169 protein-coding genes and 1 pseudogene are annotated in these 182,356 nt (G+C 65.8%); 118 read left to right on the forward strand and 52 right to left on the reverse strand.

Going from position 1 to position 182,356, the window contains the following annotated elements:
• The 6 genes and pseudogenes from E3T31_RS17640 to E3T31_RS03865 form a co-directional block, all read left to right on the forward strand.
• Nucleotides 1-252: pseudogene (locus E3T31_RS17640) on the forward strand (hypothetical protein); the annotation flags it as partial.
• Between the two features lie 152 nt (nt 253-404).
• Nucleotides 405-743, forward strand: a complete 339-nt coding sequence (locus E3T31_RS03845; protein WP_198416967.1) for a PadR family transcriptional regulator — start codon at nt 405-407, stop codon at nt 741-743.
• Nucleotides 744-835: 92 nt separating this feature from the next.
• Nucleotides 836-1,273: a hypothetical protein gene (locus tag E3T31_RS03850; RefSeq protein ID WP_166788379.1), complete on the forward strand. Its 438-nt coding sequence runs from the start codon at nt 836-838 to the stop codon at nt 1,271-1,273.
• Between the two features lie 23 nt (nt 1,274-1,296).
• The gene (locus E3T31_RS03855) at nt 1,297-1,650 is read left to right on the forward strand and encodes a zinc ribbon domain-containing protein YjdM (protein WP_134467565.1); all 354 of its coding nucleotides are present in this window, start codon (nt 1,297-1,299) and stop codon (nt 1,648-1,650) included.
• A gap of 11 nt (nt 1,651-1,661) precedes the next feature.
• Complete coding sequence (locus tag E3T31_RS03860) at nt 1,662-2,240, forward strand: FHA domain-containing protein (protein ID WP_241977636.1); 579 nt, start codon at nt 1,662-1,664, stop codon at nt 2,238-2,240.
• A gap of 108 nt (nt 2,241-2,348) precedes the next feature.
• Nucleotides 2,349-5,303 (forward strand): FtsK/SpoIIIE domain-containing protein, encoded by a 2,955-nt coding sequence (locus tag E3T31_RS03865; RefSeq protein ID WP_134467566.1) that lies wholly within the window; start codon nt 2,349-2,351, stop codon nt 5,301-5,303.
• On the opposite strand, the gene ald is transcribed toward E3T31_RS03865, so the two are convergent.
• Nucleotides 5,300-6,415, reverse strand: coding sequence for an alanine dehydrogenase (ald, locus tag E3T31_RS03870; RefSeq protein ID WP_134467567.1), 1,116 nt, complete (start codon nt 6,413-6,415; stop codon nt 5,300-5,302). The two genes, E3T31_RS03865 and ald, sit on opposite strands and share 4 nt — an antisense overlap.
• 220 nt (nt 6,416-6,635) lie before the next feature.
• Here ald and E3T31_RS03875 point away from each other — a divergent pair, with 220 nt between their 5' ends.
• From E3T31_RS03875 to E3T31_RS03890, 4 genes are read left to right on the forward strand one after another with little or no spacing between them, the layout of a single operon-like run.
• Nucleotides 6,636-7,850, forward strand: coding sequence for a PotD/PotF family extracellular solute-binding protein (locus E3T31_RS03875; RefSeq protein ID WP_134467568.1), 1,215 nt, complete (start codon nt 6,636-6,638; stop codon nt 7,848-7,850).
• Nucleotides 7,850-9,049, forward strand: a complete 1,200-nt coding sequence (locus E3T31_RS03880; RefSeq protein WP_134467569.1) for an ABC transporter ATP-binding protein — start codon at nt 7,850-7,852, stop codon at nt 9,047-9,049. The genes E3T31_RS03875 and E3T31_RS03880 overlap by 1 nt, the downstream gene beginning before the upstream one ends.
• Nucleotide 9,050: 1 nt before the next feature.
• Nucleotides 9,051-9,968, forward strand: coding sequence for an ABC transporter permease (locus E3T31_RS03885; protein WP_134467570.1), 918 nt, complete (start codon nt 9,051-9,053; stop codon nt 9,966-9,968).
• Nucleotides 9,965-10,771, forward strand: a complete 807-nt coding sequence (locus E3T31_RS03890) for an ABC transporter permease (RefSeq protein ID WP_174844841.1) — start codon at nt 9,965-9,967, stop codon at nt 10,769-10,771. The genes E3T31_RS03885 and E3T31_RS03890 overlap by 4 nt, the downstream gene beginning before the upstream one ends.
• Here E3T31_RS03890 and E3T31_RS03895 read toward each other — a convergent pair.
• On the reverse strand, nt 10,768-11,097 hold the full coding sequence (locus E3T31_RS03895; RefSeq protein ID WP_134467571.1) for a hypothetical protein: 330 nt from the start codon (nt 11,095-11,097) through the stop codon (nt 10,768-10,770). The genes E3T31_RS03890 and E3T31_RS03895 overlap by 4 nt on opposite strands.
• Nucleotides 11,098-11,266: 169 nt before the next feature.
• Between E3T31_RS03895 and E3T31_RS03900 the strand changes: the two genes are divergently transcribed.
• Nucleotides 11,267-11,575 carry an FAD-binding protein gene (locus tag E3T31_RS03900; protein ID WP_198416968.1) on the forward strand — a complete coding sequence of 103 codons (309 nt, stop codon included), beginning with the start codon at nt 11,267-11,269 and terminating at the stop codon, nt 11,573-11,575.
• An 81-nt stretch (nt 11,576-11,656) separates the two neighbouring features.
• Here the strand turns inward: E3T31_RS03900 and E3T31_RS03905 are convergent, their stop codons facing one another.
• Both E3T31_RS03905 and gabT read right to left on the reverse strand, forming a co-directional pair.
• Nucleotides 11,657-12,673 carry an asparaginase gene (locus tag E3T31_RS03905; RefSeq protein ID WP_134467573.1) on the reverse strand — a complete coding sequence of 339 codons (1,017 nt, stop codon included), beginning with the start codon at nt 12,671-12,673 and terminating at the stop codon, nt 11,657-11,659.
• Nucleotides 12,654-14,015: a 4-aminobutyrate--2-oxoglutarate transaminase gene (gabT, locus tag E3T31_RS03910; protein ID WP_134467574.1), complete on the reverse strand. Its 1,362-nt coding sequence runs from the start codon at nt 14,013-14,015 to the stop codon at nt 12,654-12,656. Before gabT ends, E3T31_RS03905 begins: the two co-directional genes overlap by 20 nt.
• A 93-nt stretch (nt 14,016-14,108) precedes the next feature.
• Between gabT and E3T31_RS03915 the strand changes: the two genes are divergently transcribed.
• Nucleotides 14,109-14,588, forward strand: coding sequence for an OsmC family protein (locus tag E3T31_RS03915; protein ID WP_134467575.1), 480 nt, complete (start codon nt 14,109-14,111; stop codon nt 14,586-14,588).
• A gap of 181 nt (nt 14,589-14,769) precedes the next feature.
• Here E3T31_RS03915 and E3T31_RS03920 read toward each other — a convergent pair whose 3' ends face one another.
• Together E3T31_RS03920 and E3T31_RS03925 are read right to left on the reverse strand one after the other, a co-directional pair.
• A complete protein-coding gene (locus E3T31_RS03920; protein ID WP_134467576.1) occupies nt 14,770-16,116 on the reverse strand; it encodes an aminotransferase class III-fold pyridoxal phosphate-dependent enzyme in 1,347 nt (448 codons plus the stop codon).
• A gap of 41 nt (nt 16,117-16,157) precedes the next feature.
• Entirely contained in the window at nt 16,158-16,985 is an 828-nt protein-coding gene (locus tag E3T31_RS03925) for a lysophospholipid acyltransferase family protein (RefSeq protein WP_370304254.1), read from the reverse strand.
• A gap of 67 nt (nt 16,986-17,052) precedes the next feature.
• Between E3T31_RS03925 and dxr the strand changes: the two genes are divergently transcribed.
• Complete coding sequence (gene dxr / locus E3T31_RS03930; RefSeq protein WP_134467577.1) at nt 17,053-18,135, forward strand: 1-deoxy-D-xylulose-5-phosphate reductoisomerase; 1,083 nt, start codon at nt 17,053-17,055, stop codon at nt 18,133-18,135.
• Between the two features lie 7 nt (nt 18,136-18,142).
• On the opposite strand, the gene E3T31_RS03935 is transcribed toward dxr, so the two are convergent.
• Both E3T31_RS03935 and E3T31_RS03940 read right to left on the reverse strand, forming a co-directional pair.
• Nucleotides 18,143-18,628 carry a mucin-associated surface protein gene (locus E3T31_RS03935; protein ID WP_134467578.1) on the reverse strand — a complete coding sequence of 162 codons (486 nt, stop codon included), beginning with the start codon at nt 18,626-18,628 and terminating at the stop codon, nt 18,143-18,145.
• Entirely contained in the window at nt 18,625-19,893 is a 1,269-nt protein-coding gene (locus tag E3T31_RS03940; protein WP_241977640.1) for a serine/threonine-protein kinase, read from the reverse strand. Before E3T31_RS03940 ends, E3T31_RS03935 begins: the two co-directional genes overlap by 4 nt.
• Before the next feature lie 110 nt (nt 19,894-20,003).
• On the opposite strand from E3T31_RS03940, the gene E3T31_RS03945 reads away from it, so the two are divergent.
• Nucleotides 20,004-21,383 (forward strand): RIP metalloprotease, encoded by a 1,380-nt coding sequence (locus E3T31_RS03945; RefSeq protein ID WP_134467580.1) that lies wholly within the window; start codon nt 20,004-20,006, stop codon nt 21,381-21,383.
• Between the two features lie 3 nt (nt 21,384-21,386).
• On the opposite strand, the gene E3T31_RS03950 is transcribed toward E3T31_RS03945, so the two are convergent.
• Complete coding sequence (locus tag E3T31_RS03950) at nt 21,387-22,571, reverse strand: acetyl-CoA C-acetyltransferase (protein WP_134467581.1); 1,185 nt, start codon at nt 22,569-22,571, stop codon at nt 21,387-21,389.
• Between the two features lie 183 nt (nt 22,572-22,754).
• Between E3T31_RS03950 and ispG the strand changes: the two genes are divergently transcribed.
• The 7 genes from ispG (at nt 22,755) to rbfA (ending at nt 31,519) form a co-directional block, all read left to right on the forward strand.
• The gene (gene ispG / locus E3T31_RS03955; RefSeq protein WP_174844842.1) at nt 22,755-23,909 is read left to right on the forward strand and encodes a flavodoxin-dependent (E)-4-hydroxy-3-methylbut-2-enyl-diphosphate synthase; all 1,155 of its coding nucleotides are present in this window, start codon (nt 22,755-22,757) and stop codon (nt 23,907-23,909) included.
• Between the two features lie 39 nt (nt 23,910-23,948).
• On the forward strand, nt 23,949-24,458 hold the full coding sequence (locus E3T31_RS03960) for a GNAT family N-acetyltransferase (protein WP_134467582.1): 510 nt from the start codon (nt 23,949-23,951) through the stop codon (nt 24,456-24,458).
• A 48-nt stretch (nt 24,459-24,506) separates the two neighbouring features.
• On the forward strand, nt 24,507-26,270 hold the full coding sequence (locus tag E3T31_RS03965; RefSeq protein ID WP_134467583.1) for a proline--tRNA ligase: 1,764 nt from the start codon (nt 24,507-24,509) through the stop codon (nt 26,268-26,270).
• 235 nt (nt 26,271-26,505) lie between these two features.
• Entirely contained in the window at nt 26,506-27,543 is a 1,038-nt protein-coding gene (gene nusA / locus E3T31_RS03970) for a transcription termination factor NusA (protein ID WP_092450070.1), read from the forward strand.
• A gap of 8 nt (nt 27,544-27,551) precedes the next feature.
• Complete coding sequence (locus E3T31_RS03975; protein WP_092450068.1) at nt 27,552-27,809, forward strand: YlxR family protein; 258 nt, start codon at nt 27,552-27,554, stop codon at nt 27,807-27,809.
• Between the two features lie 76 nt (nt 27,810-27,885).
• Complete coding sequence (infB, locus tag E3T31_RS03980; RefSeq protein ID WP_134467584.1) at nt 27,886-30,735, forward strand: translation initiation factor IF-2; 2,850 nt, start codon at nt 27,886-27,888, stop codon at nt 30,733-30,735.
• Between the two features lie 256 nt (nt 30,736-30,991).
• Nucleotides 30,992-31,519, forward strand: a complete 528-nt coding sequence (gene rbfA / locus E3T31_RS03985) for a 30S ribosome-binding factor RbfA (RefSeq protein ID WP_134467585.1) — start codon at nt 30,992-30,994, stop codon at nt 31,517-31,519.
• A 97-nt stretch (nt 31,520-31,616) separates the two neighbouring features.
• On the opposite strand, the gene E3T31_RS03990 is transcribed toward rbfA, so the two are convergent.
• Together E3T31_RS03990 and E3T31_RS03995 are read right to left on the reverse strand one after the other, a co-directional pair.
• Complete coding sequence (locus E3T31_RS03990) at nt 31,617-32,168, reverse strand: dihydrofolate reductase (RefSeq protein WP_134467586.1); 552 nt, start codon at nt 32,166-32,168, stop codon at nt 31,617-31,619.
• Nucleotides 32,165-33,172, reverse strand: a complete 1,008-nt coding sequence (locus E3T31_RS03995; protein WP_134467587.1) for an A/G-specific adenine glycosylase — start codon at nt 33,170-33,172, stop codon at nt 32,165-32,167. Before E3T31_RS03995 ends, E3T31_RS03990 begins: the two co-directional genes overlap by 4 nt.
• A 23-nt stretch (nt 33,173-33,195) precedes the next feature.
• Here E3T31_RS03995 and E3T31_RS04000 point away from each other — a divergent pair, with 23 nt between their 5' ends.
• Nucleotides 33,196-33,807: a hypothetical protein gene (locus E3T31_RS04000; RefSeq protein ID WP_134467588.1), complete on the forward strand. Its 612-nt coding sequence runs from the start codon at nt 33,196-33,198 to the stop codon at nt 33,805-33,807.
• Here E3T31_RS04000 and E3T31_RS04005 read toward each other — a convergent pair.
• Entirely contained in the window at nt 33,804-34,817 is a 1,014-nt protein-coding gene (locus tag E3T31_RS04005; protein WP_134467589.1) for a ketopantoate reductase family protein, read from the reverse strand. The two genes, E3T31_RS04000 and E3T31_RS04005, sit on opposite strands and share 4 nt — an antisense overlap.
• Nucleotides 34,818-34,874: 57 nt before the next feature.
• Here E3T31_RS04005 and truB point away from each other — a divergent pair, with 57 nt between their 5' ends.
• From truB to E3T31_RS04025, 4 genes are read left to right on the forward strand one after another with little or no spacing between them, the layout of a single operon-like run.
• Entirely contained in the window at nt 34,875-35,795 is a 921-nt protein-coding gene (gene truB, locus E3T31_RS04010) for a tRNA pseudouridine(55) synthase TruB (RefSeq protein WP_134467590.1), read from the forward strand.
• The gene (locus E3T31_RS04015; protein WP_092450052.1) at nt 35,792-36,160 is read left to right on the forward strand and encodes a hypothetical protein; all 369 of its coding nucleotides are present in this window, start codon (nt 35,792-35,794) and stop codon (nt 36,158-36,160) included. Before truB ends, E3T31_RS04015 begins: the two co-directional genes overlap by 4 nt.
• Nucleotides 36,161-36,218: 58 nt before the next feature.
• Nucleotides 36,219-36,659 (forward strand): hypothetical protein, encoded by a 441-nt coding sequence (locus E3T31_RS04020; protein ID WP_134467591.1) that lies wholly within the window; start codon nt 36,219-36,221, stop codon nt 36,657-36,659.
• Complete coding sequence (locus E3T31_RS04025; protein ID WP_134467592.1) at nt 36,656-37,591, forward strand: bifunctional riboflavin kinase/FAD synthetase; 936 nt, start codon at nt 36,656-36,658, stop codon at nt 37,589-37,591. Before E3T31_RS04020 ends, E3T31_RS04025 begins: the two co-directional genes overlap by 4 nt.
• A gap of 13 nt (nt 37,592-37,604) precedes the next feature.
• On the opposite strand, the gene E3T31_RS04030 is transcribed toward E3T31_RS04025, so the two are convergent.
• Nucleotides 37,605-37,736, reverse strand: coding sequence for a PLDc N-terminal domain-containing protein (locus tag E3T31_RS04030; protein WP_134467593.1), 132 nt, complete (start codon nt 37,734-37,736; stop codon nt 37,605-37,607).
• A gap of 62 nt (nt 37,737-37,798) precedes the next feature.
• Between E3T31_RS04030 and E3T31_RS04035 the strand changes: the two genes are divergently transcribed.
• Nucleotides 37,799-38,446 (forward strand): ScbR family autoregulator-binding transcription factor, encoded by a 648-nt coding sequence (locus E3T31_RS04035; RefSeq protein ID WP_134467594.1) that lies wholly within the window; start codon nt 37,799-37,801, stop codon nt 38,444-38,446.
• Between the two features lie 43 nt (nt 38,447-38,489).
• Nucleotides 38,490-39,713 (forward strand): CynX/NimT family MFS transporter, encoded by a 1,224-nt coding sequence (locus tag E3T31_RS04040; RefSeq protein WP_134467595.1) that lies wholly within the window; start codon nt 38,490-38,492, stop codon nt 39,711-39,713.
• Nucleotides 39,714-39,722: 9 nt separating this feature from the next.
• Here E3T31_RS04040 and E3T31_RS04045 read toward each other — a convergent pair whose 3' ends face one another.
• Nucleotides 39,723-40,667, reverse strand: a complete 945-nt coding sequence (locus tag E3T31_RS04045) for an ROK family protein (RefSeq protein WP_134467596.1) — start codon at nt 40,665-40,667, stop codon at nt 39,723-39,725.
• A 138-nt stretch (nt 40,668-40,805) separates the two neighbouring features.
• Here E3T31_RS04045 and E3T31_RS04050 point away from each other — a divergent pair, with 138 nt between their 5' ends.
• The 10 genes from E3T31_RS04050 (at nt 40,806) to E3T31_RS04095 (ending at nt 53,485) form a co-directional block, all read left to right on the forward strand.
• On the forward strand, nt 40,806-41,750 hold the full coding sequence (locus tag E3T31_RS04050; protein WP_092450038.1) for a sugar-binding transcriptional regulator: 945 nt from the start codon (nt 40,806-40,808) through the stop codon (nt 41,748-41,750).
• A 62-nt stretch (nt 41,751-41,812) separates the two neighbouring features.
• A complete protein-coding gene (deoC, locus tag E3T31_RS04055) occupies nt 41,813-42,826 on the forward strand; it encodes a deoxyribose-phosphate aldolase (RefSeq protein ID WP_134467597.1) in 1,014 nt (337 codons plus the stop codon).
• Between the two features lie 8 nt (nt 42,827-42,834).
• Nucleotides 42,835-44,358, forward strand: a complete 1,524-nt coding sequence (locus E3T31_RS04060; RefSeq protein ID WP_134467598.1) for an aldehyde dehydrogenase family protein — start codon at nt 42,835-42,837, stop codon at nt 44,356-44,358.
• A complete protein-coding gene (locus E3T31_RS04065) occupies nt 44,355-45,218 on the forward strand; it encodes an aldehyde dehydrogenase (RefSeq protein WP_134467599.1) in 864 nt (287 codons plus the stop codon). The genes E3T31_RS04060 and E3T31_RS04065 overlap by 4 nt, the downstream gene beginning before the upstream one ends.
• Nucleotides 45,219-45,272: 54 nt before the next feature.
• Complete coding sequence (locus tag E3T31_RS04070) at nt 45,273-46,793, forward strand: SDR family oxidoreductase (protein WP_134467600.1); 1,521 nt, start codon at nt 45,273-45,275, stop codon at nt 46,791-46,793.
• Between the two features lie 86 nt (nt 46,794-46,879).
• Nucleotides 46,880-47,440: a GDSL-type esterase/lipase family protein gene (locus tag E3T31_RS04075; protein WP_134467601.1), complete on the forward strand. Its 561-nt coding sequence runs from the start codon at nt 46,880-46,882 to the stop codon at nt 47,438-47,440.
• Between the two features lie 88 nt (nt 47,441-47,528).
• On the forward strand, nt 47,529-49,448 hold the full coding sequence (locus tag E3T31_RS17645) for a DUF2207 domain-containing protein (RefSeq protein WP_166788380.1): 1,920 nt from the start codon (nt 47,529-47,531) through the stop codon (nt 49,446-49,448).
• On the forward strand, nt 49,448-49,783 hold the full coding sequence (locus tag E3T31_RS04085) for a DUF6804 family protein (protein ID WP_241977644.1): 336 nt from the start codon (nt 49,448-49,450) through the stop codon (nt 49,781-49,783). The genes E3T31_RS17645 and E3T31_RS04085 overlap by 1 nt, the downstream gene beginning before the upstream one ends.
• A gap of 320 nt (nt 49,784-50,103) precedes the next feature.
• Nucleotides 50,104-52,290, forward strand: coding sequence for a DEAD/DEAH box helicase (locus E3T31_RS04090; RefSeq protein ID WP_134467602.1), 2,187 nt, complete (start codon nt 50,104-50,106; stop codon nt 52,288-52,290).
• A gap of 166 nt (nt 52,291-52,456) precedes the next feature.
• Nucleotides 52,457-53,485: a 6-phosphofructokinase gene (locus E3T31_RS04095; protein WP_134467603.1), complete on the forward strand. Its 1,029-nt coding sequence runs from the start codon at nt 52,457-52,459 to the stop codon at nt 53,483-53,485.
• A 24-nt stretch (nt 53,486-53,509) separates the two neighbouring features.
• On the opposite strand, the gene E3T31_RS04100 is transcribed toward E3T31_RS04095, so the two are convergent.
• Nucleotides 53,510-53,764: a mycoredoxin gene (locus E3T31_RS04100; protein ID WP_092450016.1), complete on the reverse strand. Its 255-nt coding sequence runs from the start codon at nt 53,762-53,764 to the stop codon at nt 53,510-53,512.
• 73 nt (nt 53,765-53,837) lie between these two features.
• Here E3T31_RS04100 and E3T31_RS04105 point away from each other — a divergent pair, with 73 nt between their 5' ends.
• The 3 genes from E3T31_RS04105 to E3T31_RS04115 are packed head-to-tail and all read left to right on the forward strand — an operon-like array spanning nt 53,838 to nt 55,829.
• Entirely contained in the window at nt 53,838-54,311 is a 474-nt protein-coding gene (locus E3T31_RS04105) for an 8-oxo-dGTP diphosphatase (RefSeq protein WP_134467604.1), read from the forward strand.
• On the forward strand, nt 54,304-55,500 hold the full coding sequence (locus E3T31_RS04110; protein WP_241977645.1) for an inorganic phosphate transporter: 1,197 nt from the start codon (nt 54,304-54,306) through the stop codon (nt 55,498-55,500). The genes E3T31_RS04105 and E3T31_RS04110 overlap by 8 nt, the downstream gene beginning before the upstream one ends.
• Nucleotides 55,497-55,829 (forward strand): peptidase, encoded by a 333-nt coding sequence (locus E3T31_RS04115; protein ID WP_134467605.1) that lies wholly within the window; start codon nt 55,497-55,499, stop codon nt 55,827-55,829. Before E3T31_RS04110 ends, E3T31_RS04115 begins: the two co-directional genes overlap by 4 nt.
• 72 nt (nt 55,830-55,901) lie before the next feature.
• Here the strand turns inward: E3T31_RS04115 and E3T31_RS04120 are convergent, their stop codons facing one another.
• Entirely contained in the window at nt 55,902-57,179 is a 1,278-nt protein-coding gene (locus tag E3T31_RS04120) for a uracil-xanthine permease family protein (protein WP_134467606.1), read from the reverse strand.
• 68 nt (nt 57,180-57,247) lie between these two features.
• Here E3T31_RS04120 and E3T31_RS04125 point away from each other — a divergent pair, with 68 nt between their 5' ends.
• Nucleotides 57,248-58,801 carry a carboxylesterase/lipase family protein gene (locus E3T31_RS04125; RefSeq protein WP_134467607.1) on the forward strand — a complete coding sequence of 518 codons (1,554 nt, stop codon included), beginning with the start codon at nt 57,248-57,250 and terminating at the stop codon, nt 58,799-58,801.
• A 63-nt stretch (nt 58,802-58,864) separates the two neighbouring features.
• Nucleotides 58,865-60,349: an NCS2 family permease gene (locus E3T31_RS04130; protein ID WP_134467608.1), complete on the forward strand. Its 1,485-nt coding sequence runs from the start codon at nt 58,865-58,867 to the stop codon at nt 60,347-60,349.
• A gap of 30 nt (nt 60,350-60,379) precedes the next feature.
• On the opposite strand, the gene E3T31_RS04135 is transcribed toward E3T31_RS04130, so the two are convergent.
• The 5 genes from E3T31_RS04135 to E3T31_RS04155 all read right to left on the reverse strand — a co-directional run bounded on the left by E3T31_RS04135 (nt 60,380) and on the right by E3T31_RS04155 (nt 65,432).
• The gene (locus tag E3T31_RS04135; RefSeq protein WP_134467609.1) at nt 60,380-61,114 is read right to left on the reverse strand and encodes a FadR/GntR family transcriptional regulator; all 735 of its coding nucleotides are present in this window, start codon (nt 61,112-61,114) and stop codon (nt 60,380-60,382) included.
• Nucleotides 61,114-61,887 (reverse strand): 3-oxoacyl-ACP reductase, encoded by a 774-nt coding sequence (locus E3T31_RS04140; RefSeq protein ID WP_134467696.1) that lies wholly within the window; start codon nt 61,885-61,887, stop codon nt 61,114-61,116. Before E3T31_RS04140 ends, E3T31_RS04135 begins: the two co-directional genes overlap by 1 nt.
• A gap of 68 nt (nt 61,888-61,955) precedes the next feature.
• Nucleotides 61,956-63,302 carry an aldehyde dehydrogenase gene (locus tag E3T31_RS04145; RefSeq protein WP_370304289.1) on the reverse strand — a complete coding sequence of 449 codons (1,347 nt, stop codon included), beginning with the start codon at nt 63,300-63,302 and terminating at the stop codon, nt 61,956-61,958.
• A gap of 11 nt (nt 63,303-63,313) precedes the next feature.
• Nucleotides 63,314-64,078 carry a gamma-glutamyl-gamma-aminobutyrate hydrolase family protein gene (locus tag E3T31_RS04150; RefSeq protein ID WP_198416969.1) on the reverse strand — a complete coding sequence of 255 codons (765 nt, stop codon included), beginning with the start codon at nt 64,076-64,078 and terminating at the stop codon, nt 63,314-63,316.
• Nucleotides 64,065-65,432: a glutamine synthetase family protein gene (locus E3T31_RS04155; RefSeq protein WP_134467612.1), complete on the reverse strand. Its 1,368-nt coding sequence runs from the start codon at nt 65,430-65,432 to the stop codon at nt 64,065-64,067. The genes E3T31_RS04150 and E3T31_RS04155 overlap by 14 nt, the downstream gene beginning before the upstream one ends.
• A gap of 266 nt (nt 65,433-65,698) precedes the next feature.
• On the opposite strand from E3T31_RS04155, the gene E3T31_RS04160 reads away from it, so the two are divergent.
• Nucleotides 65,699-67,243 carry an amino acid permease gene (locus tag E3T31_RS04160; protein WP_134467613.1) on the forward strand — a complete coding sequence of 515 codons (1,545 nt, stop codon included), beginning with the start codon at nt 65,699-65,701 and terminating at the stop codon, nt 67,241-67,243.
• A gap of 56 nt (nt 67,244-67,299) precedes the next feature.
• Here E3T31_RS04160 and E3T31_RS04165 read toward each other — a convergent pair whose 3' ends face one another.
• Nucleotides 67,300-68,175 carry a fumarylacetoacetate hydrolase family protein gene (locus tag E3T31_RS04165; protein WP_241977647.1) on the reverse strand — a complete coding sequence of 292 codons (876 nt, stop codon included), beginning with the start codon at nt 68,173-68,175 and terminating at the stop codon, nt 67,300-67,302.
• Between the two features lie 53 nt (nt 68,176-68,228).
• Nucleotides 68,229-69,764 carry an AlkA N-terminal domain-containing protein gene (locus E3T31_RS04170; protein ID WP_134467698.1) on the reverse strand — a complete coding sequence of 512 codons (1,536 nt, stop codon included), beginning with the start codon at nt 69,762-69,764 and terminating at the stop codon, nt 68,229-68,231.
• A 110-nt stretch (nt 69,765-69,874) separates the two neighbouring features.
• On the opposite strand from E3T31_RS04170, the gene E3T31_RS04175 reads away from it, so the two are divergent.
• The 3 genes from E3T31_RS04175 (at nt 69,875) to E3T31_RS04185 (ending at nt 73,066) form a co-directional block, all read left to right on the forward strand.
• Nucleotides 69,875-71,266, forward strand: a complete 1,392-nt coding sequence (locus E3T31_RS04175) for an FAD-binding oxidoreductase (RefSeq protein WP_134467614.1) — start codon at nt 69,875-69,877, stop codon at nt 71,264-71,266.
• A gap of 33 nt (nt 71,267-71,299) precedes the next feature.
• Entirely contained in the window at nt 71,300-72,514 is a 1,215-nt protein-coding gene (locus tag E3T31_RS04180) for a PrsW family intramembrane metalloprotease (RefSeq protein ID WP_134467615.1), read from the forward strand.
• A gap of 180 nt (nt 72,515-72,694) precedes the next feature.
• Entirely contained in the window at nt 72,695-73,066 is a 372-nt protein-coding gene (locus E3T31_RS04185) for an FKBP-type peptidyl-prolyl cis-trans isomerase (RefSeq protein WP_198416970.1), read from the forward strand.
• Nucleotides 73,067-73,155: 89 nt separating this feature from the next.
• On the opposite strand, the gene E3T31_RS04190 is transcribed toward E3T31_RS04185, so the two are convergent.
• Nucleotides 73,156-73,401 (reverse strand): DUF167 domain-containing protein, encoded by a 246-nt coding sequence (locus E3T31_RS04190; RefSeq protein WP_134467700.1) that lies wholly within the window; start codon nt 73,399-73,401, stop codon nt 73,156-73,158.
• A 78-nt stretch (nt 73,402-73,479) separates the two neighbouring features.
• Nucleotides 73,480-73,923, reverse strand: coding sequence for a pyridoxamine 5'-phosphate oxidase family protein (locus tag E3T31_RS04195; protein WP_134467616.1), 444 nt, complete (start codon nt 73,921-73,923; stop codon nt 73,480-73,482).
• Nucleotides 73,924-74,122: 199 nt separating this feature from the next.
• On the opposite strand from E3T31_RS04195, the gene E3T31_RS04200 reads away from it, so the two are divergent.
• On the forward strand, nt 74,123-75,871 hold the full coding sequence (locus E3T31_RS04200; RefSeq protein ID WP_134467617.1) for a BCCT family transporter: 1,749 nt from the start codon (nt 74,123-74,125) through the stop codon (nt 75,869-75,871).
• A gap of 27 nt (nt 75,872-75,898) precedes the next feature.
• Here the strand turns inward: E3T31_RS04200 and E3T31_RS04205 are convergent, their stop codons facing one another.
• Together E3T31_RS04205 and E3T31_RS04210 are read right to left on the reverse strand one after the other, a co-directional pair.
• On the reverse strand, nt 75,899-76,165 hold the full coding sequence (locus E3T31_RS04205; protein WP_134467618.1) for a protealysin inhibitor emfourin: 267 nt from the start codon (nt 76,163-76,165) through the stop codon (nt 75,899-75,901).
• Between the two features lie 9 nt (nt 76,166-76,174).
• Complete coding sequence (locus tag E3T31_RS04210) at nt 76,175-77,413, reverse strand: M4 family metallopeptidase (RefSeq protein WP_174844843.1); 1,239 nt, start codon at nt 77,411-77,413, stop codon at nt 76,175-76,177.
• A 68-nt stretch (nt 77,414-77,481) separates the two neighbouring features.
• On the opposite strand from E3T31_RS04210, the gene E3T31_RS04215 reads away from it, so the two are divergent.
• Genes E3T31_RS04215 through E3T31_RS04225 form a run of 3 tightly spaced genes read left to right on the forward strand, consistent with a single transcriptional unit; the run spans nt 77,482 to nt 82,576 of the window.
• On the forward strand, nt 77,482-78,381 hold the full coding sequence (locus tag E3T31_RS04215; RefSeq protein WP_134467619.1) for an LLM class flavin-dependent oxidoreductase: 900 nt from the start codon (nt 77,482-77,484) through the stop codon (nt 78,379-78,381).
• A 50-nt stretch (nt 78,382-78,431) separates the two neighbouring features.
• Entirely contained in the window at nt 78,432-79,541 is a 1,110-nt protein-coding gene (locus E3T31_RS04220; RefSeq protein ID WP_134467620.1) for an AI-2E family transporter, read from the forward strand.
• A gap of 47 nt (nt 79,542-79,588) precedes the next feature.
• Nucleotides 79,589-82,576, forward strand: a complete 2,988-nt coding sequence (locus tag E3T31_RS04225; protein WP_134467621.1) for an aminotransferase — start codon at nt 79,589-79,591, stop codon at nt 82,574-82,576.
• On the opposite strand, the gene E3T31_RS04230 is transcribed toward E3T31_RS04225, so the two are convergent.
• The gene (locus E3T31_RS04230) at nt 82,554-82,904 is read right to left on the reverse strand and encodes an ATP-dependent DNA ligase (RefSeq protein ID WP_134467622.1); all 351 of its coding nucleotides are present in this window, start codon (nt 82,902-82,904) and stop codon (nt 82,554-82,556) included. The genes E3T31_RS04225 and E3T31_RS04230 overlap by 23 nt on opposite strands.
• Before the next feature lie 209 nt (nt 82,905-83,113).
• On the opposite strand from E3T31_RS04230, the gene rpsO reads away from it, so the two are divergent.
• Both rpsO and E3T31_RS04240 read left to right on the forward strand, forming a co-directional pair.
• On the forward strand, nt 83,114-83,383 hold the full coding sequence (gene rpsO, locus E3T31_RS04235; protein ID WP_092112143.1) for a 30S ribosomal protein S15: 270 nt from the start codon (nt 83,114-83,116) through the stop codon (nt 83,381-83,383).
• 168 nt (nt 83,384-83,551) lie between these two features.
• On the forward strand, nt 83,552-85,081 hold the full coding sequence (locus tag E3T31_RS04240) for an amino acid permease (RefSeq protein ID WP_134467623.1): 1,530 nt from the start codon (nt 83,552-83,554) through the stop codon (nt 85,079-85,081).
• Here the strand turns inward: E3T31_RS04240 and E3T31_RS04245 are convergent.
• Nucleotides 85,078-86,298, reverse strand: a complete 1,221-nt coding sequence (locus E3T31_RS04245; RefSeq protein ID WP_134467624.1) for a GAF domain-containing protein — start codon at nt 86,296-86,298, stop codon at nt 85,078-85,080. The genes E3T31_RS04240 and E3T31_RS04245 overlap by 4 nt on opposite strands.
• Before the next feature lie 165 nt (nt 86,299-86,463).
• Between E3T31_RS04245 and E3T31_RS04250 the strand changes: the two genes are divergently transcribed.
• The 4 genes from E3T31_RS04250 to E3T31_RS04265 all read left to right on the forward strand — a co-directional run bounded on the left by E3T31_RS04250 (nt 86,464) and on the right by E3T31_RS04265 (nt 91,459).
• Nucleotides 86,464-87,582 (forward strand): LLM class flavin-dependent oxidoreductase, encoded by a 1,119-nt coding sequence (locus tag E3T31_RS04250; protein ID WP_134467625.1) that lies wholly within the window; start codon nt 86,464-86,466, stop codon nt 87,580-87,582.
• A gap of 150 nt (nt 87,583-87,732) precedes the next feature.
• Nucleotides 87,733-90,021 (forward strand): polyribonucleotide nucleotidyltransferase, encoded by a 2,289-nt coding sequence (locus E3T31_RS04255; RefSeq protein ID WP_134467626.1) that lies wholly within the window; start codon nt 87,733-87,735, stop codon nt 90,019-90,021.
• 198 nt (nt 90,022-90,219) lie between these two features.
• Nucleotides 90,220-91,035, forward strand: a complete 816-nt coding sequence (locus tag E3T31_RS04260; RefSeq protein ID WP_166788381.1) for an SGNH/GDSL hydrolase family protein — start codon at nt 90,220-90,222, stop codon at nt 91,033-91,035.
• Between the two features lie 88 nt (nt 91,036-91,123).
• The gene (locus tag E3T31_RS04265; RefSeq protein ID WP_198414356.1) at nt 91,124-91,459 is read left to right on the forward strand and encodes a helix-turn-helix transcriptional regulator; all 336 of its coding nucleotides are present in this window, start codon (nt 91,124-91,126) and stop codon (nt 91,457-91,459) included.
• Nucleotides 91,460-91,494: 35 nt separating this feature from the next.
• On the opposite strand, the gene E3T31_RS04270 is transcribed toward E3T31_RS04265, so the two are convergent.
• The 7 genes from E3T31_RS04270 to E3T31_RS04300 all read right to left on the reverse strand — a co-directional run bounded on the left by E3T31_RS04270 (nt 91,495) and on the right by E3T31_RS04300 (nt 99,388).
• Nucleotides 91,495-93,072 carry an NADH-quinone oxidoreductase subunit C gene (locus E3T31_RS04270; RefSeq protein WP_198416971.1) on the reverse strand — a complete coding sequence of 526 codons (1,578 nt, stop codon included), beginning with the start codon at nt 93,070-93,072 and terminating at the stop codon, nt 91,495-91,497.
• A complete protein-coding gene (locus tag E3T31_RS04275) occupies nt 93,072-94,535 on the reverse strand; it encodes a proton-conducting transporter membrane subunit (protein WP_134467628.1) in 1,464 nt (487 codons plus the stop codon). Before E3T31_RS04275 ends, E3T31_RS04270 begins: the two co-directional genes overlap by 1 nt.
• Nucleotides 94,535-95,194, reverse strand: coding sequence for a hypothetical protein (locus E3T31_RS04280; protein ID WP_092449961.1), 660 nt, complete (start codon nt 95,192-95,194; stop codon nt 94,535-94,537). Before E3T31_RS04280 ends, E3T31_RS04275 begins: the two co-directional genes overlap by 1 nt.
• Nucleotides 95,195-95,206: 12 nt before the next feature.
• Nucleotides 95,207-96,178 (reverse strand): respiratory chain complex I subunit 1 family protein, encoded by a 972-nt coding sequence (locus E3T31_RS04285; RefSeq protein ID WP_134467629.1) that lies wholly within the window; start codon nt 96,176-96,178, stop codon nt 95,207-95,209.
• Nucleotides 96,175-98,253 (reverse strand): proton-conducting transporter membrane subunit, encoded by a 2,079-nt coding sequence (locus E3T31_RS04290; RefSeq protein WP_198416973.1) that lies wholly within the window; start codon nt 98,251-98,253, stop codon nt 96,175-96,177. Before E3T31_RS04290 ends, E3T31_RS04285 begins: the two co-directional genes overlap by 4 nt.
• Nucleotides 98,250-98,735: an NADH-quinone oxidoreductase subunit B family protein gene (locus tag E3T31_RS04295; RefSeq protein ID WP_092449957.1), complete on the reverse strand. Its 486-nt coding sequence runs from the start codon at nt 98,733-98,735 to the stop codon at nt 98,250-98,252. The genes E3T31_RS04290 and E3T31_RS04295 overlap by 4 nt, the downstream gene beginning before the upstream one ends.
• Nucleotides 98,736-98,923: 188 nt before the next feature.
• Nucleotides 98,924-99,388, reverse strand: coding sequence for an Lrp/AsnC family transcriptional regulator (locus tag E3T31_RS04300; RefSeq protein ID WP_104132405.1), 465 nt, complete (start codon nt 99,386-99,388; stop codon nt 98,924-98,926).
• A gap of 131 nt (nt 99,389-99,519) precedes the next feature.
• Here E3T31_RS04300 and pdhA point away from each other — a divergent pair, with 131 nt between their 5' ends.
• From pdhA to E3T31_RS04315, 3 genes are all read left to right on the forward strand, one after another.
• A complete protein-coding gene (gene pdhA, locus E3T31_RS04305; protein ID WP_134467630.1) occupies nt 99,520-100,614 on the forward strand; it encodes a pyruvate dehydrogenase (acetyl-transferring) E1 component subunit alpha in 1,095 nt (364 codons plus the stop codon).
• Nucleotides 100,615-100,700: 86 nt separating this feature from the next.
• Entirely contained in the window at nt 100,701-101,660 is a 960-nt protein-coding gene (locus E3T31_RS04310) for an alpha-ketoacid dehydrogenase subunit beta (RefSeq protein WP_241977650.1), read from the forward strand.
• Nucleotides 101,657-103,117: a dihydrolipoamide acetyltransferase family protein gene (locus E3T31_RS04315; protein WP_134467631.1), complete on the forward strand. Its 1,461-nt coding sequence runs from the start codon at nt 101,657-101,659 to the stop codon at nt 103,115-103,117. Before E3T31_RS04310 ends, E3T31_RS04315 begins: the two co-directional genes overlap by 4 nt.
• A 103-nt stretch (nt 103,118-103,220) precedes the next feature.
• On the opposite strand, the gene E3T31_RS04320 is transcribed toward E3T31_RS04315, so the two are convergent.
• A complete protein-coding gene (locus E3T31_RS04320; protein ID WP_134467632.1) occupies nt 103,221-103,628 on the reverse strand; it encodes an HNH endonuclease in 408 nt (135 codons plus the stop codon).
• Nucleotides 103,625-104,776 (reverse strand): DUF222 domain-containing protein, encoded by a 1,152-nt coding sequence (locus E3T31_RS04325; RefSeq protein ID WP_134467633.1) that lies wholly within the window; start codon nt 104,774-104,776, stop codon nt 103,625-103,627. The genes E3T31_RS04320 and E3T31_RS04325 overlap by 4 nt, the downstream gene beginning before the upstream one ends.
• A gap of 347 nt (nt 104,777-105,123) precedes the next feature.
• Between E3T31_RS04325 and E3T31_RS04330 the strand changes: the two genes are divergently transcribed.
• Nucleotides 105,124-105,786 (forward strand): VOC family protein, encoded by a 663-nt coding sequence (locus E3T31_RS04330; protein ID WP_134467634.1) that lies wholly within the window; start codon nt 105,124-105,126, stop codon nt 105,784-105,786.
• A gap of 129 nt (nt 105,787-105,915) precedes the next feature.
• Here the strand turns inward: E3T31_RS04330 and E3T31_RS04335 are convergent, their stop codons facing one another.
• Nucleotides 105,916-106,515 carry a TetR/AcrR family transcriptional regulator gene (locus E3T31_RS04335; RefSeq protein ID WP_134467635.1) on the reverse strand — a complete coding sequence of 200 codons (600 nt, stop codon included), beginning with the start codon at nt 106,513-106,515 and terminating at the stop codon, nt 105,916-105,918.
• A 113-nt stretch (nt 106,516-106,628) separates the two neighbouring features.
• On the opposite strand from E3T31_RS04335, the gene E3T31_RS04340 reads away from it, so the two are divergent.
• From E3T31_RS04340 to E3T31_RS04360, 5 genes are read left to right on the forward strand one after another with little or no spacing between them, the layout of a single operon-like run.
• Nucleotides 106,629-108,236 carry a carboxyl transferase domain-containing protein gene (locus E3T31_RS04340; protein WP_134467636.1) on the forward strand — a complete coding sequence of 536 codons (1,608 nt, stop codon included), beginning with the start codon at nt 106,629-106,631 and terminating at the stop codon, nt 108,234-108,236.
• 8 nt (nt 108,237-108,244) lie between these two features.
• Nucleotides 108,245-110,329: a biotin carboxylase N-terminal domain-containing protein gene (locus tag E3T31_RS04345; protein ID WP_134467637.1), complete on the forward strand. Its 2,085-nt coding sequence runs from the start codon at nt 108,245-108,247 to the stop codon at nt 110,327-110,329.
• Entirely contained in the window at nt 110,326-111,492 is a 1,167-nt protein-coding gene (locus E3T31_RS04350; protein WP_134467638.1) for an acyl-CoA dehydrogenase family protein, read from the forward strand. The genes E3T31_RS04345 and E3T31_RS04350 overlap by 4 nt, the downstream gene beginning before the upstream one ends.
• 22 nt (nt 111,493-111,514) lie before the next feature.
• Complete coding sequence (locus E3T31_RS04355) at nt 111,515-112,027, forward strand: MaoC family dehydratase (protein WP_134467639.1); 513 nt, start codon at nt 111,515-111,517, stop codon at nt 112,025-112,027.
• Complete coding sequence (locus tag E3T31_RS04360; RefSeq protein ID WP_134467640.1) at nt 112,024-112,941, forward strand: CoA ester lyase; 918 nt, start codon at nt 112,024-112,026, stop codon at nt 112,939-112,941. Before E3T31_RS04355 ends, E3T31_RS04360 begins: the two co-directional genes overlap by 4 nt.
• Before the next feature lie 91 nt (nt 112,942-113,032).
• Here E3T31_RS04360 and E3T31_RS04365 read toward each other — a convergent pair whose 3' ends face one another.
• The gene (locus tag E3T31_RS04365) at nt 113,033-113,536 is read right to left on the reverse strand and encodes a glutathione peroxidase (protein WP_134467641.1); all 504 of its coding nucleotides are present in this window, start codon (nt 113,534-113,536) and stop codon (nt 113,033-113,035) included.
• A 352-nt stretch (nt 113,537-113,888) separates the two neighbouring features.
• Between E3T31_RS04365 and E3T31_RS17650 the strand changes: the two genes are divergently transcribed.
• Together E3T31_RS17650 and E3T31_RS04370 are read left to right on the forward strand one after the other, a co-directional pair.
• Entirely contained in the window at nt 113,889-114,056 is a 168-nt protein-coding gene (locus tag E3T31_RS17650; protein ID WP_166788382.1) for a hypothetical protein, read from the forward strand.
• A 265-nt stretch (nt 114,057-114,321) separates the two neighbouring features.
• A complete protein-coding gene (locus tag E3T31_RS04370) occupies nt 114,322-116,007 on the forward strand; it encodes a ribonuclease J (protein WP_092449930.1) in 1,686 nt (561 codons plus the stop codon).
• Nucleotides 116,008-116,088: 81 nt separating this feature from the next.
• On the opposite strand, the gene E3T31_RS04375 is transcribed toward E3T31_RS04370, so the two are convergent.
• Complete coding sequence (locus E3T31_RS04375; RefSeq protein ID WP_134467642.1) at nt 116,089-117,702, reverse strand: peptide chain release factor 3; 1,614 nt, start codon at nt 117,700-117,702, stop codon at nt 116,089-116,091.
• A gap of 354 nt (nt 117,703-118,056) precedes the next feature.
• Between E3T31_RS04375 and E3T31_RS04380 the strand changes: the two genes are divergently transcribed.
• Nucleotides 118,057-119,061 (forward strand): aldo/keto reductase, encoded by a 1,005-nt coding sequence (locus tag E3T31_RS04380; protein WP_241977648.1) that lies wholly within the window; start codon nt 118,057-118,059, stop codon nt 119,059-119,061.
• A 3-nt stretch (nt 119,062-119,064) separates the two neighbouring features.
• Here the strand turns inward: E3T31_RS04380 and E3T31_RS04385 are convergent, their stop codons facing one another.
• Nucleotides 119,065-119,655: a TetR/AcrR family transcriptional regulator gene (locus E3T31_RS04385; protein WP_134467643.1), complete on the reverse strand. Its 591-nt coding sequence runs from the start codon at nt 119,653-119,655 to the stop codon at nt 119,065-119,067.
• A 256-nt stretch (nt 119,656-119,911) separates the two neighbouring features.
• On the opposite strand from E3T31_RS04385, the gene E3T31_RS04390 reads away from it, so the two are divergent.
• From E3T31_RS04390 to E3T31_RS04405, 4 genes are all read left to right on the forward strand, one after another.
• Nucleotides 119,912-121,255, forward strand: coding sequence for a pitrilysin family protein (locus E3T31_RS04390; protein WP_134467644.1), 1,344 nt, complete (start codon nt 119,912-119,914; stop codon nt 121,253-121,255).
• Nucleotides 121,256-121,319: 64 nt separating this feature from the next.
• Nucleotides 121,320-121,922 carry a histidine phosphatase family protein gene (locus E3T31_RS04395; protein ID WP_134467645.1) on the forward strand — a complete coding sequence of 201 codons (603 nt, stop codon included), beginning with the start codon at nt 121,320-121,322 and terminating at the stop codon, nt 121,920-121,922.
• Nucleotides 121,923-121,966: 44 nt separating this feature from the next.
• The gene (gene dapB, locus E3T31_RS04400; protein ID WP_134467646.1) at nt 121,967-122,728 is read left to right on the forward strand and encodes a 4-hydroxy-tetrahydrodipicolinate reductase; all 762 of its coding nucleotides are present in this window, start codon (nt 121,967-121,969) and stop codon (nt 122,726-122,728) included.
• Nucleotides 122,725-123,165 (forward strand): hypothetical protein, encoded by a 441-nt coding sequence (locus E3T31_RS04405; RefSeq protein WP_134467647.1) that lies wholly within the window; start codon nt 122,725-122,727, stop codon nt 123,163-123,165. The genes dapB and E3T31_RS04405 overlap by 4 nt, the downstream gene beginning before the upstream one ends.
• 11 nt (nt 123,166-123,176) lie before the next feature.
• Here E3T31_RS04405 and E3T31_RS04410 read toward each other — a convergent pair whose 3' ends face one another.
• From E3T31_RS04410 to E3T31_RS04425, 4 genes are all read right to left on the reverse strand, one after another.
• Nucleotides 123,177-124,067 carry a TIGR01777 family oxidoreductase gene (locus E3T31_RS04410; RefSeq protein ID WP_104132418.1) on the reverse strand — a complete coding sequence of 297 codons (891 nt, stop codon included), beginning with the start codon at nt 124,065-124,067 and terminating at the stop codon, nt 123,177-123,179.
• A gap of 9 nt (nt 124,068-124,076) precedes the next feature.
• Nucleotides 124,077-124,508, reverse strand: a complete 432-nt coding sequence (locus tag E3T31_RS04415; protein WP_134444431.1) for an OsmC family peroxiredoxin — start codon at nt 124,506-124,508, stop codon at nt 124,077-124,079.
• A 133-nt stretch (nt 124,509-124,641) separates the two neighbouring features.
• Nucleotides 124,642-125,145: a DUF4395 domain-containing protein gene (locus tag E3T31_RS04420; protein WP_134467648.1), complete on the reverse strand. Its 504-nt coding sequence runs from the start codon at nt 125,143-125,145 to the stop codon at nt 124,642-124,644.
• Nucleotides 125,132-125,599 carry a thioredoxin family protein gene (locus tag E3T31_RS04425; protein ID WP_134467649.1) on the reverse strand — a complete coding sequence of 156 codons (468 nt, stop codon included), beginning with the start codon at nt 125,597-125,599 and terminating at the stop codon, nt 125,132-125,134. Before E3T31_RS04425 ends, E3T31_RS04420 begins: the two co-directional genes overlap by 14 nt.
• Before the next feature lie 165 nt (nt 125,600-125,764).
• Here E3T31_RS04425 and thyX point away from each other — a divergent pair, with 165 nt between their 5' ends.
• From thyX to dapF, 15 genes are all read left to right on the forward strand, one after another.
• Nucleotides 125,765-126,475, forward strand: coding sequence for an FAD-dependent thymidylate synthase (gene thyX / locus E3T31_RS04430; protein WP_134467650.1), 711 nt, complete (start codon nt 125,765-125,767; stop codon nt 126,473-126,475).
• An 88-nt stretch (nt 126,476-126,563) separates the two neighbouring features.
• Entirely contained in the window at nt 126,564-127,541 is a 978-nt protein-coding gene (gene dapA, locus E3T31_RS04435; RefSeq protein ID WP_134467651.1) for a 4-hydroxy-tetrahydrodipicolinate synthase, read from the forward strand.
• A gap of 176 nt (nt 127,542-127,717) precedes the next feature.
• The gene (locus tag E3T31_RS04440; RefSeq protein ID WP_174844844.1) at nt 127,718-128,776 is read left to right on the forward strand and encodes an efflux RND transporter periplasmic adaptor subunit; all 1,059 of its coding nucleotides are present in this window, start codon (nt 127,718-127,720) and stop codon (nt 128,774-128,776) included.
• A complete protein-coding gene (locus tag E3T31_RS04445; protein ID WP_134467652.1) occupies nt 128,773-129,468 on the forward strand; it encodes an ABC transporter ATP-binding protein in 696 nt (231 codons plus the stop codon). Before E3T31_RS04440 ends, E3T31_RS04445 begins: the two co-directional genes overlap by 4 nt.
• Nucleotides 129,465-130,691, forward strand: coding sequence for an ABC transporter permease (locus E3T31_RS04450; RefSeq protein WP_134467653.1), 1,227 nt, complete (start codon nt 129,465-129,467; stop codon nt 130,689-130,691). The genes E3T31_RS04445 and E3T31_RS04450 overlap by 4 nt, the downstream gene beginning before the upstream one ends.
• 99 nt (nt 130,692-130,790) lie before the next feature.
• Complete coding sequence (locus E3T31_RS04455) at nt 130,791-133,694, forward strand: DNA translocase FtsK (RefSeq protein ID WP_134467654.1); 2,904 nt, start codon at nt 130,791-130,793, stop codon at nt 133,692-133,694.
• Between the two features lie 3 nt (nt 133,695-133,697).
• The gene (pgsA, locus tag E3T31_RS04460) at nt 133,698-134,291 is read left to right on the forward strand and encodes a CDP-diacylglycerol--glycerol-3-phosphate 3-phosphatidyltransferase (RefSeq protein ID WP_092449901.1); all 594 of its coding nucleotides are present in this window, start codon (nt 133,698-133,700) and stop codon (nt 134,289-134,291) included.
• The gene (locus E3T31_RS04465; RefSeq protein ID WP_134467655.1) at nt 134,284-134,853 is read left to right on the forward strand and encodes a CinA family protein; all 570 of its coding nucleotides are present in this window, start codon (nt 134,284-134,286) and stop codon (nt 134,851-134,853) included. Before pgsA ends, E3T31_RS04465 begins: the two co-directional genes overlap by 8 nt.
• Nucleotides 134,854-135,009: 156 nt before the next feature.
• On the forward strand, nt 135,010-135,333 hold the full coding sequence (locus E3T31_RS04470) for a helix-turn-helix domain-containing protein (RefSeq protein ID WP_092449897.1): 324 nt from the start codon (nt 135,010-135,012) through the stop codon (nt 135,331-135,333).
• Between the two features lie 103 nt (nt 135,334-135,436).
• Nucleotides 135,437-135,661 carry a DUF3046 domain-containing protein gene (locus tag E3T31_RS04475; protein WP_134467656.1) on the forward strand — a complete coding sequence of 75 codons (225 nt, stop codon included), beginning with the start codon at nt 135,437-135,439 and terminating at the stop codon, nt 135,659-135,661.
• A 317-nt stretch (nt 135,662-135,978) separates the two neighbouring features.
• Nucleotides 135,979-137,124, forward strand: coding sequence for a recombinase RecA (gene recA / locus E3T31_RS04480; protein ID WP_134467657.1), 1,146 nt, complete (start codon nt 135,979-135,981; stop codon nt 137,122-137,124).
• Between the two features lie 39 nt (nt 137,125-137,163).
• Entirely contained in the window at nt 137,164-137,880 is a 717-nt protein-coding gene (locus E3T31_RS04485; protein ID WP_134467658.1) for a regulatory protein RecX, read from the forward strand.
• A 76-nt stretch (nt 137,881-137,956) separates the two neighbouring features.
• Nucleotides 137,957-139,561, forward strand: a complete 1,605-nt coding sequence (miaB, locus tag E3T31_RS04490) for a tRNA (N6-isopentenyl adenosine(37)-C2)-methylthiotransferase MiaB (protein ID WP_134467659.1) — start codon at nt 137,957-137,959, stop codon at nt 139,559-139,561.
• Between the two features lie 23 nt (nt 139,562-139,584).
• Nucleotides 139,585-140,565, forward strand: coding sequence for a tRNA (adenosine(37)-N6)-dimethylallyltransferase MiaA (miaA, locus tag E3T31_RS04495; protein ID WP_241977649.1), 981 nt, complete (start codon nt 139,585-139,587; stop codon nt 140,563-140,565).
• 9 nt (nt 140,566-140,574) lie between these two features.
• Nucleotides 140,575-141,456 (forward strand): diaminopimelate epimerase, encoded by an 882-nt coding sequence (gene dapF / locus E3T31_RS04500; RefSeq protein WP_134467660.1) that lies wholly within the window; start codon nt 140,575-140,577, stop codon nt 141,454-141,456.
• 170 nt (nt 141,457-141,626) lie between these two features.
• Here the strand turns inward: dapF and E3T31_RS04505 are convergent, their stop codons facing one another.
• Entirely contained in the window at nt 141,627-142,235 is a 609-nt protein-coding gene (locus tag E3T31_RS04505; protein ID WP_134467661.1) for a class I SAM-dependent methyltransferase, read from the reverse strand.
• 40 nt (nt 142,236-142,275) lie between these two features.
• Between E3T31_RS04505 and hflX the strand changes: the two genes are divergently transcribed.
• From hflX to metE, 3 genes are all read left to right on the forward strand, one after another.
• The gene (gene hflX / locus E3T31_RS04510; RefSeq protein WP_134467662.1) at nt 142,276-143,856 is read left to right on the forward strand and encodes a GTPase HflX; all 1,581 of its coding nucleotides are present in this window, start codon (nt 142,276-142,278) and stop codon (nt 143,854-143,856) included.
• A gap of 352 nt (nt 143,857-144,208) precedes the next feature.
• A complete protein-coding gene (locus tag E3T31_RS04515; RefSeq protein ID WP_174844845.1) occupies nt 144,209-145,174 on the forward strand; it encodes a methylenetetrahydrofolate reductase in 966 nt (321 codons plus the stop codon).
• Between the two features lie 87 nt (nt 145,175-145,261).
• Nucleotides 145,262-147,607 (forward strand): 5-methyltetrahydropteroyltriglutamate--homocysteine S-methyltransferase, encoded by a 2,346-nt coding sequence (gene metE / locus E3T31_RS04520; protein WP_134467663.1) that lies wholly within the window; start codon nt 145,262-145,264, stop codon nt 147,605-147,607.
• A 107-nt stretch (nt 147,608-147,714) separates the two neighbouring features.
• On the opposite strand, the gene lexA is transcribed toward metE, so the two are convergent.
• Nucleotides 147,715-148,419 carry a transcriptional repressor LexA gene (gene lexA, locus E3T31_RS04525; protein ID WP_134467664.1) on the reverse strand — a complete coding sequence of 235 codons (705 nt, stop codon included), beginning with the start codon at nt 148,417-148,419 and terminating at the stop codon, nt 147,715-147,717.
• A 290-nt stretch (nt 148,420-148,709) separates the two neighbouring features.
• Here lexA and E3T31_RS04530 point away from each other — a divergent pair, with 290 nt between their 5' ends.
• The 8 genes from E3T31_RS04530 to E3T31_RS04565 all read left to right on the forward strand — a co-directional run bounded on the left by E3T31_RS04530 (nt 148,710) and on the right by E3T31_RS04565 (nt 158,685).
• Nucleotides 148,710-149,123, forward strand: coding sequence for a LysM peptidoglycan-binding domain-containing protein (locus E3T31_RS04530; protein ID WP_134467665.1), 414 nt, complete (start codon nt 148,710-148,712; stop codon nt 149,121-149,123).
• Between the two features lie 31 nt (nt 149,124-149,154).
• A complete protein-coding gene (locus E3T31_RS04535) occupies nt 149,155-150,279 on the forward strand; it encodes a histidinol-phosphate transaminase (RefSeq protein WP_134467666.1) in 1,125 nt (374 codons plus the stop codon).
• Between the two features lie 9 nt (nt 150,280-150,288).
• Nucleotides 150,289-150,912, forward strand: coding sequence for an imidazoleglycerol-phosphate dehydratase HisB (gene hisB, locus E3T31_RS04540; protein ID WP_134467667.1), 624 nt, complete (start codon nt 150,289-150,291; stop codon nt 150,910-150,912).
• Nucleotides 150,909-151,541, forward strand: coding sequence for an imidazole glycerol phosphate synthase subunit HisH (gene hisH / locus E3T31_RS04545; RefSeq protein ID WP_134467668.1), 633 nt, complete (start codon nt 150,909-150,911; stop codon nt 151,539-151,541). Before hisB ends, hisH begins: the two co-directional genes overlap by 4 nt.
• A gap of 94 nt (nt 151,542-151,635) precedes the next feature.
• A complete protein-coding gene (gene priA, locus E3T31_RS04550; protein WP_134467669.1) occupies nt 151,636-152,382 on the forward strand; it encodes a bifunctional 1-(5-phosphoribosyl)-5-((5-phosphoribosylamino)methylideneamino)imidazole-4-carboxamide isomerase/phosphoribosylanthranilate isomerase PriA in 747 nt (248 codons plus the stop codon).
• A complete protein-coding gene (locus E3T31_RS04555) occupies nt 152,382-153,221 on the forward strand; it encodes an SseB family protein (protein WP_134467670.1) in 840 nt (279 codons plus the stop codon). The genes priA and E3T31_RS04555 overlap by 1 nt, the downstream gene beginning before the upstream one ends.
• Before the next feature lie 48 nt (nt 153,222-153,269).
• On the forward strand, nt 153,270-157,904 hold the full coding sequence (locus E3T31_RS04560; protein ID WP_134467671.1) for an ATP-dependent helicase: 4,635 nt from the start codon (nt 153,270-153,272) through the stop codon (nt 157,902-157,904).
• Nucleotides 157,897-158,685: a DNA-formamidopyrimidine glycosylase family protein gene (locus tag E3T31_RS04565; protein ID WP_134467672.1), complete on the forward strand. Its 789-nt coding sequence runs from the start codon at nt 157,897-157,899 to the stop codon at nt 158,683-158,685. Before E3T31_RS04560 ends, E3T31_RS04565 begins: the two co-directional genes overlap by 8 nt.
• Nucleotides 158,686-158,751: 66 nt before the next feature.
• Here the strand turns inward: E3T31_RS04565 and E3T31_RS04570 are convergent, their stop codons facing one another.
• Nucleotides 158,752-159,117, reverse strand: a complete 366-nt coding sequence (locus tag E3T31_RS04570; protein WP_134467673.1) for a DUF1844 domain-containing protein — start codon at nt 159,115-159,117, stop codon at nt 158,752-158,754.
• A gap of 289 nt (nt 159,118-159,406) precedes the next feature.
• Here E3T31_RS04570 and infC point away from each other — a divergent pair, with 289 nt between their 5' ends.
• The 10 genes from infC to pheT all read left to right on the forward strand — a co-directional run bounded on the left by infC (nt 159,407) and on the right by pheT (nt 168,919).
• Entirely contained in the window at nt 159,407-160,033 is a 627-nt protein-coding gene (gene infC / locus E3T31_RS04575) for a translation initiation factor IF-3 (protein WP_104127223.1), read from the forward strand.
• Entirely contained in the window at nt 160,026-160,220 is a 195-nt protein-coding gene (rpmI, locus tag E3T31_RS04580) for a 50S ribosomal protein L35 (RefSeq protein ID WP_092341054.1), read from the forward strand. The genes infC and rpmI overlap by 8 nt, the downstream gene beginning before the upstream one ends.
• A 34-nt stretch (nt 160,221-160,254) precedes the next feature.
• Nucleotides 160,255-160,647, forward strand: a complete 393-nt coding sequence (rplT, locus tag E3T31_RS04585; protein ID WP_104196972.1) for a 50S ribosomal protein L20 — start codon at nt 160,255-160,257, stop codon at nt 160,645-160,647.
• A 125-nt stretch (nt 160,648-160,772) separates the two neighbouring features.
• Nucleotides 160,773-161,573: an RNA methyltransferase gene (locus E3T31_RS04590; protein WP_134467674.1), complete on the forward strand. Its 801-nt coding sequence runs from the start codon at nt 160,773-160,775 to the stop codon at nt 161,571-161,573.
• A gap of 252 nt (nt 161,574-161,825) precedes the next feature.
• Nucleotides 161,826-162,614, forward strand: coding sequence for an amino acid ABC transporter ATP-binding protein (locus E3T31_RS04595; RefSeq protein WP_134467675.1), 789 nt, complete (start codon nt 161,826-161,828; stop codon nt 162,612-162,614).
• 51 nt (nt 162,615-162,665) lie between these two features.
• Entirely contained in the window at nt 162,666-163,538 is an 873-nt protein-coding gene (locus E3T31_RS04600; RefSeq protein ID WP_134467676.1) for a glutamate ABC transporter substrate-binding protein, read from the forward strand.
• 149 nt (nt 163,539-163,687) lie between these two features.
• Nucleotides 163,688-164,335 carry an amino acid ABC transporter permease gene (locus E3T31_RS04605; RefSeq protein ID WP_134343670.1) on the forward strand — a complete coding sequence of 216 codons (648 nt, stop codon included), beginning with the start codon at nt 163,688-163,690 and terminating at the stop codon, nt 164,333-164,335.
• Entirely contained in the window at nt 164,332-165,246 is a 915-nt protein-coding gene (locus E3T31_RS04610; RefSeq protein WP_134442402.1) for an amino acid ABC transporter permease, read from the forward strand. The genes E3T31_RS04605 and E3T31_RS04610 overlap by 4 nt, the downstream gene beginning before the upstream one ends.
• A gap of 20 nt (nt 165,247-165,266) precedes the next feature.
• On the forward strand, nt 165,267-166,325 hold the full coding sequence (pheS, locus tag E3T31_RS04615; protein WP_134467677.1) for a phenylalanine--tRNA ligase subunit alpha: 1,059 nt from the start codon (nt 165,267-165,269) through the stop codon (nt 166,323-166,325).
• Nucleotides 166,325-168,919: a phenylalanine--tRNA ligase subunit beta gene (gene pheT / locus E3T31_RS04620; protein WP_134467678.1), complete on the forward strand. Its 2,595-nt coding sequence runs from the start codon at nt 166,325-166,327 to the stop codon at nt 168,917-168,919. The genes pheS and pheT overlap by 1 nt, the downstream gene beginning before the upstream one ends.
• Nucleotides 168,920-169,219: 300 nt before the next feature.
• Here pheT and E3T31_RS04625 read toward each other — a convergent pair whose 3' ends face one another.
• Nucleotides 169,220-170,224: a type IV toxin-antitoxin system AbiEi family antitoxin domain-containing protein gene (locus tag E3T31_RS04625; protein ID WP_134467679.1), complete on the reverse strand. Its 1,005-nt coding sequence runs from the start codon at nt 170,222-170,224 to the stop codon at nt 169,220-169,222.
• A 269-nt stretch (nt 170,225-170,493) separates the two neighbouring features.
• Between E3T31_RS04625 and argC the strand changes: the two genes are divergently transcribed.
• The 7 genes from argC to argH all read left to right on the forward strand — a co-directional run bounded on the left by argC (nt 170,494) and on the right by argH (nt 178,584).
• Complete coding sequence (argC, locus tag E3T31_RS04630; RefSeq protein ID WP_134467680.1) at nt 170,494-171,540, forward strand: N-acetyl-gamma-glutamyl-phosphate reductase; 1,047 nt, start codon at nt 170,494-170,496, stop codon at nt 171,538-171,540.
• The gene (gene argJ / locus E3T31_RS04635) at nt 171,537-172,718 is read left to right on the forward strand and encodes a bifunctional glutamate N-acetyltransferase/amino-acid acetyltransferase ArgJ (protein WP_134467681.1); all 1,182 of its coding nucleotides are present in this window, start codon (nt 171,537-171,539) and stop codon (nt 172,716-172,718) included. Before argC ends, argJ begins: the two co-directional genes overlap by 4 nt.
• A gap of 2 nt (nt 172,719-172,720) precedes the next feature.
• Complete coding sequence (gene argB / locus E3T31_RS04640) at nt 172,721-173,629, forward strand: acetylglutamate kinase (RefSeq protein WP_134442392.1); 909 nt, start codon at nt 172,721-172,723, stop codon at nt 173,627-173,629.
• Nucleotides 173,626-174,816, forward strand: a complete 1,191-nt coding sequence (locus E3T31_RS04645; RefSeq protein WP_134467682.1) for an acetylornithine transaminase — start codon at nt 173,626-173,628, stop codon at nt 174,814-174,816. Before argB ends, E3T31_RS04645 begins: the two co-directional genes overlap by 4 nt.
• Before the next feature lie 96 nt (nt 174,817-174,912).
• Nucleotides 174,913-175,842 (forward strand): ornithine carbamoyltransferase, encoded by a 930-nt coding sequence (argF, locus tag E3T31_RS04650; RefSeq protein ID WP_134467683.1) that lies wholly within the window; start codon nt 174,913-174,915, stop codon nt 175,840-175,842.
• Nucleotides 175,843-175,946: 104 nt separating this feature from the next.
• Nucleotides 175,947-177,146: an argininosuccinate synthase gene (locus E3T31_RS04655; protein WP_134467684.1), complete on the forward strand. Its 1,200-nt coding sequence runs from the start codon at nt 175,947-175,949 to the stop codon at nt 177,144-177,146.
• 7 nt (nt 177,147-177,153) lie between these two features.
• Entirely contained in the window at nt 177,154-178,584 is a 1,431-nt protein-coding gene (gene argH / locus E3T31_RS04660; protein ID WP_134467685.1) for an argininosuccinate lyase, read from the forward strand.
• A gap of 120 nt (nt 178,585-178,704) precedes the next feature.
• Here the strand turns inward: argH and E3T31_RS04665 are convergent, their stop codons facing one another.
• Both E3T31_RS04665 and E3T31_RS04670 read right to left on the reverse strand, forming a co-directional pair.
• Entirely contained in the window at nt 178,705-179,304 is a 600-nt protein-coding gene (locus tag E3T31_RS04665) for a hypothetical protein (protein WP_134467686.1), read from the reverse strand.
• Nucleotides 179,301-179,930, reverse strand: coding sequence for a DNA-binding protein (locus tag E3T31_RS04670; protein WP_134467687.1), 630 nt, complete (start codon nt 179,928-179,930; stop codon nt 179,301-179,303). Before E3T31_RS04670 ends, E3T31_RS04665 begins: the two co-directional genes overlap by 4 nt.
• Before the next feature lie 145 nt (nt 179,931-180,075).
• Here E3T31_RS04670 and tyrS point away from each other — a divergent pair, with 145 nt between their 5' ends.
• Complete coding sequence (gene tyrS, locus E3T31_RS04675) at nt 180,076-181,377, forward strand: tyrosine--tRNA ligase (RefSeq protein WP_134467688.1); 1,302 nt, start codon at nt 180,076-180,078, stop codon at nt 181,375-181,377.
• A 60-nt stretch (nt 181,378-181,437) separates the two neighbouring features.
• A complete protein-coding gene (locus E3T31_RS04680; RefSeq protein ID WP_134467689.1) occupies nt 181,438-181,977 on the forward strand; it encodes a GNAT family N-acetyltransferase in 540 nt (179 codons plus the stop codon).
• Nucleotides 181,978-182,356 lie beyond the last annotated feature (379 nt).

A 182,356-nucleotide genomic window follows, 5' to 3' on the forward strand; every position in this document is an offset into this window, starting at 1 on the left:
CACCACAACCTCAAACACTTCTCCGCCTGGAAAGCCGTCGCCGACCCCGACGGCACCGTCCACTGGACCAGCCCCGCCGGCAAACACTACGCCACCGACCCCGCCACCCGCATCAACCCCCCAAAACAACAACAAGCAGCACCACAGGCAGCAGCCCCACCCGAACCACCAGCCCCACCACCGCCCGACCCCTGGAACACCCCCTCGAACACCGACTGGAACACCAACGACTCCAATCCGCCACCGTTCTGAACGCTGAGCGGCGTGACTGACCGTGCTTCGCGGCGGCCTCGGCCTCGGTCTCAACCTCATGCGAGACCGCAAACACATCCGTTCTGCACATGTACATTGCTGGCATGCACCGCTATTAAGTTTTGCCTACTACCAGTCCTGGAGTAGTAGCCATGACGCACACACCGAACACGCTGGCCGTGCCGCAAGACGCGCAGTCCTTACGCGGGGTGCTGCCCATGCTAATCCTGAGCCAATTGCGTCTGGCTGAGTCGTACGGCTATGAACTCGTGGTGCGGCTGCAGAACATTGGGCTCGAGCAGGAAGGCTCGCTCACCAGTCGCCTGGTGGCGTCCACGGCTGGCCCGGCCCGCAAGTACTACTCATTCAGCCCGGCCGGGGAGGCAACTCTCGAGCTGGCGACGGCACGATGGCATGCCCTCATTGCCATCGTGCAGACCGGCCTGACTGCCACCCCCGCAGAAGAACCGCTCCGAGAGGATCAGAAATGAACACCTAAACCACCGAGACCCGATCCACGTTCGGAGTCTGGCGTTGCCGGGAGTCCTACCTGTTCCGGCTCGACCTCTGGCTTGAAGAACGCGTGTCCTTGCGCGAACGCCGATCGATTCTGCGGCAGATTCGCGACAATATCAAAGTGGATGCCGCCGCCCGCGGCATCGACACTGCGCTCGACTCGCTCGGATCACCCCGCGCCCTGGCCCGAAGCTTCGCCGAAGACGGCCGCGGCAACCGGCCATCCTGGAATCGGGCAATCTACTGGTTCACCGGCCTGCTGATGCTCTGGTGGACCCTAGCCTTCGTTTACACGGCCGGCATGCTGTCAGCCCTGATCTCCAGCGGAGCGGAGTCGGCCGAGTCCTACTTCCTCGGGCTGCCGGTATCGGCTTTCAACCGTGAGTCCGGAATCGGCATCGGCTGGGAAGCCTCCTCTCCCGTTGCCTACATTCCGCTGATGGTCATGGTCGGTGCCCCCATCATCGCCGGGCGGCTGTGGCGCGTGCGGATCGGTCGCCGATAGCAGGCCCAGGGCAGTCGCGTATTATGGAACGAGTGAATGAGACCCTGCCTCCGTGCCCTGACTGCTCCAGCGACCTGACCTACGAGATGGGCGCCCTGCTGGTTTGCCCGCTCTGCGCCCACGAATGGTCGAATGAACCGGTTGAAGAAGAGCAGGAAGCCGTCGTCAAGGACGCCTTCGGCACCATCCTGACCGACGGCGACACCGTGTCGATCATCAAGGACCTCAAGGTCAAGGGTCAGGCCCTATCGATCAAGGTCGGCACCAAGGTGCGCAACATTCGTTTGGTCGACCCGGTCGACGGCCACGACATCGACTGCAAGGTCGACGGTTTCGGTTTCATGCAGCTCAAGTCCAACGTGGTCAAGAAGGTTTAAGTGAGCCGGTCGTGACGTGTCAGATTTGCGGTGCCTGGCTGCCGGGTGGTGCCATGTTCTGCGGCGAGTGCGGTAGCTCCCGATCGGCCACCGTGGAATCCCGCAAGCGCCCGGATCCGCGCCCGAACGACACGACCATCATCGCGCGCCTCCCGCGCAAGGCCGCGATCATCTCCGTTCCGATTCCCGCACTCGTGCCTGTGCCGGTGCGCGCGGCCGCCGCCGTGACGGACGCTTCCCCCGCAGCATCAACGCTGCCGAGCAGCGCGACCTTCGTTTTGACCTTCAGCACCGGTCAGAAAGTGTCCGTGCACGGGTCGGGCCTAATCGGGCGCAAGCCCCTGCCGCAACCCGACGAGATCTTTGACGACCTCATTCGGGTAGCGGATGCTGACCGCTCGGTCTCCAAGACTCACCTCGAGTTCGGCCAGCACGACGGCGAATTCTGGGTCAGCGACCGGGTCTCCGGCAATGGCACCGTCATTCGCCGGCCCGGCGAAACGGCCGAGCCGCTCGAACCGGGACGACGCTACGTGCTACCGCGCGGCACGCGAGTCGAGATCGCCGACCACTCATTCACCGTCGCCTGAACCCTTAGCCGCGGCGGGTCACTCCTCCACCGGTGGCCCGGACGCGGATTACGCACGGATGGCTCTCGCACTGCCCACGCGGAGCTGATTCTCTGCTCTGATGGTCCTGTGTCGACCTTTGACGAGAACCTCAGCCTGCCGCCAGCGTCGGCCGCGCCGCTACCGGCCGGATTTCCGCTTCTCGCCACCGTGGCGCCACTGGCTGCCGCCGGCCTGATCTGGTCGATCACCGGGTCAGCGTTCGCGCTGATCTTCGCCGTACTCAGCCCGCTCATCGCGGTCGCCAGCATGGTCGACGCGCGGCGCGCCGGGCGCAAACGCCGCCGGACCGAAACCGCCGCACAGGCCGAGGCCGTCACGGTGCTTCGGCTGGCGATCACCGAACGCCAGGCCCGCTGGCGGGAGTCCGCCTGGCAGCAGACTCCCTCGGCCAGGGACATCGTGCTCGGCCGTGCCGCTGCCGCGCGCTGGAGGCAAACGGATGCCACGCTCGTCACCCTGGGCTGTGGCCCGGCCCCGAGTGGCATACGGCTGGGCGGGGCGACCTCCCCGAACGACCATCGAGAACTTCGGGACTGGGCCGCGACCATCAAGGACGCTCCGATCGTCGTCGACCTGATGCACGGACTCGGCATCGTCGGTGCTGCGCCCCTTCCCGAAGCCCTGGCTCGGGCGGTGCTCGTACAACTGTGCTTTGCGCTGCCGCCGACTGACGTCGGCTTGGTTCTGGACACCGGCCCCGGGTGGGAGTGGGCAGCCGCGTTTCCACACGACGACGTGTCATCAGCGGCTCGGCGCATCGTGCTGCAACAGGCGACGGCGGGAACGCCGACCCGCACCGCGCGCGATCTCGGCCACGGGCGATTGTTGGTCTCCGTCGCGACCCGGCTCGACGATCTGCCGCCGGGTTGCGGAACCGTCGTGCGGGTGATCGGTCCCGGCCGAGCGCAGCTGATCCGGTCGCCGAATCGGGCACCGGCCATCGATTTCTTCCCGGAGCTGCTGACCCGGGCCGCGGCCGCCGACTTTGCGGTGGCGCTCGCCCGGCAGGCCAGAGATGCCGGCCTCGTCACTTCGGCCGGGGCGATCCCGGTCGGCGTTACCCTGACTGACCTGCTCGCCGTAACCGCCGCCGCCGACCCGGCCTCGGTCACCCCGACCGGCCTGGGTTGCGTGATCGGAGTCGGACCCGCAGGGCCGATACACATCGATCTGGTGCGAGCCGGACCGCACGCCATAGTGGGCGGCACGACCGGCAGCGGCAAGAGTGAGCTCCTGACGAGCTGGGTGGCGTCCCTGGCCGCAGCCCATTCAGCCGACCAAGTGAATTTCTTACTCGTTGACTTCAAGGGCGGCGCCGCGTTTGCGCCCCTCGGCAGGCTTCCGCACTGCGTCGGGCTCATCACCGACCTCGATTCCCAGACGGCTGCCCGCGCCCTGGCCAGTCTGGGGGCCGAACTGCGCTTTCGAGAGCGGATGATCAGCACGGCTGGCGCGCGGGATCTGACCGAACTCGAGCATCCGCTGCCCCGGCTGGTCATCGTTGTCGATGAATTCGCGACCATGCTGGGGGCCTTTCCGGAGCTGCACGCCCTGTTCGTCGACATCGCTGCGCGCGGGCGGTCGCTCGGAGTGCACCTGATTCTGTGCACTCAACGACCGGCCGGGGTGGTGCGTGATGCCCTGATGGCCAACTGCAGTCTGCGTCTGTCTCTGCGGGTCAACAACCGGGCTGACAGCCAGGCCCTGGTCGGAACGGATGCTGCGGCCACCCTGGATCCGAATCAACCCGGCCGGTGCGTGATCGCCACCGATACCGCCGAGCCCGTGCTCTGCCAGGTCGCCTCCACCGGAGAAAGCGACATTCTGGAGATTGCGGCGCGTTTCTCTGGCGGCACCGCACCGCGGCGCCCGTGGCTGGATGCGCTTCCGACGCTGGTGACCGAGGCCGATCTGCGCCGGATCGCCGGCGAGGGTGCTCCGGCTCCCGGCTACCCCCTCGGTCTGCTGGACGAACCCGACAGTCAGCGGTACCGGGTGTTCGCCTACGCTCCCGAGCTCGATGGCCACCTGCTCGTCGTGGGCGGGTCCGGCTCGGGCAAGTCCACGCTGCTGTGCCACCTCGCTCGGGTGGCCGAATGTCCGGGTGATGCCCCGGTTGCCGTGGAACGAGTGAGCGCTGATGTCGAGGCGACCTGGGACGCACTGGAACGGGTGAGCGCGCGCATAGAAAGCGGGCAGCAGACCGCAGCGCTGCCGCGACTGTTGCTGCTCGACGACTTCGATTCGGTCTTGGCGCGCTGGCAGCCGGATCATCGACTTGCCGCCGCCGATCTGCTCACCGGGTTGCTGCGCGACGGCCCTGCCGCTGGCGTGCACCTCGTCGTCGCCGTGCAGCGGCTGGCCAGCACGGTTCCCGGACTCGCCTCACTCTGCCCGAGCACACTGCTGCTCAAGCTCCCCAGCGTGCAGGATCACCTCGCCGCCGGCGGAATGTCGGCCAACTACCACGCCACCCTTCCGGCCGGCGGGGGAGTCTGTCACAACACCCGCGTGCAACTGCTGGCGCCGTTGCCGTTGCCGTTGCCGTTGCAGCTCACTCCGCTCACCCGGTCGACCGCACAGCTGCCCGAACACGGCCCGCTGCTCGTCGTATCGTCATCTCCGGCGCGCACCGCCGCGCGACTGCGCGCTGTGCTGGGGGTACCGGTGGTGGAGCTGGCGGGAACGACCGCGCCGGCAGCATCCGCTCTGATCAGCGTCGAAACCGGTCAAACGGATGCCCCCGGCCGGCTGGTCGTCGTCGGTGACGCCGAAACGTGGCAGGCGCACTGGACCCTGCTGACCCGGCTGCGTGGCCAGACTGCCGGCGGCCGGGCCAGCATCGTCTTCGATCGGTGCGGCCTGTCGGAGTTTCGGATGGTCAGCCACAGCCGTCAGTTGCCGCCGCCGTTGGCTCCCGGGCGCGGACGAGTGTGGGTGCTGCACCCCGACGGCGACCTGACCCGGGCGATCCTGCCGGAACCGGACGGCGGCCAGGCGAGCGGCCAAGTGAGCAGCTAGAAGAGCACCTCGGCGAGCGGAAGGTGCGTCATTCCGTGGGCGAGCGCGACCGGGGCGCTGATCAGGCGGCCGCCGAACACGTTGAGTCCCTGCGCCAGCGCGGCATCGGCGCGCAGCGCGTTCAGCCAGCCGAGCGTCGCGAGGGCCCGCACATACGGCAGCGTCGCATTCGTCAGGGCATAGGTCGAGGTGTGCGGCACAGCGCCGGGCATATTGGCGACACAGTAGAACAGGGATCGGTGCACGGTGAAGGTGGGGTCGGCATGAGTGGTCGGATGGCTGTCGGCAAAGCAGCCGCCCTGGTCAACGGCGATGTCCACGAGCACGCTGCCCGATTTCATGCGTGACACCAGCTCGTTGCTGACCAGCTTGGGTGCCTTCGCGCCGGGAATGAGCACCGAACCGATCACCATGTCGGCTTCCATGACAGCTTTGTCGATTTCGAAGCTGTTCGAGGCGATGGTCTTGACCCGGCCGAAGTGCAGGGCGTCGATCTCACGCAGCCGAAACAGATTCGTATCGAGCACGGTCACCTCCGCGCCGAGGCCGAGCGACACCTGCATCGCAGCGGTCCCGGCGACACCGCCGCCCAGCACGGCGATCTTGGCCGGATGCGTGCCAGGAACGCCGGGCACCAGCAGGCCGGGGCCACCGTTCGGTTTGAGCATGGCATTGGCACCCACAATCGGTGCGAGTCGACCGGCGACCTCGCTCATGGGCGCGAGCAGCGGAAGCGCGCGGGAGGGCAACTGCACAGTTTCGTAGGCGATCGCGGTGACCTGACTCGCGAGCAGAGCCCGCGTCAGGTCGGGTTCGGCGGCGAGGTGCAGGTAGGTGAACAGCACCAGATCGGCCCGAAAATAGCCGTATTCGCTCGCTACCGGTTCTTTCACCTTGAGCAGGAGGTCGGCGGCAGCCCAGACGCTCGCGGCGTCCGGCAGAATCGTCGCACCGGCCGCGCGATACTGCTCATCGCGGATCGAGGATCCCACCCCGGCACCGGCCTGAACCATCACTTCGTGACCGTGCGACGCCAGGTCGTGCACCCCCGCCGGGGTGATCGCGACCCGAAATTCATTATTCTTGATCTCGGTGGGAACTGCGATTCTCATGGTGTTCCTCTCTCGCTCCTGGCCACCACCCTAGTCTCGGTGAGCCGACGATTTCGCGGGCGAATGTTGCAAGTATGTGCTGATTTCGTGACAAATCGGTTCCAAAATCAATGTTTTGAACACTTTTAGGTGTAATTACCGCCGATATGTGCAACTATCGACCAACTCGCAACGTCGTGAGCCCTGACCGTGTGCGTGCCCAGAATGCTAGGAGAACCAGATGAAGTCCAAGCCGCTGCCCGCTGATCCCATGATCCGCCAGCTCATTCGTCAGGCGCAGAACTCGCAACTGGGTCGTCGAACGCTGCTGGCCGGGGCCGGTGCCGGTGCCACCGCGCTCGCGCTCGCCGCGTGTTCCTCCGGCGCCACGGCCAAACCCACCGCCGCGGCCGACACCTCGGCCACCGACAAGTCCATCCGCTGGGATAACTGGGCGCTCTACATTGATGTGGACGACGCCGGCAGCTACCCAACGCTTGCGGCGTTCAAGGCGCAGACCGGAATTTCGGTCAAGTACACCGAGGCCGTCGATGACAACAACTCCTACTACGGCAAAGTCAAGGACCAGCTCGCCCTCGGCCAGGACATCGGTGCCGATGTCGCCTGCCTGACCGACTGGATGGTCAGCCGCATGATCCGATTCGGCTACACCCAGGAACTCGATCACGCCAACATTCCCAACCTGGTCAATCTGCTGCCGTCGCTGCAGGACGTCGACTTCGACCCGGGGCGGGCCATGAGCGTGCCGTGGCAGGGTGGCTTCGCCGGCCTGGCCTGGAACAAGGAGAAGTATCCCCAGGGACTCAAATCGGTCGACGACCTCTGGGCTCCCGACCTGAAGGGGCGCGTCGGTGTGCTCTCCGAAATGCGCGACACGATGGGCCTGATCATGCTCGACCAGGGCGTCGACATCTCCGGCGACTGGGGCGAAGACGAGTTCACCGCGGCCATCGACGAATTCAAGAAGCAGGTCGCCGACGGTCAGATCCGAAACATCAAGGGCAACTCTTACAAGGAAGACCTCGCCAACGAAGACACCCTCGCCGCCATCGTCTGGTCCGGCGACATCGTGCAGCTCAACGCCGAAAACGGCGACAAATGGGGCTTCATCGTTCCTGAGAAAGGTGGCACCCTCTGGAATGACAACTTCGTTGTGCCGATCGGCTCGCCCGCCAAAAAGAGCGTGGAACAGCTGATCAACTACTACTACGACCCGGCCGTTGCCGCCGAGGTCGCCGCCTACGTCAACTACATCACCCCGGTCGCCGGTGCCAAGGAAGCCATGATGGCCATCGACCCGGCGTTGGCTGAAGACCCGCTGATCTTTCCCGACGATGCCACCCTCGCCAACGCCTACGTTTTCCGCGGTCTCGACGGCACCGAAGAGCAGACGTTCAACGCCCAGTTCCAAGCGATCCTGCTGGGCGCAGCCTGATGGCCGTCGGTGCGTTCGCCGATCGTGGTGCTGACCTGGAACTGGTCGGCATCGAAAAACGTTTCCCCGGGTTCACCGCCATTGAAAATCTCAACCTCACCATTCCGGCCGGATCGTTCTTCGCGCTGCTGGGCCCCTCCGGCTGCGGAAAAACGACGACCCTCCGCCTCGTCGCCGGACTGGAAGAACCGACCAGCGGCCGCATCCTGATCGGGGGAACGGATGTGACGAATCAGAAATCCTTCCAGCGTCCGGTCAACACCGTGTTCCAGAGCTATGCGCTGTTTCCGCACATGACCGTGCTGGAGAACGTCGCCTTCGGGCTGCGCCGACGCAAAATCGCCGACCCGGTAGCCAAGGCGCACGAGGCGCTGCTCTTGGTGGAGCTCGACCACCTCGCCCACCGTAAACCGCAGCAGCTGTCCGGCGGGCAGCAGCAGCGCGTGGCGCTGGCCCGCGCGATCGTCAACCGGCCGGCCCTGCTCCTGCTCGATGAGCCGCTCGGCGCCCTCGATCTCAAACTGCGGCGGCAGATGCAGCTCGAGTTGAAAACCATCCAGGAAGAGGTTGGCCTGACCTTTCTGCACGTGACCCACGACCAGGAGGAGGCCATGACCATGGCCGACACCATCGCGGTCATGAACAAGGGCCGAATCGAGCAGATGGGTGAGCCGCAGCAGCTCTACGAACTGCCCAAGACCGCGTTCGTCGCTAACTTTCTCGGCCAGTCCAACCTGTTCACCGGTCCGGTCGTTGGCACCACGAGCACCGCCATCACCGTCGACGTCTTCGGGCAGAAGATCGTGGTGCCGCTGGAGCGAGCGCACCGAGTGTCGGGCGAAGTCACCATCGGAGTGCGTCCCGAGAAACTGACCCTGCACGCTGAAGCACCGCTCCAGGACCCCGGCCGCAACGTAATGGGCCCCGGCCGGGTCATCGATGTGTCGTTCAGCGGGGTCAGCACGCAGTACCTGGTCGATGTGCCGGGTGTCGGCACCCTGGTTGTATTCGCCCAGAACATGGCTTTCGGCCCGGCCGCGCACGTCGGCGCCACCTGTTGGCTCAGCTGGAACGTCGACCACGGCTTCGGCCTCGACGACGATCCCGCCCAGAGTCCGAGATTCGAAGCCGACCTCGACACCAAGACAATCGCCCAGCAGCGTCGGTCATCGCTGCTCACGGAGCTCGAGGAGGCCTGAGATGGCCTTTGCCGCATTCTCATCCACGACCGCGCCGTCCGCCGATCCGGCCGCCAGGCGCCGCAGCCCGGTAGCCTTGTTTCTGCTGCTGCCGGGCATCCTCTATCTGGTGCTGTTCTTTCTCACCCCGCTGGTATCGCTGCTGCTGACCTCGTTCCAGGCGCCGCGGGAGTTCGGGGATATTGGTCAGTACGATTACGCTTTCCGCTGGCAGAACTACGTCGAAGTGGTCACGACCTACTGGCCTCACATTGTGCGTTCGTTCAGTTACGCGCTCGCGGCGACGTTCTTCGCGCTGCTGATCAGCTACCCGCTGGCCTACTTCATCGGGGTCAAGGCGCGAAAATGGCCGCTGCTGCAGAGCCTCATGCTCGTTCTCGTGATCGCGCCGTTCTTCATCAGCTTTCTGCTGCGCACCCTGGCCTGGAAGCAACTGTTCTCCGATGAGTCCTTCGTGGTGCAGTCGCTCAAGGCCCTGTCGCTGCTGGCGCCGGAAGCGCACGTGACCGGAACCGCCTTTTCGGTGATCTTCGGTCTCACCTACAACTTCATCCCGTTCATGACCCTGCCGCTCTACACGACCCTGGAGCGGCTTGACGTGCGCTACCTCGAGGCCGGCAGCGACCTGTACGCGAGCCCGTTCCACGTGTTCCGCAAGGTCACCATCCCGCTGTCGATGCCCGGTATCGTCGCGGGCACCCTACTCACCTTCATTCCTGCGGCGGGCGACTATATCAACGCCAGCCGGGACTTTCTCGGCGGTACCGGCACCCAGATGATGGGTAACGTGATCGAAGCCAACTTTCTGGTACTGCAGAACTTTCCCGCCGCCGCGGCCCTGTCGATCATTCTGATGACCGTGATCCTGGTGATCGTCAGCATCTACGTCAAACGATCTGGAACGGAGGAGCTGCTGTGAAACTCTCCCTCGGCAAATGGTTGCTGCCCGTTTACAGCGCCCTGGCCCTGCTGTTCCTGATGATTCCGATCGGGTACACGTTCGTCTACTCCTTCAACGACTCGCTCAAGTCGAACATCACCTGGCAGGGCTTCACCTTCGACAAGTGGCTGAACGTCTGCAATGTGCAGAACGGAGCCGTCTGCCAGGCCTTCGGCAATAGCCTGTTTATCGGGGCTGTCGCCACCATTATTGCGACCACGCTCGGCACCATGATCGCGATCGCCATCGTGCGCTACCGGTTCAAGTTTCGATCCCAGACCAGCTTGCTGCTGTTTCTGCCGATGGCGACCCCGGAGGTCGTGCTCGGTGCCGGACTGGCCGCACAGTTCTTGTCGGTCGGGGTGCCGAAGGACATGCTGACGATCATTCTCGCGCACACCATGTTCTGCATCAGTTTCGTGGTGGTGACGGTCAAGGCCCGGGTTGCGAGCCTCGACCCGGCGCTCGAAGAGGCCGGTCGCGACCTCTACGGTTCGGCCGCGCAGGTGTTCGCCCGCATCACCTTTCCGCTGCTGCTGCCAGGTATTCTCGCGGCCGCTCTGCTGTCGTTCGCCCTGTCCTTCGATGACTTCATCATCACGAACTTCAACTCCGGCGCGGTGTCGACCTTTCCGAAATACATCTACATTTCGGCGGCCCGCGGCATCCCGGCTGAGGCCAACGTGCTCGCCTCGGCCGTGTTCATCATTGCCATCGTCGTGGTCGTGACGGTGCAGGTGACGGGAGCGGCCAAGGCGCGGCGCCTGGTCAGGCTCAGCTAGTCGCCAGGGCGCAGGCCTTGGCGGTGGAGGCCCGGCGCCAGCTCGAGCGCCTCGGTCGGGGACAGTCGGCGCGGTGCGGGCTGCGCGCCGCGCGGCGTGTGCGCTCCCACCCGGAGCGCATCGCCCAGTCGAAGGCCGACCGCCGCGATGGCACCCTGCTCCTGCGCTACCATCGGGCCGAGCGGCAACACCATCGGGAGTGGATGCACCAGGTGCGGCGCCGTGCGGGTCAGCAGGATGCCGCGTTCGACGGCGCATTCCCTGGCCACCGGGAGCTGGCCGTTGGCGAGGTAGCGCAGCCCCCGTGAACCAGCTTGGAACTCCACAGTGACGTGCCGAAGGCCAGGTCGTGCTCGCGGCGAGCCGCTGAGAGATCACAGGTGGTCATGTGCAGCACCCTTCCACGTGTCGCACTGTAGCGCGTGAGTACACCGATGCACTGGCGCAGGTGGGGCGAACCGGATCGGGTGCGGCCGCGGACGGAATCCCTGCGCGGTGCGCCTGCCGGGCAGCGATCTGCGCGGAGGTTTCCTCCCAGCTCTGCTCGACATCGTCGGCGCCAGCAGCGTGACGATCGACGCTGAGGCTCGGGTATGGCACACCGGCGGCAAGTCCACCCCCGATCTGATTCGGCTGCGCTCCGGAGACGGGAGCGCTGCCCCGGACGTCATCGTCACTGCGGGCAGTCACGAGCAGGTGCTCGAGATCATCACGCCGTGCTCGCAGCATCGAATAGCCCTGGTTCCGTTCGGCGGCTGCAGCTCGGTGGTCGGCGGCCTGGCGTGGTCCCGGTCGGGGCAATGACTTTGCGCGTCAGCTGGGGATCCCCGGCGACGTCGGGCCGGGCGTCCTCAACGTGATTGCGCCCGACCGTACCGAACCCGGTCAGACGTAGCTGGCGCGAATCTCCCCGACCGGCCGGCCACCGCCGGTCACGGTGAGTCCGAGCTCGGGCAGTAACTCATCGACATCCGCTCGCTTGATGGCACCGGCGTCGGCGAGCAGACCTACGGCGACGGCCGCTGCGGCGCGCAGGTTACCGTCCAGAATCTTCAGCGCCACGGTGGTGCCGTTTTCGGCGGCGGCCACCATGATGCCCTCGGCACCGCCCTTCACGAACAGGCCGAGCCGGTCAATGACGATGCTGTCGGAGTGCCCGGGGCCGGCCACGACCCACCCGTTGGCACGCACCGCTTCGGCCAGAAAACCGGCCTCACGGTAGATCGCAAACGGCGAGTTGGACTTGCTCGTGGCGATGCGGGCGATGCCGCGAGCCAGGCCGGTAAGCGAAATGGCGTGCACGGGCGCGCCGCAGCCATCAACGCCCGAGACCAGCGGACGTTCGCCGGTGAACCGTTCGAGCACGTCGAGAATGCGTTTTTGTAGCGGATGCTCCGGCTGCAGATAACCCTCGATCGCCCAGCCGTTCTGCTGGCAGGCGACGAGCATCGCCGCGTGCTTGCCCGAGCATTCCATGTACACCGGAGCCTTGCCGGCTCCGAGTCGCACCAGGGCGTCCCGCGCGGCGGAGTCGATCGGCCAGGCGGCCGGGCAGGCGAGCGCCGCTTCGGGTACTCCGGCCCGGCTGAGCAGCCCGCGCACCAGTGCGACGTGTTCTGGCGTACCGATGTGACTCGCGGTCGCGATCGCAGCATCCGCTCCCCGCAGGGCGACGCCGCTCGCCATGACCGCGACAGCCTGGAACGGTTTCATCGCCGAGCGCGGAAAGACCGGGCTGGTGACATCGCCGAGGGAACGCAGCACCTCACCGTTGGTACCGAGCACGATCGCCGAACCGGCGTGCCGGGATTCGACGAACCCGCTGCGTTCGACGACGGCGAGTTCGACGGAATCGTTGACCGCGAAGGTTTCAGTGGTCACGTTAGAGTGCGGCGATCGCATCGTCGATCACCGAGAGGGCGTCGATGATGAGCGCATCGGACAGCGCGAGGCTCGGCAGGAACCGCAGCACGTTGCCGTAGGTGCCGGCGGTGAGCAGCAGCACGCCGTGCTGGCTCGCGTAGGCGGAGATGGCGGTCACCGCAGCGGCGTTCGGGGCCTTCGTCGTGTCGCCGGTACCGGGCTGCACGAGTTCGATCGCCATCATGGCTCCGTGGCCGCGAATTTCGCCGATGATGTCGTACTTGTTCTTCAGCGCGGTCAGCCCCGTGGTGAGGGACTTCCCGATGCGTACTGCCTCGCCGAGCAGGTTGTTGGCCTCGATCGCGTCGAACACGGCAATGGCGGCGGCGCAGGAGACCGGGTTGCCACCGAAGGTGCCACCGAGGCCGCCGGGCTGCGAGGCATCCATGATTTCGGCGCGGCCGGTGACAGCGGCGAGCGGGAAGCCGCCGGCAATGCCCTTAGCGGTGAGGACGAGGTCGGGGATCCAACCGAAGTGCTCGCTCGCGAAGTACTTGCCCGAGCGGGCCATGCCGCTCTGGATCTCATCGGCGATCATGACGACACCGTTGGCGGTGCACCAGTCCTGCAGGGCGGGCAGGTAGCCATCCGCAGGCACCATGAATCCGCCCTCGCCCTGAATCGGTTCGACGACCAGGCAGGCCAGATCGGATGCCCCGATCACCTTGTCGAGGTAGGCCACGGTGCGCGCGGCCGCTTCAGCGCCGGACAGACCGTCGTGATACGGGTAGGAACTCGGGGCGTGGTAGACGTCACTGGCGAGCGGGCCGTAGCCGGTGGCGTACGGCATGGCCTTGTAATTCATGGCCATGGTCAGCACGGTACGTCCGTGGTAGGCGTGGTCAAGCACCGCGACGGCGCGACGGCCGGTGTACTTGCGGGCGATCTTCACGCCGTTCTCAACGGCTTCCGCACCGGAGTTGATGAGCACGCTCTTCTTGGCGAAGTCACCGGGAGTGTGCTTGGCGAGCAGCTCGGCGACGCGAACGTACTCTTCGTACGGCGTGACGGTGAACAGGGTATGAATGAAGTCTTGGGACTGTTCGACGGCGGCCGCGACGACACTGGCCTCGGTGTGGCCGATCGTGGTCACGCCGATTCCGGCGCCGAGGTCGATGAACTGGTTGCCATCGACGTCGACGAGAATAGCGCCATTGGCCTTGGCAATGTACACAGGGAGCATGGAGCTGACGCCGTCGGAGACGACCGCCCTGCGTCGCTCGTGCAGTGCCGCCGAGATCGGACCGGGGATGGCCGTGACGATCTTTCGTTCTTGCGTGACAGAGTACGCGGTGGCAGAGTTTGTGAGGGTGTCAGTCATGATTCCCCTACTGTACCTAATAGTGCTGTACCGACCATGGGCACGGTGTTCCTGAGTTCGCCTGCAAGAATCTTTGAGAGCAAAGGGAGAAGCATGAACGGAGTGCACGAATATGCGGTGCGGGTTGAGTGGACCGGCAATCGCGGCACTGGAACCAGCCACTACAAGGCCTATGGACGCGACCATCTGATTTCACCGGCTGGTCGGGCATCCGCTGAGAAGGTGCCGATTTTGGGCTCGTCCGACCCGACCTTTCACGGTGACAACGACCGGTGGAATCCGGAGGAGCTGCTGCTCGCGGCGCTCAGCCAGTGCCACCTCTTGTCGTATCTGCACGTGGCGGTCCGCAACGGAGTCACGGTGACGGCGTATACGGATGCCCCGATCGGCACCATGGAACAGGTGGCTGGCGGCGGCCACTTCACGGCGGTCACCCTGCGGCCTCGAGTGACCATTACCGACCCCGAACAGGTGGAGTTCGCGCAGTCGCTGCACGCCGAGGCCGCCCGCGAATGCTTCATTGCGGCGTCGGTGAACTTTCCGGTCGGGCACGAGCCGGTTACGGTCACCTGAGGGCTTTCGGCGTCGCCGAGCCGTGAGTGGTGCTCGCGGCCCTCGTTGATAGAGGTGCCACGAGCGGTAACAGGGGCCGCGAACCCCGTCGCAGCCATGCCCCTGTTTCATCCACCACTCGACAATGCTCACGGCTCGGTGCCCGAAACTCACGGCTCGGTTGAGCGCCGACGGGAGGTGACTACGCGGGGTAGGCGGCCACCAGGGCGGTGAGGGCCTCTTCGATTACGGTCGCGGCATCGTCGATGAGCTCGTCGGAGATGACCACCGACGGCATGATGCGCAGCACTGAATCCCAACTGCCGGCATCGAGCACGATGACACCGTTTGTGGTCGCGTGCTTGATCACGGCGGTGAGCGCCTCGGGATAGGGCTTCTTGGTGCCGGGGTGCACGAGCTCGACGCCGAACATGGCGCCCTTACCGCGCACCTCGCCGACGATGGAGAACTTCTCGGCCCAGTCGCCGATGCGCGCCTGCAGCGCCTTCTCAACTCGCTTGGCCTCGCCGAGCAGGTCGTCGCGCTCGATCAGGTTGAACACCGCGAGGGCGGCCGCGGTCGAGACCGGGTTGCCACCGAAGGTGCCGCCGATACCGCCGGGCTGCACTGAATCCATGATGTCGGCACGTCCCGTGACCGCGGCTAGCGGGAATCCGCCGGCGATGCCTTTGGCCGTGGTGACCAGGTCGGGCACGACATCGTGGTGCTCGATCGAGTACCAGACTCCGGTGCGGGCAAGGCCGGCCTGAATCTCATCGGCGACGAAGACGATGCCGTTCTCGGTGCAGAACTCACGAATGCGCTGGAAGTAGCCGGGAGCGGGAATGACCACGCCGCCGTCGCCCTGGATCGGCTCGACGAAGAACGCGGCGATCTCGGTCGCGCCAATGTGCGTCGTGATGTAGTCGATGGTCTTCTCGGCCGCTTCGAGCCCGCTCAGGCCATCGCGGAACGGGTAGCTCGTCGGCACGCTGTAGATCTCACCGGGGAACGGGCCCATTCCGGCGCGCTCCGGCCAGGGCCGATAGGTCATCGCCATGGTCAGGTTGGTGCGGCCGTGAAAGGCGTGGTCGAGAGCCACGATGGCGCGGCGACCGGTGAACTTGCGGGCGATCTTCACCGCGTTCTCCACGGCCTCGGCACCGGTGTTGACCAGAATCGAGTGCTTCTCAAAGTCGCCGGGGGTAATCTCCGCGAGCTTCTCCGCCACCGCCACATAGTTCTCGTACGGCGTGACCGTGAACAGGGTGTGGGTCAGCTTCGCTGCCTGAGCGGATGCTGCCGCCGCGACATCCGGATGCGCGTGACCGATCGTGGTCACCCCGATACCGCAGCCGAGGTCGATGATCTGGTTGCCGTCGACGTCGACCAGGATGGCTCCGGCGCCGTGATCCATGTAGATATTGGCAAGGGTGCCGGCGCCGCGGGCGACGGTTTTCTCACGCCTGGCCTGCAGTTCAACCGACTTGGGGCCGGGAAGAGCCGTGACGAGTTTGCGTTGCTGGGGCACCGAATACGTTGCAGTCATTCGTCCAGCCTATGACCGTCAGAGCATCAGACAGACCGCCGCTACAGGCGTTCGCGCGGAAACACCCGATGAGCGAGGCGATTGAGGGTACCGACCGGCGGGGATTCGTTGTAGGCGTTGGCCAATTCCTGACCGGACAGCTGGTGAATGGCCGCCATGATCTCATCCGTTGCCTGCCGGCGGGCTTTGCCGGAGGTGGCCGGGCCGTGGTGGCTGAGGTCGAGCGGTTCGCCGAAGGTGACGGTGACCTTGCGGATGCGCGGCACCGTGGTGCCGACTGGCTGAATCTCCTGAGTACCGATCAGTCCGACCGGAACGACAACGGCGCCCGTGGTCAGTGCCAGCCAGGCGACGCCGGTGCGTCCCTTGTAGAGGCGTCCATCGAGCGAGCGGGTACCCTCCGGGTAGATCGCGAAGGCACCCTCGGCATCGAGCACGGAACGGCCGGCGTCGAGTGCGACCTGGGCGGCCTGCCCGGCTCCGCGTTCCACTCCGATGGCGCCGATCGCGGTGAAGAAGGTGCGGGACACCCAGCCCTTGAAACCGGTTCCGGTGAAGTAGGTCGATTTCGCCAGAAACTGCACGCGGCGGGTGGCGACGAGCGGAATGACGATGCTGTCGATGAATGACAGATGGTTGCTCGCGAGAATGACGCGACCGGTCGCCGGGATGTTCTCACGGCCGATGATCTTCGGCCGAAACACGATTCGGGCGACGGGCGCCATGATGCCATAGCCGAGGAAATAGACGAATCCCGGGCGCTTGACCCGCTCCGGTTCGTCCTGCACGTCGTCAGGGGCGGCTTGCTCTTCACTGTCGATCGTGATGGTTTCAGCGTTGTCTTTGAGTTCTGCATCGGCACCAGTCACCCGTTGACACTACGCCACGACTGGCCAGCAACGAACATACGCCGCGCCCGGCACCTAGCATGGGGGTATGCGCAGAGTAATCATTCTCGGGTCTACCGGCTCGATCGGAACCCAGGCCCTGGACGTCATTCGCGCCAACCCAGAGCGGTTCGAGGTGGTGGGTCTGTCGGCCGGGCGCAACCGCGAACTGCTGGAGCAACAGGCGGCCGACTTCGCTGTCGACGACACCGCGCTCGGCGCCGACGAGGCCGAGCAGCTCGTTCGGGACGTCGAGGCCGATGTCGTGCTGAACGGCATCACCGGCTCGGTCGGTCTTGGCCCGACCTTGGCCGCGCTGAAGGCCGGGCGCACCCTGGCCCTGGCCAATAAGGAATCGCTGATTGTCGGCGGCGACCTCGTGAAGAAACTTGCTGCGCCGGGGCAGATCGTGCCGGTCGACTCCGAGCACTCGGCGATCGCGCAGGCACTACTTTCAGGAACAGCGGATGAGGTGCGTCGCCTCGTGCTGACGGCATCCGGTGGACCTTTTCGCGGTTTCAGTCGGGACCAGCTCGCCCGGGTGACCCCGGCGCAGGCGCTCGCGCACCCGACCTGGAACATGGGGCTCGTGGTGACCACGAACTCGGCGACACTAGTCAATAAGGGTCTGGAGATCATCGAGGCGCACCTGCTGTTCGACGTGGAGTACGACCGCATCGACGCCGTCGTGCACCCGCAATCCGTGGTGCATTCCATGGTCGAATTCGTCGACGGCTCGACGATCGCTCAGGTCTCACCCCCGGACATGCGGCTGCCGATTTCGCTGGGACTGGACTGGCCGAACCGGGTCGCCGCCGTCGGCGCCCCGATCGACTGGACCGTTCCGCACAGCTGGACCTTCGAACCGCTCGACGATGCCGCTTTTCCGGCGGTCGAGCTGGCTAAGCGGGTCGGCCGTAAGGGCGGCACCTATCCCGCGGTGTTCAACGCGGCCAATGAGCAGGCCGTGGCCGCTTTTCACGCCGGACGCATCGGATTTCAGGACATCGTCGACACGGTGCTGCGCGTGGTCGAATCCCACGAACAGGGCGGCGAACTCAGTCGGGAGTTGCTCGCCGAGGCCGAACGGTGGGCGCGTGCCGCCGCGGATCGGCTGATCGACCAGCGCTAGTTACCAGTCAGTCGTCCCGGACCTCACGCTGTTCTTTGGCCCGTTCCCTGGCGTCTTCCGCGGCTTTCTTGGCGGCTTCTTCGGCCTGTTCGGCGCGGTCCTTGGCGTTTTCGTCGTTCTGCTGCTGGGCAGCGGCTGCTGCCTCGGCCGCTGCCTGAGCTGCCGCCTCGGCGGCAACGGCGGCGGCGTCGATCTCAACGGTCAAGTCGCCCTGCACCAGATTGATCGCGGACTGAATCGAGGCCGAACGCTCGGCGCTGACCTGGCCGGAGGCGGCGGCCGTGCGCAGATTCGCCTGCATGGCGGTGAGCAGCGTCTGGGCGTTGCTGAAGTCTCCGGCGGCGGCGGCCTCGGTGATCGCCAGAATCTCGGTCTGCAAATTCTCGGCCGTTGCGGCCTGCAGGTCGACCGGGTCGGCCGTGCAGCCGGACAGTGGCAGGAGCAGCCCGACGGCCAGGGCCAGGGCTAGGGGCAGTCGCTTGCGTCGATTCACGGGTTCACGCTCTCCTGAAGCTCTTGAAGATGGGTGCCGAGGGTGCCGTCGACGGTCGGATAGTTCGGTGGCGCCACGGCGGGCGCCTCGGCTGGATTGATCAGGAACAGGGCTACGACGGCGAGGGCGATAAGGGTGAGCCCGCTTACGACCAGGACGAGCATTCGCCGGTGCGCGAGACGGCGCGGCTTGGCCGGGCGCGCAGCGGCGGTGCCAGTTGCGGGAGCGCTGGCGGGAGCATCCGCTTTCAGGATCTCGGTCGGAGCGGCAGCGGCACCCGGCAGCAACGGGGTCGGGTCGGGCGCGGCGACCGGCAACAACAGGGTCGCAGCGGGCGCCGGAGCCGGCAACAGCATGGTGGGCGCATCGGTGGCGCCGCCGGCGGCCAGCGCCCGCAGCAACCCGGCGGCGTCGGCCGCGGTCGGCCGGTCGGCGGGGTCGCGGGCGGTCATCGTGCGCAGAATGTCGGTCCAGTCGGCGCCGAGATCGTTTGGGATCTCCGGCTGGCGCTGCAGCCGAGCCATGGCCGATTCCACCGCGGTTCCCGGATAGGCGCGCGTTCCGGTGAGGCATTCGAGCAGCACCAGGCCGAGCGAATAGACATCCGTCGGCGCACCGATAGCGCCGCCAAGCGCCTGCTCCGGGCTGAGGTAGCTCGCCGTGCCGAGCAGCGACCCGGTCGCTGTCAGCCTGGTTTCATCGAGCAGCCGGGCGATGCCGAAGTCGGCCAGCTTGGCGTGCATGCCGCGGCCCGGAAACCCGGAGGGTGCCAGCAGCACGTTGGCCGGCTTGACATCCCGGTGGATGATGCCCCGCTCGTGAACGTAGTGCAACGCCTCGGCGAGGTCGGCACCCATGCCGGCCACGTCGACGCTCGGTACCGGGCCGTCTTCGATGCGGGTGCGCAGATCGGGGCCGTCGACGAGTTCCATCACGATGAAGGTGCGTGGGATGCCGTCGACCGTGGTGGTTCCGGCATCGTACAGGGTGACCAGCGCGAAGTGGTTCAGGCTCGCCAGGAGGGCGATCTCGCCGCTCTGGCGCTCGGGCTCAGTGCCACCGCCGTCGGCGCGAAACAGCTTGACGGCGACAAAGCGGCCCAGGGCGGTGTCGGTGGCCCGATAAACGGATGCCATCCCCCCGGTGCCGATCAGGCTCATGATGCTGAAACGGTCGGCTAACAGGCTGCCGACGGGGCCGAGAGTCGGCGGTACGGCTGGAGCGGGTGCTGAGAGCTTCTGCGTGGGCATGGTTTCGTGAGACAAGGGGACCTCCTGGTGCGTCCGACCTCTAGCCAACCACATGCATCCGCTTAGGGGGGAAGTTGGTCGGTACAGCCAGCCGCTTTGCAGCTTGATGCGGTTACTCTACGACAGTGGAAACCGTACTGCTGTTCATACTGGGCGTCACCATTGTCGTCGTCGGCCTCGCCCTCTCCATTGGCCTGCACGAAATCGGCCATCTGGTCCCCGCCAAGCTGTTTGGCGTCAAGGTCACCCAGTTCATGATCGGCTTCGGCCCGACGCTCTGGTCCCGCACCAAGGGCGAAACGGAGTATGGAGTCAAGGCCATCCCCATGGGTGGCTATATCGCCATGATCGGCATGTTCCCGCCGTCGAAGAAGGGCGGAGCGCCCCGCAGCACGACCACCGGGTTCTTCGATCAGATGGTGCAGGAGGGCGCGCCGGAGAAGAAGACGAGTGCCCTGTCGACCCTGGTCGACGACGCCCGCCAGGCGAGCGCCGAGACCATTGGCGAGGGTGAAGATCACCGAGCCTTCTACCAGCTGCCGGTCTACCAGCGTGTGATCATCATGCTCGGCGGGCCGACCATGAACCTGCTCATCGCGATCGTGATGTTCTCGATTTTGCTGATGGGATTTGGCTCCCCGCAGATCAGCACCACCGTCGGCAGCGTGAGCGAGTGCGTGCTGCCGGCATCGAGCGACCGCCAGACCTGCGCGGCAACCGACGAAGCCTCACCCGGAGCCGCCGCCGGCCTGCAACCGGGTGACCGACTGGTCAGTATTGGCGGAACCGCCATCGCGACCTGGGAACAGTCCACCGACATCATTCGTGCTTCAGCCGGACGCACCGTCGCGGTCGTCGTTGAACGTGACGGTGCCGAGCTTGACCTCTCGCTGACCCCCAAACTAACCGAACGCTACGTCTATACCGACGACAACGAAATCAAAACGGATGCCGCCGGCGATGCGATCACCGAGCAGGTCGGCTTCGTCGGCATCGGAGCAGCCGCCGAAATGGTGCCGCAGCCCGCAACCGCCGTGCTGCCCATGGTCGGCGACAACATTGCCAATGTTGCCCACCTGATCATCAACCTGCCCGACCGGCTCGTGGCCGTGGCCAACGCGGCGTTCGGGCCCGGGGAGCGCGACCTGAACGGACCGATCAGCGTGGTCGGCGTCGGCCGGGTGGCCGGTGAACTCGCCAGCATCGACACCATTCCGGTCGCCGACAAGGTCGCGAGCATGCTCGGCCTGCTCGGATCCCTCAATATCGCCCTGTTCGTGTTCAACCTGGTGCCCCTGCTTCCGCTGGACGGCGGCCACGTGGCCGGCGCGCTGTGGGAAGGTATCCGTCGATTCTTCGCAAGGCTGTTCAAGCGGCCAGACCCGGGGCCGGTCGACATGGCCAAGCTCATGCCGCTCACTCTCGTGGTCATCATTCTGCTCGGCGGCATGAGCCTGCTGCTGATCTACGCCGACATCGTCAAGCCGATCAACTTCTTCGGCTAGCAGCTACCGCGACAGCAGCAGCGCTTCACCCTGGCCGCCACCGCCGCATAGAGCCACCGCAGCCTTGCCGGTGCCGCGCCGGGCCAGTTCGAGGGCAGCGTGCAGCGCGATACGTCCGCCGCTCGACCCGATCGGGTGGCCGATCGCGATGCCGCCGCCGTGAATGTTCACCACGTCGGCACTGACGCCGAGCACCTTTGATGACTGGTGCACGACGGAGGCGAATGCCTCGTTGATCTCGACCAGGTCGAGGTCGGCGGCGGTCCAGCCCTCGCGCTTCAGGGCGTGCGCGATGGCATTGGCCGGCTGGGAGTGCAGGGAATTGTCGGGGCCGGCGACCTGGCCGCTCGCCTTGATCACGGCGAGCCAGGGCAGGCCGTGCTTCTCGGCCCAGGCGCGGCTGGTCACAACGACGGCGCTCGCGCCATCGCTCAGCGGGGCGGCGTTTCCGGCGGTGATGCTCCCAGCCGGGTCGAACGCCGGACGCAGCCGGCCGAGCGTCTCGGTCGTGCTCTCGGCGCGCACGCCCTCATCGGTGCTGATCACGAGTGGCTCACCCTTACGCTGCGGCACGCTGATCGGGGTGATCTCGTCGTGGAACACGTCGGCGGCGGCCGCTGCGGCGGCACGCTGATGCGAGGCTGCGGCGATTTCGTCCTGCTCGAGGCGGGTTTGGCCGAGCCGGGCGTTGGCGCGCTCGGTCGAGAGCCCCATCGAGAGCCCATCGAAGGCGTCAGTGAGTCCGTCGTGCGCGGCATGGTCGAGCGCCGACACGGTTCCGTAGTTCCAGCCCTGGCGGGAACCGGGCAGCAGGTGGGGCGCGCGGGACATGGACTCCTGACCACCGGCCACGACGACATCCGCTTCGCCGAGCCGCACCAGACGGGCGGCATCGACGACCGCGGCCAGGCCGGAGAGACACACCTTGTTGAGCGTCATAGCCGGTACATTCCACGGGATGCCTGCCGCGATGCTGGACTGCCGGGCCGGGTTCTGCCCGCAGCCGGCCTGCAAAACCTGCCCCATCAGCACGAAGTCCACCTGCTCCGGTGCTACTCCGGCCCGGGCGAGGGCGCCGGCAATGGCCGCCGTGCCGAGGTCAACGGCGGTGAGGGACGAGAGTTGGCCGTTCACGCGACCCTGCGGGGTGCGCGATCCGGCCAGGATTACGACGTCGGTTTCGGTCATCGGGACTCCTTTGTCGTGCATGTTTGATCGAGGTAATCCACTTAGCATATTGGGGCCCAGCGCGGATGCCTTCACCGACCTCGAACACGCAGCCGCGTTTCGGGAGACGCTGCCAGAACGGCTTGAGCGCTGATCTCGGGCGGCATTCAGCTTGCCCGCTGCGGCGACAACTAAGCTGAGCAGGTGGCTGCAATCAACTTGGGGATGCCCAAAGTACCTGAGGTACTCGCTCCCAGACGTAAATCCCGTCAGATCAAGGTCGGAAAGGTTTTGGTCGGTGGCGATGCTCAAGTGAGCGTGCAATCGATGACGACCACCCCGACCACCAACATCAACGCGACGCTTCAGCAGATCGCCGAGCTCACGGCGAGCGGATGCGACATTGTGCGCGTTGCTGTGCCCACCCGGGATGACGCCGAGGCCCTGCCTATTATCGCCAAGAAGAGCCAGATTCCGGTCATCGCGGACATCCACTTTCAGCCGAACTATGTTTTCGCCGCGATCGACGCCGGCTGCGCTGCCGTGCGCGTGAACCCCGGCAATATTCGCAAGTTCGACGACCAGGTCGGCAAGATCGCGGCGGCCGCCAAAGCCGCCGGGGTCAGTCTGCGTATCGGTGTCAATGCCGGTTCGCTCGAGCCGAGCCTGATGCAGAAGTACGGTAAGGCCACCCCGGAGGCGCTCGTGGAGAGCGCCGTCTGGGAGGCGAGCCTGTTCGAAGAGCACGACTTTCACGACTTCAAGATCTCGGTCAAGCACAACGACCCGGTGATCATGGTCAAGGCCTACCGCCTGCTAGCCGAACGGGGCGACTGGCCGTTGCACCTCGGTGTGACCGAGGCCGGTCCGAGTTTTCAGGGCACCATCAAGAGCGCCACGGCGTTCGGACTGCTGCTCGGTGAGGGCATCGGCGACACCATCCGCGTATCGCTCAGCGCCCCGCCGGTCGAGGAAATCAAGGTGGGCCTGCAGATTCTGCAGTCGCTCAACCTGCGCGAGCGCAAGCTCGAGATCGTCTCCTGCCCCAGCTGCGGCCGGGCCCAAGTGGATGTCTACAAGCTCGCCAACGACGTCACCGCCGGGCTTGAAGGAATGACAGTGCCGCTGCGGGTCGCCGTCATGGGTTGCGTCGTCAACGGACCGGGCGAGGCTCGCGAGGCCGACCTCGGCGTCGCAAGCGGAAACGGTCGCGGCCAGATCTTCGTGCGCGGCGAGGTCATCAAGACCGTGCCGGAGTCTGAGATCGTGAAGACCCTGATCGAAGAGGCCAATCGTCTCGCCGCCGAGATGCCTGCCGCTGAACTCGGCAGCCCCACGGTGTCCGTCGGCTCCAAGTAGTTCAGGACGCCGGATACAGATTGTGGCCGGACCGCAATAATGCCTCGGACATCGATACAACCCATCGAGACCGAACGGCTGCGGCTGGAACCGCTCGCCGTGGAGCACGCGCCGGCGATGGGCGCGGTGCTGTCCGACTCGAGGCTGTACGAATTCACCGGTGGCACGGCACCGACGAGAGCGCAACTCGAGTCTCGGTACGCTGCGCAGGCCGCCGGTCGCTCCGACGACGGATCCGAGTGGTGGCTGAACTGGATCGTCGTCGACCGCTCCACGGGCGATCCGACGGGGTTCGTACAGGCGACCGTCAGGCACGACGATGGAGCGCTCGTGGCCGACATCGCCTGGGTCATCTCGACCAGATACCAGGGGCACGGGATCGCCTCCGAGGCGACGCGGGCAATGGTCGACTGGCTCACGGGCCACAAGGTCGCCCGGTTCACGGCGCACATTCATCCGGACCATCAGGCCTCCAGCGCGGTAGCACGAAAACAGGGCCTGCACCCGACCGACACGCATGTAGACGGTGAAAGGCGCTGGGAATCCTGACTGAACCCGATGGGGGAGCGGATCGCGAGGCGCGCGTAAGGTAGACGGGTGCCTACACGTCTCTCCAACTACTTCCTCCGTACACTCCGCGAAGACCCTTCCGACGCCGAGGTGACCAGCCACCGCCTGCTCGTGCGGGCCGGCTACATCCGTCGCCAGGCCCCGGGCATTTTCGCCTGGCTGCCGCTCGGCCTGCGGGTGAAGGCCAAAGTGGAGCGCATCATCCGTGAAGAGATGACCGCGGCCGGCGCACACGAGGTGCACTTTCCGGCCCTGCTGCCGCGCGAGCCCTACGAGCTGACCGGCCGCTGGGATGAATACGGCGAGGGCCTGTTCCGCCTGAAAGACCGCAAGGGCTCCGACATGCTGCTCGCACCGACCCACGAAGAGGTCTTCGCGCTGCTCGTCAAAGACCTGTACAGCAGCTACAAGGACCTGCCGCTGTCGATCTACCAGATTCAGGACAAGTACCGCGACGAGGCACGCTCACGCGGCGGACTGCTCCGCGGCCGCGAATTCACCATGAAAGACGCGTACTCCTTCGACTACACCGACGCCGGCCTCGACCTGAGCTACCAGCTGCAGCGCGACGCCTACGAGCGCATCTTCAACCGGTTCGGCCTCGACTACGAGATTGTCCAAGCGGATGCCGGCGCCATGGGTGGCTCCAAGAGCGAAGAGTTTTTGCACCCCACCCCGGTGGGTGAAGACACCTTCGTGCGCAGCGTTGGTGGCTACGCGGCCAACATCGAGGCCTTTCGCACCCTCGTTCCGGCCGACAAAGATTTCAGCACCCTGCCCGCCGCGCAGGTCTTCGACACCCCGAACACCCCGACCATTCAGACGCTCGTCGACAAGGCCAACGCCGAGCACCCGCGCCTCGACGGTCGCGAGTGGACCGCAGCCGACACCCTCAAGAACGTCGTGCTCGCGCTCACGAACCTTGACGGCACCCGTGAACTCATCGGGATCGGTGTTCCCGGCGACCGCGAAGTCGACCTTAAGCGCGTCGAGGTCGCCTTCGCCCCCGCCGAGGTCGAGGCCGCCAACGAGAGCGACTTCGCCAAGAACCCCGGCCTGGTCAAGGGGTATATCGGCCCGTGGGGAGCAGCTGGCGCAGTGCTCGGTACCAAGTCGACCACCGGCATCCGTTTTCTGGTCGACCCGCGCGTGGTCGCCGGAACCGAGTGGATCACCGGCGCCAACGAAGCGGGCCGGCACGTGTTCGGCCTCGTTGCTGGCCGTGACTTCGCCATCGACGACGTGGTCGAAGCCTCCGACGTGCGCGCCGGCGACCCGGCCCCCGACGGAAGCGGCCCGGTCGAACTTATTCGTGGCATGGAAATCGGGCACGTGTTCCAGCTCGGTCGCAAGTACGCTGAGGTGCTCGGTCTCAAGGTTCTCGATGAGAACGGCAAGCTGGTCACGGTCACGATGGGTTCATACGGCATCGGCGTCACCCGCATCCTCGCGGTCATCGCCGAACTCAACAACGACGCAAAGGGCCTGATCTGGCCCGAATCGGTCACACCGTTCGACGTGCACGTGATCGCCACCGGCCGGGACGAAATCGTTTTTGACACCTCGGAGGCCGTCGTCGCCGCGATCGAAGCCACCGGCCGCGAGGTGCTCTACGACGACCGCCGCAAGGTCTCGCCGGGCGTCAAATTCGGTGACGCCGAGCTCATCGGCGTGCCGTGGATCGTCATCGTCGGCCGGGGAGCCGCCGACGGCATCGTCGAGCTGTGGAACCGCCGCACCGGCGACCGCGAGCAGGTCGACGTCGCCGACGTCGCCAGGCACTTCGTCTAAGGATCGTTTCATCGAGAACGGATGCTGCCGGCCAACTGAGCCGGCAGCATCCGTTCTGCAGCGAACCAGCGCTGAACCGAACCAGCGCTGAACCGAACCAGCGCTGAACCGAACCAGCGCTGAACCGACCCACCGCGGGGAGAATGGGTGACGGGACGTCGCAGATTCGGGTACCGTAGTATCCAGCCCGCTGCGCGGTTTCGCGGCGGCAAGATCTGAATAGAGGAGGCCGGCCATGGACATCGACCTCAGTGTTTTGCGGCTATTGGAGCGCGAAAAAGAGATTCCCTTCGAGGAACTCGTGCAAATCATCGAACAGGCGATTCTGACCGCCTATGTCAAGCACATCCAGCAAGACGTGTCGAAGCTGGAAGCTTCGAAGATTGCTGAAGCCAAGCACGATATCCAGGAAGTGCCCGAAGCGCGCGTCGTTCTCGACCGCAAGTCCGGGCACGTGGATATCTACATTCCCGAGCACGACGACGAGGGCAACGTCATCGGCGAAGCCGTCGACAACCCCACCGACTTTGGTCGCATCGCCGCATTCGCCGCCAAGCAGGTCATTAACCAGCGTCTGCGCGACCTGGCCGATGACGCCGTGCTCGGTCAGTTCAAGGGCCGCGAGGGTGACATTATCGCGGGAATCATTCAGCAGGGCCCTAACCCCCGCATGATTCACGTCGACCTCGGCACCATCGAAGCGATCATGCCGCCCGAGGAGCAGGTTCCCACCGAGAGCTACGTTCACGGCGCGCGCATTCGCGTGTTCGTGACGGCTGTCGGTCGTGGGCTCAAGGGCCCGCAGATCACCGTATCGCGCACCCACCCTTCGCTCGTGCGCAAGCTGTTCGCACTCGAGGTTCCCGAGATCGCCAGCGGAGTCGTCGAGATCGTCTCCCTCGCCCGCGAAGCCGGCCACCGCACCAAGATCGCCGTGCGCGCCACCGAACCCGGCGTGAACGCTAAGGGTGCCTGCATCGGCGAACTCGGCCAGCGCGTGCGCGCCGTGACCGTCGAGCTCAACAACGAGAAGATCGACATCGTCGACTTCTCGCCCGACCTCGCCACCTTCGTCGCGAGCGCTCTGTCGCCGGCCAAGGTGACGAGCGCCTACGTGATCGACGAGTCGATCAAGGCTGTGCGTGCCCTCGTGCCCGACTACCAGCTGTCGCTCGCGATCGGCAAAGAGGGCCAGAATGCGCGCCTCGCCGCCAAGTTGACCGGTGCGAAAATCGACATTCAGCCCGACAGCATTCTGGAGGATGCCGAATAGGGGGTACGATGAATTCCGTTAGAACGTGTATTGGCTGCCGTTCGCGCGCCCCTCGATCCTCACTTTTGCGGATCGTTGCTGGGAAATCAGAAGTTGTGGTGGATGAAACCGCCACAATCCCCGGTAGAGGTGCGTGGCTGCACGCCCTTGAAGCGTGCTTTCAGGATGCCGTAAGGCGCCACGCTTTCGGGCGTGCTTTTCGCGTGACCAGGTCACTGGACGCGAAACAACTAGAGAACAGGCTGAATTGGCTTATGGATAACTAATGAGCGGCTCGAAATGAGACCCGTCCGTTATTAACGGTCTGCCCCTTTCCGGGTGCAGACCCGGAACAGGAGAATTGTGGCTGCGAAACCACGCGTACACGAGATCGCTACCGAGCTCGGAGTCGACAGCAAGGTAGCCCTTGCTAAATTGAAAGAAATGGGCGAGTTCGTAAAAGGACCGTCTTCCAGTGTTGAACCGCCCGTAGCACGTCGCCTTCGCGCGGCGCTTCAGACGGAAAGTGCCGCAGCCAAGGCTGCCACCCCAGCGCCCGCCGCTGGTGCTGCTGCCACCCCGGCAACACCCGCACGTCCGAGCCACGGCGCCAAGCCCGGTGCTCGCCCAGGCCCCAAGCCGGCCGCCGAGCCGGTTGCTCCGGTCGTCGTAGAGACCCCGGCAGCGGATGCTGCGCCCGTACCGGTCGCGCCGCTCACCGTCGCCGAGCGCCAGGCCCAGGCCGCGGAGAAGGCTGCTGCTGCGGAGAAGGTTGCTGCTGCCGAGAAGGCTGCTGCCGCCGCGAGTGACAAGCCCAGCACCGACACCCCCGAAGCGAAGGCCACGGAAGGATCGGCTACGCCGGTCAAGCCGGGCATGCCTCGCCCGGGAGCTGCGCGCCCCGGCAACAACCCGTTTGCCAGCAACCAGGGCATGGGCCAGCGCCCAGCTCAGCCGCCGCGTCCGGGGAATAACCCGTTCGCGAGCGCACAGGGCATGGGCCAGCGCCCCGCAACACCCACCCCGAGCAACATTCCGCGCCCTCCGGCGCCGCGCCCCGGTGCCCCTCGCCCCGGTGGACCCGGCCAGGCGGCACGCCCGACCGGTTTCGGTCAGCGCCCAGGCGCCTTCCAGCGCCCCGGCGGCGCCCCGGGTGGAGCCGGTGGAGCACGCCCCGGATTCACGCGCCCCGGAGCTCCTGCCGGAGCCCCCGGCTTCGGCCCGCCCCGCCCTGCCGGCGGAGGAGGCGGAGCCGGTCGCGGTCGCGGCCCGGGCGGTGGCACCGCTGGTGCCTTCGGTCGCGGTGGCGGCAAGAACAAGGCGCGCAAGTCGAAGCGTACGAAGAGAGCAGAGTTCGAGCTGCGCGAGGCCCCGTCGCTGGGTGGAGTATCCGTACCCCGCGGCGACGGTGGCACCGTTGTTCGTCTGCGCCGCGGAGCATCCATCACGGACTTCGCCGACAAGATTGACGCGAGCCCCGGAAACCTCGTTACCGTGCTGTTCCACCTCGGTGAAATGGCCACGGCAACGGAGTCCCTCGACGAGGCCACGTTCGACGTACTCGGCAGCGAACTCGGCTACAAGATTCAGATGGTCTCGCCCGATGACGAAGACCGCGAGCTGTTGCTCGCGTTCGATATCGACATCGATCAGGAACTCGAAGACGAAACCGACGAGGACCTTGCGATTCGTCCTCCCGTCGTCACCGTCATGGGCCACGTCGACCACGGTAAGACCGCGCTGCTTGACGCGATCCGTAACGCCAAGGTTGCCGAGGGCGAGGCCGGTGGTATCACGCAGCACATCGGCGCTTACCAGATCATCACCGAGCACGAGGGCATCGACCGTGCCATGACCTTCATTGACACACCGGGCCACGAGGCGTTCACCGCCATGCGTGCTCGTGGTGCGCAGGTCACCGACATCGCGATCCTCGTGGTTGCCGCCGACGACGGCATCATGCCGCAGACGATTGAGGCGCTCAACCACGCCCAGGCCGCCAACGTGCCGATCGTGGTTGCAGTGAACAAGATCGACAAGCCAGGCGCCAACCCGCAGAAGGTGCGTCAGCAGCTGACCGAATTCGGCCTCGTTGCCGAAGAGTACGGCGGAGACGTCATGTTCGTCGACGTGTCGGCCAAGAACAAGACCGGTATCAAGGAAATTCTTGACGCCGTGCTCCTGGTCGCCGATGCCGCACTCGACATGCGCTCCAACCCGAACAAGGACGCCCGCGGTGTCGCCATCGAGGCTCGCCTGGACAAGGGCCGCGGCGCGGTGGCAACCGTGCTCATCCAGTCCGGAACGCTGCACGTCGGAGACTCCATCGTCGCCGGAACGGCCTACGGCCGCGTTCGTGCGATGGCCGACGAAAACGGCGTTGCCGTTCTCGCCGCCACGCCGTCCCGCGCGGTCCAGGTGCAGGGTCTGTCGAGCGTTCCCCGCGCCGGCGACACCTTCCTCGTCATCGAGGAAGACCGCACCGCCCGTCAGATCGCCGAGAAGCGTGAAGCCGCCGAGCGCAACGCACTGCTGGCCAAGGCCCGCAAGCGCATCAGCCTCGAAGACTTCACCCGTGCGCTCGAAGAGGGCAAGGTCGAGTCGCTCAACCTCATCATCAAGGGTGACGTTTCCGGTGCCGTTGAGGCCCTGGAAGAGTCGCTCCTCAAGATCGAGGTCGACGATTCGGTGCAGCTGCGCATCATCCACCGTGGTGTCGGTGCGGTCACGGAGAGCGACGTCAACCTCGCTACCGTCGACAACGCCATCATCATCGGGTTCAACGTTCGCCCGGACACGAAGGCCCGCGAGCGTGCTGCTCGCGAAGGTGTCGACGTGCGCTTCTACTCCGTCATCTACTCCGCACTCGAGGACATCGAGAGTTCCCTCAAGGGAATGCTCAAGCCCGAGTACGAAGAGATCCAGAGTGGTATCGCCGAAATTCGCGAGGTCTTCAGCTCGTCGAAGTTCGGAAACGTCGCCGGTGTCATCGTGCGAAGCGGTACCATCACCCGAAATGCCAAGGCTCGCGTTATTCGCGAGGGCATCGTGGTGGGGGACAACCTGGGCATCGAGTCGCTGCGCCGCTTCAAGGACGATGTCACCGAGGTCCGTACGGACTTCGAGTGTGGTATCGGATTGGGCAAGTTCAACGACATCCGAATTGGCGATGAGATCGAGACCATCGAAATGAAGGAGAAGCCGCGCGTCTAGCGTTGGTTTGGGGGTCGGGCTTCTCGCGAAGCCCGACTTCTGCATTGGGTCGGTCTTTTCATTGAGAACCGACCGTGGGTCGGGTCTCCGCAAATTTCCCCTTGAAAAGGAAAGAGAGCGGGGACCCCTACCCCGATTCCCTTTTCAAGGGGAAATTTGCGTCGACCCTCAGTTGGGTGCGCGGCATCCGTTTAATAAGGTGTTGAAAACACAGAATGATCCGGCGCTTCGGTGCCGGCTAACAAGGAGTAATGCAATGGCAGATCCGGAACGCGCCAGAAAGATGGCGGACCGCATTAAGGTCATCATCGCCAAGCGGCTGGAACGCGGCCTGCGCGACCCGAGGCTCGGGTTTGTGACCATCACAGACGTGAAGGTCACCGGGGATTTGCAGCACGCCTCGGTGTTCTACACCGTCTACGGCTCGATCGACGAGCGCACGGACAGTGCAGCCGCACTCAAGGCCGCCACCGGCCTGATGCGCAGCGAGGTCGGCAAGAACATCACTGCGAGGCTCACCCCGTCGATCGAGTTCATCGCCGACGGAATTCCCGAAAACGCCGCGCTCATCGATGACCTGCTGCGTGAGGCGCACGATCGCGACACCGCGACCGAGGACAGCAAGGGCACTGCTACCTATGCCGGCGATGCCGACCCGTACAAGAAGCCGCGCGACTACGACCTCGAAGACGACGAGGCCGACGAGGTGTCGGCTGACTCCGACGACTCCGCTGACTCCGACGACTCCGACGACTCCGACGCTGCGAGCACCGCGAAGCACTAGCGCCACCTTCGACCGGGCCCGGGCCCGGAAACTGGGCCCATGATAGGTCATGGGCCTGCTTTCCGGGCCCGGGCCGGGTCAGTTTAAGGCGGCGGGTTTACGGTGCTGGTGCTGGTGCTGGTGCTGGTGGGGCGGCAGGGTGCGGCGAGTGGATGGCGGGGGCGCGCTGGTAGCGCGCGAAACGGTAGGGCAGGCCGGTGCTGGAGTGGAGCCATCCGCTGGCTGGATTGGTGTTTACACGGGTCCAGTCGGGCGCAAGTGCTGGGGCGAGGGTATCGCCGGCGAACTGTTCGTCTATCTCGGTCAGCTCGAGGGTGTCGGCGTGCGGGAGGGCGAGGCGAAAGATCTCGGCGCCGCCGATCACCCAGGCCGGAGCAGCGGTAATCGCGATTGCGTCGTCGAAGCTGTGCACAACGGTTGCCCCGGGCGCGGCCCAGTCCCGTTGGCGCGTGATCACGACGTTGTGGCGGCCCGGCAGGGGACGGAAGCGTTCGGGAATCGAGTCCCAGGTGAGCCGGCCCATGATGACGACACCGCCACCGGTGATCGCGCGAAAATGGGCGAGGTCCTCGGGCAGGTGCCAGGGGAGGCGGCCGTCGAAACCGATCACACCATTGCGGCTTTGCGCCCAGATCAGACCGATGCTCATGACATCCCGTCGGGCAGGGTGTAACCGTCGGGGGAGTCGACCGCCAGGCCGTCGGCCACGAGGCTGTGCAGCGCCCGCTGCAACTGGGCCGCCTCTGGCCAGAGCGAAGCAATCTCGGCTTCCGTTACGGCGCGGTGGGTGGAGCGCAGCTCGGCCATGATCAGGCCGCGTACCTGCCGGTCGCTGCCCGCGAACTTCTTCTGCACGGTCTTGCGCGTTCCGGTGAACTCGGGGTAGTCGGCGGCGCGCCAGGCACAGTCGTCCCGAATCGGGCAGATATCGCAGTGCGGGCTGCGGCTGGTGCAGACGACCGCGCCGAGCTCCATGATCGCTGCGTTGAACAGGGCGGCTTCGAGCGCGCTCTCGGGCAGCAGGGCACCCATCGCCTCGAGGTCACGCCCGCGGCTGGGCGGTGCCGGTTCTCCAGCGCCCGCGACGGCGCGGGCAATCACCCGCCGTGTGTTGGTATCGACGACCGGATGCCGGTGGCCATACGCGAACGCTGCCACCGCACGCGCGGTGTAGTCCCCGATCCCGGTCAGGGCGAGCAGCGCATCGATGTCGGAGGGGACGACGCCGCCGTGTTGCTCGGTGATCTGCACGGCCGCAGCGTGGAGCCACAGGGCGCGCCGCGGGTACCCTAGGCTGGACCAGGCGCGCACCGCTTCGCTCGGCGGCACCGCGGCCAGGTCGGCGGGTGTCGGCCACCGCGCGAGCCACTCCTGCAGCCGGGGAATGACCCGGTTCACCGGGGTCTGCTGCAGCATGAATTCGCTCACCAGAATGCCCCAGGCGCCGAATCCCTCGCGGCGCCAGGGCAGGTCGCGGGCGTTGGCCAGGAACCAGGCGTTGAGCGTGGTGCTGACATCAGCCGTCCTGCTGGCGGCCACCGCGCCCGGAACGGCCGCACGAGCTGCGTTGGCTCCGGTGCCGGCAGCTGTTGCAACGGGCACACCGGGCGCGTCCTGCGGCGCCGCAGTGCGATTCGAGGGCGCGATGTTCATCCGTTCTAATCTAGGCTCGTTTCATGAAGCTGGTTTCCACACCCCGGATCGAATTTCTACGCACCTTGGCCGCCGAGATTCTGCACAACTACGGCCGAGGTCGTACGATCATTGCCGTCGACGGCAGCGAGAAGGCCGGCCGCGTCGGCTTCGCCGACGACCTCGCGGCGGTGTTCCGCGAGAGCGAACACCCCACGTTTAGAGCCAGCCTGCGCAACTTTCAGCACTCACGCGCCGAGCAACAGCGACTCGGCGGAGACCGCCTCGATGTTTCCGAGCGGTTGTACCGGGTCGGGTACGACTACTCGGCGCTGCGCCGCGTACTGGTCGAACCCTTTCGCCTGGGTGGCAGTACCGGGTTCGTCACCGAGGAATTCGACCCCGACCGCGATGCCTGGATTCAACCGACCTGGCAGACCGCCCCGGCTGACGCCATTCTCATCGTCGACGGTGCCTACAGCAACCGACCGGAATTGCACGGGCTGTGGCTGTTCAGCGTACTGCTTGAATCGGAGCCAGGGAGCGACTCCGACCGGCAGTACCTCGCCGATGTGCGCCCGCGGGACCTGGTTTCGGCGGTCGTCGACAACACCAACGCCACCCTTCCGCGGCGGGTCTTGACCGACCGCTGCTAGTGGCTGGTGGCGGTGAGCTGATCGAACCGGGCCATGACTTGCGCCGGTTTCAGGAATTCCCGGCTGATCTCCACCTCGTGCACCAGCGCGGTCAGGAGCGCGTTGACCGGTGCCGGTCGTCCGGCCAGTTCGGCCTGGCGCACGACAGCGCCATTGAGGTGGTCGATTTCGGTCAGGTGGGCCCGCTTGATGCTCTGCAGGGTCGACCCCAGATTGGCGACCGGACCCATTTTTGCGCCCATGCGCAGCGGCAGGGTCTGTCCGAGAGCCACCGGCAGCCGCGCGAACACGCGCAGGCTGCGATCGCTCATCCCCTGCAGTGACCCAAAGGTGACGTGGCGGGCCATCCCCACCTGCACGGTCTCCTGCATGCTTTCGGTCAGGATTCGGCGCAGCGGTGCATCGGCGATGACCGCCTGCACGCTCAGCCCGGTGATGGCCGGCAGGGCGTTGAGCATGTTCACCACGAGCTTGGTCCACTGGGCGCCCACGAAGTCTTCGGCGGCGAGCGTGGGGAACGCCTCGTCCAGCACCGACTGCCAGTGCTGGGTGGCAGCATCCGCTTTGCCGTTGCCGCGACCGAGGTAGCTTGATGCTGCGGTGGTCACCCGCACGCGGCCCGGCCCGATGTAGTGCGCGGCAATGAGGGTGAGCAGGCCGAAGCATTCCGAGTTGGGCAGCAGATCCTGGGCGATTCGCACCCCGTCCAGCCCGTTCTGCACGACGATCACCGGTGAGCCGTCGAGCAGCTCGGCATTCTCGGCGATGGCGGCCGCGGCATCCTGCGCCTTCGTGCAGATGAGGGTCAGATCCGGCGTTTCGGTCAGAATCTCCCGCACCAACACGCGGCATTGCGCATCCCCGTAACCTCCGGTGAGTCGGATTCCGTTCTCTCGAATCAGCGACCTGGCAACCTCGCGGGCCGTGATGGTGAGATCGTGGCCGGCCCGCGCGAGCAGGGTCGCGAAGAGTCCGCCCAGGGCGCCGGCGCCGATCACAGCAATTCGCATAGCCCCAGCCTAGATCGCGTTTCGGGAGGGAGCGTTCCACGCTGATACCCTCATGGAGTGACTAGCGGCCTCCTCCTCATCGACAAGGCGCAGGGCTGGACCAGCCATGACGCTGTCGCCCGAACCCGGCGCCTGGCCGGGACCCGCAAGGTCGGCCACGCCGGCACCCTCGATCCGATGGCCACCGGCCTGCTCGTGCTCGGCATCGACAGCTCGACCCGGCTGCTCACCTTCGTAGTCGGGCAGGGCAAGGAATACCTTGCGACCATTCGTCTGGGGCAGTCCACCACGACCGATGACGCCGAGGGCGATGTACTCACTCGCGCACCGGGCGAACAGGTCGCCGCGATCAGCGCCGAAGCAGTCGTCGCGGGTATTGACAACCTCACCGGCGATATCAGCCAGCAGCCGAGTGCCGTCAGCGCCATCAAGGTCGACGGAAAACGGGCTTACGCCCGGGTGCGTGCCGGCGAAGACGTGCAGCTGCCGCCCCGACCGGTCACGGTGAGCGGTTTCGACCTGCTCACGAGCACGCCTGGCGACGGTTTTCTCGACCTCGAGGTGCGGGTCGAGTGCAGCTCCGGTACCTATATTCGTGCCCTCGCCCGTGACCTCGGTGTGGCACTCGGCGTCGGCGGCCACCTCACCGTGCTGCGTCGCACGAGAATCGGCCCGTTCCGCATCGAGAACGCGGCCACGCTCGAGCAGGTCGATGTCGTCGCCAACCTCATTTCTCCAGCAGATGCCGCCACCCGGCTGCTGGCACGCCTCGACCTGTCCGCAGAGCAAGCCATCGACCTCAGTCATGGAAAACGCATCACGGTGGAGAAAGACGCCACCCGCACCGGTCCGGTCGCCGCCATTGCGCCGGACGGGCGCCTGGTCGGATTGGTCGAGTATCGCGGCGACCAGGCCAAGTCGCTGCTGAACTTTCCGCCAGATCTCCCGACCGCCACCGAACCGGAACAGAGCTCATGATCGAATGGTTTACCTGGCTGCAGCTCGGCATCGCCGTGCCCGGCGGAGTGCTCTGTGTCATCCTCGGCTTGCTCGGCCGCAAACCCACCGACCTCACCATGGGCGCGGCCGCCCTCGTCGAGTTGCTGCTCATCGTGCAGCTCGCTGCCGCGATCGCGGCGCCACTGGCCGGCAACGACGCCACTGGCAGTCTGCTTGAGTTCTATACCTACCTGGTCAGTGCCATTGCGCTGCCGGTCGCGGCCGGATTCTGGGCGCTGGTCGAACGCAGCCGCTGGAGCACCGTCATTCTCGGCGTGACCTGCCTGTCGGTCGCGGTCATGCTCTACCGCATGAACCAGATCTGGAACGTGCAGGGGAGCTGACCCGGTTCCGGTAGCCCCGCGGAAGCTGCAATAATTATCGAGCAATGAAAACAGAGCGATGACAGAATCCCCGACCGAGAAGTCCGCCGCCGCCGAGCGGGTGAGCGGCATCGGTCGACTCCTCATCGCCGTTTACGGCGTGCTGGCCCTCGCCGCCACCGGCCGCTCCTTCGTACAAATCATGCGGGCCTTTGATGAAGCCCCGCTCGCGTATTCCTTGTCTGCTCTTGCCGCGGTGGTCTATATCGTGGCCACGGTGGCCCTGACGCGGCGCAGCATTCGCTGGTATCGCATCGCCTGGATCACGATCAGCTTTGAACTGCTGGGCGTACTCGTCGTCGGTACCCTGAGTCTGGTTGATCCGGCGCTGTTCGAGCACGCGACCGTCTGGTCGATCTACGGCAGCGGATACCTCTTCATTCCCCTCGTGCTGCCCCTGCTGGGCATGTGGTGGCTCGCCCGCCACCGCGTCGCGTCGGTGAGCGAGGGTCGCCCATGAAGATTCTGAACGGCGTCGAGTCCGTGCCGAGCGACTGGCCCGACTCGGCCGTGAGCATCGGCAAGTTCGACGGCGTCCATGCCGGACACCGGGCGGTCATCACCGAGCTCCAGAGCGTCGCCGAGCGCGAACAGCTGGCGGCCGTCGTCGTGACGTTCGACCGGCATCCGCTCGCCCTGCTCTCGCCGCAAAACTGCCCGAGCACGCTGGTCAGCGCGGAGCAGAAACTCAACCTGATCGCCGAGACCGGGATCGACGCGACCCTGCTGCTCGAGTTTAACCACGCCCTGTCCAGCCTTCCGCCGCGCGAGTTCATCGAAAACATTCTGGTCACCGCCCTGCACGCCCGTTTCGTGCTCGTCGGTCGTGACTTTCGGTTCGGAGCCAAGGGGGCCGGCGACGTCGCCCTGCTGAGGCAACTCGGCCTCGAATTCGGCTACACCGTCGGACTGATCGACGATGTGAAACCAGACGGGGAACGCCGGGTCTCGTCCACCTGGATTCGCGAATTGCTCGGTGCCGGTGCGGTGCGCGACGCCGGAGACCTGCTCGGGCATCTGCCGACCGTGCGCGGAATGGTGGTGCACGGCGCAGCCCGCGGTCGCGAACTGGGCTTTCCCACCGCGAACCTGTCCACCGATTCCGAGGGTCTAATTCCGGCCGATGGCGTCTATGCCGGTTGGCTGACGGATGCCGGTGCTCGCTACCCGGCGGCGATTTCGGTTGGCAACAATCCCACCTTCGACGGGGTGGCGCAGAAGCAGGTCGAGGCCTACGTGCTCGATGAGACCGAGCTGGACCTGTACGACCGTGTGGTCGACGTCGCGTTCGTTGAACGGATTCGCGGCATGGTCGCCTACGCCGGCATCGACCCGCTGATCGAGCAGATTCGCGACGACGTGGCGCGGGTGCGCACGATCCTGGGCCCGTAAATCCGGGCCTGGTTTAGTCCAGTCGGAGCCGGTTACCGACGGCGAACCAGGCGGTCGCGCCAAACACCGGGGCGAGCAGCACCGCCAGAACCCAGTTGGTGCGCTTGGTCGGACACAGGTGTGCGGCCCGCCCGATCTGCACCATGGCGACGAGGGAGTCGTTGCCCCCGGGTATTCTGGAAACTCACGCATTTCCCGGGGGATCCAATGTCACAACAAGTACGAGCGGTCGAAACGCGCGCCGCGATAATTCGCGGTGCAGCAGCGGCCTTTGAGCAGCGCGGTTACGGGAGCACGTCCCTTGCCCAGGTCAGCGGTGCGGCTGGCGTCACCAAGGGGGCCCTGTACTTCCACTTCGATTCCAAAGAAGCCCTCGCCGTCGCCATAATCGACGCGCAGCACGCGGCGTCGGCGGCGGCCGGGCAGAAGCTCCTCGATGACAACTATCCCGGTTTGCACGCCCTCGTCTCGATGTCCTACGAGCTCGCCCGGCAGCTCCGCGAGGACCTCGTCGTGAGCGCCGGCATCCGTTTAACCATCGAAGCGGTGAATTTTTCCACCCCGGTGGCCGGTCCGTACCTTGACTGGATGGTCGCCTGCGAGGAATTCCTCCGCCGGGGGATCGCCTCCGGCGACGTCAACCCAAAGCTGGACGTCCGCGCGGCCGCGCACTTCTGCACCGCTGCCTTCACCGGCGTGCAGGTCGTCTCCGACGTATTGACCAAGCGGGCCGACATTGACCAGCGCCTCACCGAAATGTGGGCCATGCTTCTGCCGGCCCTCGTTGCTCCGGGCCGCTGGGAGGACCTGAAAGACCTACCGGAGCGCATTCGGCGGGAGCGCGCGGGGCTGTAGCCGTCGCATCCGCTCGGCTGACCATCGCCCCTATACTGACCGAGTGACTACCGCAACCCCCAGCCCCCTCTGGCCGGGACGCGGCCTGGCCCTGCTGGGCATTATTCTGGTCGCTGCCAATCTCCGCAACGCGGTGACTGCCCTCTCGCCCATCGTCGCCGAGATCAACGTCGATATTCCGCTCGGGGTGGTAGCTCTCGGCGTGCTCGGCATGCTTCCGCCGGTCTGCTTTGCCCTGTTCGGTATCTTCACCCCCATGATCACCCGCCGCCATGGCCTCGAACTGCCCCTCGTGCTCGCTCTCCTGGCGATTCTGGTCGGTCATTTCACTCGCGGGTCATCCGGCTCGATCACCATGCTCATTATCGGCAGTGTCATCGCCTTCGCCGGCCTCGGCGTCGGCAATGTGCTCCTGCCACCGCTGGTCAAGAAGTACTTTCCGGACCGGATCGGCCTCGTCACGTCCCTCTACGCCACAGTGATGTCGCTGAGCACCCTCGTTCCTCCGCTCATCGCCGTTCCGGTAGCGGATGCCGCGGGCTGGCGAATCTCGCTCGGCATGTGGATGCTGCTGGCTCTGCTGGCGCTGGTGCCGTGGATCACGATGCTCGTGCGGCACCGCACCGAGCAATCGCCGAGCCCCGTGGTCGATGAGGCCGATGCGGCCATTCTCGGTCGACTGTGGCGATCCTCGATCGCCTGGGCCATCGCCGGCGTGTTCGCGACCTCGTCGCTCAACGCCTACGCCATGTTCGCCTGGCTGCCTCAGCTCCTCGTCGAGACCGCGGGGGTGACTCCGGGCGAGGCGGGGACGCTTCTCGCGGTCTACGCCGGCATGGGAATCCCGTGCGCCCTGATCATTCCGATCCTCACCGCCCGCTTGAAAAATATCGGCCCGCTCGTCTACGTGGGCGTATTCGCGTTCGTGATCGGCGATCTGGGGCTACTGTTCCTGCCGGCGACCCTGACCTGGCTCTGGGTGTCGCTCGCCGGCCTGGGACCCATGTTTTTCCCGCTGGCTCTCGTGCTCATTAATCTGCGCACCCGCACCCATGCCGGTGCGGTCGCGCTCAGCAGCTTCGTGCAGGGCATCGGTTACACCCTCGGTGCCCTGGGCCCGCTGGTTTTCGGCCTGTTGCACGAACTGAGCGGTGGGTGGACCTGGCCGCTGGTCTTCCTCCTCGTAACGGCGCTGGTCGTGCTCGTCGCTGGAGCGGTGATCGGTCGACCGCACATGCTCGAAGACGACCTGGCACGCTCCCGCTGAGCCAGCCGGCTACGGCACCAATTCCGCGCGGTGAATCAGCGCAGCGGCGCCGATCAGCGGGCCGTCGCCCGAGAGGGTCGAGTGCACCACGCGCACCCGGGTGGCGTAGGCGAATTGCACGCGTTCCAGGATCGCTGCGCGAGCGAAATCCAGCAGGTCGGGGGTGACATTCGAGAAGCCACCACCGATGGCGACCACGTCGAGGTCGAGCAGCGTCGCTGCCGAGGCGATCGCCTGGCCGAGGGCCCGACCGCTGCGCTTTACGGCAAGAATCGCGATCGGGTCGGCGGCCGCGTAGGCCGCCGCCAGGTCCTCGCCGGACTCGCCGGTGAAGCCCTGAGATCTGGCCCAGGCGACGGTTTTCGGCCCGGAGGCGATCGCCTCGATGCAGCCGGTTCCGCCGCAGGCGCAGGCATCCAAGAAGCCGCCGACCTCGATGTGGCCGATATGACCGGCATTTCCGGTGGGACCGGACACCGTGATGCCGCCGAGAATCAGGCCGCCGCCGACACCGGTCGACACGATCATGCCCATCAGGTTGTCGACTCCGCGGCCCGCGCCCACCCAGTGTTCGGCCAGGGTGATGCACAGGCCGTCCATGCGCAGCCGCACATCCAGACCGGGAACCAGCTCGGCCACGAGCTCCTGGAGCCCGAACTCGCGCCACACCGGCAGATTGAGCGGCGATACCGCCCCCGAGTTCAGGTGAATCGGCCCGGCACAGCCAATGCCGACGCCGATCAGCGGATAGCCCGGCGGCACGCTCGCGAGGGTTGCCAGAATGACAGTTCTGACAGCGGATGCGAGCTGCTCACTGGTCGCGCTGGCCCCGGTCGGCGCGCGGTGCCGACTGCTTGGAAGCACCGTACCTCGGTCGTCCACGAGTGCAGCGTCGACCTTGGTTCCTCCAACGTCGACGGCGAGAACGTACTCGAGAGCTTCATTGGCGCGCATGCTCTGATCGTATGGGATGGGTTCGCTCAACGCGCCCAGCGGAGGCTCCTGCTCAAAAGAGCAAGATTGCCTACAGCTGTTGATTCGCGCGTCGGGCCCACGTAGGCTTGACTCAACCGATTGGACCGCGAACCGTATATGAGCGACACCGACGAACTCCTCTCCATCCGCGCGGCCGAGCTGTACTACGAAGAAAACCAGACCCAGGATGAGATCGGCGTGATTCTGCGACTCACCCGATGGAAGGTCGGCCGGCTGCTCGCGAGCGCCAAGGCGAACGGCTTCATCCGCATCGAAATCGTGCACCCGCGCGCCCGCCGGCTGCCGATCGAACGACGGCTGCGCGAATCGACCGGTCTGACCGATGCCATCGTGGTGTCCTCCGCCGGGGTGTCGAGCGACGCCGAGCTGCAGTCGCGCACCGCGCAGGCCGCCGCCGACTATCTCACGAGCCTCCGCCCGATTCCGCGCACCCTCGGCATCAGCTGGGGTCGCACCCTGCACGACGTGTCCCTGCACCTCAAACAGGGCTGGGCGCCGGGGGTGAACGTGGTGCAGATCAACGGCGGCGTCAGCCTGAATCAGCGCACCGGCACCGCGGCATCCACTGCGGTGACCATCGCGCACAAGGCCGACGGCTCGGCCACCCTGCTGCCGAGCCCCGCCATCTTCGAACGTCTCGAAACCAAACAGGCGATGGAAGCCGACCGCACGGTTGCCGGGGTGCTCGCCCTGGCCCGCAACGCCCAGGCCTACGTCTTCAGTGCGGGGCAGGCGGATGCGAATTCCGCCCTGGTCGACAGCGGCTACCTGACGGTCGCCCAGATCGACGATCTCGTGGCGCGCGGCGCCGTCGGCGACGTCGTCGGCCGCTACATCGACCACAACGGCCGAATCGTCGACCCCGAACTCAACGAACGCACGGTCGGCATCCAGCTCGACCAGTTGCGCCGCGCCCCGCTCACCATCGCCGTCATCTCCGGACGCTCCAAACACGCCATCGCCCGCGCCGTCGTGCGCAACGGGCTGTGCACCGTTCTGGTGACCGACGAAGACACCGCGAACGCCCTCCTCCAAGACTGAACATCTGTGACCCATAACACCAGTGCCACCGCACAGCACGCATATGCCCAGAAGGACACCCCATGACCAGTAGCCCCTTGGCCACCTACCAACCCGATCAGCGCGCCGCCTCGTTGATCGGCGGGGAGGCCACCGACGCCAACCTGCGCCGGTACCTGCACGGCATCCCCGGAATCGACGCCGTCGGCCTCGAAGCCCGCGCCGCCGACCTCGGCACCCGCTCGATCAAGACCAGCTCCAAGCGCTGGGCGATCGACACCATCATCGGACTGATCGACCTCACCACCCTCGAGGGCGCCGATACCCCCGGCAAGGTGCGTTCACTCGTCGCCAAGGCGCTGGTACCCGACCCGGGCGACCCCGGCTGCCCGCGCGTCGCCGCGGTCTGCGTCTACGGCGACATGGTCGGCACGGCCGTCACCGCGCTCGGCTCCGCCCACGCCGCCGGCGGCACCGAGGGAGTCAACGTGGCCGCCGTCGCCACCGCTTTCCCCAGCGGCCGCGCCTCGCTCGCCATCAAGCTCGCCGATGTGCGCGACTCGGTCGCCGCCGGCGCTGACGAAATCGACATGGTCATCGACCGTGGCGCCTTTCTGGCCGGCCGCTTCGGCCAGGTCTACGACGAGATCGTCGCGGTGAAAGACGCCTGCCGCCGCGCCGACGGATCGGGGGCCCACCTCAAGGTGATCCTCGAGACCGGCGAGCTGAACACCTACGACAACGTGCGCCGCGCCTCCTGGCTGGCCATTCTGGCCGGCGGCGACTTCATTAAGACCTCCACCGGCAAGGTCGCCCCGGCCGCAACGCTGCCGGTGACGCTGTCCATGCTCGAGGTCGTGCGTGACTGGCACCGCCTCACCGGCGTGCGCATCGGCGTGAAGCCGGCCGGCGGCATCCGCACCTCGAAGGACGCCATCAAGTACCTCGTGACCGTCGCCGAAACGGTGGGAGAGGAGTGGCTCGTGTCGCACCTGTTCCGCTTCGGTGCCTCCAGCCTGCTGAACGACGTGCTGTTGCAGCGCCAGAAGATGACGACCGGGCACTACTCCGGCCCCGACTACGTGACGATTGATTAGGAACGACCATGAAATTTCTTGACTACGCTCCGGCCCCCGAGTCGCAGGCACTGCTGGGCCTCAAAACCGACTATGGCCTGTTCATCAACGGTGACTTCACGGCTGGCCGCGGCACCCCGTTTCAGACCATCAACCCGGCCACCGAACAGCAGATCGCCATGATCGCGACCGCCAACGAAGCGGATGTCGACGACGCCGTCTCGGCCGCCCGGCACGCCTACGACGGGGTCTGGTCCCGTCTGTCCGGCAGCGACCGGGGCAAGTACCTGTTTCGCATCGCCCGCCTGGTGCAGGAACGCGCCCGCGAACTCGCCGTCGCCGAAACCCTCGACAACGGCAAACCGATCAAAGAGACCCGCGACGTCGACATTCCCCTCGTCGCCGCCTGGTTCTTCTACTACGCCGGCTGGGCCGACAAGCTCGATCACGCCGGAGTAGGCCCGAACCCGGCCTCGCTCGGCGTTGCCGCCCAGGTCATCCCGTGGAACTTTCCGCTCATGATGCTCGCCTGGAAGATCGCCCCCGCCCTCGCCGCGGGTAACACCGTCGTGCTCAAGCCCGCCGAAACCACCTCGCTCACCGCGCTGTTGTTTGCTGAGATTCTGCAGCAGGCCGACCTGCCCGCCGGTGTCGTGAACATCATCACCGGTGATGGCAGCACCGGGCAGACGCTGGTCAACCACCCCGGCGTCAACAAGGTCGCCTTCACCGGGTCGACCTCGGTCGGGCGGGCCATCGCCCGTTCGGTCGCCGGAACCGACAAGAAGCTCAGCCTCGAGCTCGGCGGGAAGGGCGCCAACATCGTCTTCGATGACGCCCCGATCGACCAGGCGGTCGAGGGCATCGTGCGCGGCATCTTCTTCAACCAGGGCCACGTCTGCTGCGCCGGCAGTCGCCTGCTCGTACAGGAAAGCATCCACGACGACGTCATCGACCGGCTCAAGCGCCGCATGCAGACGCTGCGCCTGGGCGACCCGCTCGACAAGAACACCGACATCGGCGCCATTAACAGTGCAGAGCAGCTCGCCCGCATTCGCGAACTGTCCGAGCTGGGTCAGCAGGAGGGCGCCGAACGCTGGAGCACCGACTGCGTCATCCCCGAGAACGGCTTCTGGTTCGCGCCGACCATCTTCACCAACGTGTCGACCAGTCACCGCATCGCCCGTGACGAGATCTTCGGCCCGGTGCTCTCGGTGCTCACCTTCCGCACCCCGGCCGAGGCCATCGCCAAGGCGAACAACACCCCGTACGGTCTCTCCGCCGGAATCTGGAGTGACAAGGGCAGCCGCATCCTGGCCGTCGCCGACAAGCTACGCGCCGGCGTGATCTGGGCGAACACCTTCAACCAGTTCGATCCGTCGAGCCCGTTCGGCGGCTACAAGGAGAGCGGCTACGGCCGTGAGGGCGGCCGCCACGGCCTCGCTGCCTATCTCAAGCCCGCCGTGCGCACCGGCTCGCGGTCCGCCGCCGCCGTTGTGCAGCAGAATCCCGCCACCAAGAAATCAGCATCTGCAAAGAAGGCCGCCAAGTGAACCGCCTCGCCATCCCCAAGACCTACAAGCTGTACATCGGCGGCAAGTTTCCGCGCAGCGAATCCGGCCGCGTCTATGAGGTGCTCTCGCACAAGGGCGAGTTTCTGGCCAACGCAGCGAAGGGCAGCCGCAAGGATGCCCGCGACGCTGTCGTTGCCGCTCGCAGCGCGCTCGGCGGCTGGGCCGGCGCCACGGCCTACAACCGCGGCCAGGTGCTGTACCGCATCGCCGAACTGCTCGAGGGCCGTCGGGCGCAGTTCATCGACGAGATCATGAGCAGCGAGGGCGTCAATACCGCCGTGGCGAGCGCCCAGGTCGACGAAGCCATCGACCGCTGGGTCTGGTACGCCGGCTGGGCCGACAAGTACGTGCAGGTTGCCGGCAATGCCAACCCGGTCTCCGGCCCGTTCTTCAACTTGTCCGTGCCCGAACCCACCGGCGTCGTGGCGATCATCGCGCCGCAGGGCACCGAATCGTTCCTCGGACTGGTCAGCGCCATCGCCCCGGCCCTCGTCGCTGGGAACACCGTCGTCGTCGTCGCCAAGGAGAGTGCGCCGCTGTCTGCGATCAGCCTCGGCGAGGTGCTCGCCACGAGTGATGTGCCTGGTGGAGTGGTCAACATCGTGACCGGTTCGCCAGCTGAGATCGCGCCCTGGCTGGCCAGCCACGCCGACGTCAACGCCCTCGACCTCGTCGGAGCCGGCGACCTGGATTGGGTCGAGCTGCAGATCAGCGCCGCCGACACGCTCAAGCGGGTGCTCCCGCCCGAGACGGGAACGGATGCCGCAGCACCAGCGCTGTCCCGCATCCTCGCCTTCACCGAACTGAAGACGGTCTGGCACACCAAAGCTATTCTCTGAATCGGTTCCGGGGCACTCAGCGGGGGGTCAAGCGGACGGGATAAACTCCGCCGCATGATCTCACGCAGAGCACTTGTCACCGGTGCGACCGGCTACATCGGCGGACGCCTCGTACCCAAACTCCTCGAAGCCGGCTTCACGGTGCGCGTGCTCGTGCGCAGCCCGTCGAAGCTGCGCGATGTGCCCTGGTCCGACCAGGTCGAAATCGTGCAGGGCGACCTCGGCGACGCCAAATCGGTGCAGTCCGCCTGCGCCGACATTGACGTGCTCTACTACCTCGTGCACTCGATGGGTGCGGCCGGTGATTTCGAGAAGACCGAGCACATCGCCGCCGAAAACGTTGCCGAGGCCGCCGCTGCAGCGCACGTGTCGCGCATCGTCTACCTCGGCGGGTTGCATCCAGACACACAGACGCTTTCGGCCCATCTGCGCTCCCGCATGGAGGTCGGCCGCATCCTGCTCTCCAGCGGTGTACCGACCGCGGCCTTCCAGGCCGGCGTCGTCATCGGCTCCGGTTCGACCTCGTTCGAGATGATCCGCCACCTCACCGATGTGCTGCCGTATATGCCGGCGCCGAAATGGGTGCGCAACAAGATCCAGCCGATCGCCGTGCGTGACGTGCTCTACTACCTGCAAGCTGCGGCCGACCTCGCCCCCGAGGTGAACCGCACCTTCGACATCGGCGGCCCCGACGTGCTGCGCTATGGCCAGATGATGAACGGCTACGCCCTCGAAGCCGGCCTCAAACAGCGGGCGATCGCCGCCCTGCCGGTGCTCACCCCGTGGCTCGCCTCCCAGTGGGTGAACCTGGTCACACCCATTCCGCGTAACCTCGCCATTCCCATCATCGCGTCGCTGCAGTATGACTGCGTCGTGCACGAGAGCAATATCGATCAGTACATTCCGCGGCCGGAGGGCGGCCTCACCGGCTACCGGCGCGCGGTGCGCCTGGCGTTGGGCCGCATGCGCGACGGCGACGTCGAGACCAGCTGGCGCAACTCCTCGATCGAGGGCGCTTCCAGCAACCCGCTGCCGAGCGACCCGGACTGGGCCGGCCACGCCGTCTACACCGACCTGCGCGAGAAGACCACCCCGGCCGAACCGGCCGCACTCTGGCGGGTCATCGAGAGCATCGGCGGTGAGAACGGCTGGTATTCCTTCCCGCTGGCCTGGGCCGTGCGCGGCCTGATGGACAAAGCGGTCGGCGGGGTCGGCCTGCGCCGCGGCCGCCGCAACCCTGACCACCTGCACACCGGTGAGGTGCTCGACTTCTGGCGGGTGGAGCGGATCGACCACGGCAGCTTTCTGCGGTTGCGCGCCGAGATGCGCGTTCCCGGGCGGGCCTGGCTCGAAATGAGCGTCACACCGACGGATGCCGGCGGCTCGCTCTATCGGCAGCGCGCGGTGTTCTTTCCCCGCGGCCTCGGCGGTCGGCTGTACTGGGCGGTTATTTTTCCGTTCCACGGCATCATCTTCGAGGGCATGGCGACCCGCATCACGGCCGTGGCTGCGGCGGAACGCGAAGCCGAGGCGGAGCATCCGCTGGCGTCGGCTGCACGCTCCGACGAGGACTGAGCAGCAGTAGAACGTGCGTATACTCTGGGAATTCTGGCGACTCTGCCCGGTTCGGGGCATGATGGAGAGCGGATAGGAGGCCTACTATGACAGTTTCACTCGCCTTTCTGGGCGACGGCCTCACCGCGAATGGTCAGTGGGAAGAGTGGTTTCCCGAGTACGAGGTGCACAATCTCGCTGCCAGCGGTAATACCACCGATGAGATTATTTCACAGCTTGATCAGGTGATTGAGTTGCGGCCCGACGCCATTGTGATCGGGGTCGGCACCAACGATCTCGGCTGGCGCAAATCCGACGAATATGTCGTGCGCAACCTCGAAACCATCCTGCACACGCTGCGCCGTGCCCTGCCGGAGACCCGCATCATGGTGCAATCGGTGCTGCCGCGCGACCGGGACTTCGCCGGCACCATCCGCTCGATCAACCGACACGTCTGGCAGTACGCCCCCACCCAGCACGTGCAATACCTCGACCTGTGGCCGGCCCTGGCCCTGCCAGACGGTGAACTCGACCCGACCTTCGGCATCGACCGGCTGCACCTGAACGCGGCCGGCTATGCCGCGTGGCTGGCCGAGTTGCGGCCGGGGCTGGAGATGCTGTTCGAGCGACCGCCGTCGACGACGTCGATTCCGATTCAGCACGCCTGAACTGTTCGGGACTGAACTGTTCGGGACTGAACTGTTCGGGACTGACCCGCGCGGCGGGCGGCTCAGTGCGGCTCGGTAGAGTGGACTCATGCTCCGATCGGTTCGCCCCGCACGTGTCCTGACTCTCGGTGGGCTGGTCGTCGGTGCCGCGATGATCGGTGCTGTCATCGGCGGAGTCGTTCTCGCAGCGGCTCCACCCGCGCAGGCCGCAGTGCCCGCCCTGACCGTTCGTCAGGACGTCAACGACTTCAGCTTTGACTCCTTCGACGCCGAGTATGAACTGGCCCGGGATGACGACGGTCGGTCCACCCTCACGACCGTGGAAACGGTTGTCGCCCGGTTTCCCGACACCGACCAGAACCACGGCATCCGCCGGGCCATCCCCACCCGGTATGAGGGCCACCCCACCGACATCGTGATCGACAGCGTCACCGACGAAAACGGCACGCCGCGTTCGTTCGACACCGACACCACGAGTGAAGACCGTGACCAGGAATTTCTCGACGTGACGATTGCCACCGACGAATTCGTGCACGGCGTAGCGACCTACGTGATCAGTTATCACCAGTCCAACGTGGTCCTGTACCCCTCCGACGCGAACACCGAGGAGTTCTACTGGGACGTCAACGGCACCGGCTGGGACCAGAGCTTCGGCCTGGTGACCGCGACGGTGCGCGTCGATCCGGAGCTGGTGGACCACCTGGCGGCGGACGTGTTCTGCTATCAGGGAGCGGAGCGCACGGACCAGCCGTGTGACGGCATCCGCTTGACCGGATCGGCCGCTGAACCGACCGTGTCGGCGACGGCCACCGATCTGGGGGCGCGGGAGAATCTCACGGTCGTGGTGCAGTTCGAGCCGGGCACCTTCGTGCCCCGCGACGACTCCTTCGCCGCCAACGCCTGGCCGGGCATCGCTCTGGTCGCGGCGATTTTCGGGCTGCTGACGGCGCTCGTCGCCGGAATCCTGCGGGCCACCCGCTGGCGCGCTGCGCCGGGCCGGTTCACCATGATCGCCGAATACCTTCCGCCGCGGGGCGTGAATCTGCTCACCTCCGGTGACGTTGTCGGTGCCGCAGCCAAGGCGATGGCCGCACAATTCATCAGCTTCGCCGTGCGCGGTAACGTGCGCATTCTCGATGCCGACGACAAAAAAAATCACTTTCTGCTGGAATTCGTGCACGCCGACGGCGTCGATGAGACCGAAAGCCGCATTCTCGGCAAACTTTTTCCCGGCTTGCGGCCCGGCGACCAGCGCGACCTGAAGAAGAAGAGCGTTTCGCTCAGTAAGGCCCTGCAGAAGGAACGGCTGGCGACCCGCGCCGAATCGCTGCGGCTGGGCGTAAGGGAAAAGCAAAACGATGGGCTGCGGGTCTGGCTGTTCCTGCTGGTCAGCGTGAGCACCCTGGCCGCCGGAGTGGCGAGTCTCGGGGCCGTCATCACCGTCGTGGGCGGTTTCTGGCCGCTGCTGTTCATCGTGCTGGGCATCACCACCGCGGTGGTCACCTTCGTTTGTGCCGGAAATCTGCGACCGCTCACCGACAGCGGCGCTGAACTGCGTGACTATTTGAAAGGCGTCAAGTTGTATATAGGTCTTGCCGAAGCCGATCGACTTCGTGTTCTGCAGAGTCCGGAGGGGGCCGTGCGGTCGGTCTACCGGCCGGAGAACGGTCGTCCCGATCTGACCAGAGCCACCACCACAGCGGATGCCCCCTCCGTTCAGATCGTGAAACTCTACGAGCGCGTACTGCCGCTGGCCGTCTTGTTCGGCCAGGAGAAGGAATGGTCGAAGGTACTGGGTGGGTATTACGGGGAGAGCGGCACCCAGCCCGACTGGTATTTGGGAACGGGAATGTTCCAGGCCGCGCTGTTCGCCGGTGCTATCAGCAGCTTCTCGGCGTCCTCTGCCGCGTCGTGGTCGGGCAGCGCCTCCAGCTCGTCGACCGCGGGCGGCGGTGGCGGCGGGTTCTCCGGCGGCGGAGGCGGCGGCGGCGGGGGAGGGGGCGTCTGATGGGCACGCCAGTCGAACCGACCTTCACCCGCTCTGCCCTCGCACCGGGTCTGCTGGGGGCGATCGCCCTGCTCGCCGGCCTAGCCCTGCTGGACAGCGAGAGCTTCATCATCATCCGCTACGCCGTCAGCATCCTTGCGCTCATAATCTGCGTCTTCGTGCTGCAGGCGCGGTCCTGGTACTGGCTGATCGGCCTCGTGCCGATGGCGATTCTGTGGAACCCTGTCGTGATTCTCGACCTCAGCGGTCAGGGCTGGGTCTCGGCCCAGTTCATCGCCGCGATCATTTTCATCGCCGTCGGCCTGCGCACCAAGGTGCCGGTTCGCAAGAATTGAACGGGGGCGTAGACTACTAGCGCGTTGAGAGAACCGGGTCAGGTCTCTACTGTGCGCTCGCCGGCGATGGCCGTACTCGTTGAATCAGTACCTGTAGAGGTGCGTGATTCGACGGCACCACCGCTGCGACAGCCTCCGCTTGACCGCGAGTTTTGTGTGAAGATCGCGACCCGTGCTGTGTTTCGTGAATCGTTTGTTCCTGAGAACTCATCAGAACGATTGGCGGGCTGCAGCGTTCCGGCAACAGCTGGATGCCGTGAACGGCTCGCGTGGACGGATACAGCCGGTACCCGTACCGTGCTCCTTTTGAGTGGAGAACAATGGCTTATACCCGCACCGATGCCTCGGGCAGCCGGAACAACCTCGGCCGCGGCGGTGTCACCCGCAATCGGGCCCACCCGCGTTCGCGTGACGACGACGCGCCGATAATCCCGATTCTCGCCCGCAAGGTGCGGGAGGTCGAGGCGAAGGCGCAGTCCGGTACCAAGCTCGGGCCGACCAACCGCACCAAGTATCAGGTCATCGCCCTGCTCATGCGCGAGGAACGCGCCAGGGTCAAGGGCGATAAGGAGCTCTCCGACGCCAATCGGGCCGAGCTGCTCAAACGCCTCGACGGCATTGCCCAGATTCTGGCCAAGACCGCGGCTCGCGATACCAGCCTGATCACCCTGCTCGAACCCGATGCCGGCGTCTCCACCGTCGCGCAGCGTTTTCGCCGGGACTGGCTGCTTGAATCCGGTGCCGAACTGAGTCCGGACGAACTCATCATCACCCGCGAACCCGAAGCCAAACCGGTCGTGCTGCAGAACCAGGTCGTCCCGCAGTCGGTCAAGGCCCGGCAGCTGGCCAACCCGTTCCTCGCCCCCGACTTCAGTGCAGCAGCCCAGCCGATCGTGCACCCACGCCGGCTGGCCAATTGGGAACTACTCGGTCCCCTGTTCAAATCGTTCGAGTACGGTTCGGGCGGCCAGGCCGCCAGCATGGACATGCCGGAAGCCCCCAAGCTTGACCGACTGTCGCCGAACGGCATGGAGCTGATGCGGCACCAGGCACGGTTCATCGAGAGTGCTCGTCTGGGCCACCGCAGCTATCTGCTCGCCGATGAGCCGGGCCTCGGCAAGACGGCGCAGAGCCTGCTGGCAGCATCCGTTGCCAACGCTTACCCGCTGCTGGCCATCGTGCCCAACGTCGTCAAAATGAACTGGGCCCGTGAAGTGGAAATGTGGACGCCGAACCGGCGTGCCACCGTGATCCACGGGGATGGTGACAGCCTGGACGCCTTCGCCGACGTGGTCGTCGTCAACTACGACGTGCTCGACCGGCACCTGGCCTGGCTGGGCACCCTCGGTTTCAAGGGCATGGTCGTCGACGAGGCCCACTTCATCAAGAACCTCGCCTCCCAGCGCTCCAAGCACGTACTCTCGCTGGCCGACCAGATTCGCCGCCGTACCCCGGGCGGCAACCCGCTGCTGATGGCCCTGACCGGAACGCCCCTGATCAACGACGTCGACGACTTTCGGGCCATCTGGCAGTTCCTCGGCTGGATCGACGGCGACAAGCCGGCCCCCGCACTTCTGAAACGCCTCGAAGAGACGGGCCTCACGCCCGCCGACATGGGCTTTTACAAGGAAGCTCGAGCCGCCGTGATCGACATGGGCATCGTGCGTCGCCGCAAGATCGACGTCGCCGCCGACCTGCCGGCCAAGCGCATCGCCGACCTCCCTGTCGAGCTCGACGACGACCTCGGCCGCTCCATCCGCCAGGCCGAACGGGAACTCGGTGCCCGGCTGGTCATCCGGTACCGCGCACTCGTCGCGGCCCGGCACACCGGCTCTGGCGGCCCGGCCGTTCCCGATGAGGACCAGCGGGATGCCTACATTCGCGCCGTCGCGCACGCCGAACTCGAAGATTCCAAGGGCCAGAACACCGGTGAAAACGTATTCACGATGGTGCGCAAAATCGGTCAGGCCAAGGCCGGTCTCGCAGCCGACTACGCGGCCCAGCTGGCCCGGTCGGTCGGTAAGGTCGTGTTCTTCGCCAAGCACATCGATGTCATGGACACCGCGGAGGAGATCTTCGCCAAGCGTGACCTGAAAACGGTGTCGCTGCGCGGCGACCAGAGCGCGCTTGCCCGGCAGGCAGCGATCGACTCCTTCAACAACGACCCCGACGTTGCGATCGCGGTCTGTTCCCTCACCGCGGCTGGCGTCGGCGTCAACCTCCAGGCCGCGTCGAACGTTGTGCTGGCCGAGCTCAGCTGGACCGCGGCCGAGCAGACCCAGGCCATCGACCGGGTGCACCGCATCGGGCAGGATGAGCCGGTCACCGCCTGGCGCATCATCGCCGCGCACACCATCGACGCCCGCATTGCCGACCTGATCGGAAGCAAGCAGGGCCTGGCGGCTCGAGCGCTGGACGGTTCGCAGGAAGAGTACGCCGCGGCCGATTCGGTGCAGGAGAGTGCTCTGATCTACCTGCTCACCCAGGCCCTCGACGGAAAACTATAAGGCCGTGCGCGACGGACCGGGCCGGATGCGATTTGAGCCGTGCCCGGTCAGGCAGCATGATTGTCAAGCGTGCATCGTTGATGCGCTTGTTCTGACATTGATTGGTAGCGCGCGTTGCGTCATGATCAATCGACCGGATTCGCCCAGCTACCAAGATCGGCCAGCAATGAAGATCGGCATCCTTACCAGCGGCGGCGACTGCCCCGGACTCAACGCGGTCATTCGCGGCGCTGTGCTCAAGGGCGTGCGCACGCACGATTTCGAGTTCGTCGGAATTCGCAACGGGTGGCGCGGCCTGGTGCAGAGCGAATTCATGCCGCTCGACCGGCACAGCGTTCGCGGGCTCTCTCGCCAGGGCGGCACCATTTTGGGCAGTTCCCGTACGAACCCGTTCGAGGGTGAGAACGGCGGACCGGAGAACATCCAGCGCACGCTCGATGAGAACGGCATCGACGCCGTGATCGCCATCGGTGGAGAGGGCACGCTCACCGCCGCGCATCGCCTGACCGAGGCTGGCCTCAATATCGTCGGCGTGCCCAAGACCATCGACAACGACCTCGAAGCCACGGACTATTCCTTCGGTTTCAACACGGCCGTCGAAATCGCCACCGAAGCCATCGACCGGCTGCGCACCACCGCCGAATCCCACGGCCGCTGCATGGTGGTCGAGGTGATGGGACGCCACGTCGGGTGGATCGCCCTGCACTCCGGCATGGCCGGCGGCGCCCACGCCATCCTCATTCCGGAACAGCCGAAGTCGATCGAACAGATTTGCAACTGGGTCGAGCACGTGCGCGACCGCGGCCGGGCCCCCGTCATCGTGGTCTCCGAGGGCTTCCTGCTCACAGGGATGGAGGAGGCGCACTCCACCAAGGGGCTGGACGCCTTCAGCCGTCCCCGCCTCGGCGGAATCAGTGAGGTCATCGCGCCGCTGATCGAAGAACGCACCGGCATCGAGAGCCGAGCGACCGTGCTCGGTCACACCCAGCGCGGCGGCGCCCCCTCGGCATACGACCGCGTGCTCGCCACCCGACTCGGCATGGCCGCCGTCGACGCGATCCACAATTCGCAGTGGGGCTCGATGGTGTCACTGCGCGGCACCGAGATCGTCGTCGTGAGCATCGCCGCCGCCACCATCGGTCTCAAGCGCGTCTCACCGGCCCGCTACGACGAGGCCGCCGTACTGTTCGGTTAGCCGCGCGGGCTCGCGCAGGTCAGGTCAGGCGAGTTTGGCCTGAACCTGTGCCAGCGACGGATTCGTCGCCGCTGAGCCGTCGGGGTACAAAATCGTCGGCACGGTTTGGTTGCCGTTGTTGAGGCTCATGACGAGCTCCGACGTGCCGTCAACCCGTTCGATATTCACCTCGGTGTAGCCGATTCCGACGCTGTCGAGCTGCTTCTTCAATCGTTTGCAGTAACCACACCAGTCGGTCGTGAACATGGTGATGGTTCCGGTAGCTGGTAGAAAGTCCATGTTCGGAGCTTATCCGAGCTGCCTCCCAACCAGCTCCACGCGCCTTCGGTTCAACAAGCATTAAGATGAGGCAATGACTTTGCCCCAGGTATGCGTGTGCTACCTCACTCGACTATCTGCCGAAGGCAACCGACAGGTCCTGCTGGGGCGCAAGAAGAAAGGCCTCGGCATGGGAAACATCGTCGGGCTGGGTGGCAAGCTCGAAAGCGGCGAAACCGCAGTGGATGCTGCGGTGCGCGAAATCGAGGAGGAGTCGGGTCTCGTGGTGGCGGCATCCGCTCTCACCGAACTGGGGCTGCTCACCTACCTGTTTCCCCACCGCGAGGAGTGGAGCCAGGAGTCGACCGTCTTCGTCTGCGAGGAGTGGTCGGGAACACCGCGGGAATCCAACGAGCTGAACCCCCTCTGGTTCGACGTGGCGACCCTGCCGGTCGATGAGATGTGGGATGACGCCCGCCATTGGCTGCCCGGTGTTCTCAATGGTGTGTCCGTACGCGCCACTTTCACCTTCGGCGCCGACCTGGAGAGCGTGGTGTCCCGTGCCTGATTTCAGCCTCATTATCGTGCTGGTCATCGCCCTGGCCCTCATCTTCGACTTCACCAACGGCTTTCACGACACGGCGAACGCCATGGCCACCCCGATCGCGACCGGTGCCATGAAACCCAAGGTCGCCGTCGGTGTCGCTGCGATTCTCAACCTGGTCGGGGCATTCCTGTCGACCGAGGTCGCCCGCACAATCTCGGGCGGCATCATCAAGGAGGGCGACGGCGGGGTGCTGATCACCCCCGAGCTGATCTTCGCCGGTCTGATCGGCGCAATTGTCTGGAACCTGGTCACCTGGCTAATGGGGCTGCCGTCGAGCTCCAGCCATGCCCTGTTCGGCGGTCTGATCGGCGCCACCATCATCGGTGTCGGCACCCAGGCCATCGACTACAACGTTGTCGCCGCGAAGGTCATTCTGCCCGCCCTGATCGCGCCCGTGATCGCCGGCGTCATCGCCCTCGTCGCCACCCGCCTCGCCTATAGGATCACTCGCCGGGACGTCGGTCAGCCCGACGGGCGCGGCGGCTTTCGCTACGCGCAAATCTTCTCCTCCTCGCTCGTAGCTCTGGCCCACGGTACCAACGATGCGCAGAAGACGATGGGCGTGATTACCCTGACCCTGATCGCCGGTGGATTTCAGGCCGTTGGCAGCGGGCCAACGTTCTGGGTGATCGCCGCCTGCGCGCTGGCGATCGCGATCGGCACCTACACCGGCGGCTGGCGCATCATCCGAACCATGGGTACCGGATTGACCGAGATCAAGCCAGCGCAGGGCTTTGCCGCCGAAACCAGCACCGCCGCGACCGTCCTGGCCTCGAGCCACCTCGGCTTCGCACTCTCCACCACCCAGGTCGCCTCCGGTTCGGTGATCGGCTCCGGGCTCGGCCGCCGTGGCTCGACGATTCGCTGGGGCATGGCCGGGCGCATCGCGCTCGGCTGGGCTATGACGTTGCCGGCCTCGGCCATCATGGGTGCTTTCGCGGCCGGGCTGGCCTTGCTCGGCCCGATCGGCATCGTGCTGGACATGGTAATTGGCACCATCGTGATCATGGCCCTGTTCCGCTGGTCTCGGCGCAATCGGGTCACTCACCACACTCTGCTCAACGACATCGATGATGCCGGCCGGGTGGTCAGGATCAGGAAAACGCCGCGTCGCCCCACTCGTTCCGACCGCAGGAAGGTGTCGCTGTGATCGACTGGGCGGCTTTCCTCATCGTCTCCACTGCGTCGCTCGTCTCGGCGGCACTGGTGGTGAGCCTCTACTCGCTCGGTCTGCGCCTGCTCACCACGGCCGGCCGCATCCCCCTGGTCGAGCCGTACGAGTTCACCGGCGCGATTACCGTGCTGAGCCCCAAGAAGGCCTCGAAGCAGGTCAAGCGAGCGCGCAAGGCTGCCGCGGCGAACCCGCTGTCGGATGCCCAGAAGCGGTTGGCCCTCTACGCCGGCTACGTCTGTTTCACCCTGTGCGCGGCCGCCGTGCTCTACGGCGTTTACCTGATCGTGCCCGTCCTGCACATCTAACTCTGCACGCGTAACCTGTGCACGCGCAGCCCCTGCAATTCGGTCGGGGCCTGGGCCCCGATTTCAGGGGCGCTAGGCGGTCTGGCGCAGGCGCCCGAGCCAGGTCATCAGGTGGTAGATCACGATGGCCGCGACCGTGCCGAGCGCGATGCCGTTGAAGCTGAGGGTGCCGGCGTTCAGCGTGAAGTCGGCGATGCCGATAATGAGCGCTGTCGCCGCCGTGAACTGGTTGACCGGCTTGGAGAAGTCGACCTTGTTGTCGAGCCAGATCTTCACGCCGATGACGCCGATCAGCCCGTACAGCGCGGTGGTGACGCCGCCGAGCACCCCGTCGGGAATCGTGAAGATGATCGCACCGACCTTGGGGGAGAGACCGAGCAGGATCGCGAAGATTCCGGCGACCCAATAGGCCGCCGTGGAATAAATGCGCGTCGCCGCCATCACGCCGATGTTCTCGCCGTAGGTCGTGGTGCCGCTGCCGCCGCCGAAGCCGGCGAGCATGGTGGCCAGCCCGTCGGCGAGCAGGGCGCGCCCGGTGAGCCGGTTCACCTTCGCATCCGTCATTTGGGCCACACCCTTGATGTGGCCGACGTTCTCGGCGATGAGTACGAGCACGACCGGCAGGAAGGCGGGAAGCACCCCGAACACGGCGGCCGGGTTCTCGAACGGGTTGGCCGGGGCGGTGAACGGCGGCAGGCCGATCCAGGCGGCCTCGGCGACCCGGCTGAAGTCGACCTCGCCGAAGAAGACGGCCGCGACGTAGCCGACGAGCACGCCGAGAAAGATCGACAGCCGACCCAGGATGCCGCGAAACAGCACCGTGCACAAAATGACCGCGACGAGGGTGATCAGCGCGGTGAGCGGTGCCTTGTCGAAGTTGGCTTTGTCGACCGGGGCCAGGTTGAACCCGATCAGGGCGACAATGGCGCCCGACACGATCGGCGGCATCAGCCGGTCGATCCAGCCGGTGCCGGTGAGCTGCACGATCACCCCGACGAGCGCGAGCAGCGCTCCGACGACCAAAATTCCGAACAGGGCACTGCCCATGCCGGCCGAGGCCGTTGCCGCGGTGATCGGCGCGATGAACGCGAACGATGAGCCGAGATAACTCGGCAGTTTATTGCCGGTGATCAGCAGAAACAGCAGGGTTCCAATACCGGAGAACAGCAAAGTCGTGCTGGGCGGAAAGTCGGTGAGCAGCGGCACCAGAAAGGTTGCGCCGAACATGGCGACGACGTGCTGGGAGCCGATTCCGATGGTCAACGGCCAGCTCAGTCGTTCGCCCGGGCCGACGACCTCCTGCGCGCCGACCGTTTTTCCGTCACCGTGCAGGGTCCAGGGCAGTGCCATGTCGTTCTCGTTTCTTCTGTTCCGTGATCAGGTTTGAGCGTAGCCTGCGCAGCAATAGACTCGAGCCCATGAGCCAGCTCGCTGATCAGACCACCAATCAGGGTCTCGAGGTGCGAGTGGCCACCGGACTGCTCCGCGGCGTGCGTGAACGCGGCGTGCTCGCCTGGCGCGGCATTCCCTACGCGGCGGCTCCGGTGGGCGATCTGCGCTTTCGCGCCCCGCGGCCAGCCTCGGCCTGGACCGGCGTGCGCGACGCGAGCCAGTGGGGCCTGATCGCCCCGCAAAGCCACAAGGGCCAGTTTCGCGGCGCCCACCCGCGCATTCCGCAGGGCGAAGACTGCCTCAATCTCAACGTGATCGCCCCCGATGACCGGTTGCGCTCCGGCGCGCAACTGCGACCGGTCATGGTGTTCATCCATGGCGGGGCCTACAGCGTCGGATCCAGCCGCGAGGTTCCGCGCCAGGGTGAGGGACTGGTACGCGGCGGTGGTATCGTCTACGTCAGCCTCAACTACCGACTGGGCGCCCTCGGGTATCTGGACTTTTCCCGGTTTGCCACGCCGGAGCATCCGTTTGAGAGCAATTTGGGACTGCGCGACCAGGTCGCAGCCCTGCGGTGGGTGCGGGACAACATTCGCGCGTTCGGCGGGGACCCGGATGCCGTCACCCTGTTCGGCGAGTCGGCCGGCGGCAATGCCGTCACCACGTTGATGACGGTGCCGAGCGCGGCCGGCCTGTTCCACCGGGCCATCGCGCAGAGCGCTCCGCCGAACGCGGTCTATCCGAGTGAGCTCACCGCGCGCTGGGCTGGCGAATTCGTGGACAGCCTGCAGCGCGGCCCCGCAGATTACAGCGACGAACAAGCGGCCAGCCTGCTGCTCACCGTTAACCCGGACGTGCTCGCCGCCGCGACCACCGCGCTGACCGTGCGTACGCCGGACCAGGATCCGGGCACGATTCCGCTCTGCCCGGTCATCGACGGCGATTTTCTGCCGGAGCGGCCGCTCGATGCCTTTCGTGACGGCCGGGCCGCGCGCATCCCGTTGATCATCGGCACCAATGCGCGGGAGGGTTCGCTGTTCAGCGGTCGCATCGACATTCTCGCCACCACGCCGGCGCGCATCCGCACAATCTTCAAGAAAACCAAGAAGAAGGCGAAGAAGGCGCTCAAGGCACAGTATCCGGGCATTCCGGCGTTGCGGGCCGCGCTCGATTTTGGGGGTGACTACTCCTTCTGGTATCCGAGCGTGAAGGTCGCCGAGCGGCATTCCCGGTATGCGCCGGTGTACTTCTACCGCTTCGATGCTGCTCCCCGCCTGCTGCGGCTGATGGGCCTCGACGCCACGCACGGCCTCGAACTGTTTCCACTGTTCGACCGCCTCGATGGCTGGTTCGGCCGCGGCATGACGGCCCTCGGTGGGCGCCGCGCCTTTCAGGACATTGGAACCAGAATGCAGGGCTGGTGGCTCGGCTTCGTGCTCGACGGGGTGCCATCGTCCGAGTGGCCGCGGTATGAAGAGGGTGCCAGAGAGACGCTCATCATCGATCGGGACGACACGATCGAATCCGACCCGCACCGGGAACGACGTTTGGCCTGGGGTCGGTTTGTGCCGCACGTCTAAGCCAGCGGCGGCCCGGTCGTAGACTGGAACCTTGCGTTAGAGCCACGGCACCGGGAGTACACCATTAGCAGCACTGAATCACCCACTCAAGTTTCATCGCCGCAGCCGGCATCGCGTAGCCTCAAGGCCCGCATCGACTCCTATTTTGAGATCACCAGCCGCGGCTCCACCTGGTCCCGTGAATTCCGCGGGGGAGTCGTCACCTTCGTCACGATGGCCTACATCGTCATTCTGAACCCACTAATTCTCGGCGGGTTCAGCGCCGACCAGGCCGCCGTCGACGTCGAGGGTGGCTGGCTGCCCAACGAGCAGGTCGCCGCCGTCACCGCGCTGACCGCCGGCGTCATGACCATCCTGTTCGGCGTCATTGCCCGCCTGCCCTACGGCTTCGCTGCCGGCCTCGGCATCAACTCCTTCCTCGCCGTGAGCGTCGTCGGCCAGGTCACCTGGGCCGAAGCGATGGGCCTAGTCGTCATCAACGGCCTCATCATCGTGCTGCTCGCCTCCACCGGCCTGCGCGAACTCATCTTCAACGCCATCCCGCGCCCTCTGAAAATCGCCATCACGGTCGGCATCGGCCTGTTTATCGCGTTCATCGGACTGGTCGACTCCGGCTTCGTGCGCGCCAGCGGCGCCAACTCGCCGCCGGTGCAGCTCGGCGATGCCGGCTCGATCGCCACCCTGCCGACCGCGGTCTTCGTGATCGGGCTCATCTTTATGGGCGTGCTGCTGGCCCGCAAGGTCAAGGCCGCCCTGCTGATCGGCATCGTCGCGACCACCATCGTCGCCGTCATCCTGGAAGCCATCTTCAAGGTCGGGCCTTCGTTCGGTACGAACCCGGCCGGCTGGAACCTCAACGCCCCGGTGCTGCCGACGAGCGTCGTCGCCGTGCCTGACCTCGGCCTGATCGGCGAGGTCTCCTTCGGCGCGTTCGAACGCATCGGCATGCTCGCCGCCGTGATGCTGGTCTTCACCCTCGTCTTCACGAACTTCTTCGACGCCATGGGCACCATGACCGGCCTGGCCAGTGAAGCCGGCCTCGCCGACAAGGACGGCAAGTTTCCGCGGCTGAAATCCGCCCTGATCGTCGAGGGCATCGGGGCCGTCGCCGGCGGTGCGACGAGCGCCTCCTCGAACACCGTGTTCATCGAGTCCGGTGCCGGCATCGGCGAGGGAGCCCGCACCGGCGTCGCCAACGTGATCACCGGCATCCTCTTTCTGGCCGCCATGTTCTTCACGCCGCTGACCCAGATCGTGCCACTCGAGGTGGCCGCAGCCGCCCTCGTCATCGTCGGAGCGCTCATGGTGTCGCAGATTCGGCACCTCGACTTCACCGAATTCTCCAGCACCCTGCCGATCTTCCTCACCATCATCGTGATGCCGCTGACCTACTCGATCGCCAACGGCATCGGCGCCGGCTTCATCAGCTGGGTGCTCGTGCGCAGCCTGTCCGGCAAGGCGCGTGAGATCAGCCCGCTGCTCTGGGTCGTCGCCGTCGGCTTCGTGCTCTACTTCGTGCGCGGCCCGGTCGAGCTGCTCATCGGCTGAGTTATCCGACAAGCGGATGCCGCGGCGCGGCTACTCGAGAAAGCCGCGCAGCAGCAGCGCTGTCCCGGTCAAATGCTCACGCATCGCTTGGCCGGCGGCACCTGCCCGACCGGACAGGATCGCCAGCACAATCTGTTCGTGCTGCGCGTCGGAGTGGGCGATATTCGGGCTCAGCAACGGGATGGCGTCGAGCAGATCGTTGACCCGCATCCGCACGTCGGCCAGCAGCGGCACGAGCGACGGCGACCCGGCCAACTCCCCGATATAAAGGTGCAGGCGAGCATCGAGCCTTCGGTAGTCCTCGGCGCTGGCTTCCCGCACCGCACCGAGGCTGGCCCAGAGCAGTTCGCGCTCCGCCGCCGGCAGCACCCGGCTGGCGGCGGCCCGGGCGGCGCCGACCTCGAGAATGTCGCGCAGCGTCAGCACATCGTCGATTTCGGCGGAACCGGGCGCCGGCGCGGCACCGTCGGGGCCGGGCGAAGCGGGAATTACCGCGGTGACGAAGGTGCCGCCGTAGCGTCCACGCCGGGACACCAGATAGCCAGCCTCGGCGAGGGAGGCGATCGCGTCGCGCAGCGTGTCCCGGCTGACGTTCAACTGCGCGGCCAAATCCCGTTCGGCGGGCAACCGTTCCCCGGGCGCGACCAAGCCCAGTCGCACCGTCTGCAGCAGCCGCTGCACGGTCTCCTCGAAGGCGTTCCCGCCCGGCACCGGGCGCAGCAGCAGACCGCTGTCGAGGCCACTGACTACGGGCGGGTCGGCCATTATTCTGGGGTGACGTAGGCCGAGCTGATACCGCCGTCGACCAGAAAGGTCGAGCCGGTGATGAACGAGGAATCATCGCTCGCCAGAAAGGCCACCGCTGCCGCGAGTTCCTCGGGCTCGGCGAACCGGCCGACCGGAATATGCACGAGCCGCCTTGCGGCACGTGCCGGGTCTTTCGCGAACAACTCCTGCAACAGCGGAGTGTTCACCGGGCCGGGGCAGAGCGCGTTCACCCGAATGCCCTGGCGGGCGAACTGCACGCCGAGTTCACGGCTCATCGCCAGTACCCCGCCCTTCGAGGCGGTGTAGGAGATCTGGCTCGTCGCCGAACCCAGCACCGCCACGAAACTCGCCGTGTTGATGATCGATCCGCTGCCCTGCCTGACCATGTGGCGAAGCGCCGCCCGGCAGCACAGATACACCGACTTGAGGTTGACGTCCTGCACGTTCTGCCAGGCCGGCAGCTCGGTTGTTTCAATAGAATCGTCGTTGGGCGGGGAAATACCGGCGTTGTTGAACGCCACATCCACCGAGCCGTAGGTATCGAAGGCGGTGTCGAACAGGTGGTTCACCTCCTCCTGATCGGTGACGTTGACCTTCACGAACAGCCCGCCGACCAGCGCGGCGGCCGCCTGCCCGGCGGTTTCGTCGAGGTCGCCGATCACGACCGTCGCCCCCTCGGCGGCAAACCGTTTCGCCGTGGCCAGCCCGATACCGCTGGCCCCGCCGGTGATGACGGCGACCTTGCCGGCCAGACGCTGGGTCAGGTCCATTCGAGCGATGCTGCTCACGATTTTCTCCTTCAATCTCAGACAAGCGGATGCTTCGCGCGGGTGCTGCGCTAGTCGACCGCGATGAAAACGTTCTTGGTATCGGTGAAGTTCAGCGGGGCATCCGGCCCCAGCTCACGTCCGAGCCCCGACTGCTTGAACCCGCCAAACGGGGTTGAGTAGCGCACCGAGGAGTGCGAGTTGACCGACAGATTGCCGGATTCGACACCGCGCGCCACGCGAAGGGCCCGGCCGACATCGCGGGTCCAGATCGAGCCGGACAGCCCGTACTGGGTGTCGTTGGCCAGTCGCACCGCGTCGGCTTCGTCATCGAAGGGCAGCACCACCACGACCGGGCCGAAGATCTCGTCGGTGACACAGCGATCGGTGCGGCTTGCCGGGGTGAGCACGGTTGGTGCGACCCAGAATCCGGGGCCGGTCGGGGCGTGGCCGCGAAACGCCACCGGAGCATCCACTGGCAGATAGGCGGACACCGCGGCGTGATGCTGGCGGGACACGAGCGGTCCCATTTCGGTGGCCGGGTCGGTCGGGTCGCCGACCTGCACCGCGGCGACGGCCGGTTCGAGCAGCTCCAGAAAGCGGTCGAACTGGCTCGCCTGCACCAGGATGCGGCTGCGGGCGCAGCAATCCTGGCCGGCGTTCTCGAACACGCCGGACGGCGCGGCGGCGGCGGCCCGTTCGAGGTCGGCGTCGGCGAAGACAATGTTGGCGCTCTTGCCGCCGAGTTCCAGGGTGACGCGTTTCACCTGCTCCGCGCAGCCGGCCATGATCTGCTTGCCGACTGCGGTCGATCCGGTGAAGACGATTTTGCGTACGTCGGGGTGGGTGACGAAGCGGTTTCCGACGACGGAACCGCGCCCGGGCAGCACCTGGAACAGCCCATCGGGCAGTCCGGCTTCGAGGGCCAGTTCACCGAGCCGCAGGCTGGAGAGCGGGGTCCACTCGGCCGGTTTCAGCAGCACGGCGTTGCCGGCCGCGAGGGCCGGCGCGAAACCCCACGCACCGATCGTCATCGGAAAGTTCCACGGCGTGATCACTCCCACCACGCCGAGCGGCTCGTGAAAGGTGAGGTTGATGCCGCCGGAGACCGGAATCTGCTGTCCGAACAGGCGCTCGGGTGCCGCCGAATAATACTCGAGCACGTCGCGCACGTGCCCGGCCTCCCAACGGGCCTGCGTGATCGGATGCCCCGAGTTGCGCACCTCGAGGCCGGCCAGGTTCTCTCGGTCGCCGTCGACAGCGGCGGCGAATCGGCGCAGCATTCGGGCCTTGTCGGCCGGAGCCACGGCCGCCCACAGCTTCTGGGCCGCGACCGCCCGGGCGACGGCCTCGTCGGTTTCGTCCACACCGACGTGCTCGATGGTCTCGGCGGTCGACTCGTCGGCCGGATTGACGATGGTGTAACTGCTCACGGGGTTGCTCCTTCAATGTGGGCCGCCCGGTATTCGGTGGCGGCTGCAATGAGCCCGCTGAACAGGCGCAGGTCATCGGGCGACTGCTCCGGATGCCACTGCACGGCCACCCCGAACGGAACCGTAGGCAGTTCGATCGCCTGCACGATGCCGGCATCCGTATTCGCCGTCACCGTGAGGCCGTCGGCGACCCGGTCGATGGACTGGTGGTGATACACCGGCACCGCCGGCAGCAGGGTCTGGCCATCGAGCAGTGTGCTGAGGGTCGTGTGCGGTTCGATCACGACGTCGACGACGTTGAACACGCCGCCGCCCGCCTGGTAGCTGGTGTCGCCGACCAGATCGGGCAGATGCTGGTGCAGACTGCCGCCGAGGGCGACGTTGAGCAGTTGGGCGCCGCGACAGATGCCCAGAAACGGAAGTTTGCGGGCGATGGCCTCGTGCAGCAGCAGATCTTCCCAGGTGTCGCGGTCGGGCCGGGGTTCGTCGGTCTGTGCGTGCGGCGCCTGCCCGTACCGGGCCGGGTCGACGTCTTTGCCGCCGGTGATGATCAGGCCGTCGAGCCCGTCGAGCACCCGCCGGGCGACGGCGGCATTCACCGGCTGCGGCGGCAGCAGTACGGCGATCCCGCCGGCGCTCGTGACCGCATCGAAGTACACCCGCGGCAGGATCGCGGCCGGCACGTCCCACACCCCGGTCTGGGCCTGTTCCAGATAGGTGGTCAGACCGATAATCGGTCCGGGAGTTTCAGAGGCGTTCAAAGCCGCGCACCCGCTCCCAATCAGTCACGGCGGCGTCGAAGGCCGTCACCTCGATGCGGGCGTTGTTGGCGTAGTGCTCGACGACCTCGTCGCCGAAGGCCTCCCGGGCGATAGCCGACCCGGTGAACAGGTCGGCCGCTTCGCGCAGGGTCGAGGGCACCCGCGGCAGGTCGCTGGTGTAGGCGTTGCCTTCGAAGGCCGGCTCCAGTTCGAGCTCGTGCTCGATGCCGTAGAGACCGGCCGCGATCAGGGCGGCGACGGCGAGATACTGGTTGACGTCGCCGCCGGGCACCCGGTTCTCCACCCGGATACCTGGGCCATGCCCGACCACGCGCAGGGCACAGGTGCGGTTGTCGAAGCCCCAGCCGAGCGCGGTCGGGGCGAAACTACCGGGCACGTAGCGCTTATAGGAGTTGATATTGGGGGCAAAAAAGAGGGTGAGTTCGCGCATCACCGCGAGCTGTCCGGCCACAAACTGTCGGAACACGGGCGACATGCCGTTCTCGGCATCCGCTTGATAAAACGCTGATTCGCCGCCGGGGCGCTGCAGACTGATATGGATATGGCAGCTGTTGCCCTCGCGCTCGTTGTACTTGGCCATGAAGGTGATGCTCTTGCCCTGTGCATCCGCGATCTCTTTGGCACCGCTCTTATAGATGGAGTGGTTGTCGCAGGTGGCCAGGGCCGTGGCGTAGCGAAACCCGATCTCCTGCTGACCGAGGTTGCACTCACCCTTGACGCCCTCGCAATACATTCCGGCGCCGTCCATGGCCAGACGGATCTCCCGCAGCAACGGCTCCATTCGAGCGGATGCCTGCAGCGAGTAGTCGATGTTGTAATCGCTGGCCGGGGTCAGGCCCCGATAGCCCTTCTGCCAGGCATCGCGGTAGCCATCGTCGAACACGATGAATTCCAGCTCGGTCGCGCAAAAGGGGAGGAAGCCGTGTGCGGCCAGCCGGTCGAGCTGCCGGCGCAGAATCTGCCGCGGCGAGGCGACCACGGGGGTGTCGTCCGGCCAGTACAGGTCGGCGGTGACCAGGGCGGTTCCGGGCAGCCACGGAGCCAGACGGAGGGTGTCAAGGTCGGGCCGCATCGCCATATCGCCGTAGCCGCGGCCCCAGCTCGACATGGCGTAACCCTCGACCGTGTTCATCTCCACGTCGACGGCGAGCAGATAGTTGCAGCACTCAGCACCGTGCGCCGCGGCATCCTCCAGGAACAGCCGTGCCGAGAGACGCTTGCCCACCAGCCGCCCCTGCATGTCGGTGAACGCGACGATCACCGTATCGATCTCGCCACGCGCAACCCGCGCGGTCAGCTCGTCCAAGGTGAGGTTTCCGGTACGGGTGATCATTGAGCTTCTCCTTGGAGCCGGTCAAACGAAACGAGTCGGTCAAAGCCGGCAATCGTGCGATTTTCAACCATTAGACCACAGACCCAGCCGTGCAGGGAAGGCCAATGTGCCTACACTGAGCAGATTTCATTTATTCAAAGGTATATACACCGCACCATTCCAGGCCATACCATCGTGCCAATCTCACTGAACTAGTGCTCACCGGCCGAAGGTGTTTCGCGTCTGTTTACCGACCGGGCGCGCACAAGAGCGCAAAGGAAATACGGATGTCCAAAGACACCTTGAAAGTTTCGGGCGTGAAATACACCACCGCGAAGGCGGGATACTTCGAGAAACGCAAGCTCAAACGCAGTGCCGGCATTTGGGGCCTATGGGGATTGGCGGTGGCCGCCGTTATCTCCGGCGACTTCTCCGGCTGGAACTTCGGCATCGGATTTGCCGGTTTCGGCGGGATGCTCATCGCCTTCCTGCTTCTCATCGTCATGTATTACGGCATGATTTTCAGCATCGGCGAGATGGCGGCAGCCATGCCGCACACCGGCGGTGCCTACTCCTTCGCCAGAGCGGCGATGGGGCCCTTGGGCGGATTCGTCACGGGACTCGCAGAAACAATCGAGTACGTCGCGACCACCGCCGTCATCGTCTACTTCTCGGCCTCCTACGCCGACTTCATCACCACGGAACTGCTCGGCGTCTCACTGCCGCCCTGGCTCTGGTGGTTGCTGCTCTACGCCGCGTTCATCGCACTAAACGCTGCCGGGGCCGCGATCTCGTTCAAATTCGCCATCGTGGTCGCGATCATTTCGATCGCCATCCTGCTGGTGTTCTCGGCCATGGCCGCCCTCTCCGGCCTGTTCAGCTGGGACAACCTGTTCAATATCGCGCCGGATGTCGGCCAGAGCGCGTTCCTGCCGCACGGCATCATCCCCATCCTGTTCGCCCTGCCCTATGCCATGTGGTTCTTCCTCGGCATCGAGGAACTGCCGTTGGCCGCCGAAGAATCGCACAATCCGGTGCGGGATATTCCCCGGGCCGGATTCATTGCTCGCTCGACCCTGATCGTGACCGGGTTGCTCGTGCTGTTCCTGAACACGGGAGTGGTTGGTGCGTCGGAAATTGCCGGTTCGGGCGAGCCGTTGCTCGACGGGTTCCGGGCGATCGTCGGCGACGGCGTGGCGGCCGTGCTGGCACTGTTCGCGTTGATCGGGCTGCTGGCGTCGCTGCAGGGGATCATGTTCGCCTACGGACGCAATATGTATTCGCTCTCCCGAGCGGGCTACTATCCGAAGTTCCTCTCGCTCACCGGAAAACGCCAAACCCCGGCCATCGCCCTGCTGGTCGGTGCGATCATCGGCTTCGTGGCACTCGTGCTGGTCGACGCGCTGGGCGGCTCCGGCGGCGTCGCTGGGGCCATCGTGCTGAACATCGCCGTCTGGGGCGCCGTGATCGCCTACGTGCTGCAGATGGTGTCGTTCGTTCTGTTGCGCAAGAAGTTCCCCAATGCCCGCCGACCGTACCGCAGTCCGTGGGGTGTCCCCGGAGCGGTCATCGCCGGCATCCTCTCGCTGGCCATCTTCTTCGGGTTCTTCATCAATGAACCGGCTCGGCCGGCGATCGTGGCCATCGCCGTGGTCTACGTCGTCATGCTCGCGGCCTTTGCACTGTGGGGGCGCAAGCGCCTCGTGCTCTCACCCGAGGAGGAATACGCGGTGTCCGGCGGGTTACACCGCGACCCGCAGCAGGAAGGCTACGGCGGCACCGTCGAAGACGACCTCCTCGCCAGCGACGGTCGTGACGCGCCACGCCCCTGACCGGTCGGTGAACCGAGCGGCGGCATCCGCTTTCTCGAGCGGATGCCTGCGGGCGGCTAAATCTCGCGGCAGTGCGTCGTGAGCATGCCGATCTTGTCGATCGAGATGGTCACCGTCGAGCCGTCGCGCAGAAAGATGGGAGGCTTGCGGCTGTACCCGGCGCCGCCCGGGCTCCCGGTGGAGATAAGCGTGCCCGGCAGCAGGGTCGACGTCTTCGACAGGTAGGAAATGATCTCGGCGACGGTGCGCACCATGTCGCCGCTCGAGGCATCCTGCAGGATGCGGCCGTCGACGTGGGTGGTCAGCCACAGGTCCTGCGGGTCACCGATCTCGTCGGCGGTGACGACGAGCGGGCCGGTCGGGGTGAAGCCGTCGAAGGACTTGCAGCGCGACCACTGCGCTTCGGAGAATTGCAGGTCGCGCGCGGTGATGTCGTTCACGACGGTGTAACCGAAGACGTAGTCGAGGGCGTTGGCGACCGTCACGTTGCGGGCCGGACGGCCGATGATCACGCCGAGTTCCGCCTCGTAGTCGACCTGTTTGGTCAGGTCGCGCGGCCAGGTGATGGTCGAGCCGTGTCCGGTGAGCGAGTTGGGCCAGAGCGAAAACACGGTCGCGGCGGTTTCGAGGCGCAAGCTGAGCTCGGAGGAGTGCGCGGCGTAGTTGGCGCCGATGGCGATAATCTGCGGCGGGCGCAGCACGGCGGAGGAGTGCCGCAGCTCGTCGACCGGGGTCAGTACCGCCCCACCTGAAACAGCGTCCAGGCTGATCGCCCGCACGTGTTCGTAGCCGGCATCGCCGCGTTCCAGCAGGTCTTGCAGGTCGCGCGGCGCGTCGTCCATGACGTCGTCGAGGAACAGAGCCGCGTCGTCAAAGACCACGGCCAATCGGGGAACGGAATGACCGTCAACTCTGAGATGCGCAAATTTCACTCTTCTAGGCTAGCGGCCCGGGCGTCGGCTCGCCCTGTGGGGTACGCCAACCCTCATTCGATCCGCTTGGAGGAAACGGGGGACATGGGAGGTATCGCCCCGGCCGCCCGCCAGAGATGCATTCCCGCGTAGCTGCGCCACGGCGCCCAATCCGCGCCGCGCGCCGCGAGCGCGCGCGGTTCGATTGACAGGCCGAGCCGGCCGGCACCCTGCCGCAGGGCCAGGTCGCTGGTCAGCAGAATGTCCGGGCTGCCGAGCACCCGCATCGCCACGTACCCGGCCGTCCACGGGCCGATTCCGGGCAGCGCCACCAAGCTAGCTTCGAGCTCGGCCCGCGTCTGCCCGAATGAGGGCGCGAGTTCGCCCGACGCCAGCAGCTCGGCTACGCGCAAAATCGTGTTGATCCGGGCGCCCGGCCCACGCAGCACCGCCCGCCCGCCGGCTCTGATCTGAGCCGCCGTCGGAAAGAGCAGGCACAGGTCGCCGCTCGGTCCCGGCAGCCGCTCGCCCAGCGCGTCGGCCAGCCGGGCGAGCGCCGTGCGCGCTCCCGCGACCGACACCTGCTGACCGATCAGCGCCCGAAACAGGGTCTCCTCGGCGTCCATGCTACCCGGTACGCGCAGACCGGGCGTCCGTGCCACCGAGGCGGCGAGCGCGGGATCGGCGGCGAGCTGGGCGTCGATGGCCGGCGCGTCAGCGTCGAGGTCGAACAGGCGCCGCACCCGGCTGACCAGCGGTGCCAGGTCGGCGAGATGCGCCTGATCCGCCAGAGGGGACAGCCGGATGCTGCAGGAAACCGCGGGGGCAGCATCCGTCCCCGACCGGGTCACCTCCACCACTGCCGTCCCGTGCGGCAGGCGCACGGTGCGGGCGTAGCTCGTGTCGGTGGCGGACTCGACGCCGGGCAGGGCGCGGGTGGCGAGAAAGCGCAGCACGCCGGCGCCGTCGAACGGCGCCCGGGCCGGAAGCTGGAGCAGAATCCTGGTCCCGGCGTGGTCATCCCGGGGGAGCGGCCCCGGCACGCCTCGCCTCGCCGCGCGCAGCTCGGAGGGCGTGCGCTCGTACACGGCGGCGACGGTGTCGTTGAACTGGCGCACGCTGCCAAAACCGGCCGCGAACGCGACGTCGGTGATCGACAGCTCCGTGTTCAACAGCAGCAGGCGGGCGGTCTGCGCGCGGTGGGCGCGGGCCAGGGCGAGTGGTCCGGCGCCGAGTTCGGCTACCAGTACCCGGGTCAGATGTCGGGCCGTGTAGCCGAGGCTGGCTGCGAGCCCCGGAACGCCGTTCCGCTCCACGATGCCGTCCGAGATCAGCCGCATCGCTCGGGCGGCCAGGTCGTCGCGCATGTTCCAGGCCGGTGAGCCGGGCACGGCGTCGGGCAGGCAGCGCTTGCAGGCTCGCAGACCAGCCTCGTGCGCGGCCGCCGCGGTGAGGTAGAACGACACATTGCCTGGCTTGGGAGTCGTGGCCGGGCAGCTCGGTCGGCAGTAGATACCGGTCGTGTGCACGCCGGTGATGAACTGGCCATCGAACCGGGCGTCGCGGGAGGACATGGCCCGGTAGCGCTCGGCGAAGAACCGGTCGGCCATTGGCGGGTCGGCGGTGGCAGCAGCTGAGCGGTTCACCCCATCAGCCTGCCACGCCAGCACGAGCACCGGTAGCGAAAATCAGACATCGTGCGGCTCACTAGGCTGAACGGATGAACGCACTGACGCGCCTCCAGACCGAGCTTGGCGACATCGTCAGCATCGACCCGCTTGACCTTGCGGCCAGCCGCACCGACAAGTCTGGCTGGGTCGCCGACGGCACACCGCTGGCCATCGTGCGCGCGACCGAGGTAGACCAGGTGCAGGCGGTGCTGCGCATCGCAACCGAGTTTCGGGTGCCGGTGGTGACCCGCGGGGCCGGCACCGGCCTGTCCGGGGGAGCCTGCGGCACCGACGGCTCGATCGTGCTGAGCGTGGCCGGCCTGAACCGCATCCTCGAAATCAATGCCGACGACGAACTCGCCGTCGTTGAAGCGGGTGTGATCAACCAGCACCTCAATGACGTGCTGGCCGAAAAGCAGCTTTGGTTCGCGCCCGATCCGGCGAGCAAGGCCATTTCCACGGTCGGCGGCAACATTGCCACGAACGCCGGCGGGCTGCTCTGCGCCAAGTACGGCGTCACCCGGGAGGCCGTGCTCGGCCTCGTGGTCGTGCTCGCTGACGGCAGCCTGCTGCGCACCGGCCACCGCACCATTAAGGGCGTCACCGGCTACGACCTCACCGCACTTTTGACCGGCTCGGAGGGAACCCTCGGCGTCATCGTCGAGGCAACGGTGCGGGTGCGCGCGCTGACCGCTGGCACGGTCGCCACCATCGGCGCGGTCTTTGAGACCGTCACCGCGGCGGCCGCAGCGAGCGCTGCCGTCACGGCCGCTCGCATCCGTCCCGCCGTGATGGAACTGATCGACCCGATCGCCCTCGCCCACGTCGCGACCTACCTGGGCCCGGACGGGTCGGCCGGGTTGCCGCTGGGCCGCGGCGCATTTCTACTCGTGCAGACCGACGGGCCGGCTGCGCTCGCCGAAGCCGAGCACGCCCTCATCGTGTTGCGCACAGCCGGCGGCGAGGCCACCCTCTCAACGGATGCCGCTTCCGGCGAACGCCTGCTGGCCATCCGCCGCGCCATGCACCCGGCCCTTGAGCAGCTGGGCCAGGTTCTCATTGAAGACGTGTCGGTGCCGCGCTCGCGCATGGCCGAGATGTTCGCCGCGATCGCCGATATCAGTACCCGCACGGGGATTCCCATTCCCACGGTCGCCCACGCCGGCGACGGAAACCTGCACCCCAACTTCGTGATCGAGCGACAACTCGGTGCGGCAGCGGATGCGCCGGTGCCCGACGAGATTTGGGCGGCGGCCGACGAAATGTTCCGGGCAGCGCTCGCGTTGGGCGGCACCCTCACCGGCGAACACGGTGTCGGCGTACTCAAGCGCCGGTGGTTGCGCGATGAGATCGGCGACCGCAGCCTAAACCTGCAGCGTCAGCTCAAGGCGGTGTTCGATCCGCTGGGTATACTCAACGCCGGCACCATGTTCGACGCCTGAGCGCCGGCGGGAACGTCCCGGTATTCTCAAGGAATGAGTCTCGACCAGCCGCCTGGCCAGCCGTCCCCCGAACACCTTCCCGTGCAGGCGAGCCCGACCCCGGTTCAACCGGTCTGGAACCGGGCGGTGCGACCCTCGCGTGCCGGCGCGATCGTGCTCGGCGTTGTCGGAATCGTGCTCGCCGGGCTGGCCCTGCTGGCCGTCATTTTGTATCTGACCACGTTCCTCGGCACCGGGGCGCTGCTGCTCGGGCTGCTCCTGGCGTTGCTGCCGCTCGCGGTCGTGCTGCTGGCGGTACGCTGGATCGACCGCTGGGACCCGGAGCCGCGCCCGGCCCTCATCTTCGCCTTACTCTGGGGCGCTGGCATCTCCATCGCCAGCGCGCTCGTCTTCGACCTCGGGGTGCAGATCACGATTGCGGCGAGCTCGGGGGCACTCGCCGGGAGTGATTTCGCATCCGCTGTTATTCAGGCGCCCCTGGTCGAGGAAATCGCCAAGGGGTTCGGCGTTCTGGTCTTGTTCTGGGCGGTGCGTCGGCATTTTGACGGTCCGCTCGACGGCGTCGTGTATGCCGCCACCATCGCCGCTGGCTTTGCCTTCTCCGAGAATATTCAGTACTTTGGCCTGGCCCTGGCCGACGGAGGCGCGCAGGACCTGGGGGCCACGTTCTTGCTGCGTGGAGTCTTTTCGCCGTTCGCGCACGTCACCTTCACCATCTGCACCGGACTGGCCTTGGGCCTGGCCGCCCGGCGCGGCGCCTCGAAGAGTGGGGCGTTCGGATTCTTTCTGCTCGGCCTCCTGCCCGCAATCGGCCTGCACGCGCTCTGGAACGGTGCCACCTTTGTGCTGGCCGGTGACGCATCCGTTCTGATCTACTACGTCGTCGTGCAGGTGCCGCTGTTCATCGTCGCTATTCTCATCGTGGTATTTTTTCGCCGCCAGGAGGCGCGCATCACCCTGCGACGGCTGCACGAATATTCGCGGGCCGGCTGGTTTACCGCGGACGAGGTTTCCATGCTCGGCACCGGGGCCGGCCGACGTCAGGCTCTGGCCTGGGGCGCGCGTCAACCGCGCTCGCGCCAGCTCGCCATGCGCCATTTCATAGCGGATGCGACCCGCCTCGCCTTTGTTCGCGACCGCCTCGTTCGCGGCCAGGGAACCCCCGCGTTACACGCCCGCGAGGCACTCCTGCTCGGTTTGCTCATAAACCACCGGGCCGAGGTACTGGGGCAGCAGCCACCGGGGTGAAATCGAACAGTCCGCACCAACAGAAACTCGCCGCTTCGGTGGTGTGGCAATGCCGACGACTCTACCGATGCGACGAGTTGGTGTACGACTAGACTGCACCCGCGGCGCCGTGGACGCAAGCATTATTTTTTTGGATCTGGCCGGTGTGCAATCGGGCACAAAATCCGGTTGGATGGGTGCATGACTGATATGAATTCCAAGCCCGAAATCGACTTTCCAGAGGGCGCTGCGCCCGAGCAACTTGAGGTCACCGATATCGTCATCGGAGACGGTGCCGAGGCGGCTGCCGGCGCGACCGTCGACGTGCATTACCTCGGTGTTGAGTTTGAGTCCGGCGACGAGTTTGACTCGTCCTGGAACCGAGGCCAGTCGATCAACTTTCCGTTGCGCTCGCTCATCGCGGGCTGGCAGGAAGGCATCCCCGGCATGAAGGTCGGCGGGCGTCGCAAGCTCGTTGTGCCCCCGCATCTCGCCTACGGCCCGGCTGGTTCCGGCCACCGTCTCTCCGGCCAGACCCTGATCTTCGTGATTGACCTGCTCGGCGTCAGCTAAAGCGCCACTCGAAACGAAACGAAGCGAAAGGAAACGGGATGCGGCTGCTGCAGTCGCATCCCGTTTCGTCTGCCGGGTGGGCGCTACGACTACGACCGGTCGATGCGCAAATGCTTGATCTTGGAGGTGTGACCGCGAATGATGCTCACATCACGCTTGGCCACCTGGAAGTGCTTGGCCAGCAGAGCGACCAGGGCGTCATTGGCGGCGCCCTCTACCGCGCGCTGCTGCAGAAAGACGGTGACGGAGGCGTGTTCCGGAGTGCTTTCGGCATCGTCGACCACGAGGGGGCCTTTGCGGCTGCCCGGCTTCACGTGCACGGTCAGGTTGAGCATGGCGGGCACGGCACTCCTGTTTGCCCTGGTTGGATGACAACGGGCGCACCTCAACGGTAGCGCGCCCGGTCACCGGCTCTACATCAGCGCCGTTGTGGGTTCCGGGCCGAGGGTGAACCGTCGCCCGGTGATCGTTGTTGGAATGATTTCGACGAACGTCGGCTTGACCGTGGGAATCAGGGGCCGAAGCGGCAGAGCGGCGGCCGCGTCAATCTCGTACTGGGAATCGAGCGCCCGTGCCGTTCCGTGCACGACGACGCTCCACGCTTCGTCGCGACCCACGCCATCCGTTTCGAAGGCCACCGTGTGGTTCACGGTCAGTTCCACGAGTTTGGTGCCGGCTGCCGTGCGAAACAGCAGCCGACGATCGGCCGCGACGAAATTCACCGGAAAGATGTCGGCAACGCCGCCGACGGCGACCGCGAGGCGGCCCAGACTCGCCGAGAGCAGGGCATTCCAGCATTCCTCTTCCGTGAGAGTGTGCACGGGATTGTGGGTGGCGTCGACATCTTCGTAGGTCATGGTCCATAATCACACGGTCCGGCACCCCAATCGAGGGGTGCATCGGCAAAAGTCGGCCTGTTCCTAAGAAAATCCCTTGCCCCCACTTTGCGGCACGCTTTACCGATAAGCTGGAAATTTGCCCAGCGGGGCACATACCTGGCGGCTCAGCAACGGTTTCTTTCGTCCGCCACAATCTATTCTTTGAGAAAGTTTCACAGTGAGTGCGCTACCCGAACTACCGGCGAAAACGCCAAAAATCAGTCCCCCCCGACCCCGGCGATTTGTTATTCCGGCTCCTCGAGTATTTTATCCGGCGCTCGGCATCATTTTGGTCGTCGTGATCGTCGCCATCGCCTTCCCGGTACGCACCGGCAGCGTGCTCGCCCTGCTGCAGGGTTGGGTCGTCGCCGGTCTCGGACCGTACTACATGGTCATCGTGGCCGCCTTCGTGGTATTCGCCATCTGGATGGGCGCGAGCCGCTTCGGCGACATCAAACTTGGCCAGGACGACGACAAGCCGGAATTCGGCATCATGAGCTGGTTCGCGATGCTGTTCGCCGCCGGTATGGGCATCGGCCTCGTCTTCTGGGGAGCGGCCGAGCCGCTCACCTTCTTCACCAACCCGAAACCCGGCGTGACCGGAGACTCGCAGGAGCTCGCCGCCGCCGCCATGTCGCAGACCTTCCTGCACTGGGGCTTTCACGCCTGGGCAATCTACGCCGTCGTCGGACTCGCTCTGGCCTACTCCATCCACCGCAAGGGCCGTCCGGTATCCATCCGCTGGGCCTTGGAGCCGCTCCTCGGTGACCGGGTCAAGGGTCGCCTCGGTGACGCCATCGACGTCATCGCCATCGTCGGAACCCTGTTCGGCGTGGCGACCTCACTCGGTCTCGGGGTCAAGCAGATTGCGGCCGGCCTGAGCTACCTCGGCGTCGTGGGTGAAGTCAACAACACCCTCCTTGTCGTGCTCATCATCGTGATCACCGCCATCGCCACCGTTTCCGTGGTGAGTGGAGTCGGCAAGGGCATCAAATGGCTCTCCAACATTAACCTCGGCGTGGCCGGGCTGCTGCTGATCGCCGTGCTGGCCCTCGGACCCACCCTGTACCTGCTGCGCGTGCTCGTCGAGTCCATCGGGGGGTACTTTCAGAACGTGATCGGACTCACCTTCGACGCCGGTTCCTTCACCGGGGAAGCCGGTACCGCCTGGCAGGGCGCCTGGACCGTCTTCTACTGGGGCTGGTGGATCTCGTGGGCGCCGTTCGTCGGTGTCTTCATCGCGCGCATCTCGCGTGGCCGCACCGTGCGGGAGTTCATCGCCGGCGTACTCCTCGTGCCGACGCTGGTCACCTTCGTCTGGTTCGCCGTCATGGGCGGCAGCGCCATCAAACTGGCCTGGGAAGGCGACGGCGGCGGTCTCTTCGACCCCGCGGTCGGAATCATCTCCGAGAACGTGCTGTTCAACTTCCTCGGGCAGCTTCCGCTCGGCGGCATCCTCTCGGTTATCGCCGTCATCGTGGTGGCGATCTTCTTCATCACCTCGGCCGACTCTGGCTCGCTCGTGATCGACATGCTCGCCTCGGGTGGCGACACCAACCCGCCCAAGTGGAGCCGCATCATGTGGGCGAGCCTCAGCGGAATCGTCGCGATCGCCCTGCTGCTGGCCGGCGGACTCGCTGCCCTGCAAACCGGCGCGATTCTGACCGCGATACCGGTCAGCATCGTCATGATCGGTATGTGTATTGCCACCTACAAGGCGTTCCGCATCGAGCACGAGGTTCTGGTCAGTGCCGAACGTCGTCAGCGTCGGGAGGAGATGGCGCGCCGCATCGGCAAGACCGTGACCGCGCACCTCGAGGAGAACTTCGACGACCACTTCGGCGATCAGGTCGACGGCCACATCGAGGCTGCGCTGACCGACGATCCAGCCCGTCGCCCCCGCTGGGGCCGTCGCTCGAAAGAATAACCAGCACCACCGCCGGTTCAGAGCCGCCTACATTCCGTTGGCGGCCTTGACGCGGTTGACCAGGTCGCGCCACGGACCGTTCACCTCGGGCTCGGCGAGCACCACCTCGTGCGGGGCGCATCGAATGCGATAGGCGAACCGGTCTGCAGTTGCCACACTGTCGGTAACGTCGTCCCAGGGCAGCGAATCGAGAAAATCCGCCCAGGTTGCGGGGTCGGGTTGCTCTTCAACTCTGACTTCCCAGGTGAGGCGGATCCCGGCCATCCCGCCGCTGCGCGAGACAATGACTTTCATACCGAAAGGTTACCCCGATGGTTGCCCCGCGGTCGGCCCGCGTCGCGGCTCCGGCGGCATCGGTGCCAGCGGGTCGACGAGAGGTGCCGAATACGCTGGCGGCAGGGAGATACCAGGGGCGCTCGGAGTGCCGGTCGTGTTGGGCAGCGGCGAGGGAACGGCGGCCACTACCCCGACCGTCGCCCAGGCCCGCAAGACCGCGTCGTGGGCGGTCGAACCGTTTCCATAGAGGCGGGCCGCGGTATCCGCCGTCGCCGCCGCGAAGGCAGCAAAATCGCTCTGCGGGCGAAGCATCGGTCCGGTGAGCGTGTCATACCAAATGCGGCCCGGCATTTCCCAGGCGTTGCCGCCGATGGCCTCGGCGACGAGGTAGAAGGCGCGGTTGGGAATGCTCGAGTTGAGGTGCACCCCGCCGTTGTCGTCGTCCGTCTCGACGTAACCGGCCATGCTGTCCGGCTGCGGATCCTTGCCGAGCACATCATCGTTGTACGCCGTGCCGGGCGCTTTCATCGAGCGCAGGGCGATGCCCTCAACCTGTTCGGTGAATAGGCCCTCGCCGATCAGCCAGCTGGCCGCGCTGGTCGGCTGTCCCCGCAGATTTTGCTCGACGAGCGCGCCGAACACATCGGAAATGGACTCGTTGAGCGCGCCGGACTGACCCTGGTACTCCAGGTTCGCCGAGAATTGGGTGACGCCGTGCGTGAGCTCGTGACCGATCACACTCGGCGAAATGGTGAACCGGTTGAAAACCTGGCCATCTCCGTCGCCGAACACCATGCGTTCACCGTCCCAGAAGGCGTTGTCGTATTTCTGGCCATAGTGCACCGTGGCATCCATCGGCATACCACCGTTATCGATGCTGTCGCGTCCGAACTGGTTCCAGTACATCGCCTGGGTGGCTCCGAGGCTGTCATACGACTCGGTCACGGCAGGGTCGGTTCCGGCGGGCTGACCCTCCGTGCGCACCCGGCGACCGGGTAGGCGTTCGAGGCCACCGGCATCCGAAATGGTGCGATCGGATTCCCCCGGTGTGCGGGTGGGCAGGCTGTGCGCACTCGGGTGGGCGCGTGGATGCGTGCCATCGCGCAATTGCCGAATCCGCGAGTCCCGCAGTAGCGAGTCCCTAGCGGCAGCCGCGGCCCGCGCGAATTTGGGATCGTCCAGTTGTGCCAATCGCATCAGCAGGTACGGCGGCACGATCGTGCAGTGTGGGTGAATCTGCGGAGTGTGAATCTGCGGAGTGTCCATGTGCAGAGTCTGGCACCGGGCACCGACATCGCAACAGGTCGAAGCGCCCCGCTGAATAGACTCGCCTCATGCGCTTTGGAATCGTCATTCTCCCGCAAGACCCATGGCCGTGTGCGCGCGAGAAGTGGCTCGGTGCCGAGCAGTACGGCTTCGACCACGCCTGGACCTACGACCACCTGTCCTGGCGGTCGCTCGTCGACGAACCCTGGAATGCAACCATTCCCACCCTGACCGCCGCAGCGGCCGTGACCGAACGCATCGTTCTGGGCACCTTTGTCTCCTCACCGAATTTTCGGCATCCGGTGCCATTTGCCAAGGACATAGCCACCGTCGACGACGTGTCGAACGCACGGTTTCTGCTCGGGGTCGGGTCGGGCGGCACCGGGTTCGACGCCACCGTTCTGGGCCAGCCCCAGTACACGCCCCGGCAGCGGCACGAACGGTTCGCCGAATTCGTCGCCGACCTCGACCTCTTGCTACGCGGCGAGGAGACGGGTTCCACCGCGGGAATCAGTTTCGCTGGTGACTGGTACTCGGCTGTCAATGCGCGCATGGTGCTGCCCAAGTCGACCGCCCCGGTGCGGCAACGCGTGCCGTTCGTCATCGCCGCCAACGGCCCCAAAGGCCTGGGACTGGTCAGTCGGTTCGGGCAGGGCTGGGTGACGACCGGCCAGGATGGAACCTCGGGGGAGGACTGGTGGGAGGGCGTGCGCGGCCTCACGCACCGGCTGGACGACGTGGCGACCGCTGAAGGCCGAGACCCGGCCGCCATCGACCGCTACCTCTCACTCGACAGCGGCGGAACATATTCCCTGCAGAGCATGAATGCGTTCGAGGATGCCGTCGGCCGCGCTGCCGACCTCGGTTTCACCGACGTCATCAGCCACTGGCCGCGCGCCAGTGGAATCTACGCCGGCGACGAAGCCGTACTCGACGCGGTGGCGGGCACCTTCACTGAAATCAAATGAAGTAGCCGGTCGATCGGGGTTTCTGCCCGATGCCTGTCTAGGCTGGGTGCATGCGCGCACACGACGACCCCACGCCCCTGGTCCCTCGCACTCCGCTGAATGACCGGCTCGGCTGGCTCGGCCTGCGCAGCGGGCAGATTCTGCTCGTCATCGTGCTCGCGTCCGCCGTCATCTACGGACTCGTGCAGCTCAAGCTCGTCGTCATCCCGGTCCTGATCGCCATCATCCTTGCCGCGGCTCTGAGTCCGGTGATCAACGGACTGCGCAAGCGCGGCGTCGCCGCTATTCTGGCCACCTGGATCACCCTGCTCGGCGGCATCGCCGTGTTCGGCGGCATCATCACGCTCATCGTGTTCGCTGTGCGCGACCAGTGGAACGAACTGTTCTCCTCGGCCTCCGAGGGCATCGACAAGCTCCAGCAATTCCTCATCGACGGACCGATCCAGGTCGACGCGCAGCAGATTACCGACGCCCGCAATAGTGTCGTCGATTTTCTCACCAGCAGTCAGTTCGGCTCGGGGGCGCTGGCCGGGGCATCCGCTGTTTTTGAACTGATCACCGGGTCCGTGCTGCTCGTGGTCATTCTGTTCTTCTTCCTTAAGGACGGCGGCCAGATCTGGAACTTCTTCCTGAGTCCGTTCAAGGGTGAGCGCCTCGCCCGCGGACGCCGCATCGGTCACACCTCCCTGCGGGTGCTGGGCGGGTACGTACGGGGCACCGCGATCGTCGCCGCCGTCGACGCCACCGCGATCGGCATCGGCCTGGCCATTTTGCAGGTTCCGCTCGCCCTGCCGCTCGCGGTCATCGTGTTCCTCGGAGCGTTTATTCCGCTGATCGGAGCGACCGCGGCCGGTGTGCTCGCCGCGCTCGTGGCCCTGGTCGCGAGTGGCCCGGTCGTGGCGCTCATCGTGCTCATCATCGTGGTCGCTGTCAACCAGCTCGAGGGAAACTTTCTGCAGCCGGTCGTCATGGCGCAGTCACTCAAGCTGCATCCGCTCGTCATCCTGGTCGGCCTGACCGCCGGAACCATTCTCGGCGGCATCGTCGGTGCCGTGCTCTCGGTGCCGATCGCTGCCGTCGCCTGGGCCATCGCCAAGGCCTGGAACACCCCGGATGCCCCACGCGCCATTCCGCCGAAGCGGCTCGTGCGCAAGCGCTAAACCCATCCTGCCCGTGCCACCGCTGCCACCCGCATGACTGGAGAACCATGACCGAGCAGAGCCACTTCCACCTGCCGCGCCCGCGCCTGACGCTCGAACAGGCGGTCGATCTCGCCCGCGAGCGGTTCAACGTCATCGGCTTCGTCGCCGAGCTGGGCAGCAACCAGGATCGCAACTTTCGCATTCACACGGATGCCGCCACGGTCGTACTCAAGGTCTCCAACCCGGCCATCGCCCCCGTCGCGCTTGAGGCGCAGAACGCTGCCCTGGCGCACCTGCGCGTCTTGGGGCTCGACCTGCCAGCGGCGCTCCAGGGGATCGACGGTGGCGAGATCCAGCGCGTCACCATCGATGGGCAGGCCCTCGACCTGCGCCTGCTGACCTATGTGCATGGGCAGCCGCTGACCGACTCACTCCGTCTGTCCGACGGGCAGATCCGCTCGCTCGGCGATGTGGCGGGCCGGATCGCGTCTGGCCTCCAGGACTTCGAGCACCCGGGAACCGACCGCGTTCTGCAGTGGGATTTGCGCCGCGGCGGCGAAGTCATCGACGCGCTCCTGCACTTCGTCGACAACGATAGCCACAAGGATCGCCTTCGGGCGGTGACCGACACGGCGCGGCAGCAGGTCGCGCCGGTCACGGCCGACCTGCGGGTGCAGACGATTCATGGCGACCTGACCGACGACAACGTCGTCTCGCTCGACGACACCACAGACACGATCACCGGGGTCATCGACTTCGGCGACGTAGCGCAGGGCTGGCTGGTGGCCGAGCTTGCCGCGACCTGCGCCTGCGTGCTTTACCGCAGCCCGCAGCATCCGCTCGCCATGCTCGCTGCGATCGAGGCATTCGCAGCGCGGGCGCCGCTGACCGAGGGTGAAATCAGCGCGCTCTGGCCGCTGATCGTGTTGCGCTGCGCTGTGCTCGTCGTGAGCGGTGAACAGCAGGTGCGTCTGGACGGTGACAACGATTACGCCGACGCGAACCGCGCCCGCGAGTGGCGCGCCTTCGAAACGGCCGCCGACCTTGATGGTGCAGAGGTTGAAGCGCTCATCCGGTTCACGTTGGCGGGCACCGACGCCCCCATCATGACAACCGACTACCCCCTGGCTGGGCCGCTCGATCCAGCGGCCATCATCGACCTGTCCGTGACGAGCGCTGGTTACGACGCCGGAGTCTGGCTGGAACCGGACATTGATGCGCGCATTGCAGCGGATGCCGCAGCCCAGCTCGGCCACGCCGTCACCCGCTACGGCGAATACCGGCTCTCCCAAACGCGCATCAACACGGCCGAGGAATCGGTCACCCTGGCCCTCGGCGTCGAGGTGATCCTGCCGGGCGGCAGCCACATCACCGCGCCGATCGCGGGGACGGTTGTGGTCGTCGATTCCGACACGGTGCGGCTCGAGGCCGCCCACTTCGACCTGTGGCTGACCGGCATCGACGCCGCGGCCATCGACGGCCAGACCGTCGAAGCCGGAACGACTCTCGGTACCGCTCTCGGTACCGCTCTTGGTGCGGCTCAGGCCAGTTCGGCCGGTGCACGCCACGCCGCCCGAGTGGCCCGCGTGACCCTGCAGACCAGCCGGCTTCGCGGCATCCGCCCGCCGTTCTTCGCCGCACCGTCACACGCTGCGCTCTGGCAGCGGGTCTGCCCCGACCCGTCAGCGCTGCTCGGGCTGGAAACCGCCCGTTCACTGGCCGATGCCGGCGCCCTGTTGCAGCGCCGGGACCAGTCCTTTGCGCGCGTGCAGGAACACTATTACCAAGCCCCGCCGCAGATCGAACGTGGCTGGCAGCATCACCTCATCGATACTCACGGCCAGGCCTACGTCGACATGGTGAACAATGTCACGACAGTCGGACACGGGCACCCGCGGATTGCCGAGGCCGCGCGCAGCCAATGGTCGCTGCTTAATACCAACTCCCGCTTTCACTACGAGGAGCTCGTGCGCTTCACCGAGCGCCTCGCCGAACTCGCCCCCGACCCGCTCGACACCGTCTTTCTGGTCAATAGCGGCACCGAGGCCGTCGACCTCGCCCTGCGCCTCGCCCTCAGCTACACCGGCCAGGACACCGTGCTCGCGGTGCGCGAGGCCTATCACGGCTGGTCGCTGGCAGCGGATGCCGTCTCCTCCTCGGTCGCCGACAACCCCCGGGCGCTCGACACCCGGCCCGACTGGGTGCACCTGGTCGAAGCGCCGAACGCCGTGCGCGGCAAATATCGGGGCATGCAGTCTGCCCCGCAGTACCTCGACGACCTCGACGGCGATCTGCGGGACCTGGCCGACGCCGAGCGCACGGTAGCCGCGTTCATCGCCGAGCCCGTATTCGGCAATGCCGGCGGCGTGTTATTGCCCGACGGCTACCTGGCCGGCGTCTACGAGCGGATGCGCGCCCGCGGCGCACTCTGCATCGCCGACGAGGTGCAGGTGAGCTACGCCCGGCTCGGCAAGCACTTCTGGGGTACCGAGCAACAAGGAGTGGTTCCCGACATCATCACCATCGCCAAGGCAATAGGCAACGGGCATCCGCTCGGCGCGGTCATCACCCGCCGAGACATTGCGGAGCGCTTCAGCGAGGAGGGACCGTTCTTTTCGTCGGCTGGCGGCAGCCCGCTGAGCTGCCGAATCGGCCTGACCGTGCTCGACATCATGCGCGACGAAGGCCTGCAACAAAATGCTGAGGTCGTCGGCCGGCATCTCAAACAGGGCCTGGAACGGCTCGGTGAACGCTTCGATCTGATCGGTGCGGTGTACGGAATGGGGCTCTACCTCGGCGTCGAGCTGGTCAGCGACCGCGCCGCCTTCACTCCGGCGACGGGCGCGGCCGCACGGCTCTGCGACGAGCTGCTGCTGCGCGGCTGCATCGTGCAGCCCACCGGCGACTTTGAAAACGTGCTCAAGATCAAGCCGCCGCTCTGTCTCAGTATCGCCAGCGCCGACCATTTTCTGGCCGCGCTGGCCGACGCGCTGGGTGCCATCGCCCCCAGAGCAGCGCAGCCCCCAACGCTTAGCGCCGCGTCTTCGCGCTGATACTCGGCGACGGCGACGGCGACGGCGACGGTGTCGGCTCGGCGATGAACGCCAGACCGCCGGCACTGTTGGCCGAGAGCATGAGGACTTCGATCCAGTCCCGGTTGATCGACGGGGTGCGACTGCCAAAATATCGGTAGTACAGCGTGCTCGTCGGGTCGAGCCAGATCGCGCTGCGACCGCTTCCCTCGTCGGCCGAATCGGACCAGGTGAAAATGAAACTCTCCCGGCGCCGCAGCTTGGTGCTGATCACGATCTGCAGATGCATGAGGGCACGATCGTCGAAGGTGATCACGATACCCGGATTGCCATACAGCAACGTACCCATGTTCATGCACCTCCTCGATTATTCCCCCACTGTAGCGCTATGAGCGGGCGGGAATAGACCGGACGCATGGCACCAAAACGGGAGGGTGTGCTGGTTATGCCGGTGTGCTCTGCTAAAGTATCAAGGTTGCCGTTCAACGGCCGCGGATAAAGAGAGCTCAGGCATCCTGCCAAGGGCACCGCGCAGTGAGAGAAAGGGGATCCCACTTTATGGCACTCGAACCAGATGCTAAGAAGGCGATCATCGAAAAGTACGCTACCCACCCAGGCGACACCGGGTCCCCGGAAGTTCAGATTGCAATGCTCACGCAGCGCATTCTTGACCTCACCGAGCACTTGAAAGAGCACAAGCACGACCACCACTCACGTCGTGGCCTGCTTCTTATGGTTGGTCAGCGTCGCCGTCTGCTCGGTTACCTGTCGGACATCGACATCACTCGGTACCGCACACTGATCGGCAGCCTCGGCCTGCGTCGCTAATTTCGCGCAGTTTAATTGCACGAAGCGAATGCAGCGTTGACAACGCGAACTTCTTCACAACGGGTCGTCACCTTTTAGGTGGCGGCCCGTTGTGCGTGCCGCCGCCGAGCGGGGGTAGAACAGCGGCTTGATAACATAGGTGGTTGGCAATAACGAATGGAAATCAGCATGAGTCTTAGGCGCACCAAGAGTATTGAAGATTCGATAGCAGACTCGCTGGAAAAGGGCCACAGCCTCAAACGCACCCTCGGCACCTGGGACCTCATGATCATGGGCGTAGCGGTCGCCGTCGGAGCTGGAATCTTCTCGGTCGGCGCCAAGGCAGCCGGCAGCTACGCCGGACCGTCGGTCACCCTGGCCTTCCTGCTCGCCGCCTTCACCTGCGCCCTCGCGATCATGTGTTACGCCGAGTTCGCCTCGGCCGTGCCCGTCGCCGGGTCCGCCTACACCTTCACCTACGCGACCCTCGGCGAGCTGCTCGCCTGGATTATCGGCTGGGACCTCATTCTCGAGATGCTCACGGCCGCCGCCGTCATCGCTAAGTACTGGGGCATTTACCTCAGCACCGTGTTCGATCTGGCCGGCTGGAACATTCCAGCGACGATCACCGTGATCGGCCTCGACGTCAGCTGGGGAGCTTTCGTCATCGTCGCCATCTTCACCGCACTGCTCGTGCTCGGCACCCAGCTCTCCGCCCGCGTCGCCAGCGTCTTCACGATCATCAAGGTCGCCATCGTGGTCTTCGTCATCATCGTCGGCGCGTTCTTCATCAACACCGCGAACTACACGCCGTTCATTCCGGCCGAAGTTCCCAGGGCCGGCGGCGAGGGCGACGTCTGGATGCAGTCCCTGTTCTCCTTCATGACCGGGGCGGCCCCGGCGCAGTACGGGCTGTTCGGCCTGCTGGCCGGTGCATCCCTGGTGTTCTTCGCGTTCATCGGCTTCGATGTGGTCGCCACGAGCGCTGAAGAGGTCAAGAACCCGCAGAAGACCCTGCCGCGCGGCATCTTCGCCGGCCTGGCGATCGTCACGGTGCTCTACCTCGGCGTCAGCCTTGTCCTCACCGGCATGGTGCCGTACACCGTACTGGCCGACGACCCGAACGCCTCCCTCGCGACCGCATTCGTCGCCGTCGGCGCCGGCTGGGCCGCTCAGGTGATCTCGATCGGAATCCTGGTCGGCCTCACCACCGTGATCATGGTGCTGCTGCTCGGCCTGTCTCGCGTGCTGTTCGCCATGAGCCGCGACGGCCTGCTGCCGCGCTGGCTCAGCGTCACGAGCGAAAAACGCCGCACGCCGGCGCGCATTCAGATCATCTCCGGTACCGCCGTTGCTCTCATCGCCGGGCTCACCGACGTAGGGGTGCTCGAAGAGATGATCAACATCGGAACACTGTCGGCCTTCGTGCTGGTGAGTATCGCCGTCGTCGTGCTCCGCAAGAAGCGTCCCGACCTGCCGCGCGCGTTCAAGGTGCCGTTCTCGCCGGTGTTGCCGATCCTGTCGGCCGTGCTCTGCGTCTGGCTGATGCTCAACCTGACCACCCTCACCTGGGCACGGTTCGGGGTGTGGCTGGCCGTCGGGTTCCTCGTCTACTTCGCCTACGGTCGCCGCCACTCCGTGCTCGGCATCAAGCAGCGTGCGGCTGCTGCCGAAGCTGCCCGAGTCGAAGCTGGCGCCGCGACCAAGCCCGTCGACTAGCCGGCGAACTCGCCGTTCGTGTTCATCTCTTCCTGAATCATGAGGGCGAGCTCGCGCAGGAGGACAGCATCGACCCCCGAGTCCGCGCGCGGTTCCGGATCGAACACGCCGAGGGCGCCGATGCGCTCACCCGAGGCTGCTTCGATGGGGAATCCGGCGTAGAAACGCATATGGGGCGCGCCGGTGACGAAGGCTTTGCGCCGCAGGCGTTGATCGGCGAGCGTGTCGGGCACGATGACGGCACCGCGTGCGCGCACGACCATTGCCGACATCGAATCGCTCCAGGCCGGGCTCGGCAAGGCGGGGCCGGTACTCGACCGAATCTGCAGGCGATTACTGTCCCGAATAGCGAAGAGAGCGGATGCCGTACCGAAAGACTGCTGCGCCAGCGCCACAATATGATCCAACCGGGTGTCACAGCCGCGTCTGAGGCGGCGCTGGTCACCGCCACGGATGGGTGCTGTCCTGGGCGGTGCATCGGTGGATCCGAGCGGTACGGGATAGGGGCTGCGCTGCACGACGTCCAGACGCCCCGCCATCTTATCGGCCAGAAATTTGCCCCAGTGGCGATAATCGGTGGAATCGGACAGACCAGCGGAGGCTAGAAACTCGGCGTCCGCAACGGGGACGAAAACGGAGCGACGCATCGACAGGCAGACCCGTTCGGTGATCGCGTCGAGCGATCGGGCGTGCCGATCGGCGATTGTTCCGCCGAGGCTGTTGAAGATCGGAATGGCACGAATGGGTTGGATACCGTGAACGTAAATGTACGCGCTGTCATTCGTGTGTCGCTCGACAAAATTCAGGAGTCGAGTGAGGTCGGCCTGCCAGGTTCGCTCGGCCGTGAGGTGCAGGGCGTCACCGACGCCCAGAACGACGACGATCGCATCGAGGCGCCGAAGGTCAGCCCCGCGCAGTTGTACCTGCGCGGAGGCCAGCAGCCCGATCGAGCTGGCAATGAGGGCGACGTCCGCTCCGCGCTGCGTGCGCCCCGAAAGCGCCCGAGCGAGCGAACCGGGCAACGCGAGGTCGTGGCTGCTGACGCCCCAACCGGCGGCCGGCCCGCTGCCGAGCACGAGAATGCGATCGCTGTCGATGCCGGGGGAGTGGGCCACCGGGGTGTCGCTGGGCTGCGGAATGGTGACGCTGCCCTGCATGCTGATCGCGGCCCAGGCACGCATCATTCCGGCTGCCGCCACCCGCGCGAGTCCCTGCATCGGCGCATCCTCATTTCAGTCAGTAACACTTTGACTGACACTGGAACGTGTGCCACCCATTCTCATGGCACCAGTTCGGGGCGGTTTGCTGCCGGGAATGCGGTCAACCCGGCCGCAGTTACTGGTAATCTCAATGCAAACGCATTGATATTCCTGGAGGTTTACATGCAGTTCGGAATCTTCACCGTCGGCGATCGCACCGTTGACCCCACGACCGGGCGGGAACCGTCCGAGCACGAGCGCATCTCGGCAATGGTCACGATCGCCCAGAAGGTCGAAGAAGTCGGCCTCGACGTCTTCGCCACCGGTGAGCACCACAATCCGCCCTTCGTGCCGTCGTCCCCGACCACCATGCTCGGCTATATCGCAGCAAAGACGAGCCGCATCATCCTCTCGACCGCGACCACCCTGATCACGACCAACGACCCGGTGAAGATCGCCGAGGACTACGCGATGCTGCAGCACCTGTCCGAGGGTCGGGTCGATCTCGTGCTCGGTCGCGGCAATACCGGCCCGGTGTACCCGTGGTTCGGCCAGGACATCCGTCAGGGCATCCCGCTGGCCCTGGAGAACTATGCGCTGCTGCGTAAACTCTGGCGTGAAGACGTGGTGAATTGGCAAGGCCAGTTCCGCACCCCGCTGCAGGATTTTCAATCAACGCCGCGCCCGCTCGATGGTGTGCCGCCCTTCGTCTGGCACGGCAGTATCCGCAGCCCAGAGATCGCCGAGCAGGCCGCCTTCTACGGTGACGGCTTCTTCGCCAACCACATCTTCTGGCCGGCCAGTCACACCCAGAAAATGGTCGGTTACTACCGCGAGCGGTTTGAGCACTACGGACACGGATCCGCCGAGCAGGCCATCGTCGGTCTCGGCGGCCAGGTCTTCATGCGCAAGAATTCCCAGGACGCCGTGAACGAATTCCGCCCCTACTTCGACAACGCACCCGTCTACGGACACGGCCCGTCGCTGGAAGACTTCACCGAGCAAACCCCGCTCACCGTCGGCAGCCCGCAGCAGATCATCGACCGCACCCTCGGTTTCCGCGACTACGTCGGGAACTACCAACGCCAGCTCTTCCTCATGGATCACGCCGGCCTGCCGCTGAAAACCGTGCTGGAGCAACTCGACCTTCTGGGCGAAGAAGTTGTGCCGGTGCTCCGCCGCGAGTTTGCCAAAAATCGACCGGCCACCGTGCCTTCCGGGCCCACCCACGCTTCATTGTCGGCCGCCGCAGCGGCTGTGCTCATCGGAACGACGGATACTGCCACGCCGGTTGCCGGCTAGGCCGTCGGCCTGATGGGCGCTTTCTAACAGGTCTGTTAGAATTAACGGGGTTGATTGTGAGATCAACCCGTCCAACTCGCCTGTCATACGGGCACGCGAGCCTTCGTCGCCAGCATGGCGAGAAGCAAACTTAAAGGAGAAAACCCCCACATGGAGGGTCCAGAAATCACGTTCGCCGAAACCGTTATCGATAACGGCAAGTACGGCAAGCGCACCATCCGTTTTGAAACCGGGCGTCTCGCCCAGCAGGCGCAGGGTTCTGCCGCCGCCTACATCGACGAAGAGACGATGCTGCTCTCCGCCACGAGCGTCAGCAAGCAGCCGAAGGACAACTTCGACTTCTTCCCGCTCACCATCGACGTCGAAGAGCGCATGTACGCTGCCGGCCGCATCCCGGGCAGCTTCTTCCGTCGCGAAGGTCGTCCCTCGACCGACGCGATCCTCACCTGCCGTCTGATCGACCGGCCGCTGCGCCCGTCGTTCGTCGATGGTCTCCGCAACGAGATCCAGGTTGTCATCACCGTTCTGGCCATCGAGCCCGATGAACTCTACGACGTGCTCGCGATCAATGCGGCCTCCATGTCGACCCAGCTTGCCGGACTGCCGTTCTCCGGACCGATCGGTGGCGTTCGCGTCGCCCTCATCCCGGACGAGAACGGTGGCGGCCAGTGGGTTGCCTTCCCGAAGCACTCGCAGCTTGATGACGCCGTGTTCAGCATGGTCGTCGCCGGTCGTGTTGTCACGGACGCCAACGGTGTGCAGGACGTCGCGATCATGATGATCGAGGCCGAAGCGACCGACGCAGCCTGGAACCTGATCAAGGGCGGCGCCATCGCGCCAAACGAAGCCGTCGTTGCCCAGGGCATCGAGGCTTCCAAACCCTTCATTAAGCAGCTTGTCTTCGCGCAGCAGCAGGTAGCGGATGCCGCCGCCAAGCCGACCGCCGACTTCGCGCTCTTCCCGCCATACCAGCCGGCCACCTACGACGCGGTCGCCGCGCTGGCCTACGACCAGCTCAAGACGGTCTACACGATCGCCGACAAGGTCGAGCGTCAGAACGCTGACGACGCGCTCAAGGCATCCGTCAAAACCGCCATCGCGGCCAAGGTTGAAGCCGGCGAGCTCGAAGCGAGCGCCAACAACCAGGTCAACGCGGCGTACAAGTCGGTCACCAAGCTCGTCGTTCGCTCACGCGTGCTCAACGAGGGCATCCGTATCGACGGTCGTGGACTTGCGGACATCCGTCCGCTCGATGCCGAGGTTGCGGTCATCCCGCGCGTGCATGGTTCGGCCATCTTCCAGCGCGGTGAAACCCAGATCCTGGGCGTGACCACGCTGAACATGCTGAAGCTCGAGCAGTCGATCGACTCGCTGAACCCGGTCACCAAAAAGCGTTATATGCACAACTACAACTTCCCGCCCTACTCGACCGGTGAAACCGGCCGGGTCGGAACGCCGAAGCGTCGCGAGATCGGCCACGGAGCGCTCGCTGAGCGTGCCCTGGTTCCCGTGCTGCCCACGCGTGAGGAGTTCCCGTACGCTATCCGTCAGGTCTCCGAGGCGCTCAGCTCCAACGGTTCCACCTCGATGGGTTCCGTCTGCGCTTCGACCCTGTCGCTGCTGAACGCCGGAGTGCCGCTGCGCGCTCCGGTCGCCGGTATCGCCATGGGCCTGATCAGCGACACCGTTGATGGGCAGACCCGTTACGCGGCGCTGACCGACATTCTCGGTGCCGAAGATGCCCTCGGCGACATGGACTTCAAGGTTGCCGGTACGAGCGAATTCATCACCGCGATCCAGCTGGACACCAAGCTCGACGGCATCCCCGCCTCAGTTTTGGCCGGCGCGCTGACGCAGGCGAAGGATGCCCGCACCACGATCCTCTCCGTGTTGAACGCGGCGATCGACGCTCCCGACGAGATGGCGCCCACCGCGCCGCGCGTCATCAGCGTGCAGATCCCGGTCGACAAGATCGGCGAGCTGATCGGCCCGAAGGGCAAGACGATCAACTCGATCCAGGACACCACCGGTGCCGACATCTCGATCGAGGAAGACGGCACCGTGTACATCGGCGCCGTCGACGGGCCGTCGGCTGAGGCCGCTCGCGCCCAGGTCAACGCCATCGCGAACCCGACCAACCCCGAGGTTGGCGAGCAGTTCCTCGGAACCGTCGTCAAGATCGCCGCGTTCGGTGCCTTCGTTTCGCTGCTCCCGGGCAAGGATGGTCTGCTGCACATCTCCGAAGTGCGTAAACTTGCTGGTGGCAAGCGCGTCGAGAACGTCGAAGACGTGCTCGGCGTCGGCCAGAAGGTTCTCGTGGAAATCACGAAGATCGATGACCGTGGCAAGCTCTCGCTCGCTCCGGTGCTCGATGAGGCTGCTGACACCGAAGGTCGCGCTGCGGCTTCCGACAGCGCAGACGCTTCGACCGAGGCGTAAGACTAAACCTTGCCCCAATAGATCTCCCGATCACCTCTCGCCAGGTCGGTCGGGTAGATGGAAGGCCCGCACTGCTTGCAGTGCGGGCCTTTTCGCGGTCCTGACGCGAAAGACGGCCCGCGCACGCCTTATTGAGGCCCAGCACCGGGTCTACGTTCGTGGCATGACAAATCAGCGATTGGCTTCACGGTTTTTGCCTTGCCTCGCCTCGGCGCTGTCGCCCTGGTCACTGTTGCCCTGCTGGCCGGCGCGGTGAGCGCCCCGGCGCTCGCGCAGACCTCTCCGTCCGTCAAAGCCTCCGCAACCAGCTACGTCGCTCTCGGCGACTCGTTCACCTCGGGTCAGGGTGCCCCGCCCTACGTGCTGGACGGCACCGCGTGCCTGCGTTCCAAGCGCGCCAGCTACCCGATCTTCGCGGACCTGGTCAGTCCGTTCAAACTCGTGTCGAACAGAGCCTGTTCCGGAGCCAGCACAATGGATGTTCCCGCTCAGCTTCTTGGGGTCAGCCAGAGTACCGCTCTGGTCACGCTGACCGTCGGCGGCATCGATGCCGGCTCCAACATCGTTTTGGCGGCGTGTGCGCCCGACCCGGCCAGTTCGGTCTGCCTCGGCGCCATCCAAAACAGTGTGGCTCAGCTGAGCGTTCTCGCCCCCAGACTCGTGGGCACCTCGGGTCTCGTGGCGGCGACGTTGCCGCAGGCGAAGATCGCGGTGCTCAGTTATCCGCACCAGTTCAAGCCGGGATTCTCCCCGCTGGGCGACGTGCTCAATGGTGCCACCGACGCACTGAACACTGTTATCGCGGGATCCGTCGCGGCGATGGCGACGTCACGCATCCGCTTTGTCGATGCCGCGCAGGAATGCGCCGCACACGGCATCGGGTCGCACGTTCCATACGTCGCATTTGATGCGCTGAACCCATTCGGGCCGGCCAACTTTCACCCGAACGCGCTTGGCGACAGCCTCGGTTACACTCGTGCCCCCGTAAATGACGGGGTGCTGCGCCTCCGCTAACGGTGATTCAGCTTTACGTATTTAGCGTTAAGCTTTCAGTGGCGGCCATCTAATTGAAAGAATCATTAGGTAGCGATATACTGAACCTGTGTTGTCTTCTGGTTTGCCCGCCGCCCAATTGAAGTCCGACCTGTTCAAGGCGCTCGGGCATCCGTTGCGGGTGCAGGTTTTGGAACAGCTCGTCGCCGGTGAACGCTCGGTGGGGTCACTCGCCGAGGCACTCGGCTGCGAGCTGTCCAACCTGTCGCAGCAGCTCGGTGTGCTGCGGCGGGCCGGGGTCGTGGTGACCCGGCGCGAGGGCAACTCCATCTTCTATGCGCTGCGCGACCAGGGCGCGGTGGAGCTGCTGGCCGCGGCCAAGCGCATGGTGCTGGCCAGCCTCACCGACTCGCACGCACTGCTGCGCCACCTCGAGCAGGAGTAACACCCGCGCGACGCGGCCAGCCCGCGCGACGCGGCCTACAGGTCGTTGCCGGCGTAGGAGAGGTTGAAGCTCTTATTGGTGAGCGGAAAGTCGGGAACGATCGTTTCCGAAAGGGCCTGCGGCACGGCGGGCCAGTTCAGGAACGACGGGTCGACGATCTTGACCCTGGCGAGCGTGCCGTCGGCGGCGAGCTCGACTCGGTGGGTTGCCGTACCCCGCCAGGCCTCGACCAGGGCCAGCCCGGTTCCGGCCGCGGTCGGGTTGACGCTGTACGCGGTCCCCGTGTGCCCCTGCAGTCGTTTCAGCAAGTCGAGCACGATAGCGGTCGACACCTCGACCTCCCGAGCGCGCACGGTGTAGCGAGCGAGCACGTCGCCGCCGTCCTCGGTCACGATGTGAAAGACCTCGCCGAGATTGACGAACGGATGCTCAAGGCGAGCGTCGGTCTCGATGCCGGAGGCGCGGGCGACGTAGCCGAGCGTGCCAAGCGTGGTCGCATGGGCCCGGGATAGGCGGGCCGTGCCGGTGAAGCGGCCGCGCACGATGGCGTGGCCGAGCGTAATCTCGGCCAGTTCGGCCATGGCGGCGGCAATGCGCGCCAGATCGTCGGCGTTCGGCAGGGCGGTGACCCTGGTGCCACCGATGCTGAGAGCGCCGCGGAGCAGGCGGTGCCCGGTGACCGATTTGTTGATGCGCATGAGCTGCTCACGCAGGCCCTGAGCGTGCGCGTCGATGATGCCGAAGCCGACATCGTTGGCGAGTGAGCCCAGGTCGGTGATGTGGTTGTACAGCCGCTCCAGTTCCAGGAGCAAGGCCCGCAACAGCCGGTCGGGTTCGGAGACCGGGGTGCCGGTGGCCTGCTCGACGGCCATGACGAAGGCGAGGGAATGGCCGACGGCCGTGTCCCCGCTGATTTGCTCGGCGAGCAGCACGCCCTCAGCCGCGTTCTTGCCCTCGAAGACCTTCTCGACGCCGCGGTGCAGGTACCACTGGCGCGCTTCCATGCGCACGATCGTCTCGCCGACGACCGAGAACCGAAAGTGTCCGGGCTCGATGATCCCGGCGTGAATCGGTCCGACGGCGATCTCATAAACCCCGGGACCTTCGACCGGGACGAACGGGAAGGATTCCACGTCGGGCTCGAACTCGGGTACGACCGAGTTGGCCTTGAGCATCGGATACCAGCCGCGCGGCCAGTGGCCGTGGCGCACCAACCGGTGGGGCTGCGGGTGATCCCGCGGCTCGACACCGTACAGATCGCGAATCTCCCGCTCGAAGTTCCCGGCCGAAAACGACAGTTCGGCGAGGCTGGGAATCCAGGCGTCCGTGCGTGGCACGCTCACTGACAGATCAGCGCGCAGGGACGGGTCCGCTCCGACAAAGGAATACACGATGCGAAACTGGTCGTTGTCTTCGTGGCAGGCGATCAGGGCCAGACGACTGCCGGCATCCAACAGGGCACCGGCTGTCGTCGCCAGCCTCGAACGGTCGAGGTGGCGCAGCTCGGCACCGTCGCCGGCGGCCAGGCCGCGTTCGGTGGAGCGGCCGGAGGCCAACTCATCGGCGGCGTGGTCTTCAGGCGTCATGTCATTGGCTCGTCGGTCATCGCGCATCAGTTGGTACCTCCCAGAACGGCTGTGGCCTGCAGCAACAGAGTGCCGACCGGCTCGGCGACGAAAGCGATCGTCGCTGTGGTCGCCAGGGCCAGGATGATGGGCAAAATTGGACCGTGGGTGGAATAGTCCGGCGTGAGCGCCTGGGGGCTAGGGGGCACGGTGGCCGCGGGAGCGCCGATGGTCATCTGCACGGTCAGCCGGGTGAAGGCGGCGAAGATGACGAGCAGCAGCACGAGGGCCGCGCCGACGACTCCGCCGAGTCCCACCGACCAGCCGGCCATGATGATGCCGACCTCCGAGAAGAAGATGCTGAACGGGGGAAAGCCAACGATTGCCGCCATCGCCATCAGCCAGGGGATGGCGAGCCCGGGTCGTCGCACCAGCAGAGCCCGCACATCGGCGATCACCGGGGTGCCCTCGATCTTCAGGATGCGTCCGGAGATGACGAACAGCGTCGCCTTGATCAAGCCGTGGCCGAGAATGTAGAGCAACACCGACGGGAGGGCAGCCGGGCCGATGGCGACACCGATCGCCATGAGCCCCATGTGTTCGATGCTGGAGTAGGCGAGCATCCGCTTGTAATCGCGTTGCCGAATGAGCAGGGATGCGGCAACGAGCAGGGACAGCAGCCCGCCGATACAGAGCATGGTGCGCAAAAACTCCGGGCCGATCACGAGGTTGGTGATCGACTGGATGCGCAGGATGGCGTAGAGGGCGACCGAGAGCAGCACGCCGGACATTAGGCCGGAAACCGGCGCCGGGGCCTGGCTGTGGGCATCCGGCAGCCAACTGTGCATCGGGGCCAGGCCGGACTTGGTGGCGAAACCGAGCACAGCGAGGGCGCCGCCGGCGGTGATGAGTGCTGGGTCGAGGCCGAGGTCGGCCTGGCTCAGTAGGCGCCAAGACAGGGTGGGGGTGTCGGTGCCGACCGAAGCGGCGTAGATGAGCACGATGCCGAGCAGCGCGATCGCGACACCGACCGAGCCGAGAATGACGTATTTCCAGGCGGCTTCGAGGGAGCGGCGGGTGCGATGGTGGCCGACCAGAAAGGCGGTGGCGATGGTGGTCGCTTCGACGGCCGCCCACATCAGGCCGATGCTGTCGGCGAGCACGGCGAGGGACATAGCGGCCAGGAACAGGGCGATAAGCGCTTCGTAGCCGGCGGCATCCCGGGTGCGGCTCGACGCCGCGCTACTGAGGCCACCCCAGGTGGAGACGAGTCCGACCGCTCCGACGACACTGAGCATATAGGCCGAGAGAGCATCGGCGCGCAGCATGCCGCCGCCAGCGGAGGGCACGTCGCCGCCCAGCACGGCACCGATCAGGAACAGGCCGGAAACCAGCACGGCGCTCGATGCGGCGACACCGACGAAACGGCGGTGCGAAGACCCGCGCAGCAGCAGGCTGAGACCGGCGAAGACGAGTGGGCCGACGAGGGGCATCCACAGAATAACTGACATCAATCGTGCAACTCTCTGAGCTGATCGACGGCGGTGCCGCCGAACTTGGTGCGCATGCGGCCGGCAAAAACATGCAGAATGAGCACGACCAGCAGCACGTCGAGGGAGACCGCGAACTCGAGCAGAATCGGCACGCCGCCGCTGGTCAAAAACGCGATGGTGGCAATGCCGTTGTCGAGCAGCAGAAAGCCGATGAGCTGCGAGCGGGCGCGACGCCGACTGATCAGCAGCAGGAAGCCGATCAGGACCATGGCCAGCCCGATCGGGGCCGCATGGCCTGTCGTGGTGTCGCCGAGCCCGAAGATCCGGCTGACGACGACGTAGCTGAGAATCGTCAGGAGCGTGACGGCCAGCAGAGCGGCGGTCGGATTGAGCCGGGGTGACTCCTGAATCTGCTTGATCGACGCCTTGGACTGGTGCGCGAGCACCCAGGGCAGTCCGATGCCCTTGACCGAGAGGATGAGCAGCGACACGAGCACGAGTTCGGACTCACCCTCGGCGATGCCGATCACCGCAACGAGCGCGGCGAGGGCGACGCCCTGCAGCGCGAGCAGACGGATGGACGCGAGCAGCGAGTGTCGCCAGACCATGAGCGCGCTGGTCAGCAGCAGGGCTCCGGTACAGAGACCGATCAGTTGCGGAAAGAAGGTTTCAAACACGACGGATGCTCCTCAGGCGACCAGATAGGAGGCGGTGACGGCCAGGAAGGCGAGGGCGAACGAGCCCGCGAGCAGCTCGGGCACCTGGAACAGGCGTACCTTGGCGAGAAAGATCTCGCCGACGCTGAGCAGCACCCCCAGCACCAGCACCTTCACGGCGATCGAGACGACGCCAATCACGAGGCCCAGGGCGCTGAAATCGGTGACGACGCCCCATGGCACGATCAGGTTACTGACCAGGCCGAGCAGGGCAGCCAGCTTCAGCCAGGAGCCGACTTCGAGCCAGGCGAGGTCACGTCCGCTCGCTTCGAGCGTCATCGCCTCGTGCAGCATGGTCACCTCAAGGTGGGTGCCAGGGTTATCGATGGGCAGTCGGGCGGTCTCGGCCATGATGGCGATCGACAGCGCGACGAGGGCCAGCACGCTGACCGGCGAGATGATCAGCTCGGGGGAGAGTAGCCGGGTTTCAACGATGACCGACAGGGTGCTGGTTCCGGCCGGAATTGAGAACGCGTAGACCGAGAGCAGCAGGGTCGGCTCAACCAGCGCGGCAACCGTCATGTGTCGGCTGGACCCCATGCCGCCGAAGGCGGTACCGCCGTCGAGGCCGACCAGGGCGAGGGCGACGACGCCGATCAGCATGATGGAGACAATGACGAACAGGTCGCTGGGAATCAGCGCGAACGGAATCGTGCCGACCAGCGGCAGCAGCACGCAGAGCAGCAGGCTCGACACGACCAGGGCGACCGGACCGACTCGCAGCATCCAGCTGCTGTCGGTGCCGCGCACCGGGTTCTTCGCGAGCAGCTTGCGCAGGTCGCGCCAGGGCTGCCAGATTCCGGCGCCGGCGCGGCCCTCGATGGTGGCTCGCACCTGCCGGATCACACCCATCAGCAGCGGGGCGAGGAACACGAACAAGACAACCTGCACGAGGGCGATGATGATGGCGCTCACGTCCGTGGCATTCGCGTCGTAATTGTTCATAGGGAGACCACAATCAGCACGATCAGCAGCGCGACAAAGGAATAGGAGAGATAGCGGTGGATGCTGCCGTTGGCGACGTGCCGCACGACCACGCCGTAGCGCTGGAACAGGTTGAGCACCGGACGATACAGCCGGGTCTCGATCACATCGGAGACGCTCTGTTCCACCCGCACGCGTTCCACCAGATAGCGGGACTCGGCCACGTGGGTGACCTGCACGTCACGGGAGGGCTTGAGCACGTCGTCGAAGACGCGAACCAGCGGCTCCGCATACGATGTCGCGGTGTATTGCATGCGTGGCCGGGCTCGAGATCCGCCGCCACCCCAGGGCAGGTCGACGATACGGTGCGGATGCCGGCGGGCCGAGACGATGATCGCGACGATCACCGGGATGGCGACGAGGGCCGACAGGACGACGAGCATGATCGGGTCGAGCACCGCGCCGATGCCCGGCAGCGATACCCCGCCCAGTCCGACCGAGCGCACCGCGGCCGTCGGGTCCGAACTGACCGTGGTCGCCACGAGGGCGGCGATCGGTCCCGGCAGCAAGCCGAGAGCGAGCACGGCCAGGGCGCCGAGGGCGAGTGAAATGCGCATCAGCGCCGGCACTTCCCGGGCGTCCGCTGCGGCGGTGCTTCGTGGCCGGGCCAGGAAGGCGATGCCGTAGGCCTTGACGAAGGTGAGCAGGGCCAGCCCCGCGGTCAGGGCGATCACGGCGACGGCGAGCGGCATAGCGACGGATGCCGCGACCGAGACGACTGCCCCGCCCTGGCGACCGCCGTGAATGAGGGACTGCAGCAGCATCCACTCGGCGACGAAACCGCTGGTGATCGGGATGGCGGCCGCGCCGAGGCTGGCGATGCCGAAGGCGGCAGCAGTGACGGGCATTCGGGCGCCGAGCCCGCCGAGCCGGTCGAGGTTGCGTTCGCCGGTGGCGTGGATAATGGCGCCAGCACCGAGGAACAGCGTGGACTTGAATGCGGCGTGGCTGACGGCGAGCAGCAGGGCGGCGACGAGCGCGGCATCCGCTGCCGCTTGCGCGTCGTAGCCGCGCAGCAGCATGCTCGCGCCGAGGCCGAGAAAGACCAGACCCATGTTCTCGGTGGTCGAGTATGCCAGCAAAACCTTGAGGTCACTTGACACGGAGGCCTGCAGAATGCCGTACAAAGCGGATGCGCCACCGACCAGCATGATCGCAATGCCCCACCAGGCCGGACCGTCGGGCAGCAGACGCACGCAGACCAGCAGGCCGCCGTAGACGCCGATCTTGACCATAGCGCCGCTCATCGCAGCCGAGACGTGGCTCGGGGCTTCGGGCAGTACCCGGGGTACCCAGACGTGCAGCGGAACGAGTTCGGCCTTGCCGCCGAAACCGAGCAGGAACAGTACAAAGGCGACGTTCGTGGCCCAGCCGCCGGGTTCGATCGCCTGCAGGCTGGTGAAGCTGGTGCCGCCCGAAGCGGCGGCGAGCACGGCGAATCCGGCGAGGATGAAGAAGAAGCTCAACTGCGACATGGCTGAGTACCAGATGCCGGCCGAGGCGACCGAGGCGCGGCTGGCGTGATCGGCCAGCAGGAGCACGGCGGAGCCGAGGGTCATGACCTCCCAGGCCAGCAGGAACGACACCGAGTCGGTCGCCGCGGGAACGAGTTGCATGCCCACGAGGAACACCGGCATGGCGACCCAGGCGGTGCGGCTCGCGTCGGGTCCGCTGGTCGAGCTCATCGAGTAGAGCGAGACGAGTATGCCGACGCCCGACACGATGAGCATGAACAGACCGCCGAGGCGGTCAGGGGCCAGCAGCAGTGGGTCCATCGGCAGGGCCAGGGGAATGAGCAGGCCGCCGGTCGAGCCGAGCATCGCGGCGAGGCCGGTGACGAAACCGGTCACGGCGATCAGGGTGCAGAGGATGCCGCCGGCCCGCGACCGCAGGGACGGTGCGGCCAGCAGGGCGGTCACCACGGCCAGCGCGCCGAGGCCCAGTTGCAGCAGGAGCCCGGCTCCGATACCCGTTTGCATGAGCAGGCCCGTTCCGGTCTCGGTGTGCAGCAGGAGCCCGGCTCCGCTACCCGTCATCGGCCGGTCATCCGGCGCAGGGCCTGCACGATCTCGGTCGGTTCCGGCGGACTGCCCGGTACCTCGATATCGACGTGCACGAAATCAGAAACGGGCCCCATAATGCCGTAGCCGTCGCGGAAGGCTCCACCGTGGATGGCGCAGTCGCCGACCACGATCACAAACCGGGGGGTGGGGGTGGCCTCGATGGTGCGGCGCAACGGCTCGGCCATATTGCGGGTCACGCTGCCGACGATGAGCAGCACGTCGGCATGCCGCGGCGAGGGCACCAGGCGGACGCCGTAGCGTTCGACGTCATAGACAGGGCCGAACGCGGCAGAAACTTCCAGGGCACAGTCATTGCAGCCGCCGGCGTTGATGTAGCGCACCTGTACGCTTCCGCCGAAGACTTCGGCTCCGGGAAACAGGGGCGGGGCGGTCGGTGCCGGTTCGGCGATACGTCCGCCGTGGCGAATGAGCGTGGCCAATCGAAGGAAGCTCATCGGAGCCCCTGGTCTGCATGCATGTTCACGAAGCTGGAGCCTTCTGTGGGGAGCGCGAAAGTCGAAGGTGCTGGGCAGGCGACGGATGCTGCGGCGCGTCTGGTTGGGTGCAAGACTACCAGCGCGATTAACTTCATTACTTCTTTATATAACTATATGAAGAATTTAGCAAATAGATCGAATCGTGCTTAGGCATGCCGGTCGAGCAGTGGGGTGAGGCGATACGGGATGACCTCGCCCATCGCGAGCGAGGTTTCGGTGCGCTCGACCCCATCACAGGCGAGGATCGTGCCATCGATCCGAAACAGATCAGCGGCATCCGTGCAAACCACGCGCACGAGCAGATCGGCCTGCCCGCTCATGCCGTGCGCCTGCACGATTTCGGGAATTTTGGCGAGATCGATCACGATTTGAGCGAGGCGCTTCTGCTGCACATGCACCTCGATGAACGCGGTCAGCGGGTAGCCCAGAGCGGCCGGATTGATGCGGCGGTCGAAGCCGAGAAAGGCGCCCGAATCTTCCAATCGCTTCATGCGGGCCTGCACGGTGTTGCGCGACAGCCCCAGGGTGTCGGCGAGGGCGACGAAGGTGCTGCGCGGGTCGGCCGAGAGGGCTTGCAGGAGCTGTGTGTCGGTCTTGTCAAGGCTGTACATAGTGCAAAACTTTAACACGGTCCGACGAGTCTGGATAGGGCACTCTGCTCACTTTTTTCGTCAGTGGTTGTGCTCCCTGCGGGGTCGACATAGGCTCACGTCAACTTTAGCAATGACGCTCGGAGCGAACCATGATTGATTTCTCCCCTCAGCTGGTGCAACTTCTCTCGCTTGACGGCGAGCGGATGCCCCGGCCCGACTTCGACCCGTGGGTCGACGATCTCGACGGGCCGGCACTGCTGGCCCTGTACCGCGACATGGTCGTAGTGCGCCGGATCGACACCGAGGCGACCGCCCTGCAACGCCAGGGCGAACTCGGACTGTGGCCGCCGCTGCTCGGCCAGGAGGCCGCCCAGATCGGCTCGGCCCGTGCCTTACGTGACGATGATTTCATCTTTCCGAGCTACCGGGAGAACGCCGTCGCCTACTGTCGCGGCGTCAACCTGACCGACATCGTCAAGGTCTGGCGCGGCAACGCCCAGTCCGGCTGGGACCCCTACACGGTCAATATGGCCACCCCGGCGATCATCATCGGCGCGCAGACCCTGCACGCCACCGGGTGGGCCCTCGGCGCCCAGCGCGATGAAGTCGACTCGGTCGCCATCACCTACTTCGGCGATGGTGCCACGAGTGAGGGCGACGTCAACGAGGCCATGGTGTTCGCGTCGAGTTTTCAGGCTCCGGTGGTCTTCTTCTGCCAGAACAACCACTGGGCCATCTCCGAACCCGTCGGGCTGCAGGCGCATCGCCAGATCGCCGATCGAGCGCCGGGCTTTGGTATTCCGAGCCTGCGCATCGACGGCAACGACGTAATCGCGGTCATGGCGGCGACCCGCATCGCCCTCGACCGGGCCCGCACCGGCGGCGGCCCCACCTTCATCGAAGCGGTCACCTACCGCATGGGACCACACACCACAGCGGATGACCCCACCCGCTACCGCGACCCGGCCGAACTTGCCGAATGGAAGACCCGCGATCCGCTGCTGCGGCTGCACCGGCTGCTGGAGCGGCTTGACGTGATCACCCCAGAGGTCGAAGCCGAGACCCAGGCCATCGCCGACCAGGTGGCTGCCGAACTACGCGCCGGCTGCATCGGCCTGGCCGACCCACAACCGCTGAGCGTGTTCGACCACGTGTACACCACCCCGAACGCGACCCTCGAGCGCCAGCGCACCGACTATGCCGGCTACCTCACGAGCTTCGGCACACCTGGAGAAGGACGATGACCATGCCCACCCTGATGACCCCCGCCAGCTTGCCCGGCCTTGACGCCCCGAAACCGGTCCCACTGACCGAGACCAAGACCCTCACCATGGGCAAGGCCATCAATGAGGGCCTGCGCCAGGCCATGCTCGACGACCCCAGGGTGGTGCTCCTCGGCGAGGACATCGGCGCCCTCGGCGGTGTCTTTCGGGTCACGAGCGATCTGCTCGCCCAGTTCGGCGCCCGCCGGGTTATTGACACACCCCTGGCCGAATCCGCGATTATCGGCACCGCGGTCGGACTGGCCTACCGCGGCTACCGTCCGGTCTGCGAGATTCAGTTTGACGGTTTCATCTTTCCCGGCTTCGACCAGATCGTCAGCCAGGTCGCCAAGTTCCACTACCGTACCCAGGGGGCCGTGCGCATGCCCATCACCATTCGGGTGCCGTTCGGCGGCGGTATCGGCGCGGCCGAACACCACTCCGAATCACCGGAGGCCTACTTCACCCACACCTCCGGCCTGCGGGTGATCGCCGTCTCCAACGCTCAGGACGCCTACAGCCTCATCCGCCAGGCCATCGCGAGCGACGACCCGGTGCTCTACTTCGAGCCCAAGCGTCGCTACCACGTCAAGGGCGAGGTCGTTCCCGAGCTCGGCGCCCCGATGGAGCAGGCCGTCATCGTCACTCCGGGAACGGATGTCACGCTCCTCACCTATGGTGCGCTGGTGTCGACCGCGAAGGATGCGGCGCTCGCTGCGGCCGACGAGGGCGTGTCGATCGAGGTCATCGACCTGCGGTCGCTGTCCCCGGTGGATTACGTGGTGGTGGAGGCATCCGTTCGCAAGACCGGGCGCTTGGTCGTGACCCACGAGGCGGCCCAGTCGGGCGGACTTGGCGGCGAGATCATCGCGACTGTCACTGAACGCTGCTTCAGCTATCTGGAATCCGCCCCGGTGCGGGTGACCGGCTTCGACGTGCCGTATCCGCCGGCCAAGCTCGAAAGTCACCACCTGCCCGACCTGGACCGCATTCTCGACGGCGTCGACCGGGCGATGGGGCGACGATGATCAAGGTCTTCAAGCTGCCCGACCTCGGTGAGGGGCTCACCGAATCAGAGATCGTCGCCTGGCTCGTGGCGCCGGGCGATGCGGTCACGCTCAACCAGCACATCGCCGACGTCGAAACGGCCAAGGCCGTGGTCGAACTGCCGAGCCCGTTCGCCGGTGTGGTGAGCGAGCTGCACCGTCCGGCCGGTGTGGTCGTGCACGTTGGCGAGCCGATCGTCAGCTTCGACGTGGGTGGCGACGCCGACGCCCCCGATACCGGTGCAACGGATGCTGCGGCCCCCGCCCAAGCCGAGATGCGCGAGGCCAACCTGGTCGGCTACGGACCTGCCGTCGAGCGCGGCGGGCACCCGCAGCGCCGGGCCCGGCCGGGTGACGGCGTGACGGTCCCAGCCGGCGGGCCCGCCGTTGCTGAGGCTGATGGTTCCGCTGGCGGTCAGGCCGTTGGCAACACGGCAGTGCCGGCTGCGTCCGTCGGCCGGGCAGCCCCGGGAACGCCTGCCGTCACCGGCCGGGCAGCCCCCGGAACGCCTGCCGTCACCGACCAGCCCGCCGCAGCATCCGTTGCAGACCGGCCGCGCTCGACCCCGCCGGTGCGCGCCCTGGCCCGCGATCTCGGTATCGACCTCACCACGGTCACCGGGACCGGGCGCGACGGCCTGATCACCAGAGATGACGTGCGCGCCCACATCACCGAGTCGGTGCCGGCGACCGGTCTGCCCGTATCGACGCCCGACCGATCCGGGTCAGGAGTGTTCGAGCGTGAGACCCGCGCGCCGATCAAGAGCCTGCGCAAGCTCACGGCCAAGGCCATGGTGCAGAGCGCATTCACGGCACCGCACGTGACCGAATTCCTCACCATCGACGTCACGCCGACCGTGGAGCTGCTCGATTCCCTGCGCGCTGACCGGGCCTTTGCCGATGCCGGCATTGGAATCCTGACCGTGGTGGCCAAAGCACTCTGCCTCGCCGTTGGCCGCACGCCCGCGGTGAACACCCGGTGGGATGAGTCGGCCGGCGAAATCGTTCAGTTCCACTACGTGAACCTCGGCATCGCCGCGGCCACCCCGCGTGGACTGATGGTACCGAACATCGTCGACGCCGACCGGCTCGACCTGCGCGGCCTCGCCGCGGCGCTCGCCGAACTGACGACGGCGGCCCGGGCTGGCACGACCGCCCCGGCGGCACTGTCCGGCGGCACGATCACGATCACGAACATTGGGGTGTTCGGCATCGATGCCGGAACGCCCATTTTGAACCCGGGGGAGGCGGCGATCCTCGCGATGGGCGCCATCCGTTCGCGGCCCTGGGAGTATCGCGGTCAGATTGCGTTGCGCAAGGTGCTCACGCTCAGCCTGTCATTCGATCACCGTCTGGTCGATGGCCAGCAGGGCTCCCGCTTTCTCGCCGACATCGGCACCATCCTCGCCGACCCCGCTCGGGTTCTGACCATGGTCTAGCCCTCACACAGCACGGCGGAGGTGCGGTGGCGCTGACAGGTGCCATGGTCCGTTGATCCAGGTCTTGCACCAGCAGCGTCAACCGCTCTAATTCGCATGGATTTCACGTGCGCCAATGTGGTTCGGGGCTGGGAGTGTTGGCCCGGTGGCTTTGTCCGGGGCGCCACGTCTGAGACGGGTCCCAGAGCAGGGGGCCGCGTACTTGAGGCCGACCGTCTTTCATACGAATTTTCCATCCACTGGTATCAATCGTGTGGTGATGGAACCAACATAAGAGACACCCGTTGTCGACGTTGGTCGATCCGCCCTGTCCGGCCGGGAGTACGTGGTGGACTTCGGTCCAGCGGGCGGGGATGGTGCAGCCGGCGATGATGCAGCCTCCGTCGCGGGCGGCGATGGCTGCGCGCTGTTTGGGGGTGAAGCAGCGGACTTTGTCGCCGAGGTTGAGTACGTCGCCGTTGTCGCCGAAGATGATTTTTTGGGCGCCGCCGGAGCAGATCGTCTCTTTCACCCGGCGCATGCTGACGGGGCTTCGACGCCGTCGATCCAGCCGACGCCGCGGTCGTTGTCGAGGTCGGTGGCGTTGACGTGGATCATGACGATGGGGGCGCCGGCGCCCATGATCAAGATCTTGGGGTCGCGCGCGGCCGCCTGGAAGACGTCGCGGAGCATGTCGGCACGTTTCTCACCCGCAGTGCGGCGGTCCCCGTCGAACCGGGTGTCCCCGCTGTACTGTTCGGCGCTGGAGGGGTCGGCGCTGAAGCGTTCGGTGTTTCCGTCTGCCTCATCAATACCATCTAGTGTGGCGCCGTCGGTGCTGCCGTCGAGGGATTCGGTGGGCCGGAACATGGGGGTGCGTGACCTGGCCGACAGGTAGGTGTCGAAGAGGGTGTCCATGATGCCGCGCAGTTCGGGGGTGACGTCGGCCCGCAGCGGGTAGAGCCCGTTGCGCAGCAGCCCGAACGTCAGGGTGCTCTTCGCCTCGGTCACGTCGTCGTTCGGGGCGGTGCCGTCGGGGTCGAGGCGGGCCTGCCATTCCATTGCCTGCGCGCGCAGCACGTCGGGGGCGAAGCGGATGCCCGCGCCGGGCAGTCCGGCCGTCTCCGGGGTGATGGCACCAGTGGCGGTGGCGACGAGGGCGCGTTCGACCCGATCGATGTCGTCGGGCAGGACTTTCCCCTGCAACGCGGTGAGGGTGCTGGCGATGATCTCCGCCGATTCCACCCCCAGCTCCCCACGGGTCAGGCCGTCGGCGATGACCGGGTACCGGGCGGGGATGGGCAGGCCGAGTGGGGTGCGTTCCACCGCGGTCTCACCGAGCTTGAGGCGCCGTTTGGCCTCGCGGCCGGAGATGCCGGCAAGCTGGGTGATGAATTCCACCCGGTTGCGGCATCCGTTCTGGTAGGCCAGCGACCCGTTGCCGAGGTCGGTTTCGGCGCGCACGCCGATGTCGGTGGTAGCGCGTAGCCTGGCCCCATCGACCTTGCGGCCCAGCCCTTCCAACGCCGCGAGAACGGCAACAGCTTCGGCATCCTCGAGCTGACCAAACCGTACCCCGTCGACCACAGAAGCTAGCAACGCACCGACCTGGGCAATGACCGAAACGCGGGACCCCTCTGGTACGGAGCCGGCTGTGGCGGGCGGGGCAGTGAGGGTCATGGCGTCGATGCCTCCTTCACCCACAATTATAGCCGAAATCAACCCTAAACGCGAGCAAATCTCAGCAATTTGGTGACATTAAATCAGAAATTAATTCGCATCCGAGAGCGGTTGAACTGTTACTTCGGCCTTCCTGGAGCAACCGTCGCCCCGTTCTCGCGAGCTCAGGCAGACACGCAACGCTGTAGTACCCGCGCAGGGCCGTGACGGCCTACTGCCGACCATCCGTCATGGCTTCGATTGCCGGGTCAGTAAGGGGTAGGCGGATCATCATTAAAGCTTGCGCAATCGGGTTTCAGTCGACGCGGGCGGTTGACCCGGGTGCGGCGGCGGAGGACAGTTGAGGCATGAACACTCACGGTGCACTCCTCGCCCCCGTCACGACGAAGAAGCAATTGACGGGCACCGCTTTTGTGCACCTCGACGGATTCCTGCACGCCGCTTTCCGCACCAAGGACTTCGCCTCCGCCCTGGAACTGGTCAACCGGGTCGGCGACGTGGCCGAGTCGATGAACCACCACCCCGACGTGCGCCTCGGCTACGGCAGCGTCTCACTCACCCTGACCTCGCACGATGCCGGGGGAGTCACCGCGCGTGACCTAGAGCTCGCCGTGCGAGTTCAGCAGATCGCCGATACCCTCGGTGCCACTGCCCACGACCAGCAGCCGACCCGCTACGACATCGCGATCGACTGCACCGACGCGGATGCCGTGCGCCCATTCTGGCGGGTCGCCCTCGGCTATACCGAAGTCGCCGGCGACGACGGCATCGAACTCGTCGACCCGCGCGGCCTCGCCCCCAAGGTCTGGTTTCAGCACATGGAAATCGCCCGCACCGCCCGCAACCGCATCCACCTCGACGTCTACGTTCCGAGCGACGATGCCGAAGACCGGGTCGCGGCCGTACTTGAAGTCGGCGGCGTGCTGCTCACCGACGAACACGCGCCCGACTGGTGGGTACTCGCCGATGTCGAAGGCAACGAGCTCTGCGTCTGCACCGCCGCCTTCTGACGCCGCTTTCCGGCTGATCTTGAGGTGTGGACTGCGTTCTGGTTCCGTAGGGCGCGACCGCCACGGGTCGCGATTCCGACCGCAGCCCGATTCGTACGTCATTCACGAGGAATACTGCGCTCGGGACCGCTAGGCGCTCGGCAGGCCCAGAGCCGCGAGCGCCATCTCCTCGAGCAGGGCGCGCACGGCGGGCTGCGCCGAGGTGCGGGCGCTGTGTGGTGTTGAGTTCAGGAGCCCGAAGGTAGCATGGGCCCGAATACGGAGCAGGGCTTCGTCGCCCGAGGGGTGCACGCGCTTCAGCACCTCCACCCAGAGTTCCACATACTCGCGCTGCAGCAGCCGCACCCGGTGGCGGTCGGCCTCGGCGAGGCTGTCCAGGTCGCGGTCCTGCACCCGGATCACATCGGGGTTGGACAGGGCGAAGTGCACGTGAAAGCGCACCAGCTCGCGCAGGGCGGCCGCGGCATCCGTTGTTTCGGAAACGACCGCATGGCCCCCGGCCACGAGATCCTGGCTCACGTCGATGAGCAGCGCGGCGAGCACGGCCTGCTTGCCACTGAAATGCCGGTAGACGGCGGGCCCGCTCACTCCGGCGGCAGCGCCGAGGTCTTCGATCGAGACCCCGTTGAATCCGGACCGGGAAAAGAGCGTGGCCGCGGCGCCGAGCAGGGCCGAACGACGGTCGGCTTTGGCCTGGCTGCGCGGCGTCGTTTCTATCGGGGCACTCATGCGAACCTTTCAACTAGACATTTTAGTTAATCCTGACTAACCTGAATTTCAGTTAGTAAATACTAACTGTAGTTGATGCCGGGTGTTCCGGCCTCGCCAACGGGAAGCTGTCGATGGAGACACTTGAGAGTCAGCTCGACTCCTCTGCTCAGACGTTCATGACCAATGACGCCGCCCAGCGGCAGCTCGTGACCGACCTGAAACAGCGCCTCGCCACTGCCGCGCTCGGCGGGCCGGAGAAGTCCCGGCAGCGTCACCTCGCCCGCGGCAAGCTGTTGCCGCGCGAGCGCATCGACCAACTGCTCGATGAGGGCAGCCCGTTTCTCGAGATCGCGCCGCTCGCCGCGACCGGCCTGTACAACGACGACAGCCCCGGCGCCGGCGTCATCGCCGGCATCGGGCTCGTGCACGGCCGCTACGTGCTCGTGATCTCCAACGACGCCACGGTCAAAGGCGGCACCTACTACCCGATGACGGTGAAGAAGCACCTGCGAGCCCAGGAGATCGCCCTCGAAAACCGCCTGCCCTGCATCTACCTCGTCGACTCCGGCGGAGCCTTCCTGCCCCTGCAAGACGAAGTCTTTCCCGACCGGGACCACTTCGGCCGCATCTTCTACAACCAGGCACGGATGTCTGCGGCCAAGATCCCGCAGATTGCCGCGGTCATGGGATCCTGCACCGCCGGAGGCGCCTACGTTCCGGCGATGAGCGACGAAACCGTGATCGTACGCAATCAAGGGACCATCTTCCTGGGCGGCCCGCCGCTCGTGAAGGCCGCGATCGGCGAGATCGTCACAGCGGAGGAGCTCGGCGGTGGCGACCTACATGCCCGTGTCTCCGGCGTCACCGACCACCTCGCCGAAAACGACGAGCACGCCCTGCAGATCGTGCGCGACATCGTCTCCACCCTGCCGCGCGTTCAGGCCCCGGCGTGGCAGGTACTGCCCACCATCGACCCGATCGCCGACGAGAGCGAACTCTACGGAGCCGTCCCGGTCGACGTGCAGGGCCAGTACGACGTGCACGAAGTCATCGCGCGCCTCGTCGACGGCAGCGAATTCCACGAATTCAAACGCGAGTATGCCACCACGCTGGTGACCGGGTTTGCGCACATCCACGGCCACCCGGTGGGCATCGTCGCCAACAACGGCATCCTGTTCGCTGACTCCGCGCTCAAGGGCGCCCACTTCATCGAGCTGTGCGACCAGCGCGGCATACCGCTGCTCTTTCTGCAGAACATCTCCGGGTTCATGGTCGGCAAGGACGCCGAGGCCGGCGGTATCGCCAAGCACGGTGCCAAAATGGTCACCGCCGTCGCCACCACCCGGGTGCCCAAGCTCACCGTCGTCATCGGTGGCTCCTTCGGCGCCGGCAACTATTCCATGTGCGGCCGGGCCTACTCGCCCCGCTTCCTCTGGATGTGGCCGGGCAGCCGCATCTCCGTGATGGGTGGCCCGCAGGCCTCCGCCGTGCTCGCGACCGTGAAGCGGGAGCAGATCGAGGGCGGCGGTGACGAGTGGTCGGCCGAGGCCGAGACCGCGTTCAAAGCCCCGATCCTGGCGAAGTACGAGACCCAGGGCAGCCCGTACTATTCGACCGCCCGGCTCTGGGACGACGGCGTCATCGACCCCGCCGACACCCGCACGGTGCTCGGGCTTGCCCTGGCCGTCTGCGCTAACGCGCCGCTCGGCGAGTCCGCCTTCGGCCTCTTCCGAATGTGAGTGAGCCCATGACCTTTGACACCGTGCTGGTCGCCAACCGCGGGGAGATCGCGTGCCGCATCATCCGCACGCTGCGGGAGCGGGGCATCCGCTCAATCGCCGTCTTTAGTGACGCCGACCGCACCGCGCGACACGTATTCCAAGCGGATGCCGCGGTGCGCCTCGGCGGCGCCGCCCCGGCTGACAGCTACCTCAACTTCGAGGCCGTGCTGGCCGCTGCGGCGCGAACCGGAGCGCAGGCCATCCACCCCGGCTACGGATTCCTCAGCGAGAATCAGGCCTTCGCCCAGGCCTGCGCCGACGCCGGCATCGCCTTCATCGGGCCGAGCGTGCACGCGCTGAACGTGATGGGCGACAAGATCCGCTCGAAGAACCACGTGGCCGGCTACGGGGTGCCGATTATCCCCGGGGTCGCTCAGCCGGGCCTCAGCAACGAGCAGTTGATCCAGGCGGCCGTCGATGTGGGGTATCCGATGCTCATCAAGCCCTCCGCCGGCGGCGGAGGCAAGGGAATGCACGTGGTGGAACGCGCTGAGGACCTGCCCGCCACCCTTGAGACGGCCCGCCGCGTGGCGCTGAGCGCGTTCGGCGACGACACCCTGCTGCTCGAACGGCTCGTGTCGACCCCGCGGCACATCGAGGTGCAGGTGCTCGCCGACAACCACGGCGCCGTCATCCACCTCGGCGAGCGTGAGTGCTCGCTGCAGCGGAGGCATCAAAAGGTCATCGAGGAGGCGCCGTCGCCCCTGCTCGACGCGGCCACCCGGGCGCGCATCGGCGAGGCAGCCTGCGCCGCCGCCCGCAGCGTGGGCTACAGCGGCGCCGGAACCGTGGAATTTCTGGTCTCCGCGACCGCGCCCGACGAATTCTTCTTCATGGAGATGAACACCCGCCTACAGGTGGAACACCCGGTCACCGAGCTGGTCACCGGCCTTGACCTGGTCGACTGGCAGCTGCGCATCGCCGCGGGGGAGCCGCTCACGGTCACCCAGAGCGACATATGCCTCACGGGGCATGCGATCGAGGCCCGGGTCTACGCCGAGAATCCCGAGCGCGGCTTTATGCCGACCATCGGCACGGTGCTGCAGCTGCACGAGGCGACCGGCGAGGGAATTCGGGTCGACAGTTCGCTGATGCCGGGCCTGACCATCGCCTCGCACTACGACCCGATGCTCGCCAAGGTGATCGCCTGGGCTCCCACCCGGCTGGAGGCGCTGAATCGGCTCGACCGGGCGCTTGCCGACACCATCGTGCTCGGCGTGCAAACCAACACCGAATACCTGCGGCTGCTGTTAGCGGATGCCGACGTGCGCGCCGGCCGCCTCGACACCGGTCTGATCGAACGCAAGCTTCCGGGCCTCACGTTTCAGGGAGCCGACGAGCACGTACTCGCCGCCGTGGCGTTGTTCCTGCACGGGCGCGCCTTCACTGGGTCGGAATTGGCCGCGTCTGGTCTGGCCGGGTCTGGTCTGGCCGGCGTGAACGGCGTGTGGACGCGGCCGAGCGGGTGGCGGGCGGGTTCGCCACGACCGGTGCGCTACTCGCTGGGAGTGAGCGCGACCGAATCCGTTGACCTGCGGGTGGTGGGGGAACCGGGGATGGCATCCGTTTCTATCGGTGACGGCCCGGCCGTCGAAGCCGGACTCTTGCGCGTCGGAGACGGCGCGTGCAGCGTCGACTACGGCGGCGAGACCCGGGTGTATGCCATCGAACAGTCCGGGGCGCGCGTGTATATCGGCGCCGACGGCTTCTCGATCGAGCTGCGACACCGCTCTCGGCCCGAGCAGCTCGCGGAACACCTCGCCAGCCGCGACCGGGTGCCTGGTGCGGTCAGCCCAGACGTGCGCTCGCCGATGCCCGGCACCGTCATTGCGGTGCACGCCGCCACCGGTGACGTGGTCACAGCGGGGCAGACCATCCTCGTGGTCGAGGCCATGAAGATGGAACACAAACTCGTGGCCGCCACGGTGGGCCGCGTCACGGTGAACCTCAAGACCGGCGACCTCGTGGCCCTCGACCAGATCGTCGCCACCGTCACACCAGAAACCAGCACTACCCCCGGAACCAGCGCAGACAAGGAAGACTCAGAATGAGCTACGAACTCAGCAGCACCCAGCAGGCCCTCAGCGACCAGGTACGCGATTTCGCCGACACCGTCGTCGCCCCGGCCGCGTACGAGTACGACACCAAACGCAGCCTGCCCTACGGCATCATCGCCCAGATGGGGGAGCTGGGCCTGTTCGGACTGCCGTTCCCGACGGAGTACGGCGGCCAGGGCAAGGACTATTTCGCGCTTTGCCTCGCGGTCGAGCAGCTTGCCCGCGCCGACCAGAGCATCGCTGTCACCCTCGAAGCCGGGGTCGGCCTCGGCATCATGCCGGTGTACCGCAGCGGCACCGAGGCGCAGAAAGAGGAGTGGGTTCCGCGCCTCGCGAGTGGCTCGGCGCTCGCCGCGTTCGGCCTCACCGAAGCGGATGCCGGCTCAGACGCCGCGGGCACCAAGACCACCGCCGCATTGGAAGGCGGCGAATGGGTGATCAACGGCACGAAGCAGTTCATCACCAACTCCGGCTCGGACATCACCCGGCTTGTCACGGTGACCGCCGTCACGGGGGAGTCCACGCGCGCGGACGGTTCGATCAAGAAGGAACTCACCGCCATCCTGGTGCCGACGCCGACCCCCGGTTTTACGGCGCTGCCGCCGTACGACAAGGTGGGCTGGCACACGTCGGACACGCATCCGCTGGTGTTCGACAATGTGCGCGTGCCGGAGGCCAACCTGCTCGGGGAGCGCGGCCGTGGTTTCGCAAACTTCGTGCAGACCCTCGACGAGGGTCGCGTCGCTTTCGCCGCGCTGTGCACCGGCGCCGCCCAGGGCTGCCTGGAGGAATCGATCCGCTACGCCAACAGCCGCAACGTGTTCGGCCGCTCGATCGGCTCCAACCAGCACATCGCCTTCAAGATCGCCCGCATGCAGGCGCGCGTGCACACCGCGCGCCTCGCCTACTACGACGCGGCGCTGAAAATGATCAACGGCAAGCCGTTCAAAATGGAGGCCTCGATCGCCAAGATGGTCGGCAGCGAAGCGGCCATGGACAACGCCCGCGATGCCACCCAGATCTTCGGCGGATACGGATTCATGAACGAAAACCCGGTCGCCCGGCACTATCGTGATTCCAAGGTGCTCGAGCTCGGCGAGGGCACAACCGAGGTGCAGCTCATGGTCATTTCGCGGGCCCTGGGTTTCGCCGGCTGACCTGACGAAATTGGAGAAGCGGATGCCCGATTCCATTACGAAGGAACTGCAGCCGGAGGAGCGCCACCCGGTTCAGCAGCGCGGCCTGTACTTCGAGGAGTTCGACCTGAAGGCGCTCTACCAGCATCGCCCCGGCCGCACCGTGACCGAGGCCGACAACGTGCTGTTCACGACGATGACCATGAATACCCAGTCCCTGCACCTCGACGCGGCCTGGTCGGCAACGCAGCCGTTCGGTGAACGCCTGGTCAATTCCATGTTCACCCTCTCGACCATGGTGGGCAGTTCGGTCGCCCAGTTGACCCAGGGCACGATCGTGGCGAACCTGGGTTTTTCGGCCGTGACGTTTCCGCATCCGCTGTACCACGGCGACACCCTTTATTCGGAGACCATCGTGACCGACAAACGGCTGTCAAAGAGCCGGCCGGGGCAGGGCATCATCACGCTCGAACACAGGGGACGCAACCAGAACGGCGTCATCGTCGGCACGGCCGTGCGCACCGTGTTGGTCTGGTGTCGGGGGGCAGCAGAATGAGCGGCCCGTTCGACGGGGGCCCACTCGATCCCGACCCGTTTGAGGAGTATCCGGCCGGCCCCGACCCCTTCGACGACAGCCCGAGCGGGTTGAGCCCCTTTACTCCGGCCCCGTTCACACTCGGGCCGGCGCTGCTGTTCTGCCCGGCCGACCGTCCCGAACGCTACGCGAAGGCCGTTGAGCGCGCCGACGCGGTCATTCTCGACCTCGAAGACGCCGTCGCGCCCGCAGCCCGGGCCGACGCGCGTCGGGCGCTGATTGAGCATCCGCTCGACCCGATGCGCACGATCGTGCGCATCAATCCGGCCGACACTGCCGACTTCGCGCTCGACCTGGCCGCGCTGGAGCGCACGGAGTACCGCGATGTGATGCTCGCCAAGACGGTCAGTTTCGGCCAGGTCGAGATGCTCGATGACTTCCGAGTGATCGCGCTCTGCGAGACCGCCGCCGGTGTCATCTCCGCGCCCGAGATTGCCGCGGCACGAAACGTCGTCGCGCTCATGTGGGGTGCCGAAGACCTGGTCGCGTCACTCGGTGGCACCTCCAGCCGGTTTCCCGATGGACGCTACCGTGACGTCGCCCGCCAGGCCCGCTCCCAGGTATTGTTGGCCGCCCGGGCCCACGATAAGGCCGCGATCGATACCGTGCACCTGGATATCACGGACACGGCCGGCCTCGCTGACGAGGCAGCGGATGCCATCGCGAGCGGCTTCACCGCCACCGCCTGCATCCACCCGAGCCAGGTCGCCGTTATCCGTGCCGCCTACCAGCCCACCGCCGCCGAAGTGGACTATGCCCTCGGGCTGCTCGAGGCCGCCGCCAGCGCGCGCGGCGTCTTCCAGCACGAGGGCCGCATGATCGACGGCCCGGTGCTGCGTCACGCCGAGGCCGTGCTGCGCCGAGCCGCCGGCTGAAATTCTCCGGGCCCACCTTAGAGTCCTGGGCCCATGATCTAACATGGGCCCACTTTCCGGGCCCGGGCCCGGAAAGGAGAGACGCGAGGGGCTAAGCGGCTTTGGCGGCCAGAACCTTTTCGATCGCGTCGACGATCTCGGTCGACTCCGGTTCCACCGAGGAGGCGAAGCGGTCCACGATCTCACCGGTCGGTGTCACCAGAAACTTCTCGAAGTTCCACTTGATCAGACCGGGGAACAGGCCCTGCTTGAACTTCGTCAGCTCCGCGTAGAGCGGATGCTGGTGCTTTCCGCGCACATCGACCTTGGCTGTCATCGGGAAGGTCACGCCGTAGGTCATGCCGCAGAATTGGGCGATGTCCTCCTCGGTGCCGGGCTCCTGGCCCATGAACTGGTTGCTCGGCAGACCAAGCACGACCAACCCGTCGTCGGCGTAACGCTCGTAGAGTGCCTCCAGTCCGGCGTACTGCGGCGTGAAGCCGCACTTCGAGGCCACGTTGACGACGAGAACCGTCTTGCCCTGGTAGGCGCCGAAGGTGGTTTCTGTTCCGTCGATGAGGGTGAGGGGGATGTCATACAGCGCAGAAGAAGTCATTACAGAATTTTATCGACTTTAGTCTCCATGCTGGCTGCACGGTACCTGTGTAGCTGCAGGCCCTCGATGTAACTGCATGGCGCCTGTGTAGATCGTGCATTTCCCCCAAGTGGGTGACACGCTGCGGTATTCTTAGATCAGCTCAGAAATCATGGCGGTCCATTAGAGGATCCGGGTTTCTGCAGCCCGCGCGGCGCAGCGCATTTTTCCCGCCGACCGGGCCATCACCCCAGTTTCACTCGAACCAGCTCCTCGCAGCCACGCCTGTGCGTTTTGCGAGGACTCTCGAACGTGACTGGGTGCTCTGTCTGACTGTCGGCATCCGCTTTCACTCAATTGCACCAGGAGCACCATGAATTCCTACGTATCGAAGTCCACGACACGCACGACCACCGCCAACGAGTACGTCACCCACGACGTTCGCCGAGCGATCACCGCCACCGGCTACGTCAGCGGCACCGCGCAGCACCTCGAGGCCGGCGGATACGTGTCGGCGCAGGCCGCGCCGTGTAGTCGTTAATCAGACCGACCGCCAAGGTCGACGACACGAATCAGGGGACTCCGCCGAGCGCGGGGCCCCTTTTTCGTGCCCGAAACTCCGATCGTGGATGCGTCGGTAGACTAAGGAGGTATCTGGCCGGTATTTTGCTTGCCCGCCAGACACGACACGAGGTACGCGTATGCGCGCTGAGGCCCCCTGAGTATTGCTCGTAGGTCTTTCGCATGCCCGATCTCGGTCCCCACACACCTGGACATGCAGTACCGCAGACAACGAAATGAGATTCATGAATAACCACTACCTCGATCTGAGCACTCCGCCGGCACTGCCGGCCCGCGGCATGCGCATCATTCCGCTCGGAGGCCTCGGCGAGATCGGCCGCAACATGACCGTCTTCGAGCACAAGGGAAAGCTGCTCATTATCGACTGCGGCGTTCTCTTCCCCGAGGACAACCAGCCCGGCATCAACGTGATCCTGCCTGACTTCACGGCCATCCGCGACCGCCTGCAGGACATCGAAGCCATTGTGCTCACCCACGGTCACGAAGACCACATCGGCGCCGTACCGTACCTGCTCAAGGAACGCGGCGACATTCCCGTCGTCGGCTCCAAGCTCACCCTGGCCTTCCTCGCCGCCAAGCTGCAGGAGCACCGCCTCAGCCAGAACTTCATCGAGGTGAAAGAGGGCGAGCGCCGCACGATCGGCCAGTTTGACCTCGAATTCATCGCCGTGAACCACTCCATCCCCGACGGCCTGGCCATCGCCATCCGCACCGAGGCCGGCCTCGTGCTCGCCACCGGTGACTTCAAGATGGACCAGTTCCCGCTCGACAAGCGCCTCACCGACCTCGGCGCCTTCGCGCGTCTGGCCGAAGAGGGCGTGGATCTGTTCATGACGGACTCGACCAACGCCGAGGTTCCCGGCTTCACCACTGCCGAGAAGGATATCGGACCGGCAATCGACACCGTGTTCCGCACCTCCCCGCGCCGCATCATCGTGTCGAGCTTCGCCAGCCACGTGCACCGCATCCAACAGGTCATCGACGCTGCCGTCAAACACAACCGCAAGGTCGCGTTCGTCGGCCGCTCCATGGTGCGCAACATGGGGATTGCGAGCGAGCTCGGCTACCTCAACGTTCCCAAGGGCCTGATCGTCGATATGAAGGCGCTCGAGCGCATGAAGGACGACAAGGTCGTTCTCATCTGCACCGGTTCGCAGGGGGAGCCGATGGCAGCCCTCTCGCGCATGGCAAACCGCGAACACGTCATCAAGATCGGCGAGGGCGACACCGTGCTGCTCGCGAGCTCGCTGATCCCCGGCAACGAGAACTCCATCTACCGTGTCATCAACGGCCTGATTCGTTGGGGTGCCAACGTTGTGCACAAGGGCAACGCCAAGGTGCACGTCTCCGGCCACGCGAGCGCCGGCGAGCTCGTCTACTGCTACAACATCGTCAAGCCGGTCAACGTCATGCCGATCCACGGTGAATGGCGTCACCTCACGGCCAACGCCGACCTCGCCATCCAGACCGGCGTCCCCTCGGAGAACGTCATCGTCGTCGAAGACGGCGTCGTTGTTGACCTCATCGACGGCCACGCCAAGGTCACCGGCCGCGTTGTCGCCGACTACGTCTTCGTTGACGGCATGACCGTCGGCGGGGCAGCATCCGCTGCGATGGAAGATCGTCGTAAGCTCGCCGAGGACGGCACCATCACCATTCTCGGAATCCTCAACGCCAAGACCGGCACGCTCTCCGAGCCCGTCGAGTTCCTGGCGCGCGGATTTGTGCACGACGACGAGTGGGTCAAGGGCGCCACCAAGGTCATCGATGAGGCCATGAAGGCCGCGAACCGCATCAAGATCGTGGACGGCGCCGAGCTCGAGGATCTGTTCACGCAGTCCGTGAGCCGCTGGATGAACCGCAAGTACCGTCGCAGCCCCGTCATCACCTCCGTGGTCGTCGACGCGTAACCGCTGCATCACCTAACTGCTACAGCACCAGAAAGGCCGCATCCTCCATGAGGATGCGGCCTTTCTGGTTAGTGAAACACGCTACATAAAGTCGTCGGCCGTCGCGTTCGCAATGTCGATCAGCACGAGCTTCGGGTTCTCCTTGGCAATGGCCTGCAACCGCCACGGCGTGCTGAACAGGGCGAGCAGCGTGCCGTCGGAGCGGGTGAACACCTCGACCTGGCGGGTTCCGGCGAGCACGAGCGCGCTCTCCTTGTCGGTTTTGCGGGCCACCTGGTATGGCAGCGCTTCCATGCGGATGTCGGCGTGAAAGTCGTGCACCATGCGGTCCTCGACGACCTCGAACTGCATCGGTCCGACGGCGCCGAGCACCGGGGCCTGCTCGCCGCGCACCTCTGAGCGCATCACCTGGATGACGCCCTCATGGTCGAGCTGGTCGATGCCGCGGCGAAACTGCTTGTGCTTGCTGCTGTCTACCGGGCGAATGGCGCGAAAGTGTTCGGGCGAGAACAGCGGTAGCGGCGGAAACTCCACCCGCTCGTCTTCGAAGATCGAGTCGCCCACCCGCAGTGCCGACGCGTTCACGAGTCCGACGATGTCGCCGGGCCAGGCCCGGTCGGTGACGGTACGTTCCTTGCCGAACAACTGCTGGGCATACTTCGTGGCAAAGGGGCGGCCGGTCGCGGCGTGGGTGACGATCATCCCGCGGCGAAATTCGCCGGAGCAGACGCGCACGAAGGCCACGTGGTCGCGGTGCGCCGAGTTCATGCCGGACTGCACCTTGAACACAAACCCCGAGAACGGCGAGGTGACCTTGCGCGGGTTGCCATCGATATCGATGCGGGCTTCGGCCGGCGGCGCGAACTCGACCAGGGTGTCGAGCAGCTGCTGCACCCCGAAGTTCGCCACGGCCGCGCAGAATAGCACCGGGGTGGTCTGGCCGTCGAGAAACAGCTCGGAGTCGTGATTCTGAGACTCAGCGTCGAGCAGCTCAGATTCTTCGACAGCGGATGCCCAGGCCGGGCCCTCTTCTCTGGCCGCGTCAGCCGCATCCAGCCGCACCGATTCGGCCACGGTCGCGCCACCAGCCGTGCGGGTGTAACGCAGAAAATCACCGGAACGGCGATCGAGCACACCCCGCAGGTCGCCGGCCTCGCCGACCGGCCAGTTCAACGGCGTCGGCAGCAGACCGGTACGGGTCTGAATCTCATCCATCAGGGCCAGGGGGGTGTCGCCCGGCCGGTCCCACTTATTGATGACGGTGATGACGGGAAGCCCGCGCTGCTTGCAGACCGCGAACAGCTTCATGGTCTGCGGCTCGAGACCCTTGGCGGCGTCGACGAGCATCACCGCAGCATCCACTGCCGAGAGCACCCGAAAGGTGTCCTCGGAAAAGTCGGCGTGGCCGGGGGTATCGACGAGGTTGATCACGGCGTCGTGGTACTCGAACTGAATCGCGGCGCTCGTGACCGAGATACCGCGGGCCTTTTCCATCTCCATCCAGTCGGAGACGGTACCGCTGCGGCCGGCCTTGCCGTGTGTGGCGCCGGCGGAAGTGATGGCGCGGGCGTGCAGCAGCAGTGCTTCGGTCAGCGTGGACTTTCCGGCGTCAGGGTGGGAGATCACGGCGAAGGTGCGGCGCCTGCGAGCCTCACGGGGAACCTGAGGGTTGGGCACGGAGGCGTCGGTGGTCATGGCTGCTTTCCTGCGGCTGATTCGGGCAGGATACCTCGCCAGAAGCTCGAATAGTCGATTCGATAACCGGCGGCCCAGGGCGGATGTGCACCTGCACATTCAGCCCAATTTTCGCGCAACAGCCAGTCTAACAAATCATGCGCGTACCGACTGTCGACCAACGCAGTCTGGCCCCGCCTCGAGGGTCAGCAGCACCAATTCGCCCCGTTCCGACGCACGTTTTGGTAACGGTTTAGCGTGCCGCCGGGAAATGTCGGTGGCCTCGCCTACAGTCGGGCCAATAGCAAACTTCACGCATCAGAAATCCGGCAGAAACGACTGGCCCGGCGAACACCCCGCGGGAGGAGAATCACGATGACCAGACAAACGGTCTCATCCTCCCTTGACGCGATGTCGATCGACCGTTCCGGGCTGGCCGAGTTGACCGTTGGTGCGCCTGTGGTCCGGCGCCAGATTCCGGGGACTGAGCTGTTCGTGCATCCCCTAGCTCTGGGCTGCAACGCCTTCGGCTGGACGGCTAACGGTGAAACCTCAACCGCGATTCTCGACGTTCACCGCGATCTGGGCGGAAATTTTCTGGACACGGCCGACAGCTTCGCCGCCGGTCGCAGCGAGGTGATCATCGGTGGGTGGCTGCGCTCGCGTCGAGCGCGCGCCGAGACCATCGTGGCGACCAAGATCGGACACAACCTCGACAACCCCGGGTTGAGCCAGCGCAGCATCGTCGGCGCCGTCGAGGCCAGCCTGGCTCGGCTCGGCACCGACTATCTCGACCTGCTCTACTTTCACTTCGACGACAAGTCCGTCGCCCTCGAAGAGAGCCTGGTTGCCGTTGACACGCTCGTACGCGCAGGCAAGGTGCGCCACCTGGCGGCCTCCAACTTCTCGGCTGAGCGCCTGATGCAGGCCCGGGTGCTCTCGGCATTAGGCCTGCCCAAGTTCGTCGCCGTCGAAACGCCGTACAACCTCGTGCACCGTACCGAACTGGAACCGAGTATCGCGGTTGCGGCCGGTGCACAGAATCTCGGTCTCATGCCGGGCTTTGCTCTGGCCCACGGTTTTCTGGCCGGTGCCTATCGCACCAAAGCGGATGCCGCCGGCACCGCCCGCGGTCAGCTCGCGCGGGTTTACGTCAACCGGCGGTCCCTGCGCGTGCTTGCCGTGGTCGATCGCATCGCCGCCGCCCACAGCGTCCCGCCTGCGACGATCGCACTGGCCTGGCTCCTGGCCCGGCCGGATGTGGTCGCACCGATCGCTGGGGCCGGGCAACCTGACCACGTGGCGTCGCTACTTGCGGCGGCGAGCATCCGTCTCGGCCGGACCGATCTGGCCGACCTGGATCGGGTGTCGACCGTCTGATTGCTAGTCGCTCGACTCGTCGAGCACGCGCTGCACGGCACGAATCAGCGCGGTGTGAGCGCCGACTGGATCGCCGAGGTTGGCGCCGGCGAAAGCACCGTCACGGGCCAGGAAGAAATCGTCCGACGCATCACCCGGACGGGCATGGCCCATGCCGCGGAACAGGTCTTCGACGCTACGCCCGTACCAATCACGGTGCGCTGCCACGGCCTGACGTACCGGATGCGTCGGGTCGGTGAACTGCGCTGCAGCGTTGATGAACGGGCAACCGTGGAATCCCTCGCGGATGACCTGAGCCGAAATTTCGGCCACAACACCGCGTAAGCGTTGCTCGGGGGTGTCAAAGCGCAGCTCCAGTTCGGCGAGAAGCTCCCGGGCAATACGGTCCCGACCTTGCAAGTAGACGACGATGAGGGCGTCCTTGGAACGGTAGTACTTATAGAAGGTGGCTTTGGTGACTTTCGACTCGCTGATGATTCGGTCCACACCCACGGTGTGCACGCCCTCGGTGTAGAACAGGCGGTCGGCGGTGGCGAGAATGCGAACCTTGGCGTGGGTCGCCGGCCGAACGGCCTCATCTGTGAGCGTGGTCATTCGGGCTCCTTAGTCGGGGGCCAGAGAAGGCCCAGATCAGCGCAAAACCGAAGGTTTGGGCCGGTCGGCTCCCAGACTGTAACACACACTAGACAGACCAGTCTGTCGTATCCGACCGCTCCCTGCGATTTGGCCTAACTGGGGGTGCTGAACGCTACTGGAGTTAAGCGGGAGGACTACTGGGGCGGGAGTTTCGGGGCGCCTGGGCGCTGGCCCGCTGGCACGACCGGAGCGGTCAAGTAAGGTTGTGGGTGATATGAACGGTGCAGTCGACTTTCCCCTAGATCAGGCCGAACTCTCGTTTCGGGCCGCCGGTGATGCCCTCGTGCGGCGGACCGTTCTGCCGAGCGGGGTGCGTATTCTCAGCGAGCAGGTACCAGGTGCCCGCAGTCTCACCATCGGCTATTGGGTTGCCGTCGGGTCGCGCGATGAGCAGCTGGGCCACTTTGGCTCCACCCACTTTCTCGAGCACCTGCTGTTCAAGGGCACGCCCACCCGGTCAGCGCTCGACATTGCCATCTCCTTTGACGCGGTCGGCGGTGAGCACAACGCCATGACCGCCAAGGAGTACACCTGCTACTACGCCAAGGTGCAGGACCGCGACCTCGGCATGGCCATCGACGTGCTCACCGACATGCTGACCTCGTCCAAACTGGATGCTGATGAGTTCGAAACCGAGCGCGGCGTCATTCTCGAAGAACTCGCCATGGCCGATGATGACCCGGCCGATGTCGCCAATGAGCGTTTCTTTGAAGCCGTGCTGGGGCAGCATCCGCTCGGTCGCCCGATCGGCGGCAGCGCCGACGACATTCGCGGTGCCACCAGGTCGGCCGTCTGGGAACACTACCAGGCCAACTATCGGCCGCAGGACCTCGTCGTCACCGTCGCTGGTGCCGTTGACCACGACGTGCTCGTCGCCGCCGTCACCCGCGCCCTCGAACTGGCTGGCTGGGACCTCAGCGTTGCCCAGACCCCGGTCAGTCGCCGTGGTGGTGTTCCCGCCTCCATTACACAGGGGCAGGCGCTCACCATCGTCAAACGGCCACTGGAACAGGCCAATCTGTTGCTCGGAATGCCTGGGCTGCTGGCCACCGACGACCGCCGCGTCACCATGAGTGTGCTCACCTCGATTTTCGGTGGCGGCATGTCGAGCCGGCTGTTCCAGGAGGTGCGCGAGAAGCGCGGCCTGGCCTACTCGGTCTACTCCTTCGCTCCCGGTTACTCCGACGCCGGGCTGTTCGGCATGTACGCCGGGTGCACACCGGCCAAGGCCGGCCAGGTCGCCGAGCTCATGCTCAGCGAACTGCACCGCCTCGCCGATTCCGGCGTGACCACCGACGAGATGAAGCGGGCGTCGGGGCAGCTGAGCGGAGCATCCGCTCTCGCGCTGGAAGACTCGGACACGCGGATGTCCCGGCTGGGTCGTTCCGAGATCACCCTCGGTGAGTTCGCCGATCTCGATGAGGCCCTGCGCCGCCTCGCGCTCGTCACCGCGGCCGACGTGCAGGAGCTCGCCGCCGAGCTCGCGAGCGGGCCCGTGTCGATCTCCGCAGTTGGCGCGCTTGACGATGACGCCTTCGCGGCGATCCTCCCCGGCTGAGCCGGCCGCAAAGCTTCTGCAGTATCCGCACCCGCGGACTCCTTGAACTTCGAAATGGACAATGATGCCCCAGTACATCTACCTGGTACGCCACGGCGAGCAGCAGGATGCCGAACACGGCCTGCATGACGGTCCACTGTCGCCGCGTGGCAAACGTCAGGCATTACTGATCGCCGACCGGCTGAGCGGCGTTCCCTTCACCGGCGCGTGGCATTCACCGCTGCAGCGGGCGGCCGAAACCGCCGAAATCATGGCCGAACGGTTGCCGTCGGTGCAGAGCGAATCGTCTGCGTTGCTGTTCGACTGCATTCCCTCGGGCCGGGCGGCCGAAACACCCAAGGCCTACGACCCCTTCTTCGGCTCGGTCACAGACGACGAAATCGCTGCCGGACGCGCCCAGATGGAAGACGCGGTCGCCGAATTTCTGCAGCCACGTCGCAGCCAGCGGCACGACCTGCTGATCACCCACAATTTCGTGATCGCCTGGTTTGTGCGTGAGGTGCTCGGAGCTCCCGACTGGCGCTGGGTCGGCATCAACCAGGCCAATTGCGGATTGACCGTGCTGCAGCAGAAACCCGGCCGTCCGTGGACGCTGGTCACCCACAACGATCTCGGTCACCTACCGGTCGAGCTGCGCACCGGACTGCCCGAACCGCTGATGTTCTAATCGACCGGGCGTTGCTGACAGAGATCAATTGGTAGATTGGTTCCATGACAACACGGGTGGCCATTATCGGCGCAACGGGCAAGATGGGCCGCCTGGTCTCCGACCTTATCGACCGAACCGAGGGCTACGAGGTCGTCGCCCGGCTTGATTCCCGCAGCGAGCTGCGCGAGATGCTCGGCGCCGAGATCGCCGTTGACCTGACCCGTCCCGACGTCAGCCGCACCGTCGTCGACTTCGCCACCGAGCACGGTCTGCGGGTGCTCGTGGGCACTTCGGGCTGGAGTCAGGAGGGCATCGACGCACTCGGCCGCCGCCTCGAGGGCCGCGACGATACCGGCGTCATCATCATTCCCAACTTCTCGATCGGGTCGGTGCTCGCCACGGCGTTCTCCGCCCTGGCCGCCCGATTCTACGACTCCATCGAGATCGTCGAAGCGCACCAGCCCGGCAAGGTCGATTCGCCGTCGGGCACCGCTGTGCGCACCGCCGAACTGATCGGTCGTGCCCGCGCCGAACTGGGCCCGGTGTCTGCTCCGCACACCGACCAGCGGGCCCGCGGGCAGCAGGTCTCGAGTGTGCCCGTGCACAGCCTGCGCCTGGCCGGACTGCTCGCCCGGCAGGACGTGATTCTGGGCGGGACCGGTGAAACGCTCACGATCAGCCACAACACCCTGTCGCCGAGCGCCTACGAGAGCGGCATCCTGCTGGCCCTCGCCGCGACACGCACCGCCACCGGGGTGACGGTGGGCCTGGACCAGATCGTCGACCTTGGATTCGGTTCGGACACCGCGGGAGCAGCCACATGAAGGGCAAAATCGCCGTCATCGTCATGGCGGTACTCCTGGTTTTCTACCTACTGCTTGCCGGAGTGCGCGCCATTGCGTTCATCCAGAGTGGGGAACCGGTCGGGATAGCGATCGGCGTGGCGCTGTTCGTCTTGCCGCTGATCGGATTCTGGGCGCTCGCGCGGGAGGTTACCTTCGGCATCCGCTCGGAGCGGCTGGTGCGTCAGCTCGACGAACTCGGGGGGCTTCCGTCGAACGACCTGCCGGTGCGTCCGAGCGGTCGTCCCTATCGGGACGCTGCTGACGCTCAGTTTCCGGCGGCCCAGGCCGAGGTTGAGGCGGAACCCGAGAATTGGCAGTCCTGGTTACGTCTCGGCCTGGCCTACGACGCCTCCGGCGACCGCAAACGTGCGCGCGGCGCGATCCGCACGGCGATCACGCTCGAGCGCACGCGCTAGAGCCAGCGCCGCTACGGCTGGCGCAGCATCCAGGCGATCGCGGTGGCCGGCGTACGCTGAGCGAACTCGAATCCGTCGTCGAGCAGCTTCTGGGGGCTCACCTGCTGGTCGGCGAGCAGCAGTTGGCGGGCGGCATCCTGCAACAGGAAGGTCAATATCGGTTTCGGTACCGGCAGCCGGAACGGCCGGTGCAGCGCTGCGGCGAGTGTGCTGATGATGTCGTTGGCCGTCGCGGGGGTCGGCCCGACCAGGTTCACCGGGCCGGACAGCGTCGAGGTCAACAGGTGCACGATCGCCGCGGCCTCGTCGTGCAGGCTGATCCAGGCCCAATGCTGCATTCCGCTGCCGAGCGGCCCGGCCAGGCCTAGTTTGGCCAGCGGCAGCACGGGTTTGAGCGCCCCGCCCTTGGCCAAAACCAGACCGGTCCGCAGGGTGACGACGCGGGTCGATTCGGGTGCGAGTTGCGCCTCGGCTTCCCAGCGCGTGACCACCTCGGCGAGAAAATCGGTGCCGACAGCGGATGCCTCGCTCAGCACTTCCCCCGGCCGATTCCCATAGATCCCCACCGCAGAGCCGTTCAGCAGAACGGTCGGCGGGTTCGTTGACCGACGCAGCGCGTCGGTCAACGTGCGCGTGGCGTGCAGGCGGGATTGCAGGATTTCCTGGCGGTACCCGCTTGTCCACGGCAGCCGCGCCAGCGACGCCCCGGACAGGTTGACGACGGCGTCGATGTCGTCGAGCACGCTCGGATCCAAAACCAACGTGGCCGGGTCCCAACGAATCTCGTTGGGACCGAGGGCCTCGCGTCGTACCAGCCGCACCGGGGTGTGGCCGGCAGTTTCGACCTGGCGGCTGAGCTCCCTGCCGATGAGACCGGATGCGCCGGCAATCAGAACGCGCATGGCCTGGGCCTAGGCCAGCTCTGCTTCAATGGTGATCGGAATGCCGGCGAGCGCCTTCGAGATCGGGCAGTTCTCCTTGGCGTCCTGTGCAAACGTTTCGAACTCGGCCTCGGTCAGACCGGGAATCTTCGCGCTGACCAGCAGGTGGCTGCCGATGACGCCGGTTCCGGCCGCAAAGGTGACGGCGGCGGTGGTCTGGATACTCTCGGGGGTATGACCAGCCGAGCCGAGGGCGTTGGCGAGGGCCATGGAGAAGCACGCTGCGTGAGCGGCGCCGAGCAATTCCTCGGGGTTGGTGGTGTTCGATACCCCTTCGGCGCGAGCCTTCCAGTTCACCGAGAATTCCGCGGTATGTGAGGAATCGAGCGTGACGGTTCCGGAACCGGTCGGAAGATCACCGGTCCAGACGGTGGTTGCTTCACTCGTGAGTGTCGTGGGCATGGTGTTACCTCCAGGTGGTTGAATTCCACCCTATCCGTCAGACCTGCCCGGCGAACCTGTCCCGTCTGGGAACTTCCTGAGAGCCAGCCCGACACGAACCCGGCCCAGTTTCCCGGCTGGGCCCGGAACACCTTCAGGCGCCTCGAACCCGTGCACCCCGGTTCAGCAAGCCGAATCGGACGAGCAGCAAGTAGATCTGGCAGCCGAGGCAGTAATCGAACACAGCGTTGAGAAAAGCCGCGACGAAGGCTGCCGCCGCGGCGATGCCGACCGCGCCGGGCACTCCGGCCAGCCCGAGAGCCACGCCGACGAGGGTGACCGCGAGGCCGACGCCCTGGGCAAAGGTCGGTGGAGCGGCATCCTCGAGTTCGGCCGGGGGAGCAAGGCGGGGTCGTACGAATTTCTTGAACAGCACGCCATAGGGATGCCGTCCGGCTCCGGCCGCAGCGCCCCACGCGAATAGTCCGGTCAGCACGGACAGCAGGATCAACGCGGCAACGGATGCCCCGGTCAGCGACAAAAAAACCACGGCGAGCAGCGACACGGCGGTGATCGCCGCACCGAACCTGGGCCCGCGCGGATCGAGCCTGGGGCGCGCCCTGGGTGGCGTCGTGATCGGCGAATCAGCCGTTGACATAGGAACTCCAAAGGGTTGTGGACCGACCCGAACCGGGCTCGAAATTGTCCAGGGCAGCGGCGATGGCCGCGCGGTTCGGCGCGCCACCCACTCGTGCGCGCACCCGTCCGGCTCCATCGAGAATCAGGGTCGTCGGTGTTTGCAAAATGGAGTACCGGTTCGCTAAATCCGCGCGATGGGTCAGGTCCACGTCGACGTGCACGACGCCGGGGCGGGAATCCGCCACGGCACCAAGTAGTCGGCGGGTGCCCGGGCAGCGGGCGCACAACTCGGTCGAAAACTGCAACAGGGTCGCCGCAGCGCCGAACGGGGTCGCAGCCGCGACATCCGTTTGCCTGATGATCTGGCCGGAAATCTGGGTGACGCGACCCTGTCTGGCCCGCCAGAACAGGCCGAGCACGGTCGTGCCGGCCAGCAATGCCAACAGCAGGCCGATAGCTTCGAGGGGATTCATGCTTGCAACGCTACGCGGGCCTACTGTGAATCTCGCACTGTGACCATAGATTACGCCGGCTCACGGTGTGGCCCGGCCCCTACCTGCGGTGGATGCGACTAACCTGATCCAGTGTCTGATACCGCCGAACAAGAGCCCCGCCCTGAAATCGAATTTAGATCGGAAATGAACGTCGAACTCGTGCGCGCGAGTGCCCACGACTCCGATGTGCTGTTTGCCGCCCGGGTGTCGACCCTGGGGGAGCAGACCCTGGAACAGAGTCAGCTCGAGGGGTCCGAGAGCGAGGCCGACGAGAAACGCGACCGCGGCCTGATCAATTACCTCATGCGCGACCGCCACGGCTCGCCGTTCGAACACAACTCGATGACGTTTTACGTGCGCGCGCCCATCTTCGTGTTCCGCGAGTTCATGCGGCACCGCATTGCCTCCTACAACGAAGAATCGGGCCGCTACCGGGAGCTCAACCCGGTGTTCTACGTACCCTCCAACGAGCGCAACCTCGTACAATTCGGCAAGGCCGGCGCCTATGACTTTCTGCCCGGAACCGCCGAGCAGACCGCGTTGGTGCAGCAGCAGACCCGTGCCGCCGCGATTCACGCCTACGAGGCCTACCAGCGGATGCTCCAAGCCGGCGTTGCGCGCGAGGTCGCCCGCATCGTGCTGCCGCTGAACATCTACTCCTCGATGTACGTCACACTCAACGCTCGTTCGCTGATGAACTTTCTCAGCCTGCGCACCAAGCGGGAGGGGAGTCAGTTCCCGTCCTTCCCGCAGCGTGAGATCGAGATGTGTGCCGAGCAGATGGAGACGCACTTCGAGAAACTGATGCCGCTGACCCATGCATCCTTCAATAAGAACGGTCGCGTTTCGCCGTAACAGAATTTCGTTGAGAAGTGCCCGGTTCACACGGGCACTTTTTGGGCTCTCGCCGGGCGGGGGGCGTGGAGACGATAGCCTGTAGCTCGTGTCTACCTCTACGAATCCCTTTGGCCAGGTGCTGGTCGCACTGGTCACCCCGTTTACCTTTGATGGCGAAGTGGACTGGGCCGGGGTGGAGAAGCACATCGACGACGTCATCAACGCCGGGGCCGATGGCATCGTCGTCACGGGCACGACCGGTGAGACCAGCACGCTGACCGACCCGGAGAAGATCCGCCTGGTCGAGGTCGGCAAGTCGGTCGCCAACGGCCGCGCCAAGATCATCACCGGCGGTGGCTCAAATGAGACCGCGCACGCCATGCAGCTGGCCCGGCAGAGTGAAAAAGCCGGTGCGGACGGCAATATGATCGTCACGCCGTACTACAACAAGCCGACCCAGGCCGGTATCCTCACCCACTTCCGCATGATCGCGGATGCCACCGACCTTCCGGTCATTCTGTACGACATTCCGGGGCGCACCGGCGTCGCGATCGCCTACGAGACCATCCTGCGCGCGGCCAAGCACCCCAATATTCTGGCTATCAAAGATGCCAAGGGCGACTTCGCCCAGGTCAGCCGGGTGCTCAACCAGACCGACCTGATGTACTTCTCCGGCGACGACCCCAACGTGCTCGCCCACTTGTCGATCGGCGCGACCGGCCTGATCGGCGTGACCGGCAATATCACGGCCACCCCGTACCGGCACATGGTCGACGCGGTCAACCGTGGCGACCTCAAGGTCGCGACCGCCGCCCATCAGCAGCTCGAACCACTCGTGCGCGCCGTGATGACACACGTTCCCGGCACAGTTGCGGTGAAGTACATTTTGCACGGCCTCGGGCGCATCGGCAGCCCGCGGGTGCGCCTGCCCCTGGTCGGCCCGGAGGACTCCGAAGCCGCTCAGATCGAGGACGAACTCTCGCTCGTGCAGGACATCCCCGGCGTGGACTTCTCTAACTTCCGTCCGGACCGCAACGCTGCGGCCGGCGGATCGCTCCCCAAGGTCGCCGGCACCACCCGCTAAAGCGTTGATCGTGCTCGCGGCACTCGTTGGCGTTCGCGGCACCCGTCCGTAGGGTGCCGCGAACTGCAACAGGTGCCGCGAGCCCGGCAAACCCAGCGAGCGACGTACCTTGCCACAAAACGCTAGGATCAGCCCATCGAGCACGACCACGTCGGTCGGTGCGCGTTGGGAGTGTCGTGAACATTGCACGCAAATGGGTCTTTCCCATCCTTCGTCTGATCGTCATAGCGGCCATCGCCGTGGCCCTCGTGAAGCTCGCCTTCTATCCAGACGCCGCCGCCGACAGCAACCCGGCCGAGCCGACCGGCGTCATCGTCGAACCCCAGATTCCGGTGGCCCTCGGCACGATCAGCAACGATGTCACCCTGCCGGGCACGGTCAGCGCCGACCCGGCCGTAGCCATCAAAGCGACCGCCGTCGGAACGGTCGACGAGATCTTCATCGCGGCCGGACAATCCGTGAACAAAGACGACAAGATCTACGACATCCGGGTTGAGACGATCAAAGACCCGGTCGAAACAACGGATGCCGACGGCAACGTGACCATCACCCAGCCGAAACCAGTGGTCACCTTCGCCAAGGTATTCGCGCCGATCACCGGAATTCTCAGTTCGCTTACCGTGATCCCCGGTCAGAGCGTGGCCGTCGGCGACGCCACGGGGCAGGTTGCACCGCCCACCTTCTCGGTGAGCGGCGCACTCAGCCCCGAGCAGCAGTATCGGCTGCTGAGCAAGCCGACCGAAGCATCCGTTGCGATCACGAAGGGGCCGGCACCGTTCACCTGTACCGGCCTGACCATCACCACCCCGCTGGCCGGGGAATCGGCCGGTGGCGATGGGGGTGTCGGTGGCGAAGCAGGAATGGGCGGCACCACCGTCAGCTGCGCCATCCCGGCCGAGGTGACCGTGTTCGCCGGCCTCGCCGCGCAGATCACCATCGCCGCCGGCCTGGCGGAAAACGTGTTGGTCGTGCCGACCACCGCCGTCGAGGGCTCGGCCGAAACCGGCGTCGTCTGGTTCGTACTGGCCGACGGCGGCACCGAGGAACGCCCGGTCACGCTCGGCATGACCGACGGCGTCAACGTACAGGTGATCGACGGGCTGATCGAGGGCGACCTGATCAACCAGTTCGTTCCCGGCGCCGTTGCCGGAGGCGGATCGGGGTGCGAGCTGCAGCCGGACGGCAGCGAGGTCTGCTTCGGCCCGAGCATCTCCAGCTTCGGGATCTCAAAATGACCCTGCTGCATCTTGAGGGCGTCACCCGCACCGTGCAGCTCATCGATGCGCCGCCGCTGACGATTCTCTCCGGCATCGACCTCGATGTCGATATCGGCGACCGCGTCTCGATCGTGGGCCGTTCGGGCTCGGGCAAAACCACCCTGCTCAACCTGCTGGGGCTGCTCGACAGCCCCACGAGCGGCACCATGCTGTTCGAAGACCGCCCCGTGCAGTCGCTGTCCTCCGGCGCGCGGGATCGGTTGCGCGGCCGAGAGGTCGGCTTCATCTTTCAACAGTTCAACCTGCTGCAGGGGCGCACCGCCCTCGAAAACGTCATGACTCCGCTGCTCTACGCGGAGGGCCGCCAGTTCTGGCAGCGCACCCGAATCGCCACCGAGATGCTCGAACGCGTCGGGCTCGGCGACCGGCTGGCTTCACTGCCCGACAAGTTGAGTGGCGGTGAGCAGCAGCGGGTGGCGATCGCTCGCTCGCTCGTGCGCGGCCCGCGGCTGATTCTCGCCGACGAACCCACCGGCGCTCTCGACCTCGAGACCGGCGAAACGGTGATGGACCTGATCGACGAGGTCGCCACCGAATCCGGCGCAGCCCTCGTCACCATCACGCACGATCCCGCCATCGCCGCCCGAGCCAGCCGGCACCTGCGCCTCGACCACGGCGTGCTGCAGGCCACCAGCACGGTGCCGGCATGAAGCGCGCCGTCAGCAATCTGGTAGGCGCGGTGATCGAGGCCTGGCAGGAGGTGCGCATCCACAAGACCCGCGTCATGCTGTCGTTGATCGGCGTCGCCGTCGCCGTCTGCGCCATCACCACCGTGGTCGGGCTCGGCGCCGTTGCCCAGCAAGCGACCGTTGAACAGAGCGAACGCTCCGGCGGCCGCGCGGCGAGTCTGTTTCTCTCTGCGTCCATGAACGACGGCACGACCCCGCCGGGAATGCCCGAAATCTGGCGGACTGCCCTCGAACGCTACCAAATCGACTACGCCAGCCGGGTCGTGAACGCCAGCCAGACCGTGCAATTCGCCGACGGAGCCGTACCGGTGCAGACCCTCGGCATCGACCCGCCCTACGGCACCATGCACCGCATCACCCTCGAGGAAGGTGCCTGGTTCACCGAGGCCGATACGGCCCGGCTTGCACCGGCCCTGCTCGTCAACTCCATCTTTTATGACCGTCTCGGTCGGCCGGATCTGCGCACGCACCCGACCACGACCCTGGTCGGCGAACGTACCACCACGGCCGTCGTGACCGGCGTCTATGCGGCTTTGTCGTATGAGACCGAGCCGGCCATGTACATGCTCGCCGACGCCCTAACCGCTATCAGTCCGGTCGTCGCCGACCTGAACGTGCAATTCGGACCGCCGTCCTATGAGCTTTGGGTACCCGTTGACGTCTCCGAGCCACTGATCACCGCGCTGCAACGCGACGTACAGGGCGCGCTCGGCGCCGACGCCTTCGTGCAGGTGAACCGGCAGGACTTCGCGGCCTTCCAGGACGGCGACCCCTACCTCTCGCTCAAACTCACCGTCGGCGCGATCGCCGGGCTGGTGTTGCTGCTCGGCGCGCTCGGCCTGGTCAATATCGCCCTGGTCACCCTCAAGCAGCGCATCCGGGAGATCGGCATCCGGCGCAGCTTCGGCGCCACGGCCGGGCGGGTGTTCTTCGCCGTGATGATGGAAAGCGTCGTCGCCACCGTCGTCGCCGGAATCGTCGGCGTGATCGGAGCCGTCCTCATCGTCAAGAGTCCTTTCGTCGGGGATTTCATCAGCCAGGGCCAGGTCACCGACTTCCCGCCGTTCCCGGTTGAGGCAGCCATCCTTGGCCTGGTCTGCGCCACCGTCGTCGGCGCCCTCGCCGGGCTGATCCCCGCGCTCGTCGCGGTGCGCGTCAAGGTGATCGACGCCATCCGCTATTAGCCGCAAAACGGATGCCGCGGCCACGCTTTGGCGGACCAGTCACGCGGGCCGTAGGCGTGGGGCCGAGGGAATGTCACCGGTGCTTGGTAGCGTTATTTCATGGCTACGAGCACTAAGTCGACCGGGCGTGCCCGCACCCCCGCAGCGAAGGGCGCTCCGGCGCGCAAACCCGCAACGCGGGGAGCCGGCGGCACGGCCGCGCAGAAGACGGTCAAGTTCACCGCCGTCGAGGTGAAACCAAGCCTCGGAGCCCGCGCCTGGATGGGCCTGGCCCACCTGACCGGCGGCGCAGCGCGTGCCCTCGGCCCCGAAAAACTCTCCAAAGACGAACGCCGTGACGGTCTGCCGTTCTTTCTCGTTCTGCTCGCCATCTCCGGCGCCATCGTCGAATGGTTCCTGATCAATAACGTCGTCGCTCAGCAGTTCGACGCCTACACCTTCGGCGGATTGTTCGGCCGGGTCGCTTTCGCCCTCCCGGTCATCCTTCTGCTGTTCTCCGTCTGGCTGTTTCGCAAACCGAGTTCGGTGCACGACAACGGTCGCATCGGCATCGGGCTGAGCCTGCTGCTCGTCACCATCTCCGGGCTCTGCCATATCTTCGGCGTGCAACCCGAGCCGCAAGACGGCATGCCGGCCCTCGCCCTGGCCGGCGGCGTGATCGGCTGGATGATTGCCGCCCCGCTGATCCTGCTCAGCACCTCGATCGGTGCCACCATCGTCGTCATCCTGTTGTTGCTGCTGAGCCTGTTCATCATCACCAAGACGCCGCCGAATCGCATCGGTCAGCGCTCCCGCGAGCTCTACGACTGGCTGTTCGGCGCGCAACTGACCGACGACGAAGAAGAACGCGCGGCCGCCAGCAAGGTCGCCAAATCGGGCAAGACCGTTCAGGTCGAACTCGACGGCGTCGACGAAGACGGCCCGGAGGGCGCGCTGCCCTGGTGGCGCCGCAACAACAGCAAGCGGGAGGAAGACCCCGACTTCGGCAGTGCACTCTCGACCGAAAAACGAGGTGCCGACGCCAAGGCGGCGGACACCGCCGACCCGATGAGCGTGCTGCTCGGCGGCAACCAGTCCCGCGGCGGTTTTGACAGCGCGATCGAACCCGAAGTCACCGACCACACCGCCCCGCCGGAACGCGACCATTACGGCACCGAGGTGCTCGAAGACCTGCGCAAGGCCGAGCTCGCCGTCAAACGGTTCACCGGAGAGGTCGACCTCGGCGCGGGTCCGTCCACCGGCCTGCACTCTGACGACCCGGCCGGCCACACCGAGGTCCTTCCCGGCTTCGACGACGTCTTCCCCGAACTGAGTCAGGCAGTGGATGCCGACGGCGCGACTCTGCCGCCTCTCGCCTCCACAGATCCCCACCCGGCCATTCCGTATCTCGTGCCGGCAGCATCCACTCTCACCGCGGGCCCGCCGGCCAAGGCCCGCTCGGCCGCCAACGATGACGTGGTCAAGTCGATCACCGAAGTATTGCGTCAGTTCCAGGTCGACGCGAAGGTCACCGGGTTCTCGCGTGGCCCCACGGTCACCCAGTACGAGATCGAACTTGGCCCGGGCGTCAAGGTCGAGCGGGTGACCGCCCTGAGCAAGAACCTCTCCTACGCGGTCGCCTCGAACGAGGTGCGCATTCTCTCGCCGATTCCCGGCAAGAGCGCCATCGGCATCGAGATTCCGAACACCGACCGTGAAATTGTCACCCTCGGCGACGTGCTGCGCTCGAGTACCGCCACCAACGCCACGCACCCGATGACCATCGGCGTCGGTAAAGACGTCGGCGGTGGCTTCGTCATCGCCAACCTCGCGAAAATGCCCCACCTGCTCGTGGCCGGTTCCACCGGTTCGGGAAAGTCGAGCTTCGTCAACTCCATGATCACAAGTCTGCTGATGCGGGCCAAGCCGAGCGACGTGCGCATGGTGCTGATCGACCCGAAACGCGTCGAGCTCGCCGCCTACGCCGGCGTGCCACACCTGATCACGCCCATCATCACGAACCCGAAGAAAGCGGCCGAAGCGCTGCAGTGGGTCGTGAAAGAGATGGACATGCGTTACGACGACCTCGCCAGCTTTGGCTTTCGCCACATCGACGACTTCAACAAGGCCGTCATTAACGAGGAGATCGTGCTGCCGGTCGGCAGTGAACGCAAGCTCAAGCCGTACCCGTACCTGCTGGTCGTCGTCGATGAGCTGGCCGACCTCATGATGGTCGCCCCGCGCGACGTCGAAGACTCGATCGTGCGTATCACCCAGCTCGCCCGCGCCTCCGGTATCCACCTCGTGCTCGCCACGCAGCGTCCAAGCGTCGACGTCGTCACCGGGCTGATCAAGGCCAACGTGCCCTCCCGGCTCGCCTTCGCCGTGACGAGCGTCACCGACTCCCGGGTCATCCTCGACCAGCCGGGCGCCGATAAGCTCATCGGTCAGGGGGACGCGCTGTTCCTGCCAATGGGCGCGTCCAAGGCCGTGCGCGTGCAGGGCGCCTGGGTCACTGAAGACGAGATCGAGAAGGTCGTCAAGCATGTCACCATGCAGGCCCGCCCCGACTATCGGCCCGACGTTTCCATGGTCGCCCCGCGCAAGGAAATCGACTCCGACATTGGCGATGACCTCGAGGTGCTGCTTGCCGCGGCGGAACTCGTCGTGTCCACCCAGTTTGGGTCCACGTCCATGCTGCAGCGCAAACTGCGGGTCGGCTTCGCCAAGGCCGGCCGCCTGATGGACCTGCTCGAGTCCCGCGAAATCGTCGGCCCCTCCGAGGGCTCCAAGGCCCGCGACGTGCTCGTCAACGCCGAACAGTTGCCGAGCGTGCTCGCCCGCCTGCGCGGCTCCGACGACGAACAGCACGCCCTCAAGGCTCAATCCGACGATTCCCGTGCAGCCGCGGCACCCGACCCGCGCTACGCTGACGACCCGGTGGAGAAAATGTCGCAGGGGTATCCTGAGGTGGACGGCGCCTTGGACGACGAGGATGCCTGGAAACTCACGGGCAGGGACTGAACCATGGCATCACCGCAAGCATCCGTCGCCCGTCCGAGCAACTGGAACCTGCCCAACCTGATCACGGTCGTACGCATTCTGCTCGCCCCCGTCTTCATTTGGATGCTGCTGGCGGACAACGGCGCCCACGACGCACTGCGCTGGGCCGCCGCCGTGCTGTTCATCATCGCGATCGCCACCGATGGAATCGACGGCATGATCGCCCGCCGCCACAACCTTGTCACCGACCTCGGCAAGATCCTCGACCCGATCGCCGACAAGATCCTCACCGGCGGCGCCCTGGTCTGCCTGTCCATCCTCGACGAGTTGCCCTGGTGGGTGACCATCGTCATCCTGGTGCGTGAAATCGGCATCACCGTGTTCCGATTCGTCATGCTGCGCGACCGGGTCATCCCGGCCAGCCGCGGCGGCAAGCTCAAAACCGTGTCCCAGTCGGTGTCGATCTCGCTCGCGCTGCTGCCGTTCTGGCTCGTTTTCGGCGAGTGGGTGCACTGGCTCAACACGGCTACCATGACCATCACCCTGATCCTCACCGTGGTGTCCGGCCTCGACTACCTGCTCTCGGCCTGGCGCCTGCGCAAGCACGACGATGCCTGACCCGGCCGAGTCGATCGACCTCCCCGACGTCACCCTTCGCGCCCGCACCGCTTCAGGCGATCTGCAAGCGGATGCAACGGCCGATTTGATCGCGCAACTCACCATTCGGCACCTCACCATTGCGGTCGCCGAGTCGCTGACCGGCGGGCTGCTCGTGGCCGAACTCGTGCGCATCCCTGGGGCATCCGTTGTGGTGCGCGGGGGAGTCGTCGCCTATGACTCGGACCTCAAACGGAGCCTGCTTCAGGTCGACAGCAGCGTGCTCAACGTGCATGGCCCCGTGCACGCCGACGTCGCCAAGCAGATGGCCGTGGGTGTACGCACACTCCTCGCCGTCAATGATGTGCGCGCCGACGTCGGAGTGTCCACGACGGGCGTGGCCGGACCGGGCCCCGATGGTGGCCACCCGGCCGGAACCGTCTACATCGGGCTCTCCAAAGGCACCGGATCCTGGGCGGTGCCCCTGCAACTCGAGGGAGACCGAGCCGAAATTCGCACCGAAACGGTGCGCCAGGCCATCCTTGCTGTGCGTGCGCTGATAGCGCGCGGTGACGCGGAATAGTTCTTGTTACGGGCTGGTTACATCGAAGGAATACACAAGCAAAGTCCAACGTCTTTCGGTTAGTGTCAGCTTGTCAGAGGAATGACGTAGTGTAGGCACCAACTGGAACTCCAATAGTTTGGGCTCGAGTTATTAAGGTATAAGAAGGAGGTTCCGATGATTCTTGTTCGTCAGGAAATCGGCGATGTGCTCAGGGACTTCCGCCTGCAAAAGGGGCGTACCCTGCGTCAGGTCGCAAGCAAAGCCAGCGTCGCGCTCGGCTACCTCAGCGAGGTAGAACGTGGACAGAAAGAAGCCTCCTCGGAGATTCTCGCGTCCGTGGCCGATGCACTGGAAACCCCGATTTCGGTCATCATGCGTGAAGTTGGTGACCGTCTCGCCGTCATCGAGGGAATGGATCAGTTCCCCGACACGGTACCCGACGACCTCGTCACCACGTTCGATTCCGGGCTGATGTCGTTAGACAGCGGCGCGCGCTAGTCGCCCCACCGATTCAAAACAATAAGACCACCGTCGACACCTTGTGTCGGCGGTGGTTGTCTTTCAGGAGTGTGTGTGTTCAGATTCGGGTGGAGGCAGCGCCGTGCGGTTGAGTGAATTTCGCACCGCGCTGAAGGAAGAATTCGGCGACGGTTACGGCCGAGTGCTCACCCGTGACCTCGTGCTCACCCCGCTCGGCGGACGCACGGCCGATCAGGCACTCGCGGCCGGCGTCCCGGCCCGTGACGTGTGGCTGGCACTGTGCGCCGCGGTCGACGTGCCGCGCAGTCGTTGGTATGGCGCCGGCATCCCGGCCCGTCGCCTGTAACAGACTGAACTTCACCTTAGGCCTCTGATTCGACACGCCGTGCAAAATATCCGGGAATGCTCGAATACCTGTTCGGCTTTGATAGGCTCCTCAACAGCAGACGTTCTGACAGGTTCTCCACTGGTCGATCGTGCTCCCGGCCGATGTCGGAGGTGCGGCGTACAGTCGAATTTGTCAGAGAAAGTCGGCGATTGCCTTGTCGAAACGGGCATCGGGGTCTTCTCGATGAGCGGGCCGACAGCCTATAGGCGCCACCATGCACGTCCCGAAGCTCCGTTCAAAGCTAGCGACCGTGCAGAACCCAGGAGATGAAGACCATGGCATCACAAGCGAACCGCGAGAAGGCCCTTGAAACCGCCCTCGCGCAAATCGATCGTCAGTTTGGCAAGGGCTCGGTCATGCGCCTCGGCAGCGACGAGCGTGCCCCCGTTGAAACCATTTCGACTGGGTCGATCGCGCTAGACGTCGCGCTCGGCGTTGGCGGACTGCCGCGTGGCCGCATCGTGGAGATCTACGGTCCGGAATCCTCGGGTAAGACCACGCTCACCCTGCACGCCATCGCGAATGCGCAGAAGAACGGTGGCATCGCCGCGTTCATCGACGCGGAGCACGCCCTCGATCCGGAATACGCCAAGAAGCTCGGCGTCGACATCGATGCCCTGCTGGTCTCGCAGCCCGACACGGGTGAGCAAGCCCTCGAAATTGCTGACATGCTCGTGCGAAGTGGGTCCATCGACCTCATCGTTGTCGACTCGGTTGCTGCCCTCGTGCCGCGTGCTGAGATCGAGGGCGAGATGGGTGATTCCCACGTGGGCCTCCAGGCCCGGCTCATGTCGCAGGCGCTCCGCAAGCTCACCGGTGGTTTGAGCCAGACCAACACCACCATGATCTTCATTAACCAGCTGCGCGAAAAGATCGGCGTCTTCTTCGGTAGCCCCGAGACCACGTCGGGCGGTAAGGCACTCAAGTTCTACGCGTCGGTGCGCCTCGACATTCGCCGCATTGAAACCCTCAAAGACGGAACCGAAGCCATCGGTAACCGCACCCGGGTCAAGGTCGTCAAGAACAAGATGGCACCGCCTTTCAAGCAGGCTGAGTTCGACATCATCTATGGCATCGGAATCTCGCGCGAGGGCAGTCTGATCGACTTCGGAGTCGACCAGGGCATCGTCAAGAAGTCCGGTGCCTGGTACACCTACGACGGCGACCAGCTCGGCCAGGGTAAAGAGAACTCGCGCAACTTCCTGCTCAAGCACCCCGAGATGGCCAACGAGATCGAGAGCAAGATTCTGATCAAGCTCGGCATCGGCCCGGAGGGTATCGCGGCCAAGGCCGCCGAGAAGGCCGCTGCGGCGATTGTCGCCGAGGCTGAAGCGAAGGCTAAGGCAGAAGCGGATGCCGCGGCGGTACTCGATGGTGGTCCGGTCGCCATTAAGACACCGGCAGCGCGCAAGAGCGCCTAACCGCGACCACCGCACGACAACGAAAGGCAGGTCACGGGAATGGTTCACTTCGAACCCAAGAATGACGCAGCACCACAAGCAGACGCCGGCTTGGCTCCCGTGACCTACCTGCCCGGTGCGGCCCCGGGAATGAAGCGCCGCTCGCCGCTGCAGGCAGCGGCTGCCGAACCCGACGCTGCCGAACCCGACGCTGCTGAGACCGACGCCGACGCCGACGCCGACGCCGAAGTCGATGCCGATTATGAGACCGATGCTGACGCCGACGCGTTCGACCAGCGTGAGCGGGCCGAGAAGGTACTGTTGCATCGGCTCCGTGGCCGCTCGCTTTCCACCGTCGAGGCCCTGCTTGTCTTGAACGGCACCGGGGTCGACTCCGGCGAGGCGAGCGAGATCATCGAGAAGTTCATTCAGCTGCAGTACCTCGATGAGGCCAAGCTCGCCGATCAGATCATTCACAGCCACAACGTGCGCAAGGGACTCGGTCGCACCGGTGTTGAGGCTGAAATGCGTCGGCGCAAGCTCGATCCGAGCGTCATGATGGACAAGCTCGAAGAACTTCCCGACGACGAAGCCGAACGCGCCATCGACCTGGCCACCAAGCGCATGGGTCAAATGGAACGCTTCGACGACCAGACCATCGACCGCCGACTCACCGGTTTTCTCATGCGCAAGGGTTACAGCTCGGCCGCCGTACGATTGGCGGTCAAAGCCGCAATGGACAGCCGCGGTGGCGGCTCGCGTGTGCGCTTCCGCTGATGCTGCCGCCCGTTATTCCTGACCGCGCGTCGCACACGGCTCGCACACCGAATTGCTCGCGTAAACTATACCCACTATGAGTATCGTCGCCCCCGCACTTACCCGCCGAACCGTGATCACCCCCTCGGTAGCCGCGATCGACGCCTCGGGGCGTGCGCGTACCTATGAGGTGCGCACCTTCGGCTGTCAGATGAACGTGCACGACTCCGAACGCTTGAGCGGCTCTCTCGAAGCCGCCGGCTACGTCTCGGCGAACGGCGGCGAGGCCGACATCGTCGTGATCAACACCTGCGCCGTGCGAGAGAACGCCGACAATAAGCTCTACGGTAACCTCGGCTACCTCGCCTCGGTCAAGCGCAAGCATGAGGGCATGCAAATTGCCGTCGGCGGGTGCCTCGCGCAGAAGGACAAGAACACCATCCTCGAGAAAGCGCCCTGGGTGGACGTCGTTTTCGGAACGCACAACATGGGCTCTCTTCCGAGCTTGCTCGAGCGGGCCCGCCATAACGGTGAGGCGCAGCTCGAGATTCTCGAGTCGCTCGAAACCTTCCCGTCCACCCTGCCGACCAAACGTGACTCCAGCTACAGCGGCTGGGTCTCCATTTCGGTTGGCTGCAACAACACCTGCACTTTCTGCATCGTGCCCGCCCTGCGCGGCAAAGAGAAAGACCGCCGTCCGGGCGAGATCCTCGCCGAGATTCAGGCCCTCGTCGACGACGGCGCCATCGAGGTCACTCTGCTTGGGCAGAACGTCAACTCCTACGGCGTTGAATTCGGCGACCGCCTCGCCTTCGGTAAGCTGCTGCGCGCGGCCGGCAAGATCGACGGGCTGGAGCGCATCCGCTTCACCAGCCCGCATCCAGCCGCGTTCACCGATGATGTCATCGACGCCATGGCGGAGACGCCCTCTGTCATGCCCCAGCTGCACATGCCGCTGCAGTCCGGGTCCGACCGCATCCTCAAGTCGATGCGCCGCTCCTACCGCTCGGCGAAGTTCCTCGGCATCCTCGACCGCGTGCGTGCACAGATGCCACACGCCGCCATCAGCACCGACATCATCGTTGGCTTTCCCGGCGAAACCGAGGAAGACTTTCAAAAGACCCTGCGGGTTGTTGAACAGGCTCGCTTTGCCACTGCGTTCACCTTTCAGTACTCGATTCGTCCGGGTACCCCGGCCGCGACGATGGCCGACCAGATTCCCAAGGCCATCGTGCAAGACCGCTACGAGCGTCTCGCCGCCCTGCAGGAACGTATCTCCCTCGAAGAAAACCAGGCCGTCATCGGTCGCGAGGTTGAACTGCTCGTCGCCAACGGCGGTCGCAAGGACAGCGACACCCACCGCCTGAGTGGGCGCGCCCCCGACAGCCGGCTCGTGCACTTCGACGTGCCGACCGGTTCGCCACGGCCGCGTCCCGGCGACGTGGTTACGGTCGTCGTCACCCAGGCCGCACCGTTCCACCTGATCGCTGACTCGACTACCGAAGCGCCCCTGCGCATCCGTTCCACCCGTGCCGGGGATGCCTGGGACCGCCTGGAAGCCGAATCCTGCGGCGTTCCGTCACACGGTGGAGCAGCTGGCGGTACTGGTCCGGTCTCGCTTGGCCTGCCGACCATCGGTCTGCGAGTCGAGAGCGGCTCGAGCACCATCCCCATCTACAACGTGAACGACGACGAGCGTTAGGAACGGTGTCGCCTGAGAAACCGGTGCCAGCCGAACCTTTGGGGTCAGTTGCCTCGCCGGTGCTGATCGCGATCGTCGGATCGACCGGCACGGGCAAGTCGGAGTTGTCCCTTGATCTGGCCGAACGGCTGCTCGAGCGCGGCCAGCCGGCCGAAATTGTCAACGCCGATGCCATGCAGCTCTATCGCGGCATGGACATCGGCACGGCAAAACTCACCCTCGCGGAACGCCGCGGTATTCCGCACCACCTGCTCGATGTGCTCGAGGTGACCGCCGAGGCCACCGTGAGCAATTACCAAACGGATGCCCGTGCAGCGGTCACCGAGATCATCGCGCGTGGCGCCGTGCCGATCCTGGTCGGCGGCTCTGGATTGTATGTCTCCTCGGTCGTGTTCGACTTTCGGTTTCCCGGCACTGATCCGGAGCTGCGCGCACGGCTCGAAGCTGAGTTGATCGACATTGGACCCGGCCTGATGTACGCCCGTCTGCAGGCCGTCGACCCGCAGGCTGCACAGAGCATCGGCCCGAGCAACGGCCGCCGCTTGGTGCGGGCGCTAGAAATCGTTGAGCTGACCGGTGCCCCGCACCTGGCCGCCCTGCCGGACGAGCCAGTCTACTGGCGCCCCAGCGTCTTGCTCGGCCTCCGCACCCCGCGCGAACAACTGACCCCTCGGCTCGACGCCCGAGTAGAGCGGATGTGGGCGGCCGGCATCGGCGACGAAGCACGCGGGCTGCTCGCGGGCGGCATCGAAGACGGCGTGACGGCCAGTCGCGCCATCGGCTACGCCCAGGCCCTCGGTCAGGTGCACGGAACGCTCAGCGAGGCCGAGGCAATCGAGGCAACCCAGCAACTCACCCGCCGCTATGCCCGCCGCCAAGTGAGCTGGTTTAAACGCTACGCCCACACGCACTGGATCGAATCCGACGCGGCCGACCGGGTCGATGACGCGCTCGCGCACGTCGACCGCGCCGTGACCGCAGAGTACCCAGCGACCGCCCCGTAAACTGGCAGCATGGGTATCACTTTGAACTTCACCAAGGGCCACGGCACGGGCAACGACTTCGTGCTGTTCGCTGATCCGGACGGGGAGATGGTCCTCACTCCGGCGCAGATTCGCGTAATCTGCGACCGCAGATTCGGTGTCGGAGCCGACGGCATTATCCGTGCCGTGCGCAGCCAGAACCTGCCCGACGGTGCTGCCGCCCTCGCCGAAGACGACGCGGCCGAGTGGTTCATGGACTACTGGAATGCCGACGGCACCGTCTCGGAAATGTGCGGAAACGGCATCCGTGTCTACGCCAAATTCTTGATCGAAAACAACCTTGCCGAGCTGTTGCCCGGTGACACCCTCATTATCGGCACCCGCGGCGGCGTGCGCGACGTGCAGCGCAACGCCTCCGGTTTTCAGGTCGACCTCGGTCGGTGGAAGCTCGACGGAACCGAGCCGCTCGTGCGCACCAAGAACCTGCCCGTGGCCCGTCCGGGCCTCGGCATCAACGTCGGCAACCCGCACACGGTCGTCGCACTCGCCGACGACGACGAGCTGGATGCCGCTGACCTAACCTTCATTCCGCAGCTCGACCCGGAACCTGTCGGCGGCGTCAACATCGAATTTGTGGTGCCGAACGATCCGCTCGTCGTCAACGGCGTTGGGCGGTTCCGCATGCGCGTGCACGAGCGTGGCAGCGGCGAGACGCTGTCGTGCGGCACCGGAGCGGTCGCGGCGGCCCTGGCTACCCGGCACTGGGCCGGGAAAGCGGCACCGCACCAGTGGCGGGTCGAGGTTCCCGGCGGCGTGCTCGGGGTACGGATGTTCCCGGCCGAGGATGGCGAGCACGTGTCGCTGTCCGGGCCGGCGGAGCTGGTGTTCGACGGGGTTCTGAACCTGGGCTGACGCCGGTTTCTGGAGGTGGGGCCGGGCCGGCGAGTCATCCGCTCCTCGCTCAAACATTCAGACCTGCCGGGAGGCCTCCGCGAAAAGTGTGCGGAAACCTCCCAAAAGACCCGACATTCGCAACCCCGCGGAAAACCCCGCCGCCCCGGCCGGTTGACCGGAATTTGGGATTAAGAGCGGTGCACCTGGAGTACTCGGAAGCCCTTGCTGATGGCCTCGCGGGTGGTCTCGAAGGTGTCGGGGAGTTCGGCAGCGAGCCAACGCTGGAGTGAGTCAGAGCCGAGGTTTCGCTGGATGACGAGCCAGGCATCCGCTTCGGATTCGAGGCGGGGCAGCCAGGTCTGCATGAGGCCGTGCAGCTCGTCCTTCCCGACGCGGATGGGCGGATTCGACCAGATGGTGCGAAAGCTGATGTCTGCGGGCACGTCAGCGGCGAGCACGGCCTTGACGTTGGTCAGGCCGAGGGTCGCGGCGTTGGTGCGCACGAGGTCGAGTGCGCGCTCGTTCACGTCCACGGCCCACACGGTGGCCTCGGGGGAGGCCAGGGCGAGATGCAGCGCGATCGGACCCCAGCCGCAGCCGAGGTCGAGAAAATGACCGGTCAGGGGCGGCTCGGGGACGTATTTCAGCAGTACCTCGGTGCCGGTGTCGATGTGGGCGGGGCTGAACACCGAGTTGGCGGTCGTGAGTTCATGATCCTGCCCGTGCAACTGCACTGTGATCTGGCGGGTTTTCAGTACGGTGCCGGGCGCCGGAGAAAAATAGTGGTCGGACGACATAGGAGGAACCTTTCAACTTCGTTGAACTAAGGTTAATGGGATGAATGATCCAACGGCGCCCCGCGGCAACGACGCAGTAGAAAACGAGCCCGTAGATCCGGCACTTGACGCCGATGATGTCGTGGCGCGCGTGTTGGCCAGCGCCGACAGTAAGGCTGCCGGCTATTCCCTGTTCCGCAGCGGATCGGCTCAGGCCCTGCAAACGCAGGCCTCCGGTGAATATGACGGCAGCGACCACGACGGTGACCAGTCCGAACGTGCCGACCGCAACGCCCTCCGGCGCGTCGGCGGCCTCTCCACCGAGCTTGAAGACGTCACCGAGGTGGAATACCGCCAGCTGCGCCTCGAAAACGTGGTCCTGGTGGGCGTCTACACGCACGGCACCGTCGACGACGCCGAAAACTCTATGCGGGAACTGGCCGCCCTGGCCGAGACCGCCGGAGCAACCGTGCTCGACGGTTTGCTACAGCGTCGGGCCACCCCCGACCCCAGCACCTACCTGGGCAAGGGCAAGGCCCAGGAAGTCGCCGACATCGTCAAGGCGCTCGGCGCCGACACCGTCATCGCCGACACCGAACTCGCTCCCAGCCAGCGGCGTGCCCTCGAAGACGTGGTGAAGGTCAAGGTCATCGACCGCACCGCCGTGATCCTCGACATTTTCAGCCAGCACGCCAAAAGCCGGGAGGGCAAAGCGCAGGTCGAACTGGCTCAGATGGCCTACATGCTGCCGCGCCTGCGTGGCTGGGGTGACTCGATGTCTCGCCAGGCCGGTGGCCAGGTCGGTGGTACCGGGGCTGGAATGGGCTCGCGTGGACCCGGTGAGACCAAGATCGAACTCGACCGTCGCCGCATCCACACCCGGATGTCTAAGCTGCGCAAGCAGATGGTTGAGATGAAACCCGCTCGCGAGGCCAAACGCGCCAACCGCAAGCGCAACTCCGTTCCCTCGGTCGCAATCGTCGGTTACACGAACGCTGGCAAGTCCAGCTTGCTGAACCGCATCACCAAGGCCGGAGTGCTCGTCGAGAACTCACTCTTCGCGACCCTCGATGCCACCGTGCGAAAGTCGACGACCGCCGACGGCCGCCTGTACACCCTCACCGACACGGTCGGCTTCGTGCGCAACCTACCGCACCAACTGGTTGAGGCGTTTCGTTCGACCCTGGAAGAAGTTGCCGATGCCGACGTCATCGTGCACGTGGTGGACGGCTCCCACCCCGACCCGGTCGCGCAACTGGCGACCGTGCGCGATGTTATCTCCGAGGTCGGCGCCCGCGACATACCCGAACTGGTCGTCTTCAACAAGAGCGACCTGATCAGCGACGATGACCGGCTTGTGCTGCGCGGCCTCGAGCCGAAGGCGACGTTCGTCTCGGCCCGAACCGGTGAGGGTATCGAAACCGTGCTTACCGCGGTGGCGCTGTTGTTGCCGACGCCGCAGATCGAACTCGACCTGCTCATTCCCTACGATCGAGGCGACCTCATCGCCGTGCTGCACGATCAGGGCCGCATCGAGGCGACCGAGTACGTGGAAGCCGGTACTCACGTGACGGCGTTCGTCACCCCCGAGATCGAGCCCCAGTTCGCCCCGTTCGTGATTCTGTCCGCGCTCTCCGCCTAGCTTCGTTTGGTCGCTGGACTACGACCGCGGTGGCCTGAAGCGTTTTCGCACTGACGCTGCGGTCGGCCGAATTCTCGCCGACATTATCACGACGACGAAGCTCTCTGCTCCGCATGCCTTCGTCCGTGCCCGACAGCTGCCGGGGGACGGCAACGATGACACGAACTGTCATATTCGCACCGCTTCGTGTTGGTGTTGTTACTGTCTAATCAATCGTTGCCGACGGAATTCATTCCCCGGCATGGAGCGACAGCCGAGCCCGGCATCCGCCCGCGAAGAACCGCCAGCATGCTGGCGTGTCCGCGGCCACCCGGCCATCACCCGCTGTACTGCTTCTGCCGAATGAGGAACCATGACCACGACAGGAATTTCCGCGTGTAACGCCCGCCCGGCGTTCTCGTTCGAGGTGTACCCGCCCAAATCGGCGGCCGCAGCATCCGCTCTAATGAGCACTATCGACCACCTGGCCGCCGCCGGCCCCGAGTTCATCTCGGTCACCTACGGCGCCAACGGCTCCTCGCGCAACTCTTCTTTGGACGTGCTGCGCTACATCAAAGACCACACCGAAGCGGATGGGATGGCGCACCTCACCTGCGTCGGCTCCTCGCACGCAGACGCGAGCCGCCTGATTCGGGAGTTCCTCGACGCCGGCATACGCAGTTTTCTGGCCATTCGCGGCGACGCACCGCAGGGCGCGGTCGAAGGCGACAACACTTTTCTCGGCGATCTGCACAGCGCGGGGGAGCTGGTGCAGCTCATTCACCGCGTGCAGACCGAACGGGTGCCGTACATCGAGACGGTGATTCCGGGCCTGCCCGGCGCCCGCGGGGTGAAAACGGAACGCAGCAAGGTGCGCATCGGGGTCGCGGCCTTTCCGAACGGACACCCCAACTCCCGGTCGGTCAGCCAGGACATCGACACCCTGCTGGCCAAGCAAGCAGCTGGTGCCAACCTCGCCATCACCCAACTCTTCTTCCATGCCGACGACTACCTGAGCTTCATCCAGCGGGCTCGCTCGGCAGGGGTGCTCTTTCCCATTCTTCCCGGCATCATGCCGGTGACCAGCCCGAACCGGTTGCGCCGAATTCTGCAGCTCTCCGGGGAGAAGCTGCCGGCGGAACTCTGCATCGAGCTCGAGGTTGAACCGACCGAGGAAGGGCAGCGCCAGATCGGCATCGACTACGCCGTGCGCCTCGGGCAGGATGTGCTTGCGGGCGGCGCCCCCGGACTCCACCTCTACGCCTTCAACCAACATGACACCGTGCTGCAGGTTCTCGAGGGGTGTGGGGCACTTCCGGTGCCGGCAGCCATGCTCTAGGCCTCACGCCCGCTTCAGCGTGCAGGCCCCCAACACGTTCGTTATTTTCCACCATTCCAACGACCAATCTCCAGTGAAGGAATCTCCATGCCCATTTCATCCGCATTTCCCACCGGTACCATCCTCGGCTACCCGCGTATCGGTCGCCGGCGCGAGCTCAAGAAGGCCGTCGAAGCGTTCTGGTCTGGGGCGATCGACGCGGTCGCTTTGGAGAGCGTGGCCGCCGAACTGCGCTCGGCCACCCGGGAACGGCTCGTTGACCTCGGGCTCGGCCGCGCCGACTCGTCGATCCCCGAGTCGTTCTCGTACTACGACCAGGTGCTGGACACCATTGTCGCCGTTGGAGCGATTCCCACCCGGTTTGCCTCGCTCGTCGGTGCTGATGGAACCATCGACCTGGCCGGGTATTTCACCCTGGCTCGCGGCGAGGGCGAGAACCTGCCGCTTGAGATGACCAAGTGGTTCGACTCGAACTACCACTACCTCGTGCCCGAGATTGGCCCGGAGACCGTGTTCTCGTTGGCCGGTGACCGCATCGTGCGCGAGTTTCTCGAGGCCAAGGCGGCCGGCTTCCTCACCCGTCCGGTGCTCGTCGGTCCGGTCACCTTTCTACTGCTCAGCAAGGCTAGCGATGAGGCGCCGGCCGGGTTCTCCCCGCTGTCCCGGCTCTACGACCTCCTTCCTGTCTACGCAGCGCTGCTATCGCGGCTAGCGGATGCCGGCGCCGACTGGGTGCAGCTCGACGAGCCGGGACTGGTCAGCGAATCGATCGATGTGCCACGCGGGGACACGCTGGCGGCGGTCGCATCCGCTTATGGCGTGCTCGGTCGGCTCAGTCGCCGCCCCGCCCTGTTTGTCGCGGCGCCCTACGGCAGTCTCGATGATGCCCTGCCGGTTCTTGCCGGCACTACCGTCGAGGCGATCGGCCTCGACCTGGTTCGGGGCACCCTGCCGCAGGCGGTGCCCGGGCTGGCCGCCAAGACCCTCGTTGCCGGGGTGATCGACGGGCATAACATCTGGCGCGGCGACCTCGCCAGCGCTTTTGAGCGCGCCGAGAGCGTGCGCGCGCTGTCCGACTCCGTCACCGTATCCACCTCAACGTCGCTGCTCCACGTGCCGCACGACGTGCTCGATGAGACCTCGTTGCCGCTCGACCTGACCAGCTGGCTGGCCTTTGCCGACCAGAAGGTGGGCCAGGTTGCCACCCTCGCGTTCGGCCTCGCTGCGGGACGGGCGGCCATTGCCATTCCGCTCGCGGATGCTGCTGCCGCGCTGACCGCGCGTCTCGCCGCTCCGGGAGTGCGCGACGGTTCGGTGCGAGCGCGTTCGGCCGCACTCACCGACGCCGATTTCACCCGTGGCGCCTACGCCGATCGCCTGACTGCTCAGAATGCTGCGCTGCAGTTGCCGTCGCTGCCCACGACCACGATCGGATCCTTCCCGCAGACCGCAGACATTCGCCGGGCACGCGCCCAGTTCCTCAAAGGGAACCTGCCAGCCGATGACTACCGCGACCTGATGCGCGCCGAAATCGGCCGCGTCGTCGCCCTGCAGGAAGAGATCGGACTCGACGTGCTCGTGCACGGGGAACCCGAGCGCAATGACATGGTGCAGTACTTTGCTGAGAACCTCGACGGGTTCGCCGTGACCGAGAACGGCTGGGTGCAGTCCTACGGCAGCCGCTGCACCCGGCCATCCATTTTGTGGGGCGACGTCTCGCGCCCGGCCCCGATCACGGTGGACTGGTCGGTGTACACGCAGAGCCTGACAGCCAAGCCGGTCAAGGGCATGCTCACCGGACCGGTGACGATCCTGGCCTGGTCGTTCGTGCGTGACGACCAGCCGCTTGGCGAGACCGCTCGCCAGGTCGCCCTTGCCCTGCGCGATGAAATCGGCGACCTGGAAGCTGCGGGCATCAAGATCGTTCAGGTCGACGAGCCGGCCTTGCGGGAGCTGCTGCCGCTAAAGAAGAAGGACCACGCCGACTACCTGGACTGGTCGGTCGGCTCCTTTCGGCTGGCCACGGCCGGGGTCGCGGAAGCGACTCAAATTCACACGCACCTCTGCTACTCGGAGTTCGGCGTCGTCATCGAGGCTATCCGCAACCTCGACGCCGACGTAACGAGCATCGAGGCGGCCCGCTCGCGCATGGAGGTGGTACAGCAGATTGAGGCCGGCGGGTTCAACCATGGCATCGGGGCCGGCATCTATGACATCCACTCGCCGCGAGTACCCAGCGTCGACGAGCTGACGACCCTGCTGGACACCGCCCTGGAATCCATCCCCGAACGCCAGGTCTGGGTGAACCCGGACTGCGGGCTCAAGACGCGTGGCTACGAGGAGACGGTGCAGTCCCTGCACAACATGCTGGCTGCGACCCGGGTGGTGCGCGATCGCCGCGCTGCCGATCTGAGAGCTAGCCTCACCCGGTAGCTCACCCGCGTACCTGGAGCCAGCCGGCAGTCTTCAGGCCCGATCACCGGTTAGTGGTCGGGCCTCACGCCGTGTTCCTGTTCTCTTCTTTGCTTGAAGCTGACTCGCTAGACCGAGCGTAGTACGGCGACGACCTTGCCGAGGATGTCGGCGTAGTCGCCGACGATGGGCTCGAAGTTACTGTTGCGCGGCAGCAGCCAGGTGTGGCCGTCGCGCTTGCGCAGTACCTTCACGGTGGCCTCGTTGTCGAGCATGGCAGCCACGATCTCGCCATTCTCAGCGGTCTTCTGCTGGCGAACGACAACCCAGTCACCGTCGCAGATCGCCGCATCGATCATCGACTCACCGACGACCTTGAGCATGAACAGCTCCCCCTGGCCGACGAGCTGACGGGGGAGCGGGAAGATCTCGTCGATCTGCTGATCTGCCGTGATCGGAATGCCGGCAGCGATTCGACCGACGAGGGGAACCATCGCAGCGTCCCCGACCTGCACGCCCGGGTGAAAACTGTCCTGGTCGCCGGTTCCGACGTCTTCGGGCGCGCGTTGAATCTCGATGAGTACCTCGAGTGCGCGAGGACGATTCGGGTCACGACGCAGATAGCCGCTCAACTCAAGCTGGTTGAGCTGGTGAGTCACGCTCGACAGCGAGGCGAGGCCGACGGCGTCACCGATTTCACGCATGCTCGGCGGGTAGCCGCGCGAGCTGACCGAACGCTGAATAACGTCGAGGATGGCGAGCTGGCGCGGGCTCAAACTCTTGCGGCGCCGAGTGCCGCCCTTGTCGCGGGTACCGCTGGTGCTTTGTGTCACGAGGAGCGCTCCTTGAGTCGGTCCCGCGCAGATTAGAGGACGTCTCGCGGGAATGTCGGTGGTGTCTGGTTGAGTAGCAATCAAGCAATTGACCTATCGAAAGTTTATCCAGTTCTCGGCCTTGAAACAAACACTTATTCGAGTGTGTTGCGCGATTTTCCGGGCAGAGACGAGAAAAAGCTTGCATGTTCGATTGTTCGAAGTTATATTCGGAACATAGTTTCGTATTCGGCTCTCCCGGCCGAGGGCCGAATACGAGACTCGCAGCCCGCCTACCTTGGAGGTTTGACATGACCACAGCATTTGCCCCCGCAGTTTCTTTCCCGCCCGTCACACGTCTTCGCCTCACCCGGCGTGGGAGAGTCGTCCTCACCACGCTCGCAGCATTGCCCGTCGTTCTGGGCGCCCTCGCGTTCGCCGTCAATGGGGGTGCGGCCGGAGCTTCCGGGAACGCTACCGGCATCGATCTCGTGTCGTACACAACCGACTCAGGCATCGTGGCCACGCTGGCCTATTCACCGACCGACGTCGGTTCAGCCCGATTCATCACGGTCGAACCCGGCCAAACACTCTGGAACCTTGCTGAAGAGAACTTTCCCGCCGCCGACCCGCGCGACGTCGTCGCCGACATCAAGCGCATCAACGCCCTGTCGGTGGAAACGCTGCAGCCGGGCCAGCGCCTGGAAATCCCCGCCAACTCCTAAGTAGTGATGGGTAGCAGTACGGGGCCCTAGCATGGAGAGGGTGACCAGTCTCGAAGATCTTCCCCTCCGCACCAACCTGCACGGCCTGACACCCTACGGTGCTCCGCAACTGCATGTTCCAGTGGCCCTGAACGTGAACGAGAACACGCACCCCATTCCTGAAGCGGTGGCCCGCGACATCCTCGCCGGCCTGGCCGAGGCCATCCGCTCGGTGAATCGGTATCCCGATCGAGAGTTCACTGCCCTGCGCGAGGCGCTCGCCCGCTACCTCGGCGAAGGACTGACCGCCGAGAATATCTGGGCGGCCAACGGCTCCAACGAGGTGCTGCAACAGGTGCTGCAGGCTTTCGGCGGACCGGGACGCAGCCTGCTGGGCTTTGCCCCGACCTACTCGATGTACTCGATCCTCGCGTCGGGAACCGACACCACCTGGATTGCCGGTGCCCGCGACGCCGACTACGAGCTGTCGCCAGCGACCGCCGTGAGCGAGATCACGCGTACCAAGCCCGATATCGTCTTTCTCTGCTCGCCGAACAACCCCACCGGTACGCCGCTCTCCCTCGAGACCATCGCCGCTGCCTATGACGCGACCGACGGCATCGTCGTGGTCGACGAGGCCTACGCCGAATTCGCTCCGGTCGGCACCTCGAGCGCGCTCACCCTGCTGCCTGGCCGGGAACGCCTGCTCGTCTCTCGCACGATGAGCAAGGCCTTCGCGTTCGCCGGTGCCCGTGTGGGATACCTGGCTGCCGATCCGGCCGTAACGGATGCCCTGCGTCTGGTTCGCTTGCCGTACCACCTCTCGGCCCTGACTCAGGCGGCCGCAAACGCGGCCCTGGCTCACAGCGCCGAGATGCTCGCGATGGTCGATGACATTCGGGGGCAGCGCGATCGGCTCGTTGTCGAGCTCAAGGGCCTGGGCTATGCCCCGCACCGCAGCTGGAGCAACTTCGTACTGTTCGGGGGAGTAGCCGACCCGCACGAGACCTTCGAGGCGCTGCTGGCTGAGGGAATTCTCATTCGCGATGTGGGCATCGCCCACCACCTGCGCGTGACCGCCGGCACCGAACAGGAGACGACCCTGTTCCTCGACGCCATCGCCCGACTTGGTCGCAGTGGCGGCCCCGGTCAAATTGCGCCCGCCCAAGCCGAATAAACTAGGTCCATGAGCTCACCTGCTGACATTCCCGTGCCCCGCGTCGCACACCTGCAACGGGAGACGAGTGAATCCAGCATCGACCTGTCGCTGAACCTTGATGGCACCGGCGTCAGCGACATCCGTACCTCGGTTCCGTTCTTCGACCACCTGCTGACGGCGTTCGCCAAACACTCCCTGACCGACCTCACGGTGCGCGCCTCCGGCGACATCGAAATCGACGTTCACCACACCGTCGAAGACGTGGGAATCGTGCTCGGCCAGGCCATTCGTCAGGCCCTTGGTGACAAATCGGGTATCTCCCGTTACGGTGACGCCCTCGTGCCCCTCGACGAGGCGCTGGCCCAGGCCGTGGTCGACATCTCCGGCCGCCCCTACCTCGTGCACACGGGCGAACCGGCCGGTTTTGAATTTCACCTCATCGGCGGACACTTTACCGGTTCCATGGTGCGTCACGTCTTCGAAGCGATTACTTTTCACGCTGGCCTGACCGTGCACGTCACCGTGCTCGGCGGGCGCGATCCGCACCACATTGCCGAGGCCGAATTCAAGGCCTTCGCCCGCGCGTTCCGACTCGCCAAGGTCCTCGACCCGCTGGTGCACGGTATCCCGTCGACCAAGGGAGCCCTATGACGAAGGTTGTTGTCTTCGACTACGGAACCGGAAACGTGCACTCCGCGGTCAAGGCGCTCGAGTTGGCCGGCGCCGAGGTCACCCTCACGAGCGACCGCACGACTGCATTGGAGGCCGACGGTCTCGTCGTGCCCGGAGTTGGAGCGTTCAGTGCCGTGATGGCAGCGCTCAAGTCCGTTCGCGGTGACGACATCGTCGACCGTCGTCTGGCCGGCGGCCGCCCGGTGCTCGGAATCTGCGTCGGCATGCAGGTCATGTTCGAGCATGGAGTGGAACGTGGCGTGGACACCGAGGGGCTCGGCGAATGGCCGGGAACGGTCACCGAGCTTCCCGCGAAGATCCTGCCGCACATGGGCTGGAACACCGTCACGAGCGCACCCAACTCTGAATTGTTCCGAGGCATCGAAGACGAGCGGTTCTACTTCGTGCACTCCTACGCCGCGCAATCCTGGACGCTTGAGGTCATGCCGCCGTTCCCAGAGCTTCGGCTGACCTGGGCCGATCATGGGGCGCCGTTCCTGGCCGCGATCGAGAACGGACCGCTCAGCGCCACCCAGTTTCACCCGGAGAAATCGGGGGAGGCAGGCATCCGCTTGTTGAAGAACTGGATCGGCACGCTGCACAGTTAGCCCGGCGAGCCTAGACTTCACAGTCCCATCCGCATCACAGCCACAGCCCCCTGCAATTGGTCGCACAGCGCGACCGCACCAATCAAGGACACCAATGAGTGAGTTCAACAAGACACCGAGGCTCGTCCTCCTGCCCGCCGTCGATGTGGCCGGCGGCAAGACGGTTCGCCTGACTCAGGGCGAGGCCGGCACGGAAACGAACTACGGTGACCCCGTCGACGCCGCGGCCGACTGGGCCAGGCAAGGTGCTGAGTGGATTCACCTCGTCGACCTCGACGCGGCCTTCGGCCGTGGCAGCAACACCGGTGTGATCAAGAAGGTCATTCGTCAGGTCAAGGGCGTGAACATCGAGCTCTCCGGCGGTATCCGCGATGACGAATCGCTCGAAGCGGCATTGACCACCGGCGTTAAACGCATCAACCTCGGCACCGCAGCGCTGGAAAACCCGGAGTGGGCGGCGAGCGTCATCGCACAATACGGTGAAGCCGTTGCCGTTGGCCTCGATGTACGCGGAACCACCCTGGCCGCGCGTGGCTGGACCAAAGATGGCGGGGACCTCTGGCAGGTCCTCGAACGGCTCGAAACAGCCGGGTGTGCCCGCTATGTGGTGACCGACGTCACCAAGGACGGCACTCTGCAGGGCCCGAACATCGACCTGCTGCGTCAGGTACTCGACCGCACGCGGAAGCCGGTCATTGCCTCCGGCGGCATCTCGAGCCTTGATGACATTCAAGCGTTGCGCAAGCTTGTGCCGCTGGGGCTTGAGGGTGCCATCGTGGGCAAGGCGCTCTACGCCGGCGCGTTCACGCTGGCCGAGGCCCTGGACGTCGCGGGGGACTAATGGCTCGGGCGCGAAACCTCGGCTCAACGGGAGACCCCGCGGGCCAGCCGGGTTCAGGGCGACGTGGCGACGGGAATGAGCCAGCCAACACGGCCGACTCGGCCGGCCAGCCGTGGGCCGGACGGGAATTCGAGGCCAACCTCGACGCCGGTGATGACGGGGCCGCGCCCGCCGCCCTTGCCGCGGCGCTTGCCCGTTTTCAAGCTCGAGAGGCCGGCGAAGAAAGCGTCATCGATGCCATTCGCGGATCTCGTCTGCTCATTCCGCTGGTGACCAAGCTCGGCGAGGCCGCCGTGAACGCGCGCGGACAGACGGTCGATAAAACCCAGGAACTATCGATCATCACGGTTGAAGGGCCGGACGGCCGTGCCGTGCTCCCAGTCTTCTCGTCGACCGCTGCCATGGCGGCGTGGAACCCCCTCGCAAGGCCCGTACCAGCGGATGCCGTGCGCGTCGCCCTGGCCGCCGCGCAGGAAGACACTGACCTCGTCGTGCTCGACCCGACATCCCCCGGGGAATTCATCATTCGGCGACCGGCGCTTTGGGCGATCGCCCAGTCGCTGCCGTGGACACCGAGTTACGCGAGCCACTTCATCGCCGACGCATTCACCGCATCAATCGCCACGGAACTCTCGGTGCTCTCGGTTCAGCTCATGGCGGGCGACCCGCTGGCGCAGCTCAAAGGTCCCGAACTCGTGGTCCAACTGGAATTGGTCGACGGCCTCACCCAGTCGGACCTTGACGCGATTCTGAGCCGCCTCGGCACCCGGTGGTCGGAGAGCGAGATCATCACGACCGGCGTGGATTCGCTGCGCGTCAAGCTCGTCGCCTCCGCGTAGGTTTCCGGGTGAAATCCGAATGTCGGTGGGGTGAGCGACAATAACGGTATGAGCGACGTTCTTGAACGATTCTCCCCGGCCGCTCGGGCCTGGTTCACCGAGGCATTCGCGGCACCGACAGCAGCGCAGCTGGGAGCATGGGACGCCATTTCGTTGGGTTCGCACGCCCTCGTGGTGGCTCCGACCGGGTCGGGCAAGACCCTCGCCGCGTTCCTGTGGGCCATTGACCGGCTGGCCACCGAGTCGGCCGCACCGGCCGTGCCCGCCGCTTCCACGCCCATCACTCGCGTGCTGTATATCTCGCCGCTCAAAGCACTCGGCGTCGATGTGGAACGCAACCTCACCGCTCCGCTCGTGGGAATCACCCGTTCGGCCCAGCGGCTCGGCCTGGAGCCGCCGCGCGTCACGGTTGGCGTGCGCTCGGGAGACACGCCGGCCGCCGACCGGCGCAAACTGGTCACCTCGCCGCCCGACATTCTTATCACCACCCCGGAGTCGTTGTTTCTCATGCTGACCTCGGCCGCCCGCGAATCGCTGCGCGGCGTGCAGACCGTCATCATCGATGAGGTGCACGCGGTCGCGGCGAGCAAACGCGGTGCACACCTGGCCGTCTCCCTCGAGCGACTCGACGCCCTGCTGAGCCGGCCGGCGCAACGTATCGGGCTCTCCGCCACGGTGCGGCCGCAGAGCGAGGTGGCCCGATTTCTCGGCGGCGCCGCACCCGTGCAGATCGTGGCTCCTCCCGCGCTGAAACGGTTCGACCTGCGGGTGGTCGTACCGGTGGACGACATGAGTGACCTCGGTCCGGTGCCGCAACGCGAAGGAGTCACGTCAGCTTCGGCGCCGCAGACCGGGTCGATCTGGCCCCACGTCGAGGAGGCCATCGTCGACGAGGTGCTTGCACACTCCTCCAGCATCGTGTTCGCAAACTCGCGCCGCCTCACCGAACGGCTCACGGCCCGGTTCAACGAAATCTATGCCGAGCGCCTGGCCGGGGAGGAGCCATCCGCTCTCGTGACGGTGTCGCAGGGGGACGCCCGGGCGGTGGGCAGCCCCGCGCCTGCCAGACCGCCAGCCGAGCTCATGGGCGCGATCGGCGAGAGTGCGGGGGCCGACCCGCTGCTCGCTCGCGCGCATCACGGTTCGGTCAGCAAAGAGCAGCGCGCGCTCATTGAAGACGACCTGAAATCGGGGCGGCTGCGCTGTGTCGTCGCCACGTCGAGCCTTGAACTCGGCATTGATATGGGCGCCGTCGACTTGGTCGTGCAAGTGGAGTCACCGCCGTCGGTGTCGAGCGGGCTGCAACGGCTCGGCCGGGCCGGGCACCAGGTGGGTGAGATTTCGCGCGGGGTCATCTACCCCAAACATCGGGCCGACCTCATCCACGCCGCGGTCGCCGCCGAACGCATGGTCGCCGGTGCCATCGAATCGCTGCGGGTGCCGACCAATCCGCTCGATATCCTGGCCCAGCAGACGGTCGCGGCCTGCGCGCTCGAACCAATCGACGTCGAGACCTGGTTCGACACCGTGCGGCGCAGCGCACCCTTCGTAACCCTGCCCCGCTCCGCCTACGAGGCCACCCTCGACCTGCTGGCCGGTCGGTATCCCTCCGACCAGTTCGCAGAACTGCGCCCGCGTATCGTCTGGGATCGCGACGCCGGCACCCTCACCGGCCGCCCCGGCGCGCAACGGCTGGCCGTCACCAGTGGCGGCACCATTCCCGACCGCGGTCTATTTGGCGTCTTCATGGTCGGCGGAGAGCAGATCACCGGCAAACGGGTCGGTGAACTCGACGAGGAGATGGTCTACGAGTCCCGCGTGAATGATGTCTTCGCGCTCGGCACCACGAGCTGGCGCATTCAGGAGATCACGCACGACCGGGTGCTCGTCGTGCCGGCGTTCGGGCAGCCCGGGAGGCTGCCGTTCTGGAAGGGCGACGGGCTGGGCCGCCCGGCCGAACTGGGCCAGGCCATCGGTGCCTTCGTGCGCGACGTCGGCAGCCTGCCGGCCGACCAAGCCAGGGACCGCTGCGCCGTGGGTGGCCTCGACGACCGGGCGATCAGCAACCTGCTGGCCTTTCTCGGCGAGCAACGCGCTGCCACCGGGCAGCTGCCGACCGACCGCACGCTCGTGGTCGAACGCTTTCGTGACGAGCTGGGGGACTGGCGGGTCGTGTTGCATTCCCCGTACGGCACCCCGGTACACGCACCGTGGGCACTCGCGGTCGGTGCCCGTGTGCGCGAACGCTATGGAATCGACGGCTCCTGCGTGGCCAGTGACGACGGCATCGTCGTGCGCATTCCCGACACCGAAACCGAGCCGCCCGGCAGCGAACTGTTCGTGTTCGACCCCGACGAGCTCGAGCAACTGGTCACCGACGAGGTTGGTGGCTCGGCTCTGTTCGCCTCCCGGTTTCGCGAGTGCGCCGCCCGAGCCCTGCTTCTGCCCCGCTACAAGCCCGGGGCGCGCTCACCGCTCTGGCAGCAACGCCAGAAGGCGGCGCAACTGCTCGACGTGGCCCGCACCTTCCCCACTTTTCCGATCATTCTCGAAACCCTGCGGGAATGCCTGCAAGACGTCTACGACCTGCCGGCCCTCGGGGTGCTGGCCCGACAGATCGCCTCGCGCGAACTGCGCCTGATCGAAATCACGACCGACACCGCGAGCCCGTTCGCGAGTACCCTGCTGTTCGGTTACGTCGCCGCCTTCATGTATGAGGGCGACACTCCGCTGGCCGAGCGGCGGGCGACCGCCCTCGCGATCGACTCGAGCCTGCTCGCCGAACTCCTGGGTCGGGTCGAGTTGCGGGAGCTGCTCGACCCAGCCGTCATCGACGAGACCGACCGGGAACTGCAGCGGCTCACCCCCGACTACCGGGCCAGGGGCGTTGAGGGTGTCGCGGACCTGCTGCGTACCCTGGGGCCGCTCAACACCAGCGAGGTCGCCGAGCGGATGCTCCTGCCCGCGCCCGAATCGCCGCACGTGCCCGGTGCGATGGGGGCAGAGCAGGCCCTGCTCGCTCTCGTTGATGCCCGCCGCGCCATCCGGGTCAACGTCGGCGGTGAGGATCGCTGGGCGGCGGTCGAAGACGCCAGCCGGTTGCGCGATGCCCTCGGCGTTCCCCTGCCGATCGGCGTTCCCGCCGCCTTCACCGAATCCGTGCCTGATCCGCTCGGTGATCTGGTGAGCCGGTATGCACGTTCCCACGGGCCCTTCACAACGAATGCCGTCGCCGACCGGTTTGGCCTCGGTACGGCCGTCGTCCAAATCGCCCTCGGCCGACTCGCCGATGCCCGACGCATCGTGGCCGGAGAGTTTCGACCCAACGGCAGCGGCCTGGAATGGTGCGACGCCGAGGTGCTGCGGCGGCTCCGCCGTCGTTCCCTCGCCGCGCTCCGGCACGAGGTCGAACCGGTCGACCAACGGGCGATCGGCCGGTTTCTGCCGGCCTGGCAGCACGTGGGCGGAAAGCTGCGCGGAATCGACGGCGTCGCATCCGTTGTTGAGCAGCTGGAGGGGGCGCGCATTCCGGCATCCGCGTGGGAGACGCTCATTCTGCCCGCCCGGGTCAGCGACTACCGTCCGGGTATGCTCGACGAACTCACCAACGCGGGCGAGGTGCTCTGGGCCGGTGTGGGAACGCTTGCCGGCAATGACGGCTGGGTGAGCCTGCACCTCGCCGAAACCGCCCAGCTCACCCTGCCGGTACCGATCGACGTCGAAACGACGCCCCTGCAACAGGAGATCCTGGCGACCCTGGGCAGCAATGGTGCCTACTTCTTTCGGCAACTTGCCGATGCCGTCGGTAGCCAGAATGACCAGGAATTGGTGCATGCGCTGTGGGACCTGGTCTGGGCCGGCCTGATCACCAATGACACCTTCGCCCCGGTCCGGTCGCTTCTCTCCGGCGGTCACACCGCGCATCGTCAGAGCCGGGCCGTGCCCCGGGCTCGCCTGCACCGCGGGCGGTCGATGCCCCGGCCGAGTCTGGCGAGCCGCGGCGGACCACCGACGGTGTCGGGTCGCTGGTCGATTCTGCCCGTGGCCGACGACTCACCGACCCGCCGCGCGCACGCCCTGGGGGAGACCCTGCTCGAACGCTACGGAGTGGTGACGCGCGGCGCGGTCATGGCCGAGAGCGTCATCGGCGGATTCTCCCTCGTCTACCGCACGCTGACCGGATTCGAGGAGATGGCGCGCTGCCGACGCGGCTACTTCATCGAGGGGCTCGGCGCTGCTCAGTTCGCCACCGGCGGCACCATCGACCGGCTGCGCACCTTCGCCGCCGGGGTAGCCGACTCGTCGGCCGGGCATCCGGCCGTGGTGACCTTGGCCGCGACCGACCCGGCGAACGCGTACGGTGCTGCGCTGCCGTGGCCGGCGCTCCCCGGCGACACCACCCATCGCCCGGGCCGGAAGGCGGGTGCACTCGTCGTGCTCGTCGATGGCGCCCTCGTGCTCTACGTCGAGCGCGGCGGCAAGACCGTGGTTGCCTTCGAGACGGATGAGGCCACGCTCGCGGCCGCCACTGCGAGCCTGGCTGCTCTGGTCACAACGGGTCGCATCCAGAAAATCGCGGTCGAAACGGCCAACGGCGTGTTCGTCATCGGCACCGAGGTGGGTGCGGCTCTGCGCGCCGCGGGATTCACCGAGACTCCGAAAGGGCTGAGGCTTCGTGCCTGAGGGCGATACCGTCTATCGCACGGCCCGAACCCTCGACCAGGCGCTGCGCGGCAGTATTCTCACCGGCTGCGACATCCGCGTGCCGGCCTTCGCGACCGTCGATCTCACGGGCCAGACCGTGCACGCGGTCGTCAGTCGCGGCAAACATCTGCTGCACCGGGTCGGCGAGACGAGCATCCACTCGCATCTGAAAATGGAGGGCGCCTGGCACCTGTACCGGCCCGGCACGCGGTGGCAGCGGCCGGCGTTCCAGGCGCGCATTGTGCTGCAGACCCTGGACTGGGTCGCGGTCGGGTTCGAGCTTGGTGTGCTGGAGCTGGTTCCCACCCGGGCCGAGTCGGAGGTGGTCGGCTATCTCGGACCCGACCTGCTCGACACCGAATGGAGTGCGGGCAACAGCACCGAGGCTGCCACTCGCCTCGCCGCTCGGCCCGAACAACCGGTCGTTCTGGCCCTCGCTGACCAGCGCAATCTGGCCGGACTCGGCAACGTCTATGTCAACGAACTCTGCTTTCTGCGCGGACTATTGCCGACCCGCCCCCTGGCCGAGGTCACCGACGTCCCCGGGCTCGTGGCCCTGGCCCGGCGCCTGCTCCTGGCCAACAAAGACCGCGACGAACGCACGACCACCGGCAACCTGCGCCGCGGCGCCCAGACCTGGGTCTACGGGCGAGGCGGTCAGGCGTGCCGACGCTGCGGAACCCACATTCAACGCAGCACTCTCGGTCGCAGCGATGTGGAGCAGCGTAATACATTCTGGTGCCCGCACTGCCAGACCTGACTTAAGCTGCGCAGAACGGATGCCGTCGGTCGAGTGACCGGCGGCATCCGTTCGTAAGGGGAGGAATCAGTTGACCGGGCCGGTGAGCTTCTCGCCGGGGCCTTCGCCGATCGCGTCGGGAAAGGCGGACGCCTCGCGGAACGCCAGCTGCAGTGAGCGCAGCCCGTCGCGCAGGCTACCCGCATGAAGGCTGGAGATATCGGGAGCGGCAGCCGTGACCAGCCCGGCGAGAGCAGTGATCAGTTTGCGCGCCTCGTCAAGGTCGATCTGGGCATCGGGATCGTCGGCGAGCCCGCACTTGACGGCGGCCGCACTCATCAGGTGCACAGCGGCCGTGGTGATGATCTCCACAGCGGCCACATCAGCGATATCGCGCGTTGCCTGTGCTGTTTGCTGCTCAAGACCCGTATCGTGCTCAAAACTTTGGCTCACTGCATTCCTCTGCTAGGATAGTCTTTGGTTCCGAGACAATAGTCTCGGTACGAAAGTGGAGAATCTCCCACCCGCGCATACCGCTTCATCAAGGTTACCGGGTAGATTGCACTCCGCCGTCGCGTTATCGCCTCCCTCGGGAAGGTGGCAGCGTGAGGGTAGACAGGGTGCCGTGTGGAACACATCAACGAAAAAGTTGGTGTGGAAATCGCGTGATTTTCCTCTCTTCGTCCCCAGGCGGCATCCGCTGTCTGGTTGTGATCACGAAGTTAACCAAGAGGAGAGACGCATCAGCGATCCCCGTACAAATGACCGTATACGCGTCCCCGAAGTTCGTCTCGTTGGTCCCAACGGCGAGCAGGTCGGGGTCGTGGCGATTGATGTTGCCCTGCGCCTGGCACAGGATGCCGACCTCGACCTCGTCGAAGTTGCACCCGAAGCCAAGCCGCCCGTGGCCAAGATCATGGACTACGGCAAGTTCAAGTACGAGGCTGCGCAGAAGGCCAAGGAGGCCAGGCGCAACCAGGCGAACACGATCCTGAAAGAAGTTCGTTTCCGTCTCAAGATTGATACGCACGACTACGAGACCAAGCGCAAACGCGCCGAAGGCTTCCTGAAGAGCGGTGACAAGGTCAAGGCCATGATTCTTTTTCGTGGCCGTGAACAGTCCCGGCCCGATCAGGGCGTACGACTGCTCCAAAAATTTGCCGAGGATGTCGCCGAGTACGGTTCCGTGGAATCTACTCCGATGATCGACGGTCGAAACATGGTCATGGTGATTGGCCCGTTGAAGAACAAGTCAGAAGCCAAGGCCGAGATCAACGCCCACAAGGCTGCCGAGAAGGCAGACAAGGTCGCCGATAAGGCAGACAAGGTTGCCGACAAGGCAGCGAAACAGGAGGAACCACATGCCTAAGATGAAGACCCACTCCGGAACCAAGAAGCGTTTCAAGGTCACCGGAAGCGGAAAGATCATGAAGCAGCAGGCCGGACTTCGTCACAACCTCGAGGTCAAGAGCACGCAGCGCAAGTCCCGTTTGAACCAGGACCAGGTGCTGGCCAAGTCAGACCAGAAGGTCATCAAGAAGCTTCTCGGTCTGTAAACAGACCTCGTCAACGAATAAGGATTTGTAGAAAATGGCAAGAGTAAAGAGGGCCGTAAACGCCCACAAGAGTCGCCGCGTTATTCTCGAACGCGCCAAGGGTTACCGCGGTCAGCGTTCACGCCTGGTCACCAAGGCGAAGGAGCAGCTCACTCACTCCTTCACCTATAGCTACCGTGACCGTCGTGCACGCAAGGGTGACTTCCGTCGCCTGTGGATCCAGCGGATCAACGCTGCGTCGCGCGCGAATGGCCTGACCTACAACCGTCTGATCCAGGGCCTCGGCCTGGCTGGCATCGAGGTTGACCGTCGTATCCTCGCCGACCTGGCCGTCAACGAGGCAGCGACGTTCGCCGCCCTCGTTGAGAGCGCCAAGGCAGCCCTTCCCGCCGACACGTCGGCACCGAAGGTCGCCGTCACGGCGTAATGCTTCACCGTGATTGACCACCACCGGCTGCCTCCTGGGTGTGAACGTGGTGAATCGGTCAGAGTTCCACAGTAAGGAGCGGGCGACCTGGTCGCCCGCTCCTTTTCTGCAAGTAAACTTGCCACATGCTTGATAATCCACGTTCACCGCGCGTCCGTGCCGTCGCAAAACTTGCCAAGCGCGACGCGCGCCTCGAGTCCGGTCTCTTTCTGCTCGAAGGCCCGCAGGCCGTCTCAGAAGCCCTCACCTTTCGCCCAGAGCTCGTCGTGGAGCTGTTCGCCACGCCCACCGCGCTCGATCGCTATACCGATCTGGCCCAGAAAGCCGTCGAAGCCCAGGTCGAGGTGGAGTTCGTCTCCGAAGAGGTACTCGAGGCCATGGCCGACACGGTCACCCCTCAGGGCTTCGTGGCTGTCTGCCACCAGTTCCCCACCTCGGTGAAGAAGATCTTCAACGCGGGCCCCAAGCTCGTCGCCATTCTCGAAGAGGTGCGCGACCCCGGCAACGCCGGCACCATCATCCGGGCAGCGGATGCCGCCGGCGCGGATGCCGTCATCCTCACCGGTCGCAGCGTTGACCTGTACAACCCCAAGGTCATCCGTTCCTCGACCGGCTCCATTTTTCACCTCCCCGTCGCCATCGCGGCTGATCTCTCCGACGTGCTGGACCGTGCCCGCTCCGCCGGCCTGCAGCTGTTCGCTGCCGACATCAAGGGTTCCGACCTGCTTTCCGCCCGCAATGAGGGGCTGCTCGCCGCTCCGACGGTGTGGCTGTTCGGCAACGAGGCCCGCGGCCTGACCGACGAAGACCTCGCCCGGGTCGACCGCAGCGTCAGCGTGCCGATCTACGGCGAGGCTGAGTCGATGAACCTGGCGACCGCGGCATCCGTTTGCCTGTATGAAAGCGCGTTCGCCCAGCGCGCCTGACCTGCCCTTCCGCACAAAAACCCGATGCCCGGACAGCTCCGTCCGGGCATCCGGCATGCCCGGGGCGAGTGTGCTCGGGCATGGCCGAGCCGACCCTTTTTCTGCGGCGGCCGAGCCGCTGGAGGGGCCGGCTGGAGACCGCCGGCTGACCTGCTACGTAGCACAGACAACGGATGCCTGGACTGTTACAAATGCGTTACTGTCCGGGAATTTGGCACCCCTCATCCGGTGATCTGTTCTAAGTTGGAGGGTATGGAGCCAATAGATTCGTCCCCGGCCACCTCGAATATCACCGTTCGTCGGGGCGAACCGCTAGTCGTCGTCAAGGACATCAACAAGCACTACGGAGAACTGCACGTTCTCAAGAACATCAACGCCGTGGTCAACCGCGGCGAGGTGGTCGTCGTGATCGGACCGAGTGGGTCGGGAAAATCGACGCTCTGCCGGGCCATCAACCGCCTCGAGACCATCGATGACGGCGTCATCACCATCGATGGCGTCAAGCTTCCGGAAGAGGGTAAAGCCCTGGCCCACCTGCGTGCGGACGTCGGCATGGTCTTTCAGGCCTTCAACCTGTTTGCGCACAAGACCGTGCTCGAAAATGTGACCCTCGGTCCGATCAAGGTGCGCGGCCTCAAGAAAGCCGATGCCGAGAAGAAGGCGATGGCACTGCTCGACCGTGTCGGAGTAGCCAACCAGGCGCAGAAGATGCCCGCACAGTTGTCCGGTGGCCAGCAACAGCGCGTCGCCATCGCGCGTGCCCTGGCCATGGATCCAAAGGTCATCCTTCTCGACGAGCCGACCAGCGCCCTCGACCCGGAGATGATCAATGAGGTGCTCGAGGTCATGGTCGACCTCGCCAACGACGGTATGACCATGATCGTCGTCACTCACGAGATGGGCTTCGCCCGCAAGGCCGCAGACCGCGTCATCTTCATGGCGGAGGGCGAGATCGTGGAGGAGACCACTCCCGAGGAATTCTTCACCAACCCCCAAAGCACGAGAGCGAAAGACTTCCTCTCCAAAATACTTGCCCACTAATCGGTGGACAGGGTTTACACAGCAGCAGTACCAGCAATCAGGAGAAAAACCATGAGACTCAAAAAAGGTCCAGTGATTTCGGCCATTGCGATCGCAAGTGCGCTCGTGCTCAGTGGCTGCGCGGACTCGGGAGCCCCCACCGGCGACGCCGCCCCCGTGGAGACCGCGGTGTCATTCCCCGAGGGAAGCACCATGGCCCGCCTGGCCGACGCCGGTTCCATCAACATCGGAACAAAGTTCGACCAGCCGCTGTTTGGCCTGCTCGGCCCCAGCGGCGACCCCGTCGGCTTCGACGTTGAGATGGGAAAGCTCATCGCAGCAAAGCTCGGCATCCCAGCATCGGGCATCAACTGGAGCGAGGCCGTTTCGGCCAACCGCGAGCCGTTCATTGAGAACGGCCAGGTCGACCTCGTGATCGCGACCTACACAATCAACGACACCCGCAAGGAGGTCGTGTCCTTCGCCGGACCGTACTACTCGGCCGGACAGGACCTGCTCGTGCTCGCGGGCAACCCCGACAAGATCACCGGCCCCGAAGACCTCGCCGGCAAGAAGGTGTGTACCGTGAGCGGTTCCACCTCGGAGAAGAACATCGCCGAGTACACGACCGATATCATCGCCTCGGATACCTACTCCAACTGCCTCGGCCCGCTGCGCAGCGGTGAGGTCGCCGCAGTGACCACCGACAACGTGATTCTGGCCGGCCTGGCCGACCAGAATGCCGGACAGTTCGAGGTCGTCAACAACGCATTCACCGAAGAGCCCTACGGCATCGGCCTCGCGCATGACGACACCGAGTTCCGCAACTTCATCAACGACGTGCTCGAAGAAGCGTATGCGGACGGAAGCTGGGTCTCGGCTTGGGAATCCACCGCCGGCACCGTGCTCGACACCCCCACCCCGCCGGCCGTCGACCGCTACTAGGTCGACCCCTGCTAATCGCTAGCTAGCTAGCTAGCTCGCGCTAACCAGCATTGAGCCGTGGCGATCCGCCCAGGGGCGGGTCGCCACGGTGACGAAATCAGCATGTTCCACGCATAGACCACAGACAGACAAAGACGAGGAGGTGAGTTGTGGACGCAGTCATCGACAACCTACCGCTGTTCCTGGAAGGCTTCCGGAACACCCTGGGCCTGCTTCTCATCGCCGGAGTCGGCGCATCCGTTATCGGGCTTGTTGTCGCAGCGATGCGCATCTCGCCGATCTCGTCCTTCCGTGTGTTCGCAACCGCCTACACGGAACTTGTTCGCAATACTCCGCTGACGCTCGTACTGTTCTTTTGCGCCTACCTCCTGCCCCTTCTGGAGTTCAGCCCCGGATACTTCCAGCTCGCAGCCATCGGGCTCACGGTGTATACTTCTCCGTTCGTGGCCGAGGCGCTTCGGTCCGGCGTCAATGGCGTGCACGTGGGGCAAGCCGAAGCAGCACGCAGTGTGGGCCTCACCTTCGGGCAGACCCTCACGTTCGTGGTGATGCCCCAGGCCATCCGCATGGTGGTGCCGCCACTGATCAATGTGCTCATCGCTCTCACCAAGAACACGTCGGTCGCCGGTGCGTTCTTCGTCTTCGAACTGTTCGGCGCGGCTCGCAAGGTGACCAATGACCGTGGTGATGCCGTCATCCCGATTTTGCTCGCGGTCGCAGCGTTTTACCTGGTCATCACCATTCCTCTTGGCCTGATCGCCGGCAGGATCGAGAAGAAGGTGGCGGTGCTCCGATGAGTTCTGTACTGTACGACGCCCCCGGACCGAAGTCCCGCGCGCGATCGCGTCTCATCTCCGTTGTCGGCACGATCATCCTGGCCGGTGGCCTGCTCGCCCTGATTGTGGTGCTCGGCCTGCCCAAGACCAGCGCCAACGGTGCGGTGCAGCCCGGCCTCTGGGATATCAGCCGCTGGGACGTCTTCAATGACCTGCTGGTCTGGCGTACCCTCGGGTTGGGCGCGCTTGCGACGCTGCGCATGGCCGCGGTCGCCGCCGTCTTCGCACTCGTGATCGGAGTGCTGTTCTCCTTCGGGCGATTGTCGGCATCCGCTTGGATCCGGGTGCCCACCACGGTGCTGCTCGAATTCTTCCGCGGCATGCCCGTACTGCTCATGATGTTGTTCATCCTCCTGGTGTTCTCCACCGGTTCGTTCTGGGCGGGTGTGGCTGCCCTGTCTGTCTATAACGGTGCCATCATCGGTGAGGCGCTCCGCGCCGGGATCAACGCCCTGCCGCGCGGGCAGCGCGAGGCTGGACTCGCCATCGGCCTGACCCCGGTGGCCACCCGGTTCCGCATTGAGTTCCCGCAGGCCTTTCGCCAGATGCTGCCGATCATCATCGCCCAGCTGGTCGTTCTACTCAAGGACACGTCGCTGTCCTTCATCGTGGGCTACAACGAACTGCTTCGGGCCGGGCTCAACCAGCTCGCCAATTTCTTCGGCGAGCAGTACAAATTCTCGTTTTTCTTCATTGTGCTCGCCATCTATCTGGCCATGAACCTGTCACTGTCCTGGCTGGCACGCCGAATTGCCAAGCGCACCGGCCCGCAGGCCGGCAGCGTAACCAAGGACGACTCGGTATCTCCAATTGACCCAGTGCAGGCCGACCCGCGCGCGCTGGGCGCCCAGAGCAGAAGCCAGGGCGCCTGAGGCAGGTAAACTCAGGGACTGTGTCTGATTCCGCTGGTCCCATCGACCCACCCGCCATTACCGAAGAGGCAGTGAACGCCGCGGTTGACGCCGCACTGGCCGCCATCGCCGAAGCCGTTACGACCGCCGCGCTGAAGCTCGTACGCAGCGAGCACGCAGGGGAGTCCTCTCCGCTGTCGAAGCTCAATGCCCTCATGCGCAGCGTGCCCGGCGACCAGAAGGCCGCTGCCGGCAAGCTCGTCGGCCAGGCCCGCGGCGCCGTGACCAAGACGCTGACCGCTCGCGAAGATGAGATCGGTGCGATGGAAGCCGCCGCCCGGCTGCTAGCCGAAACGGTGGACGTGACGGCCGCAGCATCCGCTTGGAAGGCCGGGGCGCGGCATCCGATTTCACTGCTGACCGAACGGGCCGCCGACGTGTTTGTGGCCATGGGCTGGGAAGTAGCCGAAGGACCGGAGCTCGAGAGCGAATGGTTCAACTTCGACGGGCTCAACTTCGACGAAGACCACCCCGCCCGCGCCATGCAGGACACCTTCTTCGTCGAACCGACGGATGCCCACCTCGTTTTGCGCACGCAGACCTCGCCCGTGCAGCTGCGCGCGTTGCTCAGCCGCGAACTGCCGGTCTACGTCGTCGCACCTGGACGGGTGTTTCGCACCGACGAGCTCGACGCGACGCACACGCCGGTGTTCCACCAGATCGAGGGCATCGCCATCGACAAGGGCCTCACCATGGCGAACCTGCGCGGCACGCTCGACCACTTCGTGCAGGCCTTGTTCGGCCCCGAAGCCAAGGTACGCCTGCGCCCGAACTACTTTCCGTTCACCGAACCGAGCGCCGAGCTCGACGTCTGGCACCCGACCTTCAAGGACGGCGCGCGCTGGATCGAGTGGGGCGGCTGCGGCATGGTGCACCCCAACGTGCTGCGCTCCGCCGGAATCGACCCCGAGGTGTACTCCGGGTTCGCGTTCGGCGTCGGCGTGGAACGAGCAGTGATGTTTAGAAATGATGTAAAGGACATGCACGACATGGTCGAAGGCGATATCCGGTTCAGCCAGCAGTATGGGATGACGATCTAATGCGGGTACCACTGTCCTGGCTCGGCGAATTCGTCGACCTCGCGCCCGGCACGACGCCGGAAGACGTGCACGCCGCTCTCGTCAGTGTCGGCCTCGAAGAAGAAGACATCCACCGCTTCGAGGTGTCCGGCCCGATCGTGGTCGGCGAGGTACTCGAATTCGTCGGCGAAGAGCAGAGCAACGGCAAGACCATCAACTGGTGCCAGGTGCGCGTAGCCCCCGAGGGCGAACTCGCCGCCGACGGCGGCCCGGGGGTGCACGGCATTATCTGTGGTGCGCACAACTTCGCCGTCGGCGACAAGGTCGTTGTGACCCTGCCCGGTGCCTCGCTGCCGGGACCGTTTCCGATCGCCGCCCGCAAAACGTACGGCCACGTCTCCGACGGTATGATCGCCTCGGCCCGTGAACTCGGCCTTGGCGACGAGCACGACGGCATTCTGCTGCTGTCATCGCTCGGCATCGACGCCCCGGTGGGAACGGATGCCATCCCCCTGCTGGGCCTGGACGACAGCGCCGTCGAGATCAACGTGACGCCTGACCGCGGCTACGCCTTCTCCATTCGCGGCGTCGCCCGCGAATATTCGCACGCGACCGGCGTACCGTTTCGCGACCCCGCACTCGCCCTCACCGTCGTGGCCCCGGTCACCCGGTTCCCGGTCACGATCGACGACCAGGCCCCGATTCGGGACCGGACCGGTGCGACGGTGTTCGTGACCCGCGTCGTGCGCGGCGTCGACCCGACCCGGCCAACCCCGGCCTGGATGATCGCCCGGCTGGGGCTGGTCGGCATCCGCTCGATCTCGCTCGTAGTCGACGTGACCAACTACGTGATGTTCGAGCTCGGCCAGCCGCTGCACGGCTACGACCTCGACAAGCTGGCCGGCGGCATCATCGTGCGACGCGCGACCGCCGGCGAGAAATTCACCACGCTCGACGCCGTCACCCGCACGCTCAACATCGAAGATCTGCTGATCACCGACGAATCCGGGCCAATAGGCCTGGCCGGAGTGATGGGCGGGGCGAACACCGAGATCAGCTCGGAGACCGTCAATGTGCTCGTCGAGGCCGCCAACTTCGACCCGGTGTCCATTGCGCGCTCGGCCCGCCGCCACAAGCTGCCCAGCGAGGCGAGCAAGCGGTTCGAACGCGGCGTCGACCCGCAGGTTGCTGCCGTTGCCGCCGCCCGCGTGGTGCAGCTGCTGGTGGAACTCGCCGGGGGAGTTGCCGACGACCTCGGGTCGGTTTACAACGAGGCGCCGGCCGCACAGCCGATTCTGCTGCCGACCGGATTCGTGTCGGGTCTGATCGGCTTTGCCTACACCGGGGACGAGGTGCGTGCTGCCCTGGTCGACGTCGGTGCCTCCCTCGAGGAAGCCGACGGCGACCTGCAGGTCACTCCGCCGAGCTGGCGCCCCGACCTCACCGACAAGTGGACCCTGGCCGAAGAGGTCGCCCGCATTGTCGGGTACGACAAGATTCCCTCGGTTCTGCCGGTCGCGCCGCCCGGCCGCGGCCTGACGCACACCCAGACGCTGCGCCGCACGGTCGCGCAGACCCTCGCCGCCACCGGCCACAGTGAGGTGCTGACCTATCCGTTCGTCTCCGAGCAGGCGAACAACCTGTTCGGTATGGCCATCGTGCCGTCGCAGACGGACGCTGACAGCACCGACGGTGCTGCGGCATCCGCTGCCCCGGTCGCGGTGCCCCAGATGAAGGTCGCCAACCCGCTCGACGGTGAGGCGCCGTACTTGCGCACCTCGATCCTGCCCGGAATGCTGCAGATCGCGCACCGCAACCGTTCTCGCGGGCTGGTCGATGTGGCCATCTACGAGCAGGGCCTGGTCTTTCGGCCCGTGGCCGGGGTGAGCTACGGCATGGCTGTGCTTCCCACCGGGGCCGCACGACCGAGCACGCAGGATGAGGCGGCGCTGAACGCGGGAATTGTGCCGCAGCCGCTTCTGGTCGGCGTCGTTCTCATCGGCAACGACGTGCGGCACCAGCCGGGCCAGGCTGCCGTCGCCGCCGGCTGGCAGTCGGCGCTGGCCGCCGTGCAGCAGGTGGCGCTGGCCACCGGGGTGCGCATCGAGGTTCGTCAGGGTCGGCACCCGGCGATGCACCCCGGGCGCACCGCCGAACTGTTCGTCGCTGCTCCGGGCACCGCCGCCACGGTGTCGGTCGGATTTGCCGGCGAACTGTTGCCCGCGGTAGCCGACGAATACGACCTGCCCGCAGTCGTCGCCGTCGCAGAGATTAACCTCGCGCTCGTCTTCGCGCAGGCCGGAGTCATCAATACGGTCACGCCGATCCGCACGATGCCCGCCGCCACCCAGGACCTCTCGCTCGTCGTGCCGGCCTCCGTGCCGGCTGCTGACCTGCGTGCGGCCGTGGCGAAGGGCGCCGGCGACCTGCTCGAGAGCATCGAACTCGTCGATGACTACCGCGGTGCCGGAGTCGAACCCGGCCAGAAATCACTCACCTTCGCGCTGCGTTTTCGCGGCGAGGAACGCACACTGACCGCTGCCGAAGCCAGCGCTGCGCGCCTGGCCGGTGTCGCTCTCGCGGCCGACCGGTTCGGTGCGACCCTGCGCGAGTAGCGTCTCGGTGCCTGCGCGTCGCGAGACAGCGGATGCCGTGAGTCGCCCCGTCGGGGCGGGCCCGCCGCATCCGCTCGTGGCACGTGTTTGAGAAGTTGGCACTGGTTTGAACCCGTGCGGGCTTCTCAAATGAGTGCCACGAGCCTGACCAGAGTGGCGCGCCGGCTCCGGTCGACGGATGCCGGTCGACGGTCTCCGCGTCCCGTGGCACGTGTTTGGGATCGTGGCACTGGTTTGAACACGTGCGGGCTTCTCAGATGAGTGCCACGAAGCCTCGCGTGAACCCGGAGCGTGCAGCCATTAACTGTGGCGTCTTGTTGGCGCTCGCGGCACACCCTTGTCCATCAGGAAGCGATAGAACGCCTGCGGCGAGAGCGCGAGTTTCCATCCCCACCGGTCGAAGCTGTTGACCTCCGGCCGAAGAATGCTCTCCCGGTCCTTTTCATCCATCACAACCTGCACGATGTCGCGACCGGCCATCACTGCCGCCCGGGTGTACTTGATGTGGCCATCGAACTCGCCGATCTTGCGCACCCCGCGCCAGAAATAGTCGACGTAGTACGTGCGCCCGTCCACGTCGAAGCGCACTTGCAATTCGGGTATCTCGAAGCCCAATTCTTCGAACCGCACTCGCCCGAGCGACTCGCCGGGGTTAGCTGAGAGGCCATTGGCGAACGTGATGGCCCTCTCGGCCGCCCGGTGCCCATTTCTCGGGTGCACCCAATCCAGCTCGGTCAGTAGCGTTGCCTGGGTGATCGGTGGTGCCCCAACGCTCCCGGACTTTTGAGCGGCGGCCATCCGGGCTGCTTCACGATGCAGAACATGGTCGACCATCGTGACCCCGACCAGAAAGCTCGATGTCGCCGCCACATCAACCAGAGTGCGCGACAGGCTCGTTACTCGGACGCCGTCGATGACCAAGGAGGATGGGTCTACCGGCCCTCGATGAGTTGTGAGGAGCCTCGAACTGCTGCCGCCGGCGGAATCGGGATCGATGGCCTGCACACCCTTGGGCCACGGGCCAATCAGCGGCAGTCCGTGAAACACGGCGGCGGAACGGTGCGAAAACATCAAGTCACGCTCGGCCCGGGCCGCTGTCGCCCGAACGAAGAAGCGATATCGACCATCGGCACCGATCTTTTCCCAGCGCGGGGCGAGGACGTACCACCCCCGTCGCACCCGCACGAGCTCGCCGCGTTTGAGAAGTGAATCCACGGCATGGGAGTTCATGCCCGAAGCGCGCAATGCCTCCGCCGGGATCAGACCGTCGTAGGGGGCCTCACAGGTCTCAAAGATCTCGCGCATGTGGCCAGTGTTCTGCGGGCACGACCTTGAGTGGTGCTCTGGACACGACTCGTGGAGAACTGATGCCAATGGGTGCTGTGGAGGAGGTGCATCCGCTGCTCGTGGCACCTGTTTGGGAAGGTGGCACTGGTTTGAACACGTGCGGGCTTCTCAAACACGGGCCACGAGCCGACCTCGTGCGGCGACGGCAAACGGATGCTCGCGCCCGGCGCATGACGCCGCGCGCCGATGCGAAACCGGGGCCGCCGGGGCCGCGCTAGGTTTAACCCATGGTTTTTTCGGTGGCAGTGGCGGGCGCGAGCGGGTATGCGGGCGGCGAACTGCTGCGGCTGCTCGCCGGACACCCCGAATTCGAGGTGCGCACGGTCACCGCGCACAGCAATGCCGGGCAGCTCCTCATCGATGTGCAACCATCGCTGCGTTCCCTCGCCCACCTGACCCTGGTCGATACGACCCCGCAGAACCTCAGCGGGCATGACGTCGTCTTCGTCGCCCTGCCGCACGGAAAATCCGGCGAGCTGACCGCGCACCTGCCGGCCGACACCCTCGTCATCGACTGCGGCGCCGACCATCGCCTCGAGAACCCCGACGACTGGGCCGCGTTCTACGGCGGCGACTACTTCGGCGCCTGGAGCTACGGCGTACCCGAACTGCTGATCGGCACCGGCAAGCAGCGCGACCGACTGGTCGGTGCCCGCCGCATCGCCGCCCCCGGTTGCAACGCCAGCACGGTCGCCCTCGCCCTGGCTCCCGGCATCCAGGCCGGCGTGATCGAGACGCAGGACCTCGTCGCGGTGCTCGCCGTCGGCCCGAGCGGTGCCGGCAAGAGCCTGAAGCTACCCAACCTCGCGGCCGAGATCCTCGGCTCGGCCAACCCCTACGCCGTCGGCGGCACCCACCGGCACATTCCCGAGATCGTGCAGTCGCTGCGCTGGGCCGGCTCCGAAACCAACGCCACCATCTCGTTCACCCCGGTGATCGTGCCGATGGCCCGCGGTATCCTCGCCACCGCGACCGCTCGAATTGTGCCGGGCACCAGCGCCGCGGCCGTGCGTGCCGCCTGGCAGAGCGCCTACGCCGACGAACCGTTCGTGCACCTGCTGCCCGAGGGGCACTTTCCGCGCACGGCTGACGTTCTCGGCGCGAACACCGCCCTGATCGGCCTGGCCGTCGACGTAGCAGCCGGCCGGGTCGTCACCATCACCGCCATCGATAATCTTGTCAAGGGCACCGCCGGCGCTGCCATCCAATCCGCCAACATTGCCCTGGGCCTGACCGAAACGCTCGGTCTGACCCTGAATGGAGTTGTTCCGTGAGTGTCACCCTTCCCGCCGGTTTTGCTGCTGCCGGTGTCACCGCCGGCCTGAAAAAGTCCGGCGGGCTCGACCTCGCCCTCGTGCAAAATCTCGGTCCGCTGCAGAACGCCGCGACCGTGTTCACGAGCAACCGCTGCCAGGCCAACCCCGTCATCTGGAGCACCCAGGTCATGAGCGACGGCCGGGTCAGCGCGATCGTGCTCAACTCGGGCGGTGCCAACTGTTATACCGGCAGCATCGGCTTCCAGACCACCCATGCCACCGCCGAAGCGGTCGCCACGCGCCTCGACATCTCCTCCGGCGACGTACTGGTCTGCTCCACCGGCCTGATCGGAGAACAGCTCGACCTCGACCTCGTCACCGCCGGCGTCTGGGACGCTACCCTCGCCATCAAAACGGATGCCGCCACCACGCCCGACGCCGGCCTCCTGGCCGCGCAGGCGATCATGACCACCGACACTCGCCCGAAGCAGGCCTCCCACACCTCGCCTCACGGCTGGAGCATTGGCGCAATGGCCAAGGGTGCCGGTATGCTCGCGCCGGGACTGGCCACGATGCTCGTCGTCATCACGACCGACGCCGTGCTCAGCTCGACCGAACTCGACACTGCGCTCCGCGCGGCGACCCGGGTCACTTTCGACCGCCTCGATTCCGATGGCTGCATGTCGACCAACGACACCGTGAGCCTGCTCTGCTCCGGGGCGAGTGCCGTCCCCACCGACCACGCGGAATTCAGCAAAGCGCTCACCGACACCTGCCGCGACCTGGTCCTGCAGCTGCAGGGTGACGCCGAGGGCGCCGCGCACGACGTGGCGATCACGGTCACCAACGCTGTCTCCGACGACGAAGCCGTCATCGTGGCCCGCGCTGTCTCGCGGAGCAACCTGTTCAAGTCGGCCATCTTCGGCAACGACCCCAACTGGGGCCGCGTGCTCGCCGCCGTCGGAACGGTACCGGTTCAGGACGCCGCATTCGACCCCTACGGCATCGATGTCGCCATCAACGGTGTGCAGGTCTGCACAGCGGGGGAGCCCGACCAGCCGCGCGAACTCGTCGACCTCTCGGGCCGCGCCGTGACTGTATTGATCGACCTACACGCGGGTAGTGAAACGGCCACGCTGTGGACCAACGACCTCACCCACGATTACGTCGAAGAGAACAGCGCGTACTCGAGCTGAATATGACCGACATCACCCACGCAGACGAAACCAGCCAGGCCGAAGCATCCGTTAAAGCGGCGACGCTGATCGAAGCGCTGCCCTGGCTCAAACGCTTTCACGACCAGATCATCGTCGTGAAATTCGGCGGCAACGCCATGGTCAGCGAAGAGCTGCAACGCGCCTTCGCCGAGGACATGGTCTACCTGCGCTACGCCGGAATTCGCCCGGTCGTCGTGCACGGCGGCGGCCCGCAAATCTCGGCCATGCTCAAGCGCCTCGGCATCGAGAGCGAGTTTCGCGGCGGCTACCGGGTGACCACGCCCGAAGCGATGGACGTGGTGCGCATGGTGCTCACCGGCCAGATCAACCGCGACCTGGTCAGCCACATCAACCAGCACGGTCCGCTCGCCGCCGGACTGTCCGGCGAAGACGCCGGCCTGTTCCGCGGAAGACGCCGCGGCGTGGTCATCGACGGCGAAGAAGTCGACCTCGGATTGGTCGGCGACGTCATCGACGTCGACCCCGAAGCGGTGCTCGCCCAGCTCGCGGCAGGCCGCATCCCGGTGGTCTCGTCGATCGCCCCCGATACGGATGTCCCCGGCCAGTCCCTCAACGTCAACGCCGACGCTGCTGCTGCCGCACTCGCGATCGCGCTCGGCGCGGCGAAGCTCGTGATTCTCACCGACGTCGCCGGGCTGTACCGAGACTGGCCGAACCGGGATTCGCTGGTGTCGATCATCGACGTGGTCGAGCTGCGCGGTCTGCTTCCGCAGCTGGAATCGGGCATGATCCCCAAAATGACCGCCTGCCTCGACGCCGTCGACGGCGGCGTCGCCAAGGCCGCGATCATCGACGGGCGAGTGCCGCACTCGATCCTGCTCGAAATTTTTACTGGAAGCGGCATCGGCACGGAGGTAGTACCCGCATGAGTTTGTCCGCAGAAAAACCCTGGCAGAACCGTTTCGCCGATGCGATGATGAAAACCTTCAGCCCGCCGCTGGCCATGCTCGTGCGCGGTGAGGGCTGCTATGTCTGGGACGAAAAAGGCACCCAGTACCTCGACTTTCTGGCCGGCATCGCCGTGAACTCGCTCGGCCACGCCCACCCCGAGGTCGTCGCCGCCGTCACGAAGCAGATCGGCACGATCAGCCACGTCTCCAACTATTTCGCCACGCCGCCGCAGATCGAACTGGCCGAACGTCTCAAGCGCATCACCGGCGCCGGCGACGAAGGTCGGGTCTACTTCTGCAACTCCGGTGCCGAGGCCAACGAGGCCGCGTTCAAACTGGCCCGCCTCAACAATAAGGGCCACCGCAACCGCATTATTTCGCTGCACGACTCCTTCCACGGTCGCACCATGGGAGCCCTCGCACTCTCCGGCAAACCGCACATGCGCGAGGCATTCGAACCGGTTCCCGGCGGCGTCGAACACATCGACAGCACGATCAAGGCACTCGAGGCGACCATCGACAACACCGTTGCCGCACTGTTTCTCGAACCGGTCAAGGGCGAGGCCGGCGTCATCGACCTGCCCGATGGCTATCTGAAGCGTGCGCGGGAGCTGTGCACCGAGCACGGTGTGCTGCTCATCCTCGATGAGATCCAGACCGGCATCGCGCGTTCCGGCGCCTGGTTCGCCTACAACCACGCCGATATTCTTCCGGATGCTGTCACCATCGCCAAAGGGATGGGCGGCGGTGTTCCCATTGGTGCGCTCGTCACCTTTGGCTGGGCCTCCGAGCTGTTTCGCCGTGGCCAGCACGGCTCGACCTTTGCCGGGAATCCGCTGGTGACGGCGACCGCGAACGCGGTGCTCGGCGTGATCGAACGCGACGATCTCGCCGCCAACGCCACCTTAAGGGGCCAGCAGCTGCGCGAGATCATTCTCGGTTTCAAGTCTCCCTGGATCGAGGAAGTGCGTGGGCGCGGACTGCTGCTCGGCATCGGCCTGACCGAACCGGTTGCGTTGAAGCTGGGAGCTGCGGCTTTGGGCGAGGGCCTGATCGTCAACGCCGCCAATGAGACCAGCATTCGAATCGCCCCACCGCTGATCGTGGGTGACACCGAACTCGCCGACTTCCAGGACCGGTTCGGGCGAGCCCTGGCCAGCCTCTAGGCTGGACGAATCCCTCTGTGCTTGCTGGGAACCGTGCGGGGCCGCTGGAGCGGCATCCGCTTGCCCGCTAAAAGCATTCCAACCGAAAGTGACACCGTGACCCGCCATTTCCTGCGCGACGACGACATCTCCCCGGCCGAACAGGCCGAGATTCTCGACCTGGCCCTGGAGCTGAAGCGAGACCGATTCGCGGTGCGCCCGCTCAACGGCCCGCAGACCGTGGCGGTCATTTTCGACAAGTCTTCGACCCGCACCCGGGTGTCCTTCGCGGTCGGCATCGCCGACCTGGGTGGCAGCCCGCTCATCATCAGCACCGCGAACAGCCAGCTCGGCGGCAAGGAAACCGCCGCCGACACCGCTCGCGTGCTGGAACGCCAGGTCGCCGCAATCGTCTGGCGCACCTACGGTCAGGCCGGACTCGAAGAAATGGCGCTCGGTACCACGGTGCCGGTCATCAACGCGCTCAGCGATGATTTTCACCCCTGCCAGCTGCTCGCCGACCTGCTCACCATCCGGGAACACCGCGGCGACTTGGCCGGCCAGACCCTCGCCTTTCTCGGCGACGGCGCCTGCAACATGGGCCAGTCCTACCTGCTCGCCGGCGCGACTGCGGGGATGCACGTGCGTATCGCGTCGCCGGTCGGGTACACCCCCACCGATCAGGTCGTAGCGGATGCGACCGCCATCGCCGCCCAGACCGGCGGCTCGGTCGCGCTGTTCACCGACCCGCGCGAGGCCGTCACCGGTGTCGATGTGGTCATCACCGATACCTGGGTGTCGATGGGTAAGGAAGAGGAGAAGGCAGCGCGCCTCGGCGACCTCGGCCAGTACCGGGTCGACGCGGAACTGATGAGCCTGGCCAAGCCGGGCGCGCACTTCATGCACTGCCTGCCGGCCGACCGTGGCTACGAGGTGACCGCCGACGTCATCGACGGCCCGCAGAGCATCATCTGGGACGAGGCGGAGAACCGCCTGCACGCCCAGAAGGCGCTGTTGGTCTGGCTGCTCGCCCACAACGCGGCCTGACCGACCCGAGCGCGGCCATCCGCTCTCATGCTTTCTGACCGGGCGACCGGGGGGCCGCGCCACAGCACGTAAACTTCAAACAGATCAAGATTTTAGGGAGAACCATGGCGGAACGCGTTGTACTCGCATACTCGGGCGGACTGGATACCTCGGTCGGCATCGGCTGGCTCAAAGATGCCACCGGCAAAGAGGTTGTAGCCCTCGCCGTCGACGTCGGACAGGAGGGCGAAGACATGGACGTAATCCGTCAGCGCGCCCTCGACTGCGGCGCCGTCGAATCCATCGTCATCGACGCCAAGGACGAGTTCGCCAACGACTACATCGTGCCGACGCTCAAGGCGAACGCTCTGTACCAGAAGCGTTATCCGCTCGTTTCGGCCATCAGCCGCCCGCTGATCGCCAAGTACCTCGCCTCCACCGCCAAGGAACTCGGCGCCGACAGCGTCGCCCACGGCTGCACCGGTAAGGGCAACGACCAGGTTCGATTCGAAGCCGCCGTCGCCGCGCTCGCCCCCGAGCTGACCTCGCTCGCCCCGGTGCGCGACTTCGCGCTGACCCGCGACAAAGCCATCGAGTACGCCGCCAAGCACGACCTGCCCATCGTGCAGTCCAAGAAGAGCCCGTACTCGGTCGACCAGAACGTCTGGGGTCGCGCCGTCGAGACCGGATTCCTCGAAGATCCGTGGAACGCGCCGATCGAAGACCTCTACACCTACACGCAGGACCCGTCGGTCACCCGCGCCCCGACCGAGGTCGTCATTTCCTTCGAGCAGGGTGTGCCCGTCGCCATCGACGGCAAGAAGGTCACCCCGCTGCAGATGATCCAGCTCATGAACCGTCTCGCCGGCGACCAGGGTGTCGGTCGCATCGACATCGTCGAGGATCGTCTGGTCGGCATTAAGAGCCGTGAAATCTACGAAGCCCCCGCGGGAATGGCGCTTATCGCCGCCCACGAAGAGCTCGAGAACATGACCGTCGAACGTGACGTCGCCCGCTACAAGCGCGGCGTCGAGAGCAAGTGGGCCGAGCTCGTCTACGACGGCCTGTGGTTCTCCGGCCTGAAGAAGAGCCTCGATGTGTTCATCGAGGACACTCAGAAGTACGTGACCGGCGATATCCGTTTGAAAATGCACGCGGGCACTGCCGTCGTCACGGGGCGTTCGAGCACGACCAGCCTGTACGACTTCAACCTCGCCACCTACGACACCGGCGACTCCTTCGACCAGACCATGGCGAAGGGCTTCATCGAGCTGTGGTCGCTGCCGAGCAAGGTCGCCGCACGACGCGACGCCGCCGCGAAGTAGGGCATCCGTGTCGAGTGAGAAAAACCGCGCCGGCCGAGCTGGTGCCCTCTGGGGCGGCCGTTTCGCCGGGGGACCGTCGCCGGAACTGGCACGGCTGAGCAAGTCGACCCAGTTCGACTGGATGCTGGCCGAATACGACCTGCAGGGCAGCCGCGCGCACGCCAGGGCCCTCGCCGCCGCCGGATATCTCACCGACACCGAATTGACCCAGATGGTCGGCGCGCTCGAACAACTCGAGCGCGCCGTCGCGGCCGGCGAATTTCTGCCGGCCGTTGCCGATGAAGACGTGCACTCCGCCCTCGAGCGTGGCCTCATCGACATCATCGGCGTCGAGGTGGGCGGCAAACTTCGCGCGGGCCGCAGCCGCAATGACCAGGTCGCAACGCTTGTGCGCATGTGGCTGCGCGATCACGCCGCCATTCTCGCGTCCCTCGTCATCGAACTGATCGACGCCCTCGCCGCTCAGGCCGAAGCGCACTCCGGGGCTATCATGCCCGGCCGCACCCACCTGCAGCACGCCCAGCCGGTGCTGCTCGCCCACCACCTGCTGGCGCATTGCTGGCCGCTGGTACGCGACCTCGACCGCTTCGCGGACTGGGGCCGGCGAGCGGATGCGTCCCCCTACGGTTCCGGCGCCCTGGCCGGCAACACCCTCGGTCTCGACGCGCATCTCGTCGCCGTCGACCTGGGCTTCGCCGCCGTGGTTGAGAACTCCATCGACGGCACCGCCAGCCGCGACCTGGTCGCCGAATTCGCCTACATCACCGCGCAAATCGGCATCGACATGTCGCGGCTGGCCGAGGAGATCATTCTCTGGAACACCCGCGAATTCGGGTTCGTCACCCTCGACGACGCCTATTCCACCGGGTCCTCGATCATGCCGCAGAAGAAGAATCCCGACATCGCCGAGCTCGCTCGCGGCAAGTCGGGCCGCATGATCGGCAACCTCACCGGGCTGCTCACCACGCTCAAGGGCCTGCCGCTCGCCTACAACCGCGACCTGCAGGAAGACAAAGAGCCGGTCTTCGACTCCATCCAGACCCTCGAAGTCCTGTTGCCCGCCTTCACCGGCATGGTCGCGACCCTCACCTTCCATACCGAGCGGATGGCCGAGCTCGCGCCGCAGGGGTTCTCCCTCGCCACGGATGTCGCCGAGTGGCTGGTCAAACGCCACGTTTCGTTCCGTGATGCGCACGAGATCACCGGTTCGCTGGTGAAGTTCGCCGAGACGAACGGACTCGACCTGCACGAGGTCGACGACGCGGCGCTGCTGGCGATTTCGCCGCACCTCGTTCCGGAGGTGCGCGAGGTGCTCACCATCCGCGGATCGGTCGACAGCCGCGACGGCGCCGGCGGAACCGCGCCGGTGCGCGTCGCCGAGCAGCGGGCCCACCTGGTCAATCGGGTACGCGACCTGACGGCGGCGCTCAGCCGGTAACCGTGCCGAACGCGTCCGGCACGGCTGGCGAGTCAGTGGGGTTGGCGCGTGGAATCGTGTCCCCGTGGCGGTTTTGGATGCCGGGGGAGGCATCCGTTCAGGCCGACGAAAAGAGCGGCGCTAGACCAGCGCCATCGGCACGAGGGCGGCGCAGGCACAGGCCCAGGTAAGGCTTGACAGGGTGCCGATGATGAACCTCTCACGCGATTCTGCCGCGGCCAGCTCGGTGAACCGGCCGACACCCTTGATGGCGACGACGACGGCGATGGCCTCGGGGAACCCAGCCAGAATAGCGCCGGCCACTGCGAGACGTTCCAGGATGCCGATGGTCACACCCCCGCGCAGCACCTCGTGGGTCTCCGGGTCACTGACCCCGGCCATGGTCGGGGCCGGTTTTCTGGCGTTCAGAACCATGATTCCGCCGTGCTGGCCCGGCGGCACCGAGTTGTTGGTGGCGAGATCGAGGGCGAGTACCGCGACGGGGCCGCCGCCGATGACGGCGAGGGCCAGGGCGAGCATGCCGAGCACAATGCCGAAAGCGCTCGAGCCGGGCCCGACGGGGACAGCGGCCAACACCAGCGCGACGGCAAGCCCGGCGATGGCGGCGACGGCGTAGAGCTGCCGATGCAGCTTGAAGGCGATCGCGGCGCTGGCGAGCGTGGCGAGGGTGACCAGGAGTAGGGCGACCCAGTACAGAAACGTGAGAACGGTGAAAGTCATGCGGGTTCCGTTTCGTTCGGGCCGGTGTTCGGGCCAGCATCGAGTTGCTCTAGCAGCCTAACCAACGCCGGCCGTGCGGCCTGCTCGACCCGGTACTGCGCCGCTTTGAGCCGCTGACTCACCGCCCCGGTGGTGATGCCGAGCCTGTCCGCGATGTCGGTCTGGGCCAGTCCGCTTTCGAACAGATCACCGGCCTGCCAGCCCTGCGGGGAGCGGCGTTGACGCAGCAGCAGGAGCATGGTGAGGAGTGCCTCGATGCCGGGGGCTGTGGCATCCGCTTGACCGACGTCGAGCGCAAAGTGCGCCTCGGTCTTCTTGGCCCGAAGCACGGCCTCGCGGGCTGCGATGAACGCGCCACCGGTGGCCTGCCGGGTCGACGCCGGCAGCGGAGTGCGTACGGTGCCCACCCCGAGTCCGACGCTCCAGTGGCCGGAACGGTGCAGCGTGAGAATGGCGTCGAGCGTCGGCCGGGCCGTCGAGACGAGCAATTGGATCTCATCGCCCGCCGTCTGGTCGGGCGGCAGACTGAATGCGTGCGGGCTCTGGTCTACGAGTCGCGCGATCATCTCCCGCGCTCGATCGTGATCGTTGCGGCTGTCAATCTGGTCAGCGGTGATGACAAACATGGGCTGAGGCTCCGTCCTGCATTCACTGTAATTCAGGTCACAGACTAAATCAAATGAGATATAGGTTTTAGGCTAAATTGCTCTTCGAGACGAGCGGATGCCGCCCGCAATTCGTCGAGGTTGCCACGGCTGGTAATCTGAACGCGTGTCAGACCCCACCATCCTCGCCCAGCAGACCAACGATCCCTCTTTCGATTCCGTCTGGGAGGAGATCAACTGGCGCGGCCTCGTGCACGTCTCCACCGACGAGACCGAGCTCAAAGCGCTGCTCGATGGCGGTCCGATCACCTACTACTGCGGATTCGACCCGACCGCGCCGAGCCTGCACCTCGGCAATCTCGTGCAGCTGCTGCTGATGCGGCGCCTGCAGCTGGCCGGGCATCATCCGCTTGGACTGGTCGGCGGATCCACCGGACTCATCGGGGATCCGCGCCCGACCGCCGAGCGCACGCTGACCCCGACCGATACCGTCGCAGAATGGGTCGGCTACCTGCAGGCCCAGGTTTCGCGGTTCTTGAGCTCAGAGGGCGATAACGCCGTCACCCTGGTGAACAACCTGGACTGGACCGCACCGCTTTCCGCGATCGATTTTCTGCGCGAAATCGGCAAATACTACCGCGTCGGCACGATGCTCAAAAAGGATGCTGTCAGCGCGCGGCTAAATTCTGATGCCGGCATTAGCTACACCGAATTCAGCTACCAGATTCTGCAGGGCCTGGACTACCTCGAACTGTTCCGCAGCTACAACTGTGTGTTGCAGACCGGTGGCAGCGATCAGTGGGGCAATCTCACGAGCGGAACCGATCTCATCCGTCGGGCCGAAAGCGGCAGCGTGCACGCGATCGGCACGCCGCTCATCACCAACAGCGACGGCACCAAATTCGGCAAGAGTGAGGGAAACGCGGTCTGGCTGGACCCCAACCTGACGAGCCCCTACGCCTTTTACCAGTTCTGGCTCAACACTGACGATGCCGACGTGGTTTTTCGGCTCAAGGTGTTCACGTTTCTGTCACGGATCGAAATCGATCGGTTCGCCGAGCTTGTCGAAAACGAACCGTTCCGCCGGGAAGCGCAGCGCCGACTCGCCCTCGAGGTGACCAGCCTCGTCCACGGCCAGGCGGCGACGGATGCTGCCATCCACGCCGCCGAGGCGCTGTTCGGCCAGGGCGACCTTGCCGAACTCGACCCCGATACCCTCGAGGCCGCGCTGCGCGAACTTCCGCACACCACGACGGCGCCGCACGCCACCGTATTGCAGTTGCTCGTCGACACGGAATTGTCGAAGAGTCTCGGTGACGCGCGCCGCGCGGTGCAGCAGGGCGGGGTCTACCTGAACAACGAGAAGGTCACCAGCGTCGACCGGACCATCGAAGGATCGGTGCTTCCCGGGGGAGTGGCTGTACTGCGTCGCGGCAAGAAGACGCTCGCCGGCATTTTCGTCGAGTAGCTGTCTCGAGGCTTGAGCTCGGTGCAGGGGTCGGGCAGGTGTGGGTGGCAAGATGTCGACGTGGACACTCTTCGAACCGAACGCCTGCTGCTGCGCCCCTGGACCCTCGATGACACCGACTTCGTCTTCGGGTTGTACTCGTTGTGGTCCGTGCAGCAACACATCGGGTTGCATCCGCGGGTGATGACCGACCGCGCCGAGGCGATCGCTGTGATCACCCGGTGGCAGGGAATGGAACACCCCATTCACGCCATCAGGGCCGTAACGGATGCTGACACCGGCGAAATCTTCGGCAACCTGCTGCTCAAGTCGATTCCATCCTCGAGCCCGGTCACGCCGCTTGAACCGTCGGGGGATACCGAGATCGGCTGGCACTTTCACCCGAACGCGTGGCACCACGGCTACGCGACCGAGGCGGCATCCGCTGTACTGGCCGAAGGATGGAAGACGGGACTCGACCGGGTGGTGGCCGTGACCACCCCGAGCAATCGTCCGTCGCAACGGGTCTGCCTGCGCATCGGTATGACGCACAAGGGGAGAACCGACCAGTATTACAACTCCGTGAGCGAGCTCTTCGCCGCCGAGGCCCCCGCGACTTAGCCGTCTCCAGTGGGGTGTGGCACCCCGCCCTGCCCCGTCACCCGCAGCCAGCCCCGGTCGGTCCATCCATGGATATGTTCCGGGCCCGGGCCCGGAAACTGGGCCCATGTTCTATCGTGGGCCCGGTTCCCGAAGGTGGGCCCGGCTTTCTCGGTGGACCGGTTCATGAGTAGAGCGCGGGCCGGTCTCTAAAACGCCCCATTCCGTCGATCGAGCTTGTCGAGATCGCCGTCGGCTGGTCTGCGGCCGTGAAGGCCGGCGAGTGGGTGCGGAGCGGTGCGACACGCCCGGGTGGGGGGCGTTTTGACGGGTGGGTGGTCTGGCCGTAATGTATCTATACGTACCCCAAAGGTGCGGAAAGCCGCAGTGCTTTCCGGCC

Source organism: Cryobacterium sp. TMS1-13-1, from assembly GCF_004403125.1.
Lineage (GTDB): Bacteria > Actinomycetota > Actinomycetes > Actinomycetales > Microbacteriaceae > Cryobacterium > Cryobacterium levicorallinum.

Coding starts and splice junctions, on each gene's coding strand:
- metE (WP_134467663.1), top strand. CDS start 145,262: ATGCCCATTTCATCCGCATTTCCCACCGGTACCATCCTCGGCTACCCG.
- E3T31_RS04185 (WP_198416970.1), top strand. CDS start 72,695: ATGACTGATATGAATTCCAAGCCCGAAATCGACTTTCCAGAGGGCGCT.
- E3T31_RS04340 (WP_134467636.1), top strand. CDS start 106,629: ATGGAGACACTTGAGAGTCAGCTCGACTCCTCTGCTCAGACGTTCATG.
- E3T31_RS03885 (WP_134467570.1), top strand. CDS start 9,051: ATGGCCTTTGCCGCATTCTCATCCACGACCGCGCCGTCCGCCGATCCG.
- E3T31_RS04670 (WP_134467687.1), bottom strand. CDS start 179,930: ATGTTTGTCATCACCGCTGACCAGATTGACAGCCGCAACGATCACGAT.
- nusA (WP_092450070.1), top strand. CDS start 26,506: ATGGACATCGACCTCAGTGTTTTGCGGCTATTGGAGCGCGAAAAAGAG.
- E3T31_RS04590 (WP_134467674.1), top strand. CDS start 160,773: ATGCTTGATAATCCACGTTCACCGCGCGTCCGTGCCGTCGCAAAACTT.
- miaB (WP_134467659.1), top strand. CDS start 137,957: ATGAGTATCGTCGCCCCCGCACTTACCCGCCGAACCGTGATCACCCCC.
- E3T31_RS04085 (WP_241977644.1), top strand. CDS start 49,448: ATGGGCACGCCAGTCGAACCGACCTTCACCCGCTCTGCCCTCGCACCG.
- E3T31_RS04290 (WP_198416973.1), bottom strand. CDS start 98,253: ATGACGGGTAGCGGAGCCGGGCTCCTGCTGCACACCGAGACCGGAACG.
- E3T31_RS04275 (WP_134467628.1), bottom strand. CDS start 94,535: ATGTCAGTTATTCTGTGGATGCCCCTCGTCGGCCCACTCGTCTTCGCC.
- E3T31_RS03845 (WP_198416967.1), top strand. CDS start 405: ATGACGCACACACCGAACACGCTGGCCGTGCCGCAAGACGCGCAGTCC.
- E3T31_RS04315 (WP_134467631.1), top strand. CDS start 101,657: ATGATCAAGGTCTTCAAGCTGCCCGACCTCGGTGAGGGGCTCACCGAA.
- E3T31_RS04410 (WP_104132418.1), bottom strand. CDS start 124,067: ATGCGCGTTCTGATTGCCGGCGCATCCGGTCTCATCGGCAGGGAGCTC.
- E3T31_RS04655 (WP_134467684.1), top strand. CDS start 175,947: ATGGCGGAACGCGTTGTACTCGCATACTCGGGCGGACTGGATACCTCG.
- E3T31_RS04225 (WP_134467621.1), top strand. CDS start 79,589: ATGACCGAGCAGAGCCACTTCCACCTGCCGCGCCCGCGCCTGACGCTC.
- E3T31_RS04555 (WP_134467670.1), top strand. CDS start 152,382: ATGGCTCGGGCGCGAAACCTCGGCTCAACGGGAGACCCCGCGGGCCAG.
- E3T31_RS04405 (WP_134467647.1), top strand. CDS start 122,725: ATGAAGGGCAAAATCGCCGTCATCGTCATGGCGGTACTCCTGGTTTTC.
- E3T31_RS04390 (WP_134467644.1), top strand. CDS start 119,912: ATGAACGGTGCAGTCGACTTTCCCCTAGATCAGGCCGAACTCTCGTTT.
- E3T31_RS04020 (WP_134467591.1), top strand. CDS start 36,219: ATGACAGAATCCCCGACCGAGAAGTCCGCCGCCGCCGAGCGGGTGAGC.
- thyX (WP_134467650.1), top strand. CDS start 125,765: ATGAACGTCGAACTCGTGCGCGCGAGTGCCCACGACTCCGATGTGCTG.
- E3T31_RS04645 (WP_134467682.1), top strand. CDS start 173,626: ATGAGTTTGTCCGCAGAAAAACCCTGGCAGAACCGTTTCGCCGATGCG.
- E3T31_RS04190 (WP_134467700.1), bottom strand. CDS start 73,401: ATGCTCAACCTGACCGTGCACGTGAAGCCGGGCAGCCGCAAAGGCCCC.
- pgsA (WP_092449901.1), top strand. CDS start 133,698: ATGGCATCACCGCAAGCATCCGTCGCCCGTCCGAGCAACTGGAACCTG.
- E3T31_RS03880 (WP_134467569.1), top strand. CDS start 7,850: ATGGCCGTCGGTGCGTTCGCCGATCGTGGTGCTGACCTGGAACTGGTC.
- E3T31_RS03875 (WP_134467568.1), top strand. CDS start 6,636: ATGAAGTCCAAGCCGCTGCCCGCTGATCCCATGATCCGCCAGCTCATT.
- E3T31_RS04105 (WP_134467604.1), top strand. CDS start 53,838: ATGACTTTGCCCCAGGTATGCGTGTGCTACCTCACTCGACTATCTGCC.
- E3T31_RS04535 (WP_134467666.1), top strand. CDS start 149,155: ATGGAGAGGGTGACCAGTCTCGAAGATCTTCCCCTCCGCACCAACCTG.
- E3T31_RS03975 (WP_092450068.1), top strand. CDS start 27,552: ATGAATTCCGTTAGAACGTGTATTGGCTGCCGTTCGCGCGCCCCTCGA.
- E3T31_RS03905 (WP_134467573.1), bottom strand. CDS start 12,673: ATGCGATCGCCGCACTCTAACGTGACCACTGAAACCTTCGCGGTCAAC.
- E3T31_RS04325 (WP_134467633.1), bottom strand. CDS start 104,776: ATGACCCTCACTGCCCCGCCCGCCACAGCCGGCTCCGTACCAGAGGGG.
- pheT (WP_134467678.1), top strand. CDS start 166,325: ATGCGGGTACCACTGTCCTGGCTCGGCGAATTCGTCGACCTCGCGCCC.
- E3T31_RS03915 (WP_134467575.1), top strand. CDS start 14,109: ATGAACGGAGTGCACGAATATGCGGTGCGGGTTGAGTGGACCGGCAAT.
- E3T31_RS04230 (WP_134467622.1), bottom strand. CDS start 82,904: ATGGGTACGTTGCTGTATGGCAATCCGGGTATCGTGATCACCTTCGAC.
- E3T31_RS04310 (WP_241977650.1), top strand. CDS start 100,701: ATGGGCAAGGCCATCAATGAGGGCCTGCGCCAGGCCATGCTCGACGAC.
- argB (WP_134442392.1), top strand. CDS start 172,721: ATGACCGACATCACCCACGCAGACGAAACCAGCCAGGCCGAAGCATCC.
- E3T31_RS04485 (WP_134467658.1), top strand. CDS start 137,164: ATGGTTCACTTCGAACCCAAGAATGACGCAGCACCACAAGCAGACGCC.
- E3T31_RS04600 (WP_134467676.1), top strand. CDS start 162,666: ATGAGACTCAAAAAAGGTCCAGTGATTTCGGCCATTGCGATCGCAAGT.
- E3T31_RS04505 (WP_134467661.1), bottom strand. CDS start 142,235: ATGTCGTCCGACCACTATTTTTCTCCGGCGCCCGGCACCGTACTGAAA.
- E3T31_RS04560 (WP_134467671.1), top strand. CDS start 153,270: ATGAGCGACGTTCTTGAACGATTCTCCCCGGCCGCTCGGGCCTGGTTC.
- E3T31_RS04350 (WP_134467638.1), top strand. CDS start 110,326: ATGAGCTACGAACTCAGCAGCACCCAGCAGGCCCTCAGCGACCAGGTA.
- E3T31_RS04330 (WP_134467634.1), top strand. CDS start 105,124: ATGAACACTCACGGTGCACTCCTCGCCCCCGTCACGACGAAGAAGCAA.
- recA (WP_134467657.1), top strand. CDS start 135,979: ATGGCATCACAAGCGAACCGCGAGAAGGCCCTTGAAACCGCCCTCGCG.
- E3T31_RS03990 (WP_134467586.1), bottom strand. CDS start 32,168: ATGAGCATCGGTCTGATCTGGGCGCAAAGCCGCAATGGTGTGATCGGT.
- argC (WP_134467680.1), top strand. CDS start 170,494: ATGGTTTTTTCGGTGGCAGTGGCGGGCGCGAGCGGGTATGCGGGCGGC.
- E3T31_RS04355 (WP_134467639.1), top strand. CDS start 111,515: ATGCCCGATTCCATTACGAAGGAACTGCAGCCGGAGGAGCGCCACCCG.
- E3T31_RS04445 (WP_134467652.1), top strand. CDS start 128,773: ATGACCCTGCTGCATCTTGAGGGCGTCACCCGCACCGTGCAGCTCATC.
- dxr (WP_134467577.1), top strand. CDS start 17,053: ATGCGCAGAGTAATCATTCTCGGGTCTACCGGCTCGATCGGAACCCAG.
- E3T31_RS04210 (WP_174844843.1), bottom strand. CDS start 77,413: ATGGACACTCCGCAGATTCACACTCCGCAGATTCACCCACACTGCACG.
- dapF (WP_134467660.1), top strand. CDS start 140,575: ATGGGTATCACTTTGAACTTCACCAAGGGCCACGGCACGGGCAACGAC.
- hisB (WP_134467667.1), top strand. CDS start 150,289: ATGAGCTCACCTGCTGACATTCCCGTGCCCCGCGTCGCACACCTGCAA.
- rplT (WP_104196972.1), top strand. CDS start 160,255: ATGGCAAGAGTAAAGAGGGCCGTAAACGCCCACAAGAGTCGCCGCGTT.
- E3T31_RS04255 (WP_134467626.1), top strand. CDS start 87,733: ATGGAGGGTCCAGAAATCACGTTCGCCGAAACCGTTATCGATAACGGC.
- E3T31_RS04370 (WP_092449930.1), top strand. CDS start 114,322: ATGAATAACCACTACCTCGATCTGAGCACTCCGCCGGCACTGCCGGCC.
- rpmI (WP_092341054.1), top strand. CDS start 160,026: ATGCCTAAGATGAAGACCCACTCCGGAACCAAGAAGCGTTTCAAGGTC.
- E3T31_RS04205 (WP_134467618.1), bottom strand. CDS start 76,165: ATGAAAGTCATTGTCTCGCGCAGCGGCGGGATGGCCGGGATCCGCCTC.
- E3T31_RS04515 (WP_174844845.1), top strand. CDS start 144,209: ATGACCACGACAGGAATTTCCGCGTGTAACGCCCGCCCGGCGTTCTCG.
- E3T31_RS04245 (WP_134467624.1), bottom strand. CDS start 86,298: ATGCAGGGACTCGCGCGGGTGGCGGCAGCCGGAATGATGCGTGCCTGG.
- E3T31_RS03920 (WP_134467576.1), bottom strand. CDS start 16,116: ATGACTGCAACGTATTCGGTGCCCCAGCAACGCAAACTCGTCACGGCT.
- E3T31_RS04300 (WP_104132405.1), bottom strand. CDS start 99,388: ATGTACAGCCTTGACAAGACCGACACACAGCTCCTGCAAGCCCTCTCG.
- E3T31_RS04335 (WP_134467635.1), bottom strand. CDS start 106,515: ATGAGTGCCCCGATAGAAACGACGCCGCGCAGCCAGGCCAAAGCCGAC.
- hisH (WP_134467668.1), top strand. CDS start 150,909: ATGACGAAGGTTGTTGTCTTCGACTACGGAACCGGAAACGTGCACTCC.
- E3T31_RS04610 (WP_134442402.1), top strand. CDS start 164,332: ATGAGTTCTGTACTGTACGACGCCCCCGGACCGAAGTCCCGCGCGCGA.
- E3T31_RS04100 (WP_092450016.1), bottom strand. CDS start 53,764: ATGGACTTTCTACCAGCTACCGGAACCATCACCATGTTCACGACCGAC.
- E3T31_RS04195 (WP_134467616.1), bottom strand. CDS start 73,923: ATGACCTACGAAGATGTCGACGCCACCCACAATCCCGTGCACACTCTC.
- E3T31_RS04125 (WP_134467607.1), top strand. CDS start 57,248: ATGAGCCAGCTCGCTGATCAGACCACCAATCAGGGTCTCGAGGTGCGA.
- E3T31_RS04345 (WP_134467637.1), top strand. CDS start 108,245: ATGACCTTTGACACCGTGCTGGTCGCCAACCGCGGGGAGATCGCGTGC.
- E3T31_RS04015 (WP_092450052.1), top strand. CDS start 35,792: ATGATCGAATGGTTTACCTGGCTGCAGCTCGGCATCGCCGTGCCCGGC.
- E3T31_RS04625 (WP_134467679.1), bottom strand. CDS start 170,224: ATGCGCGAGATCTTTGAGACCTGTGAGGCCCCCTACGACGGTCTGATC.
- E3T31_RS04180 (WP_134467615.1), top strand. CDS start 71,300: ATGAGTCTCGACCAGCCGCCTGGCCAGCCGTCCCCCGAACACCTTCCC.
- E3T31_RS04030 (WP_134467593.1), bottom strand. CDS start 37,736: ATGGTGCAGATCGGGCGGGCCGCACACCTGTGTCCGACCAAGCGCACC.
- E3T31_RS04220 (WP_134467620.1), top strand. CDS start 78,432: ATGCGCGCACACGACGACCCCACGCCCCTGGTCCCTCGCACTCCGCTG.
- gabT (WP_134467574.1), bottom strand. CDS start 14,015: ATGACTGACACCCTCACAAACTCTGCCACCGCGTACTCTGTCACGCAA.
- E3T31_RS04095 (WP_134467603.1), top strand. CDS start 52,457: ATGAAGATCGGCATCCTTACCAGCGGCGGCGACTGCCCCGGACTCAAC.
- E3T31_RS04215 (WP_134467619.1), top strand. CDS start 77,482: ATGCGCTTTGGAATCGTCATTCTCCCGCAAGACCCATGGCCGTGTGCG.
- E3T31_RS04450 (WP_134467653.1), top strand. CDS start 129,465: ATGAAGCGCGCCGTCAGCAATCTGGTAGGCGCGGTGATCGAGGCCTGG.
- E3T31_RS04595 (WP_134467675.1), top strand. CDS start 161,826: ATGGAGCCAATAGATTCGTCCCCGGCCACCTCGAATATCACCGTTCGT.
- E3T31_RS17645 (WP_166788380.1), top strand. CDS start 47,529: ATGCTCCGATCGGTTCGCCCCGCACGTGTCCTGACTCTCGGTGGGCTG.
- E3T31_RS04175 (WP_134467614.1), top strand. CDS start 69,875: ATGAACGCACTGACGCGCCTCCAGACCGAGCTTGGCGACATCGTCAGC.
- E3T31_RS04375 (WP_134467642.1), bottom strand. CDS start 117,702: ATGACCACCGACGCCTCCGTGCCCAACCCTCAGGTTCCCCGTGAGGCT.
- dapB (WP_134467646.1), top strand. CDS start 121,967: ATGACAACACGGGTGGCCATTATCGGCGCAACGGGCAAGATGGGCCGC.
- E3T31_RS04415 (WP_134444431.1), bottom strand. CDS start 124,508: ATGCCCACGACACTCACGAGTGAAGCAACCACCGTCTGGACCGGTGAT.
- E3T31_RS04060 (WP_134467598.1), top strand. CDS start 42,835: ATGAAATTTCTTGACTACGCTCCGGCCCCCGAGTCGCAGGCACTGCTG.
- E3T31_RS04160 (WP_134467613.1), top strand. CDS start 65,699: ATGTCCAAAGACACCTTGAAAGTTTCGGGCGTGAAATACACCACCGCG.
- E3T31_RS04240 (WP_134467623.1), top strand. CDS start 83,552: ATGAGTCTTAGGCGCACCAAGAGTATTGAAGATTCGATAGCAGACTCG.
- rbfA (WP_134467585.1), top strand. CDS start 30,992: ATGGCAGATCCGGAACGCGCCAGAAAGATGGCGGACCGCATTAAGGTC.
- E3T31_RS04530 (WP_134467665.1), top strand. CDS start 148,710: ATGACCACAGCATTTGCCCCCGCAGTTTCTTTCCCGCCCGTCACACGT.
- E3T31_RS04270 (WP_198416971.1), bottom strand. CDS start 93,072: ATGCGCGATGACCGACGAGCCAATGACATGACGCCTGAAGACCACGCC.
- E3T31_RS03855 (WP_134467565.1), top strand. CDS start 1,297: ATGGAACGAGTGAATGAGACCCTGCCTCCGTGCCCTGACTGCTCCAGC.
- E3T31_RS04295 (WP_092449957.1), bottom strand. CDS start 98,735: ATGAGCTTCCTTCGATTGGCCACGCTCATTCGCCACGGCGGACGTATC.
- E3T31_RS04005 (WP_134467589.1), bottom strand. CDS start 34,817: ATGCGAATTGCTGTGATCGGCGCCGGCGCCCTGGGCGGACTCTTCGCG.
- E3T31_RS04000 (WP_134467588.1), top strand. CDS start 33,196: ATGAAGCTGGTTTCCACACCCCGGATCGAATTTCTACGCACCTTGGCC.
- E3T31_RS04465 (WP_134467655.1), top strand. CDS start 134,284: ATGCCTGACCCGGCCGAGTCGATCGACCTCCCCGACGTCACCCTTCGC.
- E3T31_RS17650 (WP_166788382.1), top strand. CDS start 113,889: ATGAATTCCTACGTATCGAAGTCCACGACACGCACGACCACCGCCAAC.
- E3T31_RS04075 (WP_134467601.1), top strand. CDS start 46,880: ATGACAGTTTCACTCGCCTTTCTGGGCGACGGCCTCACCGCGAATGGT.
- E3T31_RS04285 (WP_134467629.1), bottom strand. CDS start 96,178: ATGAACAATTACGACGCGAATGCCACGGACGTGAGCGCCATCATCATC.
- E3T31_RS04250 (WP_134467625.1), top strand. CDS start 86,464: ATGCAGTTCGGAATCTTCACCGTCGGCGATCGCACCGTTGACCCCACG.
- ald (WP_134467567.1), bottom strand. CDS start 6,415: ATGAGAATCGCAGTTCCCACCGAGATCAAGAATAATGAATTTCGGGTC.
- E3T31_RS04385 (WP_134467643.1), bottom strand. CDS start 119,655: ATGACCACGCTCACAGATGAGGCCGTTCGGCCGGCGACCCACGCCAAG.
- deoC (WP_134467597.1), top strand. CDS start 41,813: ATGACCAGTAGCCCCTTGGCCACCTACCAACCCGATCAGCGCGCCGCC.
- E3T31_RS04090 (WP_134467602.1), top strand. CDS start 50,104: ATGGCTTATACCCGCACCGATGCCTCGGGCAGCCGGAACAACCTCGGC.
- E3T31_RS04420 (WP_134467648.1), bottom strand. CDS start 125,145: ATGTCAACGGCTGATTCGCCGATCACGACGCCACCCAGGGCGCGCCCC.
- E3T31_RS04360 (WP_134467640.1), top strand. CDS start 112,024: ATGAGCGGCCCGTTCGACGGGGGCCCACTCGATCCCGACCCGTTTGAG.
- E3T31_RS03995 (WP_134467587.1), bottom strand. CDS start 33,172: ATGAACATCGCGCCCTCGAATCGCACTGCGGCGCCGCAGGACGCGCCC.
- E3T31_RS03960 (WP_134467582.1), top strand. CDS start 23,949: ATGCCTCGGACATCGATACAACCCATCGAGACCGAACGGCTGCGGCTG.
- E3T31_RS04365 (WP_134467641.1), bottom strand. CDS start 113,536: ATGACTTCTTCTGCGCTGTATGACATCCCCCTCACCCTCATCGACGGA.
- E3T31_RS04155 (WP_134467612.1), bottom strand. CDS start 65,432: ATGATCACCCGTACCGGAAACCTCACCTTGGACGAGCTGACCGCGCGG.
- E3T31_RS04380 (WP_241977648.1), top strand. CDS start 118,057: ATGACCAGACAAACGGTCTCATCCTCCCTTGACGCGATGTCGATCGAC.
- E3T31_RS04395 (WP_134467645.1), top strand. CDS start 121,320: ATGCCCCAGTACATCTACCTGGTACGCCACGGCGAGCAGCAGGATGCC.
- E3T31_RS04140 (WP_134467696.1), bottom strand. CDS start 61,887: ATGGACCTGACCCAGCGTCTGGCCGGCAAGGTCGCCGTCATCACCGGC.
- E3T31_RS04170 (WP_134467698.1), bottom strand. CDS start 69,764: ATGGCCGACCGGTTCTTCGCCGAGCGCTACCGGGCCATGTCCTCCCGC.
- E3T31_RS04050 (WP_092450038.1), top strand. CDS start 40,806: ATGAGCGACACCGACGAACTCCTCTCCATCCGCGCGGCCGAGCTGTAC.
- E3T31_RS04035 (WP_134467594.1), top strand. CDS start 37,799: ATGTCACAACAAGTACGAGCGGTCGAAACGCGCGCCGCGATAATTCGC.
- pdhA (WP_134467630.1), top strand. CDS start 99,520: ATGATTGATTTCTCCCCTCAGCTGGTGCAACTTCTCTCGCTTGACGGC.
- E3T31_RS04120 (WP_134467606.1), bottom strand. CDS start 57,179: ATGGCACTGCCCTGGACCCTGCACGGTGACGGAAAAACGGTCGGCGCG.
- E3T31_RS04470 (WP_092449897.1), top strand. CDS start 135,010: ATGATTCTTGTTCGTCAGGAAATCGGCGATGTGCTCAGGGACTTCCGC.
- E3T31_RS04045 (WP_134467596.1), bottom strand. CDS start 40,667: ATGCGCGCCAATGAAGCTCTCGAGTACGTTCTCGCCGTCGACGTTGGA.
- hflX (WP_134467662.1), top strand. CDS start 142,276: ATGAATGATCCAACGGCGCCCCGCGGCAACGACGCAGTAGAAAACGAG.
- E3T31_RS04425 (WP_134467649.1), bottom strand. CDS start 125,599: ATGAATCCCCTCGAAGCTATCGGCCTGCTGTTGGCATTGCTGGCCGGC.
- rpsO (WP_092112143.1), top strand. CDS start 83,114: ATGGCACTCGAACCAGATGCTAAGAAGGCGATCATCGAAAAGTACGCT.
- E3T31_RS03950 (WP_134467581.1), bottom strand. CDS start 22,571: ATGACCGAAACCGACGTCGTAATCCTGGCCGGATCGCGCACCCCGCAG.
- E3T31_RS04070 (WP_134467600.1), top strand. CDS start 45,273: ATGATCTCACGCAGAGCACTTGTCACCGGTGCGACCGGCTACATCGGC.
- E3T31_RS04665 (WP_134467686.1), bottom strand. CDS start 179,304: ATGACTTTCACCGTTCTCACGTTTCTGTACTGGGTCGCCCTACTCCTG.
- E3T31_RS04135 (WP_134467609.1), bottom strand. CDS start 61,114: ATGGCCGACCCGCCCGTAGTCAGTGGCCTCGACAGCGGTCTGCTGCTG.
- E3T31_RS04455 (WP_134467654.1), top strand. CDS start 130,791: ATGGCTACGAGCACTAAGTCGACCGGGCGTGCCCGCACCCCCGCAGCG.
- priA (WP_134467669.1), top strand. CDS start 151,636: ATGAGTGAGTTCAACAAGACACCGAGGCTCGTCCTCCTGCCCGCCGTC.
- E3T31_RS04025 (WP_134467592.1), top strand. CDS start 36,656: ATGAAGATTCTGAACGGCGTCGAGTCCGTGCCGAGCGACTGGCCCGAC.